This window comes from Deltaproteobacteria bacterium, assembly GCA_016178705.1.
Classification (GTDB): domain Bacteria; phylum Desulfobacterota; class Binatia; order HRBIN30; family JACQVA1; genus JACOST01.
Map to the genome: position 1 here is coordinate 115,343 of JACOST010000028.1, position 230,087 is coordinate 345,429.

General features: G+C 64.3%; 209 protein-coding genes, 3 tRNA genes and 1 pseudogene (2 of these 213 running past the window's edge). 104 read left to right on the top strand and 109 right to left on the bottom strand.

Going from position 1 to position 230,087, the window contains the following annotated elements; genetic code table 11:
* Positions 1–506, bottom strand: partial view of an SIR2 family protein gene (locus tag HYR72_17525; GenBank protein MBI1816783.1) — the 5' portion only. Its footprint begins 1,384 nt before the window's first position; only the first 506 of its 1,890 coding nucleotides appear in the window; it begins with the start codon at positions 504–506; its stop codon lies beyond the left edge, outside the window.
* 398 nt (positions 507–904) lie between these two features.
* Here HYR72_17525 and HYR72_17530 point away from each other — a divergent pair, with 398 nt between their 5' ends.
* From HYR72_17530 to HYR72_17575, 10 genes are all read left to right on the top strand, one after another.
* A complete protein-coding gene (locus HYR72_17530) occupies positions 905–1,159 on the top strand; it encodes a hypothetical protein (GenBank protein ID MBI1816784.1) in 255 nt (84 codons plus the stop codon).
* A 24-nt stretch (positions 1,160–1,183) separates the two neighbouring features.
* Positions 1,184–1,495: a hypothetical protein gene (locus HYR72_17535; protein MBI1816785.1), complete on the top strand. Its 312-nt coding sequence runs from the start codon at positions 1,184–1,186 to the stop codon at positions 1,493–1,495.
* An 81-nt stretch (positions 1,496–1,576) separates the two neighbouring features.
* A complete protein-coding gene (locus tag HYR72_17540; protein ID MBI1816786.1) occupies positions 1,577–1,921 on the top strand; it encodes a hypothetical protein in 345 nt (114 codons plus the stop codon).
* Entirely contained in the window at positions 1,908–2,207 is a 300-nt protein-coding gene (locus HYR72_17545) for a helix-turn-helix transcriptional regulator (GenBank protein MBI1816787.1), read from the top strand. Before HYR72_17540 ends, HYR72_17545 begins: the two co-directional genes overlap by 14 nt.
* Positions 2,208–2,368: 161 nt before the next feature.
* A complete protein-coding gene (locus HYR72_17550) occupies positions 2,369–2,599 on the top strand; it encodes a hypothetical protein (protein MBI1816788.1) in 231 nt (76 codons plus the stop codon).
* Positions 2,600–2,624: 25 nt separating this feature from the next.
* Positions 2,625–3,821, top strand: coding sequence for a cytochrome P450 (locus HYR72_17555; GenBank protein MBI1816789.1), 1,197 nt, complete (start codon positions 2,625–2,627; stop codon positions 3,819–3,821).
* A gap of 128 nt (positions 3,822–3,949) precedes the next feature.
* Complete coding sequence (locus HYR72_17560; protein MBI1816790.1) at positions 3,950–6,040, top strand: beta-propeller fold lactonase family protein; 2,091 nt, start codon at positions 3,950–3,952, stop codon at positions 6,038–6,040.
* An 8-nt stretch (positions 6,041–6,048) separates the two neighbouring features.
* Positions 6,049–7,569 (top strand): tetratricopeptide repeat protein, encoded by a 1,521-nt coding sequence (locus HYR72_17565; GenBank protein MBI1816791.1) that lies wholly within the window; start codon positions 6,049–6,051, stop codon positions 7,567–7,569.
* A 2-nt stretch (positions 7,570–7,571) separates the two neighbouring features.
* On the top strand, positions 7,572–8,411 hold the full coding sequence (locus HYR72_17570; GenBank protein ID MBI1816792.1) for a FecR domain-containing protein: 840 nt from the start codon (positions 7,572–7,574) through the stop codon (positions 8,409–8,411).
* A gap of 97 nt (positions 8,412–8,508) precedes the next feature.
* Positions 8,509–9,402, top strand: a complete 894-nt coding sequence (locus tag HYR72_17575; protein MBI1816793.1) for a DMT family transporter — start codon at positions 8,509–8,511, stop codon at positions 9,400–9,402.
* Between the two features lie 193 nt (positions 9,403–9,595).
* On the opposite strand, the pseudogene HYR72_17580 reads toward HYR72_17575, so the two are convergent.
* From HYR72_17580 to HYR72_17590, 3 genes and pseudogenes are all read right to left on the bottom strand, one after another.
* Positions 9,596–9,929: pseudogene (locus HYR72_17580) on the bottom strand (DUF5615 family PIN-like protein).
* The gene (locus tag HYR72_17585) at positions 9,926–10,153 is read right to left on the bottom strand and encodes a DUF433 domain-containing protein (GenBank protein ID MBI1816794.1); all 228 of its coding nucleotides are present in this window, start codon (positions 10,151–10,153) and stop codon (positions 9,926–9,928) included. The pseudogene HYR72_17580 and the gene HYR72_17585 overlap by 4 nt, the downstream one beginning before the upstream one ends.
* A 149-nt stretch (positions 10,154–10,302) precedes the next feature.
* Complete coding sequence (locus HYR72_17590) at positions 10,303–10,734, bottom strand: hypothetical protein (GenBank protein MBI1816795.1); 432 nt, start codon at positions 10,732–10,734, stop codon at positions 10,303–10,305.
* A gap of 307 nt (positions 10,735–11,041) precedes the next feature.
* Here HYR72_17590 and HYR72_17595 point away from each other — a divergent pair, with 307 nt between their 5' ends.
* Both HYR72_17595 and HYR72_17600 read left to right on the top strand, forming a co-directional pair.
* Positions 11,042–11,197 carry a hypothetical protein gene (locus HYR72_17595; GenBank protein ID MBI1816796.1) on the top strand — a complete coding sequence of 52 codons (156 nt, stop codon included), beginning with the start codon at positions 11,042–11,044 and terminating at the stop codon, positions 11,195–11,197.
* 81 nt (positions 11,198–11,278) lie between these two features.
* Entirely contained in the window at positions 11,279–12,901 is a 1,623-nt protein-coding gene (locus HYR72_17600) for an SMP-30/gluconolactonase/LRE family protein (protein ID MBI1816797.1), read from the top strand.
* Positions 12,902–12,916: 15 nt separating this feature from the next.
* Here HYR72_17600 and HYR72_17605 read toward each other — a convergent pair whose 3' ends face one another.
* The 3 genes from HYR72_17605 to HYR72_17615 all read right to left on the bottom strand — a co-directional run bounded on the left by HYR72_17605 (position 12,917) and on the right by HYR72_17615 (position 14,727).
* On the bottom strand, positions 12,917–13,483 hold the full coding sequence (locus tag HYR72_17605; GenBank protein MBI1816798.1) for a hypothetical protein: 567 nt from the start codon (positions 13,481–13,483) through the stop codon (positions 12,917–12,919).
* An 81-nt stretch (positions 13,484–13,564) separates the two neighbouring features.
* Entirely contained in the window at positions 13,565–13,945 is a 381-nt protein-coding gene (locus HYR72_17610) for an RNA-binding S4 domain-containing protein (protein ID MBI1816799.1), read from the bottom strand.
* A 2-nt stretch (positions 13,946–13,947) separates the two neighbouring features.
* Positions 13,948–14,727, bottom strand: a complete 780-nt coding sequence (locus HYR72_17615) for an SDR family oxidoreductase (GenBank protein ID MBI1816800.1) — start codon at positions 14,725–14,727, stop codon at positions 13,948–13,950.
* Positions 14,728–15,001: 274 nt separating this feature from the next.
* On the opposite strand from HYR72_17615, the gene HYR72_17620 reads away from it, so the two are divergent.
* Entirely contained in the window at positions 15,002–15,637 is a 636-nt protein-coding gene (locus tag HYR72_17620; protein ID MBI1816801.1) for a cysteine hydrolase, read from the top strand.
* Between the two features lie 244 nt (positions 15,638–15,881).
* Here HYR72_17620 and HYR72_17625 read toward each other — a convergent pair whose 3' ends face one another.
* On the bottom strand, positions 15,882–16,367 hold the full coding sequence (locus HYR72_17625; protein ID MBI1816802.1) for a peroxiredoxin: 486 nt from the start codon (positions 16,365–16,367) through the stop codon (positions 15,882–15,884).
* Between the two features lie 180 nt (positions 16,368–16,547).
* Here HYR72_17625 and HYR72_17630 point away from each other — a divergent pair, with 180 nt between their 5' ends.
* Positions 16,548–17,897, top strand: coding sequence for a hypothetical protein (locus HYR72_17630; protein MBI1816803.1), 1,350 nt, complete (start codon positions 16,548–16,550; stop codon positions 17,895–17,897).
* A gap of 180 nt (positions 17,898–18,077) precedes the next feature.
* Here the strand turns inward: HYR72_17630 and HYR72_17635 are convergent, their stop codons facing one another.
* The 3 genes from HYR72_17635 to HYR72_17645 form a co-directional block, all read right to left on the bottom strand.
* Positions 18,078–19,214: a membrane dipeptidase gene (locus HYR72_17635; protein MBI1816804.1), complete on the bottom strand. Its 1,137-nt coding sequence runs from the start codon at positions 19,212–19,214 to the stop codon at positions 18,078–18,080.
* Between the two features lie 111 nt (positions 19,215–19,325).
* Entirely contained in the window at positions 19,326–20,351 is a 1,026-nt protein-coding gene (locus HYR72_17640; protein ID MBI1816805.1) for an LLM class F420-dependent oxidoreductase, read from the bottom strand.
* Between the two features lie 81 nt (positions 20,352–20,432).
* The gene (locus HYR72_17645; protein MBI1816806.1) at positions 20,433–20,636 is read right to left on the bottom strand and encodes a CDGSH iron-sulfur domain-containing protein; all 204 of its coding nucleotides are present in this window, start codon (positions 20,634–20,636) and stop codon (positions 20,433–20,435) included.
* Between the two features lie 92 nt (positions 20,637–20,728).
* On the opposite strand from HYR72_17645, the gene HYR72_17650 reads away from it, so the two are divergent.
* The 4 genes from HYR72_17650 to HYR72_17665 are packed head-to-tail and all read left to right on the top strand — an operon-like array spanning position 20,729 to position 22,166.
* On the top strand, positions 20,729–20,986 hold the full coding sequence (locus tag HYR72_17650) for a hypothetical protein (protein ID MBI1816807.1): 258 nt from the start codon (positions 20,729–20,731) through the stop codon (positions 20,984–20,986).
* 36 nt (positions 20,987–21,022) lie between these two features.
* A complete protein-coding gene (locus HYR72_17655; GenBank protein MBI1816808.1) occupies positions 21,023–21,391 on the top strand; it encodes a deiodinase in 369 nt (122 codons plus the stop codon).
* 8 nt (positions 21,392–21,399) lie between these two features.
* Positions 21,400–21,825: a DUF3995 domain-containing protein gene (locus HYR72_17660; protein MBI1816809.1), complete on the top strand. Its 426-nt coding sequence runs from the start codon at positions 21,400–21,402 to the stop codon at positions 21,823–21,825.
* A complete protein-coding gene (locus HYR72_17665; protein MBI1816810.1) occupies positions 21,822–22,166 on the top strand; it encodes a type II toxin-antitoxin system Phd/YefM family antitoxin in 345 nt (114 codons plus the stop codon). Before HYR72_17660 ends, HYR72_17665 begins: the two co-directional genes overlap by 4 nt.
* A gap of 424 nt (positions 22,167–22,590) precedes the next feature.
* Here HYR72_17665 and HYR72_17670 read toward each other — a convergent pair whose 3' ends face one another.
* The 3 genes from HYR72_17670 to HYR72_17680 form a co-directional block, all read right to left on the bottom strand.
* Positions 22,591–23,022 (bottom strand): NUDIX domain-containing protein, encoded by a 432-nt coding sequence (locus HYR72_17670; GenBank protein ID MBI1816811.1) that lies wholly within the window; start codon positions 23,020–23,022, stop codon positions 22,591–22,593.
* Between the two features lie 12 nt (positions 23,023–23,034).
* Entirely contained in the window at positions 23,035–23,799 is a 765-nt protein-coding gene (locus HYR72_17675) for a class I SAM-dependent methyltransferase (GenBank protein MBI1816812.1), read from the bottom strand.
* Between the two features lie 158 nt (positions 23,800–23,957).
* Positions 23,958–24,812 carry a tetratricopeptide repeat protein gene (locus HYR72_17680; protein MBI1816813.1) on the bottom strand — a complete coding sequence of 285 codons (855 nt, stop codon included), beginning with the start codon at positions 24,810–24,812 and terminating at the stop codon, positions 23,958–23,960.
* A gap of 109 nt (positions 24,813–24,921) precedes the next feature.
* On the opposite strand from HYR72_17680, the gene HYR72_17685 reads away from it, so the two are divergent.
* The gene (locus HYR72_17685; GenBank protein MBI1816814.1) at positions 24,922–25,257 is read left to right on the top strand and encodes a 4a-hydroxytetrahydrobiopterin dehydratase; all 336 of its coding nucleotides are present in this window, start codon (positions 24,922–24,924) and stop codon (positions 25,255–25,257) included.
* On the opposite strand, the gene HYR72_17690 is transcribed toward HYR72_17685, so the two are convergent.
* Positions 25,217–26,110: a nucleotidyltransferase domain-containing protein gene (locus tag HYR72_17690; GenBank protein MBI1816815.1), complete on the bottom strand. Its 894-nt coding sequence runs from the start codon at positions 26,108–26,110 to the stop codon at positions 25,217–25,219. The genes HYR72_17685 and HYR72_17690 overlap by 41 nt on opposite strands.
* Positions 26,111–26,182: 72 nt before the next feature.
* Complete coding sequence (locus HYR72_17695; GenBank protein MBI1816816.1) at positions 26,183–26,608, bottom strand: hypothetical protein; 426 nt, start codon at positions 26,606–26,608, stop codon at positions 26,183–26,185.
* A gap of 147 nt (positions 26,609–26,755) precedes the next feature.
* Between HYR72_17695 and HYR72_17700 the strand changes: the two genes are divergently transcribed.
* The gene (locus HYR72_17700; protein ID MBI1816817.1) at positions 26,756–27,646 is read left to right on the top strand and encodes an MBL fold metallo-hydrolase; all 891 of its coding nucleotides are present in this window, start codon (positions 26,756–26,758) and stop codon (positions 27,644–27,646) included.
* A 51-nt stretch (positions 27,647–27,697) separates the two neighbouring features.
* On the opposite strand, the gene hemB is transcribed toward HYR72_17700, so the two are convergent.
* From hemB to HYR72_17735, 7 genes are read right to left on the bottom strand one after another with little or no spacing between them, the layout of a single operon-like run.
* Positions 27,698–28,675, bottom strand: coding sequence for a porphobilinogen synthase (gene hemB, locus HYR72_17705; protein MBI1816818.1), 978 nt, complete (start codon positions 28,673–28,675; stop codon positions 27,698–27,700).
* Between the two features lie 4 nt (positions 28,676–28,679).
* The gene (cobA, locus tag HYR72_17710) at positions 28,680–30,221 is read right to left on the bottom strand and encodes a uroporphyrinogen-III C-methyltransferase (GenBank protein MBI1816819.1); all 1,542 of its coding nucleotides are present in this window, start codon (positions 30,219–30,221) and stop codon (positions 28,680–28,682) included.
* Positions 30,218–31,141, bottom strand: coding sequence for a hydroxymethylbilane synthase (hemC, locus tag HYR72_17715; GenBank protein MBI1816820.1), 924 nt, complete (start codon positions 31,139–31,141; stop codon positions 30,218–30,220). Before hemC ends, cobA begins: the two co-directional genes overlap by 4 nt.
* Positions 31,138–32,427: a glutamyl-tRNA reductase gene (locus HYR72_17720; GenBank protein ID MBI1816821.1), complete on the bottom strand. Its 1,290-nt coding sequence runs from the start codon at positions 32,425–32,427 to the stop codon at positions 31,138–31,140. Before HYR72_17720 ends, hemC begins: the two co-directional genes overlap by 4 nt.
* A complete protein-coding gene (gene ccsA, locus HYR72_17725) occupies positions 32,427–33,242 on the bottom strand; it encodes a cytochrome c biogenesis protein CcsA (GenBank protein ID MBI1816822.1) in 816 nt (271 codons plus the stop codon). Before ccsA ends, HYR72_17720 begins: the two co-directional genes overlap by 1 nt.
* 3 nt (positions 33,243–33,245) lie before the next feature.
* Complete coding sequence (locus HYR72_17730) at positions 33,246–33,956, bottom strand: bifunctional precorrin-2 dehydrogenase/sirohydrochlorin ferrochelatase (protein ID MBI1816823.1); 711 nt, start codon at positions 33,954–33,956, stop codon at positions 33,246–33,248.
* Between the two features lie 54 nt (positions 33,957–34,010).
* Positions 34,011–37,166, bottom strand: a complete 3,156-nt coding sequence (locus HYR72_17735; protein ID MBI1816824.1) for a hypothetical protein — start codon at positions 37,164–37,166, stop codon at positions 34,011–34,013.
* 357 nt (positions 37,167–37,523) lie between these two features.
* Between HYR72_17735 and HYR72_17740 the strand changes: the two genes are divergently transcribed.
* The gene (locus HYR72_17740; protein MBI1816825.1) at positions 37,524–38,894 is read left to right on the top strand and encodes a hypothetical protein; all 1,371 of its coding nucleotides are present in this window, start codon (positions 37,524–37,526) and stop codon (positions 38,892–38,894) included.
* A gap of 195 nt (positions 38,895–39,089) precedes the next feature.
* A complete protein-coding gene (locus tag HYR72_17745; GenBank protein ID MBI1816826.1) occupies positions 39,090–40,769 on the top strand; it encodes a hypothetical protein in 1,680 nt (559 codons plus the stop codon).
* Positions 40,770–40,843: 74 nt separating this feature from the next.
* Here the strand turns inward: HYR72_17745 and HYR72_17750 are convergent, their stop codons facing one another.
* The 10 genes from HYR72_17750 to alr all read right to left on the bottom strand — a co-directional run bounded on the left by HYR72_17750 (position 40,844) and on the right by alr (position 50,587).
* Complete coding sequence (locus HYR72_17750; GenBank protein ID MBI1816827.1) at positions 40,844–41,959, bottom strand: VWA domain-containing protein; 1,116 nt, start codon at positions 41,957–41,959, stop codon at positions 40,844–40,846.
* A gap of 9 nt (positions 41,960–41,968) precedes the next feature.
* Positions 41,969–42,850, bottom strand: a complete 882-nt coding sequence (locus HYR72_17755) for a MoxR family ATPase (protein MBI1816828.1) — start codon at positions 42,848–42,850, stop codon at positions 41,969–41,971.
* A gap of 32 nt (positions 42,851–42,882) precedes the next feature.
* A complete protein-coding gene (locus tag HYR72_17760; protein MBI1816829.1) occupies positions 42,883–43,242 on the bottom strand; it encodes a hypothetical protein in 360 nt (119 codons plus the stop codon).
* 86 nt (positions 43,243–43,328) lie between these two features.
* Positions 43,329–44,138: an FAD-dependent thymidylate synthase gene (gene thyX / locus HYR72_17765; GenBank protein ID MBI1816830.1), complete on the bottom strand. Its 810-nt coding sequence runs from the start codon at positions 44,136–44,138 to the stop codon at positions 43,329–43,331.
* A gap of 12 nt (positions 44,139–44,150) precedes the next feature.
* Positions 44,151–45,473, bottom strand: coding sequence for a DUF1015 domain-containing protein (locus HYR72_17770; protein MBI1816831.1), 1,323 nt, complete (start codon positions 45,471–45,473; stop codon positions 44,151–44,153).
* Positions 45,473–46,105: a threonylcarbamoyl-AMP synthase gene (locus HYR72_17775; GenBank protein MBI1816832.1), complete on the bottom strand. Its 633-nt coding sequence runs from the start codon at positions 46,103–46,105 to the stop codon at positions 45,473–45,475. The genes HYR72_17770 and HYR72_17775 overlap by 1 nt, the downstream gene beginning before the upstream one ends.
* Positions 46,074–46,598 carry a 5-(carboxyamino)imidazole ribonucleotide mutase gene (gene purE, locus HYR72_17780; GenBank protein MBI1816833.1) on the bottom strand — a complete coding sequence of 175 codons (525 nt, stop codon included), beginning with the start codon at positions 46,596–46,598 and terminating at the stop codon, positions 46,074–46,076. The genes HYR72_17775 and purE overlap by 32 nt, the downstream gene beginning before the upstream one ends.
* Positions 46,595–47,887 carry a phosphoribosylamine--glycine ligase gene (purD, locus tag HYR72_17785; GenBank protein ID MBI1816834.1) on the bottom strand — a complete coding sequence of 431 codons (1,293 nt, stop codon included), beginning with the start codon at positions 47,885–47,887 and terminating at the stop codon, positions 46,595–46,597. Before purD ends, purE begins: the two co-directional genes overlap by 4 nt.
* Positions 47,888–47,906: 19 nt before the next feature.
* Complete coding sequence (purH, locus tag HYR72_17790) at positions 47,907–49,454, bottom strand: bifunctional phosphoribosylaminoimidazolecarboxamide formyltransferase/IMP cyclohydrolase (protein ID MBI1816835.1); 1,548 nt, start codon at positions 49,452–49,454, stop codon at positions 47,907–47,909.
* Positions 49,451–50,587 (bottom strand): alanine racemase, encoded by a 1,137-nt coding sequence (gene alr, locus HYR72_17795; protein ID MBI1816836.1) that lies wholly within the window; start codon positions 50,585–50,587, stop codon positions 49,451–49,453. The genes purH and alr overlap by 4 nt, the downstream gene beginning before the upstream one ends.
* 80 nt (positions 50,588–50,667) lie before the next feature.
* Here alr and thiS point away from each other — a divergent pair, with 80 nt between their 5' ends.
* From thiS to HYR72_17815, 4 genes are all read left to right on the top strand, one after another.
* The gene (thiS, locus tag HYR72_17800) at positions 50,668–50,868 is read left to right on the top strand and encodes a sulfur carrier protein ThiS (protein ID MBI1816837.1); all 201 of its coding nucleotides are present in this window, start codon (positions 50,668–50,670) and stop codon (positions 50,866–50,868) included.
* A 33-nt stretch (positions 50,869–50,901) separates the two neighbouring features.
* On the top strand, positions 50,902–51,675 hold the full coding sequence (locus tag HYR72_17805; GenBank protein ID MBI1816838.1) for a thiazole synthase: 774 nt from the start codon (positions 50,902–50,904) through the stop codon (positions 51,673–51,675).
* A 5-nt stretch (positions 51,676–51,680) separates the two neighbouring features.
* Positions 51,681–52,322, top strand: coding sequence for a thiamine phosphate synthase (gene thiE / locus HYR72_17810; GenBank protein ID MBI1816839.1), 642 nt, complete (start codon positions 51,681–51,683; stop codon positions 52,320–52,322).
* A gap of 76 nt (positions 52,323–52,398) precedes the next feature.
* Positions 52,399–52,608, top strand: a complete 210-nt coding sequence (locus HYR72_17815) for a ribbon-helix-helix protein, CopG family (protein ID MBI1816840.1) — start codon at positions 52,399–52,401, stop codon at positions 52,606–52,608.
* A gap of 63 nt (positions 52,609–52,671) precedes the next feature.
* Here the strand turns inward: HYR72_17815 and HYR72_17820 are convergent, their stop codons facing one another.
* Entirely contained in the window at positions 52,672–53,538 is an 867-nt protein-coding gene (locus HYR72_17820; protein ID MBI1816841.1) for an oxaloacetate decarboxylase, read from the bottom strand.
* Positions 53,539–53,678: 140 nt separating this feature from the next.
* Here HYR72_17820 and HYR72_17825 point away from each other — a divergent pair, with 140 nt between their 5' ends.
* On the top strand, positions 53,679–54,701 hold the full coding sequence (locus HYR72_17825; GenBank protein MBI1816842.1) for a creatininase family protein: 1,023 nt from the start codon (positions 53,679–53,681) through the stop codon (positions 54,699–54,701).
* Positions 54,702–54,711: 10 nt separating this feature from the next.
* Positions 54,712–55,656: a TIGR03560 family F420-dependent LLM class oxidoreductase gene (locus tag HYR72_17830; protein MBI1816843.1), complete on the top strand. Its 945-nt coding sequence runs from the start codon at positions 54,712–54,714 to the stop codon at positions 55,654–55,656.
* A gap of 168 nt (positions 55,657–55,824) precedes the next feature.
* On the opposite strand, the gene HYR72_17835 is transcribed toward HYR72_17830, so the two are convergent.
* Positions 55,825–56,220 carry a hypothetical protein gene (locus HYR72_17835; GenBank protein ID MBI1816844.1) on the bottom strand — a complete coding sequence of 132 codons (396 nt, stop codon included), beginning with the start codon at positions 56,218–56,220 and terminating at the stop codon, positions 55,825–55,827.
* A gap of 268 nt (positions 56,221–56,488) precedes the next feature.
* On the opposite strand from HYR72_17835, the gene ileS reads away from it, so the two are divergent.
* Positions 56,489–59,278, top strand: a complete 2,790-nt coding sequence (gene ileS, locus HYR72_17840) for an isoleucine--tRNA ligase (GenBank protein MBI1816845.1) — start codon at positions 56,489–56,491, stop codon at positions 59,276–59,278.
* Positions 59,275–59,763 carry a signal peptidase II gene (gene lspA, locus HYR72_17845; GenBank protein ID MBI1816846.1) on the top strand — a complete coding sequence of 163 codons (489 nt, stop codon included), beginning with the start codon at positions 59,275–59,277 and terminating at the stop codon, positions 59,761–59,763. Before ileS ends, lspA begins: the two co-directional genes overlap by 4 nt.
* A gap of 165 nt (positions 59,764–59,928) precedes the next feature.
* On the opposite strand, the gene HYR72_17850 is transcribed toward lspA, so the two are convergent.
* The 11 genes from HYR72_17850 to HYR72_17900 all read right to left on the bottom strand — a co-directional run bounded on the left by HYR72_17850 (position 59,929) and on the right by HYR72_17900 (position 71,042).
* A complete protein-coding gene (locus tag HYR72_17850) occupies positions 59,929–60,777 on the bottom strand; it encodes a crotonase/enoyl-CoA hydratase family protein (GenBank protein MBI1816847.1) in 849 nt (282 codons plus the stop codon).
* A gap of 207 nt (positions 60,778–60,984) precedes the next feature.
* Positions 60,985–61,875 (bottom strand): 3-keto-5-aminohexanoate cleavage protein, encoded by an 891-nt coding sequence (locus HYR72_17855; GenBank protein MBI1816848.1) that lies wholly within the window; start codon positions 61,873–61,875, stop codon positions 60,985–60,987.
* Positions 61,872–62,954 carry a chorismate synthase gene (gene aroC / locus HYR72_17860; protein ID MBI1816849.1) on the bottom strand — a complete coding sequence of 361 codons (1,083 nt, stop codon included), beginning with the start codon at positions 62,952–62,954 and terminating at the stop codon, positions 61,872–61,874. Before aroC ends, HYR72_17855 begins: the two co-directional genes overlap by 4 nt.
* A gap of 663 nt (positions 62,955–63,617) precedes the next feature.
* Positions 63,618–65,303, bottom strand: coding sequence for an energy-dependent translational throttle protein EttA (gene ettA / locus HYR72_17865; protein ID MBI1816850.1), 1,686 nt, complete (start codon positions 65,301–65,303; stop codon positions 63,618–63,620).
* A gap of 151 nt (positions 65,304–65,454) precedes the next feature.
* A complete protein-coding gene (gene glnA / locus HYR72_17870; protein MBI1816851.1) occupies positions 65,455–66,867 on the bottom strand; it encodes a type I glutamate--ammonia ligase in 1,413 nt (470 codons plus the stop codon).
* A 91-nt stretch (positions 66,868–66,958) separates the two neighbouring features.
* Positions 66,959–67,297 (bottom strand): P-II family nitrogen regulator, encoded by a 339-nt coding sequence (locus tag HYR72_17875; protein ID MBI1816852.1) that lies wholly within the window; start codon positions 67,295–67,297, stop codon positions 66,959–66,961.
* Positions 67,298–67,603: 306 nt separating this feature from the next.
* Entirely contained in the window at positions 67,604–68,197 is a 594-nt protein-coding gene (plsY, locus tag HYR72_17880) for a glycerol-3-phosphate 1-O-acyltransferase PlsY (GenBank protein ID MBI1816853.1), read from the bottom strand.
* Between the two features lie 15 nt (positions 68,198–68,212).
* The gene (locus HYR72_17885) at positions 68,213–69,028 is read right to left on the bottom strand and encodes an SH3 domain-containing protein (GenBank protein MBI1816854.1); all 816 of its coding nucleotides are present in this window, start codon (positions 69,026–69,028) and stop codon (positions 68,213–68,215) included.
* Between the two features lie 13 nt (positions 69,029–69,041).
* Positions 69,042–69,115, bottom strand: a tRNA-Pro gene (locus tag HYR72_17890).
* An 85-nt stretch (positions 69,116–69,200) separates the two neighbouring features.
* Positions 69,201–69,872 carry a ribulose-phosphate 3-epimerase gene (locus HYR72_17895; GenBank protein MBI1816855.1) on the bottom strand — a complete coding sequence of 224 codons (672 nt, stop codon included), beginning with the start codon at positions 69,870–69,872 and terminating at the stop codon, positions 69,201–69,203.
* A gap of 237 nt (positions 69,873–70,109) precedes the next feature.
* A complete protein-coding gene (locus HYR72_17900; GenBank protein ID MBI1816856.1) occupies positions 70,110–71,042 on the bottom strand; it encodes a methionyl-tRNA formyltransferase in 933 nt (310 codons plus the stop codon).
* Positions 71,043–71,135: 93 nt separating this feature from the next.
* Here HYR72_17900 and HYR72_17905 point away from each other — a divergent pair, with 93 nt between their 5' ends.
* Positions 71,136–71,771, top strand: a complete 636-nt coding sequence (locus HYR72_17905; protein ID MBI1816857.1) for a hypothetical protein — start codon at positions 71,136–71,138, stop codon at positions 71,769–71,771.
* Between the two features lie 12 nt (positions 71,772–71,783).
* On the opposite strand, the gene HYR72_17910 is transcribed toward HYR72_17905, so the two are convergent.
* On the bottom strand, positions 71,784–72,230 hold the full coding sequence (locus HYR72_17910; GenBank protein MBI1816858.1) for a hypothetical protein: 447 nt from the start codon (positions 72,228–72,230) through the stop codon (positions 71,784–71,786).
* An 89-nt stretch (positions 72,231–72,319) separates the two neighbouring features.
* On the opposite strand from HYR72_17910, the gene HYR72_17915 reads away from it, so the two are divergent.
* The 5 genes from HYR72_17915 (at position 72,320) to HYR72_17935 (ending at position 77,821) form a co-directional block, all read left to right on the top strand.
* Positions 72,320–73,519 (top strand): thiolase family protein, encoded by a 1,200-nt coding sequence (locus HYR72_17915; GenBank protein ID MBI1816859.1) that lies wholly within the window; start codon positions 72,320–72,322, stop codon positions 73,517–73,519.
* Positions 73,516–73,950 (top strand): OB-fold domain-containing protein, encoded by a 435-nt coding sequence (locus HYR72_17920; protein MBI1816860.1) that lies wholly within the window; start codon positions 73,516–73,518, stop codon positions 73,948–73,950. The genes HYR72_17915 and HYR72_17920 overlap by 4 nt, the downstream gene beginning before the upstream one ends.
* Positions 73,951–74,312: 362 nt before the next feature.
* Entirely contained in the window at positions 74,313–75,497 is a 1,185-nt protein-coding gene (locus HYR72_17925; protein ID MBI1816861.1) for an amidohydrolase family protein, read from the top strand.
* Between the two features lie 46 nt (positions 75,498–75,543).
* Positions 75,544–77,130, top strand: coding sequence for a glycosyltransferase family 39 protein (locus tag HYR72_17930; GenBank protein MBI1816862.1), 1,587 nt, complete (start codon positions 75,544–75,546; stop codon positions 77,128–77,130).
* A gap of 202 nt (positions 77,131–77,332) precedes the next feature.
* Entirely contained in the window at positions 77,333–77,821 is a 489-nt protein-coding gene (locus tag HYR72_17935) for a cyclic nucleotide-binding domain-containing protein (GenBank protein MBI1816863.1), read from the top strand.
* On the opposite strand, the gene HYR72_17940 is transcribed toward HYR72_17935, so the two are convergent.
* The gene (locus tag HYR72_17940; protein MBI1816864.1) at positions 77,727–78,566 is read right to left on the bottom strand and encodes a metallophosphoesterase; all 840 of its coding nucleotides are present in this window, start codon (positions 78,564–78,566) and stop codon (positions 77,727–77,729) included. The genes HYR72_17935 and HYR72_17940 overlap by 95 nt on opposite strands.
* A 157-nt stretch (positions 78,567–78,723) precedes the next feature.
* On the opposite strand from HYR72_17940, the gene HYR72_17945 reads away from it, so the two are divergent.
* Together HYR72_17945 and HYR72_17950 are read left to right on the top strand one after the other, a co-directional pair.
* Positions 78,724–81,927, top strand: a complete 3,204-nt coding sequence (locus HYR72_17945; protein ID MBI1816865.1) for an AAA family ATPase — start codon at positions 78,724–78,726, stop codon at positions 81,925–81,927.
* A 45-nt stretch (positions 81,928–81,972) separates the two neighbouring features.
* Positions 81,973–83,010 carry a TIGR03617 family F420-dependent LLM class oxidoreductase gene (locus HYR72_17950; protein MBI1816866.1) on the top strand — a complete coding sequence of 346 codons (1,038 nt, stop codon included), beginning with the start codon at positions 81,973–81,975 and terminating at the stop codon, positions 83,008–83,010.
* 8 nt (positions 83,011–83,018) lie between these two features.
* Here HYR72_17950 and HYR72_17955 read toward each other — a convergent pair whose 3' ends face one another.
* The 10 genes from HYR72_17955 to HYR72_18000 form a co-directional block, all read right to left on the bottom strand.
* Positions 83,019–84,590 carry a hypothetical protein gene (locus HYR72_17955; protein ID MBI1816867.1) on the bottom strand — a complete coding sequence of 524 codons (1,572 nt, stop codon included), beginning with the start codon at positions 84,588–84,590 and terminating at the stop codon, positions 83,019–83,021.
* Positions 84,587–85,285: a bifunctional DNA primase/polymerase gene (locus HYR72_17960; protein MBI1816868.1), complete on the bottom strand. Its 699-nt coding sequence runs from the start codon at positions 85,283–85,285 to the stop codon at positions 84,587–84,589. Before HYR72_17960 ends, HYR72_17955 begins: the two co-directional genes overlap by 4 nt.
* Positions 85,286–85,405: 120 nt before the next feature.
* Positions 85,406–86,860, bottom strand: coding sequence for a SpoVR family protein (locus HYR72_17965; GenBank protein MBI1816869.1), 1,455 nt, complete (start codon positions 86,858–86,860; stop codon positions 85,406–85,408).
* Between the two features lie 2 nt (positions 86,861–86,862).
* Entirely contained in the window at positions 86,863–88,050 is a 1,188-nt protein-coding gene (yhbH, locus tag HYR72_17970; protein MBI1816870.1) for a sporulation protein YhbH, read from the bottom strand.
* A 106-nt stretch (positions 88,051–88,156) separates the two neighbouring features.
* Entirely contained in the window at positions 88,157–90,094 is a 1,938-nt protein-coding gene (locus HYR72_17975; GenBank protein MBI1816871.1) for a serine protein kinase, read from the bottom strand.
* Between the two features lie 408 nt (positions 90,095–90,502).
* Entirely contained in the window at positions 90,503–91,525 is a 1,023-nt protein-coding gene (locus HYR72_17980) for a DUF4105 domain-containing protein (protein MBI1816872.1), read from the bottom strand.
* The gene (locus tag HYR72_17985; protein ID MBI1816873.1) at positions 91,522–93,393 is read right to left on the bottom strand and encodes an alpha/beta hydrolase; all 1,872 of its coding nucleotides are present in this window, start codon (positions 93,391–93,393) and stop codon (positions 91,522–91,524) included. Before HYR72_17985 ends, HYR72_17980 begins: the two co-directional genes overlap by 4 nt.
* A 518-nt stretch (positions 93,394–93,911) precedes the next feature.
* Entirely contained in the window at positions 93,912–95,546 is a 1,635-nt protein-coding gene (locus HYR72_17990; protein ID MBI1816874.1) for a haloacid dehalogenase-like hydrolase, read from the bottom strand.
* A 58-nt stretch (positions 95,547–95,604) separates the two neighbouring features.
* Positions 95,605–97,242 (bottom strand): arylsulfatase, encoded by a 1,638-nt coding sequence (locus tag HYR72_17995; protein MBI1816875.1) that lies wholly within the window; start codon positions 97,240–97,242, stop codon positions 95,605–95,607.
* A 30-nt stretch (positions 97,243–97,272) separates the two neighbouring features.
* Positions 97,273–97,524 (bottom strand): hypothetical protein, encoded by a 252-nt coding sequence (locus HYR72_18000; protein ID MBI1816876.1) that lies wholly within the window; start codon positions 97,522–97,524, stop codon positions 97,273–97,275.
* A 304-nt stretch (positions 97,525–97,828) separates the two neighbouring features.
* On the opposite strand from HYR72_18000, the gene HYR72_18005 reads away from it, so the two are divergent.
* The 4 genes from HYR72_18005 to hflB all read left to right on the top strand — a co-directional run bounded on the left by HYR72_18005 (position 97,829) and on the right by hflB (position 102,463).
* Entirely contained in the window at positions 97,829–99,280 is a 1,452-nt protein-coding gene (locus tag HYR72_18005; GenBank protein MBI1816877.1) for a sigma 54-interacting transcriptional regulator, read from the top strand.
* A gap of 229 nt (positions 99,281–99,509) precedes the next feature.
* Positions 99,510–99,788 (top strand): type II toxin-antitoxin system prevent-host-death family antitoxin, encoded by a 279-nt coding sequence (locus tag HYR72_18010; GenBank protein ID MBI1816878.1) that lies wholly within the window; start codon positions 99,510–99,512, stop codon positions 99,786–99,788.
* Complete coding sequence (locus tag HYR72_18015; GenBank protein MBI1816879.1) at positions 99,788–100,213, top strand: type II toxin-antitoxin system VapC family toxin; 426 nt, start codon at positions 99,788–99,790, stop codon at positions 100,211–100,213. The genes HYR72_18010 and HYR72_18015 overlap by 1 nt, the downstream gene beginning before the upstream one ends.
* Positions 100,214–100,582: 369 nt before the next feature.
* Positions 100,583–102,463, top strand: a complete 1,881-nt coding sequence (gene hflB, locus HYR72_18020; protein ID MBI1816880.1) for an ATP-dependent zinc metalloprotease FtsH — start codon at positions 100,583–100,585, stop codon at positions 102,461–102,463.
* An 11-nt stretch (positions 102,464–102,474) separates the two neighbouring features.
* On the opposite strand, the gene HYR72_18025 is transcribed toward hflB, so the two are convergent.
* Positions 102,475–103,779 (bottom strand): 6-phosphofructokinase, encoded by a 1,305-nt coding sequence (locus tag HYR72_18025; GenBank protein MBI1816881.1) that lies wholly within the window; start codon positions 103,777–103,779, stop codon positions 102,475–102,477.
* A gap of 80 nt (positions 103,780–103,859) precedes the next feature.
* Between HYR72_18025 and HYR72_18030 the strand changes: the two genes are divergently transcribed.
* Positions 103,860–104,558, top strand: coding sequence for a hypothetical protein (locus HYR72_18030; GenBank protein MBI1816882.1), 699 nt, complete (start codon positions 103,860–103,862; stop codon positions 104,556–104,558).
* A 12-nt stretch (positions 104,559–104,570) separates the two neighbouring features.
* Here the strand turns inward: HYR72_18030 and HYR72_18035 are convergent, their stop codons facing one another.
* Positions 104,571–105,596 carry a hypothetical protein gene (locus HYR72_18035; protein MBI1816883.1) on the bottom strand — a complete coding sequence of 342 codons (1,026 nt, stop codon included), beginning with the start codon at positions 105,594–105,596 and terminating at the stop codon, positions 104,571–104,573.
* A gap of 107 nt (positions 105,597–105,703) precedes the next feature.
* Between HYR72_18035 and HYR72_18040 the strand changes: the two genes are divergently transcribed.
* Positions 105,704–106,867, top strand: coding sequence for a sigma-70 family RNA polymerase sigma factor (locus HYR72_18040; GenBank protein MBI1816884.1), 1,164 nt, complete (start codon positions 105,704–105,706; stop codon positions 106,865–106,867).
* A gap of 179 nt (positions 106,868–107,046) precedes the next feature.
* Positions 107,047–107,259 (top strand): hypothetical protein, encoded by a 213-nt coding sequence (locus tag HYR72_18045; protein MBI1816885.1) that lies wholly within the window; start codon positions 107,047–107,049, stop codon positions 107,257–107,259.
* Positions 107,260–107,463: 204 nt separating this feature from the next.
* Here the strand turns inward: HYR72_18045 and HYR72_18050 are convergent, their stop codons facing one another.
* Positions 107,464–107,868 carry a cytochrome c gene (locus HYR72_18050; GenBank protein MBI1816886.1) on the bottom strand — a complete coding sequence of 135 codons (405 nt, stop codon included), beginning with the start codon at positions 107,866–107,868 and terminating at the stop codon, positions 107,464–107,466.
* Positions 107,869–108,224: 356 nt separating this feature from the next.
* On the opposite strand from HYR72_18050, the gene HYR72_18055 reads away from it, so the two are divergent.
* The 3 genes from HYR72_18055 to HYR72_18065 all read left to right on the top strand — a co-directional run bounded on the left by HYR72_18055 (position 108,225) and on the right by HYR72_18065 (position 111,080).
* Positions 108,225–108,488 (top strand): hypothetical protein, encoded by a 264-nt coding sequence (locus HYR72_18055; protein MBI1816887.1) that lies wholly within the window; start codon positions 108,225–108,227, stop codon positions 108,486–108,488.
* Positions 108,489–108,781: 293 nt separating this feature from the next.
* Positions 108,782–110,488 carry a glutamine--tRNA ligase/YqeY domain fusion protein gene (locus HYR72_18060; protein MBI1816888.1) on the top strand — a complete coding sequence of 569 codons (1,707 nt, stop codon included), beginning with the start codon at positions 108,782–108,784 and terminating at the stop codon, positions 110,486–110,488.
* Positions 110,489–110,696: 208 nt separating this feature from the next.
* Complete coding sequence (locus HYR72_18065) at positions 110,697–111,080, top strand: hypothetical protein (protein ID MBI1816889.1); 384 nt, start codon at positions 110,697–110,699, stop codon at positions 111,078–111,080.
* Positions 111,081–111,108: 28 nt separating this feature from the next.
* Here HYR72_18065 and HYR72_18070 read toward each other — a convergent pair whose 3' ends face one another.
* The 3 genes from HYR72_18070 to HYR72_18080 all read right to left on the bottom strand — a co-directional run bounded on the left by HYR72_18070 (position 111,109) and on the right by HYR72_18080 (position 115,224).
* Positions 111,109–114,498, bottom strand: coding sequence for an AAA family ATPase (locus tag HYR72_18070; GenBank protein ID MBI1816890.1), 3,390 nt, complete (start codon positions 114,496–114,498; stop codon positions 111,109–111,111).
* 102 nt (positions 114,499–114,600) lie between these two features.
* Positions 114,601–114,987 (bottom strand): type II toxin-antitoxin system VapC family toxin, encoded by a 387-nt coding sequence (locus HYR72_18075; protein ID MBI1816891.1) that lies wholly within the window; start codon positions 114,985–114,987, stop codon positions 114,601–114,603.
* A gap of 3 nt (positions 114,988–114,990) precedes the next feature.
* Positions 114,991–115,224 (bottom strand): type II toxin-antitoxin system Phd/YefM family antitoxin, encoded by a 234-nt coding sequence (locus HYR72_18080; GenBank protein MBI1816892.1) that lies wholly within the window; start codon positions 115,222–115,224, stop codon positions 114,991–114,993.
* Between the two features lie 140 nt (positions 115,225–115,364).
* Here HYR72_18080 and HYR72_18085 point away from each other — a divergent pair, with 140 nt between their 5' ends.
* Positions 115,365–116,159 (top strand): thioesterase family protein, encoded by a 795-nt coding sequence (locus HYR72_18085; GenBank protein MBI1816893.1) that lies wholly within the window; start codon positions 115,365–115,367, stop codon positions 116,157–116,159.
* Between the two features lie 18 nt (positions 116,160–116,177).
* On the opposite strand, the gene HYR72_18090 is transcribed toward HYR72_18085, so the two are convergent.
* The 8 genes from HYR72_18090 to HYR72_18125 all read right to left on the bottom strand — a co-directional run bounded on the left by HYR72_18090 (position 116,178) and on the right by HYR72_18125 (position 131,983).
* Positions 116,178–119,561 (bottom strand): AAA family ATPase, encoded by a 3,384-nt coding sequence (locus HYR72_18090; protein ID MBI1816894.1) that lies wholly within the window; start codon positions 119,559–119,561, stop codon positions 116,178–116,180.
* A gap of 15 nt (positions 119,562–119,576) precedes the next feature.
* Positions 119,577–119,894 (bottom strand): hypothetical protein, encoded by a 318-nt coding sequence (locus HYR72_18095; GenBank protein ID MBI1816895.1) that lies wholly within the window; start codon positions 119,892–119,894, stop codon positions 119,577–119,579.
* 111 nt (positions 119,895–120,005) lie between these two features.
* Positions 120,006–120,233, bottom strand: coding sequence for a hypothetical protein (locus HYR72_18100; GenBank protein MBI1816896.1), 228 nt, complete (start codon positions 120,231–120,233; stop codon positions 120,006–120,008).
* A gap of 31 nt (positions 120,234–120,264) precedes the next feature.
* Positions 120,265–121,098, bottom strand: a complete 834-nt coding sequence (locus HYR72_18105; protein ID MBI1816897.1) for a zinc ribbon domain-containing protein — start codon at positions 121,096–121,098, stop codon at positions 120,265–120,267.
* Positions 121,095–123,224 carry a tetratricopeptide repeat protein gene (locus HYR72_18110; GenBank protein ID MBI1816898.1) on the bottom strand — a complete coding sequence of 710 codons (2,130 nt, stop codon included), beginning with the start codon at positions 123,222–123,224 and terminating at the stop codon, positions 121,095–121,097. Before HYR72_18110 ends, HYR72_18105 begins: the two co-directional genes overlap by 4 nt.
* Complete coding sequence (locus tag HYR72_18115; protein MBI1816899.1) at positions 123,221–126,628, bottom strand: AAA family ATPase; 3,408 nt, start codon at positions 126,626–126,628, stop codon at positions 123,221–123,223. The genes HYR72_18110 and HYR72_18115 overlap by 4 nt, the downstream gene beginning before the upstream one ends.
* Positions 126,625–130,053, bottom strand: a complete 3,429-nt coding sequence (locus HYR72_18120; protein ID MBI1816900.1) for an AAA family ATPase — start codon at positions 130,051–130,053, stop codon at positions 126,625–126,627. The genes HYR72_18115 and HYR72_18120 overlap by 4 nt, the downstream gene beginning before the upstream one ends.
* Positions 130,054–130,120: 67 nt before the next feature.
* A complete protein-coding gene (locus HYR72_18125) occupies positions 130,121–131,983 on the bottom strand; it encodes a cytochrome P450 (protein ID MBI1816901.1) in 1,863 nt (620 codons plus the stop codon).
* 235 nt (positions 131,984–132,218) lie between these two features.
* Between HYR72_18125 and HYR72_18130 the strand changes: the two genes are divergently transcribed.
* Positions 132,219–133,712, top strand: a complete 1,494-nt coding sequence (locus HYR72_18130; GenBank protein MBI1816902.1) for a hypothetical protein — start codon at positions 132,219–132,221, stop codon at positions 133,710–133,712.
* A gap of 40 nt (positions 133,713–133,752) precedes the next feature.
* Here HYR72_18130 and HYR72_18135 read toward each other — a convergent pair.
* The 3 genes from HYR72_18135 to gltX form a co-directional block, all read right to left on the bottom strand.
* A tRNA-Glu gene (locus HYR72_18135) sits at positions 133,753–133,824 on the bottom strand.
* Between the two features lie 98 nt (positions 133,825–133,922).
* A tRNA-Gln gene (locus tag HYR72_18140) sits at positions 133,923–133,995 on the bottom strand.
* A 49-nt stretch (positions 133,996–134,044) separates the two neighbouring features.
* On the bottom strand, positions 134,045–135,472 hold the full coding sequence (gltX, locus tag HYR72_18145; protein ID MBI1816903.1) for a glutamate--tRNA ligase: 1,428 nt from the start codon (positions 135,470–135,472) through the stop codon (positions 134,045–134,047).
* A gap of 209 nt (positions 135,473–135,681) precedes the next feature.
* Here gltX and HYR72_18150 point away from each other — a divergent pair, with 209 nt between their 5' ends.
* Positions 135,682–137,568 carry a hypothetical protein gene (locus HYR72_18150; protein MBI1816904.1) on the top strand — a complete coding sequence of 629 codons (1,887 nt, stop codon included), beginning with the start codon at positions 135,682–135,684 and terminating at the stop codon, positions 137,566–137,568.
* Between the two features lie 72 nt (positions 137,569–137,640).
* Here HYR72_18150 and HYR72_18155 read toward each other — a convergent pair whose 3' ends face one another.
* Both HYR72_18155 and HYR72_18160 read right to left on the bottom strand, forming a co-directional pair.
* Complete coding sequence (locus tag HYR72_18155; GenBank protein ID MBI1816905.1) at positions 137,641–138,441, bottom strand: hypothetical protein; 801 nt, start codon at positions 138,439–138,441, stop codon at positions 137,641–137,643.
* A gap of 16 nt (positions 138,442–138,457) precedes the next feature.
* Complete coding sequence (locus HYR72_18160) at positions 138,458–141,502, bottom strand: bifunctional YncE family protein/alkaline phosphatase family protein (protein ID MBI1816906.1); 3,045 nt, start codon at positions 141,500–141,502, stop codon at positions 138,458–138,460.
* A gap of 171 nt (positions 141,503–141,673) precedes the next feature.
* Between HYR72_18160 and HYR72_18165 the strand changes: the two genes are divergently transcribed.
* Positions 141,674–142,072, top strand: coding sequence for a pyridoxamine 5'-phosphate oxidase family protein (locus tag HYR72_18165; protein ID MBI1816907.1), 399 nt, complete (start codon positions 141,674–141,676; stop codon positions 142,070–142,072).
* Entirely contained in the window at positions 142,072–143,220 is a 1,149-nt protein-coding gene (locus HYR72_18170; protein MBI1816908.1) for a D-alanyl-D-alanine carboxypeptidase, read from the top strand. The genes HYR72_18165 and HYR72_18170 overlap by 1 nt, the downstream gene beginning before the upstream one ends.
* A 28-nt stretch (positions 143,221–143,248) precedes the next feature.
* On the opposite strand, the gene HYR72_18175 is transcribed toward HYR72_18170, so the two are convergent.
* Entirely contained in the window at positions 143,249–145,357 is a 2,109-nt protein-coding gene (locus tag HYR72_18175) for a sodium-translocating pyrophosphatase (GenBank protein ID MBI1816909.1), read from the bottom strand.
* 341 nt (positions 145,358–145,698) lie between these two features.
* On the opposite strand from HYR72_18175, the gene groL reads away from it, so the two are divergent.
* The 3 genes from groL (at position 145,699) to HYR72_18190 (ending at position 148,018) form a co-directional block, all read left to right on the top strand.
* Complete coding sequence (gene groL, locus HYR72_18180) at positions 145,699–147,327, top strand: chaperonin GroEL (GenBank protein ID MBI1816910.1); 1,629 nt, start codon at positions 145,699–145,701, stop codon at positions 147,325–147,327.
* Positions 147,328–147,454: 127 nt separating this feature from the next.
* Positions 147,455–147,706: a hypothetical protein gene (locus HYR72_18185; GenBank protein MBI1816911.1), complete on the top strand. Its 252-nt coding sequence runs from the start codon at positions 147,455–147,457 to the stop codon at positions 147,704–147,706.
* A 57-nt stretch (positions 147,707–147,763) separates the two neighbouring features.
* Positions 147,764–148,018: a hypothetical protein gene (locus HYR72_18190; GenBank protein ID MBI1816912.1), complete on the top strand. Its 255-nt coding sequence runs from the start codon at positions 147,764–147,766 to the stop codon at positions 148,016–148,018.
* 72 nt (positions 148,019–148,090) lie between these two features.
* Here HYR72_18190 and HYR72_18195 read toward each other — a convergent pair whose 3' ends face one another.
* Complete coding sequence (locus HYR72_18195; protein MBI1816913.1) at positions 148,091–149,125, bottom strand: alcohol dehydrogenase catalytic domain-containing protein; 1,035 nt, start codon at positions 149,123–149,125, stop codon at positions 148,091–148,093.
* A gap of 4 nt (positions 149,126–149,129) precedes the next feature.
* Entirely contained in the window at positions 149,130–150,182 is a 1,053-nt protein-coding gene (locus HYR72_18200; protein ID MBI1816914.1) for an alcohol dehydrogenase catalytic domain-containing protein, read from the bottom strand.
* Between the two features lie 232 nt (positions 150,183–150,414).
* On the opposite strand from HYR72_18200, the gene HYR72_18205 reads away from it, so the two are divergent.
* From HYR72_18205 to HYR72_18215, 3 genes are all read left to right on the top strand, one after another.
* Positions 150,415–152,103, top strand: coding sequence for a hypothetical protein (locus HYR72_18205; GenBank protein ID MBI1816915.1), 1,689 nt, complete (start codon positions 150,415–150,417; stop codon positions 152,101–152,103).
* Between the two features lie 64 nt (positions 152,104–152,167).
* On the top strand, positions 152,168–152,353 hold the full coding sequence (tatA, locus tag HYR72_18210) for a twin-arginine translocase TatA/TatE family subunit (GenBank protein MBI1816916.1): 186 nt from the start codon (positions 152,168–152,170) through the stop codon (positions 152,351–152,353).
* 103 nt (positions 152,354–152,456) lie between these two features.
* Complete coding sequence (locus tag HYR72_18215) at positions 152,457–152,657, top strand: caspase family protein (protein MBI1816917.1); 201 nt, start codon at positions 152,457–152,459, stop codon at positions 152,655–152,657.
* A 275-nt stretch (positions 152,658–152,932) separates the two neighbouring features.
* Here HYR72_18215 and HYR72_18220 read toward each other — a convergent pair whose 3' ends face one another.
* Positions 152,933–153,394, bottom strand: a complete 462-nt coding sequence (locus HYR72_18220) for a hypothetical protein (protein ID MBI1816918.1) — start codon at positions 153,392–153,394, stop codon at positions 152,933–152,935.
* Positions 153,395–153,557: 163 nt separating this feature from the next.
* On the opposite strand from HYR72_18220, the gene HYR72_18225 reads away from it, so the two are divergent.
* The 8 genes from HYR72_18225 to HYR72_18260 all read left to right on the top strand — a co-directional run bounded on the left by HYR72_18225 (position 153,558) and on the right by HYR72_18260 (position 159,144).
* Positions 153,558–153,968, top strand: a complete 411-nt coding sequence (locus HYR72_18225) for an EVE domain-containing protein (GenBank protein ID MBI1816919.1) — start codon at positions 153,558–153,560, stop codon at positions 153,966–153,968.
* Positions 153,969–154,080: 112 nt separating this feature from the next.
* Positions 154,081–154,836, top strand: a complete 756-nt coding sequence (locus HYR72_18230; protein MBI1816920.1) for an electron transfer flavoprotein subunit beta/FixA family protein — start codon at positions 154,081–154,083, stop codon at positions 154,834–154,836.
* A gap of 25 nt (positions 154,837–154,861) precedes the next feature.
* The gene (locus tag HYR72_18235) at positions 154,862–155,830 is read left to right on the top strand and encodes an electron transfer flavoprotein subunit alpha/FixB family protein (protein MBI1816921.1); all 969 of its coding nucleotides are present in this window, start codon (positions 154,862–154,864) and stop codon (positions 155,828–155,830) included.
* A gap of 79 nt (positions 155,831–155,909) precedes the next feature.
* Positions 155,910–156,356: a 6-carboxytetrahydropterin synthase gene (locus HYR72_18240; protein MBI1816922.1), complete on the top strand. Its 447-nt coding sequence runs from the start codon at positions 155,910–155,912 to the stop codon at positions 156,354–156,356.
* Positions 156,353–156,637: a hypothetical protein gene (locus tag HYR72_18245; protein ID MBI1816923.1), complete on the top strand. Its 285-nt coding sequence runs from the start codon at positions 156,353–156,355 to the stop codon at positions 156,635–156,637. Before HYR72_18240 ends, HYR72_18245 begins: the two co-directional genes overlap by 4 nt.
* Positions 156,638–156,647: 10 nt before the next feature.
* Entirely contained in the window at positions 156,648–158,114 is a 1,467-nt protein-coding gene (locus HYR72_18250; protein ID MBI1816924.1) for a leucyl aminopeptidase, read from the top strand.
* A 160-nt stretch (positions 158,115–158,274) separates the two neighbouring features.
* Positions 158,275–158,721, top strand: a complete 447-nt coding sequence (locus HYR72_18255; protein ID MBI1816925.1) for an Hsp20/alpha crystallin family protein — start codon at positions 158,275–158,277, stop codon at positions 158,719–158,721.
* 27 nt (positions 158,722–158,748) lie between these two features.
* A complete protein-coding gene (locus HYR72_18260) occupies positions 158,749–159,144 on the top strand; it encodes an Hsp20/alpha crystallin family protein (protein MBI1816926.1) in 396 nt (131 codons plus the stop codon).
* 15 nt (positions 159,145–159,159) lie between these two features.
* On the opposite strand, the gene HYR72_18265 is transcribed toward HYR72_18260, so the two are convergent.
* Positions 159,160–160,473 carry an aminopeptidase P N-terminal domain-containing protein gene (locus tag HYR72_18265; GenBank protein ID MBI1816927.1) on the bottom strand — a complete coding sequence of 438 codons (1,314 nt, stop codon included), beginning with the start codon at positions 160,471–160,473 and terminating at the stop codon, positions 159,160–159,162.
* Positions 160,474–160,479: 6 nt separating this feature from the next.
* Positions 160,480–161,232 carry a slipin family protein gene (locus HYR72_18270; GenBank protein MBI1816928.1) on the bottom strand — a complete coding sequence of 251 codons (753 nt, stop codon included), beginning with the start codon at positions 161,230–161,232 and terminating at the stop codon, positions 160,480–160,482.
* A gap of 122 nt (positions 161,233–161,354) precedes the next feature.
* Between HYR72_18270 and HYR72_18275 the strand changes: the two genes are divergently transcribed.
* Entirely contained in the window at positions 161,355–161,897 is a 543-nt protein-coding gene (locus HYR72_18275; GenBank protein ID MBI1816929.1) for a hypothetical protein, read from the top strand.
* A gap of 35 nt (positions 161,898–161,932) precedes the next feature.
* Positions 161,933–162,205, top strand: a complete 273-nt coding sequence (locus HYR72_18280) for a hypothetical protein (protein MBI1816930.1) — start codon at positions 161,933–161,935, stop codon at positions 162,203–162,205.
* An 18-nt stretch (positions 162,206–162,223) separates the two neighbouring features.
* Here the strand turns inward: HYR72_18280 and HYR72_18285 are convergent, their stop codons facing one another.
* The 5 genes from HYR72_18285 to HYR72_18305 form a co-directional block, all read right to left on the bottom strand.
* Positions 162,224–163,381, bottom strand: a complete 1,158-nt coding sequence (locus HYR72_18285; protein ID MBI1816931.1) for a glycosyltransferase family 1 protein — start codon at positions 163,379–163,381, stop codon at positions 162,224–162,226.
* Positions 163,378–164,535, bottom strand: a complete 1,158-nt coding sequence (locus HYR72_18290) for a hypothetical protein (protein ID MBI1816932.1) — start codon at positions 164,533–164,535, stop codon at positions 163,378–163,380. The genes HYR72_18285 and HYR72_18290 overlap by 4 nt, the downstream gene beginning before the upstream one ends.
* Complete coding sequence (locus HYR72_18295; protein ID MBI1816933.1) at positions 164,532–165,704, bottom strand: glycosyltransferase family 1 protein; 1,173 nt, start codon at positions 165,702–165,704, stop codon at positions 164,532–164,534. Before HYR72_18295 ends, HYR72_18290 begins: the two co-directional genes overlap by 4 nt.
* A 36-nt stretch (positions 165,705–165,740) precedes the next feature.
* Entirely contained in the window at positions 165,741–167,528 is a 1,788-nt protein-coding gene (locus HYR72_18300; protein MBI1816934.1) for an ABC transporter ATP-binding protein, read from the bottom strand.
* A 64-nt stretch (positions 167,529–167,592) separates the two neighbouring features.
* The gene (locus tag HYR72_18305; protein MBI1816935.1) at positions 167,593–170,151 is read right to left on the bottom strand and encodes a glycosyltransferase; all 2,559 of its coding nucleotides are present in this window, start codon (positions 170,149–170,151) and stop codon (positions 167,593–167,595) included.
* Positions 170,152–170,478: 327 nt separating this feature from the next.
* Here HYR72_18305 and HYR72_18310 point away from each other — a divergent pair, with 327 nt between their 5' ends.
* From HYR72_18310 to HYR72_18345, 8 genes are all read left to right on the top strand, one after another.
* On the top strand, positions 170,479–170,667 hold the full coding sequence (locus tag HYR72_18310) for a helix-turn-helix domain-containing protein (GenBank protein ID MBI1816936.1): 189 nt from the start codon (positions 170,479–170,481) through the stop codon (positions 170,665–170,667).
* Positions 170,668–170,705: 38 nt separating this feature from the next.
* Positions 170,706–171,335 (top strand): class I SAM-dependent methyltransferase, encoded by a 630-nt coding sequence (locus tag HYR72_18315; GenBank protein MBI1816937.1) that lies wholly within the window; start codon positions 170,706–170,708, stop codon positions 171,333–171,335.
* 121 nt (positions 171,336–171,456) lie between these two features.
* Entirely contained in the window at positions 171,457–172,830 is a 1,374-nt protein-coding gene (locus HYR72_18320) for a S41 family peptidase (GenBank protein ID MBI1816938.1), read from the top strand.
* 78 nt (positions 172,831–172,908) lie between these two features.
* A complete protein-coding gene (locus HYR72_18325; protein MBI1816939.1) occupies positions 172,909–174,054 on the top strand; it encodes a divergent polysaccharide deacetylase family protein in 1,146 nt (381 codons plus the stop codon).
* A 20-nt stretch (positions 174,055–174,074) separates the two neighbouring features.
* Positions 174,075–175,289 (top strand): exodeoxyribonuclease VII large subunit, encoded by a 1,215-nt coding sequence (gene xseA, locus HYR72_18330; protein MBI1816940.1) that lies wholly within the window; start codon positions 174,075–174,077, stop codon positions 175,287–175,289.
* On the top strand, positions 175,289–175,540 hold the full coding sequence (locus HYR72_18335) for an exodeoxyribonuclease VII small subunit (GenBank protein ID MBI1816941.1): 252 nt from the start codon (positions 175,289–175,291) through the stop codon (positions 175,538–175,540). The genes xseA and HYR72_18335 overlap by 1 nt, the downstream gene beginning before the upstream one ends.
* Positions 175,537–176,430, top strand: a complete 894-nt coding sequence (locus tag HYR72_18340) for a polyprenyl synthetase family protein (protein ID MBI1816942.1) — start codon at positions 175,537–175,539, stop codon at positions 176,428–176,430. Before HYR72_18335 ends, HYR72_18340 begins: the two co-directional genes overlap by 4 nt.
* Entirely contained in the window at positions 176,417–177,190 is a 774-nt protein-coding gene (locus HYR72_18345; protein ID MBI1816943.1) for a TlyA family RNA methyltransferase, read from the top strand. Before HYR72_18340 ends, HYR72_18345 begins: the two co-directional genes overlap by 14 nt.
* Here HYR72_18345 and HYR72_18350 read toward each other — a convergent pair.
* Positions 177,182–177,688, bottom strand: a complete 507-nt coding sequence (locus tag HYR72_18350) for a hypothetical protein (protein ID MBI1816944.1) — start codon at positions 177,686–177,688, stop codon at positions 177,182–177,184. The genes HYR72_18345 and HYR72_18350 overlap by 9 nt on opposite strands.
* 97 nt (positions 177,689–177,785) lie before the next feature.
* Here HYR72_18350 and HYR72_18355 point away from each other — a divergent pair, with 97 nt between their 5' ends.
* From HYR72_18355 to HYR72_18375, 5 genes are all read left to right on the top strand, one after another.
* Positions 177,786–177,986, top strand: coding sequence for a DNA-directed RNA polymerase subunit omega (locus tag HYR72_18355; GenBank protein MBI1816945.1), 201 nt, complete (start codon positions 177,786–177,788; stop codon positions 177,984–177,986).
* A 75-nt stretch (positions 177,987–178,061) separates the two neighbouring features.
* Entirely contained in the window at positions 178,062–179,207 is a 1,146-nt protein-coding gene (dnaJ, locus tag HYR72_18360; protein MBI1816946.1) for a molecular chaperone DnaJ, read from the top strand.
* A gap of 2 nt (positions 179,208–179,209) precedes the next feature.
* Positions 179,210–179,518 (top strand): hypothetical protein, encoded by a 309-nt coding sequence (locus tag HYR72_18365; protein MBI1816947.1) that lies wholly within the window; start codon positions 179,210–179,212, stop codon positions 179,516–179,518.
* A gap of 87 nt (positions 179,519–179,605) precedes the next feature.
* Entirely contained in the window at positions 179,606–180,655 is a 1,050-nt protein-coding gene (locus tag HYR72_18370) for an RNA polymerase factor sigma-32 (protein ID MBI1816948.1), read from the top strand.
* 56 nt (positions 180,656–180,711) lie between these two features.
* Positions 180,712–182,184 carry an NAD(P)/FAD-dependent oxidoreductase gene (locus tag HYR72_18375; protein ID MBI1816949.1) on the top strand — a complete coding sequence of 491 codons (1,473 nt, stop codon included), beginning with the start codon at positions 180,712–180,714 and terminating at the stop codon, positions 182,182–182,184.
* A gap of 48 nt (positions 182,185–182,232) precedes the next feature.
* Here the strand turns inward: HYR72_18375 and HYR72_18380 are convergent, their stop codons facing one another.
* The 3 genes from HYR72_18380 to HYR72_18390 form a co-directional block, all read right to left on the bottom strand.
* Complete coding sequence (locus tag HYR72_18380; GenBank protein MBI1816950.1) at positions 182,233–183,081, bottom strand: MBL fold metallo-hydrolase; 849 nt, start codon at positions 183,079–183,081, stop codon at positions 182,233–182,235.
* Positions 183,072–183,473 carry a PAS domain-containing protein gene (locus HYR72_18385; GenBank protein ID MBI1816951.1) on the bottom strand — a complete coding sequence of 134 codons (402 nt, stop codon included), beginning with the start codon at positions 183,471–183,473 and terminating at the stop codon, positions 183,072–183,074. The genes HYR72_18380 and HYR72_18385 overlap by 10 nt, the downstream gene beginning before the upstream one ends.
* A 193-nt stretch (positions 183,474–183,666) precedes the next feature.
* Positions 183,667–184,599: an SDR family NAD(P)-dependent oxidoreductase gene (locus HYR72_18390; GenBank protein MBI1816952.1), complete on the bottom strand. Its 933-nt coding sequence runs from the start codon at positions 184,597–184,599 to the stop codon at positions 183,667–183,669.
* A gap of 270 nt (positions 184,600–184,869) precedes the next feature.
* Between HYR72_18390 and HYR72_18395 the strand changes: the two genes are divergently transcribed.
* The gene (locus tag HYR72_18395) at positions 184,870–185,217 is read left to right on the top strand and encodes an ABC transporter permease (protein ID MBI1816953.1); all 348 of its coding nucleotides are present in this window, start codon (positions 184,870–184,872) and stop codon (positions 185,215–185,217) included.
* Positions 185,218–185,334: 117 nt separating this feature from the next.
* Here HYR72_18395 and HYR72_18400 read toward each other — a convergent pair whose 3' ends face one another.
* From HYR72_18400 to HYR72_18445, 10 genes are all read right to left on the bottom strand, one after another.
* Entirely contained in the window at positions 185,335–185,568 is a 234-nt protein-coding gene (locus HYR72_18400; protein MBI1816954.1) for a hypothetical protein, read from the bottom strand.
* 486 nt (positions 185,569–186,054) lie between these two features.
* Positions 186,055–187,149: a response regulator gene (locus HYR72_18405; GenBank protein MBI1816955.1), complete on the bottom strand. Its 1,095-nt coding sequence runs from the start codon at positions 187,147–187,149 to the stop codon at positions 186,055–186,057.
* 5 nt (positions 187,150–187,154) lie between these two features.
* Positions 187,155–194,081, bottom strand: coding sequence for a GAF domain-containing protein (locus HYR72_18410; GenBank protein MBI1816956.1), 6,927 nt, complete (start codon positions 194,079–194,081; stop codon positions 187,155–187,157).
* A 242-nt stretch (positions 194,082–194,323) separates the two neighbouring features.
* On the bottom strand, positions 194,324–194,614 hold the full coding sequence (locus HYR72_18415; protein MBI1816957.1) for a hypothetical protein: 291 nt from the start codon (positions 194,612–194,614) through the stop codon (positions 194,324–194,326).
* Positions 194,541–194,954, bottom strand: coding sequence for an adenylate/guanylate cyclase domain-containing protein (locus HYR72_18420; protein ID MBI1816958.1), 414 nt, complete (start codon positions 194,952–194,954; stop codon positions 194,541–194,543). The genes HYR72_18415 and HYR72_18420 overlap by 74 nt, the downstream gene beginning before the upstream one ends.
* Positions 194,851–195,159, bottom strand: coding sequence for a zinc ribbon domain-containing protein (locus HYR72_18425; GenBank protein MBI1816959.1), 309 nt, complete (start codon positions 195,157–195,159; stop codon positions 194,851–194,853). The genes HYR72_18420 and HYR72_18425 overlap by 104 nt, the downstream gene beginning before the upstream one ends.
* Positions 195,156–195,419 carry a hypothetical protein gene (locus HYR72_18430; GenBank protein MBI1816960.1) on the bottom strand — a complete coding sequence of 88 codons (264 nt, stop codon included), beginning with the start codon at positions 195,417–195,419 and terminating at the stop codon, positions 195,156–195,158. The genes HYR72_18425 and HYR72_18430 overlap by 4 nt, the downstream gene beginning before the upstream one ends.
* Entirely contained in the window at positions 195,394–198,540 is a 3,147-nt protein-coding gene (locus HYR72_18435) for an AAA family ATPase (GenBank protein MBI1816961.1), read from the bottom strand. The genes HYR72_18430 and HYR72_18435 overlap by 26 nt, the downstream gene beginning before the upstream one ends.
* Positions 198,541–198,562: 22 nt before the next feature.
* On the bottom strand, positions 198,563–198,925 hold the full coding sequence (locus HYR72_18440) for a type II toxin-antitoxin system VapC family toxin (protein ID MBI1816962.1): 363 nt from the start codon (positions 198,923–198,925) through the stop codon (positions 198,563–198,565).
* The gene (locus HYR72_18445; protein MBI1816963.1) at positions 198,912–199,130 is read right to left on the bottom strand and encodes a type II toxin-antitoxin system prevent-host-death family antitoxin; all 219 of its coding nucleotides are present in this window, start codon (positions 199,128–199,130) and stop codon (positions 198,912–198,914) included. Before HYR72_18445 ends, HYR72_18440 begins: the two co-directional genes overlap by 14 nt.
* Positions 199,131–199,343: 213 nt before the next feature.
* Here HYR72_18445 and HYR72_18450 point away from each other — a divergent pair, with 213 nt between their 5' ends.
* The 7 genes from HYR72_18450 to HYR72_18480 all read left to right on the top strand — a co-directional run bounded on the left by HYR72_18450 (position 199,344) and on the right by HYR72_18480 (position 205,704).
* Positions 199,344–200,993, top strand: a complete 1,650-nt coding sequence (locus HYR72_18450) for an acetolactate synthase (GenBank protein MBI1816964.1) — start codon at positions 199,344–199,346, stop codon at positions 200,991–200,993.
* Between the two features lie 62 nt (positions 200,994–201,055).
* Positions 201,056–201,796, top strand: a complete 741-nt coding sequence (locus HYR72_18455) for a competence/damage-inducible protein A (protein ID MBI1816965.1) — start codon at positions 201,056–201,058, stop codon at positions 201,794–201,796.
* 60 nt (positions 201,797–201,856) lie between these two features.
* A complete protein-coding gene (locus tag HYR72_18460) occupies positions 201,857–202,192 on the top strand; it encodes a hypothetical protein (protein MBI1816966.1) in 336 nt (111 codons plus the stop codon).
* 62 nt (positions 202,193–202,254) lie between these two features.
* Entirely contained in the window at positions 202,255–202,878 is a 624-nt protein-coding gene (locus HYR72_18465; GenBank protein MBI1816967.1) for a hypothetical protein, read from the top strand.
* 128 nt (positions 202,879–203,006) lie between these two features.
* A complete protein-coding gene (locus HYR72_18470; GenBank protein MBI1816968.1) occupies positions 203,007–204,212 on the top strand; it encodes a citrate synthase in 1,206 nt (401 codons plus the stop codon).
* A 10-nt stretch (positions 204,213–204,222) separates the two neighbouring features.
* A complete protein-coding gene (locus HYR72_18475) occupies positions 204,223–204,633 on the top strand; it encodes a DUF4079 family protein (GenBank protein MBI1816969.1) in 411 nt (136 codons plus the stop codon).
* A gap of 30 nt (positions 204,634–204,663) precedes the next feature.
* Entirely contained in the window at positions 204,664–205,704 is a 1,041-nt protein-coding gene (locus HYR72_18480) for an alcohol dehydrogenase catalytic domain-containing protein (protein ID MBI1816970.1), read from the top strand.
* Positions 205,705–205,777: 73 nt separating this feature from the next.
* On the opposite strand, the gene HYR72_18485 is transcribed toward HYR72_18480, so the two are convergent.
* The 7 genes from HYR72_18485 to HYR72_18515 all read right to left on the bottom strand — a co-directional run bounded on the left by HYR72_18485 (position 205,778) and on the right by HYR72_18515 (position 213,028).
* Positions 205,778–207,220, bottom strand: a complete 1,443-nt coding sequence (locus tag HYR72_18485; GenBank protein MBI1816971.1) for an FAD-dependent oxidoreductase — start codon at positions 207,218–207,220, stop codon at positions 205,778–205,780.
* Between the two features lie 60 nt (positions 207,221–207,280).
* The gene (locus HYR72_18490; protein ID MBI1816972.1) at positions 207,281–208,144 is read right to left on the bottom strand and encodes a hypothetical protein; all 864 of its coding nucleotides are present in this window, start codon (positions 208,142–208,144) and stop codon (positions 207,281–207,283) included.
* Positions 208,145–208,194: 50 nt separating this feature from the next.
* A complete protein-coding gene (locus HYR72_18495; GenBank protein MBI1816973.1) occupies positions 208,195–209,061 on the bottom strand; it encodes a hypothetical protein in 867 nt (288 codons plus the stop codon).
* 34 nt (positions 209,062–209,095) lie between these two features.
* Entirely contained in the window at positions 209,096–210,091 is a 996-nt protein-coding gene (locus HYR72_18500; GenBank protein MBI1816974.1) for a hypothetical protein, read from the bottom strand.
* Positions 210,092–210,111: 20 nt separating this feature from the next.
* Entirely contained in the window at positions 210,112–210,870 is a 759-nt protein-coding gene (locus HYR72_18505; GenBank protein MBI1816975.1) for a hypothetical protein, read from the bottom strand.
* Between the two features lie 121 nt (positions 210,871–210,991).
* The gene (locus HYR72_18510) at positions 210,992–211,522 is read right to left on the bottom strand and encodes a hypothetical protein (GenBank protein ID MBI1816976.1); all 531 of its coding nucleotides are present in this window, start codon (positions 211,520–211,522) and stop codon (positions 210,992–210,994) included.
* A 180-nt stretch (positions 211,523–211,702) separates the two neighbouring features.
* Positions 211,703–213,028, bottom strand: coding sequence for a Dyp-type peroxidase (locus HYR72_18515; GenBank protein MBI1816977.1), 1,326 nt, complete (start codon positions 213,026–213,028; stop codon positions 211,703–211,705).
* Between the two features lie 332 nt (positions 213,029–213,360).
* On the opposite strand from HYR72_18515, the gene HYR72_18520 reads away from it, so the two are divergent.
* From HYR72_18520 to HYR72_18585, 14 genes are all read left to right on the top strand, one after another.
* A complete protein-coding gene (locus HYR72_18520; GenBank protein MBI1816978.1) occupies positions 213,361–216,351 on the top strand; it encodes an AAA family ATPase in 2,991 nt (996 codons plus the stop codon).
* Positions 216,352–216,569: 218 nt separating this feature from the next.
* Positions 216,570–218,141 (top strand): wax ester/triacylglycerol synthase family O-acyltransferase, encoded by a 1,572-nt coding sequence (locus HYR72_18525; protein MBI1816979.1) that lies wholly within the window; start codon positions 216,570–216,572, stop codon positions 218,139–218,141.
* A 1,274-nt stretch (positions 218,142–219,415) separates the two neighbouring features.
* Positions 219,416–220,555 (top strand): ABC transporter substrate-binding protein, encoded by a 1,140-nt coding sequence (locus HYR72_18530; GenBank protein ID MBI1816980.1) that lies wholly within the window; start codon positions 219,416–219,418, stop codon positions 220,553–220,555.
* A gap of 102 nt (positions 220,556–220,657) precedes the next feature.
* Positions 220,658–221,560: a branched-chain amino acid ABC transporter permease gene (locus HYR72_18535; GenBank protein MBI1816981.1), complete on the top strand. Its 903-nt coding sequence runs from the start codon at positions 220,658–220,660 to the stop codon at positions 221,558–221,560.
* Between the two features lie 3 nt (positions 221,561–221,563).
* Positions 221,564–222,520: a branched-chain amino acid ABC transporter permease gene (locus HYR72_18540; protein ID MBI1816982.1), complete on the top strand. Its 957-nt coding sequence runs from the start codon at positions 221,564–221,566 to the stop codon at positions 222,518–222,520.
* The gene (locus tag HYR72_18545; protein MBI1816983.1) at positions 222,487–223,257 is read left to right on the top strand and encodes an ABC transporter ATP-binding protein; all 771 of its coding nucleotides are present in this window, start codon (positions 222,487–222,489) and stop codon (positions 223,255–223,257) included. Before HYR72_18540 ends, HYR72_18545 begins: the two co-directional genes overlap by 34 nt.
* A 10-nt stretch (positions 223,258–223,267) precedes the next feature.
* A complete protein-coding gene (locus tag HYR72_18550) occupies positions 223,268–223,975 on the top strand; it encodes an ABC transporter ATP-binding protein (protein MBI1816984.1) in 708 nt (235 codons plus the stop codon).
* A 4-nt stretch (positions 223,976–223,979) separates the two neighbouring features.
* Positions 223,980–224,564: a TIGR00730 family Rossman fold protein gene (locus HYR72_18555; protein MBI1816985.1), complete on the top strand. Its 585-nt coding sequence runs from the start codon at positions 223,980–223,982 to the stop codon at positions 224,562–224,564.
* Positions 224,540–225,172 carry a 5-formyltetrahydrofolate cyclo-ligase gene (locus tag HYR72_18560; protein MBI1816986.1) on the top strand — a complete coding sequence of 211 codons (633 nt, stop codon included), beginning with the start codon at positions 224,540–224,542 and terminating at the stop codon, positions 225,170–225,172. Before HYR72_18555 ends, HYR72_18560 begins: the two co-directional genes overlap by 25 nt.
* A gap of 62 nt (positions 225,173–225,234) precedes the next feature.
* A complete protein-coding gene (locus HYR72_18565) occupies positions 225,235–226,407 on the top strand; it encodes a methionine adenosyltransferase (protein ID MBI1816987.1) in 1,173 nt (390 codons plus the stop codon).
* Positions 226,408–226,555: 148 nt separating this feature from the next.
* Positions 226,556–226,894: a hypothetical protein gene (locus tag HYR72_18570; protein ID MBI1816988.1), complete on the top strand. Its 339-nt coding sequence runs from the start codon at positions 226,556–226,558 to the stop codon at positions 226,892–226,894.
* Positions 226,895–226,946: 52 nt separating this feature from the next.
* Positions 226,947–228,461 (top strand): hypothetical protein, encoded by a 1,515-nt coding sequence (locus HYR72_18575; GenBank protein ID MBI1816989.1) that lies wholly within the window; start codon positions 226,947–226,949, stop codon positions 228,459–228,461.
* Positions 228,443–229,405, top strand: coding sequence for an NAD(P)-dependent oxidoreductase (locus HYR72_18580; GenBank protein ID MBI1816990.1), 963 nt, complete (start codon positions 228,443–228,445; stop codon positions 229,403–229,405). The genes HYR72_18575 and HYR72_18580 overlap by 19 nt, the downstream gene beginning before the upstream one ends.
* Positions 229,402–230,087, top strand: the 5' portion of a protein-coding gene (locus tag HYR72_18585; GenBank protein ID MBI1816991.1) for a nucleotide sugar dehydrogenase. It continues 553 nt past the right edge of the window; the window shows 686 of its 1,239 coding nt (coding positions 1–686); the start codon lies at positions 229,402–229,404; the stop codon falls past the right edge of the window. Before HYR72_18580 ends, HYR72_18585 begins: the two co-directional genes overlap by 4 nt.

Below are 230,087 nucleotides of genomic sequence, written 5' to 3' on the forward strand. Positions count from 1 at the left end.
TATGCGTCCCGAGTGAAGCGGAGGGTTTCGGGATCGCTCGCGGTACCGTGCAGCTTGATGTAGAGAGGAAGAAAATCGCTAGCATCTGCGTCGAACTGCACGTGCCTGCAATCTCGCTCGGATACTATTCTGACGAACTCTCCGGCGGTCAGCTCATCGTAGAGAGACTGATCGAGCAACTCATCAAAGTTCAGGTTTACGAGGGCATCGATGAACCGATGTTTGAGCAGATGCGCAAGAATTTCATAAGTCAGTAGAGTGGGATGACGGATGTCGTACTTGTCCTTCAGATGAGCCCGTACGTTCTGCGCGAGACTCGCCGAGCGGCTTAGGGCCGCGAGCTGTGTTTCGAAGGCTTCCTCTTGGAGTCGAAACACTCGGGTCAACCAGTGAAGATATTCCTTGCGGCCTCGAGGGTTTGGATCCTCCCCAACCAGGGCGTCAATGAGCTCTGCAGACGAACCGACTGCGGGGACGCTGGGGCCTGCTCCGACCACAGCAATCACCCGGCAACGCCTCCGAGTGCCCTCGAGAAGCTGCGGCTGAAGCAGTTGCACGCGAAACCGGTCAGAGAGGGACACCTTCAAATGGCGAGTAAGCAGTCGCCGTGCGAGCAATGCGAGTGTTTGCATCTGATCTTCAGGAACATTTGTGACTACGGAATCCGAAATCGCAAACATCGATGCCATCGCACACCCCCTGGTAAGACTTTACAGCTATCCTGCCGAACATGTATTCGGCCGGTCTGCGTAACGCGGCCAACGTTGGATGGCTCGCAACGTAACACGGGCGGTGCGCGAGCCACAAACGCGGTGATGAGGCTCCCCATTCGCCACTTGGCGGTCTGGAGCGACGATGGTCTCCCCAGCACACGCCGGTCAGTCTAAGATCCGACGGGGCCGTGATGACAGCGACGGGTGGCACGCTCATCGCACCAGCCGATCCAGCGGGCCGGGTGCCGATCCCGGTCGACGTGGCCTTCCCGAAGCCCGGCTTGCCCGACATCGGCGGCGAGATGACGCTGCCGCCGCTAGTGCCCGGCCTCGATGTGCCGAGCTTCGATGTCCACGGCTTCTTCTTCAAAGCGCCGTTCGATGTCGACGGCGTCCAGATTCCGCCGATTCCCGGCGTCATCGTGATTCCTGGCAACATTGCCTAGCTGCACTAGTTCTTCCAGGTGGTGGTGCTGGTCTCCAACGTCGCACCCGCGGGCAGCGAGCTGGTGATCACCACGGCCGACGCGAAGTTGACGCTGCCGCTCGGCAACAACGGGGTGAAGCAGTTCTTCACGACACCGTCGGACGATCGGTTGTGGCCGGCCAAGACGGCGCAGCCGCCGCTCAATCCGTCGCCGTGCACTCTGCCGCTGCAGGACCCGCGCTTGTGCTCGTTGGTGACCGGCCACAGCAGCGACGGCTCGTTCGGCCCGGGCGGCGACGCGCAAGGCGACTTCTCGGTGGAAGGGCGGCAAGTCGGCACGCTGTCGAAGGCGTAACCGGCGCGGTCGTAGTCGCCGCTGGACCTCCTTGCCGCGATCGGTTAAGAATTAGCCAACTCGCTAAGTAAGGAGGCTGCTATGGGCGGGCAGGAGACGGTGATCTGTCTGTATCGAGTGCGCAAGGGCAACGAACGGAAGTTCGTGAAGCTGTTGCAGCGACATTGGCCGACGCTGCGGCGGTTCGGGTTGGTGACGGCGGCGCGGCCGAAACACTTTCGCGGCGTTGAGCAAGGCGGCCGCGCATATCCGATCTTCGTCGAGATCTTCGACTGGAAGAACGCGAGGGCTGCACAGATGGCCCACGAGCATCCGGAGGTGATGGCGATCTGGGAGCCGATGGACAAGCTGTGCGAAGCGCGCGACGGGCGTCCGAACATGGAATTCCCGCACGTGCGGCCGTTGAAGATTCGTGTCCAAGCGTGATCCGTATCGCGAACTCGAGCACGTCGACCAGGTGTTTGCGGCGTTGGCGCACGCCTCGCGACGGCACATCTTGTTGGCGCTCAAGTTTCACGGCGGCCAGATGACCGCCGGCGAGATCGCCGACCGCTTCGCCTGCAGTTGGCCGACGACGACCCGGCATTTGCGGCAACTCGAAGCGGCCGGCCTCGTCGTCGTCGAGAAGGTCGGGCGCGGGCGTGTCTATCGTCTCAACCGGAAGCGCCTGCAAGCGGTCGTCGGCGACTGGGCAAAGTGGTTTCGGCGCTGAGTCGCGATCTGCAGCGGCGCACGGCGTCCTGTGCAGCTATGCAGCGCCGCGTATGCGGGTACGCCACGCGCCTCCTTCAATATCAATCACTCCCGCGCGCCGAGTCAGGGTGCTCGACGTTGGCACAGCGTCTGCTCTCCCAGCGAGCAGGAGGTGCGCTGATGTTTCCATCCACGTTTGTGATCTCTGGGGCAGTCGCGGCGCCGTTGGATGTGACGGCCGTGCTGGCGCCGATGGCGTTGGCGATCCTCGCTGTGGGTATTCTTGCCGGCGGGATCACACTCCTGCGCGCGGTGGTGGCGGCTCGTGTCGCACCGGCTCGGCGAGGGGTGCGGATCGCACCGCGCCGCCCACGCCCTTTGCCGCCGTCGCCGGCGCCCCACGCAGTGTGACGCAAGTCGACGCGGAGCCGTCTGTATGGATGAGATCTTCGGCGTTCCGGCCGCAGAGTTTCGTGCGGACCCGTACGGGCACTATCGCCGGATGCGCACGCTCGACCCCGTCCATTTCATTGCTGATCCCGGACTGTGGGCGCTGACGCGCTACACGGATGTGGTCGCGGCGCTGCGCGACGAGCGGCTATCGGCCGAACGCTTTCAACTGACGTTTCCCGAGATGCAGGCCTCGGCGCTGATCAGCAGCTTCGCGGGCATGATGTTGCTGCGCGATCCTCCGGATCACACACGCTTGCGGCTCTTGGTCAGCAAGGCCTTCACGCCGCGCGTAGTCGAGCGGCTGCAGCCACGCGTGCAGAGCATTGTCGATGGGCTGATCGATGCGGTGGAGCGCCGCGGCGAGACCGATCTCATGCAGAGCATCGCCGGGCCGCTGCCGGTGATGGTGATCGCCGAGTTGCTCGGCTTGCCATGGAGCGATCGCGAACAGCTCAAGCGTTGGTCGGACGCGTTGGTGATCCTCGCTGACGGCAGCCTCGCCCTCGCCGGTTTCCCGCAAGCAGAACAGAGTGCGGCCGAGTTCAAGGAATACCTCGGCGGCATTCTCGCCGAGCGGCGTGCGCGTCCCGGCAACGATCTTCGCGACGATCTGATTAGCGGGTTGCTCGCTGCTCACGAACGCGACGATCGGCTGACGGAAGACGAACTGTTCGCGACCTGCGTGCTGCTGTTGATCGCCGGCCACGAGACGACCACCAATCTCATCGGCAACGGCATGCTGGCGCTGCTGCGCCATCCGGATCAGTCGACGCGGTTACGCAGTGACCCGTCGTTGATCCGCAGCGCGATCGAAGAGCTGCTGCGCTATGAGAGCCCAGTGCAACTGACGTCGCGGGTCGCGAAGGTCGACCTGGAAATCGGCGGCAAGCCGGTCCGCACCGGGCAGGAGGTGTGCTTAGTGTTGGGCGCCGCCAACCGCGACCCGGCGCAATTCGCCGATCCTGATCGGCTCGACCTCGCCCGCGTGGACAACCATCACCTCGCGTTCGGTTTGGGGTTACACTTCTGTCTCGGTGCGCCGCTGGCGCGGTTGGAAGGACAGATCGCTGTCGCCAGCTTGCTGCGTCGCTTGCCAGAGCTTCGGCTGGCGAGCGACGCGGTCGAGTGGCGCGAGGGGATCATGATGCGCGCGCTCACCGCATTGCCGATCACGTGGTAGCAAGATTGAGGAGGACAACCGGGGGGAATAGCCTTGACGATCTGCTGAACGGCGTGCATAGAGTTCGCCGTGATGCGCGTGCAACGGGAATGGTCTAACGGATTAGGGGAGACGGGCGTAGGGGGGGCATGCATCGCCTGACCCTGGCGGTGCTGATCGTCGCGGTGGCCCTGCTGCGCGGGCCGGTGCGAGCGGATGATGGCGGCCTCAGTGTCGGAGCCGTTTGGCCGCCGTCGCACGGTGGGCGTTCCGCTCACGCGAGTGCGGCCAGCGCGAGCGGCGGCGCCGCTGCGCTACCTTCGGCGGTGCGCACGGTGCGCATTGTGTTTGAATCACCGGCGCTGCAGTGCTGCGTTGCGATCGACCCCGCTCGCGTACCGGTTGATCCGGCAAGTGGTCGGCGCCGCGTGGAGTTGGATCATCTGCCGCCCGGGCCAGCCGTGTACACGCTCAGCGGCTTCCCGACCGCCTTTGCACCGATACCGAACGGAATCACTGAAGCGTGCGTGACAATTCCAAGCGAGATTGGCGAGGCGTGTACGAGTTCGCAGTCGGCGACGCCGAGTTTCGAGAGTGGCGCGGTCGCGGTGGAGATTATCTCCGGTGAGCGTTTCGATGCGCCGGCGGTGCAACTGGCCTCGGTGCCGTTCATCGTTGAAGGATCACTGAGCCCGGCGGCGAACGAGACGATCTTGAGTCCGGTACCGCTACGATTCACCGTCGTCGACGGCGGCAGCGGCATCGCGCAAGCGTCGGTGACGGTCCAGCTCAAGCCTAGTGGCGGCAGTGTGGGAGTCCTCCCGCTGACGCTGACGGCGTGTGACGACGCGACGAGCACGCCGTGCAGCGCCGGGAGCAGCCTGGGTGTCACTGGCTTCCGGGTCGAGCGAGCCGCGCAGGTGTTGCCGGCGGGCCTCACCACCGCCCGCATCCGGGCGAGTAACCGTGCCCTGCCGCCGAGTGCGCTCGACTTCTCTTCCTCGTTCAACGTGCGGCTCGCGACGCCGACCATTACCCCCACGCAGACCCCGACGGCCACGCCGACCGCGACGCCCACCGCAACGCCAACCCGCACCTTCACCGCCACCGCGACGCCAACCCTGACACCGACGGCCACGCCAACGGTGACCCCGACCGCGACTCCGACCGCCACGCCGACGGCCACCCCGACCGCAACAATCACCCGCCACGCGACCCGCACGCGTCGCGCCACCTTCACGCGCACGTCGACGCCGACCGCGACGCCGACGCCGACGCCGACCGCGACGCCGACGCCCACGCTCACGCCCACGCGAGGGGCGCGGGTGCTCGCCTACGTCACCAACAACGGGGACAATACGGTCTCGGTTATCGACACGTACACGCGCAGCGTGATCGCCACGGTGCCGGTGCAGATCCGTCCCGAGGGCATCACGCTGACGGCCAACGGCCGGTCGGTGTACGTGACCAATACGCTCTCGAACACGGTGGTGGTCATCGACACCGCGACCAATCAACTCACGACGGCGATCCCGATTCTCGGCTTCCATCCCGAGAGCATCGAGTTTGCACCCAACCGAGCCTTCGCCTACGTCCCGAGCGAGTTCTCCAACACGGTATCGGTGATCGACACGACGACCAACACCTTGACCACGGTCATTCAGGTCGGACCGACGCCGGTGCATGACACGCCGGCGAGTGCGCGCGAAGATGTCGCGTTTTCGCGTGACGGCCGGCGGGCGTACGTGACCAACGAGACCGCCAATGCGGTGCTCGTCATTGACACTGCGACCAACAAGGTAGTCGACCGCATTCCCGTCGGCCTCAACCCGGACCCCATCAAGGCGCTGCCCAACGGGTCGGCGCTCTACGTGGGAAACGTCCTTGCCGACTCGGTGTCGGTGATCGATCCCGTTCGCAACGTCGTCACCGCTACGATCGCGGTTGGGGGCCAGCCGGAGGACATTGCGATCGCGCCGAATGGCGCGACCGGTTACGTCGCCAATGCGCGGTCCAACAGCGTCACCGTCATCAACCTCATTACCAATAGTATCTTGGCCACCATCCCGGTCGGACCGGGGCCGTCGGGAATCGCGCTGACTCCCGACGGCGCCACCGCGTACGTGACCAGCTTCGTGGGGAACTCGGTGTCGGTGATCGACATCGACTCGCTCAGCGTGGTGGCTACCGTTGCGGTCGGCAAACTTCCCGTCGACGTCGCCATAGGTGTCGTTCCATGATTCGTTCGATGAAGAGATCGCTCTCGCTGGTTACGGTGATCAGCCTGGTGTTCGGCGTTGGTGCGGTGCACGCGTCGGAGAAATCCAATCGCCTGCAGTCGCGTGGCCTGGTTGAATTTCATGCCGGGCGCTACAGCGAAGCGATGACCCTGTTCGATGAGGCGGTGGCCAGCGATCCCGACGACGTCTACGCGCGCTACTACCGTGGTGTCACGCGCGCCCGACTGGGCGACACCGCCACCGCGATCAGCGATCTGCGGGCGGTGCTGGCGGCCCAGCCGCAACTCGATCAGGCCGCGGTCGATCTCGGTGTCGTGCTGGTACAAACCGGCCAATCGGCCGAGGCCGTGCCGTACCTCGAACAAGCGCAGCGTAATCCGGAACTGGCCGGGCAAGCGTCGCTGTTCTTGGGCATCGCGCAGCTCCGACAGGACCAAGTCGAGCCGGCGGAGGCCAGCTTTACGCGCGCGGAGAAGGACCCAGAATGGGCCAACTCGGCGCGCTACTACCTCGGTGTCGTGAACTTCCGTGAAGGCAACTGGTCGCTCGCCGAGCGTCAGTTTTCATCCATCGTCGCCGACAGCCCCGACTCCGAGATGGGTCGCGAAGCCGCGGCGTTCATCGAGCGGCTGCGGGTGACCGGCACCAAGGTGTTTCATATCTATGGTGGCGCCAACTTTCAGTTCGACAGCAACGTCATCTTGGCGCCGGCGAATGCCGCGCTCAAGGGCACGCAACAGCAGCAGGCCGACGGCCGCGCCACGTTTCAAGTCGGCGGCCGCTATACCCTCTGGCATTCGCGACAGCTATTTGCGGCGGTCGGCTACGAAGCCTACCAGGATGCGCACGTCAATCTGAGCCAGTTCAACGTCGAAGACCACCGCGGTAGCGTGCAACTGGGGTGGAACCCGGGCCCGTTTCGGATTGGTTTGATCGGGCGCTACGATTACTACCTGCTGCAAACAAATAGTTTCCTCCAGGCGGGTTCCGCGTTAACATGGGCTGAAATAGCGGAGGCGAATCTGGGTCGAATGGAAGTTTCCTTTGGTGTGCACCGGAACGACTTCAAGAATTCCGCGTTCTTTGTGCGCGATGCCTTCAACTATGCGCCCGGCGCCAGGCAGTACGTCTATCTGGGATCGCCCGACCGATATGTGGCGGTGGGATACCAGTGGGATCGCGAGGATCCGGTGGTGTCGAACGACATCCCGCCCAAGCAGGGCCAGACCGCCGCGTCGCAAGCCAACTCCTTCGCCTACGACGGCAACGAGGTCAACGCCGGCTTCGGTTGGGATTTCCCGGAGTCCATCATCTTCGGGCTGAACTTCTCGTATCGCCACGAGCGCTACGCTCCGCCGAGCAACGGCCGGCGTGACGACGAGTACGGACTGGTTGCGGACTGGCGTCGGCCGATCGACGAACATATCGATTTCGTCCTGGCCTACATCGGCGACTTCAACAATTCCAATCAGGGGCAATTCACTTACGATCGCAACATTGGTTCCATTGGCTTCGAAGCGAGGTTCTAACTATGAATCGTAAACGAACCATCACGATCCTAACCGGCTTGCTCCTTTCACTGACGGTTGTTGCGCACGCACAGGAGGTCGGCACGGTGGCGGCCGCCGACGGCAGTGGCGAGATCGGCCGCGACGGCGGGTGGACGCCAGCGGCGATTGGCGCCGCCATCTACAGCGGCGACCACCTGCGGACCGGCCAGCCCGGCCGGCTCCGCGTCGTCTTTCAGGATGACAGCGTCCTGACGGTCAGCGCCAGTTCGGAGGTGACGGTCGACCGCAACGTCTTCGATCCCAAGCAAGGCAAGGTGGAGTCGTCCTTCGATCTGCTCAAAGGCAAAGTCAGTTCGCTCGTCAGCGAGTACTACCACAACACCGGCGCCGTCTATCAAGTGAAGTCGCCGACCGCCGTCGCGGGCGTGCGCGGTACGGAGTTCACCATCGCGTACAACGCGGATTCCGACAGCACGGAAGTGGTCGGGATCAGCGGTCACGTGGAGGTGCGGGGTCTGGCCGATCCGTCCGCGCCGGGCGTGCTGATCACGGCGGAGGAGACGACGATGGTGCGACGCGGCGAATTGCCCAGCTCACCCCGTCGGCTCGACGACGCCTTCATGCGCCAGCAACTCAGCGACATCAGTTTCGTCGGCGGCGGCCGGGCCGAGAGTTTGGGAAGCGATCATCCCCTCCGCGTCGGGGCGAGCGTGCCGGCATCCGATCGCGCCGGTGTGACGGCGGGACCGCCGCCGGTCGTCGACCTGTCGACGCAGACCTTCAGTCGGCGCGATGCCAGCGACCTGATCGGCAAACCGGGCCTGTCGGGCCTGCGTGGCCAACTCGGCATCTCGTTCTGAGTGTCACGAGCACGCGTCACGAATTTCTGATCGTTGCATCACGAGTGCGCGATCGGCTGGCGCGGCTGTGCGCCGAGTTTAACGGAAGCCAAAAAGGATGAGCCACTCGCTGCGCGGTTTCGCGCTCGCGGTGCTGGCCGCGGCCTTGTGGGGCTTGGCGCCGGTGGCGACCAAGGGCGCGCTGGCCGGCTACGCGCCCGAACTGATCAGCGTCGTGCGCTTGGGGTTGGCCGCGTTGCTCTTCCGCGTCCTGGGCGGTACCGGCACGCGCTGGTGGTCCGGTAACGGCTGGTCGTGGATCAGCGGCATCGCGCTCGGCGCTGACTTCATCATGTACAACTACGGCCTGCGTCTGACCGACGCCGGTGTGTCGGGACTGGTAATCAATATCGAGTTGGTCACCACCATCGGACTTGCCGTGTGGCTGCTCGATGAACGGTTGACCCGCCGCCGCACGCTGGGATCCGCTGTGACATTGCTCGGCGCGATTTACGTTGGCCTCAACGGCGCGGCGCTCGGCGATCTCGTCGCGCGCGATCGTCTCATTGGCAACGGGTTGGTGATGCTGGCGGGCGTCGCGTGGTCCGTGTTCGCGGTGGCGCAACGCAAGGTGCCGCGGCAGGGCAATCTGTTTCAGCTGCTGGCGCCGATCTTCTTCGTTGCCGCGTTGACCGCGGTGCCGCCGCTGTTGCTCCCGTCGGCGTGGCACAATCCAACCGGAGTGGCGCCGACACTGATGCTGCTCGTGCTCGTCCTCGCGTGCACCATAGGTGTCTATGCGGCGTACGCGCGCAGCCAGGAGTTGGTGGACGTGAGCGTGTTGGCGATCGTGTTAGCGTCGATCCCGGTGTTCGCGATCGCGTTCGCCTGGCTGTTGTTGGGTGAGCCCGTAACCATGCGAGTGATCGTTGGCGGTGCGATCATTCTCGCCGGCGTATTGCTGATCACCATCGAACGGCCAGCGACGACAGCCGTGGAGCGGGCGCAGTGAAAATGAAGTGCGGGACCGCTCAGGCTGAGCCCATCGAAGCACGGGGCTGGGCTTTCAGCCGTCCGCTCGCGTCGCCAGCGATCGCGTTCGAAGGGAAGCGGTGTGCACTCGCTCGATTGGGCTGAGCGTCGTGCCGGTCAGGCGCGGCATCTTCTTCGCCGTCGCGTGGAGCGGCTGGTTCGGCCAGGTGTGGTCACGACAATACCAAGAAGGAGGCATCGGAGTCCTGCTCGAAAGCGCGGAGATCGGCCTCATGCTGCCGGAGCAGCGACTCGATCTCGTCCGTGGAGCAGTTGCCCCGACGTATCCACACCACCTTCGGCGGGTGCCCGCGCAGAAAGCTGAGTTGATGAAAATCGGAATCCTTAGGAGACGATCGTGAAGCCTTGGGTCCCCGCGTGCTGCCAGACGGCATCGTCATCGGCGCGGCCAAGCCCGACATTACGAACGTGATCGCTGTTCGGGAATACATCTGCCAGCGACCCTACGAGCCGGTGCGAGAGATTCTGGTCGAAGAGCAAGTTCACGTCGGGGGAACTTCAAGGAGTCGTCGCTCTCGATCGGCTGCAAATGCCAAGCAGGCGCGGATATCCTCGCGGGTGAGATCCGGGAAGTCACTGAGAATCTGCGTCTCAGACATCCCCGAGGCGAGATACTCGAGCACATCGTACACGGTGATCCGCAGCCCGCGAATACACGGCTTCCCTCCACGCTTCCCCGGTTCAATCGTGATCAAAGCACGATAGTCCATGTGCGCACCGTATGCCTGTCTTTGCCCTGCCGTCAACCGTCACTGCTGCGCAAGCCGAACGTTGGCGCGTATGCGCGGCGCGCTCGCAAGTTCAGAATACGCCCCCACGGCGCGTCCGCTCGACACGCTGGTTCTACGCACGGCAGCGGCTACGACGGAAGCTTGTCCCACCTGCCTAGATGCGATTTGACGTCGCGCCATCCGAGCCCCTCGAACCCGGGCTTGTATGGCTTGCCGTCCCGCTTCGTTTTGCGCTGGCCGAGCCAAGCCTCGTGAACCTCAGCGCTCGAAAGGACGTAGTACTCGAATGGCAAGTCGAGGTCAGCCGGGATGAACGCGACCACGTAGAACAGGTCGTTCTGTGGGTTCCGTTCGAGAGCCACCTTGCTGACCGGCACCCAGGTCTTGGTGGACGCCGTCTTAACCTGGACCGTGAAGCGCGTTCCCCCGGGTGACGAGCAAATGAGATCGAGCGCAGGTGTGTTGCCGAGAGTGATCGCCGCGTCGTGACTGCGCCTCGACAGCTCAGACGCTACGCCTAGCGCTCCGGCCCAACCGGTGTGGTGCCTCGAACGTGGCATGGCTCCCCCTCTTGTTGCGTAGAACAAGTATTCGGCCGGTCTCTAGTAACGCGGCCAACGTTGCATGGTTCGGAACGCAACACGGGTGGTTCGCGCTTCGCAACGGCGGTGATCGGGCTCTCGATTCGCGCACTTGGCGGTCCGGCGTGACGGCGGTCTCTCCTTACTTACGCTGCGTGCGCCGGTCAGTCGAAGATCGCACGGGGCCGTGATGAGCGCGGACGCTCACCACCCCAGCAGTCGGTCCACTGGGCTGCGCAGCCCGCCCGGTCCCCGATTAGGACCCTTCGACCCGCTCAGGACAGGCGTGGGTATAGATCACGGTGGTACTGACATCGCGATGCTCTTGTTGGGCGAGCCGATCACCCCGCGAGTTATCGGTGGCGGTGCGATCATTCTTGGCTGCGTATTGCTGATCACCATCGAACGGCCGGTAACGACGGCTGTGGAGCGGGCGCAATGAAAATGGAGTGTGGGTTATGAACAGCACGCTGAACCGATGCCAGGTGTTTGTGACACTCGCGGAGCGTGGTACCAATAAGGCATGACGATACTGCGCCGGGCGTTGATCGTCTTGGTAGTCTATCGAACGATGCTGTCGGCGCTCGCGTGCGCTCAGACGATCGATGAGTTCCCGCTGCCAACGCCCAACAGTCAACCGGCTTTCATCGTCGTTGGCGGAGACAACAAGTTGTGGTTCACCGAGCTCCGCGGCGCGATTGGGCGCGTCAGTCCGAGTAGTACGGACGTGATCACGGAGTTTCCCGTGCGCCCGATCGATAGCCCGTCGGCTCCCGCTGTTATCGCGCATGGCAAGGGCTTGGAACTCTGGTTCACCGACTATACCCACAGCACCTTCGGGCACGTCGCATTTGACGGCAACGCCATTGAGTACTCACCACTGACTGGTGCCCCGGGTGGGATCACGTTGGGGTCCGATGGCAACATCTGGATCGCAGAGACGCGCACGCACTTACTCGCCCGCGTGCGGGTGAGGAGTTTTCTCGATGTGGAGGAGTTTCAAGTCAACGCCGTCTCGCCGGCGAGCATCACGTCGGGCCCCGACGGCAATCTGTGGTTCACCGACAGCGCGGATCTGATCGGGCGAGTGCCGCCGACGAACGTGGCTGCGAGCGTCGTGTTCCCGGTTCTAACGGACCACAGTCGTCCGCTGGGAATCGCCTCTGGCCCCGACGGCAACCTGTGGTTTACTGAATCAGAAGGCAACAAGATCGGACGCATCACGATCACCGGCACCGTCAGCGAGTATCCCGTACCGACGGCGAACAGTCGTCCCTACTTCATCACCGCGGGCGCCGACGGCAACTTGTGGTTTACCGAGAACGGCGCAAACAAGATCGGCCGGATTTCGCCGAGCGGCACCATCGAGGAGTTCACGATCCCAACCGCCGCCAGCGACCCGCGTGGCATCGCTTGGGGTCCAGACGATCAGATCTGGTTCTGCGAAACGGCCGTAAACAAAATTGCGCGGGTCAACATCGGCGTGCCCACACCCACGCTCATCAACACGCCGACTCGGACGCCGACCTGGACGGTCTCGCCGACGCTCACGCCGCTGCCGACCACGACCCCAACGGCAACGCGGACGGAAACCGTCCCATCAACCGCGACGACGACTGCCCTCGGTGCGGCGACCGCGACGGCGAGCGCGTCGCCGACCGCCAGCGCGACGGCCACGCCCACGTTGATAACAGTGCCGCTCGTCACACCGGTGACTGTGACGGACACGACGATCGCAGTCAGTGACGTGAGCGTGCTTCCCAACAGCGGGACGGTGATGATCGACAACGAACAGATGACCTACGACGGCAAGCAGCCCTTCGCTAGTGCCAGCGCAATTGGAAGTGCGGCCGCCGCGCAGCCGGGAGTGCTGTTGAACGTCCGACGCGGCGTAAACGGAACGATGCCGGCCGCTCATCAGGCGGGAGCGATCGTCGTGTTGATTCGGACCACGCGATGTGTCGGCGACTGCGATGGCGGCCATACGGTCACCGTCGAAGAGTTGGTCAAGGGAGTCAACATCGCGCTTGGCATCGCGCCACTTACCGACTGCGACGCGTTCGATGCCAACAACGATAGCGAGGTGACGGTCGAGGAGTTGGTTACGGCGGTGAGTAGCGCGTTGAACGAATGCCCCTCGGCATGAATCTGGCCGTCTCGCTCAGTCCTCTGTTTCGGTGTCCATCTCCGCCGAGCCCGCTTGACCCTCAGGCTCAACCGCTGCCTCTGCCGGCGCCTTCGCCTTGAGTGCGCGGTGCGCGCGCAGCAACTCCTCGCGACTCGACTCGTCGCGAAGGATGGCCAGGCCGCGCCTTGCGATGGCCTCGGCACGCCCGCGGTCGTGGAGGTTTACCGCCGCGATCTCCATCATCGCGATGTAGGGAAGCGCTTCCGCCGGAAACTGTTCGGCGATTGTCTGGTACGCGTCGATGGCTTCCTCGTAGCGCCCCCGCTTACGTTTCGCCTCGGCGATGCTGTAAGCGGGCTCGTTTCGGCCCGCATGACGAGGAAAAAACAGAGAGCCCGTGGGCTGTGCGGCGAGGGCCGCGAGTGGTGCCGCAATGATGATCGCGGCCACGATCGCACACGCGAGACCCAGGAGTCGCTTCAACGCGCCGTCCGAATCCCCGATCGTCGTTGCAAAGAGAAGCCAGGCGATCACGCCGAGCGGAATGGCGAACAGGATGCGCCAACCCAGCGCGATCAGAATCTCTCGGCGATCATCCATGCAGCGAGGTGCAGTCAGGTGCTGCCCGACTCGTACCACCCGCAATCCCGTGGCGCCACTCGCGCGAAGGACGGGCGTTGCTCAATGGTCTCGCAGTCGGTCGAGTTGCCGGCGGTCGCGCTTGGTCGGCCGGCCGCTGCCGGGCTCGCGCTGCAACGGCGGGGGTTCACGCCGGGCGCGCGGCGGTGGCGGCGGAGTGAAGTCTTCGTAGAGCAGACGCGCTTGCTCGGCTGGTCCGCGGCGCTCCGACAGCAGGCGCACCTCGAGTTCGCGTGCGCCTCCTTCGGTGGTGACGGTCAGACGATCGCCGACGCGCAGCGCTTTGTGTGGCTTGGCGCTGGCGCCGTTGACGTGGACCTTGCCGCCATCGCAGGCAGTGGCCGCGAGTGTACGGCTGCGAAACATGCGCGCTGCCCACAGCCAGCGATCGAGGCGGACGGACTCGGTGGCGCTGTCGATCATCGTCACCACGCGGTCCACCCGCCGTCGACGTAGACCACCGAGCCGGTGACGTAGCTCGACTGCGGCGAGGCGAGGAACACGACAGCGGTGCGGACTTCGTCGGGCCGTCCGAGTCGGCCGAGCGGCGTGAGTCGCTCCATTCGCTCTCGATTGTCGCCCTTGGCGAGTCCACCTTCGGTCATTTCGGTGGGGAACCACGCTGGCGCGATCGCGTTGACGGTGATCTTGTGCGGCGCCCACTCGATGGCCAGCTGCCGCGTGAAATTTTCCGCCGCGGCCTTACTGGCTGCGTAACCGGCGCTCCGGTAGATGCCGTTGGCGAGCGCGGCCACCACCGACGTGACGTTGATGATTCGCCCGCCGACGCCGCGAGCGATCATGCGCCGGCCGACTTGCTGACAGAAGTGAAAAACGGCGTGGACGTTGACGTCAAAGGCGTGCTGCCACTTCTCGATCGAGTAGTGTTCAACCCGACCGGTCGGGGCGACGCCGGCATTGTTGACGAGCACGTCAATTTCGCCGAACTGCTGACTGACCTCCGCGACCGCGCGGGCGATGTCGCCGGGTTGCCGCAGGTCGGCAGTGGCGACGACGGCGCGCCGGCCGAGCGTCCGCAGTTCGTCGGCGAGATCGTCGAGCCGTTCACGCCGGCGCGCCACCAGCGCGACATCCGCACCGGCGATGGCCAGCGCCCGCGCGAACTCCACGCCGAGTCCCGCCGATGCCCCGGTGACCAACGCGACCTTGCCGTTCAATCCGAAGAGGTCCTGCAGTGTATCCATCGTCTTCTCCGCCTGGTTTCGCACCAGAAGCGGCCCCTCGATACGCAGCCCTTCGATACGAAGGCTTCGCCTTCTACTCAGTGCCGCTACTCGGGGAAGCGGTTGTTCTTACGGAATCCAATTCCCGTTTGCCCGAGTAGATCGCGAAGCGATCGTATCGAGGGCCTTCTTGTGCGGGCCCCTCCGATTCCGCCGTTGCGACTAGCGAGTTGCGCCGGGACTCACAAGCCGTGTTAAACTCGGAATGCCATGGTGATGGATGGAGAGAGCAGACATGAGTGATCTCGTACTCGATCGCGGGCGCTGTGCCGTGGTCGTGATCGAATGTCAGAACGATCTGATCCACGAATCGAAGATCGGCGTCAAAGGCATCGGCGGGGCGTTGGCCACCGCGGTGCGTGATCGAGGTGTGCTACCTCGCATCAGTCAGGTGTTACAGGCCGCCCGCGCCGCGGGCGTGCCGGTGTTGTATGCGAACAAGGAAAGTCGTCCCGGTATGCCCACGACCGACGCGCCGATATTCCGTTGGAGTCAGAAACATCCGATGCTGATCGAAGGCACCTGGGGCGCGGCCGTCCACGACGCGATCGCGCCGCAGCCCGGTGATCATGTGTTGCGGCGCGTGCTCAGTATCGATGCGTCGTACGGCTCCGGACTGTATGGCACGTTGCGCGCACTGCAGCGCGATACGCTGATCGCGCTCGGGGTCTCGACCAACTTCGCGGTCGAAGGCACGGTGCGCGGCGCGGTGAATCGCCTGTTCCGGACCGTCGTGGTGGGAGACTGCTGCGCCAGCGTGCCCGAGGAGATGCACCGCTTCTCGGTCGAACGGATCCTGTCGTTACTCGGAACCGTGACGACGAGCGATGCGGTGATTGCGGCGCTGCGGCAAACGTTTCCGTCTCCCTGAGGGGCTGTCCACAAGCGCGCGCTGGTTCCAACCAGATTTCCCTCTCCTTGTAGGGGCGACGCATGCGTCGCCCGCGACGTGACATGTTCGCGGCGGAGAAGCCGGAGGGCGATGCATGCATCGCCCCTACGCTCAGAGAAAGTCGAAAGTCTCTGAGGGAGAGGGTCAGGGTGAGGAGGGCAGCGGCGTGCGCGATTGCCCTCACCCCAGCCCTCTCCCAGAGGGAGAGGGAGCGAGCGTCGACCTACAGTTTGCCCAGAACCGACTCGGCGCTCGATACGTTGAGCCCCGGACCGGGCTCGACGAGCAAGTCTTGCACGACGCCGTCGTTGACGATCATCGCGTAGCGTTGCGAACGCAGGCCCATGCCAAACCCGCTGGCGTCGAGCGTGAGACCGAGCGCCTTGGTCAGATCGCCGTTACCGTCGGCGATCATGCGCACCTTGCCGGCCGCGTTGTTGGCCTTGCCCCACGCGCCCATGACGAAGGCGTCGTTGACCGACAGGCAGACGATGTCCTTCACGCCCTTGGCCTTGATCGCGTTGGTCTGCTCCAGGAATCCGGGCAGGTGCTTCATCGAACACGTCGGGGTGAACGCGCCCGGCACGGCGAACACGACGACCTTCTTACCCTTGAAGATTTCATCGACCGTGACCGGCTTGGGGCCGCTGTCCCCCATCTCCGCCAACTTCACATCGGTCGGCAAACGATCGCCCGCTTTGATGGCCATGTAGTCCTCCTCAGCTTTGAATGTAGATCCTTCCTTTATCTGGGCCCCCGCAGCGGATCAACCCGCGGTCGCATGCGAGTTTCGCAGCATGCGAATTCGCGGTTGCCCGATGCGGTTGCGTCGCGTAAACTCCGCATCGTGAAAACATCGAGTCAATCGCAGCGGGTAGTAGGATCGGCGTTGATCGTTGCAGCCTTGCTGCTGGCAGGCTGCGCCGGTAGCGGCGAACCGGCGTCGACGGGCTCGGTCTCCGGCTCGACCTTCGCGCGGATTCAGACTGAAGTCTTCAACGTCAGTTGCTCGTCCGACTCGTGCCACAGCAGCGTGGGACGCGCCGGCAACTTGGTGCTTGAGGAGGGTCAGTCTTGGGACAGCTTGGTCAACGTTTCCCCAAGCAACCCGGTCGCCGCAGCCGACGGGTGGATGCGGGTGATGCCCAGCCGGCCGGACTCAAGTTTCTTGCTCGCCAAAGTGGCGGACAACCTCGCGGCGGGCCAAGGGCAATCGATGCCGTGGGGTGCGGCGCTGCTGACCACCGAGACGGTCGACGTCATCCGCGCGTGGATCGTTGCCGGCGCGCCGCACGACGGCATCGTTCCGGGTGACGATGGCCGCCCGCTCGGCGGTGGCGGCGAGAAGCCGGGCGACATCGTGCTGCCGCCGCCAGCCAAAGGCGTGCAGTTGCAAGTGACGGCTGCGGCAATTCCAAAAGGCAAAGAGGAAACCAGTTGTCACTACTTGAAGCTCCCTTCCGACGTCGATTTCGACGTGAACCGATTCCAGATCGCTGTGACCGGCGGCAGTCATCACGTTCATTTGTATCGGCCGTATGATTCGACGCTGAACCTCGCCGACGGCGTCGAGGTATGCAACACTGCAGTGGACTTCGACAAGTGGGAGCTGGTGGTCGCCACGCAATTGCGCCACAGCGATTGGGAGCTGCCCGAGGGCGTCGCGTATCACTTCCACGCCGGCGAGCAGTTGCTGATGCAGACCCACTTCGTCAACGTTGGTTCACTGGAGACCGACGGCGACGGCAAGGTGCTGATGAATCTCAACGCGGCCGCAGCCGGCAGCGTCACCGCTCACGCCGGCGCCATCTTTGGCCAGGACAAGGATGTATTCGTCGCTGCACATTCCACTCCTACGTTAAGCGCCGAGTGCGTCTTTCCCAAGCCAATCGTCCTGATGGCGGAGACAGGGCACTACCATTTCCGCGGTCGACACTTCTGGGCGTATCGCTGGGACAACAACATGCTCGGCGATCTGACCTACGAGTACGTCGGATACGACGATCCGCCGTTCGCGGTCCACGCTCCACCGCTGGAATTTGCCGCGGGGCAGGGCTTGCAATGGCAGTGCTACTGGGAGAACAACACGGACAACGACTTCAAGTTCGGCCCGTTCACCGATACCAACGAGCACTGCAACTGGTTCGGCTTCTACTATCCGACCGACACCGACAACGAAGCGATCACCTGCGTCAAGAAGGACGGCGTCTCGGTGACCACGGTGCGCGCGCCGAAGTAGACCTCGATCCGAAGAGAGAAGCGAAACCGCCGATTCACGCCGATGTACGCAGATGCGGAATTGGCTCCACTGCAAGACGTTCGGAACGCGTGATCACTCGTAGCCGCAGGCTTTAGCCTGCGTCCGAAACGAAGAGCGCAGGCTGAAGCCTGCGGCTACGGCGGAGTGCGGTGGTTCAGGCTACCCGCACACGTCTGTGATCACGCGGAGCGCGTTTTCTCCCAGCACCTTGCGCACCGTCTGCGGCCGCTGACCGCGGGCGAGCAAGCCGGCGGTCAGGCGGGGCAACGTCGTGACGTCCTCCAAGCCTGTTGGAGGCGTGATGAAGCCGTCGTAGTCGCTGCCGATGCCGACGGCATCTTCACCCCCGACGTTGATGGCGTGATCGAAGTGATCGAGCACGCGGTCGAGGTTGGCATCGTGGTCGGCGACGAAGCTGCTCGCCAAAACCATTCCGATCACGCCGCCGCGCTCGGCGACCGCACGAATCTGCTCGTCGGTGAGATTGCGCCGGTGCGGACACACCGCGCGACAGCCGGCATGGCTCACCATGAACGGCCGCTGCATCACCGTGAGTGCATCGGCAAATCCCGCATCGTTCACATGCGCGAGGTCGACCAGCATTTTGAGCCGCTCCATTTCACCGATCAGGTCGCGGCCAAAGTCGGTCAAGCCGCGACCGTCGAATTCGGGCACGGTCATCGGATATGCGGCTTCGGTGGCTTGAAAGTGGACCAGGCCGATCGAGCGCAGCCCTCGCTCGTAGGCCGTGCGTACGTTGTCGAGCGAGCCCTCGATGCCGTGCGTACCTTCGAGACAAGGCAGGCCGGCGATCTTTCCCGCGGCGCGCGCGGCGCGAATCTCCGTGCCGTTGCCGACGACGACAAACCGATCCGGATAGCGTCGCGCGGTTTCGTGCATGAGATCGAGTGTCGCGAGCACGGCCTCGATTCCGCGCTGGCGTTCGAACCACGCCAGCATCTTCAGCGGTAGCATCAGCTCGGGACGGACTTCGCGCGGATTGACGACGATACCAAAGCCGACTGCGCTGACGCCGCCTTCGGCGAGGCGAGGCAAGTCCGCGTGCCACGCAAACGGCGCCGACGGCAACCGATTCTCATGGCCTCGGCCCATGTCGTAACCGAACAGTCTCGCCCACAAGAACGAGTCGACGTGAAGATCGACCACCAGCGAGTCGTGATGTAGCGCCAGCGCATCCGCCGACACCGGTGCGGCCGGCGCGCGCTGGCTGCAGCCGAGCGCCAGCGCCCCGGCCGTTAGCGCGCTTCGTTGCAGCAACTCGCGGCGAGTGAGCATGGAGGATAGTAGGCAGTGGGCAGTCGGCAGGGGGCAGTTGAGGTAGGAGTCAGCAGTCCAGAGTCAGAAGTCCTACTGCCGACTGCCCCCTACCGACTGCCGACTATCTTCCTACTGTGCCTCCGCCAGTACTCGGAGCGTCTCCACTTGCATCGTGGCGCAGATCATTGTCGTCACGCTCGACTCGCTCCAGGCTGCTAAGCGATCGCGGATACGTTCCTTCGGGCCGACCAGCGACACCTCGTCAGCGAGTGCGTCGGGCACTGCGGCGGTGGCTTCGTTCTTCTTGCCGTCGAGGTAGAGATCTTGGATCGTCTTTGCCGCCGCCTCGAAGCCGTAACGGCAGGCGAGGTCGTTGTAGAAATTCTTGCCGCGCGCGCCCATGCCGCCGATGTAGAGCGCGAGGATCGGCTTGATGAAGTTGAGGCACGCGGCGACGTCGTCGCCGAGAATCACCGTGGGGCCGGCGGCGATGTCGAAGGTCTGGAGGTTTTTGCCGCCGCCCGCTTTCTTGAACCCCGCTTGCAAAGCATCGCCATACACTTTCTCCGCGCGATACGGCGAGTAGAAAATCGGCAACCAGCCGTCGGCGATCTCGGCAACTTGCTCGACGCTCTTGAGTCCGGTGGCGGCGACGTAGATTGGAATCTGGCGTCCGCGCAGGATGCTCTTGAGCGGCTTGCCGAGTCCGCTGGCGCCCGCGCCGCGATACGGGATCTGGTAGTGCTCGCCGCTGTGTTCGACGGGTTTCTCGCGCGCCCAGATCGCGCGCAGGATCTCGATGTACTCGCGCGTCCGCTTGAGCGGCTTGCCGTACGGCACGCCGTGCCAGCCTTCGACCACTTGCGGTCCGGAGACGCCGAGGCCGAGCAGGAAGCGACCGCCGGAAAGCTGATCGAGCGTGGTCGCGGTCATCGCCGTCATCGCCGGCGTGCGGGCGGGCATCTGCATGATGCCGGTGCCGACTTTGATCTGCTTGGTCTGCGCCGCGATCCACGTCGCGGGCGTCACCGCATCGGAGCCGTAGGCTTCCGCCGTCCACACCGAATGGAAGCCGAGGCGATCGGCTTCGTGAATCATCTCCATGTTGAGCGCCATGCGCGCGCCCGAGTATCCCGCGTTCAATCCGAAGCGCATAATGTCTCCTCGTGAATCGTGAGTCGTGAGTCGTGAGTGTGAGTCGAGATTGGCTCGTCACTCACTACTCGTCACTTGCTCTCAGCGCGCTGGCTCTTCCGATTTGAACCCGACCTTGGTGTGCGTGCCGTCGCAGAACGGCTTGTTCGCCGACTGGCCGCAGCGACAGAGGTAGATCGGATCTTCGCTGAGTTTGAAATCGGCGCGCTTGGCGTCGACGAGCTGAATCGCGCCCTTCACTTCGTAGGGGCCGTCCTTGAGTGTTTTGATTCGGATGTCTGCCATCGATGCACCTCCGTGCGGGTAGTGGAATGGCTCCCTCAGTACTGCGGCCTCGTGTCTCGTGCAAGCCGGGGCACCGTGATAGAACGCGGTGCATGGACTTCGTCGAGATGCTGCAGAAGGTTCTGTCGCCGACCGACTTCGCCCGCATGCAAGCGTGGATGATGGGAATGGAGCCGGCGCGCCAAATGGAGATGATGCAGTTCATCACTGATCGCGAGACCCGCGCGCCCGCCATTGGCGATCCCGCGCCCGACTTCGAGTTGCCGCGGCTCGGCAGCGACGAGCGCGTACGGTTGTCGACCTTTCATGGCGACCAGCCGGTGGCGTTGATCTTCGGCAGCTTCACCTGACCGCCGTTTCGTGCCCAGGTTGGGCACCTCGAAGACCTGCATCGGCGCTTCGGCGATCGCATCGCCTTCTTCGTCGTCTACATTCGCGAGGCGCATCCGACCAACGAGTGGCAAGTCGAGAGCAATGAGCAGGAGCATGTACTGTTCGAGCAACCGACCACGCTCGACCAACGAACTGACGTGGCGCAAGCCTGTGCGCTGCGTTTGGACATCTCGATCCCGACGCTCATCGACGACATGGAGAACTCAACCGATCTGAAGTACTACGCCTTGCCCGATCGCTTGTACCTGATTGATCGTGACGGACGCGTGGCCTACCGCGGCGCGCCCGGCCCGTTCGGATTCATCGCCGCCGAGTTGGAGAAAGCGATCGAGGAACTCCTCTCCGCATCGTCTCGACCGTGAGGACTCCGGTGACGCGCTTCATCGGCATTTTGACCGCTGGCGTTCTCTTCTCGCTGAGTCTTTTGCATGCGTACTGGGCCGCAGGCGGCCGATGGGGGACGGGTGTGACGATTCCGCTGCGCGACGGCAAGCCGCTGTTCGAGCCATCGCCGGCTGCAACGCTGCTCGTTGCGTTTCTACTCCTGTCTGCCGGCCTGGTGGTGTTGGGCCGACTCGGATTCTGGGGTAGCGCGCTACCGCGCTGGCTATTCGTCGCTGGAAGCTGGACGCTCGTCGCCGTCTTCATCGGCCGCGTCGTCGGCGACTTCAGGTGGTTCGGTCTATTCAAGCCGACGAGCGCGAGCGCCTTCGCCTGGTGGGATACGTGGCTCTACGTGCCGCTCTGCTTCTTCCTCGCTCTCGGGTGCCTGATCGTCGCCTTGAGCGAACGATGAAGGCAGTCGCACTGTCCGAACTCAGGTACGACCTTTCACGCTACCTGCGTCAGGCAGCGAAGGAAGAAATCGTGATCACCCGGCGCGGCAAGGCCGCCGGCATCTTGATCGGCTTCGACACCGACGATGACTGGTTCGACTACCGTCTCGAAAACGATCCGCGCTTCCTCGATCGCGCCGCTGCGGCCCGGTCCAGTCTGCGCAGCGGACGCGGTGTGCGGCTTGAGAATCTCGACGAAGGGGGCAGGTCCAGTTCCGCCGCGGCACCGGACCGCAGCCAGAGGCGCGTTTCGCCCAAGACCGCTACGTCACGTCGTGGCCCGCGGCCGGTAACTTCTTGAGTGCGCGCCAAACTCCGGCAACGACTAGGAAAGCGGAGAGGTCTGTGTATTCAAAACCAACGCTGGTCATGAACATCAAGCGAGAACATTTTGCAGCCATCCTTGCTGTTCCGAGGCGAAAGCCTGTTGAGCGGGTCGGCAAGGCACCCTTCAACTTGCGCCTGCTGAATGGCATGACGCCGCCAGTTCCCGACGCCACGGTTCGCGTCATCAGAGTCGTCCGCAATCGGCGCTCCAGACAGCTAGAGTTCTACCTTGGTCAAGTACTGAAGGTTCGCCACTGGAATCGTGCGAAAGAGCGTCCAGCCAGGTAGCGTATGTCGACACGGGCTGGCCATGCGGCGGTGAGATCGAAGGGCAAATCAAGCGAAGATCAACTCGCCACGTTCACCGTCTGTGCGGGCCCGACATTGCCACCGTGCCATCAACTTGTCGCCGCGTCCGGCAGTCGAGCCAGGAACTCACGCTGGGCTGGGATCATCAACTCGGCGGCCTTTTCGATCGAATAGAAACGGCAGACGTTGTTCTCGCTGTCGTGCGCGAGGCAGCGGCCCTGGGCGTCGATGCCGGACTCGCTCTCGGGTTCGACCGTAGCCCAGAACGCGAAGACGATCTTCCCGGATTTCTGCCGCACGTTACCCAGCGACGCTTGCAGGCGAACGCGCAGTCCGGTTTCTTCGAGCGTCTCCCGCAATGCCGTGACTTCGGCGGTTTCGTCGGACTCGACGAGTCCCTTCGGAATTCCAAACAACGGCTGCTTGAACGTCGCGCCACGCGGATGCACGAGCAATACCTGGATGCCCCGCTCGCCGCGTCGGGTCACCAGACAACCGGCAGAGATGAGGTGGCCCTTCATTCGCGCTGCTGTTCACGGTTTCCGCGCCACCACGCCGAAGATGCGGTGCGGCACCGGCAGCGGATCGGGATAGTCGCGCGCCAATAGCTCCGCAAGATCGGTGTCGAACGCGGCGATGGTCTCCGTCGGCAATGTCAGCACACCGTTGCAGGCGCGCTGCCGGCCGCGCCACGCCTCGTGAGTCATCGAGATGTCGAGGTCGAACTCGAACGTGTCGATGTGCCGTAAACCCGCCGCCGTGAGGTCATCGACGAACCCGGCCGCGCGACCGTCGCTGCCGGCGAACGGCCAGGTCGGGTTGTGTTTGAGAATTAGCGCTTCGGTGGCGGCGCCCACACCGCCTGGCTCACTCAGATACGTGAAGTACGCGATCAGCGCGAAACCGCCGCGGCGCAACAGGCGAGTGACTTCGGCCGCGGCGCGCGGGCGATCGAACCAGTGCCAGCACTGGCCCGCACACACGATCTCGAATGACTCGCCCGGTAGCCCCGTGTCTTCTGCGCCGGCTTCGACGTAACGGACGACGACGCCCGCCTCGTGATCGAGCGCCTTGGCCTGTTCGAGCATCTGCGGCGACGGATCGAGCCCGGTCGACTGACAACCGCGTAGCGCAAACCCGCGCGCCAGCGTGCCGGCCCCGGTGCCGAGATCGAGCACGTGCTGGCCAGCGACCCCGATGCCGTAGCGGCCCACGTGATTGAAGAACTGGTCCGGGAATCCCGGCCGGTGGCGGCCGTAGTCAGCGGCGGCGACGCCGAAGTCGATCAGGGGGCGCATCGTCGTGAGTCGTGAATGGTGAGGTGTGAGTCGTGAGTTGTGAATCGTGAGTCGTGAAGCGTGACGTGTGAGTGGTGAGCGTGAGTCGTGGTGCGGTTGCGATCGCTTGTGTTTCGGCTCCTCACCGATTCACGAGTCACGAGTCACGACTCCCGACTTCACCTGAACAACACGCTGGCAAGCGCCCCGCGCGAGCGGTCGACGATCTCGTTGTCGGGTCCGAGCAGTTCGTAGATGTCGAGCATCGCTTTGCGGGCGGCGTCGTCGCGGAAGCGGCGGTCGCGTTTGACGATCTCCAGATACATGTCGAGCGCTTCGTCGTAGCGCGCCGCGGCCGCCAGAACCTGCGCCAAGGTGAAGCGGCTCTCCAGATCCTTGGGGTCGGCGTTGACCTTGATGCGCAGCGTTGCCTCGTCCGCACCGCCGACTTGCTGGATGCGAATCGCCGCCGCCAACCGGTCTGCGTCGTTGCGCGCCGGTGTGCCGGGCGCCACGCGATCGAGCAGCGCCAGCGCGTCGTCGTCTTGCTGTCGATCGGCGTGGATGTGGGCGAGTCCGACCAACGCGCGATCGCAGCGCGGGTCGAGTTCAAGGGCGCGATGAAACGCGGCCTCGGATTCGTCGAGTTGCCCGGCCGCTCGCAGCACGAGGGCTTCCGCAGCGAGTGTGTCCGCCGCGCTCGGCAGCACGCGCGCGAGGAAATCGCGCACGCCGGCTTCGGGCAACGCGCCGACAAATTCGGACACCACTTGCCCGTCGCGCAGCCCGAGTACCATCGGAATGCTGTTGGCGCCGAAGCCCTGCGCCAGGCCGGGATTTTCGTCGACGTTCACCTTGGCGAGCACAAACGCTCCCGCGTGTTCTTCGGCGAGGCGTTCGAGCAGCGGCCCCAGCGTGCGGCACGGCCCGCACCATGGCGCCCAGAAGTCGATGACCACCGGCACTCGTTTCGAGCGCTCGACGACATCCGTTTCGAAACGGCTGTCCGTTGTATCGAAAACCCACTCGCTCATGCTGCGTCTCGTTGCACCTGCGGAATCTAGCTCACCAGCGCCGGAGAGAGAAGCCTGCGTTGACTCGTTCGAGCGCGCGGCATAGATCGCGAGCACGGGTGAGGTGGCCATGTCGGAACTCGCGAAGATGAACTGCGTCCCGTGCAAAGGCGGCGTGCCGCCGTTGAAGGGCGCCGAGCTGGAACCGTTGCGCGCGCAGATCGATTCGGACTGGACGGTGATCGATGAGCATCACTTGTCGCGTTTGTATCGCTTTAAGTCCTTCGCGCCGGCGCTCGAGTTCGTCAATCGCGTCGGCGCCATCGCCGAAGCGCAAAACCATCATCCCGATATCTACCTCGCGTGGGGCCGCGTGCGCATCGAGATCTGGACGCATAAGATTAACGGCTTGACCGAGAGTGACTTCATCTTCGCCGCGAAGTGCGACGCGGTGTACGCAGTCTAGCCGGCAACGGCGGCAGATCGCGTAGCGCCGCCGCGCATAGTTCCTGGCACGCGGCGACGAGTGCGCCGAGTCGAACGACCGAAGTGGTCAACGCCTCCGCTGTGCTTCCCGGCTGCGCCATCACCGCGTTGATGGTTCGCACGAAATCCGGCGGACGCTGCGGGAAGGTCTCGCTGAGCGCCACCGAGCCCTTTTCATTCATGAAGTAGCGCTCGTTGAGCGCGAACAGCGCCTGCACCAGGCAGGCGACGCAGCGGAACAAGCAACCAGCGACGTACGAGGCGTCGGCGCGCGCGGTGGCTTTGCGCGCGATCATCAGCGAGAAGTCGGCCTCGAACAGATGGCGCTCGATCACCACACGCCGCAACAGCGGCGGGTAGGTAATCGTCTGCGCCTTGAGGAGCGCCAGCGCTCCGCTCGGGTCGTGCAGCACGCGACAGTGATGCACTTCGGCCATGTACATGTGGTTGTGAAAACCGTGCGGATGGCCTGGCTGATAGTCGCACGTGTGGCGGCCGGCACGACACTGCGCGATGGTGCGCGTTACCAACTCGAGATCGCGATAGAGCCAGTCGACGTGCTGGCCCTCGATCTGCAACCACGCGCCGCCGTTGATCCACGGACCCCATTCGCCCGGCACGGTGACTGTCGCGGTTTGGCTGGTGTCGAGTTCACGCGCGAGCGCGCGCAAAGCATCGACGTCGAGCGGACGATCCGGATGGTAGTAGATCCCGAGATCGATGTCCGACTCGGCATGTGCAGTGCCGCGCGCGCGCGAACCGCCGAGTACGACGGCGACGATCCCATCGATCGCAGCGAGACGGCGGGCCACATCTTGGATCAGCGATTCCATCGTGAGTCGCGAATCACGAGTCACTAATCACGAGTCACGACTTCACGAATCACGACTTCACGAATCACGACGTCACGCTCCGAGCCAGCGGCGGTGGCGCCAGACGTAGCTCATCAGGAACGGGCCGAAGAGGAAGCAGGTGACGTTGATGAGAACTTCGGCGGCCATCTCGGGGCCGATCGACGCGTACATCCCGTTTTCGAGGTTGTAGAGCGTGTCCATCAACCCCAGGTAAATGAACGCGCTGCCGGCGGCGACGCCCCACAACACGGCGCGCGGCCGGCGGCGGCGCAGGCTGGAGGCGCAGGCGAGCGCCGCGATCGCAAGCCAGGCGTCCGCCGCAGGAAAGGCGCGCTCGAATACGGTGTAGCACGGCTCCTGCGTCGCTTGCGTCGCCCCGCTGGTGAAGAACACCACCCAGTAGAGGCCGGTGAAGGCGGCGCTCAGCCACAACAGTCTCGCTACCGTTCGCAGCCCGGCGGGTTCACTGCCTTGCATGACGCGCCGTATAGTACGCCGCTACTCAGCCGACAAACACGGCGCGCAGCGCCACGTGCGAAATGGTTTCAATTTACGTACGACCTGTGCGATAGGCTGCGCTCCACCCCGTGAACAGCGGTCGACCGTGGGCAGGAGGAGGACGCGATGCTGCGCAAGATTCTGATCGGACTTGGGGCGCTTCTCAGCGTGGTGCTCGTTGTCGTGGCGTGGGCCTGGTGGACCGTGGGGCAGATCGCTGTGCAGCGCGTTACCGATGACCTCTACATGATGACGGGTGTCGGCGGGAACGTTGGCGTGCTCGTGACCGGGAACGGCGTGGTGGTGGTCGACACGATGACTTTCGCGCGCCAGGGCGACGCCATCCGTGCCCGCATTCGTGAAATCACCGACAAGCCGGTGTCGATCGTGATCAACACCCACTACCACATGGATCACACGCACGGGAATCCGGCCTTCCCACCAGGCACCAAGGTGATCGCCACCGACAACACCCTCAAACACTTGCGCGAGCGCGATGCCGACTACTGGCGTGATGCGCCGGCGCGCGACCTGTTGCCCAACGACACGTTCGAGACCGAGCGCGAGCTGACCGTCGGCGGTAAGACGATTCGCCTGTTCCATCCCGGCCGTGGTCACACCGACGGCGACCTGGTGGTGGAGTTCGTCGCCGAGCACACGATCCACACCGGCGATCTCTACTTCAACGGCCGCTTCCCCAACATCGATCTCGACTCCGGCGGCTCGGTGAAGGAGTGGGACGCGACATTGGCGGCGGTGGCGGCGCGCGATTTCGAGCGCGTGATCCCGGGCCACGGCGATCTGTCCGACCGCGCCGGCTTGCTGCGCTTTCAGGAATTCATGCGCGCGGTGTGGAGCGGCACCAAGGCCGACGTCGATCGCGGCGGCACGCTGGCCGACGCGCAGCAAGTCGATCTCTCGCGCTTCGACATGCACACGATCTGGTTTGCGCCCTACCTCAACCAGAACTTCGTCGTGAAGCGCGCGTACGAAGAGGCAACGGGGAAGAAGCAGTAGGCAGAGGGCAGTAGGCAGAGGGGCAGTAGAAGGAGGGAGTCAGGAGTTACTCTAACGGCGCGCCAAGACGCGCGCTGCGTCCTTGGCGAAATACGTGAGGATCATGTCGGCGCCGGCGCGGCGGATGGCGATCAGGCTTTCCATCATCACGCGCTCTTCGTCGAGCCAGCCGTTTTGCGCGGCGGCTTTGATCATCGCGTACTCGCCGCTGACGTTGTACGCGGCCACTGGGTAGCCGAACTCTTGTTTCACCCGCCAGATTAGATCGAGATACGGCAACGCCGGCTTCACCATCACAATGTCGGCGCCCTCGTCGAGGTCGAGCGCGACTTCGCGCAGCGCTTCCAGCGCGTTGGGCGGGTCCATCTGATACGAGCGGCGATCGCCGAATTGCGGCGTCGACTCGGCGGCCTCGCGAAACGGTCCGTAGAATCCCGACGCAAACTTCGCCGCGTACGCCATGATCGGCACCTGATCGAAGCCTTCGTCATCGAGTAACTCGCGGATCGCGCCGACACGACCGTCCATCATATCGGACGGCGCCACCATGTCGGCGCCCGCCTTCACGTGCGACAGCGCTTCCTTCGCGAGCAGATCGAGCGTCGAGTCATTGTCGACGTCGCCTTCGACGATGATCCCGCAGTGGCCGTGATCGGTGTACTCGCACAGGCAGACGTCGGTGATGAGCAGCAAGCCGGGCACGGCTTCCTTGATCGCGCGCAAGGCTTCTTGCACCACGCCGCGCTCGCTGTAGGCGCCGGAGCCGGTCGCGTCCTTTTGTTCCGGAATGCCGAACAGGATCACCGCCGGAATGCCGAGATCGCGGATCGCCTTGCACTCCTCGACCGCGCGATCGACGGACAACTGCGCGATGCCCGGCATGCTGCCGACCGGATTGGCGACGCGCGTGCCGGGTACGATGAACAGCGGCATGATGAGATTGTCGACGCTCAGCCGCGTTTCGCGCACCATGCGGCGCAGGGTTTCGTTCTGGCGCAGTCGGCGCATCCGAAGGGCGGGGAATTCCATGAGATCACTCCAATGAACGGCTGAAATGAGAGATGATGGCCGCGGTGAACGCCGGGATCGTATACGCTGTCGGTTGAATCGCAACCGACAAGCCGGCCGCGCGCACGGTATCGGCGGTGATGGGGCCGATGCAGCCAATCGGGGTACGACCGAGCAACGCCGCGGCGTCGTGACCGAGTAAGGCGAGGAAGTTCCGCACCGTGCTCGAGCTGGTAAACGTAACCAAATCGATGGCGCCGTCGTGCAGCAGGCGGTGCAACTCGGTCATGTCGGTATGAGGGCGGACGGTTTGGTAACTCGCGACTTCCTCGACCGTCGCGCCGGCCTCGCGCAGCATGACGGGGAGGACATCGCGAGCGGCGGCGGCGCGCGCGAGGAGGATGCGTTGGCCCGCCACGCCGTTCGCGCGCATCGCCTCAGCCACGCCCTCGGCGCGAAACTCGGCCGGCATCACGTCGACGAGTAGCCCGCGTGCCGCCAATGCTTCCGCGGTCTGCGGTCCGACGGCGGCGAGGCGTGCGCGATGGAGGGCGCGTATGTCCCGCCGCAACGCCCGCAGTCGTGCGAAGAACATCTCGACGCCGTTGACGCTAGTGAACACCAGCCAATCGAACGCATCGATGTGCTCGACCGCGTCGTCGAACGGTTGCCACGACGCCGGCGGCACGATCTCGATCGTAGGGCAGGGGATGACCTCGGCACCTGCGGCCGACAGCGCTTCGATGAAGCCCGCGGCTTGTGCGCGCGGACGCGTCACCACCACGCGACGACCGAACAGCGGCTTGCGCTCGTACCAATTGAGTTGCTCGCGCAGGCGCACGACATCGCCGACCACAGCCAACGCCGGCGGTTGGAGATGCTGAGTTGTCGCGAGCCGTGCGATGGTGGCCACCGTGCCGACGACGGTGGCGTGCTCGGCTCGCGTGCCCCAGCGAATCACGGCGGCCGGCGTCGTCGGGTCGATGCCCGCTGCGAGGAGCTTGTTCATGTTGGCGTCGAGCTGGCGCGTCGTCATCAGGAATACCAGCGTGCCACCGCGCCGCGCGACCGCGTCCCAGTGCACGGCCATCTCGGGTTTGTCAGGGTATTCGTAGCCGGTGAGAATGGTGACGCTGGAGGCCATCTCGCGATGGGTCAGCGGAATGCCGGCATACGCGGGAACGGCGATGGCGGCGCTGACGCCGGGCACGACTTCGAAGGCGATCCCGGCAGCGGCCAGCGCCTCGGCTTCCTCACCGCCACGACCGAACAAGAACGGATCGCCGCCCTTGAGTCGCACGACGGTACGCCCGGCGCGAGCATGCGCAATCAGCATCTGGTTAAGATACGCTTGCTCGACGCGCGTGCCGCCGCCGTGTTTGCCGGCGAGAACGCGCTCTGCCGTCGGCGGCGCGTAGTCAAGCAAGCCGGGATTGGCAAGGTAGTCGTAGATGACGACGTCGGCGCGTTCGAGGCAGCGGCGGCCGGTGAGCGTCAGCAATCCGGGATCGCCCGGTCCCGCGCCGACCAGATAGACGATGCCCGGCGATGTGGCCTGGGAACTCATGCGTTGGTCTGGAGCGCGCGGAGGATGTCGGCGCCGCCGCGTGCCAGCAGTTCGTCGGCGAGCGCGACACCGAGTGCGGCGGCTTCCCTGGTTGTGCCCCGGCGCTCGCTGCGCAACACGCGCTCGCCATCCGGGCTGGCGATCATCGCGGCGAGGTGAAGTTGATCACCGTCGATCGTGGCGTATGCGGCAAGCGGAGTGTGGCAGCTGCCGCCGATGTGCCGCAGGAACGCACGCTCCGCGTCGGTAGCGATGCGTGTCGAAGCATGATCGAGCGCGGCAACCTCGTCGGGCACGTCATCGGCACGCGTCTCGATGGCGAGTGCACCTTGACCGACTGCGGGAACGAAGAGCCGTGGGTCGAGCGGCTGCGCATCCGCCCGCGTCAGCCCGAGGCGCTGCAAGCCGGCCGCGGCGAGGATGATCGCGTCGAACTCGCCCGCGTCGAATTTACGCAGCCGGGTGTCGACGTTGCCGCGCAACGATACGACGTCGAGGGTCGGGTGCAACGCGTGAATGAGTGCCATGCGGCGCAAGCTGCTGGTGCCGACTCGCGCACCGGCGGGCAGCGCAGCGAGGGGTGCGCCGCCGCGCGTGAGTGCGACGTCGCGCGCGTCGGCACGTGCCGGTACAGCGGCGATGGTGAGTCCGGGAGCCAACTCGCCCGGCAAGTCCTTCATCGAGTGGACCGCGCAATCGATGCGGCGATCGCGCAATGCCTCTTCGATTTCCTTCACGAACAGGCCCTTCCCGCCGATGCTCGACAGTGAGCGGTCGACGAATCGATCGCCCGAGGTGGTGATCGTCACCAGCTTTGCCGTCGGTCGCGATGTGTGCGATTCGATCGCCTGTTGCGTCCAGCGCGCCTGCGCGAGCGCGAGGGCGCTGCCGCGTGTGCCGATGCGGAGGAAGTAGTTCACTTGTCGTCCTTGTTTTCCGGATCGCCGAGGTCGAAGAGGCGGCGCGCGGCGTCGATGTAGAACATCTCCGACTCAGCGTCGGGGCGCTTGAGATGTGTGACGGGTGCGTGAAGGATCTTGTTGATGATGGCGGAGGTCAGGGCGTCGATGGCCTCGCGCTGGCGCGGGGTAAGGTCCTTCAGCGCCGACACGGTCTTCTCGACCTCGCGGCGACGGATGTCTTCGACCCGCTCGCGCAACGCGACGATGGTGGGCTTGGCGTCGAGGCGCGTGAGCCATTCCCAGAAGCCGGTGACCTCGGCTTCGACGATCAGCTCGGCCTTGCCGGCTTCGCGTTGGCGCTCGGCGAGATTGTCCTCGCTGATGTCGCCGAGGTCGTCGATGTCGTAGAGGTAGACGTTGTCGATGTCGTTGATGGCCGGATCGAACGAACGCGGCACGCTCAGATCGATGAGGAACATGCCGCGCTGCTTGCGCTCGCGCAAGGCCTCGTGGATCAGCGCCGGTGTCAGGACGTGCTGCGGCGCCGCGGTCGAACCAATGACGACGTCGGCCAGGTGCAAGTAGCGCGGAAAATGTTCGAACGGCACCGGTGTCCCGCCGAACTCGCGCGCCAGCTCGACGGCGCGGTCGAACGTGCGGTTGGTGACGATCAAAGTGCCAACCCCAGCGGAGAGCAGGTGACGCGCGGCCAGCTCGCTCATCTCGCCGGCGCCGATCAACATCGCGGACTTGTCTTCGAGGCGATCGAAGATATTGCGGGCGAGTTCGACGGCGGCGGAGCTGACCGACACGGCCTTGCTGGCGATGCCGGTTTCGGTGCGGATGCGCTTGGCGGTCGAGAACGACTTGTGAAAACAGCGGTGCAAGACGGTCTGCACCGCGCCGAGCGCGGCCGCGCGCGCGTAGAACTCCTTGAGTTGACCGAGGATCTGCGGTTCGCCGACGACCATCGAATCGAGGCTGGCGGCGACGCGAAACAGGTGCTGCACCGCGGCGCGCCCTTGATAGCGGTAGAGGTGTTGCTCGATGTGGTCGCGCGGCATGCGCTGTTCCTCGGCGAGGAACGCGGCGATGCCGTCCAACGCGGCGGACGCATCGTCGGCGTAGGCGACGACCTCGACTCGATTGCAGGTACACAGCAGCACGGCTTCCTTGATCGGTCCGAGCGCGAGTAGACGGCGATGGGCGTCGTCGAGCTGACCGTCGGCCAGCGCCAGCCGTTCGCGGATCTCCACCGGCGCGCTGCGATGATTCACGCCGACAATGACAATGTCCTGCGCCATTATCCCAATGCGCTGTGACGGCCGGTGAAGAGCAGATTGACGCTCAGAAACGAGACGATCAGCAACGCGAAGCCGACGATCGTGAGCGTTGCGGCGCGCCGACCGCGCCAGCCGACCAAGCGCGTGTGCAGCAGCACGGCGTAGAGGAGCCAGGTGATCAAGGAGCAGAGCTGAACCGGCTCCCATGACCAGAACGCACCCCAGCGCTCGCGCGCAAGCACGGAGCCAGTGATGATGCCGACGGTGAACAACGTGAAGCCCCAGGTGACGAAGCGGTAGTTGAGTTCGTCGAGCGTTTCGAGCGATGGCAAGCGGCGGCGCAAATCGCTGCGACGCTTGGTCTTGAGCTGCTGGTCTTGCAAAAGGTAGATAAGGCTGACGCACGAGGCGACGGCGAAGATCGCGTAGCCGAGGAACGCCGGCGCGATGTGCGCCGGCAGCCATAAGTTGTGCATGTCGCGCGGGAACTCGCGATTGCCGCTGTAGAACACGTAGGCGGACAGCACGAACAGGAACGCGAGCGGGCTGATCAGTGATCCCAAAACCGTGAGCGGGTAGCGGCGTTGCATCCACAAGTACATCCCGACGATCAAGCACGCGAACAGTGAGAGCTGGTCGTGAAATGAGGTCACGGCCAGTGCACCTGAAACGATCGAGCGAGCGGTGATGGCCAGGGCGTCGACGACGAACGCGCCCGCCAATGCCGCCAGCGCCAGCCGGCGGACGAGATCCCGCCCGCTCAGCAGGTGGGTGACGAATCCAACCGTGGCGGCCAGATACAGCACGAGGGCTAGGATCAACAGTAGCAGTTCCATTACTCAACCATTTGAACCCGAAGGCGATGCCGAACCCGAAGCCGATGCCTGAGATTCCTGCAGTCCGAGACTCGCCACGGAGGCGCCGTCGCCGACCGTGGTCTGTAAGAGTTGATCCACCTGCGCGGCGTCGCCGGCGCGCAGCAGATCGAGCAAATCCGACCGCACCAGCGCGGTCAGGATATCCCGTCGTTCCTCCGTGGCGCGTTGTTCACTCTGGAGTCGTTGCCGCACGGCGCGCAGGATCGCGAGCGCCTGCTCGTACTCTGGCCCGAGCAGAGTCGCAAACTCTTCGCGCAATCGCTTGGCGAGCGCGGGACTGGCGCCGCTGGTCGAAATGGCCACCGTGAGATCACCGCGGGCGACGACCGCCGGCACGATGAACGAGCACAGCTGCGGCCGATCGACCACGTTCAGCAACACGCCCGCCGCGTCGGCGTCGCGCGCGATGATCGCGTGGAGCGCCTCATCGTTGGTCGCCGCGAACGCGAGTTGAAACCCGTCGAGGTCCCCTGCGCGATACTGGCGGGCGTAGTGCACGAAGCGCTGCGCGGCCGCCGCGGCGGTCAAGCTAGGTGTGAGGGTCGAGCTAATGATGGTGACGCGAGCCCTCGCTTTCAGTAGCGAGAGAACTTTGCGCGCCGCGACCTCGCCGCCCCCAATGACCAGGCAGGGCCGACCCTCTACCCGCAGACAAATCGGGTAGTACTGCATAGCGCGGAAATCCTAGCACAGGGCTTCCGCAGCGGAAACGAAGCGTGCGTGTTCCTATGGCTGCCCGGTTGGGGTGCGGGTCGGGATCAGGGTCAACGTGGCGGTCCGCGTCGCGGTGGGTACGCGCGTGTTGGTGGCCGTTGGGGTGCGCGTGGGGGTCCGCGTGCTCGTGGCCGTCGGAGTCGAGGTTGGCGTTCGCGTGGGTGTCCGAGTCGGCGTCACTGTCGGTGTCCGCGTCGGTGTGCGTGTCGGCGTTGCCGTCGGTGTCCGCGTTGGTGTCCGCGTAGGGGTCCGGGTCGGGGTCACTGTGGGTGTGGAAGTGGAGGTCGGGGTCCGCGACGGCGTTCGCGTCGAAGTGTGAGTTGGCGTACGAGATGGTGTTCGCGTCGCGGTCGGTGTTGGGGTGGATGTTCGCGTCGGGGTCGACGTGCGAGTGGGAGTGCTCGTCGGGGTGCGCGTCAATGTCCGCGTCGAGGTACGGGTTGGCGTACTCGTCGGCGTCCGTGTCGCGGTCCGCGACGGTGTCGACGTCGGTGTCCGAGTCAGTGTGCGGGTGGGCGTCACGGTACGGGAAAATGTTGCGGTGGGGGTCGGCGTTGCGGTCTTGCTGGCAGTGAACACGTGGGTTGGTGAATGAGTCGGAGTTGGAGTCGGTACCTTGGTGTTGGTGGAGACGAGCGTCGCGGTGAGTGTACGGGTCGCGGTCGTCGTTGGCGTTTCAGTCGGGGTCGCGGTGTCCGTTGGCGTCACGGTGTCGGTTGGCGTCACGGTGTCGGTTGGAGTGCTGCTGGGCGTGCGCGACGCGGTCGTCGTTGGTGACGCCGTGTGAGTGCGCGTGGAAGTTGTGGTGGCGGTTGGACTCGCCGTGTTGGTCGCGGTCTTGGTAACGGTCGCCGACGGTGTGTTGGTGACCGTCGCGGTCGCGGTGGCGGTCTTGGTTGACGTGGCCGACGGCGGCGGTGGCGTCGGGGTGCTGGTGGCGGTCGGGCTTGCCGTGGGTGCGACAAAGCCCGTCGCGGTAGGCAGCGGCTCGCTGCCGGCGAAGACTTCGCGCACGCGCCCGGCTGTGGTGTCACTGATCAGAAGATTGCCGTTGGCGGTGGCAAAGATGCTCCCGGCCGAGTTGAAGGTGGCGGCGGCAAGACTGCCGAGGTCTCCGAGATTGTCGATGGGGTTACCGCCTTCGCCATCGAGTTGACCGGTGACCAAGCCGTTGCCGCCCAGGGTCGAGAGCCAACCAACGCTCAGCATGCGGATGCGGCGGTTACCTTGGTCGGTGATGTACAGGACGCCATCGCCGAATGAGATGCCGGCCGGAACGCTGAGCGACACGCCGGTTGCTGTGCCGTCGCCATTGAACTCGGGAATGCCCGTGCCGGCGATGGTGTGCATGATCCCCAAGGTATCGCGCATGCGAAGACGGTGCGCGCCGATGTCCGAGATGAACAGATTGCCCGCCGCGTCGCGGGCGAGCTCAGTCGGATAGTTCAACGTCGCCAACAGGGCCGATCCGAGGTCGCCGAGGTCGTCGTCGGGGTTGCCGCCTTGGCCATCGATCGAGCCGCTGGCGATTCCGGTGGCAACGTAGGCGTTGATGTAACCATCGACATTGATCACGCGCACACGGCGCGCATCGACGAGGTAGATCTGATTCTGCGCATCGACGTGGATTCCCAACGGAGCGATCAGGGAGGCGTTGATGGCGAGGCCGCCATCACCCAGGCCGGTTCCGTCACCGTTACCGGCGACCGTGGTGATGATCTTACTCTGCGCGTCGACGCGGCGAATCCGCAGGTTACCGGCGTCGCTGATGTAGAGATTGCCCGCCGAGTCGAGAGCCAGTTTGCGCGGAGACTTCAGCATGGCGCTGAGCGCCGGCTGGTTGTCGCCGTTGTATCCGGCGGCGCCGGTCCCGGCGTAGGTGTCGATGATGCCGCCGGAGTTGATGATCCGCACGCGATGCGAGTTGGTGTCGGCTATGTAGGTATTGCCCGCGCTGTCGCGCACGGCACTCGATGGATTGGCAAGTTTGCCCACCGGCGCTGGCCAACCGTCGCCGTTGAAGGTGGCGGCGACGCCGGCCAGGGTGTCGATCGCGCCGCCCGCGACGGCGACGATGCGCACACGGCTGTTGTCGCGATCCGCGATCAGCACGTCGCCGCCACTGTTCACCGCGACGCCGGACGGATTGTTGAGGGTGGCGGTGATGGCCGAAATCTGATCGCCGTTGTAGCCGGCCGTCCCGGTGCCGGCGACGGTGTAAATTTTTCCCGCGCTGATCTTGCGCACGCGATGGTTCGACTGATCGGCGATGAAGAGATTGCCCTGCCCGTCTTTCCACGCCGCGTTTGGTTTGTTGAGCATCGCCGAGGTGGCGACCGTTCCGTCGACGCTGAAGCCCGCAGTACCGTTGCCGGCAACCGTGTGAATGATCCCCGCCGTATCGACGGAGCGGACGCGGTGGTTGAAGAGGTCGGCGATATAGTAGACGCCACTGCTGTCGGCCCACACACTCAGCGGAAAGCGAAACTGGGCGGAGAGCGCGTTGCCGTTGTCTCCGAAGTAGCCGTAGGTTCCCGATCCCGCTACGGTGGAAACCAATCCGGTGCCGAAATCGAGGTAGCGAATGCGGGTATTCGATGGATCGGCGATCAGCACGTTGCGGAAGCGATCCACCGCGACTCCCTTTGGCCATTGGAACCGCGCCGACAACGCCGCCCCGTCGAGGTAACCCGAGGTGCCGGAGCCAGCCACCGTCGTGATGATTCCGCTGATGTCGACCTTGCGGATGCGATGGTTCTTCTGATCGCAGATGTAAACGTTGCCGAGATCATCGGCGGCGGCGCTGGTTGGCTCCCAGAGTTGCGCGAGGGTAGCGGGTCCGCCGTCGCCGGCGAAGCCGGCCCCGCCGGCCCCGGCAAGGGTTGTGATGACGCCGCTTTGCGCGTCGATGCGACGGATGCGATTGGCGACCGATTCGGCGATGTAGATGGTGCCGTCGGGCCCGACGCTGACCGCGTCGGGGTGCACCGTTCCGACGATTGCCGAATAGCCGTCACCGTTGCCACCGCCGGTGATCGTATCGATCGCATTGTCGGAAGTGACGGCAAGCGCAGAATCGGGCGGCGCGCACGTCAAGACCCACAGCGTCCATACGGACACCGCGGCCAGCCACTGACGCCGCGCACGAAAACCTGGACCGATGATCACGTCAGCTCAAAACGAGCAGCGACTATGCCAGGGATTCGGTCTGTTGGAATGACACGACGCAACCGCAGCACTCACCACTTCTCCGCCCCAAGGCCACGTCATCAAAATGCCGGGCCCGCACAAAACTGAATCCGCTGTCTATCATGCTGTCTCGGGGTTTGACAACGAAGAAAATACTGAGACACATCCAGAGGCCTTGAGCGACAGCCCCGGATAGCCTCGGAGAGTGCCCGCTGCCCATTTGCGCTTGACATCGCAGGGGTATTGGAAGTATCTGAGAGCGCGCCGCTATCAGGCTGTGCGGGCAACCGACAGGACGAGCGACATGATGAGCCGGATGGTCAAGGAGGACGCGGTATGAAGCTTCGGGGATGGGCAGTCATCGGGGCGGTGGTGGCGAGTACAGCAGCCGGTTCGCTATCTCCGGCAGTTGCCGCATTGGTGCAGCAGCAATTCTTTCTCTCGAACAACAATAAACTGTACTACGTCCTGCGCAGCGACCCGTCCGGTGGCGGCATCGGCATTCAAGTCACCAGCTTGATGATGACGAGCGGAACCGCGAATTCGTTGAACGAGACCTTCAATTCTGCGCTCATCAACCCGACGCCGACGCCGAACGGCGACGCTGTCTTGACCTCGGTCTCGCTCGCCTCGAGCGGCATGACCCTACCCAATGGTGTGCTGAGCAGCATCAAGCGCACCGACATCACCACCACAACGGCTGGGTCGTTCACCTTCGATCCGGCGGCCAATGGGGGTAACGGCTTGCTTACGCTGCCTGACGGAGCGCAGCAGGTAACGTTTACCGGCGCGTCCGGTCTCACGCTGACCCAGATCACTACGTCTGGCGGCTCTGGAGTGACGTTCGTGCCCGCGGCCGCGACCACGACGATCAGCCGACGCCTGGGTGGCACGACGTCCTCGGGTGTCTTGGCCATCGTGTTCCCCAATCCGGCGGGGGCGGTCGTGACATCGGCCGCCGCTACCTGCGGGGGTGGCGCGTGTGCTGCTGGGATCCCCTGCGATCCGGCCAACGGCCCGATTGGACCGACTGATTTGGATGATGGAGGCGCGTGTGGCGCCTGCGGCGGCACCTGCTCCAATCTCGGCGGCGAGATGGCGGGCCAGAACGTAACTCTCGATGATACCAAGGGCAGCCGCATCGGTAATCCCGCGAGCCAGGCAGCGGTCATCGACGGATTCTTGCTCCACAACACGACCGACACCATCATCTTGGTTGTGGACAGCGCGACTACTCCAAGCTTCGGATTGAGCGCGTCTGGATTCGGAGTCGATGCCGAAACGCTTGACAGCCGTAACGTCACGGCGAGCACGGGCGACGCCGACAACTCTTCGGTCAACACGCCGACCGTGACACCCACGAACACGCCGACTCAGACCCCCACCGCGACCCCGACGCAGACGCCGACACAGACGCAGACGCGCACGCCGACCGCGACGCCGACGAACACACCGACGCGCACGCCGACCAACACGCCGACAGTAACACCGACCGCGACCCCGACGTTTACGCCGACCGCGACGCCGACGTTGACGCCGACGCGAACACCGACGGTGACCCCGACACTCACACCGCCACCGACCAGTACGCGTCCGCCGATCCCAGTGGTGCCGTCACCGACAGCACCGGCTGGTCTGGCGCTCATCGCCGGCCTCGGCATCGCCATCGCGCTCTCGTTGCGCCGCCTCAGTCGCGTCGGTCGCTGAGAGCGAGTTAATTGACTGACCAAGAGGGCTCCCTAGTGGGAGCCCTCTTGCGTTTCGTCACGGGCTGCACACCGGTTCGGTGCTCGCTTCAGGGGATTTTCACTTGACAACCTCTAGACTTAAACGTAAGACGGTGCGCGTGCGCAGGCCCATTAGGCTTGCGTGCTTCGTGGCGGGCGGGAACCGGGAGGGTTCATGACGAAGCTCCGGCAGCGGCTGACGATCGGTCTGGTAGCGGTGATGGTGGTCGCTGGTCTGTCTTCCCGCGCGTTTGCCGCTCTGATGAGTCAGGAGTTCTTCATCTCCAATAACAATAAGCTGTACTACGTCCTGAGCGTGAATAATTCTGGTTCCGGCTCTGCGGTACAGGTGACGAGCCTGATGATCACGAGCGGCACCTCCAACTCGCTGAACGAGACTTTCAATTCCGCGCTGCCTGACCCAGAGCTGACATCGGTCTCGTTAGCCTCTAGCGGAATCACCCTTCCGAACGGCGTCTTGAGCAATATCAAGCGCACCGATATTCTCCCGCTGATCACGACCTCTGCATCGCCGACGTTTGACCCTACAGCCAACGGCGGCGACGGTTTGCTGACGTTGCCGGACGGCATTACCCAGGTAACCTTCAGCGGCGCCTCCGGTGCCTCGCTGCTGCCGATCACGACCGCAACCAGCTCCGGCGCGCAATCGATCCCGCTGGCCGCGACGACCACGCTGTCGCGTCGTCTCGGCGGCACCACGTCGTCGGGTGTGCTGTCGATCGTGTTTCCTAATCCGGCAGGAACTCCGATGTTGTCCGACGGTGCGACCTGTGGCGCCCCGTGCCCGAGCGGCATCGTCTGCGATCCCGCCAACGCCGGATCGGATGCGGTTGCGTGTGGGGGCTGTGGCGGTGCCTGTACGAACCTTGGCGGCGAGGCGACCGGTCAGAACGTTACGCTCGACGACACCAAGGGAACCCGCGTCGGTAACCCCGTGAGCCAGGTGGGTGTGGTTGACGGCCTTCTGCTGCGCGTAACGGCCTCGACGAGCGATTTCATTGTGTTCCTGGTTGCTGACGGCTCGCCCAGTTTTGGTTTGAGCGCGTCGGGATTCTCGGTGGACGGCGACATGACCTACACCGTCGCCTCGCGCATTGTGCAAGCCAGTACCGGTGACGCGGACAATTCGAACTTCAACACACCAACGGTGACCCCGACCAATACGCCGACCAATACACCGACGCAGACGCCGACCGCGACCCCGACGGCGACCCCGACGAGTACCCCGACCAATACCCCGACGGCGACGCCGACGCATACACCGACGAATACTCCCACGGCGACACCGACGTTCACGCCGACGAATACCCCGACCCTGACCCCGACTCAGACGCCGACGCGCACGCCGACGAACACACCCACGGCGACGCCGACGTTCACGCCGACGAACACCCCGACGCAGACGCCGACGCATACACCGACGAACACGCCGACCGAGACCCCGACACAGACACCGACGCGGACCCCGACCAACACGCCGACCGTGACGCCGACGTTCACGCCGACGAATACGCCGACGAATACGCCGACGCACACACCGACGCGGACACCGACGAACACGCCAACCGCGACGCCAACGTTCACGCCGACCAACACGCCGACCCTGACGCCGACGCAGACGCCGACGAATACGCCGACGTTCACGCCGACCGAGACGCCGACGATCACGCCGACGGCGACGCCGACCCTGACGCCAAGTCCAACGCGTACCCGCCCGCCGATCCCTGTGGTTTCATCGCCGACCGCCCCCAGCGGCCTGCTGCTGATCTCGCTGCTTGGTATCGCGATGGCGTGGGCGCTCACGCGCGGTATGCGATTCCGTACCCGCGACTAAGTCGCCTGAGTTCAAACGTGTGAGGAACGGGGAGAGCGAGGATCGCTCTCCCCGTTTTGCTTTGGAGGCATCGCTTACAGCAAAGCCGACTTCATCGCCGCGGTCAGTTCACGCAAGTTCGTTGCGGCGAGGACGGCATTGCAATGGCGAGTGTAGCTCGCCAGCACGCTGTCGCCGGTATTCCAGCGACCAAGGCCTTCAGGATTGAGCCAGATCACGCGACGCACGCGGGCGTGCACGCGCGCCAGTACGTCGGCCCGCGGCGGACGACGGTTGTTGCGCGCGTCGCCGAGAATCAGCACGACGGTGTTGCGCGTGAACGCGGCTTCGCATTGGTCCCATAGTTGGCGCAAGACGTTGCCGAAGTCGGAGCGAGCTGCGAGGTCCAGTGGCTGGTGCGGAATCACGTGGCCGCGTTCGAACGAAATCTCCACCAAGCGGTCGACGTATCCGAATAGTCGCACGCGACGAAAGAAATGCGCGGCGGGCGCGAGCAGGGCGAGGCAGAAATCAGCGGCGGTTGCGGTGGAGTGGGAGAGGTCGCACAGTGCGATCAAGTCGATCTTGCCGGGGCGACGTTGGCGGAAGATCGGATCGATCGGTACGCCGCCAGTAGCGAGCGACGCGCGAATCGTACGGCGAAAATCCACTCGTCCGCGGTTTGCTCGCGTGAGCCGGCGGCTCAGGTGCGCGTGGAGCCGACGCGACAACTCCTCGACGAGCAGCGCGGCTTCCTCGGCCACGCGCGACTCCATCGATTCGAACGCGGTGACGAGCACCTCGCGTCGCCGCGCGAGGCGTGCCGCGGCGGCTTGCTCGCGTTGCCGCTGCTCGCGTTCGCGGTCTGCGGTGTCGCGCGCGGCGGATTTCGATGACTGCGGTTCCTCGGATTGCCGATCACTCGCCGCAGCCTGCCCCAGGCCGCGGCCGATGCCTTCGCCGATCGGCTGCGCGTGCTCGCCTTTGCCGCGGACTCGTCCGGGCGCGGCGAAGAAGCGATCGAACAACGCATCGAACGCCGGCCGATCGGCCGCGTCCTTTACCAACGTCGCCGCCAGCGCGGCGCGCAGGTGATGGCGCTCGGTGGGCACGGCGCTCGCCGCGGCGAGCGCGTCGAGGCTTTCCGCCACACTGGCGCGCACGCCGGCGGCGCGCAGTTGATCGATGAATTCGCTGAGGCGCGTTTGCACGGTGCGAGGTCAGTCGATGCGACTGGTCGATTTGAGCAGCGCACCGGTCTTGCTTTCGACCTTGCGCAGATCCTCTTCATGCTTGAGGACGAGGTTCAGCGTCTGTCGCACACCGGCGGCGTCCAGTTCCTTGATACCCAACGCGCGCAGCGCGCGTGCCCAATCGAGCGTCTCGGCGATGCTCGGCGCTTTGCGCAGATCGAGCTTGCGCAGGCTATTGACGAAGCGCGCCACCTGTTCACGCAGCTTGTCGTCGAGATCCGGGACTTTGAGGCGAATGATCTCGCGCTCGACCTCGATGCCGGGAAAATCGAGATAGAGATACAGACAGCGCCGCTTGAGTGCTTCGGACAACTCGCGGGCGCGGTTTGAAGTGAGCACGACCGCAGGCCGATTCACTGCGGTGACGGTGCCGAGTTCGGGAATACTGACCTGGAAGTCGCTCAGCACCTCCAGCAGGAACGCTTCGAACTCTTCGTCGGCTTTGTCGATCTCGTCGATGAGCAGCACCACTTTGCGGGGTGCGGCGATCGCTCGCAGCAGCGGTCGTTCGAGCAGATAGTCACGGGAGAAGATGTGCGAGGTCACGTCTTCCCACGAGCGGTCTTGCTCGCGGTCGGCTTGAATGCGCAGCAGCTGCTTCTGGTAGTTCCACTCGTAGAGCGCCTTCGCTTCGTCGAGTCCTTCATAGCACTGCAAGCGGATCAGATCGGTGTGCAGGATCTCTGCGAGCACTTTGCCGATCTCGGTCTTGCCGGCGCCGGCGGGACCCTCGATGAGCAGTGGCTTCTCGAGCACCAGCAACAGGTACAGCGTGGTCTCCACCGCCGGTATCGTCAGGTAGCGGGCGCGTCGTAAGCCATCCTGGATCAACTCTGGCGTAATCTGCACGAGTGGAACTGTGCGGCTTTTTCGCACCGGCGTCAACGCCGAACGCGAATGCGCGGCACCAGCCAGCGATCGATGAATCGCGGCTGCTGCAGCGTGCGCGATTCGAGATCGTCAAGATAGGCCTGGACCGCGTCGCACAACTCGTCAATCGCGACGCCGTCGTGTTCCGGACGCAGACCGTCGAGCGTCAGCAGCGTCTGACGCATGAGATTGAGCGCGCCGCGCCCACCACCGCGGTGGAAGAAGAGATGCATCGCGCCGCTCAGCATGAGCAGGCCCTTCGCCAGCAATTCATCGTGACCGCTGATCGTCGGCAAAATCGCCTCGAAGCCAGCCTGACTCTCGATGTAGTCGCCGCGGTTGAAGAGATCGATGGCGGCGCGCAGATCCATGAAGACAGTAGGCAGTGGGCAGTAGGCAGTCGGCAGTCGGAGCGGACCAAACTGCCGACTGCCCCCTGCCTACTGCCGACCGTCCTTCACAGTTGTTCCTGCTTCTCGACGACGTCGTATTCCTTTTCCGACAGGCCGCGCAGCGCCAGCTTGCCATGCTGCTGATACAGCTCGAAGAGTGCGGCCTTGTGCGGGCGGACTTTACCGAGCGGACACTTCGCCCAGTCTTCGTACGATTCGTCGCAATAGCCCATGCGCAGCTCGCCGCACTTGGGCTGGAGATACTGCGCCAGCTCGGGGATCGCTTTCTTGATCTCCAGCCGCATCAGCGCGACCATCTTGCGGATCTCCCACTGCGCGCGCACGCACAGGCGCAGGTCGGCGATGTGGAGCATCTCGGAGAAGTTCACCATCACTTGGAAATTCGTCGGCGCAGCGTTGGGCAGAACGAAGCGCGCATCTTCTGCGGGGATACCGGCCGCCAGCGCCTTGGTGTAGGTGGCGGAGATTTGCGCCGCCACTTGATCGAAATCGCTTGCCATCCCCGCGCGCTTCCACGACTCGGGCATGATGTACTCGAGCTTGTCTTCTTTGAAGCGCACGTAGCGCTGACTCTGCTGCTCGAAGCTGATGCCGATTCGATGGCGGACGAATTGGTGCGACAGCGAGCGCGATACCCCGTGAATGCCGAACCAAAACACCACCTGTTCGAGTGGCGACGCATGGCCGGTCTTCAGCCGTTCGGCGATGAACTGCCGAATACGTTCGCTGGTGATCGCGCCGCTGCGAATCTTCTCCCAAATCTCTGTCGGCGTGTCCGAGGAGTAACAGGTGCGATATGCCCCATAGAGCTTCTCGAACGGATCGGCCGCGACATCGATCAGTTTGACCTGCATCACCCCTCCTCCTTACGCGCTGCGCGCGTCCTCGACCACACTCACCTGCACCTCACGCATGAGCGTGTGGAACACCAACCCCGTGAGCAGCTTCGGATAGAAGTACGTCGACTTCTGCGGCATGGTCTCCCCCGAGCGACACACGGCCTCCACCTGCGCCAGATCGGGCGGGCCGAGCAGGAACGCCACCTGGTCGATGCGCGCGTCGACGGCGTCGAAGGTTTCGCGAGTGTCGTGACAATATCGCAGTTGACCCGCGCGCGCGGCGGCGTCGGGGTCGAGGCCGAGCATACCGCGCAGAATGAGGCGATCGAGCAGCGTCACGTCGATGTGACGCACTTCCGGCGGCAACTCGGGAGCAATCTGGTCGATGGCCGCGGCGCTACGCGGAGTAATTTCGTACAGCGCCGTAGCGTCGGCCAGCGCCACGCCGAAATGGCCGCGGCTTCCATTCGTGGCCAGCGCGGCCAGTAGACGGTCCTGACCTGCGGCCGAGCGCGGGAACTCATTGACGTGGAAGTTGCGGCTCAACGCGGCGAGGAACTCCTCCGAACGGAGCGCAACACCGCGCAGCAGACGATGCGTGGGCAGCACGAGCAGCCCCGGATCGTCCATGCTGCAGAGGTACATCATGATGAAGTTGGCGGGATCGTCGGGCATCAACCCGCCGCGCCCGTGCAGTCGATCGCGATAGGCGAGCGCGGTTTCGTAGCGATGGTGACCATCAGCGATGAAGATCGTCTGCGCGCCGAGCGTGCGCGTGATCGTGTCGAGTTGCGGTGAATTGCTGATGCGCCAGACGCGATGGCGCACGGCGAACTCGTCGGTGACGTCCATCGCCGGCGCGCCTCGCTCCGCGAGCTGACGGGCCTCGTCAAGGACGCGGCGTTGATCGGCATAGAGGCCGAAGATCGGGCTGAGATTGGTCTGACACGCCTCGATCAGCCGCATGCGATCTTCTTTCGGTCCCGACAACGTACGCTCGTGTGGCCTGATATGCCCCGAGCTGAACGGTTCGAGGCGGACCGTGCCGATGATGCCGGTGCGTACGAACTCGGTGTTGCCGTAGTGAAACGTTTGCCCGTACAGCCACAGCGCCGGCGTGTCGTCTTGCCGCAGTACGCCCGCATCCACCCATGCGCTCAGATGCGCCGCAGCCGAGCCGTAGCGATCCGCGTCGCGATTCAAGATCAAGCGAATGACGTTGTGCGGATCGCGCGCGTAAAGCGCGTCACGATGAGCCTCGTCGATGACGTCGTAGGGCGGCGCGACGACCTGAGAGAGTCGTACTCGACGGTCGTCGTAGCGCAGCGCGTGAAACGGGCGGAGATCCATCACGCCGCCTCGGCGAGTGCGGCCTGCAAGGCGGCGATGGCGATCGCGCCTTCGCGCAGTACCCGCGGTTGATCGCCGGTGACATCGACGACCGTCGACGCCATTCCGCCCGGCAACCTGCCGCCATCGACGTAGCTCGCCACGCGATCACCGAAGTACGCGCGCGCCTGGGCGATCGTCGTCGGCGGTGTCTGGCCGGTCGGATTCGCGCTGGGAGTGGTGAGTGGACTGCCGAGCTTCTCCACCAAGGCGTTCGCGATTGGATGACTCGACCAGCGCACGCCGATGGTGCCGCTGCCAGCGGTGAGGATGTTCGACAGCGATGGGCGCGCCGTCATCACGAGCGTGAGCGGGCCGGGCCAGAAGCGCGCGATCAAGCGCCGCGCGAGCGGCGTGATACGTGCCGCGACCGTATTCAGCATCGCGTTCCCCACGATCAGCACCGAGATGGGTTTGTGGTCAGCGCGAACCTTGAGGGCCACGAGGGCGTCGAGCGCCGCGGGGTTGCTGGTGTCCGCCCCGAGGCCGTAGAGCGTTTCGGTGGGATAGACGATCAGCGCGCCCCGCTGCAATGCCGCCGCGGCGGCGGCGATCGCAGTACTATCGGCTGCGCTGTTGAGCGAGTCGCGCATTTTTTTCCTCGACCTGGCGGCCCAGTTCGGTTTTGAATTCATCGAGCCGCTTGGCCAACGCGGCATCACTGAGGGCGAGAATTTGTGCCGCGAGGATCGCGGCATTCTCTGCACCAGACTTGCCGATGGCAACGGTGGCGACCGGGACGCCAGCCGGCATCTGAACGGTGGCGAGCAACGCATCAAGTCCGCGCAGGCCAGTGGCGTCGAGCGGTACGCCGATCACCGGGAGCGTCGTGTGCGCCGCGACCACTCCGGCGAGGTGCGCTGCGGCGCCGGCGCCGGCGATGATGACCTGCAACCCGCGCTCACGCGCTCCGGTTGCATAGGCCGCCGTCTTTCCCGGCGCACGATGGGCCGAGATGACCTGGACTTCGTACGCGACGCCGAAAGTCTCCAGGCGACTGGCGGCCGCCGACATGACCTCCCAATCGCTGTCGCTGCCCATCACAATACCGACCTTGAGATCGCCTCGGGGATCGCCTTGCTTCATTTGCTCGCTCCGCCGCTTGACCGCTCCAGTGCCCGCCGCCCGATGTCACGGCGATAGTACATTCCGTCCCACTCGATCTGCTTGACCGCACGGTACGCCTCCGCGACCGCGGCCGCAATGTCGCTGCCCAACGCCGTGACACCCAACACACGACCGCCGTTGGTGACGATGTCGCCGTTGCGCGTCGCGGTACCGGAGTGGAAGACCACGCCGTCGCGCCAGCCGCGCAACCGATCGAGACCGAGAATCGATTGGCCCTTGCTGTAGGTGCCGGGATAGCCGTCGGCGGCCAGGACGACGCATGCCGCCGCTCGCGTGTCCCATTCCAATGCGATGTCCGCCAGCCGATTGTCCACCACCGCCTCCAGTACCGTCAGCAGATCACTCTTGAGTCGCAGCAGCAACGCCTGACACTCGGGATCGCCGAAGCGCGCGTTGAACTCCAACACCTTGGGTGATCCGTTGTGGATCATGAGCCCGGCGTACAGCACGCCCTTGTACACGATGCCGCGCTCGCGCAGGCCGGTGACGATCGGGGTCATCACCTCGCGCATGATGCGGTCGTGCAGCTGGGCTGAAACGATCGGCGCCGGAGAGTAGGCGCCCATGCCGCCGGTGTTCGGGCCGGTGTCGCCATCGCCGATGCGCTTGTGGTCCTGCGATGAGGCCAGCGGCAACACAGTCTGGCCATCGGTGATGGCCATGAACGAGACTTCCTCGCCTTCGAGAAATTCTTCGATGACGACGCGGTTACCGGCGTCGCCGAAAATCTTACCGCGCATGATCTCGCTGACCGCATCTTCAGCGTCTTTCACGGATTGGCAAATGATGACGCCCTTGCCGGCGGCGAGGCCGTCGGCCTTTACTACAATTGGTGCTCCGACTTCGTGGATGTATCGCACAGCTTCGTCGATTTCGGTGAAGCTGCCGAAGAACCCAGTCGGGATGTGGCAGCGCCGCATCAGGTCTTTAGTGAACGCTTTGCTGCCTTCGAGTTGAGCGCCCGCACGGGTAGGGCCGAACACGCGCAGGCCGTGGCGCTCAAACTCATCGACGATGCCGAGGGTGAGGGGCAGCTCGGGGCCGGGGATGGTCAGATCGATCCGTTGCGCGCGCGCGAATGCAAGCAGGGCCGGAATGTCGTCGGCGGCAATCGGAAGCAGTTCCGCCAGCGCGCCGATGCCGGCGTTGCCGGGCGCGCAGTAGATCCGGCGGACGCGCGGCGACTGGCGCAACTTCCACACCAAGGCGTGCTCGCGGCCACCGCCGCCGATGACGAGGAGGTTCATTGTTTCGCAGACGCGCGATCTAGTGCTTGAAGTGGCGGACGCCGGTGAAGACCATCGCCATGTTGCGGTGATCAGCGAGGGCGATCACTTCGTCGTCGCGCGTACTGCCGCCGGGCTGGATCAGTGCAACCGCGCCGGCATCCGCCGCGGCTTCGACGCCGTCGGGAAACGGGAAGAACGCTTCACTGGCGACCACCGAGCCGCTCAGGTCGATGCCGAGGCGCTGCGCCCGCGCAACCGCCAAGCGCACGGGATCGACGCGCGAGGTTTGTCCGCCACCGACGGCGAGCGTGCGATCGTCGGTGCAGAACACGACGGCGTTCGACTTGATGTGTTTCGCGATCGGCAGACCGAACGCCATCGCCCGCAGTTCCGTCGCCGTGGGCTTGCGCTTGGTGACGATCTTGCCCTCGGCAGGATTCTCCATGGCGAGATCGGGATCTTGCACCAGGAGGCCGCCGAACACGCGCTTCAAGTCGCGCTCGCTGCGATTGATTCGGTCGGCGTGCCACAACATGAGTCGGCGGTTCTTCTTCTTGCGCAGCAGTTCGAGGGCAGCGGGATCGAACGCGGGAGCGATGAGGACCTCGCTGAAGATCTCATCGACCACCTTGGCCAGCGCGAGGCTCCAACGCTGGTTGGTGATGATGATGCCGCCGAAGGGTGAATCGGGATCGGTGATATACGCCTTCTGGTACGCTTCGGCATCGGTGGCCGCGGTGGCGACGCCGCACGGTGTGTTGTGCTTGAGAATGGCGACGATCGGCTGCGGAGTACCGGGAAACTCCAGCATCAGTTGCATCGCCGCGTTGATGTCGACGATGTTGTTGAACGACAGCTCCTTGCCGTGGAGCTGCTCAGTGATGCGGAGGAAGTCGCCGTAGAGGGCGCCCTGCTGATGCGGGTTCTCGCCGTAGCGCAGATCCTGCGCCTTGTGGAGTTGCAAGTGCAGCGTCTCGCCGAACGGACTCTCTCCGCCGCGGGCGCCGAGGTAGTCGCTGATCGCGCCATCGTAGCGTGCGGTAGCCTGAAAGGCCTTCTTGGCGAGGCGAAAGTTCGTCGTCGCGCTCACGCTGCCATGGTTGGCGCGCAGCTCGTCGAGCACGGTGCGGTAGTCGGCCGGGTCGACGATCACCGTCACGTCATGGTGATTCTTGGCGGCGGAGCGCAGCATCGACGGACCGCCGATGTCGATGTTTTCGATCGCGTCCTCCAGCGTGCAGTTCGGTTTCGCCACCGTGGCCTCGAACGGGTAGAGATTCACCACCACCATGTCGATCGGTTGGATCGCGTTGGCGGTCATTTGTTGACGATGACTCTCTACATCGCGGCGACCGAGCAGACCGCCGTGAATCTTCGGGTGCAGCGTCTTGACGCGGCCGTCGAGGATCTCCGGCGAACCGGTGTAGTTGCTGACGGCGACCACCGGAATACCGCCGTCGGCGAGCGCCTTCGCGGTGCCGCCGGTGGAGAGAATCTCGACTCCGAAGCCGTGCAACTCGCGGACGAAGTCGATCAGTCCGCTCTTGTCGCTGACGCTCACCAGTGCGCGTGCAATCTTGCTCATGCGTTCCTCCCCACCTCGTCATCGTGCAGCACCCGCGTCACGCGTTTGCCAAGTCGGGTGAGCACTTCATATGCAATCGAATCCTGCCAGCCGGCCACTTCTTCCACGCTGATGCGCGCATCGCCCTGGGTACCCCAGAGCACGACCTCATCGTGCGGCTCGACCCCGGCGACATCGGTCACGTCGATCAGCGTGAGATCCATGCACACCAGGCCGACGATGGGCGCGCGTTGTCCGCGCACCAGCACGAAGCCGCGATTCGACAGCCGGCGATCGTAGCCGTCGGCATAGCCGATTGGGATTGTTGCGATGCGGCTCGGGCGTCGGGTGATGAACGTCTGCCCGTAGCTCAGCGGTCGCTCGGCGGCGACGGACTTGAGTTGAATGATGCGGGTCACCAGTCGCATCGCCGGTGCGAGCGCGACCGGACAGTCCGCCATCGGTGCGATGCCGTAGAGCGCGACCCCTGGGCGTACCATTGTAAAGTGGGACGTGGGCTGGACGAGTGCGCCGGTACTGTTGGCCAGGTGAACAAACGCGGGCCGCACGCCCGCAGCCACGGCGGTAGCCAACGCCTGTTGGAATTGTTGGAGCTGGAAGGCGTAGATCTCGTCATCGCTGAGGTTCGCGTTGGCGAAGTGCGAGAAGATGCCGGCCACGACGATTTCGGGCGCGCCGCGCAGGTCTTCGAGCAGCGCCGGCAGCTCCGACGGCGTCACTCCCAAGCGACCCATCCCGGTATCGACTTTCAAGTGCACGGTGAGCTGCCGCCCGCGCAGTGCGGCACGCCACTCGGCGAGCATGCTGCGATCGACGAGGGCGACGCTGAGTTGATGGGTCAGCACGGCTTCGAGTTGCGATCCCATCGCGCCGGCGAGCACCAAGATCGGCTTGCGGACACCTACGGTCCGCAGCTCGATGGCTTCCTCGACCGTGGCGACACCGAAGGCCTCGACGCCCGGTTCGAGCAGCGGCGCGACCAGCGCGGCGCCGTGCCCGTAGGCGTCGGCCTTCACTACCGCGAGCAGCGCCACATTGGCGTGCGCCAGCCCGTTGCGGATGGCCGCGAGATTGTGACGCAATGCCGCTCCATCGATCTGCGCTACCGTGGGGCGACCGGTACTGACATGCATTGGAGTACGTGACGAGTGCGCTTGCGCTACCAAATGCTTCCCAGGTTGTAAAGGTCGTTTGAAGCGTCTATCTTTTCCCCGTGCGTGTGACAGTGAACGGAGAACCGCACGACCTTCCCGCAACGATGACAGTGGCCGATTTAGTGGCGGATCTCGCACTCAGCCAGCGCCGCATCGCCGTCGAAGTGAATTGCGATATCGTGCCGCGAGAGCGTTACGCCACACACCCCTTACGCGACGGCGACGCGGTCGAGATCGTCCACTTCATTGGTGGCGGGTGACACGGAGGCATGACGGGACATGGAGACGAGCCAATGAGTGATGCGTTCGAGTTGGCGGGCCGAAGCTATCACTCGCGTTTGATCGTCGGCACCGGCAAGTACCGTGACTTCGCCGAGACTCGCCGCGCCGTCGAGGCGTCGGCTGCCGAGATCGTCACCGTCGCCGTTCGGCGCGTCAACATTACCGACCCGAAGGCGGAGAATCTGCTCGACTACCTCGATCCCAAGCGCTTCACGATTCTCCCCAATACCGCCGGTTGCTATACTGCCGAGGATGCGATCCGTACGGCGCGCCTCGCGCGCGAGGCTGGGGTGGGCAACTTGGTGAAGCTGGAAGTCATCGGCGACCAACGGACGCTGTTCCCGGATGTGCCCGAGACCATGCGGGCAGCGGAGGTGCTGGTGCGCGAGGGATTCGCGGTGTTGCCGTACATCAACGACGACCCAATCGCCGCGAAGCGAATGGAAGAGTTGGGTTGTGCCGCGGTGATGCCATTGGCGGCGCCGATCGGATCGGGGTTGGGCATCCGTAACCCGTACAACATCCGCATCATCCTCGAACAGAGCCGGGTGCCGGTGATCGTCGATGCGGGTGTGGGCACGGCGTCAGACGCGGCGGTGGCGATGGAGTTGGGTTGCGCAGCGGTGTTGATGAACACCGCAATTGCCAGTGCCAAGGATCCAATTCTCATGGCCGAAGCGATGCGGCTCGGGGTCGAAGCGGGCCGCAAGGCATTTCTGGCCGGTCGCATCCCGCGCAAACTGTACGCGACCGCGTCCAGTCCACTCACCGATTTGATCGAGTAAGCGATCTGACGCCGCCGATTCAGCTCTATCTCATCACGGACCGCACGCAGACCGGCGGGCGCGCGCTGATCGACGTGGTGGCGACCGCGGTGCGCGGAGGCGTCGATGCCGTGCAGCTCCGGGAAAGGGATCTCAGCGCGCGTGCGCTCGCCGAGTTGGCGCGAGCGCTGCTGCCAGTGTGTCGGCAACACGGCGCGCGCTTGCTCATCAGCGATCGCATCGACGTCGCGCTCGCGATCAGTGCCGATGGCGTGCATTTGCCTACCGCGTCGTTCTCGGTCGCCGACGCCCGCCGGCTGCTTGGTGATCGGTTGATCGGAGTGTCGACGCACAGCGTGCGCGACGTGCAAGCGGCGGTCGGGGCTGACTTCGTGGTGCTGGGGCCGATCTACGCCACGCCATCGAAGGCCGAGTTCGGCGCCCCGCTGGGATTGGCGGTGCTGGCGGAAGCCACCCGCTGCGCCACCATGCCGGTGCTGGCGCTGGGAGGAATTACACCGGACCGGGTTGCCCCGGTCGTCGCGCACGGTGCCGCCGGTATTGCAGTCGTGCGCGCAGTGTGTGGCGCGTCTGATCCAGCCGCTGCAGCGTCAAGCTTGCGCGCCGCGCTGACTCGACACTTGCATTCCCCAGAAGAACGAAGCTAAAAGACGAGCAGCGGTCATTCGCTAGGCGGTATTGCCTCTGCGAGTGGTAGCTAAATTGCCACGACGGAAGATCATCATGCGTCCCAGTCTAATGCTCGGTGATTTGTTAGAGCGCGAACCTGTTGCTGAGCGCTTGCTCAGCGTCCGGCTTCCGGTTGAGCTGCTCGATCGCCTTGATCGGCTTGCGAGAGCCCTTCATACCCGCAAAGGCGAGATCGTGGTCGCCATGTTGAATGAAGGGTTGAGCCGGTTCGGCAAGAAGGCTGGTCGCAAGCGCTCCAAGTAGTACACGGACCATCCCGCGTTCCAGCGGTCAATTCACTTTCGGCGCGCGGCGGATGTGATCCCGTCACGTCACGTACTTTGCATCGAGAGCGTATTTCGCCTCGAGGTCGATCAGGGCGTGAAACTCCTCGAAGCCGAGCAGTCGGTCTAACATGTCACGCGTCGTGCCGTGCGCGCGCAAATGCTGGTAGGCCTCGCGCAGCGCCTTGGCTGCCGCGAGCAAGCCGACCAGCGGGCAGACGATCATCTGGAAACCCAAGTCGCGGAGCTCGTCCCTCGTCAATAAGGGGGTGCGACCCTGTTCGACCATGTTCGCCACCAAAGGTACGCCAGGCAGCGCGCGGGCCACGGCGCGCAGCTCATCGACGGACTCCGGCGCTTCGACGAAGACCGCGTCGACGCCGAGATCGCGAAATGCCTGGCCGCGCCGAATCGCTTCATCGAGGCTGACGGCCGCGCGGGCGTCCGTGCGCGCCACGACGAACAGCTCGTCGGGGTTGCGGGTATCCAATGCGGCGCGCAGTTTGCCTAGTTGCTCGTCGACGGGAATAACGCGTTTGCCGCGCATATGGCCGCAACGCTTCGGCCACACCTGGTCTTCGAGAAAAATACCGGCCGCGCCCGCGCGTTGCATGTCGTGGACGGTGCGGATCACGTTGATCGCGTTGCCGTAGCCGGTGTCGCAGTCGATCAGCACCGGAATCGCCGTCGCGTTGCACACCGCCCGCGCGGTGGCGGTGATTTCGGTCTGCGTCAGCACACCGAAGTCGGGTTCACCCAACGCGGTGGCCGCAACGCTGTAACCCGAGACGAAGATTACCTCGAACCCCGCCTCGGTCGCGATCTTGGCGCTCAGGGCATCATAGACACCGGCCATCAGTAGCGGTTCAGGTTGGCGGACGAGATCACGAATGCGTTGCGCAGGGGTCATAAGCGGGGTCCTTCGTTGCGGGCGCGATCATGCACTGCGGCCTCGACGACTGCAACGGTGCTCCCCCGCTGGCTATCGCGCTTGCCTTGCTGATCAGGCCAGTGAGAGACTAGAGTCGATCGCACGCAAGGGAGGACGCCATGCCGGTGATTCGCGCCGAGGAACTGACCTACACGAAAGTCCGTCAACTGGATGGCCATCGCACCGTCTGCTTTCAGCCGATGAGCGCGCTCGAGGTGCACGGGCCGCATCTGCCGTTAGGGATGGACTTCTACATGGCGCGCTGGATGGCGGAGGAGACGGGGCGCCGTTTCGCCGAACGGCATCCCGACTGGACGGTGATTCAAATGCCGCCGCTGCCGCTCGGCACCGACGAGCTACCACTCGCCGGCTCGATGCATGCGTCGCAGCGCACGGTCTACTCGGCCTTGGTGTCGCATGGGCGCTCGCTGGCGCGCGCGGGGTACAAGTACGTGGTGGTGACCAACGGCCATGGCGGGCCGCGCCATGCCTCGGCATTGGAAGCGGCGTGCCGCATCGTCAGCAAGCGCGAAGGCATCAACATGTTTTCGCCGTCGATTCTGACGCTCCACCGCATCATCACCGGCCAGCGCTTCGCGCCAGTCGAAGAGATAATCGGCCGCGCACTCACCGATGCGGAGCGCCGCGGCTTGCTCAGCGGCGAACACGCGGGGAGTTGGGAAACCTCGTTCATGCTCGCGCAACAGCCGGAGTTGGTCGAGCGCGACTATCTGTCGCTCGGGCCCGTGCAGCCGCCGGCGTTCAAGCCGCTGGCGCAGCTCGGCGAGCGCCTCGTCGCGTGGCAAGAACGGCGTGGCCGCGATGCCACGCATCTCAAGACCGTCTTTCACGGCGTGGCCGGCGGACTCGGCTGGCTGCTCAACGCCAAGTACGGCTACGGCGGGCCGGTCGTGTCGTATCAAGGCGATCCGTCGGTCGCGTCGATGGAGATTGGGCACGCTTTCCGCGAGATCCTCGCGCGCGATTGTCTCGAACTGCTCGAAGGGGTGACCGAAGGGCGCCTGCGTGCGGATGAGGTTCGCAGCATCGCGTCGGACCCAGCGCTCATCCAGCCGCAGTTCTGGCGGCGCATCGGATTGGCTGCCGCCGCGGTCTTGGCGCTGCTCATTCTTTGGCGATAGGTGATCCGCGGTGAGCACTCTCTTCGGCGTCCACACCGGTCCGCAGAATTGTACGCTCGACGACCTGCGACAGGTCTGGCATCTCGCCGACCGTTCCGGATTTCACTGGGTGTCGATCTGGGATCATTTCTATCCGGCGATGCTGGTGCCCGGCGATGCCCAGGGCACATGCTTCGAAGCCGTGTCGATCATGACCGCGCTCGCCGCGGAGACCAAGCACGTCCGCGTCGGTTCGCTGGTGTACTGCATCAGCTACCGGCATCCGGCCGTGCTGGCGAATGCGATGGTCACCATCGATCACGTCAGCGGCGGCCGCATGGAGTTGGGTCTCGGCGCGGGGTGGAGTCAGCTCGAGTACGATGCCTACGGAATTCCGTTTCTCCCGATCAAGGACCGCCTCGATCAATTGGAAGAGGGCCTGCAGGTCGTCCGCGGCCTGTTCACGCAAGAGGTCACGAACTTCAACGGCAAGCACTTCACGCTGACCAACGCGCGCTGCGAACCCAAACCGGTGCAAAGGAGCCCGCGCCTGTGGGTCGGTGGGATGGGCGAAAAGCGGCTGCTGCGCATGGTGGCGAAGTACGCCGACGGCTGGAACGTGCCGTTCATCGGCCCCGAGCTATTCGCGCAGAAGAATCAGGTGCTGACGCGCTGGTGCGAGAAGGAGCAGCGCGATCCCTCTGCGATCCTGCGCACGATCAACCTCGGTCTGGCGATCGGCCGCAACGAAGCCGAAGCGCAAACGAAGCGCGATGGGTTGAAGGCACAGTTCGGCGGCGCGCTCAGCTTCATGGAGCCCGGCATGCTGATCGGCACACCGCAACAGGTGATCGATCGCATCGGTCAGTACGTCCGCAACGGCGCCGAGTGGATCATCCTGGCGTTGCGTGCGCCGTTCGACGTGGAAGGGTTACACGTGTTCATTGATGAAGTGATGCCGGTGTTTCGAGCGTGAGGGCGTGACTCGACAGCCTGCGCGCTTGAGTTGGTGGCGGCGGGCGTCCCGCCCGTCGTGCAGGCAAGGACGCCTGCCTCCACCGGTACAAGAAGCCACGCGTTTCTGCCCGACAGCCGGCGTGCAAACACCTGCGAATGCTACTCGGAACGAACGAAGGTGCTCGCATTAGTCGGCCCGGTGCTGGTGTGACGCCACCAGCGCGAGCACAAATCCCACGATCGAAGTGGCAAAGAGCACTCCGATCCAACCGAAGAGCTGCATCGGTTCGATCGGCCCGCTGCCGCGTTCACCAAGATGTTCGAGATGGCTGAAGAAGCTGGCGTAGAACATGCACACCGTGAAACCCCACCCGCCGCAGAGCGGTCCAACCCGCGGCGCCGCCGACAATGCGACCCGACCGCCCCAAAGGAGGAGCCCTACGGCGATGTAGTCGACCAACCACCACGGCCACCACTCCCAGTCGCCCCAGTTACGCCGCACCTCAGCAATTGCGAGAAACAGACCGAAGCCGATCGCCAGGCGCGCGCTCCAAACCAGAACCGAGACTCGACGAGTACTCATGCTTCCCCTCAGTGCGGGGCGGTCGATATCACGTTGGAGTAGGGGAAGCGAAGTCGCCCGTCTTCGCCTCGATCCCGGATATCGATCGCCAGGGTGAGCCGTGAGTCGTGAGGAATGAGTCTCCCCGGAGAAGCGATCCGAATCCGACAACTCACGGCTCACGATTCACGGCTCACGGCTCACGACCACAGTCGTGGGCACCAATCTCCGTGCATCAATTGAATCGTTGCCGACCGGTTGGTAAGACCTCGCAGCGACGCACTCGACCATGGACTACAAACACACCCTCAATCTGCCCAAGACCGACTTCCCGATGCGGGCCAATCTGCCGCAGCGCGAGCCCGAGATGCTGGCGCGTTGGGAAGCGATGCGCATCTATCACCGCATGCAGGAGGCCAACGCCGGCAAGCCGAAGTTCATCCTGCACGACGGGCCGCCCTACGCGAACAACAACATCCATCTCGGCCAAGCGCTAAACAAAATTCTCAAGGACTTCATCGTCAAGCTGAAGTCGATGTCGGGTTACCTGTCGCCCTACATCCCGGGCTGGGACTGCCACGGGCTGCCGATCGAGTTGCAGGTGGAGAAGAAGCTCGACAAAGGCAAGGCGTCGATGGAGCCCGCGGAGATCATCCGCCGCTGTCGCGAGCATGCGCTGACTTTCGTTGACGTGCAGCGCGAGGAGTTCAAGCGCCTCGGTGTGTTCGGCGACTGGGAGCATCCGTACCTCACCCTCGACCCGGAGTACGAAGCCACCGAGGTGCGCGAGCTGGGCCGCTTCATGGCGTCGGGGGTCCTCTATCGCCGCAAGAAGCCGGTGTACTGGTGCCCGTCGTGCGTGACCGCGCTCGCTGAAGCGGAGGTCGAGTACGCGGATCACAAGTCGCCGTCGATCTACGTCGCCTTCAAAGTGGTTGAGCCGTTACCGGCGAAACTGGTATCGCTGCGCGGTCGTGATCTGTCGGTGATCATCTGGACGACCACTCCATGGACACTACCGGCCAATTTGGCGATCGCCTTTCATCCCGAACTTGAATACGTCGCGGTTGAGATCGGCGAGAAGGTGTACCTGGTCGCGCGGGGGTTGCTCGATGCGACCGCGCGCGCGTTGAGCTGGAGCGATCCGCGTGAGTTGCTGTCGCTGCACGGCGCCGATCTCGTTGGCGGGCGCGCCCGCCATCCGTGGATCGATCGCGACTCGGTGTTCTTGCTGGGCGAGCACGTCACGCTGGAGCAGGGCACGGGCTGCGTTCACACCGCGCCGGGTCATGGACACGAAGACTACGAGATCGGACTGGCAAACGGACTCGACATCTACTGTCCGGTCGACGCACACGGCAAGTTCACCAACGAGGTGCCGGAGTTTGTCGGCCAGTTTGTGTTCAAGGCAGACGCTGGCGTGCTTTCGAAGTTGCGCGAGCTCGGCGCATTGATGGCTGAGGAGAAGTTCACGCATTCGTACCCGCATTGCTGGCGCTGCAAGCAGCCGGTGATCTTCCGCGCCACGGAACAGTGGTTCATTCCGATGGAGCAGAACGGTCTGCGCGCGCGGGCGTTGGCGGAGATCGAGCGCGTGCAATGGATTCCGCCGTGGGGGCGCGACCGCATCCGCGGCATGATGGAAGGCCGTCCCGACTGGTGCATCTCGCGCCAGCGTGTTTGGGGCGTGCCGATCGTGGCCGTGTATTGCGATGCCTGTGGCACGGTGATCGCCGATACGCGGGTGGCCGAACATGCCGCGAGCAAGATTGCCCAGCACGGTGCATCGGTTTGGTTCAGCGGCACCAACGACGAGTTGCTGCCACTGGGGTTTCGCTGTCCGTCGTGCGGGGCAAGCGACCAACTGCGCCGAGAGAAAGACATCCTCGACGTGTGGTTCGATTCGGGCGTCAGCCACGCCGCGGTTGTAGCGGCGCGGCCCGAGCTGGGCGGCCGCGCCGATCTCTACTTGGAAGGCAGCGATCAGCATCGCGGCTGGTTTCACACCTCGCTGTTGACGTCGATCGGCACCGGCCGCCCGGCGCCGTACGGCGCGGTCCTCACGCACGGCTTCTACGTCGACGCCGAAGGCAAGAAGATGTCGAAGTCGCTCGGCAATGTCGTGGCGCCGGAGGCGTTGACCAACAAGTACGGCGCCGAAATTCTGCGGCTCTGGGTGTCGGCCGCCGACTACCGAGACGACATGCGCATCTCGCAGGAGATCCTCGATCGCCTGCTCGAATCGTATCGCCGCATTCGCAACACCGCGCGGTTTCTGCTCGGCAATCTCTACGACTTCGCACCCGATACCGATCGCGTGCCGGTCGCCGAAATGCCGGAGCTCGACCGCTGGGCGTTGCATCGCACGCACGCGTTGATTGCGCGCTGCCGTGCCGCCTACGACAACTACGAGTTCCATCAGGTCTACCACAGCCTGAACAACTTTTGTGTCGTCGATTTGAGCGCGCTCTATCTTGATATCGTGAAAGACCGCCTGTATTGCTCGGCGCCAGCGAGTCGCGAGCGGCGCGCGGCCCAGACGGTGCAGTGGGTCATCCTCGACGCGATGGCGCGACTGATGGCGCCGATTCTGTCGTTCACAGCGGAAGAGATTTGGACGCACGTGCCGGCGCAACGCGACAAGACCGAGAGCGTGTTCTTGGCGGGGTTCCCGGCGCTCGATGCGGTTGCGACCGACGACGCGCTGGCAGCGCGTTGGGATCGGTTGCTGGACGTGCGCGCCGCCGTCACCAAGGCGCTCGAAGACGCGCGCAAGAGCGGCCAGATCGGTCACTCGCTCGATGCGCGCGTGCAGCTCGCCGCGAGCGACGGCTTGCAGCCGGCGCTTACCGAGGTGAGTCGTGATCTGCCCGCGCTGTTCATCGTGTCGCAAGTGGAGTTGGTGCCTGAGCTTGCCGGTGAGCCCAGCCCTCTGCTGCGTGATCTCAAAGTGCGGATCGAGTCGGCTCGTGGCGGCAAGTGCGAACGCTGCTGGAACTTCAGCGAAGCGGTTGGCAGCAGCGCCAAGCATCCCGGCCTGTGTGAGCGCTGCCAGCGGGTCGTGGCCACTCTCGCATGAAGTTCGTCCTGGTGCTGGCACTGGCGCTGGCGGTCGTCGGACTCGATCAGGCGAGCAAATCGCTCATCCAACAGCGGATGGAGATGTACCAGTCGATCCCGGTGATCGACGGCTTCTTCCACATCACGTACGTGCGCAACACCGGCGGCGCGTTCGGATTTCTGCACGAGGCGAACGCGGCGCTCCGGTTGCCGTTCTTCATCGGCGTATCGATCCTGGCAGTGGGCGCGCTGCTGTACTTCGTGCGCCAAGTGGAGGCCCGGCAATACCTCTTGCTGGCCGCGCTGGGCGCGATTCTCGGCGGCGCACTCGGCAACCTCACCGATCGCATGCGGATGGGCACCGTCGTGGATTTCCTCGACGTACACTACCGCGGCTGGTATTGGCCGACATTCAACGTCGCCGACTCGTTCATCTCTACTGGTGTGGTCGTGCTGCTGCTGCACTCGCTGTTGGTCGGCGACCAGGTGAAGGGTGACGGGTGACCGGGCGCACCCGGCCCTCGATACGATCGCTTCGCGATCTACTCGGGCAAACGGGATTGGAGTTCTTGAAAGGATATTACCGCTTCCCCGCGTAGTCGCGCTGAGTAGAAGCCGTAGGCTTCGTACCGAAGGGCGACGTATCGAGGGGCGGGGGTCACCCGCATCTCACTTGAACTTCCGCTGCCCCCACCACGGATAGAACGGTGGCATATCGCTGCTGGGCTTCATCGCGAACTGAGCCGGACGTTTCTGCAAGAATGAAGTGACCCCTTCGATGGCATCGGGCGACCGGCCCATGAAGTAGATGCACTTGGAATCAATTTTGTGCGCCTCCATCGGATGATCGGCGCCGAGCATGCGCCAGAGCAGCGCGCGAGACAGCGTCACCGACATCGCGGAGGTGTTGTCGGCGATCTCGCGCGCCAGCGCCCGGGCGGTCGGCAACAGCGCCTCCGGCTCGACCACACGACTCACCAGACGGGAGCGGAGTGCCTCGTCCGCTTCGAACACACGGCCGGTGTACACCCATTCGGCGGCCTGACTGATGCCGACAACGCGCGGGAGGAAATAGCTGCTGCACGCTTCCGGCACGATCCCACGGCGCGCGAACACGAAGCCGATACGGGCGGCGCTCGACGCGATGCGAATGTCCATCGGCAATGTCATCGTGATGCCGACGCCGACCGCCGGGCCGTTGATGGCGGCGATCACCGGCTTCTTCGATTCGTAGATGCGCAAGCTCACCAGTCCACCGGTGTCGCGGTGGTTGTCGATCGTCTCATGCGTGTTGTCGAACGTCGCACCGCCGCTGCTGAGGTCGGCGCCAGCGCAGAAGCCGCGCCCGGCGCCGGTGACGATGATGGCGCGCACCGCATCGTCGCGGTCCGCTTGATCGAATGCGTCGAGCATCTCTCTCGCCATGGTGGCGGTGAACGCGTTGAGTTTGTCGGGGCGGTTGAGCGTGATGGTGAGTACGCTCTCCGCGACATCGTACTGGATCTCCTGATAGGTCATGTCTTACCTCGCTTGATGTTGTGATCGCCCTTGCCCGATGGGACTGTCGAATGTCTCCGAAGCGTAGGGGCGATGCATGCATCGCCCTCCGCATTGTCCACGGCTGCCACGTTGATTGGCGGGCGACGCATGCGTCGCCCCTACAGGAAACGGGAAACTCGGTGCGCAACAGTGCGACGCTCGTCATCTCCGCGGAGGCGCAGGAGGTTACTCCACGCGCCCCGGCACGCGGAGAATATCTGCCGCCTGCGTGGGCGTTGCCACGGCGCGGTTCGCGCGGTGCGCCATCTGCACGATCTCGCTGACCAGCTCTTCGTTCGTTGGCTGATGCGGCCCAGCGTAGTCTTCGAGTCCGACGCGGACATGACCACCGCGGGCGATCGCGAGTTCGGCCAACGTCTCGCTAACGTCGCCCGCCAGTATGCCGACCATCCAGGGCAGATCGTGAGCACCGAGCATGGCTTGATACGCGTCGAGGCTAGCGGCGGTTGGTGGTAGCCCGAACGGCAGGGTCGGCCCGCCGAAGTAGAGCTGAATCTTGGACGGTGGCAGACGGCCAGCCGCATGATAGGCGAGGGCAACGCGCAGAAAGCCGGGCTCGAAGATCGAGATGTGTGTCCCGAGCCGGCGAGCGTTGCAGCAATCCACCATGTAGCGCACGTCTGCGAACGTATTCTGATAGACTAGGTCGATCGCTGCGGGCAGTCCCTCGCCATCGAGCGGACCGAGGCTCACCGACCCGGGATCGATCAGCGCCAAGCGCAGGACGCCGGCATCGGCCAACTCTTCCACGTGCGCGTAACGCTCGGCGATGTTGGTGTGGGGTCCGCCGCCGCCCATTGTCGGGTAGAGCAGGGTATCGGGATGTCGCTCGTAGATCGCCGTCCACGCTTGACGATACGGGTCGCTCGCGTGGCGACCATCGAGCAAGCCGTCGTTGTTGTGATGATGCACGATGGCGGCACCGGCGGCGATGCAGGCACACGCAGACTCGACGATCTCCGGCACGCTGCGCGGCACGTGCGGATTCATGGCCTTCGACGTCGCGCCGTTGATGGCGGCTTCGATGATGAGCGGCGGTAACGACGGTGCGCTCATCCGCACTGACCGCGCTGACGAAGGAAGTGATCCGCCAATACCAGGCAGGCCATCGCTTCGACCATCGGCACGGCGCGCGGAAGCACGCAGGGATCGTGTCGACCTTTGGCTTCGAGCGTGACGTGCTCGCCGGCGCGATTCACCGTGTCCTGCGCTTGGCGAATCGTTGCGGTCGGCTTGAAGGCGACACGGAAGATGATGTCTTCGCCGTTGGCGATGCCGCCTTGCACGCCGCCGGAGCGGTTGCTGACCGTGCGCACGCGCCCGTTCTCGACCGTGAACGGATCATTGTGCTCGATGCCGGTGAGTTGCGTGCTGCCGGCAAAGCCGCTGCCGATCTCGAAACCCTTCGATGCCGGCAGCGACATCACGGCGCGCGCGAGGTCGGCTTCGAGCTTGTCGAACACGGGTTCGCCGAGGCCAGCGGGGACGTTGCGACAGACGCATTCAACCACACCGCCGAGCGAGTCGCCGGCCCGTCGCGCCTCCTCGATGCGCGCGATCATTTGCTCCGCGGCCTGCGGATCGGGACAGCGCGTGATGCTAGCCTCCACGTCGGCAAGCGTGACGCGGGCTGAGTCGACGTTGGCCGCAATGCTGTAGACTTGCTTCACGTACGCCAGCACTTCGACGGTCGCGCCGGTTGCGAGCACTTTGCGCGCGATGGCGCCGGCGGCAACGCGTCCAATCGTTTCACGCGCTGATGCGCGTCCCCCGCCTTGCCAATTGCGAATGCCGAACTTCGCTTCGTACGTGTAGTCGGCGTGCGAGGGTCGGTAGGTATCTTTGAAGTCGACGTAGGCATCGGGCCGCGCGTCGGTGTTGCGCACGAGGATCGCGATTGGCGAACCGAGCGTCTGGCCCTCGAAGACACCCGACAGAATCTCTGCCCGGTCGGGTTCATCGCGCGGTGTAGTGATCGTGCTTTGACCCGGCCGGCGCCGATCGAGATCGCGCTGAATCTCGTCGACCGAGATCGACAAGCGCGGCGGGCAGCCGTCGACGACGACACCAACGCCACCACCGTGCGACTCACCGAAGGTGGTCAGACGGAACAATTGTCCAAACGTCGAGCCCATCGCGGGCTAGTGTAGGTGAGTCAGCGCCCGCCGACAAGCGACGCCGCCCGTTGCGCGCGCCTACAGTCGATCGACGTGGAAATCGCGAAATCGGTCGAAGTCTCGGTCTTCGGTCAACAGACTTCGCACGACGACCAGGACGTTGGTGCCGACGGTGATCACCTGCGATCCTCCATATGATCGTAGAGTGCATCTCGATCCGTCCGGTTGAGGCGGGGGACGCGGCGGCCCTTCTTGGTAACGAGTCGGAGTCGAAACGAGCGCGTTGCGCGGCGCGGTGGCTGGAGATAACTCCACAACGCTTCTTCAATCAGGCTGGTGAGAGACCGGCCCTTCCCAGCCGCATGCTTCTTGGCGGCCCGCGCAAGCGCGTCGTTGAGGTTGAGTGTGGTTCGCATGCACGTATCGGTACGCCACCGAGCAGATAGCTGTCAATCGCATGCCGTGGCTCACGCGGTTAACCCTGATGTGACAGAACATGGGCGGTGGGGTTGCGGTTTGCCCGCACCAGTTGCGCGGTTGGTCAAGGTTCCCCGTGCCGTTCTTAAACGTCATTGAGAATGAGGTCCTGGGAGGGCGAGGCTCCCGCCGAGCCGCCGCACCATCGCCGCGCCGGCGGCTCGCCGGAAGGCTCGCCCTCCCGATTCGCCCACCGCTCTGTTGTCACATCGGGGTTAACTTGCGGTACTTGATGCGGTGCGGTTGATCGGCATCCGCGCCGACTCGTTTGTGGCGGTCGGCTTCGTAGTCTTGGTAGTTGCCCTCGAACCACACCACCTGGCTGTCGCCTTCGAAGGCGAGCATGTGCGTTGCAATGCGATCGAGGAACCAGCGATCGTGGCTGATGACCACCGCGCAGCCGGCGAAGTTGACGAGCGCGTCTTCGAGCGCGCGCAGGGTGTCGATGTCGAGATCGTTGGTCGGCTCGTCGAGCAGCAAGAGGTTGCCGCCGCTCTTGAGCAGCTTCGACAGATGGAGCCGGTTGCGCTCGCCGCCGGAGAGGTCCTTTACCCGCTTCTGCTGATCAGGGCCCTTGAAGTTGAACGACGCCGCGTACGCGCGCGAGTTGACCTCGCGCTTGCCGACCATGATCGTCTCCTTGCCACCGTCGGAGATTTCCTCCCACACCGAGCGCTCGCCGTCGAGCGTGTCGCGACTCTGATCGACGTACGATAGCGCCACGGTGTCGCCGATTCGTAACGTGCCGCTGTCGGGTTGTTCTTGGCCGACGATCATGCGGAAGAGGGTCGTCTTGCCGGCGCCGTTCGGTCCGATCACGCCGACGATGCCGCCGCGCGGCAGCAGGAAGTCGACGTTGTCCATCAGCAGCCGATCGCCGTAGGCCTTGCGGACACCCTTCGCTTCGATCACCAGATCACCAAGCCGCGGCCCCGGTGGAATGCTGATCTCGGCGGCCCCTTGGCGTTGATCGGCGGCCCGATCTTCGGAAAGCAACTGCTCGTACTGCGCGAGGCGAGCCTTACCCTTCGCCTGCCGCGCGCGCGGTGCCAGACGCACCCACTCCAACTCGCGCTGCAACGTGCGCTGACGGGCCGACGCCTCTTTCTCTTCTTGGGCGAGCCGTTTCTGTTTTTGATCGAGCCACGACGAATAATTGCCTTCCCATGGAATGCCGGCGCCGCGATCGAGTTCGAGAATCCAGCCGGCGGCGTTATCGAGGAAGTAGCGATCGTGCGTGACGGCGACAACTGTGCCCTTGTATTCCTGCAGATGGCGTTCGAGCCACGCCACCGATTCGGCGTCGAGGTGGTTGGTCGGTTCGTCGAGCAGGAGCAGATCTGGTTGCTGGAGCAGGATGCGGCACAGCGCGACGCGGCGGCGCTCCCCGCCGGAGAGCGTGGTCACGTCGGCATCGCCCGGAGGCAGGCGGAGCGCATCCATGGCGATCTCGAGCTGCCGGTCGAGTTCCCAGGCGTTGGCCGCATCGATTGCGTCTTGCAGGCGCCCTTGCTCGGCGAGCAGCTTCTCCATCTCGTCGTCCGACATCGGCTCGCCGAGCTTGGTCGAGACCTCTTCGAAGCGCGTGAGCAGCGCGCGCGTGGTCGCGACGGCTTCTTCGACGTGCTGCAAGACGTTCTTCTTGGGATCGAGCTGGGGTTCCTGAGGCAGGTAGCCGACGCTGTAGCCGTCACCCAGAACGGCTTCGCCGGAGAAGTCCTTGTCGAGCCCGGCCATGATGCGGAGGAGGGTGCTTTTGCCAGCGCCATTGGCGCCGAGCACGCCGATCTTGGCGCCGGCATAGAAAGACAACCAGATTCCCTTGAGAATCTCCTTGCCCTGTGGAGTGACCTTGCGAAGGTCTTTCATGGTGAAGATGAACTGCGGCATGAGCGAGACGAGTTTCCTTCCTGGCGGCTATTCGAAAGCCGCTGAGTCTAAACGATGGACGTTGCACGGACAAGGTGCTCCGCGCTCACAACGAAAACGGGGCAGCCGGTATTGCCGGCTGCCCCGTATGGTCGAGGTGCGAGGTGACGACTTAGCCGTCGTAGTACATCGCGAATTCGTGCGGATGCGGACGCAGGCGCACGGCGTTGACCTCGTTGCTCCACTTGTATTCCATCCAGGTCTCGATCACGTCTTCGGTGAATACGTCGCCCTTGAGCAGGAAGGCGTGGTCCTTCTTCAAATTGTTGAGCGCTTCGTCTAGGCCACCGGGCATGGACGGAACGTTCTTCAGCTCCTCGGGCGTGAGCGAGTAGATGTCCTTGTCGAGCGGTTCACCCGGGGACATCCGCTTCTCGATACCGTCGAGACCGGCCATCAACATGGCGGAGAAGGCGAGGTAGCCGTTGCAGCTCGGATCGGGGAAACGCACTTCGATGCGCTTCGCCTTCGGGGACGGCGAGTACATCGGGATGCGCACTGCGGCCGAGCGGTTGCGGCTCGAGTAGGCGAGATTGACCGGTGCCTCGAAACCCGGAACCAGGCGGCGGTAGCTGTTGGTGCCGGGGTTGGTGAAGGCGGCTAGCGCCGGCGCGTGCTTGAGGATGCCGGCAATGTAATGCATCGCCATCTCCGACATGCCCCCGTACCCGTCGCCGGCGAACAGCGGTTTGTCGCTTTTCCAGATCGACTGGTGAACGTGCATGCCCGAGCCATTGTCACCGAACACCGGCTTGGGCATGAAAGTCGCCGTCTTGCCGTTGCGACGCGCGACGTTCTTGACGACGTACTTGTACCACATGAGCGCATCGCCCATCTTCACCAGCGGCAAGAAACGCATGTCGATTTCGGCTTGGCCGGCGGTGGCGACTTCGTGATGCTGCTTCTCGATGCGGATGCCGACCGACTCCATCGTGCGGACCATTTCCTGGCGGATGTCCTGTTGCGAGTCGGTGGGCGGCACCGGGAAGTACCCTTCCTTGTAGCGCGGCTTGTAGCCGAGGTTGGGATTCTCCTCGCGACCCGTGTTCCACTGGCCCTCGACTGAATCGAGGAAGTAGTACCCCGAGTGCTGGTTCTGTCCGTAGCGGATGTCGTCGAAGATGAAGAACTCAGGTTCGGGGCCGAAGTACGCCACGTCACCCACGCCAGTCGACTTCAGGAAGGCCTCGGCCTTGCGCGCGACGTTGCGCGGGTCGCGGCTGTAGTCTTCTTTGGTGATCGGGTCGATGATGTTGCAGATCAAGCTGAGCGTCGCGTCCTTGCAGAACGGATCCATGACGGCGGTGCTCGCATCGGGCATCACGAGCATGTCCGAAGCATGGATCGGCTGCCAGCCACGGATCGACGAGCCGTCGAAGCCGGAGCCGTCTTCGAAGAGGGCCTCGTCGACCTCGCTCATCGGTACCGTGAAATGTTGCCAGGTGCCGAGGAAGTCGAGAAACTTCAAATCGGCGCACACGGCCTTATTCTCTTTTGCGAACTTGATTGCGTCCTTCGGGCTCATACCCTGGTTCCTCCCTACGTGTTTCGTGCTCTTGCCCTGCCGGGCGGTTGATGTGGGTGCGCGTTTTGCGCTGACTCGTTTTGCCTTCTGCTTAGATGGCATCCCTCCCTCGCTCGCCGGTGCGGATCCGCACGACCTCGTCGACCGCCAAGACGAAGATCTTGCCGTCGCCGATGCGTCCGGTCTTCGCGGCCTTCTCAATGGTGTCGACGACCTGCACCACTTGCTCGTCCTTGACGATGATCTCGAGCTTCACCTTGGGCAGGAAGTCCACCACGTACTCGGCGCCGCGGTACAACTCGGTGTGTCCCTTCTGGCGCCCGAACCCCTTTACCTCGCTCACGGTCAGTCCCTGTATCCCGATGGCGCTGAGCGCCTCCTTCACTTCGTCCAATTTGAACGGTTTGATCACGGCTTCAACCTTTTTCATTTGGGACTCCTTGCGGAACGATTGTCGCCACTCCTTATGCCAGTCGTTTGACGCTGTAAAGTCGCCGACCGCTTAGATCTCATACGCCCTCTCGCCGTGCTGCGAGAGGGCCAGAAGAATGAGCGCCCCGAGGTCTCGGAGATAGACGGCTACGCCCATGATGAACCGCCGCATCAATCGCATCAGCGAGCAACGCTGGTGCCACTAATGCCGATAGGCCCTGCGCGCTGCGTGCGTCTACTCGACTGGCTGGCAAGAGTGAAGTGCTGCCCAGCCCCCGGGCAGCGCTCAATCCTTAGGCAACCTTTAGTAGGCGGGAGGCCGAAACCCGAACTGGGGCTCCGTCCCGTCCTGCAACCGGCCAATGTTGTCGCGGTGGCGGAGAATGATGGCTCCGGCAGTGATCAACGCCGCGAGATCGATGTCGATGCCGGCTCGACAGACGAGAGTCATCACCGGCAGAGCCGCCACCGCCGCCATCGACGCCAAGGACACGTAGCGAAACGCGCGTGCCGTCGTGGCGAACACGACCACGCAGATGGTCGCTGCCAACGGTGTCAGCACGAGAAACGTGCCCAGCGCGGTGGCGACTCCTTTGCCGCCACGAAAGCGGAGGAAGCACGAGAACAGGTGGCCGCCAATCGCGGCGAGCGCCGCGGCGGCGGGGAGCCACGGCGTTGTTGCCGCTGCCTGCGCGATCCACACCGACAGCGCCCCTTTCAGCGCGTCACCGACGAGCGTCAGCGCCCCTGGCCAGCGGCCCGCCGTACGCGCGACGTTGGTCGCGCCGATGTTGCCGCTGCCGGCGCGGCGCGGGTCGACGCCGGCGACGCGAGCGATGACCACTCCGGTCGGAATCGATCCGAGCAGATACGCCACCAGGAGCACGACGAGCGTCATGCGCACGAACTCGATTCAGAAGCGGATGCGCCCGCGCCGTGTGCGTTCACGCTGGCGGCCGTAGGCACTGCCGGCCACCCAGCCGACCAGCAACGCGAAGATCACAAGCAAACCCATCAGCGGTGAGCGCCACGAGTGCTCGGTGTCCGAATCCACCGCGGCGTCTCCCAGCGAGGTCTCCTCGAGACGATGCTGCAGGCTGTCGGCCGCGGCGGTGAGTCGTTGAACTTCGATGCGCAATGCGGCCAGTTCGGAATCGGAGTCTTTGGCGGCCGGCGACTCGCTGCGCTCAGGGGTGCTCGCCACGTTGCCGATTGCTCCCCGAACCTCTTCGCTCGGCGTTGGTGTCGGCGAACTTGCAACGGGCGTCGGTTGCGGCGTACTCGTCGGTGTCGGCGACGCGGCGCGAGGCGGTGTGACGCGCGTCGGCGCGTGGGTCCGTGTCGCCAGCGTTGGTGCAGCCGTCGTGGGCGTCGCGGATGCTGCGCTAGTCGTTGCTTCTTCTGTTGGCGGGGACGTGGGGGTGACTGCGACCGTGGCTGGAACGACAACGGTGGAGTGTCTCTCGCCCGGGAAAGAGAGGAAAGTGCTGTGTACGTATCCGGTCTGGCCCGATGCCAATCGCACCTGTGCCCACACGCCGTCGAGCGCTTCGACCTCGACACGCTCGCCGCGATCGATGGTGGCGAACGCCGGAAAGTTCGTCCCCGGCCCGCGGCGGACGTAGAGCAACTCGGCCCCAGTCACAATCGCTGGAGTCGTGTCGGCGGCATGCAGAGCGCCAGCACAGAGTGCCACGCTGAGAACGAGCAGGACTGGGATGCGATACATGTGGCGGAAAGAGTCGGGGTGACTGGACTTGAACCAGCGACCTCACGGTCCCGAACCGTGCGCTCTACCAGTCTGAGCTACACCCCGATGGCGATTCACGCTGCTCGCCAAACCGACGAGGCCCTGTTGCTACCACAGCGCGCCGAATTTGCAAGGCGGTTCACCCGACGGCTCACTGGCTCGAGCCGCGCAGGGCGGCGATGGTGGCGCGGTAGTCCTTGGTGCCGAACACTCCGGAGCCGGACACCAACACCTCCGCGCCCGCGGCGATCACCGCGGCGGCATTCTCCATCTTCACGCCCCCGTCGACCTCGATCAGGAACGACAACCCGCGTGCGCGCTTGAAGTCGCGCGCCGCGCGGATCTTGTCCTTCGTCGACTCGATGAACTGCTGGCCGCCGAACCCGGGATTCACCGTCATGATCAACAACATGTCGACATCGGCGAGAATCGGTTCGACGGCGCTCAATGGTGTCGCGGGGTTGATGACCACCGCGGGCTTCACACCCGCGGCGCGGATCTGTTGCACGACAGCATGTAAGTGCGGGCAGGCCTCCTGATGGACCGAGAGATAGTTCGCACCGGCCGCGGCGAAGTCCTTGATGTAGCGCTCGGGCTCCTCGATCATCAGGTGGACGTCGAGCGGTAGCTTGGTGTGCGGACGCACGGCTTCGACGACCAGCGGTCCGATCGTGAGGTTCGGCACGAAGTGCCCGTCCATCACGTCGAGATGAATGAAATCGGCGCCCGCGGCATCCACCGCCCGCACTTCCTCGCCAAGGCGCGCGAAGTCCGCGGACAGCATCGACGGCGCGATCAAGATTCGAGACGGCGGAGATGACATCGGCACGACTCTATCTGGCAGGCGGCGCGGAGGTCAACGCGCTTCTCCGATCGTATGGGCGCACGACGGCGCGCGCGTTTGTTCAAGCCGAGTGTCGTGTGCGGAAACGCGGTTACGAGTCCAAAGAGGGAGGGCGAGCCTTCCGGCGAGCCGTTCGGTTTGACCAGCACGGCTCGGCAGGAGCCTCGCCCTCCCACTTTTGTGCCGGGGTGATCTATGGAATCCGATCGTGAGGCACTACCCCAGGCGCGCCCCGCTCGGGATCCGCCCACCGTGAAGGAATTCCGCCGCGCTCAAACTCTTGCGCCCGGCGAGCTGGAGCTGTTCGATCCGTAGTGCACGTTCACCGCAAGCAACAACGATCTCGCTCCCACGCACGTGGACTGTCCCCGGCGCGTCACTGTTGGTGGCCATGACGTGGGCTCGATGGATCTTCAACAGCGTACCGTCCAACGTCGTGGTGGCCGACGGCCACGGGTTGTACGCGCGGACGGCGCGCGCGATGTCGATGGCGCGTCGGCTCCAGTCGATACGCCCGTCTTCCTTCTGAATCATCGGCGCCGCTGTCGCCGCCGCATCGTCTTGCGGTCGCGCGTGCAACTCGCCGCGTTTGAGCGATGAAAGCGCTTGCTGCAGCGCCGCCGCACCAAGATCCGCGAGCCTGGTCTGCAACTCGCCATAGGTTTCGTCGTCTCCGATCGGAGTTTCGCTTTGTAGCAAGACATCGCCGGTGTCCATGCCTTCGTTCATCTGCATGACGGTAATGCCGGTGACCGTCTCGCCATGCAGGATCGCCCACTGGATCGGCGCCGCCCCGCGATATTTTGGAAGCAACGACGCATGAACGTTGATGCAGCCGAGACGCGGCAACGTGAGAAAGCTCGGTGGGAGAATCTTGCCGTATGCGGCCACGACGATCAGATCCGGTCGCAGTTCACGCAGCGCGGTGAACGCATCCTCGGCGCGCAGCTTCGGCGGTTGCAACACCGGCAGCGCCCGGGCGCTCGCGAGATCCTTGATCGGCGATGTTCCAAGCTTGTGCCCGCGTCCCGCCGGCTTGTCGGGCTGGCAGACCACCCCTACAACCTCGTCCTCTCCATCAAGGAGCGCGCGCAGTGATGGTACCGCGAACTCGGGCGTGCCGAAGAAGACGATGCGGAGTAAAGCCATGCGCAGAGACTCATTCAACCATTGTCCGCACGAGTCAATCGGTTCGCATCGTCGCGGTCGATAGTGCGCGAACAATCTGCCTATAACCGGCGCATGATCGCGACGCTGACCTTTCTGCACACCGCGCCTGTTCACATCGAGACCTTCAATCGCCTCCTGGCCGAGTTGGCCCCGGAGATTCCGGCGCAGCACATTGTTGACGAGAGCCTCCTCAGCGAGGCGCGCGAATCCGGCGTGACCGAGTCGCTCGCGAAACGCGTGCAACAAGTCGTCCACGACGCACTCCGCGACGGTGCGAAGGTTGTGTTGTGCACGTGTTCGACCATCGGCGGCTGCGCCGAGTTGGCCGGTGCGTTGCGCGTGGATCGAGCGATGGCCGAGGCCGCGGTGGCCATGGGCCCGCGTATCCTTCTAGCGGCAGCGCTAGCCAGCACGATCGGTCCGACGAGAGATTTGCTCACCGCGGTCGCGACTGAACATGGTCAGGCGATCGTCATCGGCGAACTCTTGTGCGAGCGCGCCTGGGGCAAGTTCGAACAAGGCGACCTCGACGGCTACTTGCGGGAGATCGCCGCCGACATTCGTCGCACCGACGGGTGTGACGTGATCGTGCTCGCCCAAGCCTCGATGGCCGACGCGACGAAGCACTTGTCCGATTTCCCCGTCCCGGTGCTGAGCAGCCCGCGCCTCGGCCTCGCGGCAGCGGTTGCCAGATACCGCGCTCAGTGAGACGGCGCCGGCTCAGGCGTAGGACGGGTCGAGTGCGACGCCGCTCTCACGCTGCCAAGCGGCGAGTTCGCCGGCCACGCTCGGATCGTATGAGTCAGCGAGATAGATGATTTTGTCGCTGGCGTACCGCACGGCTGATCGGCCACGCAACACAAACGGCGGAAGGCCTTCTTTGGTGTAGACGACCTTCCAGCTCATCCGTATTTCCTCGCTGGTGACCTCGGGACCGCTGGTGACCTCAATGTCGCGCTTGGTGAACTTGCGATCGAAGCCGTCGAGCGACCTCTTCATGCCGGCGAAGATCGCGGCCGGACCCGCGAGGCGGCAGCCGAACGACTCCGCCTTCACCTCGTAGACTGCGCCGTCCGCGAAGTAGCGCCGCAGGCGGGTCCAATCGTCGTCGGCCAAGGTTCTTTCGAAATCTCCCGCGTACGCCATGAACTGCTGCATGATGTCCATGGCCGATCCTCTACCACCCCGCATCCGCTGACGGAATCCTACGTCCGCACGCTGGACCAGGATCAGTGCTCTGGACTAGGTTGTCGCCGATGCAAGGGAACGACTGGGGCTTCGCGAGCGACCTCGAAGACGTCAGCGGACAGATCGCCATCGTGGGCATTGGTGACGCCGACTACACCAAGGCGTCGGGACGCACGACGCAGCAGATCGCCGCGCAAGCCACCGAGCGGGCGTTGGCCGATGCCGGCCTGGCGTCGACCGACATCGACGGCATCATGTACATTCCGTTCTCGGGCGATCAGCTCACTGCTGAGGCATACCACTCACACTTCGGCACGACGCACGAAATGTGGGTGTCGGAAAAAGGCGGTGGCATGGTGTGGGCTGGCTCTGCCCCGTACGATGCCGCGCTCGCAATCCGTTCTGGCAAAGCCAAGTACGTGCTCAATACCTTCTCGGTGGCATGGGCGACGCAGCGACCGCAGATGGTCGGCGGGCCCGGTCAAGTACACGCCGAGGATCTCTACAAACAAAACCTCGAGGTGCCGTTCGGCTGGTTCCCGCAGCCGGTGTACTTCGCCACGATCGCACGGCGGCACATGCACGAGTTCGGCACGACCCCCGCGCAACTCGGCGCCATTGCCGTCGCATGCCGGCGCCACGCGACGTTGCACCCGTCCGCGATCATGCGACACAAGCCGCTCACGCTCGACGACTATCTGCGCAGTCCGCTGATTGCCGATCCGTTCCGCAAGGAAGACTGCTGTCTGATTTCCGACGGTGGCGCGGCGTACATCATGACTTCGCTCGAACGCGCGCGCGATCTGCCGGGTCCGATCATCGCGGTGCTCGGCGTCGGCGTCGGCAACTCGCACACTGGCGCCTACTGGTCGCAGCAGGGTGGCTTCACGTCGACGCCGCAAGTCTTCGCGGCGCCCGGCGCGTTCGCGATGGCGGGCGTCGCGCGCGACGATGTCGACGTGCTCACCTGCTACGACCCGTTTACGATCGTGTCGCTGATGCAAATCGAGGACATGGGTTTCTGTCCGAAGGGCGAAGGCGGTCGGTTCGTCGAAGGCGACACGCTGCACTTTGATTCCGGCAAACTGCCGTACAACACCCACGGCGGCATGTTGTCGCACGCCTACGTGCTCGGCATCGCGCACGTCGTCGAAGTGGTGAAGCAATTGCGTCACGCCGCAGCGGCACAAGTGCCGAACGCGACCATCGGCATCTACGGCGGCTACACCGGCCCGCAAGCGAGCACGCTGATTCTCGGGAGACAATGATGCACGCAGAGTTTCCGCTCGCCGACACGAACTGGGAACCGACGCGCGAGTTCTGGGCGGGCGCCGCGCGCGAGCAATTGCTGATCACTCGTTGCGATATGTGTGGTCGCTACGTCTGGTATCCGGAACCACCGTGCCGCTACTGCGGCGGCACTCGGTTGAGTTGGACCCGCGTGAGCGGTCGCGGCACGCTGTTCTCGTGGTCGGTGCTGCACCACGCGTGGATTCCGCAGTTCGCCGAGCAATTGCCGTTCGTCAGCGGCCTCGTCGCGTTGGCCGAAGATCCCGCCGTCCGCGTCGTCAGCTACATCGTCGATTGTCCGATCGAGTCACTGCGTTGCGATATGCCGGTTTGCGTCGTCTTTCGTCCGCTGCGGTTCGCCGGCGTGGCCAGTTCCGTCGTCGCGCCGATGTTTGTGACAGAGAGATGAAAGTCAAAACGCAAAAGTCAAAACGCAAAAGTGAGGAGGATATCATGACCGATCATCTCGGCCTGGCCGAACGCCTCTTGGAGCATGGCGCGCGTGGGCTTTGCACAGAAGGGCCCTCGATACGATCGCTACGCGATCTACTCGGGCAAACGGGTCTGGGGCTCCCGGGAGAAGGACCGCTTCCCCGAGTAGCCGTCCTGAGGAGAAGCCGAAGGCTTCGTATCGAAGGGCGGCGTATCGAGGGGCCGCATCTTGTGCAAAGCCGGCGAAGGTCAAGGTGGTGTCAGAAGGGCAACTTGCAGAACTTTTGACTTTTGCGTTTTGACTTTTGACTGTTGCCTTTTGACTCTCCGGAGGTTTCCATGTCCGAACTCTTCCATGAAGTTGCCAGCATCGACTATCCGATCATCGACTCCGACGCGCATGTGAACGAACCGCCGGATCTGTGGCAGGTGCGCGTACCGCAGCGGCTGAAGAACCGCGCGCCGAAGGTGCTGCATCAACCCGACGGCGATGTGTGGTCGTTCGACGACGGCAAGAAGTTGCGGCCGGTCGGGCTAACCGCGACGGCCGGACTCAGTTACCTGCAATTCCGTCCGTCAGGTTACAAATACGAATTGATCCGCCCTGGCAGCTTCGACACCAAAGAGCGATTGAAGGATCTCGACGCCGACGGGCTCTACGCCCAGATCATGTACCCGAGCGTCACGCTCGCCGGCGCGCGCACATACAGCGACGAGCGCGAGCTGCAATGTGCCTGCGTGCGCGCGTATAACGAATGGCTGCTCGAATTCTGCGCGCCGTCGAACGGTCGCCTGATTCCGCAGGCGATCATTCCAACGACCGGCATTGCCGACGCCGTCGCCGAGTTGGAGTGGGCGATCAAGCACGGCCACAAGGGTGCGCTGATCGCGACATTTCCCAACGGCAAATATGAGTCGACCACCGACGACGACAAGTTCTGGGCAATCGCGCAGGAGGCCGAATTTCCGCTCGGCATCCACATCGGCAGCTTCAGCGAGACCGGACTGCAGCCGACACTGACGCAAGGCACGCTCGGTTTCCTCGCCGGGGCGGGTGGCTCGAAGTCGGGCGCGGATTCAATTCCGGCCACTCTCAAGGTGATGTTCTCCGGTGCCTGCGTGAAGTTTCCGCGCCTGCGTTTCGTCATCGTCGAAGGCAACATCGGCTGGATTCCGACGGTGATGGAACAAGTCGACGACATGTTCTTGCGCTACCGCTGGTTCACCGGCGCGTCAGAGCTGATGCCGCTCATGCCGAGCCGCATTTTCCACCGCAACTTCTGGGCGACGTTCATGATCGATAGCATCGGCATCGAACTGCGCCATCACATGAACGTCGATCACCTGATGTGGTCGACTGACTATCCGCACACCGGCACCGATTGGCCCAACAATCGCGTCACCATCGCCAAACTCTTCCGCGGCGTGCCGAAGGACGAAGTGAAGAAGATGCTGCACGACAACTGCAAGCGGCTCTATCATCTCGATCACATTCCCGATCGGTTGCCGGACACGATCGACTGAATACCCAAATCGTAACCGATGCAAGGTCCTGCCTGCCAGACCGAGAATGATGCTGACTCTTTCCGTAGGAGTCGGCATCGACACCGGGTCGGCGGTGATCGGCGCGATGGGTGACGGCGCCAAGAGCGAGGTGCCCGCCCTCGGCGACACCACGAGCATCGCGGCGCGCCGCGAGGCCCCCCTCGACGTGGACCCCGGCACACGCCCGCAGCGAACGTGGATGTGGCTGCTGGTTGTCGCGTTTGCTGTCCGCCTCGCTGCTCTCCTCCTGACGATTGATATCCCGGGCGACGGACCGACGCACGCGATGATCGCGTACAACTGGTCACGATCGCCCCACTGGGCCTCCTCCGGGACATGGTTGCCCGGCTTCACGTATTTCGCCGGAGCAATGACCTTCGTCGTCAATGACCCGCTGGTGGCGCCGAGGCTGTTGAACTTGATCCTCGGTTCACTCACCGTTCCGGTGTTCTTTGCATTGGTGCAGCACATCCATGGTTCGGAGGTGGCGCTACTCAGCGCGGCTATGCTCGTGACGCTGCCACTGCACATCGGATTGAGTGTCAGCTCCCTCACGGAGGTGAGCTACGTGTTCGAGATCATGGTCGCGGCGCTCTGCATAGTGCGCGCGTCACGGACGAACAGCGCGAGCAGCCTGTACCTCGGACTGTTCGTGGTGTCGCTCGCCATGGCAGAAATGACCCGCTACGAGGCGTGGGTGCTCGCACCCCTGCTGCTGACCTACAATGCGTGGCAGCGTCGCAACGTCCGGCTCACGGTGGGCATGGGAGTGGTCGTCCTCGCTTTCCCCTTCCTCTGGTCGGTTGGCAACTATCGCGACTTTGGCGATGCCTTCTATGGATTCACCGCAGCGGCAAAGCCGCTCGAGGGAGCCCATCCATCGGATGCCGGCACCGCTGTGACAATCATCGCGCGGCAGATGGCCGGGCACCTCGGCTGGATCCTCCCGATCGCTGCGCTGTTGGGACTGGGCGTCACGGTCCTCCGCTTGATCAGCAGAAGAGCCGTTGCTGCAGAGGTGTGCCTTCTGCTGCTGATCGGTGCAGCTTGGGTCATAGTGTTCCGACATGCGATGGATCTCGGGAGAGGCTTCTGGGATCGTTATTCGATACTCGCCTATGTTGCCCTTCTCCCCTTCGCGGCCCTCGGCTATGGGCGCTGCTTCGGTCTCAAGCGCAAGCGACTTGTGCTCGGCGCGGTTACCCTCAGCGGAACGATGCTGGCTGCGTATGTCAGCTCTAACCGAGCCGTTTTCGTAACTCAGAAACAGCCCTCTGAAATGATCGAGATCGCCAATTGGCTCCGAAGCGGTGTGCACGATCGCGATGCGGTGCTGCTCACCAAGATGAGTTGGGAATCGAGCTACCTCCCGCTGTATCTCCCGCAGTTGAGCGGGCGCTATTTGATCGTTTCGCCCTGGGCGAGTGACGATGCGCTCCGCAATTTCGTGCGCGATCAAAAGCCTCTGCTCATTACGCGAGCCGCAGACGCCGAGGACCGGGCTCGCATCGAGCGAGTGGTAGGGATCACCATCTCCGGTGCGAGCCGGGTGCACACCGCCGGGGAAGCGGAGGTCTATAGTCTCGCGCCGCTAGTTGCCAATGGCCGCTAGTGAGAGAGGACAGGCCGAGAACTTTACGCTCGACCGGACGTGGGAACGCGCCGGAGAAGTCGTGTGTCTCGCCGAGCAGCTTGTTTCCGTTTTGCCTGGGAGCGGGAAGGTTGCTTAACCTGAAGCAGCACTCATCTCCTCGTGATCCGTTAGGGAGCGATTTGACAAGCACGCGTTCTGCCGTCAATCTGCGCCCGGTCCAATGGCTGACGTGATCGAGCAATGTGCGGCGTTGCCGCAGCGGGAGTTTCACACCGGCGAGGTTATTCTCGAGGAAGGCAAGCGCAGCGGCTTGCTCTACGTCCTGGCCTCCGGAAGCGTCGAGGTTCTCAAGGGCGATCTGCAGGTGGCCACCGTCGATACGCCCGGGGCGTTCTTCGGTGAGGTCTCAGCCTTGCTCGACATGCCGCACATGGCGACGGTCCGGGCGCTCACCGATGCGACGCTTTTCGTGGCGACCGATTCGCAGGCGTTCCTCGATGCGCACCAGGAGATCGCTCTCAGCCTGGCGCGCTTGCTGGCCAAGCGTTTACACTCGGTGACGACGTACCTGGTGGATCTCAAGCGCCAGTTCGAGGATCACGACAACCATCTGTCTATTGTGGACGAGGTGTTGGAGACGCTGGTTCACCATCAAGGTGTGGAGTCTGAACCGGGTTCGGATCGCTGTCCGGATCCCAAGGTCGAGTAAGCTCGGTAACCGGCCGCGAGGGCGATCCGTCCAACTCGACGATCTCATTGCCAGCCAACGAGCACCACGTCGCGCGCATCGCCGCGGTATCGACGGCAATGAAGGTCGGGCACGCTCCGATCTGCCGTCCGGCGTTGAAGATCCAAGTTGTATCGATGCGATCGACCCACGCGCCGCCGCTACGGAAGGGGGCCTGATGGATGTGCCCGGTGAGCACGAAGTCGGGGTGGTATTGATGAATCCAGCCCACCAGGTCGGTATCGCCGTAGTGCTTGGTGCCCGTCCAGCTGAGCGGGGATGGTTCGGGTGGTGCGTGGTACACCCAGATCCAGCGGGCCTTGCGATGGGCGGCGTCGCGGGCCAGCAACTCGCCGACGCCGTCGCGCCCGCGCGGCCCGTCCCACCATGGGCACACGGTGATCAATGCGTCGTCGACCTCGATACGCTCGCCGTCGACGAGAAACCCGAGGCCGCGCGCGTCGGCCAACCAGCGGGCGACACGTTCGCCGGAAGCGTCGCGGCCGTTGAGGTCGTGATTCCCGGAGCTCACGAGCAGGCGCACCTTGGCTTGCAACCGGCGCAGGTATTTCGTGATGACGACGATCTGCACGTCCATGCCCACAGCGGACGAAATGTCGAGATGATCGCCGGCGATGACGACCGTATCGAAGCAGTCGGCGACATTGTGGACCCAGTCGAACTGCTTGAGGGTGTAGTGCAGATCGGAGACGAGGAGGAGCTTCATCGCGGTTGCGGCGACCAGCGGTGGCGTCCGTCTCCCATGCGTTGGTAGTGCCGCATCCGCCTATGTCACGTCAATGGCTGGCATCGGTGGGCTCGCACCGGAGGTCTCTTCGTGAGTTCGCACCGGGTGTGGTAGTCACCGCGAGCGAAGACACGCGATGCACTGCCCGTCCTGCAACCACGACAACCGCGCTGAGCGCCGCTTTTGCGGGGAATGCGGCGCGACACTCTCCGTTACATGTCCCTCGTGCGGTGCCCCGGCCGAGGCTGGTGAGAAATTCTGCGGCGGATGTGGCGGTTCGTTAGCTGCAAGCGAAAAGTTGAAAGCCGAAAGCCAGATCGCCTCCGCAACCCTAACAACCAACAACCTAACACCGAACAACCTGTCTTCGGGCGAGCGTCGCCAACTCACCGTACTCTTCTCCGACCTCGTCGGTTCCACCGCGCTCAGCGCGCAATTCGATCCCGAAGAGTGGCGCGAGATCGTTTCCCGTTACCACCGCGCCACAACAGCCGCGGTACAAAACTTCGGCGGGCATGTTGCCAAGAACCTCGGCGATGGGCTGCTGATCTACTTCGGCTGGCCGACGGCGCGTGAGGATGATCCGGAACGCGCGATCCGCGCAGGGCTGGCGATCGTCGAGGTTGTTAGGTTGTTGGTTGTTCGGTTGTTAGGCGAAGAAGGGACCGCTTCTGACCTCACAACCAACAACCTAACAACTAACAACCTTTCGGTCCGCGTCGGCATGCACACCGGCCCTGTGGTGATCGCCGCCGGCGGCGAGGTCTTCGGCGAGACCGCGAACATTGCGGCGCGGGTGCAGAGCGCGGCCGAGCCCGACACCGTGGTGATCACCGCCGCGACGCAGCGTTTGGTGGCTGGGCTGTTCGTGGTCGAGGATCGCGGGCCGCAAGAACTCAAGGGCGTGCGCGAGCTGGTGACGCTCTATCGCGTCGTGCAGCCGAGCGGGGTGCGCAGCCGGCTCGATGTTGCGGCGGGACGCCTGACGCGCTTCGTCGGCCGCGACATCGAGCTGGCCACATTGATTGATCGCTGGGAGCGGGCAGCGGATGGCGAGGGGCAGAACGTCGTCGTCCTCGGCGAAGCGGGGGTTGGGAAGTCGCGCCTCGTCTACCAGCTGCACGAGCAGTTGGCGGACGTGCCGCACACGTGGCTCGAATGCGGCGCGTCGCCGTACACGGAAGGGACGCCCTTCCATCCGGTGATCGCGCTGGTATCGCAGGGGCTGTCGTTCGCAACCGAGGACACGGCAGCCGAGAAGTTCGAGAAGGTCGAGCGCGGGCTCGGCACGCTCGCGTCGGTGGAGTCGATCGCGCTGCTCGCCGACTTCCTCGGCCTGCCGCCACCCACGCGCCTGCAACTGAGCCCTGAGCTGCAGCGGCGCAAGACGATCGACTTGCTGGTGCAATGGAATCTGTCCATCAGCGCGGCGCAGCCCCTCGCGCTGTTCATCGAGGACCTACACTGGTGCGACGCGTCGACGCTAGAGCTGCTGGGCCATCTGATCGCGCAGAGCCCGACGGCGCGCGTGCTGCTGCTCGCCACGGCGCGCCCGGACTTCACCCCGCCCTGGCCGGCGCGTTCCAACCTGACCACCGTGCAGCTCGCACGCCTCACCAAGCGCCAGGGGCGGGAGATGGTGGTGGCGCTGCGCGCCGGGGCTGGGGATCAGGGGCTGGGGGCTAGTCCGACCCCCGATCCCCGACCCCTGACCCCCGAACTCGTCGACGCCCTCGTCGCGCGCGCCGACGGCGTGCCGCTGTATCTCGAAGAGCTGACCAAGACAGTGATCGGAGGACCCTCCACTGTAGGGGCGCACGGCCGTGCGCCCGGCCGAGAAATTCCGGCCAGCCTCGCCGACTCGCTGATGGCGCGGCTCGATCGGCTCTCAACGGCGAAAGAGGTGGCGCAGACCGCGAGCGTGCTCGGCCGCGAATTCTCGTACGCGATGCTGCAGGCACTTGTAGGGGCGACGCATGCGTCGCCCTCCGTCTCCGACGCAGCCGACGCAGGTGATGCGCGGGCGAGGCATGCCTCGCCCCTACAGGGAGAGGACTTGCAGCGGTCGTTGCAAAAGCTGGTCGACGCGGAGATCCTCTTCGCGCGCGGCGAGCCGCCCGCGGCCACGTACACCTTCAAGCACGCGCTCATCCAGGAGACGGCGTATCAGTCGCTGCTCAAGCGCGCGCGCCAGCAACTGCACGCGCGCGTCGCCCAGGTGCTGGAGGAGCGTTTCCCCGAGCGCGTCGCGGCCGAGCCCGAGGTGATCGCGCGGCACTACGACCAGGCGGGGGTGGTCGCGCAAGCGACCGGGCACTACCAGCGGGCCGGCGACCGCGCGACGCAGCGGTCGGCGAACGAGGAGGCCATCGGCCATCTGCGGCGCGCGCTCACGCTCGTCGGGACGCTGCCGGAGACGCGCGAGCGGTATCAGATGGAGCTTGGGCTGCAGATGGCGATCGGGCCACCGCTCGCGGCGGCCAGGGGATGGTCGCACCCGGAGTACGAGGAGACCTACGCGCGCACCCGCAAGCTGGCGTCCCAGATCGGCGAGTCGCCCGAGCTACCGCGAGTGCTCGTGGGAGTGGCGGCGGTCTATAACGTCACGGGTGATCTGGCGATGGCGGCCGAGGTCGCGCACGAGGCTTTGGCAGCCGCCGAGCGCACGGGAGATGCGTTTGACCGGCTCAATGCTCACAGCCAAGTCGGCCTCCCATTGCTCTTCCAGGGCAACTTCTCGTCGCGGGCGCTGCAGCATTTCGAGCAGAGCATCGAATTGTACGATCCCAGCGAGCATGGGTCTCTGGCGTACACGGTGGGAGACGACCGTGGCGCCTGCGCCCACGGGTATGCGGCCCTGTGTCACGTGTACCGTGGCCATCCCGACCGAGCGTTGGCGTTGAGCAAGGAGGCGGTGGCGCTGGCGAGGGTCGGAGCGCCCGCGCTCCTCTTCTTCTTCGCCGAGGGCCTCCGGAAGGTCGGGCGCCATGACGACGCCCTGGGCGCGGTCGGACTCGGGCTCGCACAAGCCGAGCAACAGGGACAGCACTTCTTCGATGCCGATCTGCACCGACTGCGGGCAGAAATTCTCCTCGACGTGGGCGGCTATGCGGTCGAGGATGCGGAGGCACTCTTCGGCCAGTCGCTGGAAATCGCCCGGCGGCAAGAGGCCAAGACGTTCGAGCTGCGCGCCGCCACCAGCCTGGCGCGGCTCTGGCAGCGCCAAGGCAAGCGCGACGCCGCGCGCGCCCTCCTCGCCCCGCTCTACGCCTGGTTCACCGAAGGCTTCGCCACGCGCGATCTGAAGGACGCAAAGCTCCTGCTCGACGAACTCTCCTAACGAGCACGAATCACGAACACGAGTCACGACTTCGGAGGACGACGGATGAAGATCGATGCCTTTGGCTCTGGGTTGGAACTGCACCGTGCCGGCGAGCGCGCGCGTGACTTCGCACGCTTGGGTTACGACGGGCTCTGGCTCGCGGAAGCCGGGCGCACGGCGTACCTCACCTGCGCGGCGACCGCGTTGGCGGCGCCGGAACTAGATGTAGGGACAGCGGTCGCGACCGCGTTTCCGCGCAGCCCGATGGTGACGGCACAGATCGCGTGGGAGTTGGCCGAAGCGACGCGCGGCCGCTTCATCCTCGGACTGGGCACGCAGATCAAGGCGCACATCGAACGCCGATTCTCCACCGCGTACGATCATCCGGGTGCGCGCTTGCGCGAGTACGTGCTCGCTCTGCGCGCGATCTTCCGCGCCTTCAGCGGGCAGGAGCGGCTCAACTTCAAGGGAGATTTTTACTCATTCAGCTTGCTCGGCATGTGGACGCCTGGCCAAATCGCCGATCCGGACATTCCGATCTACCTCGCCGCCGTGCGGCCGTGGATGCTGCGCGCCGCCGGTGAAGTTGCCGACGGCATTCACGTGCACCCGTTCCACTCGCGTCGCTACCTCGACGAAGTGATCATCCCAAACGTCGCCAAGGGTGCGCAGCGCGCGGGCCGTGACTCGAAGTCGATCAAGCTTGTCTGTCCGGTCTTCACCATCGTCGGCGACAGCGAAGAAGAGCGCGCCGAGTGGCGCCAGCGAGCGCGCTTCCAGATCGCCTTCTACGGCTCGACGCCGGCGTATGCCGGCGTGTTCGAACTCCACGGGTGGCACGGAGTGTCGCAGCGGCTCACCGAACTGCAGCGCGCCGGCGATATCGCCGGGATGGCCGGCACGATCACCGACGACATGCTCGACGTCTACGCCATCACCGCGACGTGGGACGAGTTTCCGCGGCGCATCGTCGAGAAGTACCAGGGCAGCGCGGATCGTGTGATTCTCTACTTCGCCACCGAGGCCTGGGAAAAAGGGCCGCAGCAGTTCGAGCGCTGGCAGCAGTTGATCGCACGGACCCGGGCGCTCGCCGCTGGGTAAATCCCGATTCAGGGATCGCGGTCGATGGGGATCGCTTGCCGCGCCATGTGGTTGAAGAAGAAAGAGTCCAACGGGCAGATGTACTGGTAGAGGTACGGCCAGTGGTCGCGAACCTTCAACTGCATCTCGAACAGGCTGACAACCGGTGAAAGCTGAAACACGCTGCCGCGGCGCGCGACGGTCAGCGCGTTGATCCGGAGCCGAGTGGCGGGATGCAGCGCGCCGATGGTCAACAGGGCGATGAGGCTGAAGCGAATCGCGCGCGATGGTGCTGTCGCGAGCGCCGTCAGTGTCAGTACCAAGAGCGCGAAGAGCGGTGGAATGGACACCCGCATGACCAGGTCGTTGAAATGTCCGTGGTGGAAGAAGGGCAACGCCAACAGCGTGACTGTGCTGGCCACGAGGATCTGTCGCTCGCCAGGACGGCGTCGATACACGAGAGCGAGTAGGCTCGCGAGCATCCCGAACTCCAGAAGCATAGAGCTGGCGTAGTGCAGCGCGAATTTTAGCGGCGGCATCTCATGCAGTCCGACCGCGAACGCGCCGCGTTCGAAGGCTGACGGCGGCGAGACGTACGCGTCGGCGAGCGCGACGGGAGCCGATCGCGCGGCGAAGTACACAGCGCAGATGACCCCAACGATGACGCCGGAGAGATTGGCGAGCGAGAGCTGACCGGCGGCGAGCGTCCTGATGCGTGCGCCGCTGGCGACGATCGAGAGGACGCTCAGTACTCCGAGGCCGATGGCGACATACGGCGACCACATGAGTGCCAGCGCAACGATGAGTACGCACGGAAGGCGATTGGTCCGCTCTCGCAATCCGTCGATCATCAGGCAGGTGAGCAGCCATCCCCCGAGCGCTTGCTGCGGAACATACGCGATCAGCGACAAGTTGCCGGGGATGATCCAATGCCCCTCCCACCATTCGAGTTGGAGGTTGTTGGTCCAGGACGTCCAGGTTTCCGCCCCGCTCACCGCTGCCCGCAACCATCCGCCGATGGCATCGAGGCCGGAGAAGAATGTGAAGCCGAGCAGGCACAGCCACACCGGCGCGCGACTCAGCACGACGAGCCAGAGCACGGTGAGCACGCCACCGAGAACAGTCCACCCGTAGAGAACCAGGTTGGCCGCGGTCCACCCGCAGAGCTTTCCGACCAGCGCCGCCGGCAGGTAGTAGGCGACGTAGTAGACCAACGCGATCGGCCCCGCGGACGTGCGGTACGCCACGGGCCAGGGCTGGTTGATCAAGTCACTGAGTATAGCATTGTGCTTCAACCAATCGTCGGTCTGAACACCGAAGCCACCGGCGCCAGTTAGTCCAATGACGATGCACACGACAATGCTGACGGCGGCGATCTCCCACCGTGAGATGCGTCGGCCATCTTTGTCCCGCCGCGCGCTCGCCGCGATCTGCGAGGCCAACAAGCCAGTGCCCGTGCACAGCGCGGCGATTCCGATCAGAGCGAAGAGCGGCGCGAGCCAGCCGAGCATCCAGAGTGCGACGGGCAGTGCGATATAGGCGATCGATGTCAGGCCGACCACTCGGCGCAACTGACTCAGCTCGACGCCGCGAGGGTTCACGGTCGCTTCACCAGCGAACGCAGGGCGCGCCGTAGGGAATGCGGAGTGGTGGCGGCGAATGCATAGCTCAAGTTGATGCAGTCGCGAACCGTGGCCGAGTAGCCGCGGCGATGCGGATCGAACATTGGCTGCGGCGTAACCTGCGCGCAGCGTTTCGCGAAATCGTCGGGCAGCGCGCCGATCGGGACATCGGGATCGTCGAATCGGTAGCGCGATCCTTCAATGTGTCGGGACGGCGGCATGACGACGGAACCCATCTCACCGATCACGTCGAGCCCCACTTCCACCTGCCGAATCGAGGTCGGGATCTCCATTGCCTCGGGGTAGCGATAGTACATGTGAAAGCCATTCTGGGTCGTCACTTGCAGCGTTTCGGGGAGATGCGGACGGAGACGTTCCGACACCGGACGACCGCCGAAGCGAAAGTCAAAATCCAGTACGACGAGATTCGAGATGCGGCCGGTGCGGGCGATGATGTTGGCGTTGGGGAAGCGGCTGAACCAACGCTCGATCGTTCGCACATCGGTGGTGGCGCGATGGCGGTAACCGGCGCTGAGGGGACCCTTGAGGCCCGATCGTGAGGGGATGAGCAACACGTAGTCGGGAACAAGCCCCGGGCAGACGGCAAACCCGCGTCCGGCCGCGGCGAGCGCATGGGCCAACATATCGGGGTGTCCGGAGGTTGCGTCAGCCATGGTGAGTGTCGGTCCCCGCTGAGCGGAGCCGGGAACATGACACGCAACCACGACTCGCATCAAGGAGACGCCAACCCGTCGGAGACGCTAACCAGGCCGCGAAGTCGCCTGCGACGCCCGTTACTTCAAACTCTTCGTCGCAAATCCGCGCTCGGTGTAGGTGAGCAGGGCGCGCTTTCCGCTGGAGAGCGTTTCCAGCGCGACGTCGCGCTGCCACAGGCGGTGGACGTAGGCGAGGGTTTTCTCGGCGTACTCCAGTTGCAGGTCGCGGCCGTCGTGGGCGTGGACGAGGTAGAGCGTACGGTTGCCGCCGAAGTCGGCGTCGTCGACCTTGATCACCGGCGTGGTGCCCATGCCGATGTTTTGCAGCAGCACGTTTTTCACGTCGCGCCAGCCGTCGGCGTCGGCGACCTTGCTGACGATGATCTCGTCGCCGCGGGTGTCGTGTTGGAAGAGATCGAGCTCGCGGATGAGTCGCTCGGTGAGATGGCGGCGGAGGAAGGAGACGTCGCGGTCGCTCTCGCGCACTTCGAACATCTTCTGGATGCCGGTCTTGCCGGGATCGCCGATCTCGTCGCGCTCTTCGGGCGTTGGATCATCGTAGCGACGACGGATGTCTTCCCAGACTTTGTAGCCAAGGTGATACGGATTCAGTCCGCCGGGGTGCGGCCGCACGACTTGGTTGTGGCGGACGAGGAACTCGAGGTGCAGGTCTTGCGGCAGATCGAGGCTGTCGAGGATCTGTTTGTGCCAGTAACTCGCCCAACCCTCGTTCATGATCTTGGTTTCGATCTGCGGGATGAAGTACTGCGCCGCCTCGTGGGCGATCGTCAGGAGATCCTTTTCCCAGTCAGTGAGGTAGGGGTTGTGGTCGCGGACGAAGAGCAGCAGATCTTCGTCGGGCTCGGGCGGAACCTTGCGCAGATCGGGCTCGGTGTATTCGGGGCGGCGGTGGAGATGGTGGAACGGATCCGAGGGTGGGCGCGCCGCATCGAGCAGGTCGGCGCGGGCCTCGTCGATCGAGCGCTTGTGCACGGCGAGGTTGCGCCGGCACTGCAGCGCGAGCGCGTGGGCGGCATCGAGGATGTGCTCGACCTTCTCGACGCCGATGCTCGGGTCTTCAATGTAGTGCCGTACTCGCACGGCGTGGGCCTTGAACGTGCTGATCGTGAACTCGGCGCGCGTGCTGTGAAACGTCGCGTTGTTCTTGAAAAAATCGTTGTGCCCGTACACGTGCGCGATGGTGAGGACCTGCAGCAGCAGGGTGTTGTCGCGCATTAGATACGCGAGCGCCGGGCTGGAGTTGATCACCATCTCGTACGGCAAGCCGCTCACGCCGTAGTCGTAGAGGGTCTTCAGCTTCTCGTACGCCTTGCCGTACGACCAGTGCGGGTAGTGCGACGGCATGCCGGAGTACGCCATGTAGCCGAGCATCTGGTTGTGGTCGCACATCTCGAACTCTTGTGGGTAACAATCGAGTCCGAAGGCGGTGGCCTTCTCGCGGATGCGATCGTCCCACGCGATCAAGTCGTCGATGTCCCAGGTAGCGGCCGTCGGTTGTGTCGCGAATTCCACGTTCACGCTTCCTGCTGGGCGCGGTCTTTGGCGAGGAAAGCTTTGAAGCTCGGCCAGATGTCTTCCTTGCGTTCGATCAGGACGGTCTGGAAGTTGTCGGCTTCGAGGCGGCGAAACAGGTTGAGCATCGAGCTTTCGTAGTAGCGCGAGCCGAGCGGTTTGATCTCCCCGTAGCCGAACAGATTGCACACCTCGGTGAGCTCCTGCGCTGTGCGCAGCGCGGCGGCGTTGTCGGAATCGAAGTTATCGCCGTCGGAACAATGGAACGCGTAGACGTTCCACAGCGATGGATGGTAGCGCTCGGCGATGATGTCGAGCGCCTTCTGATAGCCGGAGGAGATGAAGGTGCCGCCCGATTCCCCCTTGTGAAAGAACTCCTCTTCGCTGACTTCGCGCGCCTCGGTGTGGTGGGCGATGAAGACGATTTCGACGTTGCGATACTTGGTGCGGATGAATTGGTAGAGCAGAAAGAAGAAGCAGCGCGCGAGGTACTTCTTCATGGTGTCCATCGAGCCGGACGTGTCCATGATGCAGACCACGACGGCATTCGATTCGCGTTTGAAGTCGGTGACCATGTGGCGGTAGCGCAGATCGTCGTCGTGGAATGGGAAGCGGCGCGGTTGGTCGTCGGGGTAGTGCGTCCCCACGTGCCGCGTGGCGAGGCGGCGCTTGACGCGCGCCTTCACGGTGTGCCGCTTGTCGAGGCGGACGCGGATACCGACCTGGCGGTAGCCCTTGCGCTTGCTGAGTTGCGGTGCGGCGATTTCGCGCAGGCGTTTGCGTTCGAGGTCGGGCAATTCGAGATCCTCGAACATGATGTCGATGAGTTCGTCGAGGGTCACGTCGGTTTCGTAATAGTCGACGCCCGGACGATCGCCGGCCTTGTCGGGAGGCCCTTGCCCCTCGCCGTGGGCCTTGCCGACGACTTGACCGGGCTGGGTATTGCCATCGCCCTGGGCGACGCCGGACGCGTTGTCGCCGTAGACGAAGCGATACTCCTTGATGCCGCGAATCGGGACCTTGATGATCCGCTCGCGGTCTTTTCCAATGATCGATTCCTCGGCGATGATGTCGGCGATGTTCTCGCGGATCGACTGGCGGACCTTCTGTCGGTGGCGGAGTCGGTCGCCCGCGGAGCGGTCACTGCGCTGCGCGTCGGAATGACGGAACGGACGAAAGATGGTGCTCATGTCGTGATTCGTGCTCGTGCTCGTGACTCGTACTCGTCCCGGAGGAGGCCGAACGCGATGCCTGGTTCCGGTTCACGAACACGAATCACGAACACGAGTCACGATTTCAGTCCTTCCACAGATTGTTGGCGGCGTACTTCAACACCACATCGACGCAGTTGTCGCAGTAGCCGTGTTCAAGCAGGTTCTTGACCATGGTGTTGTACTTGTCGCTCTGCTCCTCATCGCGCGTGCGCGCCTTGGTGATGATGCGGCTGATATCACGGACCGACGTCATCAGCTTCTTCTCGATCGCTTCCTTGAGCGGCTCGTAGCTCCGATAGCTGATGCGCCCACCGCGCCGGCCGGCCGCCCACAGATACGCGATCACTTCTTGGCGGAAGCCTTCGGCGGCGGAGCCGATGATAGCAATTTGTTCTTCGATCGATTTCAAGAAGCCTTCATCCGGGTGGAGTTCTTCCTTGGTATTGCGGTCCTTCACCTTGGTTTTGTTCACGTAGGCTTCAGCGTGATCGAGGTAGTTCTGGAACAGCGCTTCGGCCTGTTCCTGATACGAGTACACGAAAGCCTTGGTGATCTCCTTCTCCAGGATGTCGAGGTACTCCTTGTGGAGGACATCCTGGAGGAAGTCGAGGTACTGTTTGCGCGTGTCGTCGGGGAGGTCGGCCTCCTTGGTCATGTTGATGAGCGCTTCGCGCACATTGATGGGGTTGATGCAGTTGCCCTCGATGTTGTCGGACAGCGCATTGTCGAGCGCCTTCATGATGAAGCGCGTCGAGATGCCGCTCATGCCTTCGCGCTTGGTGTCGTCGCGCAGTTCGTTCACGTCGATCTTCTTGGTCTTCCCCTTCTCGACCACTTCCTCGCCGTTGTAGAGCTTGAGCTTGGTCATCAGATCGCACTTGCTGGTCGGCTCGAGGCGCGACAGGATCGCGAACATCGAGGCGATTTCGAGCGTATGCGGCGCGACATGGGCGCGGAAGTCCGAGTTGCGCGTGATCTTCTGGTAGATCTTGACTTCCTCGGACAGGCGCAAGTTGTACGGGACCTTGATGACCACGATGCGATCGAGGATGGCTTCGTTGGTGTGGTCGGCTTTGAACTTCTGCCATTCGGCTTCGTTGGAGTGTGCGACGATCACCGTGTCGACGTACACCATGCCGTGGCGCCCAGGCGCCGGGATGACTTTTTCCTGGGTCGCGGTGATCATCGCGTGAAGATACTCGGTCTCGTTCTTGAAGACTTCGATGAACTCAACCAGGCCCCGGTTGCCGACGTTGATGGCGCCGTTGAGGTCGAGCACACGCGGATCGCCTTCGGAGTAGAGGTCGAGCTTCGAGATGTCTTCGCTGCCGATCAGAACCGAGGTGTCCTGGTTGTTGGGGTCGACCGGCGGCACCACACCGATGCCGACGCGGTTGCGCTTCGAGAAGAAGCAGGTCGTCACCGGGACTTCCTCGTAGCGTTCGCCGAACTCCTCCTTGAGTCGGAAGCGACACACCGGGCACAGGTCGCCCTCGATGTGAACGCCGAGCATCTTCTCGAACTCGCGCCGCAGATGGCGCGGGATGAGGTGGAGCGGCTCTTCGTTCATCGGGCAGCCTTCGATGGCGAAGAACGTCTCGGACTCTTCCAGACCGCGGTGAATCTTTTCTACCAGCGAGCTCTTGCCGGAGCCGACCGGCCCCATCAGGTAGAGCACCTGGCGGCTCTCTTCGCCCTTGAGGGCCGCCGATTGGAAGTAGCGCGCGATGTGGGCGAGCGTCTTCTCGATGCCGAAGAACTCGTCTTCGAAGAAGTGGTAGACCTTGACGTTGTCGTCCTTGAAGAGCCGCTTCACCCGCGGATCGTCGGAGCCGAGGATGTCGTGGGCGCCGCCCTTGGTGATGTTGTCGTGCAGGCGGGCGTGGGCGAGTTTGGGAAGCGTGGAGTCCGCCTTGACCAACTCGAGGTAGTCGAGGAAGCGTCCCTTCCACACCCGTGTGCTGTGGGCGGCGCGGTCGTCCTTGATCAATTGCTCGAAACTAACTTGATCGTTGTCCATGACCTACTCCTCCTGCGCTGGAGTCGCAGTGCGCCCGGTCTCGCGGGCCGGTGCCGTGTGGGGTTACGTCATCGTTGGGCTCACTTCGAACGTCGCGACTATAGCCGAGTGTAAATTGATGCGCGCAACGTGCGCGGCGGTGGTGCTCACAACCTTCACCCTTCGGGTTGGATTGTAGCGGGGCGAGATGCTGTGATTCAAGGAAGCAGAACGAGAAAGGCAGTGGCGTTTCGACCAGCCGAAGTGCGAGGACGAACGTGCTGCGGAAGAAAACCGAGGACCGAGACGGATGACGCAACCCTTCACCGTGCTCCTTTCCCCCTCACCCAAGCGTCGAGGAAAACGGTAACACCCACCTATTGATGAGTCAAGAAAATTCGCCGCTCGGCCGCGGCGTCGAGCGCGCGCTCAGTGTTCGGAATTGCCCGCCGATGGATTCGGTAAGCCCGCGCGAATCTGCTGCGAGAAGTCGGCGGCCTGATCCGCGGCGTGGGCGGCGGCGTTGATGTGTGAGCGCTGCTTCAGCTCTTCGAACGGCAGGCTGGTGTCGAGTCGCCCTCGCTCGTACGCGTATAGCGGCGCGTAGCCGCTCAACAGGATCTTCCACGAGTAGGCGTGGCTACCGGGATTCACTTTGGTGTGCATGAGCACATTCGTCGTGCAGTTCGTAGTCAGCGTATTGTAGAAGCCTGGGTGCTGTTTGAGCTCGTTGATTTTGTCGAAGTAGCTTCGAAACAGCCGGCGGACGTTCTCGGGCGGAGCGTTGGTACGGTAGAGGTAGGCGTCCTCGGGCGGATCTTTGCGGTAGTTGGTGCGCAGCCGGATCAGGTCGCGTTCATCGCCGACGATGTAGATCAACTCGTATTGCCGGAAGAAGCCCTTGATGGTGTCGTAGGTCTCGCCGACCTCTTTGCGCGTCTCGATCGAGACCGTGACGAAGTCGTGTTCGGCGAAGCCGAAGCTCAGCATGATGTGCGCGATGGCATCGCCCATCCAGTAGACGGCAATCAGGTCGGCGGAATCGAGCTGCTGCATGTCGTAGGTCTTGTCGTAGTAGTGCGGGGTGAAGTCGGTCTCGCTGCGATAGTCGAAGTTGCGGACGTTGTGGATCGTCACCAGGTCGCCATCGAAAGTGGCGAAGGGCAGCACGGCGACATCGGGTTGCCATTCGCGATCGTTGGATGGCTGGACACTGTCCCAGCGAAGCAGGAAGGCGATGAAGGCGGCCGTGAACAATGCTAGGGGCCACCAGCGGAGGCTAGGCAGGACTGCGGCGACAACGGCGACCAGCCCCGCCGCAACGAGTGCGGCGGCCCACAGCGTGGATTGCAAAGGCCCCAAGTACAGAGCCAGAGCCGCCCACGCTGAGAGGCCCAGAATGACGATCACCAGGAGGGTGCGTGTCGCGACCTTTGCCAGGGTGCGTCTCATGGCTCCACCGCGCTGCGCGGTGCGCTGGCGGCCGAGTCCGAACGACCGCACGCGACATCGGCGGCGTGCAAGTGCAGAATCCGGTCTACCTCGTCGATGGTGTCGGCATTCGACTGACATGAATGCGGCGAGTTCACGACGTACTCCGACTCGACGCCGTCGATGTGAGCGCTGACATACTTGACCACGCCGTCGCCGCCGCTTTCCTTCGGGACATCGCCGTCGACCGAGATGATCGAGTGCGCGTGGACGCCCGGCGCCACCGGAATCTCCGCGATGGTTCGAATGAAGGGATGGCCGGGAGACATGTTGTCGATCGCGGTGGGGAGCGTCTGCATTTTCAAGTACGGCTTGACGTCGTCTTTGGAGAACAGATCGGCGCCGGTTTGCACCAGCGTGCTCGGCATCGAGACCAGCTTCTGCACCACGCGGCGCACCAGCTCCGGACCGGCGAGATAGCTGCCGCGATGCGGCGTAGAAATGAAGACCACCCGACTCACGAACGGTAACGGCTCAACGAACATCGCTTCCTGCACCAGGGCGCGCGTGTCTTCGGAGACATGCAGCTGGTCGATCGGTGTGTCACTGACATTGCGCCAGAACCGATCCCCGGAATCGATCACGGTCATCTTGGTGAGCAGCCCCCCCTGGCTGTGGCCGATGACAATCATGTGCTGCAGGCACGGGTCGCGACCTTCCGGGTCGTAGGTCTGGATGCCCTTCTTCAGGGCGCGCCTCAGCAGCATCGCCGAGTAGGCGATGGGGTTGCCGCTGTCGTACGAAAAAAACCAGAACTGATAGTGCTGGCGCACCCAGGGATCGGCCTCGAGATCGTTGACCATGTCAGCCCAGCGTGCCGGACTCGAGTTGGTTCCGTGGACGAACACCACCGGAATACGGCCGGGCTGAAAGGGCTCGCGCGCGGCAAGACGGCTCTGGCCGTGCATGCCCGTCGCATTGCCCAGAAAGTTGAACAGCTCGTTTTCCAACATTGAATTTGCCGCCAGCGTCGTCGCGATCGCCGCTGTTCGATCGTTTTCCAGCGGAACGGTTTCGGTGCCGATGGCGATCGTGTCCGCGCTGTTTGCGGCGATGAGGCGGAGCGTGGCGCTCAGCTCAGGACCAACGAGCTGTTGCCGCGGATGTTCGAGGAGCAGGACCGCGGTGAGGGGGATGCGCACGAAGGGGCCGACGAAGTCATCGCCGGGCTGGCTCGAGCCTGTGCGTTCGGTAGTGGCGGCCAGCGGCGCACCGATGCCGTGCGAGCGGTAGCGGTTGCGCAGGCCGATCACCTCCAACTCGGCCACCGGCACGAAGTCCTTCAGCCGGCGGTTTCCCCAGGTCAGATCCGTTTCGTCAAACTCCACGTTGAGTACGCCGAACGGCAATTGGTAACGGCCCGCACGCGGCTCGATGTTGTCTCCCTTCGCCGCTTTGAACCCGAGGGTGAGGGCGCGATCGTAGACATCGCAAGCCCAGCGGTAGCGCGGATCCATGGCCACCGGTCGATGCGTCGCGTCCTCGGGGAACAGAAAGGCGAAACTGTAGACTGCGGCGGCGAGATAGTAGGACTGCTTGCCGCCGCGTTCGGCGTGAAAGAACGAGAGCTCCGCCAAGGCGAACAGATCATCGTTGGCCGCGCCTTCGCTCAGCACGGCGCGGTGCAGTTGCGCGAGGGCGTCTTCCGGCTTGTCATCGAACTGCTCGACCAGATTGTGCCGCCGCAAAGCGATGCGTGTCGCGTCGCTGAGATCGTCGGTAGAGAGCACATTGCTGGTATACGAGCGGCCCACGTCGCGCGCGGAGAGATGCTTGACGCCGACCAGCGGCGCACAGCCGGTGGCCAGCCCGGCCACCCCCACGCTCATTGCAAGAGCCAGCAATCGGGCTCGGATTGGGCGCCGAAAAGTGGGCCGCACGTTTTGACTCCGTCTGGTATATGTCACGCGAGCTTCAGCCTTTCTTAGCCTTGATCTGACACAACGACGGAACCACCGATGAACACAGATCTAGCGCAGATCCGGAATGCAATGGTTGGATTCCGTATCGGGTGCCCCCCGCTATCAGAGAATCACGAAGGCGCGAAATCGCGAAATTACGAAGCGGAGGGTGAGGGCCTTTTTCTCATTTCGCACTTTCCCTCTGTCGTGTTTTCGTGATTCGCATTTGACTGCATCCGCCGCTCACTTCACCGAATAGCCGCGGCCGTCCATGCTGGCGGCGAAGGCGCGTTGGTACGTGTTGGTGGTCTCCGCCGCGGCGGCCTGCGTGTCATTCTTCGACCGGCGGCGTTTCCCGACTGGGTGTTCCGCCCAGCTTGTCAGCGTAAGCGCCCTTGAGAACGGGCAGCCCACCTTGATCGCCCGGGCTTCTGCGACTCTGCGGACTACGGCTTCAAATCCCACTCCTTGAGTTGCTTCGCCGCCGTGCCGAACGGGCCGAGTTGGTAAACGGCCGCGCCCGCTGGCGAGAAGGTGAACGGCTCGAACGGTTCGGTGAGCATTGCGTCGAGGTATTCGCGGAGCGCGATACCGGTGGTGACGTGTGGACTGAAGTTCTCGCCGGTCTGCTTCGTTACGAACGTCGACACGTATTGGATCATCTGCGCGTCGATTGCGGGGTCGTCGTGCGCAGCGGTGAACGCGGTCATGGTTCCGGAGTCCACCGTGAACGGGGCCACGGCCGCAATGATGTCCTCTTGCAACTTGAGCAGTTCGGGCGTCGGCTTCGCGACAATGCCCGCGAGGCCGATGGCCCCGCTCGGGACGTAGTAGTATTTGAAGGCGTCCAGTTTCATGCCGTTCACGTTGGCGGCGGCGAGCACCTTGTGAACGGCGGCATAGACCTTGTCGAGGTCCGCCGTGCGGACGAAACACTGGATCATCGTGATGTGCGGACGGTGCGCCGCATCCAGTGCGAAACCTTTCGGGAAGACCGCGAGCAAGCGGGCGTTGTTGGCTTCGGAATGCTGCAGCATCACGGCGTCCGGCTCCAGCAGGATGTCGATGGCGGTGACGGGGGACTGCTCGGACGGGAAGACCTGTTTCCAATCGTCCTTCATGCTGACGACGGTCCAGCCATCCTTCTTCGCTTGTTCATCGAGCGCGGGCGGGAAGGCACCGAGCTTGACGTCTGGCAGTCCGCGTGCCGGACCGTAGGCGAATTCGCGCGCGGCATCATCGTGCAGCACCAGGAGTTCGAACCGCGCGCCGCTGCCGCCCTGCGTGTACTCCAACATTTCTTGGTCGCCACGGGAGTTTCCGAACGCGGCGATGGGCCGGCGGCCAATGTTCCGGTGGATGCCAACGGGCTTGTCGGCCTTGTCGTCATTGAAGATCAGCTCGGGCAGACGCACGAGGACGGGCTTGCCGTCACGCATTTCAAACTTCGTCTTGATGATGCTGCCGATGACCTGTTCCGGCGGGATGCCGTACGCCTGCTCCGTCCATGGACGCATGAACTCGATGCCGCCGCCGGAGACGATGAAGTTCTTGAAACCGTTCGCGCGCAGGTAGGCGAGCACTTCGAGCATCGGCTGATAGGTCATCTCGGTGAAGAGCTTACCGGTTTTCGGATGTCTCGCGGTCGCGAGCCAGTCCTTGACCATCTGCTCGAATTCCACCGTGGTCATGCCCGCGTGCGTGGCCATGACGAGTTCGAGGAGCGCGTGGTCACCACCGGCGAGCGCAGTTTTCAAATCGCCCTTGAGCAGCGAGGCGAATGGTTCCTTCGTTTTCCATTCGGGATGCTGCGGCGCGAGCGCCTTCACGCGGTCGAGCGCGAAGTAAAATTGAACGGGCACCGGCTGCTCGCACCACAGCGTGCCGTCGTTGTCGAATACGGCGATGCGTTCAGGCACCGGCACAAAATCCGGCGAGCCGGCCGTCGTGACCTTCTCGACAAAGGCGATGATCGCCTTCTTCGCTGCGGTGTCGTTCCAGGAAGGGAGCGGGTCGAGGGCGGAGGCCGCCTTTGTGAGCAGCAGCAGAGCGACCAGAGTCTTCACAACCAAGCTTCTCATCGATTGCCTCCTGCGCGGACTAGTGGCGCTTCGGTGGGAGCGCCCCACCGCATCCGTACTACTTCGACCCCTCGCTTTCCTTCAGCTTCCGAAAAACGTCATCCAGGTTGAAGCTGTCCGCCTTCTGCCGCTGCGGGTAGTCCTTGAAGGTCATCAGGAACTGGCCCACATACGCCTGCGCGGGGACCAACAAGAAGGCGTGATCCAGCAGCCAGTCATAGTAGGTGTTCGAAGTAATGTCCGCCCGCTCGTATGGGTCCGTGCGGAGATTGAGTATCTTCGGGACCCGTAAGGAGGTGAACGGGTTTGCCCAGAGGAGCAACGTGCCCTTGGCCCGCTGCTCCATGAAGACGAGCTTCCAGTTGTCGTAGCGCAGAGCGGTCAATTGTTGATCGTCGTTTATGTACAGAAACGAAACCCGCGGACTCTTCTCGGCCTGGCCGGTCAGGTAGGGAACGAGGTTGTCACCGTCCAGGTGGACCTTGTAGGTCACGTCTCCGACCTTGTAGCCCTTGAGCAACTCCTCTTTCACTTGCGTGTCGCCAGCAATAGCCAGAAGGGTCGGCAGCCAGTCGAGGTGAGCGACGATGTCGTTCGAGACGCTGCCCGGCTTGATGTGACCCGGCCAGCGGACCATCGCCGGCACGCGATAGGCGCCTTCCCAGTTCGTGTTCTTCTCGCTGCGGAACGGTGTCATCGCTGCGTCCGGCCAGGAGTTCATGTGCGGACCGTTGTCGGTCGAGTACATGACGAAGGTGTTGTCCGCGATGCCCAGGTCATCGAGGACCTTGAGGACGGAGCCGACATTCTTGTCGTGGTCGATCATGGTGTCGTGGTACGGGCTCTGCCAGCGCCCCGCCTGGCCAATGCTCTCCGCCTTGGTGTGTGTGCGGAAGTGCATGTGGGAGAAGTTCACCCAGACGAAGGCTGGCTTGCCGGCCTTGTTTTGCCGCTGGATGAAGTCCACGGCTCGGTCGGCGACGTCATCGTCGATGGTTTCCATCCGCTTCTTGGTCAGCGGACCGGTGTCGGTGCACACCTGCTTGCCGACCTTGCCGAAGCGCGGATCGACCGTTGTGTCGTCCTTGTTCGAGGCCTTGCAGTCCAGCACGCCACGGGGGCCGAACTTGGCGAGGAACGCCGGGTCTTTCGGAAAGTCCGGCAGCTCCGGTTCTTCGTTGGCATTGAGGTGGTAGAGGTTGCCGTAGAACTCGTCGAAGCCGTGCACGGTGGGCAGGTACTCGTTGCGGTCGCCCAGATGGTTCTTGCCGAACTGGCCGGTCGCATAGCCTTGTGCCTTCAACAGCTCGGCAATCGTCGGGTCTTCCTTTTGTAACCCTACCGCAGCGCCCGGCAACCCGACCTTGGTCAAGCCCGTGCGCAAGCCGGACTGCCCGGTGATGAACGACCCGCGGCCGGCGGTGCAGCTTTGCTCGGCGTAGTAGTCGGTGAAGATCATGCCTTCCTTGGCGACCCGATCGATGTTGGGCGTGTGAAAGCCCATCAGTCCCATCGAGTAAGCACTGACATCGGTCTGACCGACGTCGTCTCCCCAGATGATGACGATGTTGGGTTTCTTGTCCGCAGGCGCCTTGGGCTTGGCCTCTTGCGCGGTCGCACCACCGATCCACAGGGCTACGCCCGCTGCCACGCTGGCGATGAGCCGCGTGGCCTTGAGTCCCTTGCGTTGAATCATGCTGCGTCCTCCTTTGCGTCTTCGCTTGACTTACGGCTCCGCACCGAGACGAAGCTCGATGTAGGGCGATGCGCCGCTGAGAGTGGCGCCGCTCGCGCGCGCCGTCCGGATGGCCTCGACCCCATGATCATCCAAGCCAAGTAGCTCCGCGAGATCGAGACACAGCGGTCCCATCACTGCTCGACAAGCCTCTTCGAAGGCCGGTACGTCATCGTGACCGAGCTGTCCGCACACCCGAATGACCCACGTTGCGCCTTGCTTCTCGGTGTTGAGCCGAACCATTCAACTACTCGTGATACGCACATCACATGCCGCGCCTCCTCATGCCTTCGATGAAGCTGGATGCCTGCGTCCCGAGAGCCCGTCTCGCAGCATGCTGCGACCGGCTCTCAGCATTTTGACACTGCGGGCAACTGCGCTAGTGGAATGCGTCACGATGATGCGCACCGCAGCCGAAGTCCCCACGCAAACGGGTGAGGGCCAGGTTCCAACTCATCCATTGGCGTTCGAGCGCCTGCTTGCGGACCTTTCAGCGACCTTTATCAACCTTCCAACCGGGGAGGTCCAAGCGCGGATCGAGGCCGCAATGGCCAGACTGGTAGATTGTCTCGGCTTTGATCGGACGACGTTTCTCGAAGTTACGCAGAACGACGGCCGTGTTCGTGCCGTCGCATCGTGGGCTCGCTCCGACATCCCGGTATTTCAGTCGGAAGATTTTGCCAGGGACTACCCATGGTTCAGCGGGAGGCTGCAATCGGGCGAGGTGTTGGCACTCACGCGGTTGCCCGACGACTTGCCCGCCGAAGCAGCGGCCGAGCGCCAGCATTGCGAGGAAGTTGGGCTCAAATCAATCCTGACCATTCCCATCGCCGTCGGCGGCGCGTTCCGGGGGATCATGTCGTTCGGGGCCATGCGTACTTACCGCACCCTCCCGGATGAGCTCACTCGCCGGATTCGGCTTATCGGCGAGGTGTTTGCCAACGCGATCGTCCGCGCGCGTTCCGAGCAGACGCTCGTGCAGGCGTTGGCGGAGATCCGGGAGCTGAAGGATCGGCTACAGGCCGAGAACGTGCTGCTGCGCGAGGACGCAAACGCGTCGCACGACTTCGAGGAGATCGTCGGCGACAGCGTCGCCTTGCGCCGCGTGTTGGTGCAGGCAGAGCAGGTCGCGCCAACCGACGCGGCGGTGCTGATCACCGGTGAGACCGGGACAGGCAAGGAGCTCATCGCGCGTGCCGTCCACAATCGCAGTCCGCGGCGCGAGCAGTCCTTCGTGGCCGTCAACTGCAGCGCGCTACCCGCTGGGCTCATTGAGAGCGAGCTGTTCGGACACGAACGCGGCGCGTTCACTGGCGCGGTGACCCGCAAGATCGGCCGCTTCGAGGTGGCCAACGGCGGGACTATCTTCCTCGACGAGATCGGCGAGTTGGCGCCCGACCTGCAACCGAAGCTGTTACGCGTGCTGCAGTCGGGTGAGTTCGAACGCGTCGGCGCCACGCGAACGTTGAAGGTCGACGTCAGGGTCATCGCTGCAACCAACTGCGATTTGGCGGCGGCGGTGGCGCAGGGGCAGTTTCGGGCCGATCTTTACTACCGGCTCGGGGTGTTTCCGATTCATATGCCCGCGCTGCGCGAACGGCGTGAGGACGTGCCGTTGCTGGCGTGGTTCTTCATCACCCGCAAACAGAACAAGCTGGGCAAACGCATCGACAAGATCCCGGAGCAGGCGATGACGGCACTGGTGTCCTACCCGTGGCCCGGCAACGTGCGCGAACTCGAAAATGTCATCGAGCGTGCGCTCATCCTATCCGCCGGATCGACGCTGCACGTCGACGAGCTGTGGGCCAGGGGTACCTCGAGGACGGCGGGCACCTCTGACACGATCGAGTCGCTGGAACGCTCGCACATCCTCGCGGTGCTGCGTGCGTGCGAATGGCGCGTCAACGGCGTGGGCAACGCCGCCGCACGCCTCGGCCTCAACCCGAGTACGCTGCGCTTTCGGATGAAGAAGCTGGCGATCGCGCGGCCCGGGACGTAGAGCCGCCGCCGACAACTTGCGCGGGGTTTTCGTTCCACCGTGCATGCGATAGCCTGAGCCAAGCGAGGCGAGCCGGAGATGCAGAAGCGCATTCGATTCTCGATTGGATACTTCATCGCGGCGGTGGCGTGCTTGGTTTCCTCGAAGTGTGGCGGCGCGCGCCTATCCGGTTGATGGCAGCGGGCGGATACCCTAATGTAGTGCCTGTCACTACCTAGGAGGTTCCCCTATGCAACTCGGACTGCGCGAAGCGAACCAACATTTCTCGAAGGCGATCAAAGCGGTGAAGGCCGGGCAGGAGGTCGTGCTGACCGAGCGCGGCAAGCCGATCGCGGTCATCAAGCCGCTGCCCCCAGGTGATGACGTGGACGCCGCGTTGCGCCGCATGGAAGCCGCAGGGCTGTTGACCCGCGCCACCCGGCGCGGGCCCATGCCGCCGTTCCGCCCGCGCCGCATCAAAGGGCCGCCGCTGTCGCACACGATTCGCGAAGAGCGCGACGAAGACTGATGCCCCGGGCCTCCGCCTATTTCGACACCAGCGTGGTGGTGAAGCGGTACGTCCACGAAGCCGGTGCGGTCCGTGCCCGCACCCTGCTGCGTCGCTATCGCTTTGTCTCGTCCGCCCTCACTCCGGTTGAGGCGCTTTCGGCACTCAATCGCCGGCGGCGAGCGGGCGACCTGGCGACGACCGACTTCGAGGCGATCATCGCGCGCCTCCAGCGCGATCGCGCGATCTGGGATCTGGTGAGCCTGAGCCCCACAGTGTTGGGCCTGGCCGAGCAAGTTGTGCGCGACACCCCGACGTCCGCACACTCGACGCGCTACAGCTCGCTGCGGCCCAATCGGTTCGCACGCTGTCCGGTCAGCCCGTGCCGTTCATCACTGCCGACGCCCGCCAGCGCGATGCGGCCATACAACTCGGCCTCGACGTGATCTGGGTCGGATGACGGTGCGGACTCTCTTGTCTCTCCGCTCGGTCTTGTTGCCATCTCGTCATCGATGACCTGCTTCGACCGACCTGGTGGCCCGTGAGAATCGCACCGTGACCGTGGAGTCGAAGCCCGGTCTTGAAGCGTAAGCCCGATGAGGAGGAACTGACTGACTACGCGACTAGAAGTTCTGAGGCGCCTCGATCCCAAGCTCAGCACGCGCGCGCTCTCGGAAGAGGCTGGCGATCGAACGGCCGGGGACGTAATACCGCCGCTGTTCGAATCTCGCCGAGCGGGTTCTGCCGCCGCTGCTGCGCGGGGTTTTCGTTGTGCCGTGCATGCGATAGCCTGAGTCAAGCGAGGCGAAGCGGAGATGCAGAAGCGCATTCGATTCTCGATTGGATACTTCATCGCGGCGGTGGCGGTGTTGCTCCTCCTCAATACCTATCTCGTGCACGAGGAGGTCGGCGAGATCACGTACGCTCAATTCAAGCAGCTCGTTGCCTCCGGTAAGGTGACGGATGTCGTCATCAGTCCGGATTACATCACAGGCCGATTCACGACGACGGATCTGGGCGACATGTTGCCCGAAGCGCAGGTGCGCCAGATTCAACACTGGGGTGGCACCGAGCACTACTTCCGCACGGTGCGCCTCGAAGATGGAAAGTTGATCGAACTGCTCGATGCGCAACACGTGCCCTACAGCGGGCGGCTGGCCGCAACCTGGGTCACGAACCTGATGTCGTGGGTCGGCACGGTCGCGTTCTTCCTCATCGTCTGGGGCTTTGTGTTTCGGCGCATGGGGGCGGCTGGTCCGGGGGCGGGGCTGATGGCCATCGGCAAGAGCAAGGCGAAGGTTTACGTTGAGAGCGCAACCCAGGTCACGTTTGCTGACGTGGCCGGCGTCGACGAGGCGAAGGAAGAGTTGCAGGAGGTCGTCGAGTTTCTCAAATCGCCGGAGAAGTTCCGGCGACTGGGAGGGAAACTTCCCAAAGGTGTGCTCCTGGTCGGCGCGCCCGGTACCGGCAAGACCTTGCTCGCCCGCGCAGTGGCGGGTGAAGCGAAGGTGGCGTTCTTCAGCATGAGCGGCTCGGAGTTCGTCGAGATGTTTGTCGGGGTGGGTGCCGCGCGCGTGCGCGACCTGTTTGAACAGGCGAAGCAGAAAGCGCCGTGCATCGTGTTCATCGATGAACTCGACGCGCTGGGCAAATCGCGCGCGATCAATCCGCTCGGCACCCACGACGAACGCGAGCAGACGCTCAATCAGTTGCTGGTCGAGATGGATGGTTTCGATCCCAACATCGGCGTGATCATCATGGCGGCCACCAACCGGCCGGAGATTCTCGATGCGGCGCTGCTGCGAGCGGGACGATTCGATCGTCATGTCGCGCTCGATCGGCCGGACGTGCGCGGCCGCGAGGCCATCCTGCGGGTCCACACCCGCACCGTGAAACTCGGGCCGGACGTGAACCTGGCGCTGGTGGCCGGGCGCACGCCCGGCTTCGTCGGCGCTGACCTCGCCAACATCGTCAATGAGGCTGCGCTGCTCGCCGCGCGGCGTGAGCGGTCGGAGGTTACGATGGCCGACTTTGACGATGCGATTGATCGCGTCGTCGCCGGACTCGAACGCAAGACCCGGGTGATGAACAAGCGCGAGAAAGAAATCGTTGCCTACCACGAATCGGGGCACGCACTGGTCGCCAGCGCGTTACCGGGCGTTGATCCGGTGCGCAAGATTTCGATCATCCCGCGCGGGATCGCTGCGCTCGGGTATACCCAACAGCAACCCACCGAGGACCGCTACTTGATGACCCGCTCCGAGCTCGAGGATCGGTTGTGCGTGCTGCTCGGCGGCCGGGTCGCCGAGGAGATCGTCTTCGGCGACATTTCCACCGGGGCGCAAGACGACTTGCAGAAGGCCACCGACATCGTGCTCAGCATGGTGACCCAGTACGGTATGAGCGAGGCCCTGGGACTGCGCACGTTCGATCGTCAACGCCGCTCGCCGTTCTTCGACACGCCGGGCTTGATGACGACGAAGGACTACAGTGAAGACAAGGCCAGCAGCATCGATGCCGAGGTCGAGAAGATCCTCGAGACGGCGCACAGCCGCGTGCGCGGTATCCTCACCGACTGGCGGGCGTTGCTGGAGCGGGTGGCGCAGCACCTCATCACCGCCGAAGCGATCGATGGCGATGAGTTGCGCCGGATGATTGCGGAATACCGCGAACAGAGCGCGGTCCGCTCTGCCTAGTGCTCACCGGTTCACGTCGTCGTGCCGGCGGCTGTGGGCAGGGGTTCGATCTGCAGCGGCGGGGGCTCGGTCTCGATCAGATACTCGAACTGCTGCCGGAATTCTTGCAGCGTCAACCCCACGGTGGCGGCGAACTTCGCCAGTTCGTGCGGATCTTCGAAGTCATCGCGCCGCAATCGGATCATGTAGCGGCGAGCGATGGCGTAGCGTGCGCTGTGGACGTCGACCATGCGGACACGCGTGCGTCCGGTCTGCGGATCGATCAGTTGGGCGAAGGGGACGGGTACGAACTTCCCGCCTTGCATCGAGATCATCACCGCATTCCCACCGGCCAGCAGATACTTGGCGGCGCAGTAGCCGAGGTCGCGCGTGTACTCCATATCGAACGGTATCGGATCGGCGCAGCGCAGCTCGTAGCCGATGTTCTTCGCCGCGATCGTGGTCTTGATGTGAAACTGCTTGAGCCGCGCGATCACGGCGCGTTTGAGGATCTCGCCGATGTCGACCTCGGCGATGCGGATGTTGCCATGGGTGTCGCGCTCGATGTCCTCGACCTGCGCGAGTTCCTGCGGATCGATCCCGAGCACCACACCCTCGGCGACCACCGCGACGCCGTCGCGTCGCCCAGCGCTGAGTCGCTTGATGATAGCACCGACCAAGGTGTCGACGATCGCTTTGAATTGGATGCGGCCACCGCCGAACTCTTCCGGAATGAGCGTGAGTGTGGCGCCCGCGGCCTTGCCGATGCCGAGCGCGAGGTGGCCGGCTTTGCGCCCCATGGCGATGATGAAATACCAGCGCGACGTGGTCTCCGCGTCGACCATCAGGTTCTTGATGATCTCGACGCCGAGATGGCGCGCGGTCTGGTAGCCGAAGGTGTCGACGTGGGGCGGCAGATCGAGGTCGTTGTCGATCGTCTTCGGGACGTGCACGACGCGAATGCGACCGGCGGATTTCTCCTCCAGTTTCATCGCCGAGAAGGCGGTGTCGTCGCCGCCGATGGTGATGAGCTGCGAGACGTTGAGGCGCAACAATGAGATCACGGTGTTTTCGAGGTGCTGCGGGTCCAGCGTTGGGTTGGCGCGTGAGATGCCGATGTACGAGCCGCCGCGAAAGTGAATCCGGCTCACCTCGTCAATCGACAGTGGCCGCACGTGCTCGACGTTCCCGTGCATGATCCATTCGAAGCCGTCGCGAATGCCGAGCACGTCGATCCCTTCCACGATGCCGCGGATGGTGGCCGCGCCGATCACGCTGTTGATGCCGGGAGCGGGTCCGCCCCCGACCAGTATCGCCATGTTCTTGCGGTGGCTCATGCGTGCAGTATCGGCCGACTGGGTCGCAAATCAAGGCCAGCTGGGTTGACTTCGCGCGTCGCTGAACTTAGTTCCGGCGCATGCCGACCGCCCTCGATGTTCGGCGCGACGTCGCGCGCGCGTTCTTTCGCTTCCTCGAAAACAGTTTAGCGAGCGATGAAGTCATCGCTGACAAACAGTGCGTCCGCATGATTCTCGACAAGGGCGCAAACGACAGTCGTGCCGCGCACAAGCGCTTCAACCGTGAGGCGGCCTTCCGCAAATTAGTGTTCGGGAAGATCGACGATGCGCTGGTTGCGTGGTGTGAGCGGCGGGAAATCCGCGCCGACCCGTTCATGTGTTTCCGCTATGGCGGAGAAGAGCGCGGTCCGACGCAGCACGACACGGCTCTCGGCCTGGCCAAGCCGGCGATTGAGCGGACGTTCGAGCGGGTGCGCGAAGCGGTCGCTGAACTACCGGACGAGTCGGCGGTCTTCCGCGCGCCCACCAAAGCCCCGGCGCCCGACTTTCGCTTGCAGACGCCGTTGCCGTTCGGTGCCGTGGGCGAGATCGTGTACTCCGACGATCGCGCCGAGCTGACCCGCGGCGCCTATCGCGTCGCGATGTATGCGGCCACTGGCGGCGACGTCTCGCGCGGGTGGCGGTACGACTGCGGTTTGCTGATCTACTACGCGAGCGACCGCTTGCGGTCGATGATCGGCGACGAGTTGTGGGAAGTCTGGCCGGAGGTGCAGGAGCGCCTGTGGGAATCCGGGCGAGTGTGGGCGCTGGCGCTGTGAGTGGCACCGCGCTCACAAGACGCGGGTCAGTTCATCGCGTTCCGACCAGGTGAAGCGCGCGCGTTTGCCGTCGCGGCGCGCGGCGACGCCGCGGCCGCGTTGAACTGACCCGATCACCGCAGCGGCAATGCCGGCGCTCGCGAGCCGAGCGATGAGTGCCGCGGCGCGTGGTGCCGGCAGCGTCGCCAGCAAACTTCCCGAACCGATCAGTCCCAGCGGATTGATGGCGAAGTGTTCACAAAGCTTGGTCGTGAGCGGGTGGATGGTGATGCGATCGAGATCAATCTGCAGACGGCACTCGGACGCGGTCGCCAACTCGAACAGACCAGCGGCCACGCCGCCTTCAGTCGGGTCGTGCATCGCGGTCGCCCCCGCACGAGCAGCCATGCGAGCGTCAGCGACGACTGAGATGCCTGGTTGGTGATGAAACCGAGCCGCCACCTGCTGGCCCTTGAGACCGAGAACTCGGCGCGCAACGACAGGCCGTTCACGCGCGAGGATCGACGTGCCCTCGATGCCTGCCGACTTGGTCAGCACGACGCAGTCGCCCGCTCGCGCCCCCGCTGAGGTGACCAAGTGCTTCTTGGCGACGAGCCCTTGCATGTCGCCCGCGATGATTGGCTGGTTGACCGCCGCAGACACCTCAGTGTGACCGCCGGTGATCGCGATGCCCAATCGTTGCGCGGCTCGATCGATGTCGCGGATGATTGTTCGTACTGTGGCCGCGGTGGTGCGCGGTGGCACGATCAAGGTGGTCTGGAACCATCGCGGCGTCGCGCCCATGACCGCAACATCGTTGGCATTGACGTGGACCGCGTACCAGCCGATCTCTGCGGCAGTGAATGTTACCGGATCGCTTTTGAGAATCAGGTATTGGTTTCCAAGATCGATGACGGCTGCGTCTTCTCCAAAACGTGGCCCGACGTAGACGTTCGGGTCTGGCGCGCCGGTATAGCGGATCAATTGGCGTAGTAGCCGGATCGGGAGTTTTCCTGGCCGTAGTGCGATCTGACTGTCACCCGTGCGAGAATGAGACACGCGAAGTCCCATAACCTTCGCTACCGGGCGAAGCAACGTTGGCGGAAGCTAGGTGGCACGGGGAGTGCTGTGAATCAGAAGTTCGAGGGGTGCGTCAAAAGGGGCATATGCAATTAGATACGACAGAGGATCTCGCGCGGCTGAGCGACAAGAGCAGTTCAATCGAGGCCGACCCGGAACTCGAAACGCCGCTGCCACAGGAAGACGATGAGGCAACGGCCGACGTAGAGGGAGCGCGCGCGGACGTCGATCTGGCGAACGTTTTTTTTGCGGATGTCGCAGAAACTGCGCGGCTGGATCGTGACGAGGAAACACAGTTGGCGAATGAGATCGCCATGCGGCGAGGGGTGATTGTGCGTTTGTTGCGCGGCCAGCGGCGGCTCGTGTCGGCTGCCCTCGCCGACGCCGGCCGGAGCTTAGTCCACCCCGACGCTGATTTTCGGGAACGGGAGACTCTCCTCGTGCTCAACGAGGCACGCCGTTGGATCGCTGATGCTCCGTCGCCAAAAGAGCGCGAGCGGACCGCGCAGTTTGTCGGCAGACTCGAACGCGCGCTGGTTGCCTACCGCGCCGTACGCGATCAGATGGTGACGGCCAACATTCGTTTGGTGGCGATGATTGCTCGCCGCTACCGCCATCCCACGCTGTCGTTGCTCGATCTGATTCAGGAAGGAACCATCGGTTTGGTGCGGGCTGTCGAGAAGTTCGAACCTAGTCGTGGACTCAAGTTCAGCACCTACGCCGTGTGGTGGATCTGGCAGCAGATTGCTCGAGCGGGGGATTGCCAGGGATCGTTGATCCGTACTCCCGTACACTGGAATCAACTGCGGAGAAAAATGGCGCACATCCCCACCGAAGCGGTGGGAGAAGAGCGCGAGCGGATGGCTGCCGAGGCGAGCCTCAGCGCTGAGCAAGTAGCAACGATGACACAGTCGCTCTACTGTGTGTCGTTGACCGCACCGATCGGTGCCGATGATGAGCGCACTCTGGACAGCATTCTGCCGGCTCCCGACGAGTGGGAACCGGACAGTCTAATGTGTGGCCGAGAGTTGACCGCCCAGATGGCGGCAGCCCTCAACGAACTACCCGCGCGCGAAGCGGCGATTCTGCGCCTGCGCTTTGGTGTCAGTGGCGACTCCTGCGAGACGCTCGATGAGATCGGAACGCGCTTCGGGGTGAGCCGAGAACGCATTCGCCAGCTCGAGGCGCGCGCGCTGCGCCAAATGCGGGTGATCTGCGAACGTCAAGGTCTCGGTGAGCTCCTGCACTGATGTGCTGCGCGTGTCACACCGCCACGCCAGCGAGGCCGCCGTGCAGTTTAGTAACGCCGATGAATTGTGTGGAGGCGGAGCGCTCCGAACCGGTCTCCCACAAGAAGTCATGGCATGCTTTCTGCTCAGCTGATTGATTGGCAGGGATGAGAGAAAATTCCTTCGAAAGGAGAGACCGAATGACGCACTCGCACGTTCCAACCGCGGTCAATGCCCAGCTGATGAAGATCGGTTTGGAAGTGTTCCCGGTCTATGGCGACGAAGCGTCCGGATGGAGTGTTGATCCGGTCGACTTGGCACCGGGGCAGCCCCAGGTGTTCCGCTATCGTTCACTCGATGAATTGTTCTTCGCGCTGGTCAATCTCAATCTGAGCCCGGAAGGCCAGGCATAGAAGCAACCGAATACACGCATCATCTGCGGAGTCGCGATGTCTCGCACTCGTCGCATAAGCGTCTCGACTGAGACGCGCTAGTTTTCGTCCAGCGCTCTCCGGCGCTGTCTAGAACAACAGGTCCGATGTGATCGGACCGCCTGAACCTCCCTCGCTAGCATCAATTTGATCGCGAGCCGTCATCGAGACGGTCGCGGGCTGCCGTTACGGGCGCGAAGCCTTGGCGGCTTGCATGCTCTCCAGGTAGGAGATGATGTCATCAATCGTCTTCGACTGCGGCGAGCGGTCGCGTTCCTCTTCGCCGGCTGGGCGCCAGAACGTTTCGCCCCAGATTGGCAGGTCGCGCGAACCGTGGGCATCAACTGGCTTGGTCTGATCCAATATCCTGAGCAAGTCGGAACGCGGAAAGCCTCCAGCTTTTTTTGCTAAACCGGTTAGATCGGTTGGTGGTACACGAAACGCCACGCGCATGGGGCTAGTGCCCGTGCCGTCTTCACCATGGCACACGGCGCAGTACTGCTGATACGCGCGCTGTCCGTCGTTTGGCCGAGCCACGGATGGCTGAGCGGTTGCCAGGGTCAGGCTGAAACTGATCGCCAAAACAGCCATCGCGGGAAGCCTGCCTGTCGATCCAACCAGGAAACGCGGGGGCGAGTTGGGTTGCATGCGCGACCGTCGAGGCTTCACGATGCCGACCGATATCGCAGATGAGCGGCCGAAGCTCAAGTCTATGCTCGACCGTGCCCCGCGCAGCGCTCCATCGCATCCGGGGTGCGACTGATCGAATCACTGACGCGGCCGAACACGCCGCCGATTTGACCCTAGGGGATTTTACTGAGTAGGCAGGTGCTTTGAAATGCGGTAAAGATGTTTGCAGCTGTTGTCGGTAGGTTGGGAGGCAGCGGCGGGCACGGAGAGGAGAATAGGTCCAGCGTGCCTGCTGCGGGGGCACGTAGGAGAGAGCCATGCCGAATTTTAGAGCGACCGTACGATTCCACGACGTACCAGGCCCGGATGTCTTGACCGCGCGCAAGACACTCGAGGAGCGCATCCAGACGTCGGGCCTGGGTCACTGGCGTGTCGTCGATATCGTGAAGGAAGGTGCAACGCGCCGGTCCGCAAATGCTGCGGCCGCTCGGTGGCGCACTGACCGCGACATCGCCGGCAAGCTGATGATCATGGGTGCGGCCGTCTGGGCAGTGTGGTTCTTCTGGATACTAGCCGACTAGCCAAGTCGTCGATCGCCACGCTCGTAGTCGCGTCGCCTTGTGGATTTTTGCCGACCGTGGCCGTGCTGATACATGTAGCTTCGAAGTCTGGCGATCGCGTCCAAGGGTGACCCGCCTCGTGGGCGCGCTGCATACCCGACCCAATCCATCTGCCTTCCGGGGCGACGAGTTCCGCCGCTAAGTATAGGCAGCGGCGAAAAGCGCCTCCGCCTTCCCACGTCCATCTCCGCGGCGTTGCATGCGCGACGAAAGCTGTTATCCATCGGAGCACGCCGAACAGGAGATGCGCCACGATGAGTGAGAGCCCAATAGCCGAATCGACCTCGCCCACAGGCGGAACCGACTTCATTCGCCAGATCGTCGCCAGCGATTTCAAGAGCGGCAAGCATTCATCCGTGTGCACTCGCTTCCCACCCGAACCGAACGGCTACCTGCACATCGGTCACGCGAAATCGATCTGCCTGAACTTTGGCATCGCGCGCGAGTTCGGCGGCGTCTGCCACCTGCGCTTCGACGATACCAACCCGGTCAAGGAAGACGTCGAGTACGTCGATTCGATCCAGGCCGACGTGCGCTGGCTGGGTTTCAATTGGGGCGACAAGAAGTTCTACGCCTCGGACTACTTCGCGCGTCTCTGCGAGTTCGCCGTCGAGTTGATCCGCAAGGGCAAGGCGTACGTTTGCCACCTCACCGCGGAAGAGACGCGCGCCTACCGGGGCACACTGACAGAACCGGGCAAGAACAGTCCGTATCGCGATCGTCCAATCGCAGAGAACCTGGACCTGTTCGAGCAGATGCGGCGCGGCGAGATCGAGGAAGGCGCCTGCGTGCTGCGGGCAAAGATCGACATGGCGTCGGGCAATATCAACCTGCGCGATCCCGCCATCTATCGCATCAAGAAGGCCCACCACCATCGCACCGGCGACACGTGGTGCATCTATCCGATGTACGACTTCGCCCACGGGCTCTCCGACGCCATCGAAGGGATTACCCACTCGATCTGCACGCTCGAGTTCGAGGACCACCGCCCGCTCTACGATTGGCTCCTCGACCAGCTCGACGTGCCCTGCCACCCGCGGCAGATCGAATTCGCCCGCCTTGCCGTGACCTACACCGTGCTCAGCAAACGCAAACTGTTGCAGCTCGTGCGCGACGGGCACGTCGATGGATGGGACGACCCGCGCATGCCCACCCTCGCCGGCTACCGCCGCCGCGGATACACGCCCGAGTCAATCCGCAACTTCTGCGAGCGCATCGGCGTAGCCAAGGCGAACAGCACGGTCGACGTCGCCATGCTCGAACACAGCATCCGTGAAGATCTCAACCAGCGCGCCCCGCGCGCGATGGCGGTCCTCAAGCCGCTTCGCGTGATCATCGACAACTACCCGGCGGATCACGTCGAGCAACTTGCGGCGGTCAACAACCCGGAGGACCCATCCGCCGGCACGCGCGCGGTGCCGTTTTCCAAGGTGCTGTACATCGAGCAGGACGACTTCCGCGAAGTGCCTCCGGCGAAGTATTTCCGCCTCTCCCCCGGCAAGGAGGTACGCCTGCGCTACGCCTACTTCATTACGTGTCAGAGTGTGGTGAAGCATCCGCAGACCGGTGAGGTCACCGAAGTCCACTGCACCTACGATCCCGCGACCCGCGGCGGCGATTCCCCCGACGGGCGCAAAGTGAAGAGCACGTTGCACTGGGTCTCGGCGCCGCACGCCATCGATGCCGAGGCCCGTTTGTACGAGCGCCTGTTCGCCGTGGAGTTTCCCGACCGCGAAGAGAATTTCCTCGCCGCGATTAATCCCAACTCGCTCGAAGTTCTCCAAGGCTGCAAGATCGAACCGTCGCTCGCAACCGCACAGCCCAGTGATCGCGTGCAGTTCGAACGGCAGGGCTACTTCTGCGTCGACCCGAAACTCACGCGAGCTGGCGCGCTCGTCTTCAATCGCATCGTCGGTTTGAAGGATGCCTGGGCAAAGATCGAGAAAAAACGGGCGGTGTGAAGTGGGTCTGAAGTGGGCCTCGCTCGTCGGCCAGGTGCTAAGCGTAACGGGCACTGCCAGATCGAGTTAGCACCGCTCGCGCGAATCGCGCGACGATCCTTCCGAAAAAGCCGAGGCTGCGCGCGGCGGCCTGTGCCTTGCTGGAACGCTTGACTAGAGTGCTCACCTGCGGATGATGAGCGATGCCAATTGGAAAGAGACAGCCACCATGCAGACACAGTGCGGCAGCGGCGTGGAGCGGGAACAGCGAGCCCAAGAGCGAGCAAAAGAACGATTGCTCGCCGAGCTCCACACTTGGGAACGACGGCTCGTGCTGCGTTCTCTCGAAGAAGCGATTCGCTTGATCGAGTCAGAGAAGGTTGCGAAGCTGACTGGGCAACACCTTCACTGCATCGCGGAGTATGACGCGATCACGATTGATGGAGAATCCTTCTTCGACAAGGCATTCACCAGCGGCAAGGAAGTGGCCGCTTGCCTCGCCTTCGCGATGGAACTTGGATGGCGCGAGGCGCTCGATGACATGACGCGACTCCGGGCGATCCTGATAGAGCGCGACGGTTCCGCAGCCACTTCTCTGGCCTCACCCGCATAGCTCCCCACCCTCCAACAGATCGCGCGGTTCATCCCTCGATCGACCGCGCGTAGTCGTCCCAGCCGGTGACGTCCATCTCGGCGAAGAGGCGCCGCGCTTCGGCCAGGTCGCGCGCCAAGCCGTCCGCATCACCGCGCAGGCGAGCCAGTCCCGCTCTCTCCAGCAGAAGCAGAGGCAGCCAACCCTTTGCGTCATTGCGCCGCAGGACTTCAAGCGTTTCTGCAATCTGGGCTTCGAGCTCATCGAGGTGGGTCGCGCCGTTGACCATGCGCAGCACACGCGCCCTAAGAAAGCCAACCGCGCGTGCCGTGTCGGTCGATGCCAGTTCCGCACTTCTGCGCGCCAGATCCAGGCTTCGCTCGCGGTCGCCCATGCCTGCCAGACAGAGTGCCTGGTGAGGATCGACGAATAGGCTCCACTCTCCGCCCGCGCCGGTCGCCGAGATTCGCTGTCGCGCGCGCTCAAAAAATCCGTTGCCCTCTTCCCATCGAAGTCCGAGCGTGCTCGCATTGCCGCACGCCATCAGCGCGTACACAATATTTCGGTCGGAGCCGTAACGCTCGGCCAACTGCAACGCTTCGTTAGAGTAGCGCCGGGCGCGCGGCGCATCTCCCAATACCCAGCATGGCCAGAACCGGTCGCTTGCAGCCGATGAAATATCCGAACCGATCCCAGAGCGGCGGAGCAGCTCAGGGAAGCGCTCAGCGAACTCAAGCGCTTCACGGGGGCGGCCCAGAATGCTGAGCACCGCACCGCGAATGCCGAGGGACTCTACATAGGGCCGCCAGCCGAGCACTTCGATTTCGGCGGCGGCATCGCCGCCGGCGATCGCAACGCTCTGGTCAAAGACCGCGAGGCTTTCCTTCCAGCGCGCTTGCCATGCGTAACCACGCCCCAGAAAATGGCGCGCGAAGAGCCCGATGGCCCGATCGCCCTGGGTGTCGGCAAGCGCTATCGCGCACGAAGAGTGCTCGACCATGCTGACGAAGTCGCTATGCGAACTCTTGAGGTTGCCATAGGCGGCTTCGAGCAACGCCTCGGTGCGCCGATCGCCTGCACTCCGGGCGAGATCGACCGCCTCGCGAAATACGGCGTCCGATTCGGCCGGCTCGGCGCCCAGGCGATCGAGCGTGTTGATGAGCTCGGGATACACTTCGAGGAGGAACCGGGTGCGCTCGGAGGAGTCCGGGAGCGCCACGAGCAGCATGCGCGCTTGCGCCCAGTGGCGCCGGGACGCGGCCAGATCGGTGATGCGTACCCAGCGCGCTGCGCGCACGTGCCACGTGGCAGCACGCAACGCCTCACCCGCTTCGGTCCAGTGATGCGCCAGCAAGCCGGCGTGCTCGTCGAGCCGCTCGGCTTCGGTGACTTCGATTGCTTCCGCGACCGCCGCGTGCCGCGCGCGCCGGGCCGCGGTGAGCTGCGCACCCAGCGCGACCTCGTGTGTCAGTGGATGCTTGAAGGCGTATTCCGCCACCGGATAGATCGCACGCTCGTACACCAGCTCGGCCGCGAGCAACGCCGCCAACGCGGCATCGAGATCGTCGCCGTGGACCTCCACCACTGACTCGAACAGGGGGCGGGGAAACTCCTTGCCGATGACCGCTGCCGTATACAGCAACTGCTTCTCGCGCTCACCGAGGCGGTCGATGCGCGCCGCGAGCAGCGCCTGTACCGTCGCGGGAACCTCGAGAGCGTCGAGCGCCGTTGTCAACTCGTACGCGCCGCGCGTGCCGACGAGACGGCCGGTGTCGAGCAGCGAGAGCACGATCTCCTCGGCGAAGAACGGGTTGCCTCCCGAGCGCGCACGCACCAGCGCGGGGAGCGCCGCGACCGACGGACTCGATCCCACCCAGTCGCGCACCAGATCCGCCAGCGCCTCCGCGCTTAGCGGCGCCATCGGCAGTTGCAGCACCCACGACTTCCGGGTCCAGTCGGCCTCATATTCCGGCCGGAAGTTGACCAACAGGAGCGTGCGCGTCGCGCTCACCGCCTCGACGATCTGCGCCACGAACAGATCGCTACCGGGATCGATCCAGTGCAGGTCGTCGATCAGCAACACGATCGGCTCGGCCTCGGTGCGCAGTTGGATCAGACGGCGGAGGAAGGTGAAGAGCCGGCGCTGCCGCACCGCGGGTTGGAGTTGGAGCGCGGGCGCCTTCGGATCGGTGACACCGAGGAAGTCGAGCACGAGGGCGCGGTCGTCGGCGAACCCGTCGTCGAGCAGCGCCAGTTCGCCGGCGATCTTCTGCCGCGCCTCACGCGGCCCGTCTTGCTCCGTGATGCCGAACAGGTTGCGCAACAGTTCGAGCAGCGGGAGATACGGAATAGTCTTCCCGTGCGCCGGGCAGTGGGCTTCGTAGACCATCAGTCCGCGCGCGCGACAGCGTTCGATGAACTCGACGCACAGCCGGCTCTTGCCGACTCCCGGCTCGCCGACCACCGTGGCGACGCGTCCCGTACCCGCGAGCGCACGTTGCAACGCCGACTCGAGTGCCTCGATCTCGTCGCTGCGACCGACGAAGCGCGACAGCCCGCGGGCTCGTGAAGTATCGAGGCGCGTGCGATGGCTGCCGACGCCTTCGAGCACGAACACGCCGATTGGTTCGCGCACTCCTTTGACCGGCACCGGCCCGAGTGAACGCAGCGCAAAGAAGCCGTCGACCGGCTTCTGCGTGTGCTGCGAGAGCGCGATACCGTCCGGCGGCGCGAGCTGCTCCATGCGCTGCGCCAGGCCCACGGTGTGCCCCTGCGCGGTGTAGTCCATGCGCAGATCGTCGCCAATTTTTCCGACAATCACCTCGCCCGAGTTCAAGCCGAGACGGAAGGAGAAGTTCACACCCGGGTTGACGCGCAGCTCGTCGGCGTACTGGCGCAGGCGATTGCGCAGATGCAGCGCCGCGTAACAGGCACGTTGCGCGTGATCTTCGTGCGCGATCGGCGCGCCGAAGAGCGCCATGATGCCGTCACCGGTGTACTGGTTCACCGTGCCTTCGAATCGGTGAACGCCGTCGGTGAGGATGGCGAAGAAGCGATCGAGGATCGTGTGCCACTCTTCGGGATCGAGCTGTTCGGCCAGCTCCATCGATCCCTTCACGTCGGCGAACAGGACAGTCACTCGCTTTCGCTCGCCTTCGAGCGCGGACTTCGATTGCAGGATTTTGTCGGCGAGATGTTTGGGGGTGTACGAAATGGGGCTAGGGGTTATTGGGTTGGGGGTTAGGGACAGAGCAGGAGGGGAACTGCCTACTGCCTTCTGTCTACTGCCTACTAGCGCCGCGCCGCACTCGTCGCAAAATTTTGCAGTGAGACGTAGCTCGGCACCGCAGCGCGCGCAGATTGACTCGATCGGCGCGGCGCACTCTTCGCAGAACTTCGCTCCAGCGCGATTCTGGTGTCCGCAGACAGTGCAGGTCATAGGCCGCGCTCCCGCGTCGATCGCGCGCGGCGATCGACGCGGCTGTCGCTCAGTGGATTCGCAAACCTGTTCGCCGTACACCGCACCGCCCACCGCCCGCTGTCACCAGACCCGTCGAACGCCGTACGCGTCGAAGACCCGTTCGTTGCTCACCAGTGCCAGGTCTTCATCTTGCGCCTGGGCGATCAGCATGCGGTCAAACGGGTCTCGATGCGGCCCGGGCAGATTCCCGGCTCTCAGGGCGTGGACGATGGCGATCGACAAGGGCTCGAAATTCTGCCCCCGCAAGATCGTGGGGAACTCGGCGGCGACCTCGATCGCGCCCGGGAGTTTGCCCAACCGCACCTTCGTCGAGATCTCCCAGGCCGAGGCGGCACTGACCAGGACGGCGTTGTCGTCGTCGGCGATCACGTTGCGTGCGCGCCGGCTCAAACGTCGATCACCGTCGAGCCACCAGAGCAGGGCGTGCGTATCAAGCAGGACGCGCACGCCTCAACGCTCCCAGGCTTCGATTTCCTTATCGGGCAGGGGCTCAAAGAAGCGGTGGTCAACCTTGGCGCGTCCGCGCATGGCGCCGAACACCCGGCCCTTCTTCTGCGGCTTGATGGGCACGAGCCGCGCCACTGGGTCCTTGCCGCGCGCGATCACGACGTGCTCACCGCCGGTCACTTCCTCGATCAGGCGTGAAAGGTTGGTCTTCGCCGCGTGAATCGTCACCACCTTCATGTGGGTCGACTAACACGGATTAGCTAACGTGGTCAATCGAGCCCGCAGCGGGGCGCTGGACCGTTGGTGATCGCAGCGCGCTACGACCCGAGCGACAGCCGGCGCTGGCGGTAGCGTGGCGCGCCGGTTATCGCCGGCGCATGAGTGACGCCATCTTTTTTCGCGACGGGGAGCGCTTCGTTCCCACCGACTCGGCGCGCGGCCCGTGGAGTCGTGACGCGCAACATGGCGGACCGCCGTCGGCGCTGCTGGCGCGCGCGGTCGAGGGCTTCGCGGACGGCGACCGGATGTTCGTGGCGCGGCTGACGATCGAGCTGTTGCGACCGGTTCCGCTCGTGCCGTTGACGATACGCGAACGTCTCCTCCGGCCGGGAAAGAAGGTGCAACTGATCGAGGCGTCGTTGTGCACGGCGGAGGTCGAAGTGGCGCGCTGCACCGCGTTGCGGATTCGCCGCGCCGATGTCCCCCTGCCTTCGGGCTTGCCGACGGTGGCGTTGCCACCCGGACCGGAGGCGGGGATAACCAGCGCGCCACGCGCGGCGGAGTCCGGCGACGAAGCCTTTCACAGTCATGCGGTGGAGCATCGATTTGTCGCCGGCGGGTTCGATCGGCCCGGACCCGCCACCGATTGGATCCGCCTGCGCGTGCCGCTCGTTCAGGGTGAACCGACGTCACCGCTCTGTCGCGTGGCGGCAGCCGCCGACTTCGGTAATGGCGTCAGCTCAGTGCTGAACCCGGCCGAGGGCTACCTCTTCATCAACCCCGACCTCACCATCTATCTCGATCGCTACCCCGAAGGGGAATGGGTCTGCCTCGACGCGGTGACCTACGTCCAACCTCACGGCGTCGGTTGGGCCGAGAGCCTCCTCTTCGACGAACGCGGGCCGATCGGGCGCGCGGCGCAATCGCTGCTCATCGAAAAGCTCTCGGCGTGATCTGAGCACGGCCGCGGATCACGCGCCGATTCTCGCTTCGGCCTGCGTCGCCAGCCATTCCTCGCCGTTGTCGCGGTGCCGGCGTGCGGCTTCGCGCAGCGCGCGTTCGCAACTGATGTCGTCTTTGCGGTGCCGCGCCAGCTCGGCGCGCGCTTCCTCGATGCGCGCCAACAAGTCGCGCGCGTCCAGCGCCGTCGCCAGCTCCGACGCCTGGGCGAGCGTGGTCTCCGCGCCAGCGTCGTCCCCGCCGGCAACCAGCGACCGCGCCAGCGCGATCAAGTTGTTCGCTTCGGCGTGCCGGTATCCCATCGCGCGGGCCAACTCGATGCCGCGCTCGGCGGCGGCGCGCGCCGCGCCGATGTCGCCGCGGCGGAGTTGGATCTCGGCGAGCAGCGGCAGGCCAGGCGCAGCCGCGAACGGTTTCGATATGGCGCGATCAATCGCCAGCACCAGTGCTTGGTCGACTTGCTCGAGCGCCTCGTCGAGTCGCCCGGCACTGAGCAGTGCCGAGCCCCGTGTGACGTGCCCGACCACTCGCAGCATCATATTTTGCGACTGCGTCGCCCATTCGAGCGTTTGCCGTGCGTGCTCGATGGCGGCAGTCACGTCGCCGCGTTTGCTCCGCACGGTGGCGGAGATGGAATGCAGCATCACTTGCTCGACCGCGTTGCGGCTCTCGCCGACCCGAAGACGCATCTCCCCCAGCCGCGCGTCCACCTCGCCACCGGCGCCGCGCCGGAAGAGCGTGTTGATGCCGAGCGTGCGCACGGTGGCCCATGCCCGCCAGCCAATGACGTCCTCGCCGAGCGAGTGATCGGTGGCGCACAAGCGTTCGATCTCGGCGGTGATGCGGGTGTATTCGTCGGGAAACTCCGTCGAGAAATAGATGATGCTCCGGCACGTCTCGCTCGCGACGATGAGAGCGGCGTCGTCGAGGCGCCGCGCCATCTCCATCGCCTCGACGTTCAAACGCTGGGCCTCTTCGACCGCGCCGGCGCCGTTGCGTACCACGGCGTAGCTGTTGAGCGCCCAGGTGAGATCGCGCGAATCGGCGTCCCCCAACTCGCGGCGCGCCTCCGCGAACAGTTGCGCCACCTCCGCCTCGGGCGCGGCGCTGCGTCCGGCGGCATACACTAGCCGGGCGCGCGCCTGGCCGAGCAACGCGCGTGCTTCCGGTGATTCGCGCTCCTCGGCGAGCAGCTCCGTCACTTTGCGCCAGTGGACGACGGCTTCACCGGCATTCGAGCCCAGCCGCGCCGCCGTGTGCGCCTGCCAGCGCGCGGCTTCGAGGTTGCGCCCCGCCTGCTCCCAGTGGTGGGCGAGCAGGAGCGCGCGTTGATCCACCGCCGCGCCGGCGAGGATTTCGAGTGCCGTGGCCACGGCCGCGTGCAGCGCGCGCCGCCGTTCCCGCAGCAGCGAGGCGTAGGCGACCTCGCGCGTCAGCGGGTGCTTGAAGGCGTATTCGCTGCGCGGATAGAGCGCGGCCTCGTAGAGAAACTCGCTCTGCACCAACTGGCGCACGCCGCCGCGCAGCGTGTCGCTGTCGAGCCCGGCGACTCGTTCGAGCACTGCTTCAACCACTTCGTCGCCGATCACCGCCGCGGTTTGCAAGAGGCGTTTGGTCGCTTCTTCAAGTCGATCGATACGGGCCGCCAGCAGGCTCTGCACGCTCGTCGGCACGTCGATGCTCTCGATCGGCTGCTGCAGGCGGAAGTGTCCGCGCACGCCGACGAGCCCACCCGATTCGATCTGGGCTTGCACCACTTCCTCCATGAAGAAAGGGTTGCCGCCGGTGCAGGCGCACACCAATGCGACGAAGCGCGCGAGCGAGGGGTCGCTGCCGAGCCAATCGCTGAGCAACGCACCGGCGGCGGCCGCGTCGAGTGGGCGCAGGGCGATGTGCTGGTAGTGCGTGCGCCCCACCCAGCTCGCGCGGTACTCGGGACGGAAGTTGAGCAGCACGAGCGTGCGCGTGCCTGCCGCCGCATCGACGATGCCCTCGACAACGGCCTCGGTGTCGGGGTCGATCCAATGGAGATCCTCGAAGACGAGCACTGCCGGCTCGCGGCGGCTGCGCGCCGCCGTGCCCCGGCGCAGCAGTGACATCAGCGCGCGCAGCCGTTCGTCGGGCGCCAGGTCGGGGGCCGGCTGCGCCGGGTCGGGCACGCGCATGAAGTCGTAGAGTAACGGCAGCGATCCGAGCTCCTCGGGCGCCATCTGCGCGACGCTGCCGGCGATCTTCTGGCGTGCCTGCACGTCGGTGTCCTCGGGGGTGATCCCGTAGATCTCGCGGTACAGCTCGAGCGCCGGCTGGAGTGGGACGGCGTTGCCGTGCGGCACGCCGGTGCTGCTGTGTACGACGATGCCGCGCGAGCGACAGCGTTCGAGGAACTCGTAGCACAGCCGCGATTTGCCGGAGCCGGCTTCGGCCATCACGCCGACCACCTGCCCGTCGCCGTCGAGGGCACGACGTAGCGCGGTCTCGAGACGGTTCATCTCGTCGTCGCGGCCGACGAATTTCGACAGCCCGCGCGCGCGCGAGCGATCGAGCCGTGTGCGCATCTGGCCGACGCCCTCGAGCTCGGCCACGCGCACCGGCGTGTCGACACCCTTGATCTTCATCGTGCCGAGATCGCGTAGCGCGAAGTAGCCGTGGACGATATCGATCGTCGACCCGGCGAGCATCGCTTTGCCGGCCTCGGCGAGCGCTTCCATGCGCTGGGCCAGCCCGACCGTGAGCCCTTGCGCGGTGTAGTCCATGCGCAAATCGTCGCCAATTTTACCGACGACGACGTCGCCCGAATTGATGCCCATGCGCACCGAGAAGTTAAGGCCGTGCTCGACGCGCAGCGCATCGGCGTAAGTTTTCAGTGTGTCGCGCAAGTGCAGCGCGGTGTAGCACGCGCGCTGCGCGTGATCTTCGTGCGCGATCGGCGCGCCGAAGAGCGCCATGATGCCATCGCCGGTGTATTGGTTCACCGTGCCTTCAAAGCGATGGACGCCTTCGGTAAGGATCTCGAAGAAGCGTTCGAGAATGCGGTGCCACTCCTCCGGATCGAGTTGCTCGGCCAGCTCCATCGAGCCCTTCACGTCGGCGAAGAGAACGGTTACCTGCTTGCGTTCGCCTTCGAGCGCGGACTTCGATTGCAGGATTTTGTCGGCGAGGTGCTTGGGCGTGTACGACAGGGGGTTAGGGGTTACGGGGTTGGGGGTTAGGGTCTGGCTTGGAGCTTTCAGCTTGTCGCTTGCAGCTACCAACGCGGCGCCGCAGCCATTGCAGAAGCGGCTGTCGCCGACATTCTCGCGGCCGCAGGACGAACAGGACCGCGCGAACGGGCGGCCGCATCCGCTGCAGAACGCGGCATCGTTTGGGTTGTCACGGGTACAGTGGGGGCAGCGCATTGCGGGGCTCCAGACTTACGGCACTAACACGAATGATTTGTCCAAGCGCTCGCCGACGCGCAGGACGCCAAAGTCTCTCCGGTCGGTCGTGAGAATACGAAAGATGCGACGCCGTTCGGCGACTGCCGCCACCACCCCGTCCACCAGCCCGATACTTAACTCGCGGAACTTCGCATCGAGTTCGAGCGCGCGCACGATGTCACGCGGGGTGGCCAACTCGAACTCGTACGTGGTCGCCGGATCGAAGAGCTCGGCAATCAGCTTGCGCATTGCCACTCGCTCCGCGCGCAGGAAGTAATCGACCTCGGCGAGCACCAAGGCCGGCACCACCACTGTTGCGGCGCTGGTGAGCGCGGTGGCGTAGGCAGGCCAAGTCGCCCGCCCGTCGGGCCGGCGCGCGAGGGCACGGAGCAGACCCCCCCGTGTCGGCGATCAGGCTGCCCTTCACTCCTCAAGATCCTTGAAGAGTTCTGACTCATCACCCAGCTTGATGGCGGTCGAGACAAAGAGCCCCGTCGACGGCGGGCGGCGGCCGCGGTAATACTTGGCGGCTACGACGCGCAACCCCTGGCGAATCAGGCGAGACGCCGACAAACCGTGCGCGCGTGCTCGGATCAGTGCGTCCGCATCTTCTGGATCCAACCGAACCGTTGTCGTCAGCTTGCGAGCCATACACACGCCATACGTGCGAGGTCGCAGCGAGTCAATCCGCCGCCAGCCGTGCGGCGTGTAGCGGCGCGCCGATCTCTTCATAGCCTCGCTGCGCCTGTTGCAGCAACTGCGCGCGCGTCACGTCGTCGCCGAGGACGGCGGCCAGCTCGGCGCGCCATTCACAGAGCGCGGGCGCGAGCGTCTTCGCTCCGGTGCGTTCGATCAGTTCGGCGGCGCTGGCGAGGGCGGCTTCGGCGGCGGCGCGGGCACCGGCGCCGTCGCGACGGAGGAGCGCGCGGGCGATGACGCCATGGGCCGCGGCTTCGTACATGCCGCGCAGCGAGCGGCGGCAAGGCGTGATCGCCTCTGCTGCCGCGGACTGCGCGGCCGATAGGTCGCCCGTTTGCAGCAGGGCTTCGGCCAGAAGCGCTGCTGCCATGCCTGCCGTTTCCTTTTCGACGTGTCCGAACATGCCGAGCGCGGCGCGCGCCGGTTCGATGGCATCGGCAGCTCGCCCGGCCGCGAGGTGTGCACCCATCGAACCTTTCACATCGGCGAAGAGGACGGTGACCTGCTTGCGCTCGCCTTCGAGCGCGGACTTCGATTGCAGGATTTTGTCGGCGAGATGTTTGGGAGTGTAGGCGCGAGGGGATAGGCTGTCAGCAGCGACTCGGGTCGTGGCTGTCACGGGGGGCGCTGGCGCGGCCACCGGGTGGGCGCACTGCGGGCAGAAACGCGCGGCGGTTGGTACCTCCGCGTCACATTCGGCACACCGCGGCGGCAGCGGCGCCGCGCACTGCATGCAGAAGCGTGCGGCCGCGGGACTCTCGCTGCCGCACGTCGTGCAGATTAGCGGTGCGCGCCCGGCATTCGTGCGACGGTTCACGGTTCTAGCCCCACCTTCTTCAGCAGCTCCGTAAAACGCGGGTCGGAGCGCAGCGGGTCGAAGTCGGGATCGACCTTCAACTGCATCACGTAATACGAGCGCTGCTCCTGCGCCTGCGCCAAGGCCACGAGCGCCTCATCGAGTTGGCCGAGCCCGACGAGGATGCTGGCTACGAAGGCGGGAGAGACGAACTCATCATGCACCCGTTGGCGCAGATGGTTCAGAACCTTCGTCGCTTCCGCTCGGTTGCCCGCATCGGCATAGACGCGCCCGAGGACCGACTCGATTTCCGGAGAGGACGACAACTGCTTGGCCTTGAGCAGCTCGGCAATCGCCTCCGGAAATCTGCCGGCGCGCCCGTGGCTGTGCCCGAGCCACTCGTGTGCCCACCAGTTGTCGGGATCGATGGCGACCGCGGTTCGGAACTGCTCGATCGCGGCATCGTTGCGGCCGGCAAAGTAGAGGTCGTAGCCGTAAAAGATGCAGGCGTTGGGCGACAACGGATCGAGCTCGACCGCGCGCCGCCCCTCAGCGAATCCCTCATCGAACTGGCCGGCCGCCACCAGGAGGGAGGAGTACCATTGGTGCGCCGAGGCCAACTGCGGCTGCAGCGTCAACGCGGTCTGGAACTCGTGGCGTGAGCCTTCGATGTCCTGGTCGTACCAGAAGCGTACGAGGGCAAGCCATACGTGCGCTTCCGCCAGCGACGGGTCGAGCTGCAGCGCCTTCTCTGCCGCCTCGCGGGCGCGCGGCAGAGCCCGGTTCGACGGCAGCGCCCAGTCGACGATCCAGACGTAGTACCCGGCGAGGCCGACGTACGCCAAAGCATAGTTCGGGTCGCGCGCGATCGCTTGCTGCAGGTAGCGCATCGCCGTGTCCCAGTCGTTGAGCGTCTCGGTGGCATGCCGCGCCTTCAGGTAGAGCTGATACGCCTCCAGGTCCTCCGTCGGCTTCTGCTCGAGCGTCTGGCGCTCGCCGGCAGCGAGGGTGACCTGCAGCGCCTTCGCCACCGTTTCCGCCACCTGGCTGCGGATGGCAAAGATGTCCCGCAGCTCGCGGTCGTAGCTGTCGGACCACAGGTGATAGCCGTCGGCGGCGTTGATGAGCTGGGCGGTGATGCGCACCTGGTTGCCGGCCTTGGCCACGCTGCCTTCGAGCACAGTGCCGACGTGCAGTTGCGCACCGATGCTTTCGATGGGTTCGTTCTTGCCTTTGAAGGCGAACGACGAGGTGCGGGCCGCGACGTGCAGGCCCGACACTTTGGACAATGCGGTGATCAAATCTTCCGTGATGCCGTCGCTGAAATACTCGTTCTCCTTGTCGGAGCTCATGTTGACGAAGGGCAGCACGGCGACGGACTTACGATCCTGGTCGCGAGTCAGCGGGGTGCGTACGGTGGGCGAGACGGATGACGAACGATCCGCGGTGCGCGACCACGTGAGATAGGCACCCACAGCTCCCAGCACGACCACCGACACGATGGCGATAGGTAGCGTCCGCCGTCGCGTCACCGCCGATTCCGGCGGCCGCGTCGGCTTCGCCTTATCGCTCGCCGCCGGCGCCTCGAATGAAGCCATGCCCTCGAGCCCGGCCTCGCGGATCTGCAGGGCCTCGTCGAAACCCTTCAGCGCATAGCTGCCGTGGGCGCGCCAGAGGACCGGCTGAAGGAAGGCATCGGCTTCGAGACGCTGCCGCGCACTGTCCGCCACCGCGGATGACATGAGCACTTGGCCGGGCCTTGCAAGGCCGGAGATGCGGGCGGCGAGGTCGACGGCGAGACCTTCGACGCGCGGCTGCGCCAGATCTCCATCGGGTCCGGGCCGTTCGCTCACCTCGCCCATGTGGATGCCGGTGCGCACCCCCGGAAGGTCGGGCTCTTCGCGGTGTACTTGCTGGAGCCGCAGCGCGAACAAGACCGCGGCACTGGGCGTCTCGAAGGTCAGGAAGCAGCCGTCGCCGGCCCAGTCGATGATGCGGCCGCCGGACTCGGCCGCCAGCCGTCGCACGTGGGCCCGATGCCGAGTGATCAACTCGCCGACGGCCTGGTCGCCCCGCTGCGTCTTCAGGGCGGTCGAGTCCGCCAAGTCGGTGAAGACCAGCGTCAGGATACGGGAGATGTCCGTCACGATCCGAGCTCCTGCGCCAACCGCTCCGCGTATCCCGTCGCGCCCATCTCGGTGAAGAGGCGATGCGCCTCGCGCAGCCACTGCTGCGCTTCAGAGGCGTCGGCTCGCAGCGCCGCGAGCCGGGCGCGCTCGACGTAGATCTGCGGCTCGTAGGAGCGTGCGCCGGTCGACTGCACCAGCGCCTGGGCGTGATCCAGTGCGGCTGCGATGGCGACGCTGGCGCCGGCTTCATCGATGGCGCGGCGCACGCGCGCCAGAGCGAGCTGGGCGCGCACCTCGGCGACTCGCATCTGCATGCGCACGGCAGTCTCGATCGCTTCCTCGACCAGCGCGCGCGCGCGGGGCTCGTCGCCCAGGCCGAGGTGCGCTTCGGCGAGCGCCGCCAAGTAGTAGGCGTCCAGAAAGCGCCCCGCCTGGTTGGCGCGACCCAAGTCCAGAGCGAGCTCCAGATTCTCGCGGGCGCTCTGCCACTCCTTGGCCAGGACGCAGGCCATGCCGTAGTGGCCGTAGGCGCCGACTCGGCCGAGGACGCTGCCGATCTTCTCAGCGGACTCGATGGCTCGCCGGCCCATCGATTGGGCGCCCGACGGGTCTCCGGCACGCGAGAGGTTGCGCGCCGACCAGAAGTCGATCCAACTCGCCATCTCATTCCCACCGAAGCGACGGGCGCGCTCGTCGGCGCGGCGGAGCGCTTCTGCGGCCTCCTGGAAGCGGCCGAGATCGGTCAGGATCACCCCGCAGTGCCAGAGTGAGTCGGCGGTGCAGATGCCGATCGTCGCGATGCCCAGGGCGGGATCGACTTCGCCGAGCGCGATCTGCTCGGCGTTCATTCTCTGCGCGGCGACGAGATCGCCGAACAGCCAGAGTGAAAAATCGAATGCCGTGCGCGCCGACCAACGCAGCTCCGGGTCGCCGGTCGCATCCGCCAGAACGACGGACTCCTCGAAGATCGGAATGGCGCGCCGCGGGCTTCCGTCCAGGGCATGGATGAGCCCGAGCGAATAGTGGAGACGCACCTGTTCGCGCACGTCGCCGGCCGCCACGGCCAGGGCCTTACCCTCCGCGAAGATCTCAGCGACGCGCTCGCTGGTCATTCCCAGTCGCCAGCCGAAGAGCAGCAACTGCGACGTCGCCTCGCGGCGCAGAGCTACGCCCGCGTCGAAGGACGGCGCCGACTGCAGGATCCCCCACACCTTCTCCCAGTGGCGCACCGCTTCCACCGGACTGTCGAAGCCGGCGACACGAGCGGCCCGCGCGTACCACTGCGACGCGGTCAACGCGTCTCCCGCCTGCTCCCAATGATAGGCGAGCAGCGCCGCGCGTTCATCGAGCTTGGTGGCGTGCCGTTGCTCGGTGGCACGCGCCACCGCGGCGTGCACCTGCGCCCGGCGTGCGCCGAGCTGCGAGCGGTACGCGACTTCCTGCGTCAGCGGATGCTTGAAGGCGTACTCGACCTCAGGATAGAGCGCCGTCTCGTAGACGAACTCGCCGGCCCGCAACGTATTGAGCGCCGCGGCGAGCCTAGGCGAAGACAGCCGACCGCCCTCGTCCGCCGCGACCACCGCGGCCAGAATCGCGCCGGAGAACTCCTTGCCGATCACCGACGCGGTCTGCAGCGTGCGCTTCTCGTCGTCGCCGAGACGGTCGATGCGCGCCGCGAGCACCGTCTGCACCGTCGCCGGAATCTCCACCGCTTCAACCGAGCCGACCAGGCGATAGGCGCCGTGCGCGCCCGTCAGGCGGCCGCTTTCCAGCAGCGACTGCACGACCTCTTCAATGAAGAACGGGTTGCCGCCGGTGCGCCGGTGCACGTACGCCGATAGGCCCGCCACCGAAGGGTCGGATCCCAGCAGATCGGCGAGCAACTCCCGGGTCGCCTCCGGCCCGAGCGGCAGCAGCGGTATCTGCTGGTAGTACGCCTTGCGCATCCAGTCGGCTCCGTACTCCGGGCGGAAGTTCACCAGCCAGAGCGTACGGGTGTTCTGCACAGCGGCGATCGAGTGCGCCAGAAAGGCGTCGCTGCCGGGATCGATCCAGTGCAGGTCGTCGAGAAACAGGACGGTCGGCTCGCGCACACTGCGCGCTTCGGTCAGATGACGCACGAAGGCGAAGAGCTTTTGCTGTCGACCCTCAGGGCTCATGGCGGGCGCCGGCCTGCTGGGATCGGCGACGCCCATGAAGTCGAACAGGATCGGCAGCAGCTCCTGGAACGCGTCGTCGAGCAGCAGTAACTCACCGGCGATCTTGCGGCGCGCCTCGTGATCGGTGTCGCGCTCGGCGATGCCGAAGATGTCGCGCAGCATCTCCAGCAGCGGCAGGTGAGGAATGGTCTTGCCGTGCGCCGGGCAGTGTCCTTCGTTGACGCGCACGCCGCGGGCCCGGCAGCGCTCAACGAACTCGAGGCAGAGGCGGCTCTTACCGGTGCCGGCGTCGGCAACCACGCCGACGACCTGTCCTTGGCCACCGATCGCCGCGTCGAGTGCGCCCTTGAGCGTCGCCATCTCGCGCTCGCGGCCGACGAACTTCGAGAAGCCGCGCGCGCGGGAGATGTCGAGGCGCGTGCGCAACGACCCGACGCCTTGCAGCTCGTAGGCGCGCAGCGGGGCGCTCACGCCTTTCAAGTCGAACTCGCCGAGATCGCGGAGTTGAAAGTACCCCTCGACGAGGCGCGCGGTGTGCGCTGTCAGGTACGTGCTGTCGGCGGCGGCGCGCGATTCCATGCGTTGCGCCAGGCCCACGGTGTGACCCTGCGCCGTGTAGTCCATGCGCAAGTCGTCGCCGATCCTGCCGACCACCACCTCGCCCGAATTGATCCCGATGCGCGTCGACAGGCTCACACCGGACGTGCGCCGCAGCTCGTCGGCGTAGCCCTTGAGCGCGTCGCGCAGATGCAGCGCCGCGTAGCAGGCGCGCTGCGCATGGTCCTCGTGCGCGATCGGCGCGCCGAAGAGCGCCATGATGCCGTCGCCGGTGTACTGGTTCACCGTGCCTTCGAAACGATGCACGCCCTCGGTGAGAATCTGAAAGAAGCGATCGAGGATCGTGTGCCACTGTTCGGGATCAAGTTGCTCGGCCAACTCCATCGAGCCCTTCACATCGGCGAACAGCACGGTGACCTGCTTGCGCTCGCCTTCGAGCGCCGACTTGGATTGCAGAATTTTGTCGGCGAGATGTTTGGGGGTGTAGGCGCGGGGATCGGGGTTCAGGGGTCGGGGATCGGTCTGGCTTTCAGCTTTCGACCTGTGACTTGTGGCTGTTGTTGCCGCGCTGCATTCGAGGCAGAACTTCGCGGCGGGCGGCAGCTCGGTCCCGCAGCTCGCGCAGCGGGCAGCGATGGCCGCGCCGCACTCAAGGCAGAACTTCGCCCGCTCGGGGCTCTCGCAACCGCACTTCGCGCAGTTCATGCGCCGATCTCCTTCGCCAGCCGCTCCGCATGTCCCGTGGCGCCGATGGATCGGTAGAGAGCCAGCGCCTCCCGCACCAGCCGATCGGCAGCCGGCGTGTCACCGAGCGCGGCGCTCAGACGCGCGCGCATCTCCAGGATGCGCGGTGACAGAGCGCGACCCTCGATCGAGTCGACGAGGTGCTTGGCGCGGTCGATGGCGGCCCCGATCTCTGCGCGCGGCACGACCCCATGGGTCGCCAGGAGAGTCCCGGCCAGCGCCAGCTGGGCCGCCGCCTCGTAGTAGTGGCAGCCGCCGGCGCTCGCGAGATCGATGCCCTCGCGCGCCGCGGCCACGGCCTCGGCGCGTTGGCCGAGTGCCAGATGTGCCTCCGCGAGTACGGCCAACCCCAGGGGAAGGAGCGCGCGCAGCACGCGGCGATCCCGAGCGATCGCGGCGCTCTCGCGGAGGGCGTCGCGAGCGGCGGCGGGCTGTCCTTCAAGCAGATACGCAAACCCAAGGGTCAGGTACGCGCACATCCGGGACGCCTCGTTGTCGAGCTTCTCCGCAATCTCCAGGCTCCGACGACCGTGCTCCAGGGTGGACTCGGTGACTCCGCATGTGTACGCGAGCATCGCCCAGGTGACTTGCATCCAGGTGAATATCTCGAGCTCACCTGATTCTTCCGCGACGCGCTCCGCCTCTCTGACCTGGCTCCATGCCTCCGTGAGGCGCCCCAGATACGTGAGGGCGTGTGCGCGCGCGTGAAGCATCCCCGTTCGCGGGCTGTAGCCGACGATGTCCTTGCCCAGCCGATTATCCGATCCGACCTCTTCCAGCACCCGCGCCGACCACTCGAGCCCCGCCCGGCCATCGCCCCCGTGGAAGTGCCCAAAGGCTGGGAACGTTCCAATCGCCGCGCGCAATCCCGGATCGCCACATTCCCGCGCCAAGAGTGCAGCCTCCTCGCCGTAGCGGACGTAGTCATGCGCAGAGCCTGCGACACTAAACCGCACGAGGCCGTAGCGGCCAACCAACAGAGCCGTTGCGGCGCGATCACCGAGCCCCTCCGTGAGGGCGCGGCCTTCTGCGAACACCGCCGCCGCCTCTTCTTCACTGCCTCCCATCCGCCAGCCGAGCGAGAGGAGCTGGTTGCATGCGTGCAGCGCCAGCTCGCTGCGCTCGCTGACGTCCTCCACACCGGGCGCCAGCTCGCGCACGCGGCGCCAGTGGCGCAGTCCTTCGCGCGGGTCGGAGAGGCCGGCCCACTCGGCGGCGCGACGGTGCCAGCGCGCCGCACGGCCGCGGTCCTCCGCGTCGGCCCAGTGCTGCGCGATCTCGGCGGCGCGCTCCTCGAGGTTGCCGCCAGCATCTTCTAGCGCCTGTGCCACCGCGGCGTGCACACGCGCGCGCCGCTCACGCAACTGCGAGCGCTCGGCCACCTCTTGCGTCAGTGGGTGTTTGAAGGAGTACTCGAGCTGCGGATAGAGCGCCGCTTCGTAGAGGAACTCCGCCGCCGCCAGCGCCGCCAGCGCTTGGCTGAGTGCCGTCTCGTCGATCGCCGCGACCTTTGTCACCACCAGCCGCAACAACGCCTCGCTGAACGTCTTACCTATCACCGCCGCGGTTTGCAGGATTTGTTTCTCGCGCTCCGCCAGCCGATCGATGCGTGCCGCCAGGACGGCCTGCACACTCGCCGGGACCTCCAGTGCTGCAACCGGGGTCGTCAGCCGGTAGGCACCGCGCTTCCCCGCGAGATGGCCGCTCTCCACCAGCGACTGCACCACCTCCTCGATGAAGAACGGGTTGCCCTTCGTTCGCTCGTGAATCATCTCGGGCAGCGCCGCGACACTCGGATCCTCACCAAGTTGATCGCGTAACAACGCGCGGATTGCCTCCGGTCCCAGCGGTTGTAGCGGGAGGTGTTGATAGTACGAGCGCTGCATCCAACGCGCCTGGTATTCGGGACGGAAGTTGACGAGCCAGAGATCGCGGGTGGCGGGGACGCTCTCGACGGTCGTCTCCAGGAAGGCGTCGCTCGCGCCGTCGAACCAATGGAGGTCTTCGAGCAGGAATACCCGCGTTCCACCGTACCCCGGGTCGTGGAGAATCCGCTTCACCACACCGTGTATGCGCTTCTGCCGCTGCTCGGGGTCGATCGCGGGGGACGGGTTCGCAGCATCGGGCACGCCGAAGACGTCGAAGATGAAGGGCAGGACCTCGCGGAAGCCCTCGTCCATCAGCAGCAGGCGGCCAGCGATCTTCGCCCGCGTCGTTTCCGGCGTGTCTTCATCGGTGATGGCGTAGAAGGCGCGCCAGACCTCGAGCATCGGCAGCATCGGGATCGACTTGCCGTGCGCGACACCGCGTCCCTCAAGCACCGGAATGCCGCGCGCCCGGCAGCCGTCGAGGAACTCGGCGCACAGGCGCGACTTGCCGGTGCCTGCGTCGGCCACCACACCCACCACTTGGCCGCTACCGCTGCGGGCGCGTTCAAGTGCGGCATCGAGCACGGCCATATCGCGATCACGTCCGACGAAGGTCGAGAGCCCGCGCGCTCGCGAGCGGTCGAGGCGCGTGCGAAACGTTCCCACGCCCTCGAGGTCGAAGAGGCCGACGGGTTCGGTGACGCCCTTCACCTTGGTGCGACCCAGGTCCTGCAACTGGAAGTAGCCCTCGACCAACCGCGCCGTGTGCTCGGAGAGACAGATGTGTCCGGACTCGGCGAGCGCTTCCATGCGTTGCGCGAAGCCGACGGTGTGTCCTTGCGCAGTGTAGTCCATGCGCAGATCATCGCCGATCTTGCCGACCACGACATCGCCGGAATTGAGACCGATGCGCACGCCGAACGGCACTCCGTGCCGCGCCCGGACTTCCTTGGCGTACTCGCGAACGGCGTCGCGGATGTGCAGCGCCGTGTAGCAGGCGCGGTGCGCGTGATCCTCGTGCGCGATCGGCGCGCCGAAGAGCGCCATGATGCCGTCGCCGGTGTATTGATTCACTGTCCCTTCGAAGCGATGCACGCCATCGGTGAGAATGGCGAAGAAGCGATCGAGGATGCTGTGCCACTCTTCGGGATCGAGTTGCTCAGCCAGCTCCATCGAACCTTTCACATCGGCGAAGAGGACGGTGACTTGCTTGCGCTCGCCTTCGAGGGCGCTGCGCGAGGTCAGGATCTTGTCGGCGAGGTGCTTGGGTGTGTAGGAAAGGGGGCTCGGAGGAAGGTTGTTCGTTGTTAAGTTGTTTGTTGTTGGGGAAGAACCGATCTGGCTTTGGGCTTTCAACTCGTCGCTTGAAGCTAGGGCCGCGCGACATTTGCGGCAGAACTTGGCAGTGGGCCGGTTGCTGGCACCGCAGGTTGGGCACGCGGCTTCCAGCGGCGCGCTGCACTCTTCGCAGAAAGCGCTATCGGCGAGATTCTCAGTGTGGCACTTGGGGCATTTCATGGGAATGGTCTCATCGGATCATTTGGTCATGGGCTCTTTGCGGAAAATGAATCAATGACTCGATGACTCAATGGCTCGATTCCGCGAGGTTCGGATAGCGCCGGCGCATTTCCTCCAGCATCCATTCGCGCACTGCGGGGTCGTTCTCGACGAGCGCGCGCAGCCGCTCGCGCGAGATGGCGTAGGTGATCATGTGCGACATCGCGGTGACCGTCGCGGATCGCACGGTGTCGAGCAGCACGCCGCGTTCGCCGACGACGTCGTGCTCGCCGACCGTGGCCACGCCTTTGCGTCCGATGGTCACCGAGGCGTGGCCTTCCTCGATGATGTAACACTCCGGCGATTCGCCGCCCTCGACGCACAGCATGTCGCCGGGCTCGAAGCTCATTGGGTAGGCCGTCGCGGCGAGATGTTGCAGTTCGTCGCGCGTGCAGCGTTGGAAGAGACTGTTGCGCGATAACAGCGTCACCGTGGCGGCCAAGCGGTCTCCCGTGCGCACGGGAACCGAGTCGGCACGCGTCGGCTCGCTCTCGATCCGCTGCCGCAATTCGGCGCGCCAACGCAGATCGGCCTCCGCGCCGCCCGGACGAAGCCCGCGCTCCGCAGACGCCGGGGTTGCTGTTCTCACCGCGGTCGTCTCGGTCGGAATCGCTGCTACCGGCACAGATCGCCGCGCCGCCGCCGAACGGCAGGCGACATGCAGTGAGGTGAGTCCACGCAGTGTGAGGCGGTCTTGGAAATGTGGCGGCTCGCCGCTCAGCTCGATGGAGTTGAAACGGGCGAGCATGTTCTTGAAGGTGATGCCGATCTCCGCGCGCGCCAGCGCCGCTCCGAGACAGAAATGGACTCCACCGCCGAATGACACGGGTTCGATTTCGGTGCGGGTGACGTCGAGTTGATCAGGGTGGGGATAGTGGGCGGGGTCGTGATTGCCCGCGCCCAGCAGCGCGAAGACCTGCTCGCCCGCCGGGATGGTGATGCCGCCGATGTCGATGGCCGCCTCGGTCACGCGATTCACCAACTGGGCGGTGCCGTCGTAGCGCAAGAACTCGTCGGGCAGATTGGCGAAGAGCGAGTCATCGGTGCGCAGCAGCGCAAGTTGGTCGGGATGGCGCAACAACGCCAGCAATCCATTGCCGAACAAGTTGGTGGTCGTCTCGAAGCCCGCGCCGAAGAGGAGCGACGCCATCGTGGAGAGTTCATCGTCAGAGAGCCGATCACCGTCGCTTCCCGCCCCCGCCAACGCGCTGAGCAGGTCCTCGCCCGGTTGTTTTCGTTTCTCCGCGATCAATCCCAGGAAATATTCTTTGATGGCGACCTGGGCGACGTCGGCCGCTGCGAGCTGCTCGGCCGTCGGTTGCATTTCGAAGATCGCCACCAGATCGCGAACGAGACCTCGGAACCGCGGGCGGTCCGTTTCGGGCACGCCGAGCATCACGCCGATGATCGTCACCGGGAGTGGAAAGCCGACGGCTTCCAGCACGTTGCCGCCACCGGCCTCGGCGATCGGATCGAGCAGCGCCGTCACCGTGCGTTCGATGACCGGCTTGAGGTTCTCGATCATGCGCGGAGTGAACGACTTCGACACCAGCTTGCGCAGCCGCGTGTGTTCCGGACCGGTGGTATTGAGCATGGAGTGTTCGCCGGCGGTCAACGACGGATGTGTGCGCCAATCGGGACCAAAGCGCTGTTCGATCTGCGGCGCGTAGTCCTTGCCGAGGCGCGGATCACGCATCGCCGCCCAGCAGTCGTCGTAGCGGCTGAGCAACCACATCCCCATCTTGGTGCGATGCACCGGCGCCGTTTCGCGCAGTTGATGGTAGAGCGGGTAGGGATCGGCGCGTCCTTCGGGCGTGAAGAACAGTTCGTTGACGACACGCTCAGCGGCTTCGAACCGATCCGTGTCCTTCCCATTGTGCTGATTCGGCATCACAGTCCTCCGGGATTTGGTTGAGTGCGCGGTCGGGTTCAGTCGTGATTGAGACGCTGAGTAGGGCCACAGCTAGCAGCCGCCACTTGGGCGCGCAAACCGCCGTCGCCGCAAATCGCAATCGCTCCTCGAGTCGCGATCGTATGACGTCGAGTGGGCTTCGCGACGTTGTGTTTCCCGTGCGCGCGTGACAAGCGTCCGAAATGCCCTGCCTCGCAATCGCCGGAGTTAGCCGATGACGTCGACGCGCTGGGAAACGCTCGATCCGCGCACGCCGGTGATCGTCGGCGTTGGCGTGGCGACGCAACAACTCGACGACCCGGGGCGCAGTCTCGAAGCGATCGAGCTGATGATTGCCGCGACGCTCACGGCGGCCGAAGACAGCGGCGCCCCCAGTATCCTCAAGGCGGTTCAGCGCGTCGCCGTTCCGGGCGGCTTATGGCAGTACTCCGACCCCGGCCGCATCATTGCACAGCGCATCGGCGCCGCCGGCGCGCAGACGGTGCTGGTGGCAACCGGCATCCCGCAGCAGACACTGTTGAACGACGCGTATGCGGCGATCCGCGACGGAACGCTGGAGGTGGCGCTGATCGTCGGTGGCGAAGCGGCGCGGCGAGCCGCGATGGCCCGCCGGCTCGGCGTCACCGTCGTGGATACGGTGCAGGAGGAAGCGACGCCCGACGATCTGCAGCTCCCAACCGATGAGATCATCACCAGCATCGAGATCGACGCGGGGGTGTCCTCCGCGATGCAGCCCTTTGCGCTCATCGACAGCGCGCTGCGCTATGCCGAAGGGCGTTCGCTCGATCAGCACCGCGACGAGATTGCGCGACTGTGGGCGGGATTCAGCACGGTGGCGTCGCAGTCCCCCCACGCCGCCTTCCCCGAGCCGCGCGACGCGGCGTTCATCCGCGAACCCAGTGCGTCGAATCGTCCAATCGCATTCCCATACAACAAGTGGCACTGCGCGCAGATGAACGTTGACCAAGCGGCGGCGCTGCTGGTGTGCAGCCTCGACGCGGCGGTGCGGTTCGGCGTCGACCGCGATCGGGTGGTGTTCCCGCTCGTCGCGCTTGAATCGAGTTTCTCGCTGCCGGTGCCGAAGCGGCGCGACTTGCATCGCTGGCCGGCGATGGAGGTGCTAGGCGCGGCGGCCGAGGCGCACCTCGGTCACGCGCTGTCGGACATCGCGTTCGTGGAACTCTACAGTTGCTTTCCCGCTGCGGTGCGCGTTCAACAACGTGCCCTGCGACTGCCCAGCGACGGCGTGCCGACCATCACGGGCGGCGAGACCTTCGCCGGGGGGCCGTGGAACAACTTCGTACTGCAGGCGACGGTTGCGATGATCGAGCGCCTGCGAGTGGAACGAGATGTGAAGGGCCTCGTCTCCACGGTGAGCGGGATCGTGAACAAGCCCGGCCTCGCCGTGTACGCGACGCGACCCGAGCCGATGCCCCTACTGCTCGGTGACCTGGGTGATCAAGCCGAGCGGGCAACGCCGCGCGTCGAGTTGATTGCCGGGCACCGCGGCCCGGTTCGAGTGGCGGCATACACCGTCACCTACGAGCAAGCGGGGCCGACGAAGTGCACCATCATCGCCGACACGCCGAGCGGCACGCGCTGCATGGCATCGTCCGACGACGCCGCGTTGGCGCGCCGCGCGACGCACGAGGAGCTGATCGGGACCACCGTCGTCATCGACGGCATCCGGTTCGAGCTCCGAACGTGAGGCGGAGCAGTACGCGGCCTTCCAACCGCTCGGATCAAGGTGGTCCCAACGGGAATCGAACCCGTGTTCCCGACGTGAGAGGCCGGTGTCCTAACCGCTAGACGATGGGACCGTCGTTATCGAATGCGGAACTCGGAATGCGGAATTCGGAATGCGCGATCCGCCGAGCTGCAATTCCGCATTCCGAATTCCGCATTCCGCACTCGTGAACTGAGGAGGTAGGACTCGAACCTACAATAACCTGATCCAGAGTCAGGTGGCTTACCAATTTGCCCACTCCTCATCAAAAACGTCCCGAAGACTAAGCGGTGACTTCCCGCTTGTCAACATACTCAACCTACGGATGCGCCCGCGAGAGTGCTGTCGCCGATCAGTGAAAGCGCGTGGCGCAGGCGCGTCAACGTGCGCGCTTTGCCGAGCACCTCGATCACCTCGAAGATGCCGGGACTGACCGTGCCGCCGGTCAATGCGACGCGCACCGGCTGCGCCAACTTGCCGAGCGCGAGCCCGTGCCGCTCCATCACGGTGTTGAACGCGGTCTGCAGCGCCTGGTGATCCCACGACGCCAGTGCCTGCAACTCGGCGATCAATTGCTGCAGCGGGTTGGCAATCTCCGTGCGCAAATGTTTCGCGACCGCTTTGGTGGCGTACTCGAAGTCGTCCGAAAGATAGAAGCGCGCGCAATCGGTCAGCTCAACGAGGGTCTTCGCGCGCTCCTGCAGCGTGGCGAGTGCCCGCTGCAGCGCGGTGGCGTCGTCGAGGTACTTCGTCCACCCGCGTGCGGCGATGAAGGGCCTGGCGGCCTCGGCGAGCTGCGCGATTGGCAACGCCTTCAAGTGCTGGAAGTTCACCCACTCTAGTTTCTCGGGATTGTAGACGCCCGCCGATTTTCCAACGCTCTCCAGCGAGAAGTACTCGATCAGCTGCGCGCGGCTGAAGATTTCCTGGTCGCCGTACGACCATCCGAGCCGGGCCAGGTAGTTCGTCACGGCGTCCGGCAGATACCCGGCCTCGCGATAGGCGGTGACCGAGGTGGCGCCGTGGCGCTTGCTGAGGCGCGCGCGGTCGAGCCCAAGAATGAGCGGGATGTGGGCGAAGGCCGGCACCGGGAAGCCGAACGCGTGATAGAGCTGGATCTGCTTGGGTGTGCTCGCCAGCAGATCTTCGCCGCGGATGATGTGGCTGATGTTCATCGCGGCGTCGTCGATGACCACGCAGCAGTTGTACGTCGGAGCGCCGTCGGAGCGCACGAGAATGAGATCGTCGAGTTCGCGGTTCTGGAAGACGACGGGACCCTTCACCAAATCCGCGACCGCAGTCTCGCCGTCGAGCGCCGCCTTGAAACGAATCGTGAACGGTCCGCTGCCTGAGGGGGTGGCGTCGCGGCAAGTGCGGTCGTACATCGCCTTGCGCCCCTCGGCCATCGCGGCCTTGCGCTTGGCGTCGAGGAGTTCGGCACTGCAATAGCAGCGGTAAGCATGGCCGGAACTCAGCAAACGCTCGACATGTTCGCGATAGATGTCCCAGCGATCGCTCTGAAAGACCGGCCCCTCGTCCCACTCGAGGCCGAGCCAGCGCATCGCCTCGATGATCGCGTCGATCGACTCGGGGGTCGAGCGCTCGCGATCGGTGTCCTCGATCCGGAGGACGAACGTGCCGCCGTGGTGCCGGGCGTAGAGGTAGGAAAACAGTGCCGTCCGCGCGCTCCCGATGTGAAGATAGCCGGTCGGGCTGGGTGCGAAACGCGTGCGCACGGCCATGGGCTGCGAGTAACAAGGGCCTTCCGGCAAGTCAACGCGCTGAATCCATCCATTTGATTGCCAATGGATCGCCGGCCGGTGCGATGCACGCGCGCGTGCGAGCAGCACTTTATGCCTTGCCAAGACGCTCGTGTCTCTAGTATGACCGCGTCACGGCGCAGCGGTTGGGGGTGCTCGCTCGGCCGCGGTGACTGAGAAGGAGGGGTGCAATGGGTGAATCAGCGCGATGTGGGGATTCTCGCTGGGTCAGGCTGTTGGCTGCGGTGGCGTTGGCAGTCGCGATGGTCGGCGGCGCCACGCGGCCGGGGCACGCCACCATCAAGTATGGGGCGATGCAGGTCTCAGGCAGCTTCGAGGCGCAGAACTTGGCGCGCGATCCGTCGCCGACCGAGTTTCACTTCATCCAGCAACGCAATACCTTCCGATTGCGAATCGACTGGGACTGGGTGCAGAACGGCAACTTCCTCGACAAGGTCAACGTCCCGTTCGCCGAGTCTTCGAAACTCTTCATGCTCTATCGCGGTGTCTACGATAGCTTCTACGACATCGCGCCGACCGAGAACCAGATCGGCCAGACGATATTCGACGACAAGGTCGGCGGTCCGATCGACGGTACCGGTTCGCGCTTCAACAATTCCACGCGCAGCGCCGACAAGTTCGAAAACCAGTTGCGGGAGTTCTACATCGACACCAAACTCAAGGATCTGCCGGTCAGTCTCCGTACCGGCCGGCAGCAAGTGATCTGGGGCGAGAGCGACCAGTTCCGCTTGATGGACATTTGGAACCCGCTGGATACCACGTGGCACTTCCAACAAGAGTCGTGGGACAACATCCGCATCGCCACCTGGCTGGCCAAAGCCTTGTGGGATGTCGGCGATGTTGGTCCGTTCTCCAACACGTTTGTCGAAGTCGTCTACAACCCGTTTGATTTCCAGCCTGGCGCGAAGGTCGACTTTTTGCCGCGACCCTGGGCGCTGCCGTTTCCAGATCCGCTGCGCGGCGGACAGGTGCAGTACGACCCAAGGATCAACCGGTACGTCTCACCCACGTTCAATTTGGAAGGCACGAGCCTGCGCAAGGGAGCGTTCCAGCGCAACCCGGCGGACGCCAGTGAGATCGGTACGCGGGTGCACGCGGTGACACCACAGGGCCTCGAGTTTTCGCTGAACTACTTGTACGGCCGCGGCCGCGGTGTCGGCGCCGCGTCGCCGTTCGCCGTCAAGATTCACTCGATTACAACGAACGGGCACGGTCAAAGCGCACTTGGAATGCCGATCGAGGATGCGAAGTTTCTGGGCAAGAGTGTATACCCGGTCGCTGTGGATGCTGAAGTAATCCACCCATACATGCACATCTTTGGCCTTACGGGGAACTACTTCGAAGGTGACTTTACGCAAGCCGTCTTCCGCTTTGAAAGCGCGTACGTGATGGGTGAGCCGTTCCAGACCACGGACCCAAGCAAGCGCGTCACGGTCACGAACGAGGATGGTGTTTCCAGCGGAACACTGGCTCCGATCGGGTTCGAACAACGCGATGTGTGGGCCGGGATGATCGGCTTCGACCGCCCGACCTGGATTCGCTGGCTTAATTCGAAGGCCACCTGGTTCCTCACCGGCCAAGCGTTTTGGAACTACACGACCGGCGCGAACGTCGATCAGCTGGTCGGCAACAACAGCGCCGGCGACTCTCCGTACTTCACGCCGAAGGCGGGTCAGCCTGGCTCGAACACGCAAGGCCTCGGTGTCTGGCAGGGCGGTCAATTCAACGGTTTCACCGAGCGACTCCAGGATGCTTCGGTCGCCGGCAACGGCGATAACATCCGCCGCTGGGAGAGTTTGATCACGATCGCGGGCACCAGCTTCTACCGCGGTGGGACCATTGTGCCGTTCATTGCCGACGCGTTCGATCCCGTCAATATGAACGACGAGTTCCTCTACAACCTCGATTGGTTCGCGACCAACGATCTGATCTTCAGCTTACAACAGAAATTCTTCACCGCGTTCGGGCGCACCGTGCCGAGCAACGACCCGTGGTTCGCCGGCGGCCGATTCACTCGCCGCGATGAGACGGGGGTGAAAGTCACATATCAGTTCTAAGCGATACGACCGAAGCGCTGCGAGTTGCGAGGGCCGACACATGGTGTCGGCCCTCGGCGTTTGTGGCCCTCGCTACGCGATGCGAACAGTGATGCCGATGCTACGCGCGCACGCTGCCAGCGCGTCGCGAAAGTTAGCGTAGGGCTCACCGGCCGCTTCCCACCATTCGTCGCCGGCTTCGCTGCCCAGTACCAGCGTGAACGGGGCAACCAGACATGCTGTGTAGGCGCGCAATGTGGTTTCGTCCTCGGCTTGAAAGATCGCGATGTCGCACGCCCTCAGATCGAGCGCGAGCGTGATCGGCGCGTCGAGCGTCTCTCGCTCCTCGGCGAGGCTGAGCATCGGTAGCGCCAGTTCCCACCAGTCGTCGCTCGCCGGTTCGGGCCGAATGCCGTCGCGACAGGCGGCGATCTTCTCCGCCGCGTCCGCTACGGTCAGAAACGGTCGTCCGCCGGGCCGATGCCGTCGCGGCGCTGCGACGGAAACGGCGTAGTGCAGTTCGTGTGGGAGCAGTGTGACCGCGCGGAGACCCGCAAAGACCTGCGGGAGGAGCCGCGCGAGTGCGGCGCGGTCGTCGCGCTGAAAGGCGTCGATGGCGGACACCACGGGCGCGCTGGTGCGCAGGTCTTCGAGCGCGCCTCCCCACCGCGCGGTGAGCGTCTGCAACTCCGCCGCCGTGCGCTCGATCGCCGGCCACGCGAGCGTGCCGCCGCGCAGATCGTGACGCAGATGGCTGCCGAGTTCGCTCATGCGGGGCAGCAACTCGTGCTCGGCGCGTTCGCGCAGCGGTGCGAACAGCACGGCCACTTCGTACAGCCGCGCCAGATCGCGCATGGCGGTCTCCAACGCAATCAGTTGCGCCGCCGGTGTCATGCTTACAAATCAGAAACTACAAACCCGAAACCATAGACCGTTTCCGTTGCATGGCCGCGCCGCCGAGGATGAGCAGGGTGACGAAGGCAAGGGTGAGCATCACAGCGAGGTGTTTTTCGCGCTCGAAGCGTTCACCCACATGGGCGAGCCAGAGCACGCGCGACAGTTCCGGCCCGGCTTCGTCGTAGTCTGAGAGATTGAGGCCGCTGGAGACTTCGGCGGCTTCGCGCAGATACGCGTTGCCGGCGTCCACTGCCGATGGATTGACTTCGGCCGCCACGGCCGAGGAGAGCGCCGTGTACGGCGTGAAGTCGGGTGTGGTCGTGAAATAGTCACGCATGTCGGTGGTATAGCGGTCGTACTGGGATTGCGGGCCGACGCCGAGCAGCAGTTCCATCGTCTTCAGCATGCTGACGTTGGAATGGTGAACGTGCGACAGGAAGCCGTGCTTGATGTACGGTCCGATCGCCAAGTCGATGGTGCGATGCGCCGACACGTGATCCTGGGCGTCCTGCGCGTCGTCCTCGCTGATGAAAATCGCCATGTCGTTCCAAAACGGGCTATGACTGAGCGCGTCGATGACCATGCCCAGGCCACGGTCGTTGTCGGCGACTGCCGCGCGGGGCGTCGGCATGTTGGGCGTCGCTCCGAAGGTGTGATCGTTGGGCAACCAGATGAAGAGGAACTGCGGTAGTTCGCCACTCGTGGTGTACTGATCGAGTTCATCGATGAACAGCCGTGCCCGTTGGACATCGGTCTTGTCGGGCAGAATGTTCGACGGATAGTCGAGTTTGAAGTTCGGCCACACCTCGTTCTTCAAGATGTCGACGTTGATGCCGGCGGCGCTCAGCGCCGCGACATCTCCGGCGAAAATCAGGCCGGCATTGGCGGCGAGATTGCTCACGCTGCCGGCGGCTTGTACCAACTTGGAGAACAGACCCTGGACCCCTCCACCGTTCTTTCCAGCTTCGAGCCGTGACAGCAGCGCGAAGGCCTCCCCGTAGACCCGGAACGGAACCTGTTCGCGATCCATCAGCTCGAAGATGTAGCCGGCTTTGGAAAAGCCTTCCTGTCCGGTCTGCGCCATCGCGTCGGAGATACCGCCGCCGTTGTAGTTGAACGGCCACGTTTTTTCGGTCCAGTCGGTGTCGTTGCCTTGGTCGGTCCATTCGTGCCCAGGGATCGAGACTTCGGCGTCGCAATAGAAGTTGTCGCCGGTGGCGAACTGACGCGCGAGTGCGTGATGATTCGGCGTGACGTCGTCGCCGAACAACGTCAGACGACTGTCACGGCTGGCGCCCGGCAGATCGAGATCACCGAACACTTGATCGTAGGTGCGGTTCTCCTTCAGGATGAAGACCACATGCTTGATCTGTTGCGACGCGCTGCTGCCGAAGTCGGGAGGCAGTGGGTGCCCGTGTTCGAGATCGCCGTCGCCAGCATGGCCATCGACCCGTTGAACCGTAACCGGGTCGAAGCCATTGAGCGCGCGCACCGTCGCGGTACCGGCATCGAGGTCGACGTGATCGACCCCATCGATGATCGACACGCTGCCTTTGATGATGCGGCCAATGTAGTACGGCGTGGCTCCCAGGTTCTCGTCGCTGATGTCGATCAGTTCGGCCCCGTTGCCACCGACGCCGACACCCTTGGCGTTGGCGACGTAGAGGCGCGTACCATCGTGGGTGAGTGCCAGCGCGCTCGGATACCAACCGGTGGGGATGAAGCCGAGTGACTGAAATGTGCGCGCGGCCGGATCGGCGGCGATGACTTGGACCGCGTTGATGCCCGCGTCGGCAACATAGATACGCCGTCCGTCGGCGCTCACCGTTACCGCGTCGGGGTAGAGACCCTGCAGTCCGAGCGAAGCGCCGCCGGAGTCGAAGCGGTTCAGCTGTAGCTCCGTGGCTAGCGTAAAGGTTGCGGTGTCGATCACCGCGAGCGAGTCGAGGTTGGTGGCGGTAACGTACAGCAGCGCGCCGTCGGGGCTGAGTGTCATGGCGGTAGGATGGCTGCCGCCGAACACGGTGCGGTTGTCGATATGCGCGCTGCGGCCGATCGGAATGGACTTCTGGAGTCGTGGCTGTGTCGGGTTGCTCAGATCGACGACGATCACCGACGAGCGCGAGAAACCGTTGGGATCGAATGGTGGCAGCGGTGCCGGAATCAGTCCGGAGGGATTCCCATTGTTCAAACCCCACGAGGTGACGAACGCATGTTGCCCATCAGCGGCGAGCTTCACGCTGTAGGGGAAGTTGCCGAAATCAGGGCCGTGCATCGTCTCGCCGGTTTGCAGATCGACGGTCCACAACGCGTTGCTGCGCAGACCGACGACGTAGAGATAGCGCCCATCATGGCTGACGGTCAGGCCGGTCGGGAATGTACCGTCGGCCAGAGTGGCGACGACTTCCGGGGGCTGGAGTTCGCCATGTTCGAAGCGAAGGCGTTGCACCGTGTTCAAGGTGCCGTTGGGGACGAAGACTTGCTCGCCATCGGGGCTGAGCGCCAAGCCGAGATAGTGGGGCACCGGCACGCGACTCACGGTCCTCGATGCGGTTTCGATCACCTGCAGGTTGCGCTGAAAGTTGTCGTTGCCGAAGCCGTCGTTGGTGACGATCACGTGCGCTTCGTCTGGCGTGAGTGCCAGGTTGAGCGGAAACGTGTCGATCGGCACTTGCTCGCCCATCGGCTCGACTCGGCGACCGTTGGGCAGCACGCCGCTTGCACTCGACTGCGGACCGGCGACCGCCTCGCCGGCCGGCGCCCGATAGACCTCGATCGATGCCGGGCAAGTAGCTAGCGCAACGTTTACCGCCCGCACCAGCTCTTCCACCGTCACGAGGTGATCGCCGTTTGCATCGAGCGGACGGCACAGCCGCAGGGCGCCACCGCTGCCCAGCGCGAGGTTCACGCCGTACACGAGTTCCTCGACCGTGACCTCGCCGTCGTCGTTGCAGTCACCGACGCAGAGCGCGCCGTGGGCGCGAGCGGGCAGGGCGGCGAGCAGGAGAGTGATGCCGAGCATCGTGACGAGGGGGCGGAAGGACTGAGACAAAGGCATCGCAAATCTCCTACGTGTTGATGGCGTAACGAAGCCGCCAGCCTGCGTCAAATGAAAACTGCGAGTCGAGGAAAACTTGAGGGCCCGAGGGAAATCCGTTACCGTGCGCCGCAGGTAACTGGTTGTGGGCCGTTGCTAAGACGGCGAGGGGTGAGGTCGGTGGCGTATCGCTTGAGCGGGAAGGTTCTGGCGTTTGTTCGAACGCAGCGCGTGGCGCGCTTGGCAACGATCGGCCCGCGCCAGACGCCCCACAACATCGCCGTGTGTACCGTCAACGTGGCGGGTTACATCTACTTCGCAAGCGCGGCGAACGCCCGCAAGGTGCGCAACCTGCGCCGGTGCCCGAATGTTGCGTTGGCCTTTGACGCCTACACTGAGCGGTGGTCGCACTTGGCGGGTGCGATGATTGCCGGTTCCGCGACGGTGATTGCACGCGGCCCGGTGTTCAAACGCATCCGACAATCCCTGTATCGCAAGTATCGTCAGTTCCCGCGCGTCGCGCCGATCGTCGAGGATGAGTCGGTGATCGTGCGGATCACTCCCACTGCGTGCTTCTCGTGGGGACTGTGATGTCAGAGCGGGGAGCCGGTGCGATCATCAGTCTCTTCCTCGTGATGTTTCCGGTGGCGACGCGAGCGACTCAGCCCAACGCGAGCAAGGTCCCGGTCGCAGAGCCGCGCGCGATGGTGCTCGCGGACGCGTCGAGCGGCCGCGTGCTGCGCGAACGCAACGCCGACGAGTCGATCGCGCTCGGCGGGCTCGGACACCTGATGCTGTCGCTGCTGGTGCTGGAGCGTCTGGACTCCGGTGACTTGGTGACAGGCCTGACGCTTCCGGTCAGCGCGGGAGCCGCTGCCGTGCCGGGTGCGCGGCTCGCGCTGCGCGAAGGCGAGCAGCTTTCGATCGATGAATTACTGCGCGCGTTGTTGGTGTCCGGGGCGCCCGACGCAGCGGCCGTGTTGGCCGAAGGGACGTTGGGGAGCCCCGCGACGGCGGTGGCGGCGATGAACGAGCGCGCGAGTTCATTGGGGATGATCGGGACGGAGTATGGTTCGCTCAGCGGGACCGCCGCCAGCACGCGGCAACCGATCGACGTGACCACAGCGCGCGACACCGTGCGCGTCACCACTGAGTTGCTGCGGCATCCGCGCGCTCGCACGTGGGCGGCACTGAGTGGTCTGCCGTTTCGCGGCGGCACGGTTCTCTTGCGCAACCGCAACCAGATGCTCGGGACCGTAGCGGGGGTGGACGGGCTGCTGGTGACCGAGTCAACGCGCGGCGGCTCGCATCTGGTGGCGACGGCGCGTCGGGGAACGCTCGACGTGATCGCCGTGGCGCTCGGCGCCGCTGACAACAACATTCGCTACACAGCCGTTCGCGAGTGGCTCGACTGGAGCTTTGCGACGTTTGAGCGCATTGACATCGTGCGTGTCGGTGAGCCGCTCCGCATTCCCGTGCGAGTGCGCGGTGGGCTCGAAGGCCATTTGGTGCCGGTGGCCGGTACCGGCTGCTCACTCCTCCGACGACATGGAGAAGAGCACCACTTCGAACTGGGCTTCCAATTGCCGGACGTGTTAGCGGCGCCGATTGTCCGCGATCAGCGCGTTGGCGAAATCGTGATCCGCGAGAATGATCTGGTGGTCGCGGTCGTGCCGGCGGTAAGCCCGGCCGACTTTCCCGCCGCCGACAGCGTGCTGTCGACGGCGGGCAGTCCGTGAGGTCGTCGCCCGATCGGCGACTGCGGCTTCAGATGAACAATGGCGCCATCACCAAGGTGATGGTGCTGAGCAGCTTGATTAGAACGTGCAAACTCGGACCGGCCGTATCCTTGAACGGATCGCCGACGGTGTCGCCGACGACCGCGGCCTTGTGGGTCTCAGAGCGCTTGCCGCCGTACTGACCCATCTCGATATACTTCTTGGCGTTGTCCCACGCGCCGCCAGAGTTGTTGAGAAAGGTGGCCATCAAGATGCCGGTGATGGTGCCGACCATCAGGAAGGCGGCGACCGTCTCGGCGCCGAGCCCCAAGGGGCGAAACAGCACGCCGACCACGATCGGCATGCTCACGGCGAGCACCCCGGGCATTATCATTTCCTTGAGCGCTCCGACGGTGACGATGTCGACGCAGCGGCCGTAGTCCGGCTTTGACGTCCCCTGCAGGATGCCGGGGTTCTCCTTGAACTGCCTCCGCACTTCGTTGATGACGTAGTAGGCGGCTTTGCCGACCGCGCGGATCGCCAACGCGGAGAACAGAAACACCAGCATCGCGCCCAACAGCCCGCCGACGAAAACTTCTGGTTTGGAGATGTCCACCGCGGCCAGCTTGTGGCCGTAGTGGCCGACCTCATCGAGATAGGCCGAAAACAGCAGGAACGCGGCGAGCGCGGCGGAGCCGATGGCGTATCCTTTGGTGAGCGCCTTGGTGGTGTTGCCGACGGCGTCGAGTCGGTCGGTCTTCTTGCGGATGTCTTCGGGTTGCTGACTCATCTCGACGATGCCGCCGGCGTTGTCGGTAATCGGGCCGAAGGTGTCCATCGCCAAGATGTAGGCTGCGGTGCCGAGCATGCCCATGGTCGCGACGGCCGTGCCGAACAGTCCCGCGTGCTCCACGCCCGAGGCCTTGCCGAGGTAGAAAGAGGAGACGATGGCAATGGAGATGACGATGGTTGGAATCGCAGTGCATTCGAGGCCGACGGCGATGCCGGTGATGATGTTGGTGGCGGGGCCGGTCTGCGAGGCCTCAGCGATCGACTTCACCGGACGATATTTGTACTCCGTGTAGTACTGCGTGATGTACACGAACGCTTGCGCCATCGCGATGCCAACGATGCCGCAGGCGAAGAAGTACTTCCACGCATCCGGTGCCTTGTCAGTCGACAACATCGTGTAGGAGGCAACGAGGAACCCGGCGGCGGCCAGCGCTGACGCAACATAATAGCCGCGGTTGAGCGCATCCATCGGGTCGGCATCCTCGCGTGTCTTGACGACCATGATGCCAACGATCGAAGCGAGCAGGCCGAACGCGCGCGCCACCAGCGGGAAGAGGATGCCCTTGAGCCCGAAGTACGGAAACAGGCTGACGCCCAAGATCATCGCGCCGATGTTCTCGGCGGCGGTCGATTCGAACAGGTCCGCGCCGCGACCGGCGCAATCACCGACGTTGTCGCCGACCAGATCGGCAATGACCGCCGGATTGCGAGGATCGTCTTCGGGAATGCCGGCTTCAACTTTCCCGACCAGATCGGCGCCGACATCGGCGGCCTTGGTATAGATTCCACCCCCGAGCTGGGCGAACAGCGCGACGAACGACGCGCCAAAGCCGTAGCCGACGATGATGAACGGAATCTTCTGCGGTTCGTATCCGAGTTGATTCAACACGGCGTATAGGCCACCGACGCCGAGCAAGCTCATCGCCACCACGAATAAGCCCGAGACGGCGCCGCCACGGAGGGCGATCTGCAGCGCGTCGTTGAGGCTGGTGCGGGCGGCAGAGGCGGTGCGAATGTTGGTGCGGATCGACACCCACATGCCCACGTAGCCGGCAATGACCGAGCAGGACGCACCGAATGCGAACGACAACGTGGTCCACATGGCCATCCGCATCGGTCCCACCGGATCCGACGGATTCGGTGTCCGCACGAAGGCATAGAGGACGAAGATCACGCCGGCGACGACAATCGAGAGCGTCCCGATGGTGCGGTTCTGGCGCCGCAGGAACGCCTCCGCTCCCTCGCGGATCGCGTTGGAAATCTCCTGCATGGCCGCAGTGCCGGTGTCCTTGGCGAGCACGAGCTGCGCCAGATATCCGGCGAAGCCGAGCGAGAACACGCTGATAGCCAAAACCATAATGATCATTGTGTGAGTTGCCTCCCTTTCAATCTCTCCCGCGTCACAGTGTCCCGTCACTGTGCCTGTGGGATCGCCGCCCCTTCTGATCGAACCTGTCGTGAACTGCGACCTGCGCGCCGCCCACCGCGCCCGGCTTCGTCGCGGGCGGGCCGCCGACTTCGCTCGGACCTCAACGGGACCGAGCAAGCAGTCGGGGCTGACAAAAGTAACGGTCTCCTATGCCAAAAACGCTTTCCAAACACAATCGGTGCTGCGCTTCGGCCGTCGGCCCTTGCAACTGTACGGGGCCGTGCTTAAGTGAGGCGCCGCACCTACCCCTGAGATCCGATACGAGAGGAGCCACCATCATGTCTGCCAAGACAATCCACTTGCATACCCGTGCCCGCGAAGGTCTGCTCGCCGGCGTAAATGTACTCGCTGACGCAGCCATGGTCACGCTCGGGCCACGCGGCCGGAATGTCCTGATTGAGAAATCATACGGGGCTCCAGTGATCACGAAGGACGGCGCCACTGTCGTCAAGGAGATCGAGCTCGAGGGTAAGTTCGAAAACATGGGCGCGAAGCTGCTGCGCGAGGTGGCGCAGAAGACCAACGACAGCGCCGGTGATGGCACCACGACCGCCACGGTCCTGGCTCGCGCCATCGTGCGCGAGGGACTGCGCCTCGTGGCGGCCGGCATGGATCCGATGGAGCTCAAGCGCGGCATCGATCTCGCGGTGGCGAAGGCCGTCGAAGCCATCCAACAGCAGAGCCGGCCGGTCAAGAGCCGCGCCAGCATTGCCCAGGTCGGCATTATCGCTGCCAACGGCGATACTGAGATCGGCGACCTGCTCGGCGGCGCGATGGAGAAGGCGGGCAAGGATGGCGTGATCACCGTCGAGGAAGCCAAAGGCCTCGACACCACGCTCGACATCGTCGAAGGGATGCGGTTCGATCGCGGTTACCAATCGCCGTACTTCGTCACCAACCCGGAAAAAATGATCACCGAGTTGGACGATCCTTACATTCTCCTGCACGAGAAGAAGATCTCGAATCTGCGCGATCTGCTGCCGCTGCTCGAAAAAGTTGCGCAATCCGGAAAGCCGCTGCTGATCATCTCGGAGGACTTGGAAGGCGAAGCGCTCGCCGCCTTGGTCGTGAACAAGCTGCGCGGCACGCTCAAATGTGCCGCTGCCAAGGCCCCTGGGTTCGGTGATCGTCGCAAGGCGATGCTCGAAGACTTGGCGATCCTCACTGCGGGCCGGCTCGTCGCCGAAGAACTCGGTATCAAGCTCGAGGGTGTGACTCTCAAGGACCTGGGCCGCGCCAAACGGGTCGAGATGGACAAGGACAACACGACCATTGTCGATGGAGCCGGCAAGAAGGATACGATTCAGGGCCGCATCAGCCAGATCCGGGCGCAAATTGAAGAAACGACCTCCGACTACGACCGCGAGAAGTTGCAGGAGCGGCTGGCGAAGCTGGCCGGCGGCGTGGCGGTGTTGAAGATCGGTGCGGCAACCGAAGTTGAAATGAAGGAACGCAAAGCGCGCGCCGACGACGCGATGCACGCGGTCAAAGCGGCGGTCGAAGAAGGGATTGTCGCTGGCGGCGGGGTCGCGTTGCTGCGGGCGCAAGCCGCGCTCGACAAGCTGAAGGTGGATGGCGAGCGCGCCAACGGCGTCGAAATCGTGCGGCGAGCGATGGAAGAGCCGCTCCGGCAATTGGCGGCCAATGCGGGGGCCGAGCCCTCGGTGGTCGTGGCGCGAGTGCGCGACGGTGCCGACGATTTCGGCTTCAATGCGTCGAGCGAAGAGTTCGAACCGCTCATCAAGGCCGGCATCGTCGATCCGGTGAAAGTTGTCCGCACGGCGTTGCAAAATGCGGCCAGCGTGGCGTCGCTGCTGATCACGACCGAGGCGGCGATTGCCGAGAAGCCGAAGAAGAAGGCCGGTGCTCCCGCACCCGGCGGCGAAGATTTCGACGACGAGTACTAGGCGGTATTGGTCAGCAAAACTTTTGCCCTTTCCGTACCGGAAACCCCTTGCGGGCTTGGACGATTTGTGCAAAAGAACACAGCCAATTGGAGCCCACGCCACATTGGCGAGAAGGAGGACAGGAACAATGGGGATTCGAAAGGGATCGCGGGTCGCGGTTGCGCTGGTTGGCTCGGTGCTCCTCGCGGGGTTGACCGTCGGCTGCACAGCGAAGATTGCACCGGAAGATATGGCACGCATCGACGCAGCGGCTAGCAAGTCGGAAGCGGCAGCCAGCCGGGCGGAGGCGGCAGCGAAGAGCGCCGGAGATGCCGCGGCCAAGGCTCAGGCGGCCGCCGAGCGCGCCGAGGCCATGTTCAAGAAGACGACTCACAAGTAACCTTCGCCAGCAGTGATCGAACTGACGGCGCACCGGCAAACAGAAGGACTTAGGATTATGCGAAACACACACGGACGAGTTGCAGTTGCGTTGTTCGGTTCAATGCTCCTCGCGGGCGTGACCGTCGGCTGTACGCAGAAGGCGGAGATTGACCCGGCCCAGATGGCTCGCATCGAAGGTGCGGCCAGCAAGTCGGAAGCGGCGGCGAGCAGGGCTGAGGCAGCAGCGAAAGCTGCGGCTGACGCGGCGACTCGCGCACAAGCCGCGGCTGACAAGGCCGCGAGCATGTTGCCGCACAAATTCAAGAAATAGGAACGACCACCAGTCGTTGCGAAACGAAGCGACCCCATCCGTGGGGTCGCTTTTTTTTCGTCCCGCGCGCGGTCAGCGACGCGGGAAGCAAACCAACGTCTTGATCGCCGACTTGTCTTGCGCCGCAACGCGGTAGGCCTCGCCGGCTTGTGCCAACTCGAACCGATGCGTCACCACGTGGCGGGCGCGAACCACGCCGGCCTCGATCAATGCCAACGCGGTGCGGGTCTCGCGGGGACCGCACGAATAGCTCGGCACCAGCCGCAGTTCACGGAAGTAGTAGTCGAACGTCGACAGCGACAGGCGCGCATCCGGTTCGGTTCCCATGAACTGGATCACGGTCCCGCCGCGCGCAGCGCATCCGAGGCCGGCTTCGATCGCCTCGACTGTGGCCGGGCCGGCGATCACCACTTCGGCGCCCTCGCCATCGGTGGCGGCGAGTACCTGCTCGCGCAGATCGCCGGTCCGCGCATCGATTACAACATCTGCGCCGAGGGAGGCGGCGTGCGCGCAGCGGCTTGGCACCAAATCCGTGGCCAGAATCTGCCGCGCGCCAAAGTGCCGCGCTAGCAACACATGCATCTGTCCCATCACGCCGAGGCCGATGACTAACACCGACGCGTCGGTCAGGTTGCCGGCGCGCTGCAGTGACTTCACCACGCACGCCACCGGCTCGATCAACGCACCATCGTCATCGCCGATCCCATCGGATAACGCCAGTGTATCGACCGCCAGATTGATTTCCGGCACCAAGAAGTACTCTGCCATACCGCCGGGAACGATGTGCGTGGTGCGCCACGTCGCGCACTGTACGAACTCCCCGCGGCGGCAGGCTCGGCAATTGAGACACGGAGCGTGGTGATGGACGAACACGCGCTGACCCGGCCGCCACGCATCGGCGACGTCCCGACCGACTTCGACGATCTCACCAACCGGTTCGTGCCCAAACACCAACGGCGCCTTCTTGCGAATGTACCACGGCACGACGTCGCCGGAACAGATGCCGCAGGCACGAGTGCGCACTAGCGCGTCACGTGGGCCGACTGGCGGCACCGGGGCTTCCTCGATGCGTACATCGAGGAAATCGTAGAGGCGCGCAACTTTCACAGGGTCACGGGATTACGGCGAACTTGACGCCGTCGCCGCGTTGGTGGCTCGCGAGGGCGGCGGGCAACTCGTCCATCGGGAACTGACCGCTGATCAACGCGGACGTATCGAGTTTGCCGCTCGCGAGCCAATCGTATGCGGCGCGTACGGCACGCGGTGTGAAGTGGAACGGGCTGACGATGCTGAGCTGTTCGTAGTGCAATCGCTGCGTGTCGAAGCGTGCTGTGGTGCCGGCCGCACAGCCACCGAACAAGACAACCGCCCCGCCGCGTCGTACCAGCGCGGGTGCCGCCTCCCATACCTCGACCTGGCCGGTACATTCGATGACGACATCGGCGCCGCGTCCGTCGGTGAGATCGAGCACCGCCGCACGCGCCGTCAGCGGAGGCTCGGTGAGCACGACCGTCGCGCCCGCGCGGTGCGCGAACGCGGCGCGCTGGGCGTTGCGACCGATCACTACGACCTGCTCCACCCCCATCGCGCGCAACACCAGCACGTGCAACAGGCTGATGGCCCCGGCGCCGATCAACACCACCGTGTCGTCTGGGCGCACCGTGATCTGCTGCAACCCGTGAACAACGCACGACAGCGGTTCGAGCAACGCGGCCTCGTTGAACGAGAGATGCGTTGGTTTGTGGAAGAGGTTGGTTCGCACGATCCGCCCTGGCAGCTTGAGATACTCGGCATAGCCGCCGAGGACATAGTCATCAAACAGCGTGGCACACAGGTTCTCTTGTTGTCGTTCGCAATGATAGCACTGCCCACACGGCGCACTGGGGACGGCCATGACCGCATCGCCTTCGCGGAAGCCCTGGACCTGCGACCCAACGTCGGTAAGTTCACCGGCAAACTCGTGGCCGAACAGCGTTGGCATCGGGAATTTCGGATGACCGCGCAAGTAGGTCTTGATGTCGGTGCCACAGGTGAGCGCTGCGCGCACGCGCATCACGACTTCGTCGACTCCTGCAACCGGTCGTGGGAGTGAGCGCAGCTCCAGCTCGCCCAATGACACCAACATTTGCGCCCGCATCCACTTGGCAGCCAAGCTTGCCGGCATGAGGTTCGCGTATCCGTGGTCTGTCGCGTTGTCAAGGAAGCTTACGGGGTCCCAATCAGCCATTGACGCCAGGTTGCGATGACGCCATTGCTAGCGCAAGCCAGTGCTCGATGGCTGAGCCGCAGCGGACTGAAGTAGGCAGCTATCTGTGAAGCGACGCGCCCAAACCAACCTTCGACCCGGCCATTCGTTGGGGAGCAGATCTCACCCGGCAGACGGGATCGGCAAGCTAATGCGTGCGGCGCTGGCGGCGGCGTGTGTCGCATTGGCGGTGTATGCCGGTGCCTGGCGTGGCGGCCCGGTGTGGGACGACGGCATCATCGTGCATGATATCGTTCCGTTGCTCTCCAGTGGCTCGCGCATCCTGTTTCCACCATCTGACGTCGTGTTGCTGGATCGGTACTACCGCCCGCTGGTCTATGCGACGTACGCGACCGACTACTACCTTGCTGGTGGCGGCGCGTTTGCTCGGCACGCGACCGGTATCTTCGGCCATGCGATCTGTGCGGCGCTGGTGGCATGGCTTGCGTGGCAGGTGCAGCCGGCCCCTCGTCGTGATCCACTGGTTGCGTTGGTTGCGGGCACGCTGTTCGCGGTGCATCCGATTCACGTGGAGTCGGTGGCGTGGATGTCAGGGCGTGCCGACATCTTGGCCGCGCTCGCACTGTTGGTCATGTTTTGGAACCTTCTGCGATTTGATTGGAGTGCGGGGGCGCTCGCGGCCGTCAGCTTCTTCCTCGCGTTGTGCTCGAAGGAGAGCGCCGTGTGCGGCCTCGCGCTCGCCGGGCTCGCGCTGGCGCGCAGACGCGACCGCCGAAGTATCGTGCCGTGCCTGTTGATGTTGAGCGGGGCGTTGGTGCTCTATGGCGGGTTGCGGTGGAGGGCCCTAGGCGGGTGGGTGAGCCCAGAGCAGCCGATCGTCGCGCGGCCCGATGCGGTGCTGCGCGCGCTGTACGCGCTGCTCTTCGAACTGCGCGCACTGGTATGGCCGTTCCCTGCCAACCCGTTCGTGCCCGACATTCCGGTACCGGATGTCGCATCCTGGTTAGTATTGATCGTAGCCGTCTCCACGTTTGGGTTGTTCGCGTGGCGTGTCGCTCGCGGTGGCGACAGCCTGCCACTCGTCGGAATGAGTTGGGTGGGAATTGCTCTGCTGCCAAGTCTCGTGGTGGCGACGCATGAAGTAGCGACCGTCGCGATCGCCGAACGCTACGAATACATTCCGTCGATAGGGTTGTGTTGGGTACTTGGATCGCTCGTTGGGTCCGCGCGTACGTTGGGCGGTTGGCGTGCGCGAGTGAGCACTGCAATAGCTCTGGGTCTGGTCCTCGCCGGCGGATACACGACGATGAGTCGAGTGGGGATCTGGCACGACAATCGAGGCTTTTGGACGGCAGCCGCGCGCGGCGCGCCAGGACACTGCCTTCCGCTGACGCAGCTGGCGGACGACGACCTCTTGGAAGGACGCGCCGCCACCGCGGAGCAACAATATCGTGTCGCGCTCGCCGGCAAGTGTCCGCTGAAGACGCGCGCCTACGTACTGGGGCGGCTTGGTCTCACCGCGTATCAACAGAATCGGCTAGCTGAAGCGGAAGCCAACTTCAGCGCCGCGCGCCAGCTTGATCCCGGTGATTTTTTCGCTCCCTATGGATTGGGCCTATGCGCGGCGACCAACGCAAACGCCGAGATCCGCGCTGGCCGTGACGCCTCCGAGTTGCTTACGCAGGCGGTGCACCAGCTGCAAGCCGCCGTTGCCTTGCGCTCGCGCTTCGCTGACGCTCACTACCTGCTGGGCGAGGTACTGAACGTGCGCGGCGATGGCGACCAGGCGCGTGTTGAATGGCAAACGGCGGTGCAGGTTGATCCGACCAGTCCGGCCGCGAAACAGGCGCGAGCGGCGCTCGCTTCGGCATCGGAGTAACCGAGCAATAGCAGTCGCAAGCCCTTCCCTGGGATGCTAGCATTCTGCGCGGAGGATATGTTCTATGCTTGGAATGGGCGTTCCTGAATTGCTCGTCATTCTCGTTGTGGCCTTGGTGATCTTTGGACCTGGCAAGTTGCCCGAAGTGGGGAGTGCGCTCGGCAAGGGCATCCGTGACTTCAAGAAAGCTTTTGAGGGCAAGGAAGAGGAACAAAAGAAGGTCGACTCTACCACTGATCAGCCCTCATAGATCCCCGCTGGGTTCATGGCGATAACGCCACAACCCTGCATCGCAGCGTTGGCAGATCCTAAACACCCCGAAGTCGCGACGATAGAGTCGCTCCCGCTTCAAGGTGCTACCGCCCGATGGCACTTCGATCAATTGGCAATCGCTGATCGGCATCAATCGCTACCGTACGGTTGGTCCGGACCTGCGCGGACGCGTCAACGATGTGAAAAATCTGCGAGCCGTGCTGATCAAACTCTACGGCTTCAAGGGCAAGGACATCACTACGCTCACGGACTTCGCGGCGACCACCGCGGCGATTGAATAGGGCATCGCGCGCTAGCGGCGCGACCTCGATTGGAAGGCCCCGCTGCTCGACGACTGGGCGATCAAGAACGCTGGCGGTCAGCTCACCTATCGTAAGTTGCACCAGCGCACGGTCGCGCTGCTGAAGCAGCGCAAGTTCGACCAGGTGCCGCAGCTCGAGGGGCGCGGCCCCCAATTTCGATCGGTCGTTTCTCTCTCCGCTCGCCTAACGTGAATGACCATCAGCGCCCGCCAAGACACGGAGACGTAGTCTTGGCGGGCACCGACATCGGCCAGCTACATTTGCGCAGCCCAGAGCTGGATTGCGATGAATGTCGCGATGCTATCGAGGCAGACAAGATGTTCGCGACAGATCGCTCGCGCCAGCGTGCTCTGGTGCGCGGCCGAGTCCAAGCGCGTGCCGAGTCGCGCGGCATTCGGAACGACTCGCGAGAGGGCCAAGACAGTCGGACCGCCGGAGAGCACCAGTGAAACGATGTCGATCCAGCGCGGCTGATTGCCAAACACGGCCCGCGCCAGCGTCCCCAGAACGACTGACGCCATGACGATGCCGATCAGCCCACCCATGGGCCATGCGTCGGTGGTGACGCGACGGTAGTACGCAGCGATCGAGGCGAGGACAGTCTCTGGCAACTCGCTCGTCGCGTCTTTGTGGCGGAGCACCTGAACGTCGAACATGAGGTCCATCCAAAGGACCGCCAGCAGGAAGCCGCCGCCGGCGGCGAGGATCGTTGTCATGCATCGCTCCTGAAGTGAACGTGCCGCTTACGCTATGCGGTTGACCGCCGACGAACAAGCGCAATGCTCCGTCCGCGTTGGAGGAGAACCTGGAGGCGAACACGGACCGCGATTGACGACCTGGGCCGCGCTTGTTACGTCGCGCGAACACGGGAGACTGCAGATGGCTGGACGATGGCTGTTGAAAACCGAACCGTCGACCTACTCCTTCGCACAGCTCCAACGCGACAAACGCGCCGTGTGGGACGGAGTGAAGAACCCGGTGGCGCTCAAGCATCTGCGCGAGGTGAAGGCGGGGGACCAACTGCTCATCTATCACACCGGCGATGAGAAGGCCGTGGTCGGCATTGCGAAGGCGTTGAGCGCCGGGTATCCAGACCCGAAACAGAACGATCCGAAGCTGACAGTTGTCGATCTCGCGCCGATCGCCGCGTTGGCGCGGCCGGTGACGTTGAAGGAAATGAAAGCGTCGGCGAAGTTCCAAGGTTGGGACCTACTGAGGCTGCCACGGTTGTCGGTCATGCCGGTCAGCGCGGATCACTGGACCGAGATCGAGCGCCTGGCAAACGCGTAAGGGGAAATCTTCAGTGCTCCCCAGAGAGCGGAGCGGCGCAACCTACCTTGACCGTCGATAGCCCGGATGTTAGAAACTCGCGTTTTTCGAATTCCCCACCCAGGAGGTTCCTGTGAAGATACTCGTCGCTGTCAAGCGGGTCCCGGATCCGAACGCCACCATCAAGGTCAAGCCGGACGGTACCGGGATCGTGACCGACAACTTGAAGTATGTCGTGAACCCATTTTGCGAAATCGCTATCGAAGAAGCGCTGCGAATCAAAGAGAAGGTCAGCGGTACTGAAGTGGTGATTGTCAGCATCGGCGGCAAGGTGAGCCAGGAGCAACTCCGTACCGGCCTCGCGATGGGCGCTGATCGGGCGATTCTGGTGCTCGCGGAACAGGAACTCGATTCGGCCGGCGTGGCCCGTATTCTTGAGAAGCTGGTGCGCACCGAAAACGCGGATCTCGTACTGTTAGGTAAACAAGCGATCGACGACGACGCCAATCAGGCCGGACAAATGCTCGCCGAATTGTTGGGGTGGCCACAGGCCACCTTCGCTTCGAAGGTCGAGTTGTCGGCTGATCAGAAGTCAGCAACGGTCACTCGCGAAGTCGATGGTGGACTCGAAGACGTTTCGTTCGCGTTGCCTGGTATCGTCACCGCGGATCTGCGCTTGAACGAACCGCGCTACGCGTCGCTGCCAGGCATCATGAAAGCGCGCAAGAAAGAACTCAAAGAGATTCCGGTGGCCGATCTCGGTATCGACGTGAGCCCGCGTCTCAAGGTGCTATCACTGGCGTCGCCGCCCAAGCGGCAAGCCGGCAAAGTGGTCGGCTCGGTGCAAGAGCTGGTCAACCTGCTGCACACCGAAGCCAAAGTCATCTAAGCGCACGGATCAAGGAGTTTTGCACATGAGCAACGTTCTGGTGTTCGCCGAGCACGCCCACGGCAAGTTTCCCAAGACTACACTGGTAGCGCTCGCCGCCGGCAAAGACGCGGCGGCGAAATTCGGCGGTGATTGCTACGCCGCGGTTCTCGGCAAGGGCGTCGACGGATTGGCCGCCGACCTCGCGGAGTGCGGCGTGAAGAAAGTCTTCGTGGTTGACGACGCCACGCTCGAACATTACGTCGCGGATGCCTACGCCGCGGCGCTCTCGCAACTCGCGAAGGACAAGGGCAGCGACATCGTGATTGCGACCGCGACGGCCATCGGCAAGGATCTCCTGCCCCGCGTCGCCGTTCGCCTCGACGCCGGCATGGCCAGCGACATCACCGACATCAATGCCGACGGGACGATTCTGCGCCCCATGTATGCCGGTAACGCCATCGCGACCGTGAAATTCGAAAGCCAGTACAAAGTCATCAGCGTCCGCGCCACCGCCTTCGACGCTGCACAGAAGAGCGGCAAGGCGGAGATCGAGAAGGCGTCGGTGAGCATCGACGCGGCTTCTCGCAAGATGAAGTTCGTGAGCTTCAACGAGATCACCTCCGATCGTCCGGTACTGGCCGAGGCGCGGATCGTCGTCTCCGGCGGCCGCGGGCTGAAGAGCGGCGAGAACTTTACCACCGTCCTCGAACCGCTGGTCGATGCGATGGGCGCCGCCATGGGCGCCAGCCGCGCCGCGGTCGATGCCGGCTTCGTCCCGAACGATTTGCAGGTCGGGCAGACTGGAAAGGTCGTCGCGCCCGAGCTGTACATCGCTGTCGGCATTTCCGGCGCGATTCAACACCTCGCCGGTATGAAAGACTCGAAGGTCATCGTCGCCATCAACAAGGACGCCGAAGCCCCGATCTTCCAAGTCTCCGACTACGGTCTGGTCGCCGATCTGTTCAAGGCCGTGCCGGAGTTGAAGGAAGAGATCGAGAAGCTCAAGCACTAAGCGCGCCCCACGCGCGGCTGAAAGAGAGGACCACGCCACGGCTCGCAAGTCGTTCAGGGTCCACGTCACCAAGGACTACCTGAAGTTCTCGGCGGCGCACTTCATCGCCTATCCGGGCTTCCGTGAGGCGTTGCACGGGCACAACTATCGCGTGTCGATCGACGTTGAAGGACAACTCGGTCCCAATGGCTATGTCGTCGACTTCGGCGTGGTCAAGAAGATCGCGCGGCGCGTGTGTGAACGCTTGAACGAACGGACGCTGGTGCCAATGCTCAGCGACTGCCTGACCATCAGCGATGACGGTCCACAGGTGGTGATGCGCTACGAGAACGATGAATTTCGCTTGCCGCGCACCGACGCGGCGTTGCTGCCGATCGTCCACAGCTCCGCGGAAGAATTAGCTCGCTACCTCGCCGGAGAACTGCGGCGCGAGCTCGCGACGGAAGGGATCACCGAGATCGTCGCGATCCAGGTGGGTGTGGAAGAGACCACCGGCCAAGCCGCCTACTATCGAGAAGAGCGGTGAGGCGCGCGACGAGGGCGCTGAGCGTGGGGCTCGGCGTGACACTCGTGACGCTGATGACTGGCTGCACGCAGTTGCCGGAGCCGGAGTCGCCCGGCGCAAAGATGTACGCGGCGCGCTGCGGAACGTGCCATCGTCTCTATGCTCCCTCGCTCCTCAAGTTCGAGATGTGGAAATATCAAGTCGATCGTATGCAAGGGGAGATGCAGCGCCGCGGCATTCCACCGTTAAGCGATAGCGAGCTCACCACCGTGCTCGACTACCTGAAGCGCCACAGCGGCTAGAACCGGAGAGATGATGCGTCTGACTCTCTCGACCCAACACGCAACCGACGTCCGCACTGACCTACTCGTGATCGCGACGACGCGTGCGCGCCTCGCACGCGACCTCGCGGTCTTCGCCCCGCCGCTCAAGCGCTTGCTCCGAGAGGCCGTCGCCCGCGCCGAGTTCACGGGGGCGGACGGCACCACTCTGTTCTTCCAGACTCAGCGCGCGTTGACACCGCATGCCATCGTCCTCGTCGGCGCCGATCCAGCCGCCGCTCCTCGAACGTGGCTGCAACTCGGCACCATCGCCGTGGAGCAGGCACGCCAGCACAAGGCGCGATCGGTAGCGATCAGCTTCGGATCTGGGTTGGAGAGCCCCGACGCGATCAGCACTACGGCCGAAGGCGCACTGCTGAGCGCCTACCGCTTCGATCGATTCAAATCGCGGCCGGCCAAGGATACGGGCCCTACACGCATCGCGATCCTCGTCGCGCGGACCGATACCCCCACTCGCGCCGTGCTGCGACGCGCCGAGTTGTTCGCCGCGGCAACGAACTACGCTCGCGATCTCATCGTGACACCGGCGGCGGAGATCACGCCGATTCGTTTGGCGCAGGAAGCCAGTGAGTTGGCGCGGCGCCATCACCTGCGGGTTCGGATTTTCGACGAGCGGGCGCTGAAGCGGATGGAGATGGGCGCGATTCTCGGCGTCGCCCAAGGCAGCGCCCAGCCACCGCGGTTGATTGAGCTCATCTACAAACCGCGCGCGCGCGCCACGAAACGAGTCGCCATCGTCGGCAAGGGGATCACGTTTGACAGCGGTGGTCTCTCGCTGAAGAACCCCGACGCGATGCAAGGCCAGAAGCGCGACATGGCCGGCGGCGCCGTGATCTTGGGCGTGATGAGCGTGATCGCCCAACTCGCCCCCGCCATCGAGGTCCGCGGCTACGTGGCCAGCGCCGAGAACATGCCCAGCGGGCGCGCTATGCGGCCCGGGGATGTCGTGCGCGCATTCAACGGCAAGACCATCGAAGTGCTCAACACCGATGCTGAAGGACGGCTCGTGCTCGCCGACGCGTTGGCGTACGCCGCCAAAGCGAAGCCCGACCTGATGATCGATCTGGCGACGCTGACTGCGGCGGTCGGCGCCGCGCTCGGCCGCCGCTACGCCGGCATCATGAGCACCGACGCCACACTTGCCGCGGCGTTGATTCAGGCCGGGAAGCGGGCAGGTGAGAACCTATGGGAGTTGCCGCTCGTCGACGACTATCGCGCCGACATCAACAGCCGCGTTGCCGACATCAAAAACACCGGGGAGGGCTCAGCCGGCACGATCATCGGTGGATTGTTTCTGCGCGAGTTCGTCGCCAACGTGCCGTGGGCGCACATCGACTTCTCCAGTACGGTGATCACCGACAAGGCCTTGCCCGCGCACCCGATCGGCGCCACCGGCTTCGGCGTGCGCACGCTGCTGCAGTACATCACCAACCTGTAGTCGCGTCGTCGTCCCAGGCGCCGGCGTCTCCTCCCGCCCCTTGACACGCTGAGACTCGCTCTTACATTCGCGAGCGACTAACGGAGTACGGGCGCCGAATAGTTTCGGCCCTCGCGAGGCCCGCGGACTCCAGACGAACAGTTAGACGAGGAGGTTCATCATGGCATTGTTTCGCCTAGCGTCGGACTTCGATCCGACCAACGCACTGCTCACGCTGCAACGTGAGTTGGAGCGCGCATTCGGCAATTCGCGCGGTCTCGATCTCGGGGTTTCTGGCCGCGGCGTCTTTCCGCCAGTGAACGTTTTCAGCGATCGTGAGGGCTACATCATCCGCCTGGAAGTTCCGGGAGTATCGCCGGAGCAGATCAGCATCGAAACGCAGGGTCGTACACTCACCGTGAAGGGCAAGCGCGAGTTCACGCCGCCGAGTGATGGCAGCTTTCACCGCCACGAACGCGGTGCGGGCGAGTTCTCGCGCTCGTTGCAACTGCCGCTCGACCTTGACCTGAGCCGCGCCGAAGCCTCGTGCAAGCACGGTTTGCTGACCGTTCGCATTCCGAAGCGCGAAGACGTTAAGCCGCGCCAGATTACGGTACAGGCCGCCTAGCACCGCAGACCACGGAGGTACTACACGATGACACCCCAGGAACTCAGCGTCCGCGACAAGCAGGAGACCGCCCGCGAAGAACACACACGCGCCGGGCGTACCTATCTTCCGGACGTCGACATCTACGAAACCACCGATGCGTTGTGGCTGTGGGCCGACATGCCCGGCGTCGAGTCCGCTATTGACGTGCATCTCGCTGACGGCATGCTCTCGATCTCGGGACGGGTCTCGGTCAAAGAGTACGCCGAACTGGCGCCGGTCTACACCGAGTACAACGTCGGCAACTACGTGCGCCGTTTCACGGTGTCCGACGCCATCGACAGCGACCAGATCACGGCCAAACTGAACAACGGCGTGCTCGAACTGAAACTCCCCAAGGCCGAGCGCGTCAAGCCGCGCCGCATCGCGGTGGCAACGGCCTGAGTTTCCGAGCGCAACTCAGGCGCGAGCGGCGGTGACGTCCTCGATCGTCTTCGGAATCGCCGCGGACAAAACCTCGTGACCGCTTTCGGTCACCAGCACATCGTCTTCAATGCGCACCCCGATGCCGGCCCAACGTGGGTCGGCATCGCGCGCTTGGTGGCCGACATAGATGCCGGGCTCGACCGTCAACACCATCCCGGGTTCGAGCACGCGCGACTCGCCGTTGATCTTGTACTTGCCGACATCGTGGACATCGAGGCCCAGCCAATGACTGGTGCGGTGCATGTAGAGCGGTTTGTATAATTCCTTCTCGATGATCTCGGTCGGGCTGCCGCACAACAGGCCGAGCCCCACCAAACCATCCACGAGGACACCCAGTGCCGCATGATGGACCTCTTCGAAGCGGATTCCCGGACGAATCGCCTCGATGGCCCGCAGTTGTGCGCGCAAGACCAGTTCGTAGATCTCGCGTTGCCGATCGGTGAAGTCCGTCTCGACCGGATACGTGCGGGTGATGTCGGCGCAGTAGCCGTCAAACTCGGCGCCGGCGTCGATCAACAACAGATCGCCGGCCTGCATCATGCGGTCGTTGGTCACGTAGTGCAGAATCGTCGCGTTGCTGCCGGAGGCGACGATCGACGGATACGCCGGACCCCATCCGCCCTGGTGGCGAAAGGTGTAGTCGAGCAACGCTTCGATCTCGTATTCGTGCACGCCGGGGCGTACGGCCCGCATGGCCGCAGTGTGCGCTTCGGCGGCGATCGCGATCGCACGGCGCATCGCGGCGAGTTCGGCGGGGTCTTTGAACAGCCGCATCTCGTGGAGAATCTCGCTCGGGTCAATCACCGTTGTCGGGCCCCGACCGCTGCGTGGCCGTTGCGTTTGCCACTGTTGCAGCCAACTCAGGAGGCGCTGCGTAAACGCGGAGTGACGCCCCATCTGGCAGTACAAACGCTCGCGCTCGCCGACGTAGGCGAGAATCTTTTCGTCGAGCTTGTCGACCGTGTACGCGATGTCAGCGCCGTAGCGTTCCGTCGCCCCTTCGACGCCGGCGCGCAATCCCGTCCAGGTCTCGCGATCTGGATCGCGCGGTTGTACGAACAAGACGAACTCCTCGCTCTGCGGTTGTCCGGGCAGCAGCACGCAGACCGCCTCCGGTTCGAGAAACCCGGTGAGGTAGTAGAAGTCGTTGTCCTGCCGGTAGCGATACTCGACGTCGTTCGAGCGCAGGGCCACCGGCGCGGCGGGAAAGACGGCCGCGGCATCCGGGCCGATGGCGTCCATCACCGCTCGACGGCGGCGCGCCGCGGTGTCGCGATCGAACGGCATGAGGAGTCAACTTGCCGGACGGGCGAGCAGCGATCGGATCAGATCGATGGGCACTGGTACCACCACGGTGTGGTTGCGTTCGGTGCCGATCTGCCCGAGTGCTTGCAACAGGCGGAGCTGAATCGCCACCGGCTCCTTTTCCATCAAGGCCGCGGCTTCTCCCAAGCGCTCTGCGGCCTGTAATTCACCCTCGGCGTTGATGACCTTGGAGCGGCGCAGGCGCTCGGCCTCGGCTTGGCGCGCCATCGCGCGCTGCATCTCGACGGGCAAATCGATCTGCTTCACTTCCACCGATACCACTTTCACGCCCCACGGCTCGGTGTGCATGTCGATGATCTCTTGCAGCTTGGCGTTGAACTTGTCGCGCTCGGCGAGCAACTCATCGAGATGCGCTTGGCCGCAGACGCTGCGCAGTGTGGTCTGCGCGATCTGCGACGTGGCGTACATGAAGTTCTGCACCTCGACTACCGCGCGGCCGGCATCGACGACGCGGAAGTAGAGTACCGCGCTCACCTTCACTGACACGTTGTCGCGTGTAATCACGTCTTGCGACGGCACGTCGAGCGTGACCGTGCGCAGATCCAACCGAAAGAGTTGCTCGATGAACGGGATGACGTAGATGATGCCCGGCCCTCGTACCGGGGCCAGCCGCCCGAGCCGGAACACCACGCCGCGCTCGTACTCGCTGAGCACCTTGATGCCCGCGACGAGAGCGACGAGGACGATCACCAGCACGGTACCAATCGGCCCGACGAACATGATGGCACCCTAGCAGACGGTCAGAGCCGGCCGCAACGTGCGCGCCTATGCTGGTCGATTCGCGGAACCGGCCCCGCGCAACCGGTTCTGCGATCACCGGGCGGCTGTGCTACGCTTGATTTGTGGCGACTCCGAATCCACTCCGTTGGCGCCGCGCCGCCAATTCGGCCGCCTTCACCACCTCGCTCGTGGTGGTGTTGGCGCTCGGGTACCTCGCGCTCACTCGTGTGCTCGAACAACGCAAACCAATCGCGGCTACCGCCGGCGTGGAAACCGATGCCGCACCTGCGGTCGAGTTCGACCGCTTTAGCGCGCGACAAGAGCGCAGCGAGGGCGGCGAGCGGCTGAGTGTGTCGTTGCGCGTGCGCGCCACCGCGCCCGAGCCGTTGCGCGGGTATGTGTTCCTGGTCGCGCGCAACGACCACGTCACGCCGCATCTGTGGGCCATCTGGCCGCCGCAAGCGAAAGGTTTGGCAATCACAGCCGGTGGCCACTTCCACGCCGGCAATCCGTCTTCAGGCGAGGCGCTCTCGCTCAGTGATCGTTGGGAACGCATCAACGCCATCCTCCCGCACGAGCCGGGGCAGCCACCGTTCGATACCGTCACCATCTATGTCGTCAGCCCGCAGGGTCAGGTGTTGCTCAGTCGGCCGTTCGGAATCTGAGCTGCGCCAACGCCCCCACCGTTGAGAGGTCTGGCATGAAGAACGAGAAATCATTCACGTTACGCTTTTCGCTCGAAGCGGAGATTCCGCCCGAACTGCTGGAAGACGACGACTTCGAAGACGATCACTGGCTCGCCCAGTGGGAGGCGCACATCAAGCCCGGTCTTATCCGTGCCGTCTTCAGCCACCTGCGCTCATTCGAGGGTTGGGCAGCCCACGTTCGCAGCCGCGGCGTGGCATCGACCGATGAAGTCGAGGTGGTGGTGACGCATACCTTCGCGCCGCCGCCGAAGCCCGCGCTGCAGTAGAGAAAGCGTGTAGCGCTTCTAAAGGACGCTCAACAACTCACGCAGCACATGCTCGGCGCGGAAGAAGCGTTCCGCAATGTCGCGCGCCGCATGGCTCTCCTGCACCAAGTCGATACCACTCGTGTGCACCGCGTCGACCGCCTCGTCGGTCGACCGCACGCTGAACAGTCCCTTGCCGGTCGGGAAGATGCGATCAAACCCCGTGTCCTGCGTGATCACCGGACGCCCGGCGGCGAGGTAACACGCGCTGCGATCGGAGAACCAGCCAGTCGCCAACCGCACGTTGAGGTCCTTCGCCACGGTGAACTCGCCCCGCGATGCGCAGATGAAGTCGTGATAGCGCTCGGCATCAGCCGACAGCGCGATCGGATCGATGACCTCCCAGCCGTTCTGCTGCAACGCGCGGAGATCGTTGGGCAGCTTGGCGATGTCCATCGCTACGCGGAAGCGTGCGCCGGTGCGGTGCGGTAGCGCCAGGAACTTCATCCACTCGACGCGCTTGCGCCAGGAGTAGGTCTCGCCCTCGAAGTGGATCTCGCGACGGTTCTCGTCCCAGCGCCCGACGGTGGTGAACGCCGCCGGCGTGTCGGCCGCCAGCGGCGACCAGAGATCGAGAACGATCGGTTGGCGCGTCGGATGCCAGGTGAATCCCGCCGTTGGTACACGACAACCGGGTCGCCCGATGTTTTCGCCGAGGGTGAACAGCGCGTCATGCTCGTCGAGCAACTCCAGCAGTGCGCGATCCCCACTCGCGGCGCGGATTTGCGTGTAGGCGGGATCGAAGTCGATGAAGACCAGTTGCTGCCCCGGTTTGGACGGCAGGCGGTTCACCCCCGCGAGGTTGATGACGACGCGCGCTTCTGCCAGCAACGCATCGCGCGCATCGCGACCCAGCCCTGCGATGCGGTCGCGCGCGATGTCGCGGAATGTCCAGCGACCGCCGAAGCCGTAGCGGGCAAAAAATTCTTCGGCGAACGCGATGCCACTGGCGGGATCGTCCGTGTCACTATTGGTGCGCGGATCGTAGCATCCGGGGAATGACGAGGTGTCTTCGACGAAGTAGGGATCGAAGCCGAGCTGCCGCAGTCCGACCATGTAGTGCAAGATCTGCCAGGCGTAGCCGCCCAGCGGACAGCGGATGAGAAACCCCGAGACGATGATCTTGTCAGCGCTCACAAGCCAGCCAACTCCAACAAATGCGGCAAGACGATGCGTGCATCGAAACACGTGCGCGCCAGCGCGCACGCGGCCTGCGCATGCGCCGCATAGTCTAAGTCCACCGCGGTGATGGCGGCGGCCGCACTTGCTGCATCGTCGAACGCGAGCAATCCCCGCCCGACGGGTACGTATCGGCTGAATCCGGTGTCTTGCAGAATCACTGGTCGCCCCGCCGCCAAGTAGCAGGCGCTGCGATCGCTGAACCATCCGCTACGACCGGCCACGTAGCCGTGCTTGGCGGCGGTGAACTCGCCGCGCGAGCGCCAGATGAAATCGCGGTAACTGTCCGGCGTGGCCGCATGCACCTGCGGATCGCTCAACCGCCAGCCGTGTTGCGCCAGCACGGCGCGATCGGCTTCGTCGGGATGAATCGCCAGGCAGATCTCCAGCGGCGTGTTCACGCGCCGCGGCACGTCAATCACGCGGGTGAACTCTTGCGCCTTCTGGCCGTACCAGACTCCATTCCATTCGACCGCGCCGTAGCCACGCCAATCGGCGACGGTTGTGTACGCATCGCCCGGTGGCGTTGTCGTATCCCATTCCTCGATCACCACCGGCGGCACGATGGTCTGCCACGCGACGCCGCAGGTCGGCAACGGGCAATCTGGTTGTCCGAAGTTCAAACCGACCGTAACGTAACAATCGTGCCCGCGCAGGTTCATGTCGACGTGGTACTGCTCCTGCCAGATCTGGGTGAAGCCGGGATCCATATCGAGGTAGAGCCGTCGACGCGCCGCCGCCAGAATCTCGCGCTCATGGAAGCGGCCGGACATGTTGATGAACAGATCGCAGTCGCGTGCAAGCTGGTGCACTTCGCCGCGCGAGAGGCCCACGTGCGAATCGCTCTGCTCGTCGAGCAGCGCCATCGTGCCGTCGAGTGCGAAACGCCGCGACAACGCCGCGAACGTCTTCGCGTTGACACTGTGATCGAACGTCGTCGGCTGCCACTGCGCGTCCCAGCAGGATTTCGCTTCGAGATGTTCAACATAAAATGTCTCGATGCCCAAGGCGCGAAAGCCGAGCAGGTATTGCAGAAACGCCCACGCGTTGCCGGCACCACCGATCGGATGATGCCCGATGGCGCCTGCGATTATGATCCGTCTGGGAGTCATCCAAGTCCGGCATTCGCCAGCAGCCGCGTCAGCACCCGATCGGAAACGAACTCCTGCTCTGCCAACGCGCGCGCGGCGTTGCAGTGCTTCCGGTAATCGGCATTGATCGTGGCGAGCGCCGCGACGGCTTCATCCATCGTCGAGAACGCGAACAGTCCGGCGCCGGTTGGATAGATCGCGCTGAAGCCGGTGTCTTGCACCACCGCCGGCTTGCCGAGCGCGAGATACGCCGCGGTGCGCGTGCTGAACCAACCGCTGCGCGATGCGACGTAGGCATTCTTCGCGACGCTCCATTCGCCGCGCGAGTGCGCGAGGTAGTCGCGATACGCGGCCATCGTGCCCGACTTGGCCCGCGGATCGACCACGCGCCAACCGCGTCGGCGGAGATCATCAACCGGCGCGTCGCCCGCAACCGCGACTTCGATCACCGCCGGCGTGTGTTGGGGAAGATCGAGGAACTTGCGAAACTCGACGTCCTTGCCGCCGTACGTCACGCCATCGATCGCGGGCAGCGTCACGTCGGTCTTCCACGACATCACCGTGGTGAACGCCTCGGCGGCCGCATCGAAACGCACCGGCCAATGATCGAGCACGATCGGTTGGCGCGTCGTCTGCCAGATCAGACCACAGTCCGGAATGCGGCACGATGGCCTCGCGATGTTTTCCGCAAACGTGAAGAAGCAGTCGTGCGCGCGGATCAAGCCGACCGAGTACACGACATCCTCGCTCGCCGTGCCGCGTTCGACGGCCATGAGCTTGGCCTGGCTGTAACACGGATCGCTGTCGAGGTACGCCGTGCGGCGGGCGCCGCGATAGGCCTCGCGCAGCCAACAGGCGCCGGACACATTCAAAAGCAAATCGGCATCCTGACAGAAGCGCGCGACCGCCGCCTCCGAAGCGCCATGATACACACCGTCCGGACTCCGCACCGACCACCGATCGCCGAGATCCACGCCGGCGTAGCGCATCGCGTCAAGCAAGTAGTTGACGTTGTACGTCACGTCATCGGTGAACGTCTGCGCACGCGGATCGTAGAACCAGTTGCCGGTGTCTTCGAGATAGAAAACCTCGTGCCCGAGCCGGGCGAAGCCGGCGACGTAGGCGATGTAATCCCAACTCACGCCGCCGAGCGGATAGGTCGCAATCAGACCGGTGACGACGATCTTCATACACGATGGATTGAAAACGGCGTCGTCATCCGATCATCATCCGACCCGCGCGGGCGTGGGCTCCTCTTCGATCCCGAATTGCTGGGCGTAGAGTCCATAGAACGCTCCGCGCTGCGCTACGAGTTCAGCGAAGGTGCCACGCTCGATGATCTCGCCGTCGCGCAGCACCAAGATCACGTCGGCGCGCCGGACGGTGCTGAGGCGATGGGCGATCACGAACGTGGTGCGACCGGACATCAGCGCGTCAAAGCCGTGCATGATAGCTGCTTCGGTGCCGGCGTCGACGGAGGAGGTTGGTTCGTCGAGAATGAGGATCGGCGTGTCGCGGAGCAGCGCGCGCGCAATCGTCAGACGCTGCCGCTCGCCCTCGGAGAGCGTGACGCCTGCTTCACCGATCACGGTCTCGTAGCCGGCCGGCAGGCGTTGAATGAACTCATGCGCCTGCGCCCGGCGCGCGGCGCCTTCGATCTCCGCGTCGCTCGCGCCCGGCACGCTGTAGGCGATGTTGTCGCGAATGCTGACCGGAAACACCATCGGTGGCTGGAGGACCATGCTGATGCGGTTGCGCAACGACGTCAGGCGCAGCTCGCGCACATCAATGCCGTCAATCGTTACTGCGCCACCGATCGCGTCGTAAAAGCGCGGGATCAAGCTCACCAACGTGCTCTTGCCGGCGCCCGTCGGGCCAACGATCGCGATCACCTGGCCCGGCTTCGCCGTGAAACTCACCTCGGACAGCGCTTTGCGCTCTGGCCGATACGAGAATTCGACTCGATTGAATTGCACTTCGGCGCCGTGGCCGCGCGCCGCCGGCAACTCCCGCGTCCCGTCCGGTACCTGCGACGGGGTATCGAGCAACTCGAAGACGCGCACCACGCCGGCGCGCGCACCTTGCACCAGTCCATAGGTTTGAATGATCGAGTTGAGCGGCCCATAGAGCGAAGCCAGGTAGCTGACGAACACGACCATATCGCCGACGCGCAACGTGCCGGCCATGACGTGGTGCGCGGCCACCCACACCACCGCCGCCGTCCCACCGGCGAGCACGACGTTGGTAAACGCGCCGTACGCGGTCTGAAACGTGTAGAGCTTGAGGCTGCTGCGCAAGCTGGCACTGCTGTGGGCGACGAACGCGCGGTGCTCATCGGCTTCGCGCGAGAAAGCTTGCACGACTTTGATCGCGCCCATGCTGCGCTGGACGTGCTGATAGACTTCGCTCTCGCGCTCGCGCGCCTGCACCGCGATCGTGGTCATGCGCCGGTTTAACCCGGCGATCGCCAGCACCAACAGCGGGCAAATGCCGAGCGCGATCAATGTGAGATACCAATCCAAGCGGATCATCACGGCGAACATGCCACCGAGCAGCACCACGGCCGAGAGAATCGGAAAGATGCCGTTCATCGCCAGCGTCTGGATGGCGTAGGTATCGGCGGTGACGCGATAGATGAGATCGCCGACCGACGCATTGGTGTGGAACGCCAGCGACAACCGCTGCAGGTGTCCGTAAAGTTGGCTGCGCAGATCGTTCACCATCGCTTGGCCGATCGAGATGGTGGTGTAGTTGTTGGCCACACTCACCGCTCCCAGTAGCAGATAGATTGCAATGATTCCGAGGACCGCCCCGACTAGCAGCGCGTACGGCGTCATCGACTGCAGCGGCTCCCACGACAGCGGCGTGGCCGTCAACACATTATCGATGACGATCTTGAGCGGCCACGGCTTGAGCATCTCCAGTCCCGCCAGCGCAAACACCTGCAGCACCGCGAACAGGAAGCGCAGTCGGTACGGCCAGACATAGCGGAGGACTTTAGGCAGTAGCGTCATCCGGAATCCGCCCGCCCCGTTGCCGGGAGCGGGAACCAAATGAGGAACCCCACACGCTCGTCGCTTACTTCCCCACGACCGGTTCGAGCACTGGACTCAGCCCGATCGATTTCGCGACGATCTCCTGAGCGTGGTACATCACGCGGCCCAGACGTAAACACTCGTAGATCACCACGCCCAGATTGATGGCGCCGAGCAGCCCCGCCACCTCCGCGATCTCCGGTGCGCGCAGGAACAGCCCGAGCGACAGGACCGCGCCGCAAGCGAGCAGCGACATCTTGGCGAGGAACGAGAGACGAATGCCGCAGCGGGCGCGGAAGAAACGCTTGGCGCCGCCGTGATTCTCGACCGCGAGCTTGAGATCCGCGGTCGTCCAGACGCCGCGATACACTTCGATATCCCAGTCGTTCCACCCCTGATCGATGGCGACCAAGTGCTTGCGCACGACCAGGAACTCCATCAAGGCCCCGAGCAGGTGTTCCTTCTCGCGCCCGTCTTCCGACCAGTACGATAGGAAGAAGCGTCGTGCCGCCCACTGCACTTTCGGTTTCTGCGACGGCGTCTCGAGGCTGATCCGTTCGACCGGCCGCATGCCTTGCAACCGCCACAGATACCGCTGCGCACTGCGCACGAGGGGCCCGAGATAGACCAGCGCCGTAATCAGCAGCCGCGAACGGAACAGATCGTAGCGCGGCTCCAGCCGCGCGCGCCACGCGGTCGCCACCGCCCACACCACTGAGATCAGCAACGGTGCCGAGGCCAGGAACAGGTAGCGCCCGGCGAGCAACGATCCCAGCAGCAGCACCAGCCCGACGACGTTCCACTCGAGCGTGAACGGGATGTACGACAGCAACGACGACGGCGCTTCGTACAGGGTTTGGAACAGGCCGCGACCAAACACGCCATGGTAAATCACTGGGCGGCGCGAGAACAACGCACCGGTGAAGTCTCCGTAGATGCGCCCAAGCCACTGCGATTGCCCGAGCAGGTTGAAGCGATACGGATGCTTGAAGTACAGTAGCGCTTCGGCTTTGCCGTAGCCCATCTGCTGCTTGAGATACGCGCGGATGGTGTTGCGGCGGAAGTGCCACACCATCGCCGCCGGACTGAAGCCGATCGGGTGTCCGAGGTTTTGCAACCGCCAACACAGATCGACGTCGTCCCCGGCCGCGCGATACACCGGATCGAAGCCGTCGACGGCTTGCAGCGCGCTGCGCCGGAAGGCCATGTTGCAGCCCGGAATGTGCTCCGCCACTTCGTCATTGAGCAGTACATGCGTCGGCCCGCCGGGCGACGCTGCCACACACGCCGGAATCAACGCGTCTTCGGGCGGCGGCAGATTCGGTCCGCCGACGGACACGAAGCCACCGTACTCGAACTTGTACGCCAGGTAGGTCAGCCAATCGGGATCGACCACGCAATCGGAGTCGGTGTAGGCGATGATGTCGCCGAGCGCGGCCTCGGCGCCGACGTTGCGCGCCACGCTGAGGCCCTTGTTGGGTTGCGAAATGATCCGCGCCTCGGGATAGCGTTCTGCGATTGCCCGCGTCGAATCGGTCGAACCATCATCGACGACGACGATTTCGTAGTTCGGGTACCGGAGTTCGCGCAACGACCGCATGCAGGCATCCATCGTCGTCTCGGCGTTATACGCGCAGATCACCACTGAGAACCTGGGTGGATTCGGCAGCGGCGGCGGCAGTTGCCCGGCGTAGATCTTCTGCACCGAGTGATACGACGGTTTCTTGTGGCGGGCGCGATCGACCAGTCCGAACGCCCAGTCTTCGACCTGAAAGCCGCCGGTGAACCAATCGTCGGTCCACGCAAACACGACCGCGCCGGCGACGCCGCTCTCGAAGGCGGCGCGCACTTGCCACGACAGGATCTCGGCCTGCTCCGCATCGCCTTCGCGGATCGAGTCGATGCCGAACTCGGTCAACACCAGCGGTTTGTCTTTGGCGAGATTCTGCAGCCGCGAGACGTAGCTGCGGAAATCGTGCTCGCGATGCAAGTAGACATTGAACGAGATGAAGTCGAGGAAATCGAGATCGAGATATTCCGTCGGCGGGAAGTTGGCGTAGCTGACCAGCGTCTCCGGCGTGATGTTCTTGGCCAGGTCAAACAGTTCGTGCATGAACTCGCGAGTACGTTCGGGGCCGTGCCAGCGAACGATGTCGGACGGGATCTCGTTGCCGATCAGCATGGCGAAGAGCGCGGGATGGCCGTGCAGTGCCTTCACCGCGTTCTCGACGCTGGTGCGGATCTCTGCCGCGACGCCGGGCTCGTCGAGGAAGGCCACGTGTTCGGTCCACGGGATGCCGGTGAGGACGACGAGGTCGTTGTCACCCGCGAGATCGAGCAGCCACTCGGGGGGCGGGGTGAAGGTGCGGAAGCAGTTCACGCCGGCATCGCGCATGAGCGCGAAGTCGCGCAGGACCATATCGCGTTCGGGAAATTGCGTTCCATGCGCTGCGGGGGCGAATGGTCCATACGACACGCCGCGGAGGAAGCATTTTTCTTCCCCGCGGAAGAGGAACTTGCCCTTCGCCTGCGGTCGGCGGCCAATGTCCTCTTGGGCAATGCGCCGGTCGAGTGCGACCGCGGCAGCGCTGGCTGGGGGCATGGTCTGAATCAACTCCGGATGAGCATCGGGGTTGCGGTTAGTCCCGCGCAGCGGAAAGGATCGGGCACCCCATCGTTTGGATCGTCGAAACCGGCGCCGTCATAGCATGGCGTGCCCGCGCCAAGCTAGGTCTGGCTGGGCAACCGCCGGGCGCCCCGTTTGAGCGCGAACCTGCACGCGAAGTTCGGCGATCCGCGACGCGCTCGTTTCCCGCGTTGGTGAAAGCGAGGTTACCTTGACTGAAGTAACACGCCGTGTTAGATGCGCCGCTCCCGTTCAGGGAGAAGTCTCAACGCTACCCGCCGGGGAGGCGAGAGAGTTTGTACCATGGAAAAGGATGACACGATTCTGAACAGCAAAGAGGTCGCTCAGATCCTCGATATGAGTCCGGACACCGTGAACGAGTTTGCCCGCAAGAGCATCTTGCCGGCATTCAAAACCGGGCGGCAGTGGCGCTTTCGCCGCCGCGACATCGCGTCGTTCAAGCGCCAACTGCGCGGGGCAACGGCCGCGTGATCGCGCGGGTTGCTCGCGCCTAACCGATTGAGGTTCTGATGCCCTCGTTCGAACAGACTCAAGCCCACGAAAGCAAGATCTACTCCGAATTTTCCCACCTCTACGACCGGATCTTTACGCGCGTGTTCTTTCCGCGGATCAGTCGGGTCATTCGCGCGCTGGACATCCCGCCGGGGGCCCGCGTCCTGGAAGTCGGTGTGGGCACCGGGCTCTCGTTTCCGGCCTATCCGCCGCACTGCCATGTGACCGGCATCGACCTGGCGCCCGAGATGCTCGAACAGGCGCAAGAGAAGATCAATCGTAACGCGTGGCGCCACATCAACGTGATGCCGATGGATGCGCTCGATCTCAAGTTCGCCGAGGATACCTTCGACTACGTGATGGCCTTCCACGTGGTGAGCGTCGTCCCCGATCAGCGCCGGCTCATGAACGAGGTCCAGCGCGTCTGCCGTCCACACGGATCGGTGGTCGTGATCAATCACTTCCGCAGCCCACAGCCCATGCTGGCGGCGCTCGATCGCTCGATCGAGCCCATCACCCGCCGCCTGGGCTGGCGCACGCTCAATCAAGGCGAGGTGTTCGAGGGCTTGCCGCTGCGGATCCGCCGGCAATACAAGACCTCGCAGCGCTCCCTGTTCACCATCGTCGTGGCCGAGAACCAAAAGTAGCCCGCCCCCTCTCAAACCTGGCCGTTCGGCCAGTCGTGGACCGCGCCAGTTACTGAATTGTGGCTGACCGGCGCATAGGTTATACTCCGTCATCGTTGCGGATCGGAAGGTACAGACTCCTATGACAGTAAAGCGGCGACTCGGTGTAGTCGCAACCGTGATCGTGGTGACCGCGGCCCTCCTCCTGGGCGGCCGAATGGTGAGCCGCGTCTCAGCCGTGGCGAAGGATGCCTACGAGAACATCGAGGCCTTCACCAACGTGCTGGCACTGGTACAAAAGAACTACGTTGATGAAGTCACAACCAAGCAACTCATCGACGGCGCGATCACCGGCATGCTCAGCGCCCTGGATCCGCACAGCGCCTACTTGCCTCCCGAACAGTACAAAGAATTGCAGGTCGATACCCGCGGTAGCTTCGGCGGCCTCGGCATCGAGATCACGGTGAAAAACGGCTTGCTCACCGTGGTGTCGCCCATCGAGGATACCCCAGCTTTCCGCGCCGGCGTCAAACCGGGCGATCAGATCATCAAGATCGAGGACGATTTCACCAAGGACATGACCTTGGTCGACGCCGTCAAGCGCATGCGTGGTCCGAAGGGCACCAAGATTCATCTCACGCTGCGTCGCGAGGGGGCGGCCGAGTTGATCGATCTCACGCTGGAACGCGAGGTCATCAAAATCCAGAGCGTAAAATTCCACATGCTGGAAAAGGGCTACGGCTATATCCGCCTCACACAGTTCCAAGAGCACTCGGACGAAGATCTCGAGAAGGCGTTGAAGAGTTTGGAGAAGGAGAGCGGAGGGCATCTGTCCGGCCTGGTACTCGACCTGCGCAACAATCCGGGCGGGCTGCTCACGCAAGCGGTCCGCGTGTCGGATACCTTCTTGGATTCCGGCTTGGTGGTCTATACGGACGGGCGGCTGGAGAGTCAGAAGCAAAAGTACTTCGCTCACCGCCAAGGCAGCCATACCGAATTTCCGATGATCGTGCTGGTCAACGGTGGCACCGCCAGCGCCTCCGAGATCGTCGCCGGTGCGCTGCAAGATCACAAACGCGCGCTGGTGCTCGGTGAGCAGACCTTTGGTAAGGGATCGGTGCAGACGATCCTGCCGATCGACGACAACGCCGCGTTGCGCCTCACCACTGCGCGTTACTTCACGCCGAATGGCCGGTCGATCCAAGCGATGGGCATTACGCCCGACGTGGTCATGGAGAGTGTCGTGACCGCGAAGGCCGAAGCTGAGCACAACGTGCCCTCGCTGCGCGAGGAAAACTTACCGCGGCACCTCGAATCGCCCAGCGGTGGCACCAAGATCAAGGAAGAGAAGCCGCACGACGGCGCCCCGCCGCAAGGCGGCGACGGCAACATTCCGAGCAGCAGTGGCCCTCCGCTCGATCCCGAAGCCGCGAAGGATCCGCAACTCCACCGCGCGCTGGAACTGCTCAAGAGTTGGAACGTGTTCAAAACCGTGGTGGCGCAGAGCCAGCCCTAAGCGGCCGCGCGCGATCATGCCTAGCCTGACCCGGCGGAGCCCTTTCGTACGAAAGGGCTCCGCATTGTCTGTAGCCTGATGGCGCGTGATCGCGCCCGCGCCCGGGGAGGTGGCCTGGGCTGGTTCCGGAGCCTGATATTCTCGGCGGTCTTCGGCGTGCTGCTGTTCGTGATCGCGCAGGAAATACGCTCCGGCCACGGTCCGATCCTGCCCGCGGCGCCGCACGTCGATTGCAGTGGGCGCTTGGCCGACCTCACCACTCAGATCAACGAAGCGACCGCGTTGCTAGCGCAGAGCGGGCTACCTCTGCTGGCGCCGATCGAGGAGAAGCAAGGGGCAGAACGCTTGCGCTACATTCACCGGCGCTACGAGGTTAGCGTCCCGCCGACGATCACCGCCGATGAGATCCGCCGGCGACTGGCGCCACTCGGCGAACACGATCCGTGCGTCGTGGTTGACGTTACGACGGACGGCGGCGGTGCGCATGTGCAGGTGGGCATCGATGAGGTTCTCACGCACACGCTGCTGATGCGATGGGCGACGCCGACGCCGGTGCGCATGCAGATCGCCATCGTGATTGACGACCTTGGCAACGATTTGCGCAGCGCGCGCGAGTTTGCCGGCCTCGATGCGCCGTTAGCGTTTGCGATCGCGCCATTTCGTTCCTTCTCGAAGGAGGTCGCTGAAGTTGCGCACACGTTCAACCGCGAAGTCTTGCTCCGCTTACCGACTGACGACGGTGGTGACGCGACGGATGAACGAGTGCTCCGTGCCGTGGCCGCGCGCGCGGCGATTGAGGATGTACTCACGCAAGCCCTCGCCGCGGTCCCCTACGTGATCGGGACCTCGGTGGCGGCGGACGCGCCGATCACGCGCGATCGCCAGCGCATGCGCTGGTTGTTGAGTTGGCTCAATGGACACCAGTTGTTCCTCGTCGACTACGCCACGCAAAGTACCGCCACCGAATTGGCCGCCGGCATTGGTATCGCGGTGGGGTCTAGCACCGTAGTGCTTGACGACGTACCCACGGAAGCCGCCATGCACGACCAACTCGCGGCGTTGTTGCAGCAAGCGCGCGAGCGCGGCAGCGCCATCGGTGTAGGTCACCCGCAGCCGATGACCGCAACGGCGTTGAAGGCCGTGCTGCCGGAGTGGCGCGCGGCCGGTGTCGAACTGCTGCCGATCTCGACGCTGATCCAAGCCGGAACCTTGGCGTCGAAGTAGGCCTCTGTTACAGTCCGCGCATGCCATCACTTGAGCCGTTGGCAGCACCAGTGTTGACCGTGAGTCAGCTCACCTCGCGCGTGCGCGAGGTGTTGGATGGCGCGCTCGCGGATTGCCGCGTGGTTGGTGAGATCTCGAATTTTCGGGTGCCGCCGTCGGGTCATTGCTACTTCATTCTGAAGGATCGCCGCAGCCAGATCGCGGCGGTGATGTTTCGCTCCGCCAGCCAGACGCTCACGTTTCGCCCGCAAGACGGCATGGAAGTCGTGGTGCGCGGGCGCATCGGCCTCTACGAAGCCCGCGGCGATCTGCAGCTCTACGTCGACTGGATGGAGCCGCGTGGCCAAGGGGCACAGCAACTGGCGCTTGAACAACTCAAGCAGCGACTGGCGGCCGAAGGACTGTTCGCCCCCGAACGCAAACGAGCGCTGCCGATTTATCCGAGGGCTGTGGGCATCGCCACGGCGGCGACCGGAGCGGCGGTGCACGATCTCCTGCGCGTCTTGCGCGATCGCTGGCCATCGCAACGAGTGATTCTGCGGCCCGTGCGTGTGCAGGGTGCGGGCGCCGCCGCTGATATCGTGGCCGCGATTCAGGAGCTGAACGAAGTTCCGTCGATCGATGTCATCATCGTTGGCCGCGGCGGTGGATCGGTTGAAGACCTGTGGGCCTTCAATGAGGAACACTTGGCCCGCGCGATTGCCGGCTCGCGCATTCCGGTTGTCTCGGCGGTTGGCCACGAGGTCGATGTGACCGTCGCCGATTTGGTTGCCGATTGCCGCGCGGCGACGCCCACCGCAGCGGCGGCGCTGGTGGTACCGGATCATTGCCAGGTGGCGGTTGATGTCGACGACGCGACGCGCGCACTGGTGAGTGCCCTACGCCGGCGCGTGCAACGGGAGCGCGAACGCGTCGCCGGCTTACAGCGGCACATCCGTGAACCGCGCCAAGTGCTGGCATCGCTCCGGTTGCGGGTCGATGAGTTGGGCGAGCGCAGTCAGCGCGCGTTGGCGGCGACGCTGCGCCTCGCACGCCAGCAGCTGCGCGGGAGCGCGGAACAACTGCACGCGCTCAGCCCGCTCGCGGTGTTGCAGCGCGGCTACAGCATCACGCGACGCCAAGACGACGGCAGCGTGGTGCGCGATGCGGCGATTGTTCCGGCCGGCACTTCCGTGCGGCTCGCCTTCGCGCGGGGCTGGGCGCTGGCGCGCGTGTCAGAGAGTGGTGAATCGTAATGGCGAATGACACCGACACCCGACGCTTCGAGGACGCGATGCACGAGTTGGAGACGCTCGTGGCGCGCTTGGAATCCGGCGACCTCGCACTCGAAGACGCGCTCGCCGCCTTCGAGCAAGGCATCGGCCTAGTCCGCTTGCTCAACGAGAAGCTCAACCACGCCGAACAGCGCGTCGAGATCCTCACCCGCGACGCGGAGGGCGCGATCCGGTTGCAGATCGTTGACAAGCTCAAGGATGACGGATCGTGAACCTGGAAAGCTATCTGGCGCGCCGCCGCCGGCAGATCAATCGCCAACTGACGCGCTACCTGCCAGTCAAAGCCAAGCACACCCCGACACTGATCAAGGCCATGCGCCACAGTCTGCTGGCGGGCGGCAAGCGTTTGCGACCGATCTTGGCGCTTGCGGCGGCAGAGGCGGTCGGCGGCGCGCCGCGCGACTTGCTGCCGTTCGTGTGTGCGCTCGAGATGGTCCACACCTACTCGCTCGTGCACGACGATCTGCCGTCGATGGACGACGACGATCTGCGCCGCGGCCAGCCGACGTGTCACGTCGTGTATGGCGAGGCCGTCGCGATTCTCGCCGGCGATGCGTTGCTCACCGAAGCCTTTCGTGTGATGGTGGCTGCGGCGCAAACCAACGGCCTCAACAAAGCCCGCGCGCTGCAAGTGATCCACGAGATCGCCGAAGCGGCCGGAGCGCGCGGCATGGTGAGCGGGCAGGTGGCCGACATCGAGGCCGAGCACGCCGAGCCGAGTCTTGCGTTGGTCGAGTTCATTCACGTCCGCAAAACCGGTGCGCTGCTGCTCGCCTCCGTGCGCACCGGTGCGCTGCTGTCTGGGGCTAACGCCAGCACACTGCGCCACCTCACGCGCTACGGCGAGTGTCTGGGGCTCGCCTTTCAAATCGCCGATGACATCCTCGATGCCGAGGGCACGACGAGTGTCACGGGCAAGCGGGCCGGGCGCGATCGGGTGCTCAGCAAGGTGACGTTCCCCGCCGTGATGGGCATCGCAGCGGCGAAGGCGCGCGCGCGCGATTTGCTGGCGCAAGCGCTCGACGAGTTGCAGAGCTTCGACCAACGCGCCGAGCCCATGCGTGCGATCGCGCGCTACGTGGTCACGCGTGCCGGCGCGTAGTCGTCCCGCGAGCCATCCCGGTCGCGCGCGTCTCGACACGCTGCTGGTCGAGCGCGGCCTCGCCCCCACGCGCGAACGCGCGCGCCGGTTGGTGATGGCTCGGCAGGTGTTCGTCGACAACCAGCCGGTGGACAAGCCGGGCAGTTTGGTCAAACGAACCGCGGCGGTGGAAGTACGCGGCAGTGATATCGCGTACGTCAGTCGCGGCGGGGTGAAACTCGCGGCGGCGTTGGAAGCCTGGCCGATTCCCGTCCGCGACTGCGTTGCCCTCGATGCCGGCGCGTCGACGGGTGGTTGGACGGATTGTCTGCTGCAGCACGGCGCGCGGCGTGTCTACGCCGTCGATGTCGGCTACGGCCAATTCGCGTGGACGTTGCGCAATGATCCGCGTGTCACGCTCTACGAGCGCGCCAACATTCGCAGCTTCGCTGCTCACTTCGACGAGCCGCCTATGGTGGTGGTTGCCGACGTGTCTTTCATTTCGCTGCGCCTGGTGTTGCCGAAGTTGATCGAGCTGGCGGCGCCGGCCGCGACGTTCGTCCTATTGGTGAAGCCGCAGTTTGAAGTCGGCAAAGGGCTCGTCGGCAAAGGCGGCGTCGTGCGCGATCCGGCGCTGCATCGCTCCGCCATCGATGCCGTGCGTGCGCGCGCGGAAGAACTCGACCTCACCTGCCGCGGTGAGATGGAGTCGCCGATCCAAGGACCGGCCGGCAACCGAGAATTTCTGCTGTGGCTGGAGAAGGGCGCGAGCCTAGTTTAACGCCAGCGCGTCGGTGCGGGCGATGAGGTCACGTAGCCGCAGAGCGTGGGCTTCCTCCAACCGGCAGAGGCGGTCAAACAATGCGGCGGTTTGCGGCACGGTCTCCGCGAAATGCACGGCTTCTTCGCGCAGCCGACGCATGGCGCTGCGATGAGCCTCGAGATCCTGCACCAAGCGTTCCCAATGGTTCAAACTTCCAACTGGCGGAACAGGCTCGGTGCGCGGGACCTCGGCGCCGAGCGCTGCGAGTGCCTCCGCCAAGCGCTTGGCCTCGGAGTCATCTTCGTCGGCCAAGCGGGAGAGTTCCTGTTGGCTGAGTTGATTCGGCGCCGCTTCGGCGTGGACACGCATCAGCGCCGCACGCTCGCACAGGCCGGCATGGGCCTTCTGCAGCTCCGGAATCGCCTCGTGGGTAACAGTGTACTGCTCACCCGACACCAATCGCCCCAATGCGTCACGCCAGCTCATACGGGCGCGCAAGCTACTCAGCGCCGGCATGAGAGTCAACTGAAGGATTCGCGACAGATTGAGGAGGATTTGCTTTGCGGGGTGAATTCGCTACACTCCCGCGCGCTACCCAAAGGAGCGTCACAGAATGGCTCGCATCACTGTCGAAGATTGTCTGGAGAAGATTCCCAACCGGTTCGAGCTGGTTCTGCTCAGTGCGCGCCGCGCGAAGCAGTTGCTCAAGGGCGCGCGTCCGCTGGTCGAGACCGACAACAAAGAAGTGGTGACCGCCTTGCGAGAAGTGGCGGCTGAGAAGGTGTTGATGCGTTACCCGGAGGAAGAGGAATAACCGACGGCGTGACGCCGACTGCCGCCACCGGAGCTGGCACGGGCTCCGGGTTTGGCTCGATCGTTCCCTCACACTGTGTCCGCTGCTGATTCGCCCACCGACCTCTACGCACTTCTCGGCGTCGCGCGCTCTGCGTCGGCGGCGGAGATCAAGAAGGCTTATCGCAAGCTCGCGCGCAAGTTCCATCCTGATGTGAATCCCGGCAACAAGGACGCCGAGGAACGTTTCAAACACATCTCGCACGCGCACGACGTGCTCTCCGATCCGGAGAAGCGCAAACTCTACGACGAATTCGGTACCGCCGGATTGCAGGCCGGCTTCGATCCTGCGCAGGCTCGCGAGGCAACCTCGTGGCACCGCGGCGGACCGTTTGACCCCGGCGAGTTTGCCGGCGGGCGCGGCTTCGAACGCTACAGCAGCGTCGACGACGTCTTCGGCGATATCTTTGGCGGTGTCCGCTCCAGCGGTCCGCAACGTGGCGAAGATATCGAGTCGGAGATTCCGATCGCGCTGCTCGACGCCGTGCGCGGGTCGAGCACGACCATCAGTCTCGAACGCAACGAGGCCTGCGGCCCGTGCCACGGGTCTGGTCAACTACGCGGACCGGCGGCGATCACGTGCCCGGAATGCGGCGGCAAGGGCAGGGTGCGGATCGCGCAAGGCCCGATCGCGTTCATGCGCACGTGTCCGCGCTGCGCGGGCGCAGGCGCCATCGGGCTCACGCCGTGTCCGACCTGTAGCGGCAGCGGTCAGACCCGCCGCCGCGAACGGCTCGCGGTCCGCATTCCTGCCGGAGTCGACACCGGTTCACGCGTGCGCGTGGCGGGCAAAGGCCAAGCCGGAGTCGCCGGTGGCGCGGCCGGCGATCTCTACCTCGTGGTCCGCGTGCAACCGCATCCGCTGCTGGATCGCCGCGGCAACGATCTGTATCTCGACGTGCCGGTCACGGTCGGCGAAGCGACGCTCGGCGCGACCATCACCGTGCCGGAACCCGATGGCGAGGTGCGCGTCAAGGTGCCTGCCGGCAGCCAGAGCGGCCGTTTGCTACGCGTGCGCGGCCACGGTGCGCCGCTGCTCGGCAGCAAGGACACGCGTGGTGATCTGTATCTGCGCTTGATGGTGCAGGTCCCCAGCGACGGCACGGCTGAGGGCGTCAAGCACGCCATCGAAACGCTGGAGGCCGCTTACACCGGCGATCTCCGCGCGAGCCTGCGGTTCTGATCATGACGGCGCGTTATGTGAAGCTCATCGAGGTGATCGAACAGCTCGGCGTCGATCGCGATTGGCTGCGCACGCTCGAGATCGAAGAGTTCATTCATCCGAAGCGGAGCCTCGACGACGACGAGGTCCTCTCGATCGAAGACGTCGAGCGCATTCGCGTCGTCCGCCTGCTCACTGAAGAGATGGACATCAATCTCGCCGGCGCCGAAGTGATCCTGCATATGCGCGAGACGATGCGGGCGATGCAGACGCAGTTCGACGAGATCCTCGCCACTTTGGTCGCGGAGCTGCGCGAGCGGTTGAGGAAGTGAGAAGTCGGAGTCGGAAGTCAGAAGTCAAGAATTCAGCTGCCCGCTTGCCCCGTTGTGCTAAAGTCGTTACCGTTTTGTCCGCTGCCAATGGCAAACGCGCACCGAGATACTGACGAGCCGCTGGACGAGACCACGGCGACATCGGACGACACGCCCGACGAGACACCAGAACTGACCGGTGATCTCGGCGCAGAGCCCGAGGCCGGCGCTGACTTGGTTGCCGGAGTCGTCGAAGTCGCCGACGTTGGCGAGGAGGACGCGTCCGACTCATCGAGTGCGGTCACCACTTACGATCCGCTGCAGCGCTATCTCGCCGAAATCCGCCGCTACCCGTTGCTGTCGCGCGAGGAGGAACACCGCATCGCGGTCGAATACCTGCAGACCGGCGACCTGCAGGCCGCCTATCGCTTGGTGACGGCGAATCTCCGTCTGGTGGTGATGATCGCCCGCCAGTATCAGCGCGCCTTTCGCCAGCTCATCGACCTCATCCAAGAGGGCAACATCGGGTTGATGGAAGCGGTGAAGAAGTACGACCCCTACCGCGGCATTCGTTTCCCATCGTACGCGGCGTGGTGGATTCGCGCCTACGTCATCCGCTACCTGATGAACAACTGGCGGTTGGTGAAGCTCGGAACGACACAAGCGCAGCGCAAGTTGTTCTTCAATCTGCAGAAGGAGAAGCAACGCCTCGAAGCCGAGGGTATCTTTCCCGGCCCCAAGTTGATCGCGCAACGGCTCGACGTGAAGGAACACGAGGTCGTCGAAATGGAACAGCGCATGGCCTCGCGCGATTTGTCGGTCGATTCACCGATGAATAGCGACAGCGATGCGACTATGCTCGACCTCTTGTCGAGCCACGAGGCGACCACCGAAGATCGACTCGCCAACGCCGAGTATCAAGAACGCTTGCGCATCAAGATCGCCGAGTTCGGGGCGACGTTGAAGGGCAAAGACAAGGTGATCTTCGATGCCCGGCTGATGGCTGAGGAGCCCCTGACGCTGCAAGAGATTGGGAAGCAGTACAAGATCAGCCGCGAACGCGTGCGCCAGCTCGAAGCCCGCCTCAAGAAAAAACTGAAAGCGCATCTGCAATCCGAATTCGAAGATCTGCGTGATTCGACGGTTGAGATCGGCTGAACCGCCGGGCCGGTTGTCGCGGAGAATGTGTGAAGGAACTGAGAGTCGAGCACGCTATGCGGGCCGATAGCCCTCAGCGCTCGCTGCGCGTCGCTATCATTGGCGCGGGGATGGCGGGCATCTTGAGCGCGATCAAACTCGACGAGGCCGGCTACCACGACTACGCGGTCTACGAGAAGGCCGATCGCCTCGGTGGCACTTGGCGAGAGAACACCTATCCCGGCATCGCGTGCGACGTCCCCTCGCATCTCTACAGTTATTCGTTCGCACCCAACCCCGACTGGAGTTACCGCTACTCGCCCGGTGCGGAGATCCAGACCTACCTTGAAGGCGTCGCACGCCAGTACGGCGTGGACCAGCGCATTCGTTTCGGCGCAGAGATTGCTCGCTGCGAGTTCAGCGGAGGCCGCTGGCAGATCGAGACCACGAGCGGCCTCCGCGACCAGGCCGACATCGTCATTGCGGCGACCGGCGTCCTCCATCATCCGAACGTTCCCGACATCGACGGACTCGATGACTTCGCGGGCACGCGCTTCCACAGCGCGCGCTGGGACCACAGCACACCGGTCGATGGCCGCCGCATCGGCGTCATCGGCACCGGCTCGACGGGCGTGCAGATCGTCGCGGCGCTCGTCGAGCGCGTCGCCAAGCTCACGCTCTTCCAACGAACGGCCCAGTGGATCGCGCCGCAGGAGAACCCGCCCTACAGCAGCGCGGAGCAGGCCGAGTTCCGTCGCCAGCCGGAGATCATGCGCACGATGCATCACGAGATGTCGCGCATGCTCGCCGAGAATTTTTCGAATGTGGCGGTGGACGCGAGCTCGCCGCAGATGAAGCTGATCGAAGACGTCTGTCGGGCGAACCTCGAGAGTCACGTGCGCGACCCCGAGCTGCGGGAGAAGCTGCGCCCGAACTATCGCGCCGCGTGTAAACGCCTGGTGGTTTCGCCCAATTTCTATGCGGCCATCGAGCAGCCCAACGCCGAGCTTGTCACCGAAGCCATCGAGCGCGTCGAGGTCGACGGCGTGCGTACCCGCGACGGCCGGCTGCATCCGCTCGATGTGTTGGTGCTGGCCACGGGGTTCCGTGTCGATCGCTTCCTGCGCCCGATGGAGGTGATCGGACGGGGCGGCACGCGTCTCGACGACGTCTGGGCGCAGCGGCCGGCTGCCTACCTCTCCATCTCGATTCCGGGCTTCCCGAATCTTTTCATGCTCAATGGCCCCAACGGTCCGGTGGGAAATTTTTCGCTGATCGAGGTCGCCGAACTGCAGATCGCGTACATTCTGCAACTCATCGAGTTGATCCGTGTCGGGCGCTGTCGCGAGATCAGTGCCAGCGCCTCAGCGACGGCGCGGTTCGATGCGGAACGAGTCGAGCAGGCGAAGCGAACCGTCTGGGCCACCGGCTGCCGCAGTTGGTATCTTGACGACCGCGGCATCCCGGCCGTCTGGCCGTGGACCTTCGATCGCTTCCGCGAGGAAATGGCAGCGCCGCAGCTCGATGCCTATGAGCGAGTAGCCGGATGACACCGGTGTCCTATATTCCAGGCGGCGTTGCCGGTGGGTGTGCCGGCTTCAGGCGGTGGCGCCGACGTCGATGCTCGTGCCCTCGGCCGCGATACTGACTGGCAGCGCGCCGGCAACTGGAAGCGCCTCTGCGGCGACGACGCGTTCGAGGGCGTCGTCGCTGCGTTCCGGATCGTGGTGAAAGACGATCAATTGCTTCGCTCGCGTCACGGTCGCGAAGCGCACCGCCTGCGCGAACGTACTGTGTCCCCAACCCATCCGCGAACGGTATTCCTGATCGGCGTATTGCGCGTCGTGAATCAGCAGGTCGGCATCGGCCGCCAATGCGAATCCCGAGGTCCATTCGGAGCTGGCAGGGAACTCCGCCGCTCCCAACGCGGGCTCGTGATCGGGCAGATAGGTGACGGTGCGCCCATCGGCGGTGATGCGGTACCCGACGGTGGGTCCGGGATGGCACACGAGTGTCGAGACGATGCGAAACGGTCCGACGGTCTCTTCAGCACATGGCACTTCATGCAGGGTCAGCACGCAGGGTAGTTCGCGCAGGTGTATCGGGAAAAAAGGCGGTGACAGGTAGCGCGTCAACCGTGCGCGCAAGCTCATGGTCGTACTGGCCGGCCCCCAGATGTGTACCTCGACGTTGGGGTTGTACAACGGACCGAAGAAGCCGAGGCCTTGAATGTGATCCATGTGCAGGTGTGTGAGCAGCACGTCGACGCGCCGCAGTGAGGCAGGGACGGCGCCACCGAGGCGCCGGATCCCCGTGCCGGCGTCGAGCGCGAGCAGCGCGCCGTCGGCGGCGCGCACTTCGATGCACGAAGTGTTGCCGCCGTAGCGCGCGGTCTCGTTGCCCGGGCTGGCCAGGGATCCGCGCGTGCCCCAGAAGGTCACTCGCATTCGCCGGGCACCTCCCAGAAGATGGCCACGGCTCCCAGGTGGCGGCCGGCTTGGCCGACGAGCGGGAAGGCGGTGACCTCGATGCAGCGGCGCTGATTGTCGAGGCCGAGAATCCACAGCCGATCGTGTGCCGGGCGATGCTCGCGCAACGCGATCATCAGCGGTCGCTGCTCGGGAGGAATGGGATTGCCGTTCGCATCGGAGGCGCGATCGGCACTGGCCCATTCGTCTCCTGGAAGCTCCCCGGTTTCTTCGAAGCGCTGGCCGAGAATCTTTTCTGCCGGCTCGTTGTAGAACACCAACGTGCCGTTGGGATCGACGATGAAGATCGGCGTCGCCAAGTAGCTGGCGAGCTGCCGCATCAAGATGACCTCGATTTCCTGCTGCGCCATAGCGTGCCCGCTATCACACTTGCGGTCGTTCGGGCAGCGTAACGCGTATGCAACCGAGCAACGTGACGACTAACAACCTAGCTCCTCCGCCAGGCGCGGCGCGTGTCCGGTGGCGCCCATCGTGGTGAACAGCCGCTGCGCCTCGCGCAGCTCGCGCTCGGCGGCGACCAAGGCTCGCTGCCTCCAGACGGGTTCACGCGGCAGCCAACGTCTCGCAGAGCGCCCACAGTTTTTCCGCGGCCGTGGCGTCGAGCGCGGCGTCCTCATCGCGTAGCCGCACCAGTCCCAGCGTGTTGTGATAGTACCCACCCTTCCGCAGCCCCTCCTGGGTGGCGCAGATGAGCGGTGTCTGCGCGCCGAGCTCGGGACTGATCATGGTGGCGCGCTTGAACCAGTTGCCGACGGCTCCGGCATCGCCGCCGAGGTCGGTAGCGATGGCGCCTGGGTGCACCACGAACACCGACAGCTCCGGATGGCGCTTCTGCAGCTCCGACGCGATCCACAGGTTCCCGAGCTTGCTGCGGCAATAGGCCCGCAGACCTCCGATCCTGCCGCGCCACGAGTAGTCAGGCGTACATCCGGACTCGAGGACGTAGATATCGCCCGTGATGATGACCACGCGTGCGCTCGGCAGCACGCCGCTATCCAGAAGCGTCTGGCGCAGAACGAAATGACCAAGGACGTTGACGCCAAAGCTGATCTCGTGACCCTGCGGCGTCACCGAGTACGCGCGCTCCATCACGCCGGCGTTTTCGATCACGACATCAATGGGCGCGCCGAGCCTCGCGATCTCCCGCCCCGCTTCACGCACGCTACGAAGATCGGTCAGATCCATGGCGACGAGATCGATGCGAGCCTTCTCGCCCGCTTCCCGTCGCAATTGATCGCGCACGCGAGCCCCTTTGCTCGGGTTGCGACACGGGAGAATCACGTCGGCCCCGCGCGCGAGGAGGCCACGCGCCATCTCGAGGCCGATGCCGTTGGTGCCGCCCGTGACCAGCACCCGCTTCCTCTCCAGTCGTGGTGTCTCCGGACAGCGCCGTGTCTTACGACCCTGACCGATCGAGGCAGCGGCGAGTCGCGCGTACACGTTGGCCCGTGGGACCGATTCTTCGAGGATCGCCATGACGGCGCCCTATACCATACATCCCGGGCCTACGCGTGCCGTTGATCGCGTCGGACGACTGGCTAACTCCATCCGGATATGTCACGAACCAAGCTCCTCGGCGAGGCGCTGCAGCTGTAGCGGTGCCCCTATCTCTTGGTAGCGCCGTTGCGCCGCGCCGGCAGACACTCGAGGGCACCATGGAACTCCTGTGTACCCCGGAGGAGCTGGTCGCCGAGAGCCGTCGGCTCGCTCATCGCCGGCATCCCCGACCCGTTCGCGCCGCTGCGCTTGACCAAGGTGCTGATGGTGATCATGCTGACGGCGTTCGCGCTGATCAGCCTGATGTTCCTGCTGATGGTGCGAGTGACCGACCCGTTGGTGCCGCGCGCCATGTTCGGCGTGTTGAGCACGCTCCTGTACTTCCCGAGCGGCGCGGTCTACCCGCGCCAAGGTTTCCCCGCCTGGATGCAGGTGATCTCGGCGGCCGATCCGTTTACCTACGCCGTCCACGCGCCCAAGTGCTTGTTGCTGAAAGATACGGGAATGGCGGCCATCGGTGGCGACCTCGTCTTCCTCGCCACCTTCTCCATCGTGACGATGACGATCGCGACATTGTTGTTTCGGCGTACCTTGTGATCTCGCGGTGCGGTGCTGATTCACGATCCAATTTCTGTCGCCAGGCGCGCGGCGAAGCGGCGCGCCGATCTCTTCGTAGCCTTGCTGCGCCTGTCGCAGCAGTTGAGCGCGCGTCACCTAGTCGCCGAGCACGGCAGCCAGCTCGGCGCGCCACTCGCAGAGCGCGGGGGCGAGCGTCTTTGCTCCCGTGCTTTCGATCAACGCCGCGGCGTTGGCGAGCGCGGCTTCGGCGGCATCGCGGGCCGCCGCTGCGTCGCGATGGAGGAGTGCGCGGGCGAGGACACCGTGGGCCTCGGCTTCGTACATGCCGCGCAGCGAGCGGCGGCAAAGCGCGATCGCCTCTGCTGCCACGGACTGCGCGGCCGATAGGTCACCCGTTTCAGCAGGGCTTCGGCCAGAAGCGCTGCTGCCACGCCTGCCGTTTCCTTTTCGACGTGTCCGAATATGCCGAGCGCGGCACGCGCCGGTTCGATGGCGTCGACAGCGCGGCCTCGACGGCGAGTCGTGCGGCGCGAAGCTGCCTCGCGCAGAAGGCGAGGTCGGCGTTGCCTGCGTGGCACTGTGGCCATTCCATAGGCCTGCCACCCACAAATGCGGCACGTCGGAGCCCCAGGTCGGCCGGCGCGGCCCAAGGTTCTTGCACAGCGTGGCGAATCGATCCGGCGGATGGAAGTCGAGCGGCCAGATGTCTGGATGGCGGAGCATCGGCTTCGCCAGGAAGTCGGGGACGGACGCGGGGATCATCACTCATGGGCCACCGGAAGCGCGAAGGGCAGTTGCCATGATTTGGCCGCCGCCTTTGCCATTCCCTTCCTCCTCTTACGGGACGATCGAGGATCATCCGCGCATGCCATCGATCTGGTACAGCGGCACGGGCCGGCTGAGGCCCTTCAGGTCGTGGTCGCCCAGGCTCGACGCCGTCACCCGGTCCTCCACGGCCGCGTGCACGCGGTGGGTGACGAGGATCGCGCCGCCGGGCGCGATGGCGCACACGCGCGCCGCGAGGTTCACCACCGTGCCGATCGCCGCGTACTCGGTGCGCCCCTCGAAACCGATCTCGCCGCAGGTGGCGTAGCCGACGGCGATGCCGATGCCGAGCGCGAGGTCATGGCCGCGCCGGCGCCACTGCTGCGACAGGGCCGCGGTGCGCTCCCGCATCGCGATCGCAAGCCGCACGGCATCCCACGCCGGGTCGTCGAGCGGCACGGGATCGTTGAAGAACACCAGCATCCCGTCGCCGGTGAACTGGGCGATGGTGCCGCCGTGCTCGAAGATCATCGGCCCGACGGCGTGGTGAAACTCGCGCAGCACGGCCATCACTTCTTCGGGCTCGGCCGTCTCGGAGAACGGGGTGAAGCCGCGCATGTCGCAGAACAGCACCGTGATCTCGCGCCGGTGGCTGGCGAGGATCGAGTCGCCGCCGGCGGCGATCGCTTCGGCCAATTGCGGGGTGACGAACCGCCGGAGCCGGTTGAGGCGCTCCACCTCGCGCACCTTTTCCTCGACCCGCTCGCTGAGGCGCGTGTTCCACTCGAGTAGCTCGTCGGTCATCCGCTTGCGGTCGAGGCACGCCCCGAGGCGGGCGTGCAGCAGCACCGGATCGAACGGCTTCGGCAGGTAGTCCTCGGCGCCGAGCTTGATGCAGGCGACGATCGAGTCCATCTCGTCGACCCCGGAGATGACGATGAACGGGATGGTCTTCAGGCGGTCGTCGCCGCTGCGGTGCCGCAGCAAGCCGTAGCCGTCCATCTCCGGCATCTCGATGTCGGTAAGGACGACGTCGATCGCCTCCTCGGCGAGCACGGCGATGGCTTCGCGGCCGTTGCCGGCCTCGCGCACCTGGTGGCCTTCGGCGCCGAGCGACATCGACAGCATGGCGCGGTTGAGGGGATCGTCATCGACGACGAGGACCGTGGCGGGTCTGGTGGACATGTCGTTCATCCTTGCGACGCGAGTGCGGCTCGCGCTCCATCGAATTCCTGGGCGATGCGGCTCACTGCCTCACCGGCGCCGGCGACGTCGCCGGCTCGTGCCTGCGCCTCGAGCGCCGCACAGTGCTCGGCGAGCTCGGTCGCTCCGAAGCTCGCCGCGTTCGATTTCAAGGTGTGGGCGTGGCGGCGGAGCGCCGCGGCGTCGCCGGCCCCGGCGGCCTCGGCCAGCTTGGCGATCAGCACCGCGCCGTTGTCGAGGAACGAGGCGACGAGACGGGCGAGCGCCTCGGGGTTCGTCGCGATCGCCTGGAGGCGGGCGAGGGCGGAGGGGTCGAGCACCGTGACCCGTGGGCGATCGGCGGCGCGATTGGGCGTCGCCGCGATCGCGGCGGCGAGCTGCTCGGGCCGGATCGGCTTGGCAAGGTAGTCGTCCATGCCCGCGGCCAGGCACGCCTCGCGATCCCCCTGCATCGCGTTCGCGGTCATGGCGACGATGCGCGGCTGCGGGCTCGGCCCGTCGGCGCGGATGCGGCGGGTGGCCTCGATACCGTCCATCTCGGGCATCTGCACATCCATAAGCACCAGGTCGTACGGCAGGCGGTTCACCGCCTCGACCGCTTCGACGCCGTTGGAGGCGACGTCGCCGCGGTACCCCATCGATTCGAGCAGCAGGAGGGCGAGCTGCTGGTTCACGGTGTTGTCCTCGGCGAGGAGGATGCGGAGCGGATGGCGCTCGCCGAGCTTGGTGGCCGCGTCTTCGCGGACGGGCGCATGCTCGACGGCGCCGCCGCTCAGCAGCGACACCAGCAGATCGAAGAGCTGCGACTGCTTCACCGGTTTGGCGAGGACTGCCGCGAACACCGGATCGATCTCGTCGCCGCCGAGCGACGTGTACAGCACCAGCGGCAGCTCGGGCCGGAGCGCGCGCAGCCGATGCGCGAGCTCGATGCCGTCCATGCCGGGCATGTGCATGTCGAGGATCGCGAGATCGAACCGGTCGCCGCGCTCGACCATCGCCAGCGCCTGGTCGCCCGTCTCCACCGAGTGCCCGTGAATGCCCCAGACCTCGGTCTGCAGGTCGAGGATGCGCCGGTTGATGGCGTTGTCGTCGACCAGCAGCACGCGCTTGCCGATCAGCTCACTCGGCATGCCCGCCGCCGCGACCCGCGACGGCACCTCAGCCGCTTCGGCGGTGATGGTGAAGTGGAACGTGGACCCCTCGCCCGCGACGCTCTCCACCCACATGGTGCCGCCCATCAGCTCGGCCAGACGCTTGCTGACCGCGAGGCCGAGGCCGGTGCCGCCGTACTTGCGCGTCGTCGACGAGTCGAGCTGGCTGAACTCCTCAAACAGGCGGTGGGCGCGATCGGCAGGAATGCCGATGCCGGTGTCGCGCACGGCGAGGTGCAGTTGGTCGGGCTCGCCGCCGGGCTCGGCGGTCAGCACCACTTCGCCGGCGTCGGTGAACTTGACCGCGTTGCCGAGCAGGTTCACCAGCACCTGGCGGAGGCGGGTGACGTCGCCCTTCAGGCCTTCGGGAAGGGCCGGATCGATCAGGAAGGCGAGCTCGAGCCCCTTGCGCGCCGCCGGCTCGGTGACCAGGTCGAACGCCGACTCGATGCACGCCCGCAGATCAAACGGGTGCCGCTCCAGCTCCAGGCGGCCGGCGTCGATCTTGGAGAAGTCGAGGATGTCGTTGATGATGCCGAGCAGCGACTCGCCGCTCGAGCGGATGATAGTGGCGAACTCGCGCTGGCGCGGCGAAAGGTCGGTGTCGAGCAGCAGGCCGCTCATGCCGATCACGGCGTTCATCGGCGTGCGGATCTCGTGGCTCATCGTCGCCAGGAACGACCCCTTCGCGGCGTTCGCCTCCTCGGCGATGCGCGTCTGCTCCTCGAGCCGCTGGAACAGGCGGGCATTGGCCACCGCGATGGCGGCCTGGTCCGCGAAGGCCTGGAGGATCGGGGCCTGCTTCGCGTCGAACGGACGAACTTCGTGGCGGAAGAGGTTCACGTTGCCGATCCACTCGTCGTCGTGGAACAGGGCCATCGTCGCGAAGCTGCGCACGTCGTTCAACTCCGCGAGGCGCCTGCTGAGCTCGTCGCGCGCCACGGCCTTGAAGTCGTCGATGAGAAACGGTGTGCGATCGTTGCGAGCGCGCAGCATAGAGCCCATCCGATCGACGGGGATCTCCACGCCCAGCTGCTCGCGGGCGTCCACCGTCCCACCAAACACCGCCGCGAAGCGGACGCCGTCGCCGTGCCTTAGAAGGATGTTCGCCCTCGGCGCATCGCACAGCTCGGATGCCTTGCGAAGAATGCCGTTCAGCACGGTGTCGAGATCGCCGGGATGCGAGCTGATCAGCTCGAGGATTTCGCTGGTGGCGGTCTGCAGCTCCAGGGATTCGGCCAGCTCCGCGTTGCGCTGCTCGATCTCGCGCAGCAGGCGCGCGTTGTCGACGGCGATCGCCGCCTGACCGGCAAACGTCTGCAGCAACGACACCTGGTCGTCGCTGAACCCGCCGGCGCGATCACCGGCGAAGCCAACGACGCCGACCGTGACCCCGTTACGCACCATCGGCACCACCAGCGAGCTCCTGAGACGCGCGCCGCGGGCGATCGCGTTCGGGTAGAGGTCGGCGGGCAACGTGCTCCAGTCGCGCACGTGGATCGTCTCGCCGGTCATCGCCGCGTGGCCGAGCGGCGAGGAGTCGTCGACGGCGAGGCGGTCGCCGATCACGCCGACCGCGGGGCCCGCCTGGGCGACGACGACCAGCTCGTCGCCGTCGCGAACGACGATGAGGGCACCGGTGCCGCCGCCGAGCCGGTCAGCGTGGCGAACGACGGCGTCGTAGACCGGCGTGAGGTCGAGCCGCGAGGTGCTGACCGCGTCGAGCACCTCCGTCATCGCCCGCTGACGCGCCAACGACTCGTCGAGATCGTTGAACAGCCTGGCGTTCGAGATGGCGATCGCCGCCTGCTCGGCGAAGACCTGCGCGATGCGCCCGTGGCGCGGCTCGAAGGGGCGCACTTCCGAGCGGGTCAGGGTCAATGTTCCGTACGGCATGTTGTCGACGGTCAGGGGCACCACGAGGCAGCTGCGGATCTCCGCCGGCGCGTTCGAGACGGCGGCGAGGTCGTCGATGAAGTGCAGGGTGGTCCACCAGTCCTGCCCTCGTGGAATCCGCAACCGGCGGCCGACGCGGGCCTGGTGGTGCTCGTAGCTCGTCGCCTCCAGCACGGTCTCGTCACCCTCGCGCCGACCGATTGCGGCGCTGTCGGCATCGCACAGACGAGCCGCCTGGGTGACGATGCCGTCGAACACTTTGCGGAGGTTGCCGGGGTTGGCGCTGATGAGTGCGAGGATCGCGCCGGTCGCGGTCTGCAGCTCGAGGGACTCGGCCAGCTCGGCGTTGCGCTGCTCGATCTCGCGCAGCAGGCGGGCGTTCTCCACCGCGATGGCCGCCTGGTTGGCGAAGGTCTGCAAGAGGGAAACCTCGGCGCCGGCGTAGCCGCCTCGCATCGGTCGGGTGACGCCGATGCTGCCCACCGCCACACCGTCACGCAGCATCGGGAGGCACGCCACCTCAGAGCCGGTCGTACGCGGTACGGGGGAGGTCGGAAACTGATCCGCAGGGCGGTTGTCCCAGTCGTCTACGGTGATCGCCTTGCCGGAGAGGGTGGCGGCGCCGCTGAGCGAAGTGTTGTCGAGCTCGATCGTGAGCAGGCTGGAGAACGTGCTGGCCGCATACTGGATCTTGTCGCCGTGCCGCAGCGTCACGAGGCTCCCAGTGCTGCCGCACAGGCGACTCGCATGCTCGACGATCCGGTCGAACACCGGCTGCAGATCGAATCGCGCCGTGCTGACCGCATCGAGCACTTCGGTCATCGCCCGCTGACGCGCCAACGACTCGTCGAGGTCGTTGAACAGCCTCGCGTTCGAGATGGCGATCGCCGCCTGCTCGGCGAAGACCTGGGCGATGCGTCCGTGGCGCGGCTCGAAGGGGCGCACCTCCGAGCGGATCAGGTTCAATCTTCCGTATGGCCGATCGTCGACGACCAAGGGCGCGGTCAAGCAGCTTCGGAGCTCCGCCGGTATGCCCGGCAGGACGGCCGCCAGATCGTCGACGAAGCGGACGCCGGACCACGCGTCCTGCTCTCGTGGAATCGGCGTCCGGTAGACGCCGACGTTGGCCCGGTTGTGCTCGTAGCTCGTCGCCTGTAGCACGAGCTCGTCACCCTCGATCCGACTGATTGAGGCGCTGTCGGCATCGCACAGACGAGCCGCCTGGGCGACGATGCCGTCGAACACCTTGCGCAGGTCACCGGGGTTGGCGCTGATGAGCTCGAGGATCGCGCCGGTCGCGGTCTGCAGCTCGAGCGACTCGGCCAGCTCGCTATTGCGTTTCTCGATCTCGATGAGGAGGCGGGCGTTGTCGACGGCGACCGCTGCCTGGTCGACGAAGGTCTTCAGCAGCGACACCTCGGCATCGGTGTATCCCCCCGGGGTGAGACGGGAGAAGGCGACGACGCCGAGCGCGACGTCGTCGCGGACCATGGGGATGGTGAGGGCACTCTTGGCGCCGGCACGCCGGCTCGGGGCGTCGGGGTATCGGTTGGCTGGCTCGTCGTCCCAGCTCCTGATGTGGATGATCTCGCGATGCTTGGCACTCGCCCCGAACATGGTGCTGTCGTCGATCGGCATCACGCCGAGGTTTAGGTCCCGAAACTGGGTCGCGAGCGCCCCGGCTCCCGCCACGGAGACGAGTCCATCGCCGTGACGCATCGCCACCATCGCGCCGGTGCCGCCGCAGAGGCGATCGGCCTGGCGGGCGAGGGTGTCGAACACCGGGGTCAGGTCGGTGCGCGCGGTGCTGACGGCGTCGAGCAGATCGGTCATCGCCTCCTGCCGCGCCAGCGACTCGGCCAGGTCGTTGAACAGACCGGCATTGGTGACGGCGATGACGGCTTGGTCGGCGAACGCCTGCAGGATGGGCGCCTGCGTCGGCGTGAACGGCCTGACCTCGCGTCGGGCCAGGTGGATATTGCCGATATGTTTACCCTGCCGCACCAGTGGGACGACCATCTTGCTGCGGTCTTGTGTCGCGCGGACGAACTCGGCCACCACCGAGTGATCATCGGCCGCGTACAGGCTCTGAAGGTCGTCGAAGATCATTGGTTGATCGATACCCTGATACTGCTTGACGAGCGGCAAGACACGACCCACCAAGGATCCCGAGGGGGAAGCATCCGCCGCGACGATGGCCGTCCCGTCGTCGCGAATGAGGATCACGTAGCCTTGGTCCGCGTCACATAGCTCGCTCGCCTGGGCCAGGATGCCCTGGAGCACGGTGCGGAGCTCGCCCGGATGCTCGCTGATCAGCCGCAGCACCTCGGCCATCGCGGTCTGCAGCTCCAGCGACTCGGCGAGATCGCTGTTGCGCTGCTCGATCTCGCGCAGCAGGCGGGCGTTCTCCACCGCGGTGGCCGCCTGGTTGACGAACGTCTGCAGCAGCGCCACCTCCGCATCCGTGTAGCCACCGGCGGCCTGACGGTAGAAGCCGACCACCCCGATCGCCTGATCGTTGCGGATCATGGGGATCACCAGGACGGATCTGTCCCCGCTCTTTCTCGCGGCACTGTTGGGATAGAGATCCGGGCTCGCATCGAGGTCTCGTACGTGGATGATCTGGCGGCGCAGGACGCAGTCACCGCCGAGCGAGGATTCATCGATCGGCGCCAGCACCCTCGCCGCCGCCCGCACGGTCGGATCGGCGGAGAACGACATGAACACGAGGTCGCCGCCCTCGCACACCCCGACGCCGGCCTCGGTGCCCGGGCAGAGGCGGCTGGCGTGACGTGCCAGCGCGTCGAACACGGGCTGGAGATCGGTGCGCGCCGTGCTGACCGCGTCGAGCACGTCGGTCATCGCCCGCTGGCGTGCCAGGGACTCGTCGAGGTCGTTGAACAGGTTGGCGTTGCCGATGGCGATCGCCGCCTGCTCGGCGAAGGCATTGAGGATGTTGGCTTCGCGTTCGTCGAAGGGGCGCACCTCGTGACGATTCACTCCCAACGTCCCGTACAGCTTTCCATCGACGCGCAGGCCGACCGCCAGATAGCTACGGACGTCTTCCGGTATCTCGGGCCCCGGCATTGGAGTCGCGCGCAGGTCGTCGAGACGGAAGGTTTCGCCGGCGCTCAGGCGCGCCTTGCGCTCCGCCCCTACCGGCCTCGACGAACCCACGCTTTCCGGATGCGATGGGTTCGCCAGGAAGGTCGCTACGTCGCCATCGAGGCGCAACACGACCCCGGCGTCCGCATCGCACAGTCGAACAGCTCGTCCGATCAGCCCGTCCAGGACCGCGGTGAGGTCACCCGGGTGGGCGCTGATGAGGGCGAGCACTTCGCTGGTCGCGGTCTGCAGCTTGAGCGACTCGCCGAGATCCTTGAACAGCCGGGCGTTGGCGACGGCGAGCGACGCCTGCTCGCCGAAGGTGGCGAGGGCGGTGAGCTCGTCCTCGGTGAACGGCCGCACCTCGTGGCGGTACATGTGCAAGGCGCCGACGCCGGCCCCTTCATGGGTGAGCTGGACGAAGGCGTAGCTGCGCACGCGGGCGACGGTCGCCATCGGCTCGAAGTACGGATGGCCCACAGTGATCGCGGCGAAGTCGTCTGCGTGGAACGCGCCGCTGAACAAGGTTTGGTCTTCGGCCAGCGCCGGTACTGTGGTGCCGACGTAGGGCTCCATGGCCGGGCCGTGCGACGCCACCAAGCGGATCGTTCCACCCTCGTTCAAGCTGATCGAGCCGGCTTCTCCCCCGCACAGCTCGGCGGCTTTAGCGAGGATGCCGTGGAGCACCTTGGTCAGGTCACCGGGGTGGGCGCCGATCAGCCGCAGCGTCTCGGTCGTCGCCGAGAGCATCGCCCGCGCCATCAGCGCAGCTGGCGAGCCTTCTCCCGTCGCAGCAGGCCCTCGACCGGCTACGCCCTTCCTGTTTCGGCCGCTCGGAGCGCTCATGCGAGGAACGTGAATAAACTCCTTCGCGGTCTGTAGTCAACCGAGCATGGGAGGGAGAACCAGTGCGCTCTCGTCCATGGCTCGGTATGCGGAGCCGGTGCGCCAGCAAGGCGTCGCTGCGCGCCGCGAAGATCTGCTATCCGTGTCATCCGTGAAACTCACGCCCAGATCCTCGCCTCGGCCTGCGTCGCCAGCCATTCCTCGCCGTTCTCACGGTGCAGCGGCGCCGCGGTGCGGAAGGCGCGTTCGCAGACGGCGTCATCGCCGCGCTGCGCGCGCATCGAGGTTCTGCCGAAGTGAAGGAGGAGGTGATCGAACGGGGTCTGCGACTCGCCGAGGCGGTTCCGCATCTCGGCGTGGAGGCCCTCCGTTTCGTTACGACGGCCGAGGCGATGTGGCAGTGAGGCGGTCGAGGCTGCGGCGATGTACCAGGGCCGGAACCAGGCCATCCGCGTACTCCTTCAGCGTGTCGCGCAGGTGGAGCGCCGCGTAGCAGGCGCGCTGCGCGTGGTCCTCGTGGGCGATCGGCGCACCGAAGAGCGCCATGATGCCGTCGCCGGTGTACTGGTTCACCGTGCCCTCGAAGCGATGCACGCCGTTGGTGAGAATCGCGAAGAAGCGATCGAGGATCGTGTGCCACTGTTCCGGATCAAGCTGCTCCGCCAACTCCATCGAGCCTTTCACGTCAGCGAAGAGAACGGTGACCTGCTTGCGTTCGCCCTCGATCGCGGACTTCGATTGCAGGATTTTGTCGGCGAGATGCTTGGGAGTGTAGGCGCGGGGGGACAGGTTGTTCGTTGTTGGGTTGTTGGTTGTTAGGGGCGGAGGGGAACTGCCTACTGCCTACTGTTGCCGCTCCGCACTCGTCGCAGAACTTCGCGGTGGGACGCAGCTCGGCTCCGCAGCCGGCGCACAGGCGCGTGATCGGCGCAGCGCACTGTTCGCAAAACTTGGCCCCCGGCCGGTTCTCGTGCCGGCAGGCCGGACAGTTCATGAGTTGAGCTCCCGCGCGAGGCGAGCAACTCGGCCGGTGGCTCCCATCCGCGTAAACGCTTCGAGCGCGCCGCGGAGATACGTCTCCCGCTGCTGCGTCCCACCGCGCAGTTCTGCCAACGCGGCGCGTTCCGCGAGGACGAAGGCCGTCATGTTGCACGCGCCGGTCTCGGCGATGAGGCGGTCGGCGGTGGCCAGCACGTCGTCAATGCGGGCTGCCGCCGCCAGGCCCATCTCAGCGCGCAACGCGGCCGACAGCACCAGCGCGGCATCGATCGCGTGGAGGCGACCGCTGATCGCGAGACACTGCTCCAGCGCGGCTTCGGCCATCGCGCGCGCGCGCGGGTTCTCCGGCTGCGAGCCGTGCCTGCGCCAGCGCGTGCGCGATGAACGGCGCCTGGGACCGGTTGCCGTCTTTGGAGAACGACTGGGCGTACTCGAGCGCCTCCGCCGCCTCGGCCACCCGCCCGTCAAGCAAGAGCTGTCGACCGAGCCGACTGTGCGCAATCGTGCGCGCCAACACCCCCAATGGTTCGCTGATGCGGACGGCACGCTCGACCGTGGATCGAGCCAGATCCGGGTCGCCAGCAAGGAAACCGAGATCGCCGAGGACTCCGAGGGACCAGACCTCGACCTCGCTGTCCAGCCCTCTCGCGACGTCGATCGAGCGCTCAATCAACGCGCGCGCTTGTTCAAATGTCCCATCGCGGAGTTCGCCCCACGCCAAATTGTTGAGCACGTCCGCGAGCGCGCTGACGCCCCAATCGCGCAGGCCCCACTCGGGATGTCCCTCAGTCCAGGCGAGCTGTTGCTGGCAATTGATTCGCAGGGCTGCCAAGTCACCCTTGCCGAGCAGCGGCATAAGCGTCGGCCAGAGGGCGCAGGCGCGCCGTTCTTCGTCGGGCAGCGCGCGCACGATGCGCTCCCATTCCACGCTATGGCGGAGCCCGGCATCGAATCGATTGTTGCCGCTCTCGAACACCGACATGGCCTGGTGCAACCGACCCGCCCAGAGCGGGTCGTCGGTTCGCGCGGCCCAGTCGAGCCCTTCGCGAAACACGGAATGCGCCTCGAGCTCCGGTACCCCCAGGCGGAACGCAAGACCGAGTACGTGAAAACAGGCATCGGCGCCGAGCGCCGGCGCGCGCGGATCATCGGCGACGGTGCGCAACGCCTCGCGCGCTTGCTGCCGGTGACGGGCCGATTCGGTGACGTCGCTGCGCGCGAGAAACGTCGCCGCGCGCGCGTGCCACTGCGCCGCCGCCAACGGCTGGCCCGCTTCGACGCAGTGATGCGCCAGCAGCGCGGCGTGCTCATCGAGCTTGTCGGCATGGGTCGCTTCGATTGCCTGCGCCACGGCGGCGTGGATCTGTCGCCGCCGCTCCTGCAACTGCGAGCCGAGGGCGACCTCCTGCGTCAGCGGATGTTTGAAGCTGTACTCGGCGATCGGGTAGAGAGCGGTTTCATGTACGAACTCGCGTGATCGCAGCGTCGCGAGCGCCTCGCCGAGCTGCGCTTCCGGTAGCGCGTCGCCGGCGGTCGCTGCCAGCACTTGGCGGAGAATCGGCTCGGAGAACTCCTTGCCGATGACCGCCGCCGTCTGCAGCACCTGCTTGTCGCGCTCCTCCAGCCGATCGATGCGCGCGCCCAGCAAGCCGCGCACAGAAGGCGGCACATCGAGTCGCGCCACCGGTGTCGTCAGCCGATAGCTGCCGCGGCTTCCCTGGAGACTGCCCGACTCGATGAGCGTCTGGACAATCTCTTCGGCGAAAAACGGATTGCCGCCGCTGCGCGCATGGATCATATCGGCAAGGCCGGTAGTGCTTTCGTCGCTTCCCAGCAGGTCCGAGAGCAACTCGCGGATGGCTTCGGGGCCGAGCGGGGTCAGCGCGATCTGCCGATAGTACGATTTCTGCATCCAGGCCGCGCGGTACTCGGGACGGAAGTTCACCACCAGCAAACGACCGGCGGCGCCGATCGCTTCCACCCATTCGGCAAGGAACGCCTCGCTGGCGGGGTCCATCCAGTGCAGATCTTCGATCAATGTGACCGGCGGGCGACCGGAAGGATCGTCGCGCTGCACCACCTTGCGCAACACCGCGAAATACAGGCGCTGGCGCGCCTCAGGATCCATGCGGGGGACCGGCCGCTCCGGATCGGGCACACCGTAGAAATCGAAGATCACCGGGAGGACCTCGCGGAAGCCGTCGTCGATCAGCAACAATCGCCCGGCGATCTTCTCGCGCACGGTACGATCGTCGTCGCGTTCGCCGATTCTGTGGTACGCGCGCAACACCTGCAGGATCGGCAGGAGCGGGACGTTCTTCCCGTGCGCGACTGCCTGGGCTTCGTTGACCGCCATGCCGCGGGCGCGGCAATGTTGGACGAACTCGAAACAGAGACGGCTCTTCCCTGTGCCGGCCTCCGCCACCAGCCCAACCACTTGGCCGTGCCCCGCCTGCGCCTGCGCCAGCGCGGCTTCGAGCGTGCGCATGTCGTCGTCGCGACCGACGAAACGGGTGAGGCCGCGCGCGCGAGAGGCATCGAATCGGGTGCGCACGGCGCCGAGGCCACGCAGGACGAATACGTTTACCGGCTCGGCGACGCCTTTGACGCGAAAGGGGCCGAGATCGTCGAAGGCCACGTATCCCGACGCCAGCGCCGCGGTGGCGTAGCTGACGAAGCAGGTGTTGGCTTCCGCCAAGCTCTCCATGCGCTGCGCCAAGCCGACGGTGTGGCCCTGCGCGGTGTAGTCCATACGCAGATCGTCGCCAATTTTACCGACGACGACGTCGCCGGTGTGCAGGCCGATGCGCACGGCGAAGTCGAGCCCGTGCGAACGCTTCACCTCGCGCGAGTAGCCGCGCACTTCTTCCAGCAGATGCAGCGCCGCGTAGCAGGCGCGCTGCGCGTGATCCTCGTGCGCAATCGGTGCGCCGAACAGCGCCATGATGCCGTCGCCGGTGTATTGGTTCACCGTCCCTTCGAGGCGATGGACGCCTTCAGTGAGGATCTCGAAGAAGCGTTCGAGCATCCCGTGCCATTCCTCCGGATCGAGTTGCTCGGCCAGCTCCATCGAGCCCTTCACGTCGGCGAAGAGGACCGTCACCTGTTTGCGCTCGCCTTCGAGCGCCGACTTCGATTGCAGGATTTTGTCGGCGAGATGCTTGGGGGTGTAGGAGAGGGGGCTAGGGGTTAGGGTCTGGCTTTGAGCTTTCAGCTTGTCGCTTGAAGCTATGGCCGCGCCGCACTCGTTGCAGAACCTGGCATCGGCAGGCAGCTCGACGCCGCAGTGTGGGCAGCGGCTTGCCTGCGCGCTCCCGCACGCGAGGCAAAACCGGGAACCCGCAGGGTTGCTGTGACCGCATGCGGTGCACGTCATGGTAACCTAGCTCACTGTCGCGTCAGCGGGCCGATGGCACGCGGCGCGATTTCCGGATGACGCGGTCACGCGTGACCAGTGGCGCACGATGGACGATGCTGGTTGCCGCGATGAGTTCATCGGCCGGGTCGCTGCGAAAGTCGAGCGTACGAAGGGCGCGGCAGATCTCCAACGTGATAGGCCAGGTGTGCACGCGCGCCAGCGCGCGGGTCAGCTCCACGCTGTCCAGGTCGACATCGATGCGCCCGAGCTGGGCGAGCTGGGCGATCTCCCAGAGCACGATCGCTGAGATACTCCAGGTATCCGCCCCGAGGAGGCGCGCTTCGCGCGCGGTGAGTTCGCCGGTCGGGGCGTGCAGAAGAATGTGCGTATCAAGGTTGAGCATGCCAGCGCAGGCCGGTCGAGAGAACATCGCCGCGGATCTTCAGCTTCCCCTTCAAGCACCCGATCGTGCTGGCCGAGTCCGTGCCCAATGGAATGAGCTTGGCAACCGGACGGCCGTGCTTGGTGATGATGATGCCCTCCGGGCTCAGTCGATCGAGGACCGCGAGGCACTCCTGTTTGAACTGCGCGGCGCCGATGTGTTTCATGGCGGCACTGTACCTGTGACCAAAAATTCTGTCCAGGCTCAGACGGCGCGCTTCGCCGGCCTGCCGCGTGCGCGAGCGCGCCGAGGTCTCGGCAGCCGTGGACGGTTCGTTGTTGTCCGGACAGCAGGCCGACTGTCGCCTTGCCCCTGTGGACCCTGCATCGTATAGTCCCGGCGCTTTTCGATACCTCGGCGAGATCGGAGAATGTTCGACATGAGTTCGATGCACGGCGGCCGCGTAGTGGCCAAAGCCCTCAAAGCCGAGGGCGTATCCTTTGTCTTCACCCTGTGCGGTGGCCACGTGATGCCGATCTATGACGGCTGCATCGACGAAGGCATCGGTGTGATCGATGTGCGGCACGAACAAACGGCAGCGCACGCGGCCGATGGCTGGGCGCGGGTGACCGGCCAACCCGGCGTCGCGATCGTGACCGCCGGCCCCGGACTCACCGACGCGGTGACGGGCGTCGCCAGCGCGCACCGCGCCAACGTGCCGATGCTGCTCTTCGGCGGGCAAGGACCGCGTCCGTTCGCGGATATGGGCTCGCTGCAGGACATGAACCATGTCGAGTTGATGCGGCCGATCACCAAGTGGGCGACGGCAGTGCCCGAGGGGCGCCGCTTGGCGGAATACGTCGCGACGGCGTTCCGCATCGCGACCACTGGCCTTCCCGGTCCGGTCTTCCTCGAAATGCCGATCGATCAATTGTTTAACACCTACGAAGAAGACAAGTGCGTCTTCCCCAAACAGTACCGCAGCGACGCCGGGATGGCCGGCGATCCGCGCTACATCGAGCGCGCCTTCGAATTGCTCAAGCGCGCGCAGCGCCCGGTCGCGCTCGTCGGCACGCAGCTGCGCTGGTCGCGCCGCCGCGAAGCGTACCCGAAGTTTGCCGAGACCTTTGGTTTGCCGATCTACGTCAACGGACTCGGGCGCGGTTCGCTGCCGCCCACGCACCCGAATTTCTTTTCGCAGACCCGCAAAGAAGCCCTGAAGCAAGCCGATGTGGTGATCATCTTCGGTACGCCGCTCGACTTCCGCTTGGGTTACGGCCGCGAGAGTCACTTCAACCCCGACGCCAAATTGATCCAAGTGGATCTCGACGGCGGCGAGATCGGGCGCAATCGCGCCATCGAAATTGGGATCATCGGCGATACCGGCATCGTCATGGAGCAGCTCAACGGCTTGGCGAAGTCGGACGGTTACTCGGCGGCGTTGGTGAAGCCGTGGCTCGATGAGATGCGCGCGCGCGAAACTCAGAAGTCGGAGCGTATGCAGCCGGAACTCAACTCCGACGCGGTGCCGATCAATCCGTTGCGCGCGTGCAAGGAGATCGCCGACTCGCTCGGACCCGACGCGATCTGCATCGGCGACGGCGGCGACTTTGTCGCCACGGCGGCGTCGGTCCTGCGCATTCACGAGCAGGGACATTGGCTCGACCCGGGTCCGCTCGGTACCCTCGGGGTCGGCCCCGGTTACGCGATGGCGGCGAAGTTGGCGAAGCCCAAGAGCCCGGTGGTGATCATCTACGGCGACGGCTCGTTCGGGCTCCACGGTATGGAGTTCGAAGCGATGGTGCGGCAGAAGATCAACGTCGTCGGCGTCGTCGGCAACGACGCCGCCTGGCAGCAGATTCGCCGCGGCCAGGTGCAGCTCTACGGTGAAGAGCGCGCGGTGGCGACCAAGCTCAGCTTCGTGCACTACGAGAAAGTGGTCGAAGCGCTCGGCGGCCACGGCGAGTTCGTGGAACGTCCCGAAGATATTCGTCCAGCGATGGCGCGCGCGCTGGCCGCCGGCAAACCGGCGCTGGTGAACATCCGCATCGGCGGCAGTGATTTCCGTAAGGACGCGATTTCGATTTGACCGAAACCCGAACCCGCCGATGGACTCCGTTGAGCGCAGATAGACGGTAGGATCAGCAAGGCATGCCGGCCGGACGTGACACGACTGCGGCGATCATTGTTGTCGGCAATGAGATTCTGACCGGCAAGGTGGTCGACACCAACGCCGCCTTTCTCGCGCGCGAGCTGCACGCGCTCGGCGTCGCGTTGGAGCGCATTGTGGTCATCCCGGATGATATCGACGTGATTGCCGACACGGTGCGCAAGTACCATCCGCGCTACGACGCGATCTTCACCTCCGGCGGTGTCGGCCCGACGCACGACGACGTGACGATTGCCGGCGTCGCGCGTGGACTGAACCGGCGCGTCGTGCACAACGTTGTGCTCGAAGAGAAGATCCGCGAGTTCGCGGGCGCGACACTGAGCCCGGCGTTGCTCAAAATGAGCGAGACGCCCGACGGGGCCGAATTGGTGTTCGGCGGGAAGCTGAAGTTCCCGACCGTGTGCGTCGAGAACGTGTATATCTTGCCGGGGATTCCGGAACTGTTCGAGGATAAATTTCTCGCCATCAAGCATCGGTTTGAGGGCGCGCCTTTTCATCTGCGGGTGCTGTACACGCGCGAGTTCGAGACCACGATCGCCGAGCCACTCAATCAGACCTTGGCGGCGTTTCCGGCGCTGCAGCTCGGCTCGTATCCGAAGATGAACGAGCCCGACTATCGCGTACGGGTCACGCTCGAATCGAAAGATCGCGAGTACGTCGAGCGGGCACTGGCGCATTTGGTCAGCTTGCTGCCTCCGGATGCCGTAGTGCGGACGGAATGAAGCGGACAGAGTGAAGTCGACAGAGAGAAGTGGATTGGAACCTTTGGAAGGAGGTGCGTGATGAGGCGGAGACTGGTGACGATGGTGATGCTGGCGGCGCTGCTGGTGGCGAGCCGGCCGAGTTGGGCCAAGGAATCGAACGACAACTACGGTCGCGAAGCGGGATACGGAACGCTGGCGGCTTTGTCGACTATGGTCTACGGTCCGTTGAAGATGGTGTATTCGCTGCTCGGCGGGTTCACCGGCGGCCTAGCTTATTTGGTCACTGTGGGTGACTTGGAGACGGCGGAAAAAGTCTGGAGCGTGTCGATGGGCGGCACCTACGTGGTGACGCCGGGGATGCTCCGCGGCGAGGAAGAGTTCCTCGTCAACGGCGCGACGCACGAAAAAGAGTGACGGTCGCTGCGTTCGCGCCGGGCGCGGGCGGAGCGCACGGCGCGAACAGGGGGGAGAAGGCTATGAACAAGAACGTGATCATTGGACTCGTAGCCGTGGTGGTCGTCGGGGTCGGCGGCTTCTTCGGGTATCAGTACATGCAGTTGCAAGCCCAAGCGAAGAAGTGGGCGGGGCCGCACAAGGAAATCGTCGAAGAGAAGGTCACCAAGGACGGCGCGGTGACCACCTTGCATTTCGTCTCCCTGGTCGATGTGCCGCTGGCAGCGGTCGAGAACGTGTTGTGGACTCCCGAACGCGGGCAAGAGATGATCGAGAACATCACGCTGTCGAAGCTGCTCAAGTCCGAGGGCAATACCAAGCTGCTCGAGATGAATGTGCGTGCGCTCAATCTGCCGCTGCAATTCTACACGATGCAGTTCACGCATGACCCCGAGCATCACCGCATCAGTTTCAAGACGGTCGAATCGCAGGCGCAAGATCTCGAAGGGGAGTACGTGTTGGAACCCTCACCGGACGGGAAGAGCACGCGGGTCGACTACACCTCGAAGTCGAAGGACAAGATCGCGCTGCCGTTTCCCCAATCGGTGGTCGACAGCGCCAACCGCGAGATCTTCGTCAACACCATGCGCGGCGTGAAGAAGGGGGCGCAGCAAAACGCCGCCGGCAGCGCTGCGCCGCCGGCGTAACCCCCTAGCCAGCGTCGCGCCTGACATTCCACCTCGTAGGGTCCGCTATTGCGGACCGTCCGTGGTCAACATTGATCGATCCATCGATATCTGGATCGAGAAATCAATGCGTAGTAGAGAGAGGCGCGATGTCCGCCTTTCTCTCCGCCGCCGAGGCCGCTGCCGAACTCGGTATCAACTTACCCACGTTGTACGCGTACGTCAGTCGCGGGCTGATTCGCTCCGAAGCGGAAGGCAAGGCGCGCCGGCGGCGTTATCTCGCCGACGACATCTGGCTGCTCAAGCAACGTAAGCAGCATCGCCGCGATCCCAGCAAGGCGGCGCAGGAGGCGTTGCACTGGGGCATGCCGGTGTTGGAGTCGCGCCTCTCGGTCATCCACGACGGCAGGCTGTACTACGTCGGACGCGACGTGGTGACGCTGGCGCAAACGTGTACGATCGAACAGGTCGCGGCGCTGTTGTGGATGGGCGACATCACCGCGCCGTTTCCCGATGAACTGCTCGTCCCGCCGGAGTGGAAGACGCTGACTCAGGTGGCGACGGGGTTGCCACCGCTCGAAGCGCTCCAGGTCCTCTTGCCGGTGGCTGCGGCGCACGATCCGTACGCCTACGACATCCGACCGACGGCAGTGCAGCGCGCTGGCGCGCGCATTCTGCGACTGCTCGCCGCCGCGGCGGTGGGTGCACGGCCGACGCGCGAGCCGATCGCGCAGGTGTTGCAGCGCCGATGGGCACCGAAAGAACCGGCGGTCGCCGCGTTGCTACAAGCCGCGTTGGTGCTGTACGCGGACAACGGGCTGAATCCATCGAGCTTCACCGCGCGCTGCGTCGCCTCGGCAGGTTCGACGCCGTACGCGCTGGTCGCCGCCGGACTCGCTGCGTTACAGGGCTCGAAGCACGGCGGCGCCTGCGAGCGCGCGCAAGGCATGCTGGTAGAAGTGGGCGAAGCGCGCAGCGCGCAACGCGCGGTGATGGCGCGCATGCGACGGGGTGAAGCAGTGCCCGGCTTCGGTCATCCGTTGTACCCCGCAGGCGATCCCCGCGGCGCGTTCCTCATGCGGCTGGTCGCCGAGCATCGTCCGAAGTCGCCTGGAGTCAAACTCGCCGTGGCCCTTGCCGCTGCGGTGCGCGAGTTGATGAACGAGCACCCGACCGTCGACTTCGGTGTGGTGACGCTGTGTCGAGCGCTCGGCCTACCCGCCGGCGCGGCGCTGTCGCTGCTCGGCGTTGGCCGTATCGTCGGCTGGATCGCGCACGGGCTCGAACAATATCAAGAAGGCCGCGAGATCCGTCCGCGTGCGCGTTACGCTGGCGACCTGCCGCGTAGTGAATGACTCCCCGCCAATGTCCGCACGGTTCTGGCTCCACGTTCATCCGCTGCTGGCGTTGATTGCGGTGGCGATGCTCGCCTACGTCGGACAACTCGGCTTCCGCGGTCGCCAGGCGCGTCGCGGCGGTGCGGCGATGCTCCGCCGCCACGCGCGGATCACGCCTTACGTGTACGCGCTGGTGCTGATCAACTGGATGCTTGGCGTGACCTCGGTGTGGTTGGGGCGCGACGATCTCGACCTTGCTGCCAGCGGCCATTTTAAAGTTGGGTGCTATCTGGTGGTGACGCTCACCGCCGCGCTGCTGCTGTCGCGCTGGATCGATCGGGTGCCGAATGGCCGCACGATTCATCCGTTGCTGGGGGCGCTGGCGGTACTGCTGGCGGGGTTTCAACTCTTCCTCGGCTTGCAGATCATGCCGAAGTGAAGGACAGTCCGGAGACAATCGGAGGTTCTCATGCGCGGAATCATCTTTCACGGTCCTCACGATGTGCGAGTCGAATCGGTCCCCGACCCGCGGCTCGCTGATTCACGCGGCGCGATCGTGCGCGTGACCCGGGCATCGATCTGCGGCTCTGACCTCCACCTCTACCACGGCACGGTGCCCGCCGAGCCGGGCGTAGTGATCGGTCACGAGTGTGTCGGCGTCATCGAAGATGTCGGGCGCGACGTGCGCCGATTCAAGAAGGGCGATCGCGTGATCGTGCCCGGCGTCGTGGGCTGTGGCGACTGCGAGCCGTGCCGCCGCGGCTATCCGGTCGGCTGCGTGAACTTCTTCAACAAGGTGTACGGCATCGTGAAGGACCTCCCCGGTGGACAAGCCGAGGCGATTGTGGTGCCGAATGCCGACGCCAATCTTTACCCATCGCCGTCGGAGCTGAGCGATGAGCAAGTGTTGTTTCTCACCGACATCCTTCCCACCGGGTACTACGCGGCGCAGAACGCCAACATCAAGCCTGGTCAGACGGTGGTGGTCGTCGGTTGTGGGCCGGTCGGATTGTTCGCGCTGCTGAGCGCGCAGCTCTTCGGTGCGGCGCAGATCTTCGCCGTCGACAAAGTGGGCTATCGGCTCGAACGCGCGAAGCAGTATGGGGCAATTGCTATCGATGCGAGCAAGGAAGACGTGCAGCAGCGGATTTTCGAAGCCACCGACGGCCGCGGTGCCCACGCGGTGGTCGAGGCCGTCGGTGCGCAGGAGACGGTCCATCTCGCGTTCCAGCTCGTTCGCATCGGCGGCACGGTGTCGGTGGTCGGCGTCCTCATCAACGACGACTTCAGCTTCCCGATGGGCACGGCGTTGATGAAGGACCTCACGTTCCGCATCGGCCTGGTCAACGTGATCGGGTTCATCCCCACGCTCCTGCCGCTGGTGCGGTCGGGGCGCCTCGATCCGACGAAATTAATTTCGCACCACATGCCGCTAGCCGAGGGGGCCGAGGCATACCAGCTCTTCGCCGGCCGCACCGACGGTTGCCTGAAAATCGCGTTGCAGCCGTAACGATCGCGTCGATCCTGCCTCGAAAAAACCGGGGCCAAAGCCACAGACACTTGAGGCGCATGCTTTTCCAGCATCACCGCGCTTTGTCCAAAGTCGCCAAGGTAAGCGGACCGCCGCTGGCATTCGCCAGGCGGATTAGGCCGTCGAACGCGGCGAACTTGTAAGCCATCGTGTACGTCGGTGTGGCGAACGTCAGGCGGTTGAAAAGATCGATCGTGCCGTCCCCGTGGATCGTGGCCTGTCCGAGTGCAATCAGTTCCGAGGCGATGTCGCCAAGAATATGTACTCCGAGTAGCCGCCGGTCGTCGCGACGGAATACAAGTTTCAACATCCCTTCCGGGTGGCCCGAGATGATGCCGCGCGCCAGTGTCGCGAAATTGCAACGACCCACCTCGTAGCCGATGCCTTGTTCCTTAGCCTGATCCTCCGTGAGACCAACCGCAGCGATCTCCGGCACCGAGTACACCGCCGACACAGGCAACGGGTCCAACCTCTCTTTGAACCCGAGACCGAAAGCATGACAGGCCGCCACTCGACCTTGCTCCATTGAGATCGAAGCGAGGGAGGGCCCGATCAGGTCACCGGCCGCGTAGATCCCCTCGACGTTAGTGCGGAAATGTTCGTCCACAACCACCCTGCCGCGGGCGTTGATCTGGACGCCGGCTTCGGCCAGACCGAGCCCATCGGTGTTGACCGACCGGCCCGCCGCAAACAGCACGATATCCGGGCGCAGCACTTCGCCGCTGTCCAGGGTGACGTGCAGTTCGCCATTGATCCGCCCCGTCGCACTGACGCGCGAGCTCAGCGCCACGCGAATCCCCATGTTCTCGAATACGCTGGCAGCCAGTTGCGACATCTCGCTATCCATGTTGGCCAATAGGCGCCCACTGCTGTCGACTAACGTAACGGAGATGCCGAACGCGGCGAAAATCGATGCGTACTCACAGCCGATGGCGCCGCCTCCAATGACGACTACGCTCTTGGGAATGCCCTGCAGCGAAGGCAGGCTCTCGGAATCGAAAATGCCCGGATCGTCGAATGGGATGTTTGGCGGACGGGACGGGTGCGAACCTGTAGCGAGGAGAATGCGGCTGGCGGAGAGAACGCGCTCCTGCCCCTCGCCGTCTCGCGGAGTCACGAGCACTGTCCGGTTCGGCCCCAGACGCGCCGCGCCGTAAAGGACTTTGATGCCAAGCGTGGCAAAGTGAGAGCGTGTGGCTTCCTGCATTTCCGAACACACTTGTGCGGTCCGTGAGCGCATGCGTTCAACCGCACGCCCCGTGTCCACCTGGGCCGTCAGCCCGTACAGGTCGCGATCCTGGAAGCCAGTGAGGTAGAGCGCGGCCGTGCGCAGCGTCTTGGTTGGTGCGCCACCCGTTGTGACCACTTCGCCGCCTAGGACTTTGCGCTCGATCACCAGCGTTCGCTGTCCGAAGAGGGTTGCCACCGCAGCCGCGCCTTGACCGGCCGGGCCGCCACCGATCACGATGAAATCGTACTCGCTGCTTTCAGTCATGAGCCTCCTCTCCGTTGCTGGAATGCTTCCTGCCGCCAGTTCCTTCGTGTGCTTCTTTATTCAGGTCCCCAGGGATTCCGCGACCATCTGCTCTTTGCGCCATTTGGTGTACGGCATCGTCGCTAGCGAGGTGGTGATCTCGTAGATGACGATGATCACCATCGTGGACTTGGCGGGGAAGTTCAGCGCCGCGATGAGCGCGGCTATGCCGGTCTCGCGCGAGCAGGCGGCGATAGCTAGCGACGCACGATCGCCGGGGTGCGGCCCGCCAAGCCAGTGTCCGACAGCGAGCGCCACGCCGGACAAACCGGCAATCACCAGGAATGAAGCCAGGCCGATGTCCCAGATGCCGGAGAAATTCAGCACAAAGAGACTGAGCAAGCTCACTGGCCGCGCATAACCGGCCGCCGCGCTCAACGGCTCATCGATGCGTTCGGCAAACCTGGGCACCAGGCGCCGGAGCAGCGCGCCCGCCGCCAGCGGCACGAGGAAGGTCAGCGCGACGACCTTCGCCACTCGCAGCGGCGGAACGCTGGCATCAGCGGCGAGCGGCAGCGCCGTCAAGATGGCGAGCGACAGGGGGACTGTAATCACCGCCAGAAGTGACATGGTGATCAGCAGACTGAAGACATAGGGCGGGTTGCCACCCAGCTCCAGCATCTCCTTTGGAGCAGTGGTCTCGGCGGATGAGATGGCCAACAGCGTGAGGCCGATCTTGACGTTCAGCGGCAGCGGCACCAACCCTAGCACTGCCCCCGTTACCATGGGCACGACGACATACTTGGCAAGGAATGTGCGGACGAGCAGGCCGGGGTGGCGGAATAGAAAGAACGGCTCGGCGAGGTGCGCCTTGAAACCCAAGGTCAGGATGGAGGCGAACAACGCGACCCCGAGAGCGAAGACAGCAATCGGCTCGGCGCTCATCCGATCACGAAAAAATCGTACTCGTTGCTCGCGGCATGACTTCATCCTGACTATGAACTCGGCTGTTGGGCTGCAGACGAGCTAGTGGGCCGCGCGGCGATCTGGTTCTTGCACCATTTCGTGTACGGGATCATCACCAGCAGTGTGACGATCTTGTAGATGAGGATCATCACCATGGCCTGCCGGTCGGCGAAGTTCAGCGCCGCGATGAGCGCAGCTACCCCGGTGTTCCGCTCGGCAGTGGCGATGGCGAGGGCCGTGCGGTCGCCGGGATCCGATCCGCCAAGCCAGTGTCCGACGGCGAGTGCCACGATGGTCAAGACAGCAATAGCCAGGTAGTCAAGCACACCTGTTTTTTGCCAGATGGCGGTGAAATTCAGCGCGAGCAGACCCAGCAGTGTCGCTAGGAGCACACTACCGGCCCCTTTGTTCAACGGCCCGGTGATGCGATCGGCGACGCGCGGCCACAGGCGACCGAAGATCGCACCCATCGCCAGTGGCAGGAGGACGGTCACGGCGATGACCTTTGCCACTTGCAGCGGCGGAACGCTGGCGTTCGCAGCCAACGGCAACGCTGTGAGAATGGCGAGCGAAAGCGGAACGGTGATCACCGCCAGCAGCGAGGTAGTGACCAGCAGGCTGTAGACGTAAGGCGGGCCGCCACCCAACGCCCGCATCTTGGTCCCCGCGGTGTGCAACACGGGCGAGATGACCAGCAGTGTCAGCCCGATTTTGAGACCGAGCGAAAGCGGCAGCGCGAGGACCGAGACCGTCACCACTGGCATCACGACAAACATCGCGACGAACGAGCGTGCAAGCAGTGTCGGGCGACGCCAAAGGTATAGCACGTCGGCGAGAGTCGCCTGGAAACCCAAAGCCAAGACGGATGCGAATAACGCGATCTGCAGCGCGGTCACGAAGGCTTCTTCTGCGGTCATCGTTCTGGCTTCCTCACATCTTGGCCAGGTTGCGCCAGAGTTGCTCCAGACTCTTCGCGCCGCCGAAGAAGCCCGACAACAGCGTAAAATCGAAGATGACAACGTCGCCGGCGCGCTTGCCGTCCGATGGAACCCAGACCATGGCATTGAACTCTCGATTGCCCGCCTCGACGAAGGGGTGTGGCGGCGCATCAAGATTGATGGGCTGCCGGGCCAGAACCACCGCGCCCTTCGGGTCGTCGGCGGTCAGAGCATAGTGCGGCAGGTGGTGGTGAAGATTGAAGGTCGTGACGCCCCGCAGCAATCCCCGAGCGTCCAAGTCTGCTGCGACATTCAGCGGAGCCGGTTGGTTGGTTCCTTTGACTCGGCCCGGGCTGAGTCCGTACTGATTCACGACCGGGATATCGAACGCGGACAATATCGAGCGAGCAAATCCGCTGAAGCGTTGCTGCCCGCTCACCGTCCAGTCGCCATGGTGGTTGTGTTCCACGATACGGCCCTCCAGATCGTTCGCGGTTCCGACATCATGGTGAGGATGGATCACGAGGGAGGTCCCCTCTCGCGCAAGGAACTGCTGCAGCATTTGGACTTCCCCTGGGCCTATTGTCTGAGCGGTGCGCAGGTGATCGAGGCTGATCACCATCAGCGTGTCCGTGTCCGCTAGCACCCGCTCGTCGAGGGGTTGGTTGTTTCCGCCCTTGTCCACGCGCTGATGCAACGGTACGGTCTGGCCGGTAACCTCGCCGACGAACTTTCGAAACGTGTTGAAAGCATTGACGATCCCAATGTCCATCTGGGTGCCGATTCCCTGATCGAGCCCACTCATTGACTCGAGCTTGGGCCAGGCTTGCCGGCGAGCCTCCAGCACGGTGATGAAGCGGTTATCCAAATCCGCCACGTCCGCCCCGGCTTCTACCGGATAATTCCATGAGATGTAGAGTGTGAACCGGCGCTTGCCCGCTTCGTACGTTCGCGGTTTGCTCTGCGTGCTCGTCAACACGGCTGTCATTTTGCCTCCGTGAGTTCGCACTACGGCGACTGGAAATAGTACGTGATCGAAAAATTTACCTGAAACTCTTTGTTCCCGGTGTTGAATGGCTCTTTGATCGAAAGCACGAAGCCCAGTTGCGGATCCTCAAGTTGCTTGGCGACAGACAATTTTCCGGACTGCGTCACGTAGTTGTGGTTCTCGAAATCCACCTTGGCTTCGTACCGCGGCGTCACCGACCAGTAGCGTGGCAGCAGGACCGTTGCCGGGAAAAACATCTCCAGATAATGCTGCGGAGCCGCGCCATGCTCCTCGGCGATCGATTGGTTGTATTCCGTCGCTGGAGGGAACGTGAGCCATCGGGTGGCGTCCCATGCCACGCTCGCGTTCCCCTGGAGCCGCCACACGTCGTCACCCAAATCGTCCTCGGCAGTTGGCATGCGCAGCTCCAGGCCGCCGCCTGCGCGCCACGCATCGTTGAGCCGGAAAGCCGTGGCAGTCCCCACCTTGATATCACCGAGTCCGTGCTCGTTAGAGTCGCCGGTAGAATCGCCCGCAAGATGCCAGTCGTATGGAAGTTTGAGTCGCACCGCCCACTCCTGGCTGGCCGAGACGCGCCACGCCCACGCGCCGCCCAGGGTTTCCTCCAGACTGTTGCTGCCGTCTCGGAATTTGTTCCACTCCGTCTCCATCCAAACACGGCGCAAGAGAATGGTCGGGTCCTCCAGCGCCTTGAGGTCCTCGGTGAGAACTTGCTCTCCTGCATTGTCGCCGGCTGGTTCAGCGGCGCGCGCCGACATCGTCAGCCATCCAATCGCAATTGCCCCGAGGGCGAGGCTGAGCGCGTGTCTCGAACGGTGTTGAGGCAACGCGTTGCTCGACTCCGGCAAGAAAGCGAAGCACCCTAATACCGGGTTGCGGTTAGTCCGAAGCCAGGTCGAGCAGCGGTTTCAACGCCGAGTCTTGAAGCGGCTTGGTGGCCGCTGGATTGTCCAGCACTTGCTGGAACGCGTCGTTCACGGCCAGACTTTTCATCACCTGCTGCAACGTGCGCGGATAGGTGCGGGTGTACACGACGGACTTGCAGAAGTGGCTCATGAACCACTTCTTCATGACGTTGAGATCCGCTTGCGGGGCTTCCATCGTCCCGGGGTAACCCACCAAATGCCGGAACCAAGGGTGAAGAATGTCCATCAGCGTGTGGACCGCATCGTCAATGTACTGGTTGATGTCGCCGTCGAAGGTGGTGGCGAAGAGCAGGCGCGTGTCGTTGTCGAACATGCAGAGCCGGCTGTCGTGCAGGCCGATGATGAAGGGAACCCGGGAAGCCTTGACGCCCTCGCCGAACGCGACCAGGTCATCGCGAAGCTGCTTTTCGTGGCCGGGCTGAATATTGAAGATCAGTGTGAACTCGCTGTTCGGGCCGGCTTTCTTTCCGAGGTCCTTGTCCACGACGTAGCCGATTTTTTCCGCGCCGCGGCGAAGTCGTCCAATTCCTTGCCGGTCGCCATCATTTGCTTTGCGCTGGGGGGAGTTTTGGGTGCACTCATGTTTGCTTTTCCTTTCTTTGGTTGCTTGTCTTTTGTGTTTTGATTTTTCCTGACGGAAAATTTTGGGTTCGTGTTCGCATTTCTAGCTGTTGAGGTCGGCCAGCCAGCGTAACGCGCGGAGGCCGGGCATGAAGCAATACTCGCCGCCGCGCGTGACCACGAATTGCGGCAGGCCTTGCAGGCGGCGGCGGATGGGAATCTTGGGAAGAGTGAACATGCCGCTCGTGGTGTTGGCGCTGCACAGCGGGTCCTGCTCGACGTTGGCGCCGATGAAGTCGCCCTTGTTGAGCCACTCGGTCTGGACGAACTCGAACTGGCGCGCCAGGTTCGAGCCGACGAACGCGAAAATCAGCCCACGATCCTGACCGTCGTCCTCCAACACGCCTTCCGGCAGCGGCGGACCGTAAGCCGTGCCGCGGCGAATCATGCGGTGGAGGCGTACCTGCCCGACTTCCGTCGCGTCGCGGAAATTCATCCGCCGGATGTGCGAGCCACGCGGCGTTTTTAACCCGGTCGGATCGTCTGCGTGAAACAGGAACGCGTTGTTGCGCTTCGAGTCCGCGCCAATCGCGGGATCGTCGCGCTCCGGCGAAAGGGCCAGCGGACAGCCGCTCTTCCAGCGCCCGACCATCTTCGCCGCGTGCAACTCCTCTTCCTCTGCGCTTGAGGAAACGGATTTCACATATTGCCGGAACGCCGCCACACGCTGGTGGAGCTTGCGGAAGACAACATACGTGCCATTGCGGCCCAGCACTTCCGGCCCCGGCATAAGCGCCAACCCACCCATTTCGTCAGGATAGCCTAGGACGAACTCGCCTGCCTTCAGCGGCTGCTCCTTCGGGTTGCTGCCAGGTATGCCGCTGCCTTCGACAGCCGGATGGCTGATGCTGTCCTTGAACCCGAAATGTTCCCGCTCGGTTGGCCCCACATAACTATCCTGGCGATAGATCACTTCAATGCCGGGCGTGCCTTCGATCCCTTTGCGGGCGCGCTCCACCCTGGCCTCGAGCCGGGCCGTATCGGGCGCGAGCCCGGCCAGCACGACATGGACGTCAGACGTGCCGAGCGGCTTTTCCCAGTTGGCCGGGCTGCTTTCGCCGACGTCACCCAACTCTTGCGCGCGGGCCGCCATGCCCTGCTGGAACTCCGGCGGGAAGCTATCGAGCGAATCCTGGGGCACGCCCAGCGCCTTGAGCCCTTGGAAGGTCAGCGCGATGCTCACCCAAGCTTCGGCTTCCGGGCTCACGGGATTCGCGGCGGACGTGATCGCTGCGCTGACCCGGCGCAGCATCTCGCGCCCGGCTTTGTGGTCGTCGATGCGGACCAGCAAATAGGTGGCGGCATACGGAGTGGGCCGGGGGCGCAGGACGCCACTCTGAATGTCATCAAGCTCCAGCACGGCGCTCATCTTTCGTCCTCCAACACCGCATGCACAAACTCGACGAGTTCCTGCGCCGACTCGAAGCGCGCCCGTTGCCCGGTACCCAAGTGTTCGGCGCGACCGCAAAACGTCCCAGCCCTGCTCCCCGTCTCGCGCGTGAATTGCACTACGAAGGCCTTCCAAGCTGGGAGCGTCGGCGCTCCGGCATCCTCGCCGGATCTTCGTCGGCGGGTTCGGCTCTTGTCGGAACTCCTTGGGTGTGCCATTGAGGCGACTTGATACTATCCGGCTGGCCGTGAAGTCCCGTAGGTCTCCCGCAACTTTTCCGTAAATTCCCCGACGAATCTTCGGTAAGCGACATGAGCAGCTTGCGGGGTGAGAAGCCGAAACCCCCACACGATTCCAACGAAACGATCGTCTTTCCGCCGTTCGCACTTGATCTGCGTGGCGGCCGATTGCTCCGCGGCGCACACACCATCCCGTTGCGACCGAAGACGTGGGCGGTACTGTGCTACCTGGCTGAGCGCCCTGGCGTCTTGGTATCCAAGGAAGAACTCTTCGCTCAGATATGGGCCGGCACCGCAGTCGGCGACGACAGCCTGACGAAGTCCATTCACGAAATCCGCGACGCGTTGGCAGATGATTTGAAGGCGCCGCGGTTCGTGGCGACGGTGCCTCGCCGCGGATTTCGCTTCGTGGCGCAGACGAGTTCCCAGCGGAGAACGGCTGTTGGCCATGTCGACCAGCAACTCGTGACGAACTTCATAGGGCGAACATCCGAGCTGTCGCGGCTGGGCGACTGCTTCCGTCGCGCCTGTAGCGGGCAGCGACAGCTCGCATTCGTCACCGGCGAGCCGGGCATTGGGAAGACCGCTCTCGTTGAGGCGTTCATCTCAGCACTCGGTGTGCAGCCCTCGGAGCTGTTGATTGGACAAGGTTGCTCCGTGGAGCAGACGGGGACCCGCGAAGCCTACTTGCCTGTGCTCGGTGCGGTCGAACGGCTGATGCACGATTCAGACGTTGAGGGGTTTGTGCCGCTCCTGCGACGCTTTGCTCCGACGTGGTTGGCACAGGTGCCGTGGCTGATCGAAGCCAGTGACGCCAAGAGGCTGGCAGATTCGCTCGTCGACACTAGACCCGAGCGCATGCTGCGCGAGTTCTGCGCATTCATCGAAGCGCTGACCGAAGGTCAGACTCTTCTTCTCGTCCTTGAAGATCTCCACTGGAGCGACCCGGCAACCATCGAGTTGCTCACCATGCTGGCGCAGCGGCGGGAACCGGCACGGCTGCTGGTGATCGGCACGTATCGTCCTGCCGACGTAGCCACGCGCGAGCATCCGCTGGTGCAGGCCAAGCAGACCTTGCAACAGCGACGCCGGTGCATCGAGATTCCGCTCCAGGATCTGACCGCCACCAATGTCGAAACTTACGTGGAGAAGCGTCTGCCCGGCTACGACCGACCGCGGGAGCTTGCACGACTGATCCACGAGCACACCGAAGGCAACCCGTTGTTCATGATCGCAGTGTTGGGTGACCTCATCGCTCGCGGTTGGCTGGTGGACACCGCTCCCGGGTGGGCACTCACCGTTCCGATCGCAAAGGCTGATCTCGGTGTGCCTGATGATCTGCGACAGATGATCGCGATCCAACTGCACGCGATGAGTCCGGCTGACCAATCGCTCTTGGAGGTCGCGAGTGTTGCGGGAACGGACTTCGCAGCACCAGCCCTGGCTGCTGTCCTGAATGTTGGCCTCGACGAAGTGGAGACAGCATGCGAGCGGCTGAGCCGTTTGCACCGCTTCTTGCGGGTAGTGGGAATTGTGGAATGGCCACCGGATGGTACGGCGAGGCGCTACGGCTTCATCCACGCGCTCTACCGCCACGTGGTGTACGAGGCCATACCGGAGGGTCGCCGGCAGCGACTCCACCAGCGGATCGGCGAGACGATCGAGTCCGCGTACGACAGTCGCGTCTCGGACATCGCCGCCGAGTTGGCGGTCCATTTCGAACGCAGTCGCGATCGCCCGCGCGCCATCAAGTATCTCACCGCGACGGCGACCCGTGCCCAGCGTCGCTTTGCAACGCGCGAGGCCATCGGCGCCTTGGAGAGCGCGCTGACGCTGGCAACGTCGCTGCCAAACACCGAAGCGCGTCAGCGGCAAGAGCTCGATCTGCGCATGCTCCTCGGCCCGGCGCTTGGCAACATCTGTGGGTTTGCGTCGGAGCAGGTTCGACAGAACTACGAGCGGGCCCGGGCGTTGTGCAACGCCGTCGGTACGCCAACAGATCTCTACGGCGTCCTCTACGCCTTGTGGCATTCACAAAGCTTTCGTGCCGAGGTCGCAGCCGAAGTGACCGCCAGGGAGTTGGCACAACTTGCTGGAACCAGCGGCAAGGCGGAACTGCGCCTGCAGGCAGATGCGCTCTTGGGAAGAACGGCCTTGTATCAAGGGAAGTTCGTGGAGAGCCGCGACAGGTTGGCGCATGTAATCGAAGCGTGGCGTAACCGAAAGGGAGGATTGGACGAGTCTGTCTTTGCTATAGAACCGCTGATCGCCACCAACGGCCACTACGCTTTCGCCTTGTGGTTTCTCGGTTATCCCGACCGAGCCAACCATCATATCAAAGAGTCGCTAGCGTTAGTGGAGCATGGGGCCCGTCCTCTGACGCGAGCGGCAGGCCTCTTCCACGCGGCCTACGTCCATCACCTCTGTCAGAATTCTCGGGAGGCCCAAGACGTCGCCGAGCAGGCCATCTCGCTGTCAACCGAGCATGGTCTCACGTTCACGAGGGCCCAGGTCACCGCCCTCTCAGGTTGGGCGCTGGCGCAACAGGGGGAAGGCAAACGGGCAATCAACATGATTCAACAAGGGCTGGACGAGTATCGGAGCACCGGCGCCAAGCTCCTGTCCTCGCACATGCTTGCATGGCTAGCGGATGCGCATCGTCGCCTCGGAGAAATCAAAGCCGGTTTGGCCGCTGTCGACGAAGGCATCGTAATCGCGGAGGAGTCCCTTGATAGCGCCTATCTCGCCGAGCTGTGGCGGATCAAGGGAGCGCTTTTGTTGGCATCGGTTGATGGTCCGAGGTCGACAGGCGCGAGAGGTAAGCAGGCGCGGGTAGAACAGGCGGAGGGGTGTCTGCAACGGGCGCTGGAGATCGCGCGCGCGGGCCACGCTCGGTCCCTTGAGTTGCGCGCGGCGATCAACCTGGCGCAGCTCTGGCGTAATCAGCGGAAACCTGCCGCCGCCCGCGCGCTGCTCGGCGACATCTACAGCTGGTTCACTGAGGGCTTCCACACGCCGGACCTGCGTGAGGCGAATGCGTTGCTCGAAGAAACGTTGAGCTGACTGCCGCAAACACCGGCTTCCGCTGGTATGACGGACTCACTGCTGCGGGCTTTGGGCAAAGCCCACCTATTCGTTCGCAAGATGCGGACAGCGCTGCGCTCGCATTTCCTAGACGCGGGACTGCGCCCGGACCCTGCACGCTAAAGCGAAGGCGAGACGGAGAGCCGGTGCGTGGTCTGGATGTTGGAGGCGCTGACTCTCAAAACGAGGAGAGCGCAATGCCGAGGGTGAGCAGGCAGAATCCGCAGCGAGAGAGCGGGGTGAAGTTGCCGTCGGCCGTGCCGCGGTTGTCGGGTGAAGACTTGTCATTCTGGTGGTTCGACTCGCCGATGCAGCCGACCACCATGGCGATGTTGATGGTGCTCGATCGCTCGCCCGACGATGCGCAGCTCAGGCTGGCGTTCGAGCGCGCGGTGGCAGCAGTGCCGCGGCTGGCGCAGCGCGTCGCCGACGCCCCGCTCGACCTGACCCTGCCGCACTGGGAACTCGATCCCACCTTCGATCTCGACTATCACGTGCGCCGCCACGCGCTCTCCGGAGCGGGCGATGTGGCTGAGCTGTTCCATGAGATCGCCCCGGCGTACGAGGCGCCGTTCGATCGTTCGCGTCCGCTGTGGGAAGTGCGCGTCTACGACGGGCTGGGCCGCGACCACCGCGCGGCGCTGTTCTTCAAGTTGCATCACGCCGTGGCCGACGGCGTCGGCGGCAATGCGATCTTCGCCGCGATGAGCGACTGGGAGCGCGAGCCGAGCGCACCGGCGAAGCCGGAAGTTGATCATCGGTCGAAGGGTGGGTGGCCCGAGCCGCGACCGCTGGGTGAGCGGGTGCTCGACGCGCTGCGCGATCGCGTGGAGCTGGACTTCGAACGCGCGAGCGCGGTCGCCAGCACGGTCGTCGACACCATCCAGCATCCCGAGAAATTGAGCCGCGCGCTGGCCGCGGTGCGATCGATGGTCGAGACGCTGCGTTTCGACAGTCATTCGCCGCTCAAGGCCAGCGCCGGTCGCGCGCGGCATCTGAGCGGGACGGACTTGCCGTTCGAAGCGGTGCGGGCGCTGCGGCGCGCGCTGGGCGGCTCAATGATCGACGTGATCCTGACGATTATGGCGCGTGCGATCGGCAGGTGGCACGCGGCTCACCACCTGAGCCAGGTGCGCGAGCTGATGACGCTGGTGCCGGTGAATCTGCGCAAACCGGAGCAGTGGGCCGAGCAGGCGAACGTGGGCAACGTGGCGACCGGGATCCTCCTGCCGTTGCCGATCCGGATGCGCAGCGTGTTGACGACCTATCGCGAGATCCACCAGCGGATGGAAGCGAAGAAGGCGGATCCATTGTCGACGGCAACGCCGCTGCTGACCGAATGGATGAGCGTGCTGCCGCGTTCATTAGTTAGCTGGATGGCGGAGGCGAGCTTCGGAAGCGTCGACTTCATCGTTACCAACGTGCCCGGGATTCTCGTGCCGCGTTATTTGGCGGGTGCCGAAATTCTGGCCGCGTACCCGTTCGCGCCAGTGGCCATGAAGAGTCCGGTGAGCGTGGCGCTGTACGGTTATCGCGACCGGCTCTTCATCGGGCTCAACTCCGACGAAACGCTGATGCCCGACGTCGATGACTTCAAGGCAATGATCCGCGACGCGTTCGCAGAACTGTGCGCGGCTGCGGGTGTTCACGCGGCGGCGCCGGCGGCGACCTCTTCGAGGCGATCGACGCGCGGACCGGCGGCGAGCCACGAGGTGGCGGAGCGGCGGCCGGCGGCGTGCATCGCGGCGAGGATGCCGCGCTCGAAATAGAGATACGATCCAGCGTTGAACACCGCGTCGCGGGCGGGACGCACGGCATCGTACAGTGTCACCTCCCGGTATGGACTGTGATCGAGTTGGGCCAGCCGATTGCGTTCGAGCAACAGCTTGCGGTCGACGTTGTAGGCGTTTTCCAGCAGACTATCGACCGTGCGCTCCACGGCGCGACCGAAGTGGGGCAGGGGACCGCGCTGCGGGTCGGGCGGCTCGGTCACCAGCACCGTGATGATCTCTTCGGCACCCAGTGCCACCACCGGCGCCAACGGGGTGTTGACCAGCAAGCCGCCGTCCCACAGCAAGTGGCGGCCGATGCGCACGGGCGGAAACAATAGCGGGATGCTCGCGCTCGCCAGCACCATATCGACGGTGATGTGATCGACGATGTTGTAATCGGGCGGCTTGGTCAGCGCCGTCTCGGCGTTGACGAAACGGACGACATGTCCGGTGTGCGCGTCGACGGTGTTGATGGCGAGCCTATGGCCGTTGCACGGAACCCGTTCGCCGTCGAACGCATCGACGAGACGTTCGCGCAGTTGCGAGGTGTCGGCGACATACGACTCGTCGATGCCGCCCATGAAGCGGCTGATCAGCTCGAAGCGCGTGGTGAGCAGATACTCGACCCACACGGCCGCGACACTGCCGCGCTGCGGCGGAAGGTGGTTCAGGGCGCGCTGGATGAAGGCGCGCCACGGCACGAACGATTGCATCCAGCGCGCTGACTCTTCCAAGGTCAGGCGCAGGAGCGTGCGCGCGGCGCTGTGGAAAAACACCGGGCTCGCCACCACCGGTGGGTTGTCGGCGATCCCGTTCCAGAAACGCATCATCTCGCGCGGCGACTTGCCGGCTGCTATCAGCGCGGCGTTGATGGCGCCGGCTGACGTGCCGGACAGCACCGTCGGGCCCGCTGCAAAGCGCGGATCGCGCAACAAGCGCTCGTATACGCCGACTTGAAACGCCCCGCGCGCGCCGCCACCCGACAGCACCAGTCCCAACGTTCGCGACCTGCGCGGCCCAATTGCAATCTGCTTCATGGTCTCGCTCCTTCCGCCTCCTCCGGCTCCACCCGACCAGGATGAACATAGTGGAATATTCATCACTCCGTAAAGGGGTCGAGATGACGATAGTCGTCGATCGCCGGCCAGGGGACGTGGCACCTGATGTGCGCCGGAGAAACACAATCCCAGATGAACGGCCGGGCTTGTTGCGACCATAGGCGACCCTGTGTATGGTGCCGAGCGTTTGCATTGCAGACGCGTGGAGGAACGGTGAGACGTCAGCACACTATAGTGACCGCGCTGGCGCTGGCCCTACTGGCCGGTGCCTGGAGCGCCTGCAGTCCGCAAGGCGATGAGATTGTCGTCGGCGAGTACGGCTCATTGACGGGGGGCACCGCGACCTTCGGGACGTCGACGCACGAAGGTGTGCTGTTGGCGTTGAAGAAGATCAACGACGCGGGCGGCGTGTTGGGCAAGCAGGTGCGCGTGGTCACGGAAGACGATCAAAGCAAGCCGGAAGAAGCCGTCACCGCGGTGCTGAAGCTGGTCAAACAGAACCAGGTCGTCGCTGTGGTCGGCGAAGTCGCCTCCAGCCGCAGCCTCGCCGCCGCGCCGGTGTGTCAGTCGAGCAAGATCCCGATGCTGTCGTCGGCGTCGACCAATCCGAAGGTGACTCAAGTTGGCGACTTCATTTTTCGCGCCTGCTTCATCGATCCGTTTCAAGGCTCGACCATGGCGAAGTTCGCCGTCAACACGCTCAAGGCGCACAAGTTCGCGATTCTCACCGACAACAAGAATGACTACTCGGTCGGGCTGACGCAGTTTTTTCGCGAGACCGTGAAAAAGCTCGGCGGCGAGATCGTGGTGGAAGAGAGCTATGCCGAGGGCGACATCGAGTTCAAAGCTCAGCTCACCTCGATCAAGGCCGCGCAGCCCGACGCCATTTACGTACCCGGCTACTACACCGAGTGCGCGTTGATCGCGCGCCAAGCGCACGAGTTGGGCCTGACCGCCACGCTGTTGGGGGGTGACGGCTGGGACAGTCCGAAGACGACCGAGATCGGGGGTAAGGCGGTCGAGGGCGTGTACTTCACCAATCACTATTCGGCCGAAGAGCAGCGGCCTGAGGTGCAACAGTTTCTCAAGGAGTACCGCGAGGCGTACAAAGGCAAGACGCCCGACGCGATGGCGGTGCTCGGATACGACGCCATGAGCATGATGGCCGATGCGCTGCGGCGCGCGGGCTCGACCGATGGCACGCAGATCCGTGACGCGTTGGCCGCCACCAAGGACTTTCCCGGCGTGAGCGGGCGCATCACCATTGACAAGGACCGCAACGCGCAGAAGGCGATCGTCGTGCTGAAGATAGAGAACGGGGCCTTTCACTTCGTCGAATCGATCGCGCCGTAGGCGCGCGAGCAACCGTCGATGCGCGCCGAACCACGCCGATGACACGCCGATGAACGGCCTCGATGTGGGGCGGTCGGCCTTCGCTCCGCACTAGACTAAACCTTGGATCAATTCATCCAACAACTGATCAACGGGCTGTCGTGGGGCGCGATCTATGCGCTGATCGCGCTCGGCTACACGATGGTGTACGGCGTGTTGCGCCTGATCAACTTCGCGCATGGCGACGTGTACATGGTCGGCGCGATGATGGCCTACTACATCGCGCACTGGCTCGGGTTTGCCGTGGCGCCCTCGGCGGCGGGCTTCGTCATCGTGATGGTGCTGTCGATGACGGCGTGCGCGCTGCTCGGCGCGCTGATCGAATTGGTGGCGTACAGGAGGCTGCGCAGCCAGCCCCGTTCGTCGATGCTGATCACGGCGATCGGCGTGTCGATGCTGTTGGAGTTCGGCGGCCAGCGGGTGTTCGGACCCGATCCGAAGTTCTTCCCGCAGCTGATCGAATCGCACTCGCTGTTCCGCGCCGGGAGCGTCGTGATGACCAACATCGATGCGTTGGTGATCGTGGTGTCACTGGCTCTGATGATCGGGCTGCGCTGGATCGTCATGAAGACGCGCGTCGGGATGGCGTTGCGCGCGGTGAGCTTCAGCTACGACGCGGCGGCGCTGATGGGCATCGACGTCAACCGGGTGCTGACGCTCACGTTCATGCTGGGATCGGCGTTGGCGGCGGCGGCCGGCACCATGGTGGGGCTGCGCAATCCCAAGATCGATCCGCTGATGGGCTTGATGCCTGGGGTGAAGGCGTTCGTGGCGGCCGTGCTCGGCGGCATCGGCAATTTTCCCGGCGCGGTTGTCGGCGGGCTGTTGATGGGGCTGACCGAGACGTTCGTGTCGGCGTATCTCAGCTCGACTTATCGCGACGCGGTGGCGTTCGTCATTCTCATCGGCGTCCTGTTGGTGAAACCGACGGGCCTGTTCGGGCGGGTGACGGTGGAGAAGGTCTGATCCATGGCGGGACTGCTGCATCTGCTTCGGCGCAACGCCTTGGTCGCCGTGATCGTGTTGGCGCAGTGGCCGCTGAGCATGGCGCTGTCGCGCTGGCTCAATCCGTACTACCTGCAGATCATCGTCTACATCGGCATCAATGTGATCCTCGCGGTGAGCCTCAATCTCATCAACGGCATCACCGGCCAGTTCTCGCTCGGCCACGCGGGGTTCATGGCGTTGGGTGCGTATGTGAGCGCGGCGTTTACGCTGTCGTTGGGCGCGTCGGTTGCCGGCACGACGGAATTGCTGGTGGCATTGCTGATCGGCGGCTTTGGCGCGGCGGTGGCGGGCGTTCTCGTGGGGGTTCCGTCGTTGCGTTTGCGCGGGGACTATCTCGCCATCGTCACGCTCGGATTTGGCGAGATCATTCGGGTGTTGATTCTGAACACCAACGCGGTCGGCGGCGCGCGCGGGTTGACCGGCATTGCGCCACTCGCGGGCTTCGGCTCGGTGTACGGCTGTGCGGTGGTGTGCGTGGTGATGCTGTGGCGCCTGGTGCACTCGACGAAAGGCAGCGCGTTTGCCGCGATCCGCGAGGACGAGATCGCGGCGGCGGCGATGGGTGTCGACACCACGCGCTACAAGGTCATTGCGTTCACGATCGGCGCGTTCTGGGCGGGCGTGGCCGGTGGCTTGTTCGCGCACTTCATCGGCTACATCCACACCAACTCGTTCACGTTTCTCAAGAGCATCGAAATTGTCGTCATGGTCGTGCTGGGTGGTGCGGGCAGCATCAGCGGCGCGATCCTGGCGGCAGCGGCGCTGACCGTGCTGCCGGAGCTGCTGCGCTTCGGCGCTGAATACCGCATGATCATCTACTCGCTGCTGTTGATTGTGATGATGCTGACGCGGCCGACCGGCTTGCTCGGCAATCGAGAACTGACATGGCGCTCCTGGAAGCCCGGCACTGCTCACTGAGCTTCGGCGGCCTCAAGGCGGTCAGCGATTTCAGTTTCGCGCTCGATCGTGGCGAGTTGGTCGGATTGATCGGCCCCAACGGCGCCGGCAAGACGACCTGCTTTAATCTCATCACCGGGGTGTACGCACCCGACGAGGGCGAAATCCATTTCGCGAAGGAGTCCGTCGCGGGGTTGCCGACGTTTCAGATCAATCGGCGCGGCATCGCCCGTACGTTTCAAGGCATCCGCCTGTTTCCGAATCTGACGGTGTTCCAGAACGTGCTCGTTGGCTCCAGCCGGCATGCGAGCCATGGTTTGTTCGGTGCCATCGCGCAGACCCGCGCGGCCGAGCGCGAGAGCGAGCGGATTGCGCAGGAGTGTCTGACCTTGCTGCGCATGGTGGGGCTGGAGGAGCAACGCGACGCGATTGCGCGCTCGCTGCCGTACGGCTCACAGCGTCGGCTCGAGATTGCGCGCGCGCTGGCGACGCGGCCGCAGCTGCTACTGCTCGACGAGCCGGCGGCGGGGATGAACCCGCCCGAGAAGGTCGAGCTGATGGAAAAAATCCGCTGGCTGCGCGACGACCTCGGCCTCGGTATTCTCGTCATCGAACACGACATGCCCCTGATCATGGAGATCTGCGAACGCATCACCGTGCTCGATCACGGAGAGACCATCGCCGTCGGCCCGCCGGCGCAGATTCGCACCGACCCGAGAGTCGTCGAGGCTTATCTCGGCCAACCGGCCCGCGACTGAATCGGCGATGTTGTTGGAGATCGACAAACTGCACGTCAGCTACGGGGCGATTCACGCGCTGCAGGGCGTATCCGTCTCGGTCGCGCCGGGTGAGATCGTGACGCTGATCGGCTCGAACGGGGCGGGAAAGAGCACGCTGCTTCGGTGCATCAGCGGGCTGGTGCGCGGGACCTCAGGGGAGATCGTGTTCGACAAGACCGTGCGGCTCGATCGCCTACCGGCGCATACGATCGTCCGCGAAGGCATCAGCCACGTCCCCGAAGGGCGGCAAGTGTTCGCCAACCTCACGGTGCGCGAAAACCTCGAACTGGGTGCGTACCAGCGCAAGGATCGCGAAGAGATTCACGAGACGATGCTGCGCGTGTTCGAGTTGTTCCCGGTCCTGCACGAGCGGGTGCAACAGCCGGGCGCCACCCTGAGCGGAGGCGAGCAGCAGATGCTGGCGATTGGTCGCGCGTTGATGGCGCGACCCCAGCTTCTGTTGCTTGACGAGCCCTCGCTAGGCTTGGCGCCGTTGGTGGTGCAAAAGATCTTCGAGATCATCCGCGAAATCAACGCGCAGGGGACCACAATCCTGCTAGTTGAGCAGAACGCGCACATGGCGCTCCGAGTCGCGCAGCGTGGATACGTGCTGCAGGCCGGTTCGATCGTGCTCGAAGATACCGGGGCGAATCTGCTGCGCAGTCCCGAAGTGCGGACTGCGTATCTTGGGGAGTGAGAACATGCGCCGGTTGTGTGTGTTCTGTGGATCGAGTCCGGGCGCACGATCGGTGTATGCGGACGCGGCGCGAGCGCTCAGCGCCGTGCTGGCCGAGCGCGCGATCGAGTTGGTCTACGGCGGTGGCAACGTGGGGCTTATGGGGATCTTGGCTGACGCGATGCTGGCCGCCGGCGGCAAGGTGATCGGGGTCATTCCGGAAGCGCTGCGCGGGCTCGAAGTCGCGCATGAAGGTCTGCCCGACTTGCGGGTGGTCGGCAGCATGCATGAACGCAAGGCGCTGATGGCGGACCTCTCTGACGGATTCATAGCCTTGCCCGGTGGGATCGGAACGTTCGATGAGTTGATCGAGATCACGACCTGGAGCCAACTCGGTATTCACGGAAAACCAATTGGCTTACTGAACGTAGCGCGCTACTTTGATCCCTTGCTGGGATTGCTGGACCACGCCGTCAGCGAACGTTTCATGCGAGCCGAGCATCGCGGCTTATTGCTGGTCCGCGAGGAGCCGATCCCGCTGTTAGATGCAATGATGGCCTGGCGAGCCGTACCACCGGAAGCGAAGTGGATCGATCGGGATCAACGCTGAGCGATCTGCCCGCCGCGAAGGCCGAATGGCGTCGGCGGCTGCGCGTGCGTCTCGCGGCGATGACCGACGACGCTCGCGTGGTGCAGAGCCGAGCGATTTGCGAGCGGGTTGTCGCCAATGACGTGTTTCACACGGCTCGCGTTGTGCTCTTGTACGCACCGATGGCAACTGAAGTGGATGTGACCATGCTGTGGCGCGATGCTGAGACCCGGGGATGCCAGACCTATTTTCCGCGCGTGGTGGGCGCCGATCAGGCGCTGCGGTTTGTCCGGGTTACCGCCGACAGCGAATGGTGCAAAACGATGCAACCGTTTCGTCAGCCGCGTTCGAAGGAGGTTGTGACTGCACGCGAGATGGCCGAGGCGGTCATTGTTGTACCCGGGCTTGGCTTCGCGTGCAGCGGTGGGCGGCTCGGACGAGGAGGTGGTTTCTACGACCGGTCGTTGGCTGCGCCGCCCCTCAGCGGTCGTGGCTACCGGATTGGGGTAGCGTTCGCCGAGCAGATGGTCGATGACCTAGCGGTTGGGCCGTTCGACGTTCCCATGCATGCTGTGGTAAGCGCCGAGGGCACGTGGGTCACGGGATTCCCACTCGGACGCGCGACGTGATAACCAGGGCAATTCGCAGAGGCACCCAAATCGTGCATTTGAGAGTGACCTGAAGAGAGGAACTGATGAAGAACGACTATTTGTTTACCTCCGAGTCTGTTTCAGAGGGACACCCGGACAAGTTGTGCGACATGATATCGGACAGCATCCTCGATGCGTTGCTAGCCCAGGATCCGAACAGTCGAGTCGCCTGCGAGGCGTTGGCGAAGACCGGCATGGTCGTCATCGCTGGCGAGATCACTTCGAAAGCCAACATCAACTACCCCGACATCGTGCGCAACACGGTTACCGAGGTCGGCTACGTATCTTCGGACATGGGCTTTGACGGCAACACCTGCGCGATCCTGACCGCCGTTGATCGGCAGTCTCCTGACATCTCGCAGGGGGTCACGGAGGGTGAAGGGCTGCATAAGGAACAGGGTGCCGGCGACCAGGGCCTGATGTTCGGCTATGCGTGCAATGAAACCCCCGAGCTGATGCCGATGCCCATCTTCATTGCCAATCGCTTGGTCCAGCGCTTGACCGATCTTCGCAAGGACGGGGCGTTGCCGTTTGTGCGCCCCGACTCCAAGTCGCAGGTGACGATTCAGTACAAGGATCGCAAGCCAGTGGCAGTTACGACCGTGGTGGTCTCCACTCAGCACACACCGGAAGTGAAGTACGAGACCCTGCGCGAGGCGGTGATCGAAGAAGTGATCAAGAAGATCATCCCGAAGGAATTTCTGACACCGCAGACGGTGTACCACGTCAATCCGACCGGACGCTTCGTCATCGGCGGACCACAGGGAGACTGTGGTCTGACCGGCCGCAAGATCATCGTCGATACCTACGGTGGCTATGGGCGCCACGGCGGCGGCGCGTTCTCGGGCAAGGACCCATCGAAGGTAGACCGCAGTGCCGCGTACATGGCCCGATACATGGCCCGCAACGTGGTTGCCTCAGGGTTGGCGGACCGTTGCGAAGTACAGGTGGCATACGCCATTGGGGTCGCGGATCCAGTTTCGGTCTTGGTTGACACGTTCGATACCGGCGTCGTTCCGGATGATACGATTGCCGAGGCGATTCAGCAGTCCTTCAAGCTCAAGCCGGCAGAGATTATCAGAACCTTGGACCTGAAACGCCCCATCTATAAGAAGACTGCAGCTTACGGCCACTTCGGTCGGGCGCCCGAGGGCGGCTTCTTCACTTGGGAGCGGAGTGACAAGGTCGACGAGCTGCGCCGCCATGTGCGGTAGGCAGTAGCGGTTCACGGGCATGGTCCTACCGTGTGGACCCTAGCGTTCCGCAATAATCCCTTTGCGCCAATCTGGATTCGTGGTAAACGATTCCCACTTTCCTGGCACCTGATTGTACGGAGGATGCAGCCAGGAGGAGGGGTGGGCCGTGATCGCAAGACTGCATTCGACGATCCTGCATGAGATCGCCCGTGTCATTGAGGCGCGGTCGAAGGTGCCGGAACGCATTCGAATTCACGGTAAGCCCTATCAGATCACATATTTAGAGGACCACAAGGGACGGTTAGAGGAAGCTCTCAGACGCCACGACTCTGAACGCTTGGGCATGCTGTTCGGGCAGTTGCAGAGCAAAGTGAAGTATCAGTTCATGCGGGCGCTCGCGAATCGGAAGAAAACGAAAACGAAGACGAAAACCGTGCGGGCGCAGACACGCCGGACCCGGTCAACCCGAGGCCGTTCCACTCGGCGGCGTGCCGCTCGCAGCTGAGCCAGCCACGTCCTCTCGTTCTCGCCCCGGAGCTGTCCCGATTCCGATCGGGGTGGCCTCTCGCTGGATCATAGGTAGCTGGATCGTTCCATTTCTGACGCTGATCGCCGTCTGCGGTTTCTCCTACGCCGATGCGACCGGAGCGTTCTTTCATTTCGACGACTATTGGGTCTTGTCGGACGCCGCACGGGTTCGCATCGATAGCCCCTTGGATTTGGTGAGGTTCTTTGAACCAGGTCGCAACGGCTTTGCGCTCTACCGTCCGCTATCGACCTTGATTTATTTCCGCGGGCTCCACGCGCTGTTCGGATTCGACCCCGCAGGGTATCACGCGGTGCAGATCCTGTTTCACTGCCTCAACGCGATTTTGGTGTACGTGATCGGGCGAACCGTTCTGCGCTCAGTAGGTCTTGGGTTGGTCACCGCGTTGGTCTATGCCACAGCTCCCGGACATGCGATCGCCGTTTTCTGGATGGCTCTGTTTACTATGACGGGAACCGCGTTCCTCTATCTGCTGTCACTAACGTCATGGCTGTGCCTAGGGCCACGGTTCCGCGCCCTGGTTTGTCTGCCCCTCTTTGTGATGGCGCTGTTGGCGGGCGAGCACGCGGTCACGCTCCCGGTCTCGCTCACCCTCACGATCGTCTTGCTCGAGGGCCGCTGGCCAGGGCGACGTGATTGGCTCGCGCTCGCGCCGTTCTACGGCGTGGCTGCCGCCTATGTTGGGGTGAAGGTGTACTACTTTGCGTACGTGTTTCCGGTCTCGTTTCCCGATCCGTTCCAGCAAGCCGCCGCGCGGCAGGCCTACGCCTTGAGCGCGGACCCGGTCAAACTACTCGAACACCTTGGTCGCTACGCTGCGTTCGCGCTGAATGTCGGCTTTCCATTCGTCGACCCAGCACGACCCGAGTCGGTGGCACGAGCCCTCGTCCTGGGCACGGTGGTAGCGCTCGCCGCAGTCGCTGCGATCGTTGTCGCCTGGCCAGGACGCGATGTGTCGTACCGAGTGCGGGCGATGGCGTTCGGATTGGTGTTCTTCCCGGTGGCCTTGGCTCCGGTTTTGGGACTCGTCGATCACTTGTATGGGTACTACGTCGGCATCGCCGGACTCGGTTTGGCGCTTGCCACTGTCAGCGGATTGGCGGCGGCTCCGCGATTGGGATCATTCGCCGTCGCAGGATGGGTCGCCCTTACGCTGATTGTGCATGCCACCGTAACTTGGCGGAGCGTCCGCGAACAAGGTGACTTTGGTTTCCTCCGCGCGTATTCCGTTTCGGCCGCGCGTTGGCTTTATACGGTTGAACGATTGGCGCAGGATCATCCGGACATGACCGAGTTGTTCGTTACGCGCAACTCGTTGACTTCGGCCCTGTTCGACGATACCGGAACCTATCGCCTGTTCTTGCCGGGGCTGCAGGTCAGCGTGCAAACGGTCGAGGAGGTTTCAAGTGTTGAACCAAGTCTGGGACGGCGCACGTTGATCGCACCGTACGTCTTTCCTCCAGGCCAGCCGTGGCCAGGCAGTCGGCCCCAATGGGATTGGCTCCGATGTCCACCCGTGTCGTAGTCACCGGTGGCGCCGGGTTTATCGGTCGCGCTGTGGTGAGCGAGCTGCAGCGGCGCGGTCACGGTGTGACCGTGGTCGACGACCTCAGCAAAGAGGGCGCCGAGTCGCCCCGTGACGTCCGCTTCGAGCGCATCGATCTAACCGACGCCGCTCGAACGCGCGCGGCGTTTGAGGGCCATGATGTCTGCGTAAACCTCGCCGCTAAAATCGGCGGCATCGCGTACTTCCACAAATTTCCGGCGGACATTCTGGCCGAGAACGACCGAATCTATTCAGCGACCTTCCGTGCCGCCGCTCAACTGAAGTTCCGTCGAATTGTCTTCATCTCCTCCTCGATGGTGTTCGAGAACGCGAGCGTATTTCCCAGCCGTGAGACCGACCTGCTCACGACGCCGCCGCCTGTGAGCGCGTACGGCTTCAGCAAGCTTTCCGGCGAGTACTACTGCCGCGCGTTTTACGATCAGTTCGCACTCCCGTACACGATAATTCGGCCGTTCAATGCGTACGGTGCGGATGAGCTGCCGGGGGACGAAGTTGGCATCGCACACGTCATCCCCGATTTGATCAAGAAGGCGCTCGACGCCGGGAGTTCCGACGCACCCCTGGAGCTTCTCGGCAATGGCGACCAGACCCGTTGCTTCACCCACGTGCGCGACATTGCCCGCGGCATCGTTGCGGCGATGGAATCGCCCGCCGGAGTCAATGAGGACTTCAACATCAGCACCGCACAAGAGACGCGCATCCTCGATCTTGCACGTATGATCCACGAGCGCTGCCGGCCGGGTGTGCCGTTCCGGGTGACATCGGCGCCCACGTTTGCGTACGACATTCAGCGTCGCGTGCCGGAGGTCAGCAAGGCCTTGAGCCTGTTGAACTGGCGCGCAGAGACGACGCTGGAATCCGGCCTCGACGAAGTGATCGCGGCGTACCGAGCCCGGCGATGAGTGAATCGATCAACGTTGCTGTGGTCGGACTTGGGCGTGTCGGCCTGCCGCTCGCGCTGGTATTCGCCGAACACGGTTGCCGCGTCCTCGGTTTGGAAGTCGATGTCGCGCGACTCGCCGCGTTGAGCGAAGGCCGTCTGCCGTTCATCGAAGAGGGAGCCGATGAACTGTTGGCGCGCCATTTCGGGCGCAACTTCCATCCCAGTGGCGACCCCGCGGTGATCACGCAGGCCGACGTGGTCATTCTGACGTTCGGCACTCCGGTGGATGAACACATGAACCCGGCGTACACCCAACTCGAGGGCGTCGTGGAGGGATTGCTGCCGCACTTCCGTGCTGGCCAGACCCTCGTGCTCCGCAGCACCGTCGCGCCGGGGACTACGAAGTATTTGCGGCGCTTCATCGAGGGACGGACATCGCTCAAGGTCGGCACCGATTTTTTTCTCGCCTTCTGTCCGGAGCGCATCGCCGAAGGTCGCGCCATCCCGGAGATCGGCGAGATTCCACAGATCGTCGGCGCCCTCGATCCGGAAAGCGGGCGCCGCGCCGCCGCCTTGTTCAGCCGCATTGCGCCCCAATGTTTGCCGGCCGACGCGACCGCTGCGGAGCTCGCCAAGTTGTTCTGCAACATGTACCGCTATATCGATTTCGCGATCGGCAACGAGTTCATGATCATCGCCAT

What these genes read in the sequence shown, in the direction of transcription:
- HYR72_17530 (MBI1816784.1), top strand. Translation starts at nt 905, where the DNA reads ATGACAGCGACGGGTGGCACGCTCATCGCACCAGCCGATCCAGCGGGC.
- HYR72_17540 (MBI1816786.1), top strand. Translation starts at nt 1,577, where the DNA reads ATGGGCGGGCAGGAGACGGTGATCTGTCTGTATCGAGTGCGCAAGGGC.
- HYR72_17550 (MBI1816788.1), top strand. Translation starts at nt 2,369, where the DNA reads ATGTTTCCATCCACGTTTGTGATCTCTGGGGCAGTCGCGGCGCCGTTG.
- HYR72_17555 (MBI1816789.1), top strand. Translation starts at nt 2,625, where the DNA reads ATGGATGAGATCTTCGGCGTTCCGGCCGCAGAGTTTCGTGCGGACCCG.
- HYR72_17560 (MBI1816790.1), top strand. Translation starts at nt 3,950, where the DNA reads ATGCATCGCCTGACCCTGGCGGTGCTGATCGTCGCGGTGGCCCTGCTG.
- HYR72_17565 (MBI1816791.1), top strand. Translation starts at nt 6,049, where the DNA reads ATGAAGAGATCGCTCTCGCTGGTTACGGTGATCAGCCTGGTGTTCGGC.
- HYR72_17570 (MBI1816792.1), top strand. Translation starts at nt 7,572, where the DNA reads ATGAATCGTAAACGAACCATCACGATCCTAACCGGCTTGCTCCTTTCA.
- HYR72_17575 (MBI1816793.1), top strand. Translation starts at nt 8,509, where the DNA reads ATGAGCCACTCGCTGCGCGGTTTCGCGCTCGCGGTGCTGGCCGCGGCC.
- HYR72_17585 (MBI1816794.1), bottom strand. Translation starts at nt 10,153, where the DNA reads ATGGACTATCGTGCTTTGATCACGATTGAACCGGGGAAGCGTGGAGGG.
- HYR72_17590 (MBI1816795.1), bottom strand. Translation starts at nt 10,734, where the DNA reads ATGCCACGTTCGAGGCACCACACCGGTTGGGCCGGAGCGCTAGGCGTA.
- HYR72_17600 (MBI1816797.1), top strand. Translation starts at nt 11,279, where the DNA reads ATGACGATACTGCGCCGGGCGTTGATCGTCTTGGTAGTCTATCGAACG.
- HYR72_17605 (MBI1816798.1), bottom strand. Translation starts at nt 13,483, where the DNA reads ATGGATGATCGCCGAGAGATTCTGATCGCGCTGGGTTGGCGCATCCTG.
- HYR72_17610 (MBI1816799.1), bottom strand. Translation starts at nt 13,945, where the DNA reads ATGATCGACAGCGCCACCGAGTCCGTCCGCCTCGATCGCTGGCTGTGG.
- HYR72_17615 (MBI1816800.1), bottom strand. Translation starts at nt 14,727, where the DNA reads ATGGATACACTGCAGGACCTCTTCGGATTGAACGGCAAGGTCGCGTTG.
- HYR72_17620 (MBI1816801.1), top strand. Translation starts at nt 15,002, where the DNA reads ATGAGTGATCTCGTACTCGATCGCGGGCGCTGTGCCGTGGTCGTGATC.
- HYR72_17625 (MBI1816802.1), bottom strand. Translation starts at nt 16,367, where the DNA reads ATGGCCATCAAAGCGGGCGATCGTTTGCCGACCGATGTGAAGTTGGCG.
- HYR72_17635 (MBI1816804.1), bottom strand. Translation starts at nt 19,214, where the DNA reads ATGCTCACTCGCCGCGAGTTGCTGCAACGAAGCGCGCTAACGGCCGGG.
- HYR72_17640 (MBI1816805.1), bottom strand. Translation starts at nt 20,351, where the DNA reads ATGCGCTTCGGATTGAACGCGGGATACTCGGGCGCGCGCATGGCGCTC.
- HYR72_17645 (MBI1816806.1), bottom strand. Translation starts at nt 20,636, where the DNA reads ATGGCAGACATCCGAATCAAAACACTCAAGGACGGCCCCTACGAAGTG.
- HYR72_17650 (MBI1816807.1), top strand. Translation starts at nt 20,729, where the DNA reads ATGGACTTCGTCGAGATGCTGCAGAAGGTTCTGTCGCCGACCGACTTC.
- HYR72_17665 (MBI1816810.1), top strand. Translation starts at nt 21,822, where the DNA reads ATGAAGGCAGTCGCACTGTCCGAACTCAGGTACGACCTTTCACGCTAC.
- HYR72_17670 (MBI1816811.1), bottom strand. Translation starts at nt 23,022, where the DNA reads ATGAAGGGCCACCTCATCTCTGCCGGTTGTCTGGTGACCCGACGCGGC.
- HYR72_17675 (MBI1816812.1), bottom strand. Translation starts at nt 23,799, where the DNA reads ATGCGCCCCCTGATCGACTTCGGCGTCGCCGCCGCTGACTACGGCCGC.
- HYR72_17680 (MBI1816813.1), bottom strand. Translation starts at nt 24,812, where the DNA reads ATGAGCGAGTGGGTTTTCGATACAACGGACAGCCGTTTCGAAACGGAT.
- HYR72_17685 (MBI1816814.1), top strand. Translation starts at nt 24,922, where the DNA reads ATGTCGGAACTCGCGAAGATGAACTGCGTCCCGTGCAAAGGCGGCGTG.
- HYR72_17690 (MBI1816815.1), bottom strand. Translation starts at nt 26,110, where the DNA reads ATGGAATCGCTGATCCAAGATGTGGCCCGCCGTCTCGCTGCGATCGAT.
- HYR72_17695 (MBI1816816.1), bottom strand. Translation starts at nt 26,608, where the DNA reads ATGCAAGGCAGTGAACCCGCCGGGCTGCGAACGGTAGCGAGACTGTTG.
- HYR72_17700 (MBI1816817.1), top strand. Translation starts at nt 26,756, where the DNA reads ATGCTGCGCAAGATTCTGATCGGACTTGGGGCGCTTCTCAGCGTGGTG.
- hemB (MBI1816818.1), bottom strand. Translation starts at nt 28,675, where the DNA reads ATGGAATTCCCCGCCCTTCGGATGCGCCGACTGCGCCAGAACGAAACC.
- cobA (MBI1816819.1), bottom strand. Translation starts at nt 30,221, where the DNA reads ATGAGTTCCCAGGCCACATCGCCGGGCATCGTCTATCTGGTCGGCGCG.
- HYR72_17720 (MBI1816821.1), bottom strand. Translation starts at nt 32,427, where the DNA reads ATGGCGCAGGACATTGTCATTGTCGGCGTGAATCATCGCAGCGCGCCG.
- ccsA (MBI1816822.1), bottom strand. Translation starts at nt 33,242, where the DNA reads ATGGAACTGCTACTGTTGATCCTAGCCCTCGTGCTGTATCTGGCCGCC.
- HYR72_17730 (MBI1816823.1), bottom strand. Translation starts at nt 33,956, where the DNA reads ATGCAGTACTACCCGATTTGTCTGCGGGTAGAGGGTCGGCCCTGCCTG.
- HYR72_17740 (MBI1816825.1), top strand. Translation starts at nt 37,524, where the DNA reads ATGAAGCTTCGGGGATGGGCAGTCATCGGGGCGGTGGTGGCGAGTACA.
- HYR72_17745 (MBI1816826.1), top strand. Translation starts at nt 39,090, where the DNA reads ATGACGAAGCTCCGGCAGCGGCTGACGATCGGTCTGGTAGCGGTGATG.
- HYR72_17760 (MBI1816829.1), bottom strand. Translation starts at nt 43,242, where the DNA reads ATGGATCTGCGCGCCGCCATCGATCTCTTCAACCGCGGCGACTACATC.
- thyX (MBI1816830.1), bottom strand. Translation starts at nt 44,138, where the DNA reads ATGCAGGTCAAACTGATCGATGTCGCGGCCGATCCGTTCGAGAAGCTC.
- HYR72_17770 (MBI1816831.1), bottom strand. Translation starts at nt 45,473, where the DNA reads ATGGATCTCCGCCCGTTTCACGCGCTGCGCTACGACGACCGTCGAGTA.
- HYR72_17775 (MBI1816832.1), bottom strand. Translation starts at nt 46,105, where the DNA reads ATGCGCGACTCGCTCAACAGCGCAGCCGATAGTACTGCGATCGCCGCC.
- purE (MBI1816833.1), bottom strand. Translation starts at nt 46,598, where the DNA reads ATGAAGCAAGGCGATCCCCGAGGCGATCTCAAGGTCGGTATTGTGATG.
- purD (MBI1816834.1), bottom strand. Translation starts at nt 47,887, where the DNA reads ATGAACCTCCTCGTCATCGGCGGCGGTGGCCGCGAGCACGCCTTGGTG.
- purH (MBI1816835.1), bottom strand. Translation starts at nt 49,454, where the DNA reads ATGAGCAAGATTGCACGCGCACTGGTGAGCGTCAGCGACAAGAGCGGA.
- alr (MBI1816836.1), bottom strand. Translation starts at nt 50,587, where the DNA reads ATGCATGTCAGTACCGGTCGCCCCACGGTAGCGCAGATCGATGGAGCG.
- HYR72_17805 (MBI1816838.1), top strand. Translation starts at nt 50,902, where the DNA reads ATGAGTGATGCGTTCGAGTTGGCGGGCCGAAGCTATCACTCGCGTTTG.
- HYR72_17815 (MBI1816840.1), top strand. Translation starts at nt 52,399, where the DNA reads ATGCGTCCCAGTCTAATGCTCGGTGATTTGTTAGAGCGCGAACCTGTT.
- HYR72_17820 (MBI1816841.1), bottom strand. Translation starts at nt 53,538, where the DNA reads ATGACCCCTGCGCAACGCATTCGTGATCTCGTCCGCCAACCTGAACCG.
- HYR72_17825 (MBI1816842.1), top strand. Translation starts at nt 53,679, where the DNA reads ATGCCGGTGATTCGCGCCGAGGAACTGACCTACACGAAAGTCCGTCAA.
- HYR72_17835 (MBI1816844.1), bottom strand. Translation starts at nt 56,220, where the DNA reads ATGAGTACTCGTCGAGTCTCGGTTCTGGTTTGGAGCGCGCGCCTGGCG.
- ileS (MBI1816845.1), top strand. Translation starts at nt 56,489, where the DNA reads ATGGACTACAAACACACCCTCAATCTGCCCAAGACCGACTTCCCGATG.
- lspA (MBI1816846.1), top strand. Translation starts at nt 59,275, where the DNA reads ATGAAGTTCGTCCTGGTGCTGGCACTGGCGCTGGCGGTCGTCGGACTC.
- HYR72_17850 (MBI1816847.1), bottom strand. Translation starts at nt 60,777, where the DNA reads ATGACCTATCAGGAGATCCAGTACGATGTCGCGGAGAGCGTACTCACC.
- HYR72_17855 (MBI1816848.1), bottom strand. Translation starts at nt 61,875, where the DNA reads ATGAGCGCACCGTCGTTACCGCCGCTCATCATCGAAGCCGCCATCAAC.
- aroC (MBI1816849.1), bottom strand. Translation starts at nt 62,954, where the DNA reads ATGGGCTCGACGTTTGGACAATTGTTCCGTCTGACCACCTTCGGTGAG.
- ettA (MBI1816850.1), bottom strand. Translation starts at nt 65,303, where the DNA reads ATGCCGCAGTTCATCTTCACCATGAAAGACCTTCGCAAGGTCACTCCA.
- glnA (MBI1816851.1), bottom strand. Translation starts at nt 66,867, where the DNA reads ATGAGCCCGAAGGACGCAATCAAGTTCGCAAAAGAGAATAAGGCCGTG.
- HYR72_17875 (MBI1816852.1), bottom strand. Translation starts at nt 67,297, where the DNA reads ATGAAAAAGGTTGAAGCCGTGATCAAACCGTTCAAATTGGACGAAGTG.
- plsY (MBI1816853.1), bottom strand. Translation starts at nt 68,197, where the DNA reads ATGACGCTCGTCGTGCTCCTGGTGGCGTATCTGCTCGGATCGATTCCG.
- HYR72_17885 (MBI1816854.1), bottom strand. Translation starts at nt 69,028, where the DNA reads ATGTATCGCATCCCAGTCCTGCTCGTTCTCAGCGTGGCACTCTGTGCT.
- HYR72_17895 (MBI1816855.1), bottom strand. Translation starts at nt 69,872, where the DNA reads ATGTCATCTCCGCCGTCTCGAATCTTGATCGCGCCGTCGATGCTGTCC.
- HYR72_17900 (MBI1816856.1), bottom strand. Translation starts at nt 71,042, where the DNA reads ATGGCTTTACTCCGCATCGTCTTCTTCGGCACGCCCGAGTTCGCGGTA.
- HYR72_17905 (MBI1816857.1), top strand. Translation starts at nt 71,136, where the DNA reads ATGATCGCGACGCTGACCTTTCTGCACACCGCGCCTGTTCACATCGAG.
- HYR72_17910 (MBI1816858.1), bottom strand. Translation starts at nt 72,230, where the DNA reads ATGGACATCATGCAGCAGTTCATGGCGTACGCGGGAGATTTCGAAAGA.
- HYR72_17915 (MBI1816859.1), top strand. Translation starts at nt 72,320, where the DNA reads ATGCAAGGGAACGACTGGGGCTTCGCGAGCGACCTCGAAGACGTCAGC.
- HYR72_17920 (MBI1816860.1), top strand. Translation starts at nt 73,516, where the DNA reads ATGATGCACGCAGAGTTTCCGCTCGCCGACACGAACTGGGAACCGACG.
- HYR72_17925 (MBI1816861.1), top strand. Translation starts at nt 74,313, where the DNA reads ATGTCCGAACTCTTCCATGAAGTTGCCAGCATCGACTATCCGATCATC.
- HYR72_17930 (MBI1816862.1), top strand. Translation starts at nt 75,544, where the DNA reads ATGATGCTGACTCTTTCCGTAGGAGTCGGCATCGACACCGGGTCGGCG.
- HYR72_17935 (MBI1816863.1), top strand. Translation starts at nt 77,333, where the DNA reads ATGGCTGACGTGATCGAGCAATGTGCGGCGTTGCCGCAGCGGGAGTTT.
- HYR72_17940 (MBI1816864.1), bottom strand. Translation starts at nt 78,566, where the DNA reads ATGAAGCTCCTCCTCGTCTCCGATCTGCACTACACCCTCAAGCAGTTC.
- HYR72_17945 (MBI1816865.1), top strand. Translation starts at nt 78,724, where the DNA reads ATGCACTGCCCGTCCTGCAACCACGACAACCGCGCTGAGCGCCGCTTT.
- HYR72_17950 (MBI1816866.1), top strand. Translation starts at nt 81,973, where the DNA reads ATGAAGATCGATGCCTTTGGCTCTGGGTTGGAACTGCACCGTGCCGGC.
- HYR72_17960 (MBI1816868.1), bottom strand. Translation starts at nt 85,285, where the DNA reads ATGGCTGACGCAACCTCCGGACACCCCGATATGTTGGCCCATGCGCTC.
- yhbH (MBI1816870.1), bottom strand. Translation starts at nt 88,050, where the DNA reads ATGAGCACCATCTTTCGTCCGTTCCGTCATTCCGACGCGCAGCGCAGT.
- HYR72_17975 (MBI1816871.1), bottom strand. Translation starts at nt 90,094, where the DNA reads ATGGACAACGATCAAGTTAGTTTCGAGCAATTGATCAAGGACGACCGC.
- HYR72_17980 (MBI1816872.1), bottom strand. Translation starts at nt 91,525, where the DNA reads ATGAGACGCACCCTGGCAAAGGTCGCGACACGCACCCTCCTGGTGATC.
- HYR72_17985 (MBI1816873.1), bottom strand. Translation starts at nt 93,393, where the DNA reads ATGAGCGTGGGGGTGGCCGGGCTGGCCACCGGCTGTGCGCCGCTGGTC.
- HYR72_17990 (MBI1816874.1), bottom strand. Translation starts at nt 95,546, where the DNA reads ATGAGAAGCTTGGTTGTGAAGACTCTGGTCGCTCTGCTGCTGCTCACA.
- HYR72_17995 (MBI1816875.1), bottom strand. Translation starts at nt 97,242, where the DNA reads ATGATTCAACGCAAGGGACTCAAGGCCACGCGGCTCATCGCCAGCGTG.
- HYR72_18000 (MBI1816876.1), bottom strand. Translation starts at nt 97,524, where the DNA reads ATGGTTCGGCTCAACACCGAGAAGCAAGGCGCAACGTGGGTCATTCGG.
- HYR72_18005 (MBI1816877.1), top strand. Translation starts at nt 97,829, where the DNA reads ATGGCCAGACTGGTAGATTGTCTCGGCTTTGATCGGACGACGTTTCTC.
- HYR72_18010 (MBI1816878.1), top strand. Translation starts at nt 99,510, where the DNA reads ATGCAACTCGGACTGCGCGAAGCGAACCAACATTTCTCGAAGGCGATC.
- HYR72_18015 (MBI1816879.1), top strand. Translation starts at nt 99,788, where the DNA reads ATGCCCCGGGCCTCCGCCTATTTCGACACCAGCGTGGTGGTGAAGCGG.
- hflB (MBI1816880.1), top strand. Translation starts at nt 100,583, where the DNA reads ATGCAGAAGCGCATTCGATTCTCGATTGGATACTTCATCGCGGCGGTG.
- HYR72_18025 (MBI1816881.1), bottom strand. Translation starts at nt 103,779, where the DNA reads ATGAGCCACCGCAAGAACATGGCGATACTGGTCGGGGGCGGACCCGCT.
- HYR72_18030 (MBI1816882.1), top strand. Translation starts at nt 103,860, where the DNA reads ATGCCGACCGCCCTCGATGTTCGGCGCGACGTCGCGCGCGCGTTCTTT.
- HYR72_18040 (MBI1816884.1), top strand. Translation starts at nt 105,704, where the DNA reads ATGCAATTAGATACGACAGAGGATCTCGCGCGGCTGAGCGACAAGAGC.
- HYR72_18045 (MBI1816885.1), top strand. Translation starts at nt 107,047, where the DNA reads ATGACGCACTCGCACGTTCCAACCGCGGTCAATGCCCAGCTGATGAAG.
- HYR72_18050 (MBI1816886.1), bottom strand. Translation starts at nt 107,868, where the DNA reads ATGGCTGTTTTGGCGATCAGTTTCAGCCTGACCCTGGCAACCGCTCAG.
- HYR72_18055 (MBI1816887.1), top strand. Translation starts at nt 108,225, where the DNA reads ATGCCGAATTTTAGAGCGACCGTACGATTCCACGACGTACCAGGCCCG.
- HYR72_18060 (MBI1816888.1), top strand. Translation starts at nt 108,782, where the DNA reads ATGAGTGAGAGCCCAATAGCCGAATCGACCTCGCCCACAGGCGGAACC.
- HYR72_18065 (MBI1816889.1), top strand. Translation starts at nt 110,697, where the DNA reads ATGCAGACACAGTGCGGCAGCGGCGTGGAGCGGGAACAGCGAGCCCAA.
- HYR72_18070 (MBI1816890.1), bottom strand. Translation starts at nt 114,498, where the DNA reads ATGACCTGCACTGTCTGCGGACACCAGAATCGCGCTGGAGCGAAGTTC.
- HYR72_18080 (MBI1816892.1), bottom strand. Translation starts at nt 115,224, where the DNA reads ATGAAGGTGGTGACGATTCACGCGGCGAAGACCAACCTTTCACGCCTG.
- HYR72_18085 (MBI1816893.1), top strand. Translation starts at nt 115,365, where the DNA reads ATGAGTGACGCCATCTTTTTTCGCGACGGGGAGCGCTTCGTTCCCACC.
- HYR72_18090 (MBI1816894.1), bottom strand. Translation starts at nt 119,561, where the DNA reads ATGCGCTGCCCCCACTGTACCCGTGACAACCCAAACGATGCCGCGTTC.
- HYR72_18100 (MBI1816896.1), bottom strand. Translation starts at nt 120,233, where the DNA reads ATGGCTCGCAAGCTGACGACAACGGTTCGGTTGGATCCAGAAGATGCG.
- HYR72_18115 (MBI1816899.1), bottom strand. Translation starts at nt 126,628, where the DNA reads ATGAACTGCGCGAAGTGCGGTTGCGAGAGCCCCGAGCGGGCGAAGTTC.
- HYR72_18120 (MBI1816900.1), bottom strand. Translation starts at nt 130,053, where the DNA reads ATGAAATGCCCCAAGTGCCACACTGAGAATCTCGCCGATAGCGCTTTC.
- HYR72_18125 (MBI1816901.1), bottom strand. Translation starts at nt 131,983, where the DNA reads ATGCCGAATCAGCACAATGGGAAGGACACGGATCGGTTCGAAGCCGCT.
- HYR72_18130 (MBI1816902.1), top strand. Translation starts at nt 132,219, where the DNA reads ATGACGTCGACGCGCTGGGAAACGCTCGATCCGCGCACGCCGGTGATC.
- gltX (MBI1816903.1), bottom strand. Translation starts at nt 135,472, where the DNA reads ATGGCCGTGCGCACGCGTTTCGCACCCAGCCCGACCGGCTATCTTCAC.
- HYR72_18150 (MBI1816904.1), top strand. Translation starts at nt 135,682, where the DNA reads ATGGGTGAATCAGCGCGATGTGGGGATTCTCGCTGGGTCAGGCTGTTG.
- HYR72_18155 (MBI1816905.1), bottom strand. Translation starts at nt 138,441, where the DNA reads ATGACACCGGCGGCGCAACTGATTGCGTTGGAGACCGCCATGCGCGAT.
- HYR72_18160 (MBI1816906.1), bottom strand. Translation starts at nt 141,502, where the DNA reads ATGCCTTTGTCTCAGTCCTTCCGCCCCCTCGTCACGATGCTCGGCATC.
- HYR72_18170 (MBI1816908.1), top strand. Translation starts at nt 142,072, where the DNA reads ATGTCAGAGCGGGGAGCCGGTGCGATCATCAGTCTCTTCCTCGTGATG.
- HYR72_18175 (MBI1816909.1), bottom strand. Translation starts at nt 145,357, where the DNA reads ATGATCATTATGGTTTTGGCTATCAGCGTGTTCTCGCTCGGCTTCGCC.
- groL (MBI1816910.1), top strand. Translation starts at nt 145,699, where the DNA reads ATGTCTGCCAAGACAATCCACTTGCATACCCGTGCCCGCGAAGGTCTG.
- HYR72_18185 (MBI1816911.1), top strand. Translation starts at nt 147,455, where the DNA reads ATGGGGATTCGAAAGGGATCGCGGGTCGCGGTTGCGCTGGTTGGCTCG.
- HYR72_18190 (MBI1816912.1), top strand. Translation starts at nt 147,764, where the DNA reads ATGCGAAACACACACGGACGAGTTGCAGTTGCGTTGTTCGGTTCAATG.
- HYR72_18200 (MBI1816914.1), bottom strand. Translation starts at nt 150,182, where the DNA reads ATGCCGGCAAGCTTGGCTGCCAAGTGGATGCGGGCGCAAATGTTGGTG.
- HYR72_18205 (MBI1816915.1), top strand. Translation starts at nt 150,415, where the DNA reads ATGCGTGCGGCGCTGGCGGCGGCGTGTGTCGCATTGGCGGTGTATGCC.
- tatA (MBI1816916.1), top strand. Translation starts at nt 152,168, where the DNA reads ATGCTTGGAATGGGCGTTCCTGAATTGCTCGTCATTCTCGTTGTGGCC.
- HYR72_18220 (MBI1816918.1), bottom strand. Translation starts at nt 153,394, where the DNA reads ATGACAACGATCCTCGCCGCCGGCGGCGGCTTCCTGCTGGCGGTCCTT.
- HYR72_18225 (MBI1816919.1), top strand. Translation starts at nt 153,558, where the DNA reads ATGGCTGGACGATGGCTGTTGAAAACCGAACCGTCGACCTACTCCTTC.
- HYR72_18235 (MBI1816921.1), top strand. Translation starts at nt 154,862, where the DNA reads ATGAGCAACGTTCTGGTGTTCGCCGAGCACGCCCACGGCAAGTTTCCC.
- HYR72_18250 (MBI1816924.1), top strand. Translation starts at nt 156,648, where the DNA reads ATGATGCGTCTGACTCTCTCGACCCAACACGCAACCGACGTCCGCACT.
- HYR72_18255 (MBI1816925.1), top strand. Translation starts at nt 158,275, where the DNA reads ATGGCATTGTTTCGCCTAGCGTCGGACTTCGATCCGACCAACGCACTG.
- HYR72_18260 (MBI1816926.1), top strand. Translation starts at nt 158,749, where the DNA reads ATGACACCCCAGGAACTCAGCGTCCGCGACAAGCAGGAGACCGCCCGC.
- HYR72_18265 (MBI1816927.1), bottom strand. Translation starts at nt 160,473, where the DNA reads ATGCCGTTCGATCGCGACACCGCGGCGCGCCGCCGTCGAGCGGTGATG.
- HYR72_18270 (MBI1816928.1), bottom strand. Translation starts at nt 161,232, where the DNA reads ATGTTCGTCGGGCCGATTGGTACCGTGCTGGTGATCGTCCTCGTCGCT.
- HYR72_18280 (MBI1816930.1), top strand. Translation starts at nt 161,933, where the DNA reads ATGAAGAACGAGAAATCATTCACGTTACGCTTTTCGCTCGAAGCGGAG.
- HYR72_18290 (MBI1816932.1), bottom strand. Translation starts at nt 164,535, where the DNA reads ATGACTCCCAGACGGATCATAATCGCAGGCGCCATCGGGCATCATCCG.
- HYR72_18295 (MBI1816933.1), bottom strand. Translation starts at nt 165,704, where the DNA reads ATGAAGATCGTCGTCACCGGTCTGATTGCGACCTATCCGCTCGGCGGC.
- HYR72_18300 (MBI1816934.1), bottom strand. Translation starts at nt 167,528, where the DNA reads ATGACGCTACTGCCTAAAGTCCTCCGCTATGTCTGGCCGTACCGACTG.
- HYR72_18305 (MBI1816935.1), bottom strand. Translation starts at nt 170,151, where the DNA reads ATGCCCCCAGCCAGCGCTGCCGCGGTCGCACTCGACCGGCGCATTGCC.
- HYR72_18310 (MBI1816936.1), top strand. Translation starts at nt 170,479, where the DNA reads ATGGAAAAGGATGACACGATTCTGAACAGCAAAGAGGTCGCTCAGATC.
- HYR72_18315 (MBI1816937.1), top strand. Translation starts at nt 170,706, where the DNA reads ATGCCCTCGTTCGAACAGACTCAAGCCCACGAAAGCAAGATCTACTCC.
- HYR72_18320 (MBI1816938.1), top strand. Translation starts at nt 171,457, where the DNA reads ATGACAGTAAAGCGGCGACTCGGTGTAGTCGCAACCGTGATCGTGGTG.
- HYR72_18325 (MBI1816939.1), top strand. Translation starts at nt 172,909, where the DNA reads ATGGCGCGTGATCGCGCCCGCGCCCGGGGAGGTGGCCTGGGCTGGTTC.
- xseA (MBI1816940.1), top strand. Translation starts at nt 174,075, where the DNA reads ATGCCATCACTTGAGCCGTTGGCAGCACCAGTGTTGACCGTGAGTCAG.
- HYR72_18335 (MBI1816941.1), top strand. Translation starts at nt 175,289, where the DNA reads ATGGCGAATGACACCGACACCCGACGCTTCGAGGACGCGATGCACGAG.
- HYR72_18350 (MBI1816944.1), bottom strand. Translation starts at nt 177,688, where the DNA reads ATGCCGGCGCTGAGTAGCTTGCGCGCCCGTATGAGCTGGCGTGACGCA.
- HYR72_18355 (MBI1816945.1), top strand. Translation starts at nt 177,786, where the DNA reads ATGGCTCGCATCACTGTCGAAGATTGTCTGGAGAAGATTCCCAACCGG.
- HYR72_18365 (MBI1816947.1), top strand. Translation starts at nt 179,210, where the DNA reads ATGACGGCGCGTTATGTGAAGCTCATCGAGGTGATCGAACAGCTCGGC.
- HYR72_18370 (MBI1816948.1), top strand. Translation starts at nt 179,606, where the DNA reads ATGGCAAACGCGCACCGAGATACTGACGAGCCGCTGGACGAGACCACG.
- HYR72_18375 (MBI1816949.1), top strand. Translation starts at nt 180,712, where the DNA reads ATGCGGGCCGATAGCCCTCAGCGCTCGCTGCGCGTCGCTATCATTGGC.
- HYR72_18380 (MBI1816950.1), bottom strand. Translation starts at nt 183,081, where the DNA reads ATGCGAGTGACCTTCTGGGGCACGCGCGGATCCCTGGCCAGCCCGGGC.
- HYR72_18385 (MBI1816951.1), bottom strand. Translation starts at nt 183,473, where the DNA reads ATGGCGCAGCAGGAAATCGAGGTCATCTTGATGCGGCAGCTCGCCAGC.
- HYR72_18390 (MBI1816952.1), bottom strand. Translation starts at nt 184,599, where the DNA reads ATGGCGATCCTCGAAGAATCGGTCCCACGGGCCAACGTGTACGCGCGA.
- HYR72_18405 (MBI1816955.1), bottom strand. Translation starts at nt 187,149, where the DNA reads ATGTCCACCAGACCCGCCACGGTCCTCGTCGTCGATGACGATCCCCTC.
- HYR72_18410 (MBI1816956.1), bottom strand. Translation starts at nt 194,081, where the DNA reads ATGGCGCGGGCGATGCTCTCGGCGACGACCGAGACGCTGCGGCTGATC.
- HYR72_18415 (MBI1816957.1), bottom strand. Translation starts at nt 194,614, where the DNA reads ATGGCCTGGTTCCGGCCCTGGTACATCGCCGCAGCCTCGACCGCCTCA.
- HYR72_18425 (MBI1816959.1), bottom strand. Translation starts at nt 195,159, where the DNA reads ATGAACTGTCCGGCCTGCCGGCACGAGAACCGGCCGGGGGCCAAGTTT.
- HYR72_18435 (MBI1816961.1), bottom strand. Translation starts at nt 198,540, where the DNA reads ATGACGTGCACCGCATGCGGTCACAGCAACCCTGCGGGTTCCCGGTTT.
- HYR72_18440 (MBI1816962.1), bottom strand. Translation starts at nt 198,925, where the DNA reads ATGCTCAACCTTGATACGCACATTCTTCTGCACGCCCCGACCGGCGAA.
- HYR72_18445 (MBI1816963.1), bottom strand. Translation starts at nt 199,130, where the DNA reads ATGAAACACATCGGCGCCGCGCAGTTCAAACAGGAGTGCCTCGCGGTC.
- HYR72_18450 (MBI1816964.1), top strand. Translation starts at nt 199,344, where the DNA reads ATGAGTTCGATGCACGGCGGCCGCGTAGTGGCCAAAGCCCTCAAAGCC.
- HYR72_18455 (MBI1816965.1), top strand. Translation starts at nt 201,056, where the DNA reads ATGCCGGCCGGACGTGACACGACTGCGGCGATCATTGTTGTCGGCAAT.
- HYR72_18460 (MBI1816966.1), top strand. Translation starts at nt 201,857, where the DNA reads ATGAGGCGGAGACTGGTGACGATGGTGATGCTGGCGGCGCTGCTGGTG.
- HYR72_18465 (MBI1816967.1), top strand. Translation starts at nt 202,255, where the DNA reads ATGAACAAGAACGTGATCATTGGACTCGTAGCCGTGGTGGTCGTCGGG.
- HYR72_18470 (MBI1816968.1), top strand. Translation starts at nt 203,007, where the DNA reads ATGTCCGCCTTTCTCTCCGCCGCCGAGGCCGCTGCCGAACTCGGTATC.
- HYR72_18475 (MBI1816969.1), top strand. Translation starts at nt 204,223, where the DNA reads ATGTCCGCACGGTTCTGGCTCCACGTTCATCCGCTGCTGGCGTTGATT.
- HYR72_18480 (MBI1816970.1), top strand. Translation starts at nt 204,664, where the DNA reads ATGCGCGGAATCATCTTTCACGGTCCTCACGATGTGCGAGTCGAATCG.
- HYR72_18485 (MBI1816971.1), bottom strand. Translation starts at nt 207,220, where the DNA reads ATGACTGAAAGCAGCGAGTACGATTTCATCGTGATCGGTGGCGGCCCG.
- HYR72_18490 (MBI1816972.1), bottom strand. Translation starts at nt 208,144, where the DNA reads ATGAGCGCCGAGCCGATTGCTGTCTTCGCTCTCGGGGTCGCGTTGTTC.
- HYR72_18500 (MBI1816974.1), bottom strand. Translation starts at nt 210,091, where the DNA reads ATGACAGCCGTGTTGACGAGCACGCAGAGCAAACCGCGAACGTACGAA.
- HYR72_18505 (MBI1816975.1), bottom strand. Translation starts at nt 210,870, where the DNA reads ATGTCGGCGCGCGCCGCTGAACCAGCCGGCGACAATGCAGGAGAGCAA.
- HYR72_18515 (MBI1816977.1), bottom strand. Translation starts at nt 213,028, where the DNA reads ATGAGCGCCGTGCTGGAGCTTGATGACATTCAGAGTGGCGTCCTGCGC.
- HYR72_18520 (MBI1816978.1), top strand. Translation starts at nt 213,361, where the DNA reads ATGAGCAGCTTGCGGGGTGAGAAGCCGAAACCCCCACACGATTCCAAC.
- HYR72_18525 (MBI1816979.1), top strand. Translation starts at nt 216,570, where the DNA reads ATGCCGAGGGTGAGCAGGCAGAATCCGCAGCGAGAGAGCGGGGTGAAG.
- HYR72_18540 (MBI1816982.1), top strand. Translation starts at nt 221,564, where the DNA reads ATGGCGGGACTGCTGCATCTGCTTCGGCGCAACGCCTTGGTCGCCGTG.
- HYR72_18545 (MBI1816983.1), top strand. Translation starts at nt 222,487, where the DNA reads ATGGCGCTCCTGGAAGCCCGGCACTGCTCACTGAGCTTCGGCGGCCTC.
- HYR72_18555 (MBI1816985.1), top strand. Translation starts at nt 223,980, where the DNA reads ATGCGCCGGTTGTGTGTGTTCTGTGGATCGAGTCCGGGCGCACGATCG.
- HYR72_18580 (MBI1816990.1), top strand. Translation starts at nt 228,443, where the DNA reads ATGTCCACCCGTGTCGTAGTCACCGGTGGCGCCGGGTTTATCGGTCGC.